The organism is Stenotrophomonas sp. STK17_22, from assembly GCF_051983905.1.
GTDB lineage: Bacteria > Pseudomonadota > Gammaproteobacteria > Xanthomonadales > Xanthomonadaceae > Stenotrophomonas > Stenotrophomonas maltophilia_A.
This window is the reverse complement of the sequence record NZ_CP197010.1, coordinates 1345226-1575120: the sequence shown is the minus strand read 5'-3', so window position 1 is coordinate 1575120 and position 229895 is coordinate 1345226. Positions and strand designations below refer to the sequence as shown.

Below are 229895 nucleotides of genomic sequence, written 5' to 3'. Positions count from 1 at the left end.
CTTGAAGACGCGGCCGGACATGTCGAAACGCGACTTGTGGCACGGGCAGAAGTAACCGCCCTTCCACTGCGGATCGTAGGGCTCGGGCCGGATCTCGGCGACCATTTCCGGCGAGCAGCCCAGGTGCGTGCACAGCCCGACCAGCACGGAGATCTCCGGCTTGATCGAGCGCAGCTCGGGGTTCTGCTTCAGCACGTACTCCGGCTGCTGGTCCTTCTCGCCGGACTCGGGGTCCTTGAGACGGCCGTCCAGCCCGTGCAGCGCATCGAGGATCGCCTTGGACCGTTTGACGATCCAGATCGGCTGGCCACGCCATTCCACGATCAGGCGTTGGCCTTCCTGCAGGGCGCTGATGTCGGCCACCACCGGTGCGCCGGCAAGCTTGGCGCGGGCACTGGGATTCCAGGATTTGATGAAAGGAACTGCGGTGAATCCGACGCCGACGGCGCCCACCACGGCTGTGGTGGCAGAAAGAAAACGCCGACGTCCGGTGTTGACTGGATCGTGTACCCCATCGTTGGCCATCCGGCACTCCGATATTGATTAGGTAGCTTTAAGGCTGCCAGCGGATCCGGTGGGGGCCAGAGCCGCATTGAATCACGGTCGAGTGTAGCTGAACCGTCGCGCGCCACACAACGCATTGCAACAATATTGATTGCGGGGTTGCCGGCCAGCGGCCGGTCGGTACCGGCCATTGCCCAGCGGTTGCCGGCCAGCGGCCGACACTACTGGTGCGTCAATGCGGTGCGGTAACGCTCCGCCAGCTGCCCGACCCGGCGCACGTAGTACTGCGTCTCGCTGTAGGGCGGCACGCCGCCGTGGCGATCGACCGCACCTTCGCCGGCGTTGTAGCCCGCCGCCGCCAGGGTCAGGTCGCCATTGAAGCGTTTCAGCAGCCATGCAAGATACTGCACGCCGCCACGGATATTCTGCCCGGCGTCGTAGGAGTCACTGACCCCGAAGCGGGCAGCGGTTGGCGGCATCAGCTGCATCAGGCCCTGCGCACCCGCGCGGCTGAGCGCGGTTGGGTTGTAGGCCGACTCGGCATGGATGATCGCGCGCACCACGGCCTCTTCCACGCCGAACTCGCGCGCGGCCGAGCTGATCTCGCCCTGGAAAGCCGTGGTGTTCAGGCGCACCGTGCCGAAGTCCACGCGCGGATTGACGCCGCAGGCGTAGCAACGCTCCATGAAACTGTAGCGGATGGTCCGTACCGGACCGAGGTTGGCCACCTGGGTCGGGCGCGCACTGGTGTAGTGGCGCACGCCGTCCTTCATGAAGGAATAGACCTGACCGCTGACCATGCGACCGGCGCGCGACGCGACCGGCTGCGCGGGTACGGATGCGGGTACGGACGCGGGCGCGAGCGTTGCCGGCGCTGCGGCACCGGCGGCAACGGCCCCCGGATTGCGTTCGATGCTGGCCACCGTGGTCGGCGCCGGCCTGGGCGCGGCCACTACCGGGCGCGGCGCCGGACGGGTGTCACGGCTGTAGCTGATGGTGCTGCAGCGCGCACCGGCCACCCGCTTGCTCACATAACTGGTGACGCCGTCAGGGCCCTGGCACTTGTACAGGGTTCCGGCGCTGGCCGGCGCAGCGGCCAGCGCAGCGATGATGATCGCCGTTGTCCCCAGTATCCCCTTCATGGCGGCGAGTGTCCCAGCTTCGCCGGAACTTGCCAAGCGATGCGGCTCAGGCTGTGACCGGCGGCACAGCCAGCAGCTGGCCCAACCCTGCCAGGCGTTGGGCCAGTTCGTCACGCAGGCCGGGCGGCGTGGTCCACAGCGCCACCGGCAGCCGGTCCAGGCTCAGGATCTGCGCCAGCATCATGCCGCGGCTTTCGGCCCCCATCCGCAGCAGGCAATGGTCCGCGCCATCGGTTTCCAGCACGCCGCACCAGGGCGGGATGCGTCCTTCCAGCTCCGCGTAGCTGCCGGCCAGGCGGAGGATCGCCTGCAGCGCGAACGGGGCCTGGCTGACCGCCTGCCGCACCATCACGTCCGGTGGCGCCGGGGTGCGCCGGTGCATGCCCGGCTCGGCACATTCCCGCACCGTTCCCATCCGGTCCACGCGAAGGGTACGCCAGTCCTGGCGGCCCAGATCCCAGGCCAGCAGGTACCAGCGCCGGCCGTAGTTGACCAGGTGCTGGGCCTCGACCTCGCGCTGGGTGACCGCATCCTGCGCGCTGCGGTACTCGAAAGCCAAGCGCGAAGCCTGCCGGCAATGCTGGGCCAGCCGTCCGAGCAGGCGCGCATCGGTGGCCGGCAGCTCGGACAGGGTGGCGGTAGCGGCGTGCACCTCGCCGGCCTGCTGGCGGCGACGGGTCGGCACCAGCGGGTCGAGCTTGGACAGCAGGCCCCGCGCCGTGTCGTCGATGCCGGCGACGGTCGCCGAGGCGGCGCGCAGGGCGATGGCCAGGGTGGTCGCCTCCTCCTCGTCAAGCAGCATCGGCAGCACCGGTGCGCCGGCGCCGAGCTGGTAGCCACCGCCGACCCCGGCCGAGGCCTGCACGGGGTAACCCAGCTCACGCAGCCGCTCGATGTCACGGCGGATGCTGCGCCGGTCCACGCCCATGCGCTCGGCCAACTCGGCCCCGGACCACTGGCGACGGGCCTGCAGCAGGGCGATCAGGCGCAACAGTCGATGGGCGGTATGGCGCATGAAGGATCGAGGACAGAAGTCGTCCGCAATAGTGCCCCAGGATGAGCTCCAGTTCACCACCCACCGCAAGGAGCAATGCCATGACATCCCGCCAGATCACCCTGTACCACGCCGCCCGTTCACGCTCGAGCGGCGCCGTGGCCCTGCTCGAAGCGCTGGGTGCCGACTACCGCATGCAGGTGCTGGACCTGAAGGCCGGCGCCAACCTGGCCCCGGCCTACCTGGCCATCAACCCGATGGGCAAGGTGCCGGCCATCGTCCACAACGGCGCGCTGGTGACCGAGCAGGTAGCCATTTATCTGTACCTGGCCGACCTGTATCCGGAAGCTGGGCTGGCCCCGCCGATCGGCGACGCCCTGCGCGGCCCCTACCTGCGCTGGATGGCCTTCTACGGCGCCTGTTTCGAGCCGGCGATGATCGACAAGGCGATGCATCGCGAGCCGCCGCCGCGCCTGATGTCGCCCTACAACGACGCGGAGACGGTGCTGCAGGTGATCGAAGCCCAGCTGGCACAGGGGCCGTACCTGCTCGGCGAGACGATGAGCGCCGCCGACGTGCTGTGGGGCAATGCGCTGGCCTGGACCACCGCCTTCGGCCTGGTGCAGCCGGCGCCGGCCACGGCTGACTACATCGCGCGAATGAGTGCGATGACCGCCTTTGACCGTTCGCGGCAGATCGATGCGGAGCTGGCAGCGGCCTGAGGCGTGCCGACGGGCGCGGCCGGGCGCTACCGGGGGGGCGGACCCGGAATTCCAGTAGATCCACGCCATGCGTGGGTGACCCGCCCGCCGTGCCTGCGCGACGGAAAGCAGCCAGGCATGGCCTGGCTCTACTGGGCCGGCGCGCGCGCTGGGATGCGGGTAGAATTGCCCGCTTTCCCGCCACCCGAATGGATTAAGCGCCATGACCGGGACGCCAGACGTCTTTCCGCCCGCCACGCCGGGCGGTACCCCGCTCGTTGCCCTGCCCGCCGGTCCGCGCAAGCCCGACCAGGTGAAAGGCAAGCTGTACATCAAGACCCACGGTTGCCAGATGAACGAGTACGACTCGGCCAAGATGGCCGACGTGCTTGCCGCCAGCGATGGGCTGGAACTGACCGACAGCCCGGACGACGCCGACGTCATCCTGGTCAATACCTGCTCCATCCGCGAGAAGGCGCAGGAGAAGGTGTTCAGCCAGCTGGGCGTGTGGAAGGGCCTGAAGAACAAGGGCCGCGAGGTCATCATCGGCGTCGGCGGCTGCGTCGCTTCGCAGGAAGGCGAGGCAATCATCAAGCGCGCGCCGTTCGTCGACCTGGTGTTCGGCCCGCAGACCCTGCACCGCCTGCCGGAACTGATCCGTGCACGGCGCGAGCAGAAGCGCCCGCAGGTGGACATCAGCTTCCCCGAGATCGAGAAGTTCGACCGCCTGCCGGAACCGCGCGCCGAAGGCGCTTCGGCCTTCGTCTCGATCATGGAAGGCTGTTCCAAGTACTGCTCGTTCTGCGTGGTGCCCTACACCCGCGGTACCGAAGTCAGCCGCCCGTTCGAGGACGTGGTGGTGGAGGTGGCGCAGCTGGCTGCACAGGGCGTGCGTGAGATCAACCTGCTCGGCCAGAACGTCAACGCCTATCGTGGCCCGTATGGCGACGGCGAGTTCGCCGACCTCGGCCTGCTGATCCGCACCATCGCCGAGATCGACGGCGTCGGCCGCATCCGCTTCACCACCTCGCACCCGCTGGAGTTCAGCGATTCGCTGATCGATGCGTTCCGCGACGTCCCGCAGCTGGCCAACTTCCTGCACCTGCCGGTGCAGGCCGGCAGCGACCGCGTGCTGTCGGCGATGAAGCGTGGCTACACCGCACTGGAGTTCAAGTCGAAGATCCGCAAGCTGCGCGCGGTGCGCCCGGACATCTCGATCAGCTCGGACTTCATCGTTGGCTTCCCCGGCGAGACCGATGCCGATTTCGAGAAGACCATGAAGCTGATCGAGGACATCGGCTTCGACCACAGCTTCTCCTTCATCTATTCGCGTCGCCCGGGTACGCCGGCTGCGGACCTGGAGGACACGATCAGCGATGCCGAGAAGCACGCGCGCCTGTCGCGCCTGCAGGAGCGCATCAATGCACACGCCGCCGGCATCTCCGAGAAGATGGTCGGTACCGTGCAGACGGTGCTGGTGGAAGGTCCTTCGCGGAAGAACCCGAACGAACTGACCGGCAAGACCGAAAACATGCGTTCGGTGAACTTCCCGGCGCCGGCACGATTGATCGGCCAGTTCGTGGACGTAGTGATCACCGAAGCGCTGACCAATTCGCTGCGCGCGCGGGTGGTGGCGGAATAAGGTTAGGGTGTGCCGACCAACGGTCGGCACCCACCGGAGTTGATGCCGGCCAGCGGCCGGCACTACCGGATGGCATGCCTCAATCCAATCGCTTGCGGAAACGCAGGATCGCCAGGGTCATCATCACCACGATGAAGGCCAGCAGCGCCAGTGCATCGTGCCACAGCTCCCACAGCGAGGCGCCGCGCAGCATGATGCCGCGCACCAGGCGCAGGAAGTGGGTCAGCGGCAGCACTTCGGCCAGCCACTGCACCGGCCGTGGCATGCCGGCGAACGGGAACATGAAGCCCGACAACAGGATCGACGGCAGGAACAGGAACAACGTCATCTGCATCGCCTGGAACTGCGAGCGCGCGCGCGTTGAGATCAGCAGGCCCAGCGCCAGGTTGGCCAGCACCAGCAGCACCGCGGCCAGATAGATGTCCAGCAGGCTGCCGCGGATCGGCACCTGGAACAGCCAGGTGCCCAGCACCAATACCAGCGTGGTCTGCAGCAGACCGATGGCCGCATAGGGCAGCACCTTGCCGACCATCAGTTCGCTGCGCGACACCGGTGTGGCGATCAGCAGTTCCATGTTGCCGCGCTCGCGTTCGCGCACCACCGCTACGGCCGTGAACATCACCAGGGTCATGGTCAGGATCACCCCGATCAGCCCCGGCACGATGTTCACCGCCGAACGCCGCTGCGGGTTGTAGAAACTGGTCACGCTGATCGGACCACCGGCGATGCTGCCTTCGCGCAGCGGCCGCGTGTTGCTGGTCGGGCGCGTATCCAGCGGCACCTGTGCCAGCTGGATCGCTGCGCTCTGTACCACGGTGTCGCTGCCGTCGACCAGCACCTGTACCGCCTCGCGTCCATCGAAGCGACGACGCTCGAAGTCGGCCGGCACCACGATGCCGACACTGATTTCGCCACGGCGCAGCGCCTGCATCAGTTGATCGGGCGTGTACGCCTCGCTGCGCGGCGTGATCACGCCGGTGGCGACCATGTCCTGCACCAGCGCGCGCGAAGCGGCGCTGTTGGCCTGGTCGGCGACACCGGCGTTGAGATGGCGCAGGTTGAGATTGATCGCATAGCCGAACAGCAGCAGCTGCATCACCGGAATGCCGACGATCATCGCCAGCGTGATGCGGTCGCGGCGTAGCTGCCGCAGCTCCTTGAGCATGATCGCCCACAGGCGGCGCAGGTTCATGCCGCCGGCTCCCGGCCACGGCCGCGGGTGGCCGCCACGAACACGTCTTCCAGGTTCGGTGCCACCGCCTCGATGCGGGCCTGCGGATCGGCGCTGGCCAGCGCGCGCCGCAATGCGGCGGCGTCCGCGACATCCTCGCTGCACAATACCCGCAGCTGGGTGCCGATCTGCGCCACGCTCAGCACGCCGGGCAGCTCAGACAGTGCGCGGCTGGCCTGGCGCGGCTGCGTCGAGGTGACCTGCAGCGTGCGGCCGTCCAGCCGTGCACACAGTTCGGCCGGCGTGCCGTCGGCCACCAGTGCGCCACGATCAAGGATTGCCAGCCGGTGGCAGCGCTCGGCCTCGTCCATGTAGTGGGTCGACACCAGCACCGTGGTGCCGGCATCAGCCAGCTCGAACAGGGCTTCCCAGAAATCGCGGCGCGATTCGGGATCGACCGCACTGGTCGGCTCGTCCAGGAACAGCAGTTCGGGCGAATGCACCACGGCACCGGCCAGGGCCAGGCGCTGCTTCTGGCCACCACTGAGCGTGCCAGCCAGTTGTGGCTGGCGGTCCTGCAGCCGGTATTGCTGCAGCAGTTCGTCGACCCGCTGCCGGGCCTGTGCGCGCGGCAGGTCCTGGATGGCGGCGAGGAACTCCAGGTTCTCGCGCACCGACAGATCTTCGTACAACGAGAAGCGCTGGGTCATGTAGCCGATGCGTCGGCGCAGCGCTTCGGCCTGCTCGGGAACCGCCAACCCCAGCACCTCGATCTGCCCTGCGCTGGGTTCCAGCAGGCCGCACAGCATGCGGATGGTGGTCGACTTGCCAGACCCGTTCGGGCCCAGAAAACCGTATACCTGTCCGCGCGGTACGGTCAGGTCGACGTTGTCCACGGCCAGCAGCTCGCCGAAGCGGCGGGTCAGGCCCTGCGCATGCACCGCGATGTCCGCACCGGTGTTCAGAAGCGCACCTGTACCGGAAGACCCGCTGGCAGTTTCTGCATGTCGCTGTTCCCGTCCACTTCAATCTCAGCGAGGTAGCTCAGCCGTTCGACGTCATCGCCGGTCAGTGCGTAGTACGGCGTGAACGATGGTTCGCTACGGATCGCACGTACATGCCCCTTCAGCACGGTGTTGCCGCCTTCCAGCTGTATCTGCGCGGCCTGCCCGACCTTGACCTGCAGACGCAGCGGTTGCGGCAGGTAGACGCGCGCATAGGGGCGCTCGCCGACCAGCATCACTGCCAGCGGCGCACCGATCGGTGCCTGGTCCCCCTGCCGGTAGGGCAATGCATCGACTACCCCGTCGCGCGGTGCACGCAACTGCAGCTTCTGCAGGTTCACGCTCTGTACCACCTGCTGTGCCCGTGCGGCATCGGCGGCCGCCTGGCCCTGGGCGATATCCTGCACACGGCTGCCGTGCACCTGCTCCAGCCAGGCCTGCTCGGCAGCACGCACGCTGGCTTCGGCATTGCCGGCGGCGGCGCGTGCTCGATCCAGTTCAGCGGCGGCAATCAAGTGCTGCTGTGCCAACGGCTGGACCCGTCGGTAATAGGCACTTGCTTCGGCAGCCTGTGCGCGCAACGCGGCCAGTTGTGCCTGGGCCTGAGCGATCTGCTCCTGGCGTGGGCCGATCTGCAGTTCTTCCAGCTGCGCCTGCGCACGCGCCGTATCAGCCTGCGCTGCGGCGAACTGCGCGTCTCCCCGCGCCGGGTCCAGCTGCATCAGCACGGTCCCGGCCTTGACCTGCTGGCCCTCGCGCACCTCCACCGTGGCGATCACTTCGGCCGCCGGTGCCGGCACCGTGATCCGGTCCCACTCCAGCGTGCCCAGCGCAGTCGGCGTTGACTGCCCACACCCCACCAGCAGGCCGATGCCCGCCAGTCCGATTCCACGCATCCCGTTGCCGATGCCCATGCCATCCCCTCCTGCGACGGCGACACGGTGCCATGTGCCCCGTGCACCCTCAATGATTCCAATCAGCCCTGACGGTTTTTTCACCACGCGTGGGCAAGCCTTTTGCTGCAAGGCTCCGCACCACCTATCCACAGGTTGATTCGGCATCATTCCACAACCGTTGTGGAAATCCGGCACGACCTCGCGCTGTTGCTCGCCGGGCAACGAAACCTGCACTGCCATCACGATGAATGCCCCCCGCGCAGGCCACCCGTGGCAGTGCTGCCGTAGCGACCGGCGACCATGACGCTTTTTTCACCAGGACCTCATGGGCCTTGTGGCACAAGCAGTGCGAAGGTCTATCCACAGGTTTCCGCGTGCCCCGTCCACACCGGGTGTGGAAAACGCTGTATCGACCGTCTGCTGGCCGTGTGCCCCGCACGCGCGCTACCCTTGTCCTCCCTGAATACACTGCGGTGGAAGGCGTCCGCCCCACCCCAAGCAATGAAAAGCATCGATCATCGAGACTTCACCCTGTCGCCGGAAGACAACGAGCGACTGGCCAACCTGTGCGGCCCCTTCGACGGGCACCTGCGCCAGATCGAGCTGAAGCTCGGCGTGGAGATCGCAAATCGTGGCTTCGTGTTCCGCATCAGCGGCCCCAACGAAGCCATCGTCGAGGCGCAGAAGCTGGTTGAAGCGCTGTACGCCGAAGCCGGCGAAACGACCTTCGACAACCACGCCATCCACCTGCGCCTGGCGCAGGCCAATGTCGAGCAGATCGCCGAGCGCTCCTACGAAGCGCAGGAGGTTGCGATCAAGGTCAAGCGCGGCACGGTGCGCGGCCGCGGCGCCAACCAGGGCCGTTACCTGCACCAGATCGCCACCCACGACATCAACTTCGGCATCGGCCCGGCCGGTACCGGCAAGACTTTCCTGGCCGTGGCCAGCGCGGTCGAAGCACTGAATGAATCGCGGGTGCAGCGCCTGATCCTGGTGCGCCCGGCGGTGGAGGCCGGCGAGAAACTGGGCTTCCTGCCCGGCGACCTGAGCCAGAAGGTCGATCCCTACCTGCGACCGCTGTACGACGCCCTGTACGAGATGATGGGCGTGGAAAAGGTGGTCAAGCTGCTGGAGAAGAACGTCATCGAGATCGCGCCGCTGGCCTACATGCGCGGCCGCACGCTCAACGATGCGTTCGTGATCCTGGACGAAGCACAGAACACCACCATCGAGCAGATGAAGATGTTCCTGACCCGCCTGGGCTACGGTTCCACTGCGGTGGTCACCGGTGACCTGACCCAGACCGACCTGCCCAAGCACGTGAAGTCCGGCCTGCGCGACGCCATCGACGTGCTGCGTGAGGTCGAGGGCGTCAGCTTCACCTTCTTCGAATCCCGTGACGTGGTCCGCCACCCGCTGGTCGCGCGCATCGTGAGCGCGTACGACCGCCGCGACCTGCATCAGATCCAACCTGGAGCAACTCCATGACCCGTGGTCCCGTGCGATTGGACGTCGCCGTCAGCTATGCCCTGCCGCGCGCCGGCCTGCCGGCGGCAGTGAGCTTCCGCAAGTGGGTGGCCGCCGCGTTGAAGGGCCGCATCCGCGAGGCCGATCTGGCCATCCGCGTGGTCGATGCCAAGGAAGGACAGTCGCTGAACCGCCATTACCGCGGCAAGGACTACGCCACCAACGTGCTCAGCTTCCCGGCCGAAGTGCCCGAAGGCCTGCCCAAGGGCGTCAAATTCCCGCTGCTGGGTGACCTGGTGATCTGTGCTCCGGTCGTGGCACGGGAGGCCGACGAACAGAGCAAGGCGCTCAATGCCCATTACGCGCATCTGACCGTGCACGGCGTGCTGCACCTGCTCGGCTGGGACCACGAGGACGACAAGGAAGCCGAGGCGATGGAGCAGCTGGAGCGGGAAATCCTGGCCGAGCTGGGCATCGACGATCCATACGCGGGCGAGCGCTGAGCGGGCCACCGCCCGTCGCCAGGAACACGAGAGGAACAAGGATGACCTCGGGAAACAGCTCAATGATGTTTGTGATCGGCGCCACCTTGTTCGCCATGCTGCTGGTGCTGGGCGCGTATGCCGTGCGCCGCATCAGCGCCCACGAACCCAGCGGCAGGCACTGGCTGCCGCGCAGCCTGGCCCTGCTCTCGCCCGTGTGCCTGCTGGCCGGGCTGGCGATCGGCATGATCGGCCCGCACCTCAGCGGACGGTTGGAACCGGCCCATCTCCCCGGTCTGCTTGAAACGTCGATGGTGCTGACGCTGGTGGGTGCACTGACCCTTCCGCTCCTGTGGCGGATGATCGTGCACCGCCGCCTGGGCCGCCCCGTGAACTCACTCCCGTTCTTCCACGCCAGCCGTACCTCGCTGCTGGTGCTGTTCGTGCTGGCTGTGATCTACATGAAAGTGGCCAGGACCGCGGCAGCGGAACTGATGCCCTGGCTGACCAGCCCGGGCCTGTGGCCGGCGGTGGCGCGCATCGCGGGGCAATCGATGCAGGTCGCCATGCTTGCGGTCGTGCTGACCCTCTCACTGATGGTCGTGCGGCGGGCGATGACCGGTTTCCTGCGCCTTCTCACCGGGCTGTTCCGGCGCTCGCCGGGGCTATGATGGCGGCCCTTCGCCTGCGGAAACCGACCGTGTCACTGCGCTGCTGCCTGCCCCTGCTCTGTGCCCTCGCCGCTCCCGCCGCCTTCGCCACCAGCCTGGACCTGCCGGCCCTGATCGAATGCCGCCAGGGCGTGGCCGAGCAGGCCGCGCTGGCGCCGCTGCTGGCCGATCCGCTGAAGGCCGTGGCCCAGGGCCTGCAGCCGCTGCCGCAGGGCAACCAGTTCATGAGCGAGTTCCGGCTGGCCGGCCCGATCACCGTCTTCGGCCAACAGACCGAGCGGGTGGCGGTGGCCGGCGCCAGCATCATGGCGGTGCTCGACCAGGCCGACCCACGCCCGCTGGCCAAACGGCTGGGATTGGAGACCGGCTACGACCAAGACGGCAAGTTCATGGCCGGTCGCGAACTGGTCAGCCGCGACGTGACCGACCCGAAGACCGGCGAGGCCCAGATCGAGTCGATCATCCTCAGCGTCTCCACCGTGGCCTCCCACCCCGGCAAGACCCTGGCCGGCTGCACCTACAGCCTGGACCTGCCCGAGGAGGAGCCGGCCCCGGCCGCCCCAACCCCGGCCACCGGCAGTCACTGACAGGCCGTCACATCCTGCTAGACTTGGGTCAACGCCCGGCCTGCCGGGTGCCTTTTTTCCAGAGATGTCAGAAGACGACAGTAGTAGCTCCCCTGCGGAGCACAGTGAAAAGAAGCGCGGCTGGCTTGAACGCCTGACCTCCGCCTTCTCCGGCGAACCCCATACCCGCGACGAGCTGGTCGCTGTCCTGCACACTGCGCAGGAAGAGGGTCTGATCGCCGCCGATACCCTGAAGATGATGGAAGGCGCCATTTCGGTGGCCGAGCTGACCGTGGGCGACGTGATGATTTCGCGCTCGCAGATGGTCTCGCTGCCGGTTGAAGCGCCCTTCCTGGAACTGATGAAGCAGGTGGTCGAATCCGGCCATTCGCGCTTCCCGGTACACGGCGAGAACAAGGACGACATCCTTGGCATCCTGTTGGCAAAGGACCTGCTGCGCGGCGTGGTTGCCGACAACGGCCCGGCCAACGTGCGCGAGCTGCTGCGCCCGGCGGTGCTGATCCCGGAAGCGAAGAAGCTCAACGTGCTGCTGAAGGAATTCCGCCTGTCGCGCAACCACATGGCCATCGTGGTCGACGAGTACGGCGGTGTCGCCGGCCTGGTCACCATCGAGGACGTGCTGGAACAGATCGTCGGCGAGATCGACGATGAGCATGACGAGGCTGAAGATCCCTCGGCGCAGATCGCCATCCAGTCCGACGGCCAGTACGTGGTCGACGCGCTGACCCCGATCGGCGACTTCAACGAGCGCTTCGGCGCGACGTTCTCCGACGAGGACTACGACACCATCGGCGGCCTGGTCACCGAGGCCGTGGGCCATCTGCCGGAAGTCGGTGACGAGCTGGCGCTGGATCGCTTCATGTTCCGCGTGGCCCGCGCCGATGCGCGCCGGGTACAGGCCTTCCACGTGACCGTGCTGCCGCCGGACGCGCAGGACGACGCTTGAAGCGCCGCGGCCTGATCCTCATGGTGTGGCTGGCACTGTGCGTGCTGGCCATGGCCCTGCCGCTGGCCGCCTTCGCGCAGCCGGTGGCAGCCACACCTGCCGTACCCGCGACCAACGCTGAAGCCCCTGCCCCGCGCATCGGCGTGGTGACCATGCAGCCGGGCACCGTGTTCTTCGAACGCTTCGGCCACGACGCCATCGTCGTGGTCGATCCGGTCAGCGGCGAGGCAACCTCGTACAACTTCGGCTACTTCGATCCGTCCGAGGACGATTTCATCAGCCGCTTCGCACGCGGCGACATGATGTATTACCTGGTGGCGCTGCCGCTGCAGCAGGACCTGTCCTACTACGACGAGACCGGCCGTGGCGCCAGCGTGCAGTGGCTGGACCTGCGCCCGGACCAGGCGCGTGCGCTGGCCGCCGACCTGGCCGAGCGGGCCAAGCCGGAAAACGCGCGCTACCACTACGATTACTACACCGCCAATTGCGCCACGATGGTGCGCGACACGGTGGACAAGGCATTGGGTGGCGGCCTGCAGTCGCAGCTGTCGGGGCGCTCGCGCGGCAACACCTACCGCAGTGAATCGGTCCGCCTGGCGTCGCCGGCACCGTGGATGTGGCTGGGCTTCGATGTCGGCCTTGGGCCATTTGCCGACCAGCCGCTGTCGCGCTGGCAGGAAGCCTTCGTGCCGATGCGCCTGGCCGATGCGCTGCGCCAGGCACGCAACAGCGATGGCCGTCCGCTGGTGCAGTCCGAACAGGAACTGCTGCCGCATCGTATCGATCCGGAGCCGAAGGAATTCGCGCGCCGCTGGTGGCCGTGGCTGCTGCTCGGGCTGATCGTGGCCGGCGGCGTGCTGGCGCTGCGCAACCGCCCGCGCCTGCTGGCCGGGCTGGCCCTGCCGTTCTGGCTGCTGTGCGCCCTGTTTGGTGGCGTGCTGGTGTTCCTGTGGGGCTTCAGCATCCACTACGCCGCGTGGGCCAATCGCAACCTGCTGTTGCTTTCGCCGCTGGCCGTGCTGCTGTTGCCGGGTGCAATCGCCCTGCTGCGTCGTCGCGTGCCGGGCCGCATGTTCAGGATCGTGCTGTGGCTGCTGGCGGTACAGGCGGTGGCCGCGCTGGTACTGCACTGGCTGAGCCTGCAGGCACAGTACAACGTGCAGTGGATCGTGCTGCTGCTGCCCGTCCACGTCGCGCTGGCATGGGTGCTGGGGCGTACTCCTCACTTGTCCAAAACACAGCCCTGACGCACGATGGCGGGCATGTCATTGCCCGCCTCTGCTGCCGCGCCCGCCTCGGCCAACCCCGCCTGCGTCATCAACTGCGTCCACTACGATGACGAGGGCAAACGCCACGACATCACCCTGGACGCCATCAGCGATGTCATTGCCAGTGGCAACGGCTTCGTCTGGGTCGGCCTGTACGACCCCAATGATGATGTGCTGTTGAAACTGCAGGAAGAGTTCTGCCTGCACGACCTGGCCATCGAGGATGCGCGCAACGCGCACCAGCGGCCCAAGGTCGAGACCTACGGCAATTCCATGTTCGTGGTGGTGACCACCGCGCAGATGGTCGACGAGCGCATCCAGTACGGCGAAACCCATGCCTTCCTCGGCCCGCGCTTCCTGGTGACGGTACGCCATGGCGCTTCGCTGTCCTATGCCCCGGTGCGTGCGCGGGTGGAACGCGAGCCGCAGCTGCTGAAGATGGGCCCGTCGTACTGCCTGTACGCGGTGACCGACTTCGTGGTCGACAACTACCTGCCCATCGTGCACCGCTTCCGCGACACCCTGGAGCTGCTGGAGAAGGACATCTTCGCCGACACCTACAAGCGCAGCACGGTGGTGCGGCTGTACGAGCTCAAGCGCGAGCTGAACAAGATGCGGATGGCGGTGGCGCCGCTGCAGGATGTGCTGGCGCAGCTGCGCCGCTACCAGGGCGAGCTGATCCCCGACGAAGTGAAGCTGTACATCCGCGACGTGCACGACCACGCGGTACGCATCAGCGATGTGATCGACACGCTGCGCGAGATGCTGGGCACCGCACTGAGCGTGAACCTGTCGCTGGTGACGCTGGCGCAGGGCGAGACGGTCAAGCGGCTGGGTGCATGGGCCGCGCTGCTGGCGGCGCCGACACTGATCACCAGCTGGTACGGCATGAACTTCAGCCACATGCCTGAGCTGAGCGAGCCGTGGTCGTACCCGCTGATGATCGTGGGCGTGGGCGGTGTGTGCGTGGGGCTATACCGGTTGTTCAAGCGCGCGAAGTGGTTGTAGGGCGTATCGACCAACGGTCGATACCCACCAAACCGGTAGGCCACGACCGTGGGTCGTGGCGCATGGCCCGCTTCTGGTAGTGCCGGCCGCTGGCCGGCAACCAGGCAATGCCGGCCAGCGGCCGGCACTACCGTTCGGCATCAAGCCACGTAGACGGTCTTGATGTTCATGAACTCATGGATGCCGTGGTCGGCCAGCTCCCGGCCGAAACCGGACTGTTTGCTGCCGCCGAACGGAAGCCGCGCGTCGCTCTTGACGATGGCGTTGACGAACGCGGCACCGCACTCCATGCGCTGGGCGAAACGTTCGCCGCGCACTGGATCGCGCGTCCACACGCTGCCGCCCAGGCCGAAGCGGGTGTCGTTGGCCACGCGCAGTGCCTCGGCCTCGTCAGCGACACGGATCACCGCAGCCACCGGCCCGAACAGCTCCTCGTCGTAGGCCGGCATGCCCGGGCCGACCTGATCGAGCACGGTGGCCGGATAGCCGGCATGCGTACCCGCAATCGGCTCACCACCCAGCAGTACCCGCGCGCCCTTGGCCACGCTGCCCTGCACCTGTTTGTGCAGCTCATCGCGCAGGTCCGCACGCGCCATCGGCGCCAGCGTGGTGCCACGTTCATTGGGATCGCCGTACTGACGCTCACCCGCGGCTTCAACGAAGCGCCGGGTGAACTCATCGGCCACCGTCTCGACCACGATGAAGCGCTTGGCCGCGATGCAGGTCTGCCCGCTGTTGTCGAAGCGCGACTTCACCGCCGCCGCCACGGTCTTGTCGAGGTCGGCATCGTCGAGCACCACGAAGGCATCGCTGCCGCCCAGCTCCATCACCGATTTCTTCAGCTGGCCGCCGGCATTGGAAGCGATCGAGCGCCCTGCCCGCTCGCTGCCGGTCAGTGTCACCGCCTTCACCCGTGTGTCGCGCAGCACCTCGGCGGCCTGCTCGTTGTCGATGTGCAACACGTCGAACACGCCGTCGGGCAGGCCGCCGTCACGGCATACCGCCAGGATCAGGTCGGCGCACTGCGGCACGTTGCTGGCGTGTTTGAGCAGGGCCACGTTGCCTGCCATGAACGCCGGGGCGAGGAAACGGAACACCTGCCAGATCGGGAAATTCCACGGCATCACCGCGAACACGCAGCCGATCGGCTCGTAGCGCACATAGCTGCGCTGGGCTTCGGTGTCGATCAGCTGCGGCTTGAGATAATCAGCTGCGTGGTCGGCGTAGAACTCGCAGGCCGCCGCGCACTTGTCGACCTCGGCCAGCGCTTCGGCCTTGAGCTTGCCCATCTCATGGGTCATCGCCTGCTGCAGATCGTCACGGCGCGCACGCAGTTGGCCAGCGATCTGCTTGAGGATCGCCCCCCGCTCCTGCAACGAGTGATCAGCCCAGCCGGGGAATGCATCGGCGGCGGCCTGCAGGCGCTGCTCGACGTCGGCAGCACCCATCAGTTCATGGCGGTAGGTCACCTGGCCGGTGGCCGGATCGACAATCTCGACGGTCATGGGGGATCTCCATCTGGAAGATCCCCATTGTGCGCGGTTGCCCGTGAGCCGGATGTTGCCGGATCAGCCGGCAGACCGCCGGCTCAGCCGTTGTCCTGCCGTGCCAGCTGCAGGTCGCGCTGGCGCCGTTTCTCGGCGCGGGCATTGATGTACCAGCCGATCACCGCGGCGATCGACACCGCCGACACCAGCAGCGTGGCCAATGCGTTGATCTTCGGGCTGATGCCCATGCGCACCGAGGCGAACACCTTCATCGGCAGCGTAGTCGAGCCCGGCGTGGCCACGAAGCTGGCCACCACCACGTCATCCAGCGACAGGGTGAACGCCAGCAGCCAGCCCGCCACCAGCGCCGGCGCGATGATCGGCAGGGTGATGCGGCCGAACACGGTCAGCCGGCTGGCGCCCAGGTCCATCGCCGCTTCTTCCAGCGACAGGTCCATTTCCTGCAACCGCGAGGACACCACCACGGTGACGAAGCACAGGGTGAAGGTGACGTGCGCGATCCAGATGGTGGTCAGGCCGCGCGCCGGGAAGCCGGGAATCGCGCCCATCGAGGCCAGCAGCGCCATCAGCGAGAAGCCCAGGATCACATCCGGCATCACCAGCGGCGCGGTGACCAGCGCGCCGAACAGCGGCTTGCCGCGGAAGCGCTTGAAGCGGGTCATCACCATCGCCGCCAGCGTGCCCAGCACGGTGGCGGTACAGGCGGTCCAGAACGCCACCACCAGGCTGGTCCACATCGCATCCATCAGCGCGCGGTCGGCGAACAGGTCGCTGTAAGCACGGGTGGAGAACCCGGCCCAGACCATCGCCAGCCGCGAGCTGTTGAACGAATAGAACATCAACAGCAGGATCGGCAGGTACAGGAAGGCGAAGCCGAGCAGCAGCACGCCCAGCCCCAGGCCCTTGGCGGAACGCGGGCTCATGCCTGCTTCCCTTCCAGCAGGCGCTGCTGGGAACGGTTGAACAGCAGGATCGGCACCAGCAGCAGCAGGATCATCGCCACCGCCATCGCCGAGGCGCCCGGCCAGTTGCGGTTGTTGAAGAACTCGTTCCACAGCTGGCGGCCGACCATCAGCGTCTCCGAGCCACCCAGCATTTCCGGGATCACGAATTCACCCACCGCCGGGATCATCACCAGCATGCAGCCGGCGATGATGCCCGCCTTCGACAGCGGCAGGGTGATGCGCAGGAACGCCTGCCACGGCTTGGCACCGAGGTCGTAGGCCGCTTCCAGCAGGCGGTGGTCATGCTTGACCAGGTTGGCGTACAGCGGCAGCACCATGAACGGCAGGTAGCAGTAGACGATGCCGATATAGGCGGCAGTCGGGGTGTCGATCAGCTGCAGTTTCGGCAGCCCCATCGACGTCATCAGCGTCTGCAGGCCGGTGAACTGCAGGAACTGGTCGAGCAGGCCGTTGCGGTCCAGGATCGCCTTCCACGCATACACGCGGATCAGGAACGAGGTCCATGACGGCAGCACCACCAGCATCATCGCCACGTTGCGTGCGGCCGGCGACAGGCGCGCGATGGCATAGGCCATCGGATAGCCGATCAGCAGGGTGAGGAAGGTGGAGATCGCCGCGATCTTGATCGAGCTGAGGAACGCCTGCGCATAGATCGAATCACGGAACAGCGCGAGGTAGTTCTCCAGGTTCAGCTTCAGCGAGAAGCCGCCGTCCGCGTACTGCAGCAGCCAAGTATACGGCGGCGAGCCGACCCGGCTGAGCGAGAAGCTGATCATCAGCACGATCAGGAACGGCACTGCGAAGAACAGCAGCAGCCACAGGTACGGAATGCCGATCACCGTGGCACGCAGCCCCGGCAGCCAGCGCTTCAGGCCGCTGACGCTCATGAGGTCAGCACCACGCCGTCGTTGTCGCGCCAGTGCACCCACACACTGTCGCCCCAGGTCAGGCCGTCACTGGCCCAGCGCTGCGAGTTGGCGAAGTTGGCCAGTACCTTGGCACCGCTGGGCAGGCGCACGTGGTACACCGAGTGGCTGCCGAAGTAGGCAATGTCCTCGATCACGCCCTGCGCCTTGTTGGTGTGCCCTTCCGGCTCGTCCTTGCCGATCATCACCTTCTCCGGGCGCAGCGCGAACGCAACCGGCTGCCCTTCATAGCCGGTGATGCCATGGGCGATGTAGATCGGCGCCGGGAACAGCGGCGAGCGCACGGTCACGTACTCGGGAAGGTCCTCGTCGATCACCCCGTCGAACAGGTTGACCGAACCGATGAACTCGGCGACGAAGCGGTTGGCCGGCTGCTCGTAGACCTCGTCCGGCTTGCCGACCTGCTGGATCCAGCCGGCATCCATCACCGCGATGCGGGTGGCCATGGTCATCGCTTCTTCCTGATCGTGGGTGACCATCACGCAGGTCACACCCGACGATTCGATGATGCTGACCAGTTCCAGCTGCATCTGCGAGCGCAGTTTCTTGTCCAGCGCGCCCATCGGCTCGTCCAGCAACAGCAGCTTCGGCCCTTTGGCCAGCGACCGCGCCAGCGCCACGCGCTGCTGCTGGCCGCCGGACAGCTGATGCGGCTTGCGCTTGCCCAGGTGCCCCATCTGCACCAGGTCCAGCATCTCGCCAACGCGCTTGCTGATCGCGTCCTTTGCCATCCCGTCCTGCTTGAGGCCGAAGGCGATGTTCTGCTCGACCGTCATGTGCGGGAACAGGGCGTAGGACTGGAACATCATATTGACCGGCCGCTGATACGGCGGCAGCGCGTCCAGGCGCTGGCCGTCGAGGGTGATGCTGCCCTTGGTGGGCGTCTCGAAGCCACCCAGACAGCGCAGCAGGGTCGATTTGCCACTGCCCGAGCCACCGAGCAGGGCAAAGATTTCGCCCTTGCGCACGTCCAGATTGACGTCGTCAACGGCGACGAAACCGTCGAATTCCTTGCGCAGGTCACGAATGGAGAGATAGCCGGGCGCACCGGTCGTGTCGACGACGGTGGCTACCGGCTGGGCTTCAACGGGCATGGGGGCTCCGGGAGCGGGCGGTGGACAGCGGCCGCCATTCTAACGGCCGGGGGGCCCAGGGGATATGACGGCGGCAGGCGGAAGCGGCCGCTGGCCGGCTCCGGGGGCCCTGGGAGTGTCGGTTTTCCCCCGCCATGGTGGCCTGCCCGCGCAAAGGCCCGGGCTCCCCTGGACGACCCTGCGGCCGTCCCGGCCAGACACCACAGGCGACGCCTCGATCTGCAACGTTTTTCAGAACCGGATCTGTTGAAGGCCCGGGGCATTCCCCGCGCAATGGCCCGGATCAAGCCCCTGCATGGACCCATCCTGGTGACTTCCCCGGACAGCCCCTCCCCTTTCCCGCCCCGCCTGCCGGGCTCCCTGCCTGCAACGCTGCCGCTGGTCATCATCGGCGCCGGCCAGGCCGGGCTGTCCCTCAGCGCGCTCCTGCAGGAAGCCGGCGTCGAGCATCGCGTGCTGGAGGCCGAAACCGTGGGCGCCAGCTGGCAGCGGCGCTGGGATTCGTTCCAGACCAACACCGCCAACGCGACGATGGCCCTGCACGGCCATGCCTATGCAGGTGACGACCCGGAAGGTTTCATGGGGGCCCCGGAGGTGATCCGGCGGCTGCGCGACTATGCCGACGAACGTTCGTTGCCGATCAGCGAAGGTTGTGCGGTTCAGCGGGTCACGCCCGAATTGGGCGGCTATGCCATCGAAACCAGCCACGGATTGATCCGGGCTGGGGCGGTTGTGGTCGCCACCGGCGAGTACCGCCGCGCGCGGATGCCCCGGGTCCCGTTCGCGCCCGCGCGGGGTCTGACGGTGCTGCACTCCGGCGACTACCGCAACCCCCGCCAGCTGCCCGACGGCGGCGTGCTGGTCATCGGTGGCGGCCAGTCCGGCGCGCAGATCGCCCAGGACCTGCGCGACAGCGGTCGCAGCGTGCACTGGTCACTGGCCCAGCGGCATTCGCATACCCGCCGGCTGCGCGGCAAGGACTCGATGACCTGGTGGGACATGGCCGGGCGTATCCACCAGCATGTGAGTGAAGCGGCCGCCGTCCTGGCCGGAGAACCGGATGCGCTGCGCAAGGCCCGTACCGCCGAATTCCCGCTGATTTCCGGCAAGGGGCGTGCCGGCCTGGGCAGCTCGATCAGCCTGCTGGCGATGCACCGCGCGGGCATCAGGCTGCTGGGCCGGTTGCAGGGCTTCGATGGAAATGTCGCCCGCTTCGCCGATGTACGCCCGCAGCTGCGCACCGCGATCGAAGCGACACGGACCGAATATGCCTATCTCGATTCGCTGGCCAGCGCGTACTACGCCACGCGGCCCGAACCGCGCACCGACGATGCCCGCTACATTCCCGAAGAGGTCTATCTGCACTGGGAGCCGGACGCCGCCCCGCGTGAACTGGATCTGCAGGCCGCAGGCATCCGCTCGGTGGTGCTGGCCACCGGCTTCGTCGCCGAATGGCCCTGGCTCGACGTTCAGGGCGTGCTGGACGCACATGGCTACCCCCTCGGCGAGTTCGGTGTTTCTCCGCGGCCGGGGCTGTTCTTCATCGGCATGCACAACCTGCAGCGGATGAGTTCGTCGTTCCTGTGCAACGGCGGTCGCGATGCACGTGACCTGTTGCCGGCGATCCTGCGGCACCTTGACCAGGGCGGCGGTACCGCGCCCGGCCAAGGATGAAGCAATCCGCCGGGCATGGCCCGGCGGCGCCAGACCGGCTTAACGGCCGGTCTTCACCTCGGTCCACAGCCGGGTGTAGAGCTTGTCGGTCTCCGGCGTGTTGATCGAGTACGTGAACATCTTCTCGGCCACGTCGGCCGGCGGGTAGATGGTCGGGTCGGTACGGATCGCCTCATCCACCAGCGGGGTCGCGGTCGGCACCGGGTTGGCGTAGTGGATGAAGTTGGTGTTGGCCGCGGCAACCTTCGGCTGCAGCAGGTAGTTGATGAACGCGTACGCGGCCTCCGGATGCTTGGCGTCCTTCGGGATCGCCAGCATGTCGAACCACTGCGGGGCGCCTTCCTTCGGGATCGAATAGGCCACGTGCACGCCATTGCTGGCTTCCTCGGCGCGGTCGCGGGCCTGGATGATGTCACCCGACCAGCCCACCACCAGGCAGGTGCCGCCATTGGCCAGCGAACCCACGTACTGCGAGGAGTGGAAATTCTGCACGTACGGTCGGATCGACTTCAGCAGGTCGGCCGCCTTCTGCAGCTCGGCCGGGTCACCGCTGTGCGGGTCCAGGCCCAGGTAATGCAGCGCGATCGGGATCATGTCCGCCGGCGTGTCCAGGATGGTCACGCCGCAGTCCTTCATCTTGCTGATGTTCTCCGGCTTGAACACCAGGTCCCAGCTGTTGGCGATGTCGGTGCTGCCACCGAAGCGCTGCTTCAGCATCTCCACGTTGTAGCCGATGCCGGTGGTGCCGATCATGTACGGCACGCCGTACTGGTTGCCCGGGTCCTGGGTGGCGATGCGCTTCATCACCGCCGGATCGAGATTGGCCAGGTTCGGGATCTTGCTCTTGTCCAGCGGCAGGAACACACCGGCCTGGATCTGGCGACCGAAGAAGTTCAGGGTCGGCACCACCACGTCGTAGCCGCTGTTGCCGGCCAGCAGCTTGGTCTCGACCATCTCATCGCTGTCGAACACATCGTAGGTCACCTTGATGCCGCTCTCCTTCTCGAAGGTCGGGATGGTGTCCTCGGCGATGTAATCGCTGTAGTTGTAGACGTTCAGGACCTGGCTGTCCTGCGCGCCGCCATTGCCACCGCCACAGGCGGCGAGCATGGCGGAGGCCAGGCCGAGCGTGAGGATACGCAGCTTCATCGGGTGCTCCAGAATGCGGGAAGGGGGGCCGGCGGGGCCGGCGACGGGTGCCAGCCTACCCCCCGGCGGCGGATTTTTCTATTCCGGATGCTCAGACGTTCAGCAGCAGGAACTCGCGCTCCCACGAGCTGATGACACGGAAAAAGGTCTCGTATTCCTTGCGCTTCACCGAGATGTAGGCGCGGCAGAAGCGCTCGCCCAGCAGGGCCTGCAGGTCGCTGCACTGCTCCAGCCCATCCAGCGCTTCGCCCAGCGAGCGCGGCAGGTTGTAGCCCAGTTCCTTGGCGCTGCCGGTCACCGGCGCATCCGGTGCCAACCGCTCGCGGATGCCCAGCAGGCCGCAGGCCAGGGTCGCCGCCATCGCCAGGTAGGGGTTGGCGTCGGAACCGGCGAAGCGGCTCTCCACGCGCATGTTCTCCGGCGTGTCCAGCGGCACGCGCAGGCCACAGGTGCGGTTGTCGAAGCCCCAGTGCACGTTGCTCGGCGAGACTTCGCCGAACACCAGCCGGCGGTAGGAATTCACGTTCGGCGCGAAGAACGCCATCGCCTGCGGCGCGTACTTCTGCAGGCCGCCCAGGTAGTGGCCGAACACCGGGCTGAACTCGCCTTCGGCATCGGTATCGCCAGCGAACACATTGCTGCCGTCGCTCACCCGCACCAGGCTCTGGTGGATGTGCATGGCACTGCCCGGCTCGTTCTCCATCGGCTTGGCCAGGAAGGTGGCATACACGCCGTGGCGCATCGCCGCCTCGCGCATGGTGCGCTTGAACAGGAACACCTGGTCGGCCAGGTCCATCGCATCGGCATGGGTGAAGTTGACCTCCAGCTGCGCGGCGCCGGATTCGTGGATCAGCGTGTCCACGTCCAGCTTCATCGCATCGGCGTAGTCGTACATCAGGTCGAGGATCGGGTCGAATTCGTTGACCGCATCGATCGAGTACGACTGCCGCGCGGTTTCCGGACGCCCGGAGCGGCCGGCCGGTGGCAGCAGCGGGAAGTCCGGGTCGGTGTTCTTCTGCACCAGGAAGAACTCAAGCTCCGGCGCCACCACCGGGCGCAGGCCCAGCTCGGCGTAGGCCGCCAGCACGCGGCGCAGTACGTTGCGTGGCGCCAGCTCGTGCGGCTCACCGTTCTTGGTGTAACAGTCGTGGATGATCTGCGCGGTGGCGTCGGCCGCCCACGGCACCATGCGCACCGTGTCCGGATCGGGACGCAGCATCATGTCCGAGTCCGACGGCGAGGTCAGCTCGTAGTAGTCATCAGGGAACTCGCCGGTGACGGTGGTGGCGAAAATGCCTTCGGGCAGCCGCGTACCGTAATCATGCGAGAACTTGTCGGCGGGAATGATCTTGCCGCGCGCGTTGCCGGTGATGTCCGGGACCAGGCATTCGACCTCGGTGATGCGCCGCTCCTTCAGCCAGCGCAGCAGGCTGCTTTCCTGCGGTGCGGGGGGCGTAGCCGTCTTGCGCGGGCGCGTTCGGGAACTCATCGGGAATCCAGTCGGTTCTGTTGGTGCTGCCGGCAAGCTTGGCCGAACGCACGGAAAATAGCGTGATAGAACGGCGAGTCCATGACACGCCACTCCGGGTGCCACTGTACGCCGAGCACGAAATCATGGTGCAGGCTGCGTGCCGCCTCGACCAGGCCATCATCGGCCACGGCTTCGACCTGCAGCCCCTGCGCCAGACGAGCGATACCCTGCCCGTGTACCGAATTGACCTGCGTCCGGCCACTGCCGCTCCACCGCGCCAGCCAGCCATCCGCCGCCAGGGCGACCGCATGGGCCGGCCCGTACTGCACATCAACCGGCGCCTTCGGGTCTTCGCGATGGTCGGCCAGACCAGGCACCGCGTGCACCTGCGGATGCAACGTGCCACCCAGCGCAACGTTCAGCTCCTGCAGGCCGCGGCAGATCGCCAGCACCGGCAGGTCCAACGCCAGCGCCTCGCGCAGCAGCGCGAACGCATTGGCATCACGGGCCGGGTCATGCGGATTGCCCGGCCAGCTGCGGCCGCCCTCGTAGTGCTGCGGTTCGATGTTGCTGACCGCGCCGGTCAACAGCAGGCCATCGAGCCCCTGCAGCCAGTCACCAGCCGGCAGCGGCGGCTGCAGGCTCGGCAGTACCACCGGGGTCACTTCGGCAGCCTCGGCCAGCGCGCGCACGTACTTCTCGCCGGCCACCGCGAAGCGGTGATGGCCGAGCACGGTGCTGTCGGTGGGCAGGCCCACCCAGGGCAGGCGGCGCATGGGAAAACTCCTTGGCGTGCCGACACGTTACCCGTCGCCCGGCGAACGCGGCAAGTCGTCGCCGTCACACCATGGCCGTCACGCATCGGCGAAACTAAGGGCGTGAACGCTGATCGCCCTCCCCCGCTCCGCCCGTCCGTACTGCGCCCGCAAGGCCTGCGATGAGCGCCGCCTTCCCGCCCAGCTGGTACGCCGCCAGCCTGCCCGAGCCGCCCGCACTTCCCTCGCTGCAGGGGAATGTGCAGGCCGATGTCGCAGTGCTTGGCGCGGGCTACACCGGCCTGACCGCAGCACTGGAACTGGCTACGCGTGGCCAGCGCGTGGTGGTGCTGGACGCGCAGCGGATCGGCTGGGGCGCGTCCGGCCGCAATGGAGGACAGGCGCTGGTCGGCTACGGCTGCGAGGTGGACGAGCTGGAACGGCAGCTCGGACGCGATGATGCGCGCCACCTGTTCGACTGGTCGCGTGACGCGGTGCAGGCGATGCGCACCCGCATCGATCGTCACGGCATCGACTGCCATTGGGTGCAAGGCCATGCCAGCGTCGCCATCCGCGAACGGCATGAGCGTGAACTTCTGGCCAACTGCGAGCACCTGCAGCGCCACTACGACTACCCGATGCAATGGTGGGACCGTGATGCCCTGCGCGCGCAGCTGGGCAGCCCGCGCTACCGCGCCGCGATGTTCGACCCGCTCAGCGCGCACCTGCAACCGCTGGCGTATGCACGTGGGTTGGCCGATGCGGCGCGCGCCGCCGGCGTGGTGATCCACGAGAACTCCGCGGTGACCCGCGTGCAGCGCGGACCGCAGCCTGCCCTGCATACCGCTCAGGGCAGCGTGCGCGCTGCGCATCTGGTGGTGGCCGGCAACGCCTGGCTGCAGGGCCTGCTGCCCGAGCTGGAACGGCGGATCATGCCGGTGGGCACCTATATCGGCGCCAGCCAGCCACTGGGTGCTGAACGCGCCCGGGCGCTGATCGGCAACAACATGGCCGTGGCCGACACCGCATGGGCTCTGGACTACTTCCGCCTCAGCCACGACCACCGGCTGCTGTTCGGCGGCCGCGCCAGCTACTCGGCCCTGCCCCCACCCGGCCTTCGCGGGGTGATGCAGCGGCGCATGCACCAGGTGTTCCCACAGCTGACCGACGTGGCACTGGACCAGGTCTGGGGTGGTTATGTGGACATCACCCGCAACCGCGCCCCGCATTGGGGCCGGCTGGACGGCAACCTGTACTTCGCGCAGGGCTTCTCCGGCCATGGGGTGGCCGCCGCCGGGCTGGCCGGCGAGGTGATCGCCGCCACCATTGCCGGCCAGAGCGAGCGTCTGGACGTGTTCCAGCGCCTGCGGCATGCGCCCTTCCCCGGTGGCCGGCTGCTGCGCACGCCGCTGCTGGTGGCGGCGATGTCGTGGTACAAGCTGCGGGATGCGTTGTGGTGAGTTGATCAGGGATCCCCCTGAATCAGCTGCCTCGAAAACTGTGAAAACCGTCGCCACGGCAATTCATGTGATGATTTTCTCACTTGCCCGGCGCTGCGCTGCAGTGATTGCATAATCGAACGCGTGTCGATACCGTCGGTAAGAACCGGGTCCCGCGGCGAATGGATGCTGACAGGGAACGTACTGTGAAGGGGTAGTGCGATTGAATTGGTGGAATGAAGGCCTGCAGCTGAAGTTGCGCATCCATCCGGCAGGACTTGCCTTGGCTGTGCTGTATGCCATTGCCTGTTGGGCCACCCGCCAGCTGTCCCTTGATCAGTTCTATCTGCCCGCTGGTGTACGCGTGGCCGCGGTACTGCTCTGCCCTCCTCGGCTTTGGCCCTATCTCCTGCTGGGCGAGTACGCCTATTTCGCACAGATGCGAGTGCCGATGATCGATCGGTACGGGCTGACATGGGTCATTCTCGGCTCGGTGTTCCAGATGCCGGTTGTAATGACGATCGTCTATCTCCATCGCAATGTAATCTCGGCAGTAAAGAACGCTTGGCTCATCTCGATTGCTGCCTTCGCTGCAGTTTCCGTCACACTGATCAACCTGCTTCTGGCGAACTTCCTCTGGCCAACACCTCCCGCTTTTCCGCTGTTGACCGGAATCGTCCGCCTGGTAGTAGGTGACTTCATCGGAATACTCACGTTTGCGCCGCTTGTGCTGCTGTGGTCGCGAGGCAAGGCTGAAGTGCAGGTCCGGAAACGGGATATCGCACAGATGGCAGGAGCGCTTGCGCTTATGGTCGTGTTCGGCCTTTGGGCTGCGGACGTACCTGCCGATGCTGTGACGACAAAAGTATCCCTGCAACTCCTCATGGCGCTTCCCGCCGTTCTTCTCACATGCGTATATGGGTGGCGGGGCGCCGCCATCGGCGTGCCCACCCTGAACATGATTATCGGTCTGACAACACCTTCGTCTCACCCTGAGTCATTCGATCCTGCATCGTTCGCGACCCAGCAGATCATGGCCGTCACGGGCGCAGCACTGCTCATACTGGGCTCCCGGATCACTCACTACTATCACCGTTATCGACTGCGGGAGGTCGGCGAGAAAAATGCCATCAGACTTGCTCGGAGCTCCCATGTCGCCAGTGAGCTGGATCTTCGCGAACGCGCGTTGCATCTGCGGAAGCTTGGGGATGGCATTGATCATGCGCTTGACGAGGTGATCAACTGGCTTACTGCACAAGGCCATCATGCGATTGCGGAGAGCCTTGTACATGTGGCGTCGATTCATTCGCGCCAGTTCCGCGAGCAGACAAGCATGATTTATCCGACCGCCCTGGAGCAGCTCGGCCTTTATGTTGCCCTCCGAGCAGGTGGCGTTCGCGAAGCATGGGAAAGAACGGCTCGCGTCGCCAATCCGTCGTTGCTTGGCGACCCCTGTCAACTCAGTGTCGGACTGCAGCTTGCTGCCTACCGCACTGTGATAGATGCGGTGTCACTGCTGATCCAGGGTGAAACGGGACAGATCTACGTGCGGGCGCGTTGCGGACGGACGGGTTCGCATCGTGGAATCCTGATAGCGGTATCACTACTGGATCAACATCAACGCCTTTCGGACACAACCGCCGCCGCCGCGATGGAACGACTGGCCGGCAGGACGCTTGCCTACGGCGGCACACTGAAATGCAACCGAAATCGCATCGTGCTGGCAATGAAGGAAACGGGTACAGCCGCTCCTCTGGATGCTTTTTCATCAGATGCCCGGAACAGCCTTTCGGGACTCGAAGCGGGTCCCTCACGCGCTCAGGCTTGAATGACAAGGTCTACTGACTTCTGTTTCGATAGCAGGCATTTGCCCCCGCCTTGAGCGTGGTCGCGGAAACGTGCAAGCGGTTTTGATCGCTCGCACGCCTCAAGCCCTCCGGTCCGGGCGCTACGGTGTTTCGACAGACCAGATGTCGCCATCCGCGGTGGCATACCGCACCAGTACCACGTCCTGCGCACGATACACCTCGGAACGCTTTGCAGTGGATGGGACAGTGAGTCGCTGACCGGGAAGCGAAACAAGTGCTGCGGACTTGCCGGCAGGCAATGCAAAGTACGCACCAGCGGCATTGCCGATGATCAGCTTTACCTGCCCGGTCAGATCGTTGACCTGCAGGTAGACCATGCCATCGCGTTGGAAGGCATACACCTGCCAAGCCGGATCGGCGCTGATGTCTGCGGCGGCAGGGTTGGTCTCACCAAGGCCTGCCTTCGAAACTGCGGCACTTGCCAAGGGACTGCCGTGGTAGTCACCGCCCCCTCTATCACTCGCGAATACCGGAGCTGCGGCGAACAATGTTGCCCCGGCTACAACACCAACAAATATGGATCGCACAATGACCTCCTGGTCGGGATAAGAGCAAACAACCTCAAAACGATAGTAGCGCCTTCCCGCCACAACAAAGTGATTGACGGATAATCCGGACGATTTAGTTCCATTCGTGCCCCCCCTTGCACACCATGCCCGCACCACGTCATCTGCAGAAGAAGGAGGGTGCTGATTGCGCCTGCGACGATCTAGTGGATAGTGTCCAGTAGCGGGCCAGCGGTAGCTGAGCGGGAGCAAAGGAGGCTTGTTTTTGGACCGATTCAAGAAAGCAATTGAACTGAGCTTCCGGATCCGTCCGGTCGGTCTTGTGCTGGCCGCCGCCTATGCGGCCAGCTGCCTCATATCGCGTCAGTTCTCGCTCGATCAGTTCTTCCTGCCCGCAGGCATCCGGGCAGCAGCACTGCTGATCGTCCCGCCCCGCTTGTGGCCCTACCTGTTGCTGGGCGAATACATCTACTTCGCGACGCTGCGCATCCCCATGATTGATGCCTACGGCTTGGCGTGGGTCATCCTGGCGTCAACACTGTTGATGCCGATGGCGATGCTGGTGGTCCACCTTCACCTCAGGAGAATACCGTCCGAGGCCGCCACCGGTCTCTGGCTGCTGTCGTTGTCGATCTGCACGGCACTGTTCGTCCCGGGTCTCAACCTGGGCATTTCATATGTCCTCTGGTCGAACCCTCCGCCGAGCAACCTGCTGGACGCGGTCGACCGAACGCTCTTTGGTCACTTCGCGGCCATCATTACCCTGCTCCCGCTGGCCTTCCTTTGGGCGCAGCGGCACGCGGATCCCAGGTGGAGCACCCGCTTTGTTGCGCCTACAGCTGCGGCGATCCTGGCGATGCTGATACTGGGGTTGGGCATGCAGCTGACAGACAGTAGCGCACATACCACCCGCACACACCTTGTCCTGCTGGCGGCTCTACCTGCCATCGCCCTGACCTTCATGCATGGCTGGCGCGGCGCTGCCATCGCGATTCCGCTGTTGAATCTCCCACTTCACGGCGCTACGCCCAGTACCGGCCTGCCCTCCTCTTTCGACCTCGGTACGTTCGCCACCCAACAGAACATGGCGGTGATGAGTGTCGCGCTGCTTGCGCTCGGTTCCAGCATCAGCTATCACCATCAGCGCGCCCGATCCCGCGGTCTGGCCGAGGAAACGACGCTGCGCCTGGCACGCAGTTCTCACCAGACCAGCGAACGTGAGCTGCGTGAACGGGCCGCCCATTTGAAGCGTCTGGGCGACGGCATGGACAGCTCGCTCGTTGAAATGGTCAGCTGGCTGAAGGCTCAGGGCCATCATGCAGTGGCGAACAGCCTGCAACACGCTTCATCCGTGCACTCACGGCTGTTCCGTGAACAGGCCAGCCTGGTCTATCCCACCGGACTGGAGCAGGTGGGGCTGTACATCGCCCTGCAAGCCGGTGGTGCATGCGAAATCTGGAACAACACGCACCGCGTCATTCCGCCCAGGCTGGCGGGCAACCCCTGCCTGCTGACCGTGGATCTGCAACTGGCCATCTACCGCTCCCTGATCGAGGCGGTGTCGCTGCTGCTGGAGCTGGAGTCCGGGCAGGTCTGCGTGCGCGCCCGAAGTGGCCGCGCGGGCGGACGTCGCGGCATCGTTGCCGTAGTGAGCCTGCTCGACCGTGACTGCACGCTGTCGACACGCACCACACAACAGGCCATCGAGCGCCTTGCCGGTCGAATGCTTGCCTACGGCGGTACGGTTCACTGCCGGGGCAATCGGCTGCGACTGGTCCTCCATGAATCGATCACCCACGCGGCGACAGCGGCGGCCTGACACGGAATCTGGCTCGGCGCGCAACGTTCGCCGCTAAAGTTACGCCCGAAACCGCCGCTATCCGTGCCGAGCCCTCCTTCGTGAGCCACCGCATCATGCCCGTCCTGCCGCAGGCCGCCGTCGATGGCGACCTGGCCGATCCGCTGCCACAGCGGATCCTGCTGGTCGAAAATTCCCGTGCCTTTACCGGCATGCTGCGCGAAGCCATCGAGCAGCGCCTGGAACTGCCGGTGGTGATCGCCTCCACCCTGGCCGAGGCCGATCGCCTGCTGAGCGAGGGTGGCGGCTGGTTCCTGGTGCTGACCGGGTTGGTGCTGGCCGACGGCGACCGCGATGCGGTGGTCGAGTTCTTCCTCAAGCGCGACCTGCCGACCGTGGTGGTCAGCGGCGTGTACGACGAGGACCTGCGCAAGCGCGTGCTGCAGCAGCAGATCATCGACTACGTACTGAAGAATACCCCCGGCAGCATCGACTACCTGGTGTGGCTGGTGCAGCGGCTGGAACGCAACCGCCGCATCGCGGCGCTGGTGGTGGACGATTCCCCGTCCGCGCGCGGCTATGCCGCCGCCCTGCTGCGCATGTATGGCCATGAGGTGCACGAAGCGGCCGATGGCAACGAGGGCCTGGCCGCGATCGAGGCGCATCCGGCGATCCGCCTGGCGGTGGTCGACCAGGAAATGCCCGGCATGCAGGGCGTGGAATTCACCCGCCGCCTGCGCACCCTGCGCTCACGCGACAAGGTGGCGGTGATCGGCATCTCCGGCAACACCGACGCCTCGCTGATCCCGCGCTTCCTGAAGAACGGTGCCAATGACTTCCTGCGCAAGCCATTCTCGCGTGAGGAATTCTTCTGCCGGGTCTCGCAGAACGTGGACCAGCTGGAACTGATCGGCACCCTGCAGGACCTGGCCACCCGCGACTTCCTCACCGGCCTGCCCAACCGCCGCTGCTTCCTGGAACAGAGCCAGCGCCAGTTGCCGCAGCTGCAGCTGCATGGCCAGTGCGTGGCGGTGGCGATGATCGACATCGATCACTTCAAGCACATCAACGACACTCACGGCCACGAGGCCGGCGATGATGCGCTGCGCGCGGTGGCCGGTGCGGTAGCCGCGCATGCACGCAGCCAGGACCTGATCGCACGCTTCGGTGGCGAGGAGTTCTGCCTGCTGGTGCCGGACATGGAACAGGACGAAGCACTGCAGTACTTCGAGGAGCTGCGCCAGCGCATCGCCGCACTGGAAGTGGACATTGGCACCGCGACGCTTCGCATGACGGTCAGCATTGGCCTGTGCTGCCTGCGCCCGCAGCGTGATGCGCTGCACCGGCTGATCTCCGAGGCCGACCGCCAGCTGTATCTGGCCAAGGCCGGTGGCCGCAACCGGGTCAGCTGCACCACGGTGGCCAGCCCGCTGCGCCCGCGCGAGCCGGCCCTGCCCTGACCGGCCCGCTTTGATCCAGATCAACGCCGCACCCGCGCGGCGGCTCTACAGTCGGCCCCGACATACGCATGAAGGGGAGCCGGGGATGGCACTACTGGTCTGGCAGGACGATCTGAACATCGGCATCGATGTGATCGACCAACAACACCGCCGCATCATCGAAATGCTCAACCACCTGCACGTGGCCCAGGCCAGCATGCAGCGTGCGGCGGTGGGTGAAGTGATCGACGAGGTGGTGGACTACACCATGTCGCACTTCGCGTTCGAAGAAGAGTTGATGGAAGAAGCGGGCTACCCGTTCTGTGCCGCGCACAAGCGCGTGCATGAGGTCTTCATCAAGCGGGTATCGGAATACCGCATGCGCTTCCAGGCCGGCGAGGACATCAGCGACGAACTGCGCACCATGCTCTCACGCTGGCTGTTCAATCACATACGCGGTGATGACCAGGCCTATGCCGAACAGGTCAAGGCGCACCTGAACCAGTTCGCCCGCGAGCACCAAGGGGGCGGTTGGCTGGGGCGTACGCTCAAGCGCTTCTTTGGTTGAGCCTCAGGGCGCGCCGGTGCAGTGCCACCAGCGCGCACAGGGTCGCCACCGCAGTCAGGCACAGGTAGTAGCCCACCGCGACCAGGCCGAAGCGTTCAGCCAGCCAGGTGGCCAGGTACGGCGCCGGTGCCGCGCCAAGGATGCCGGCCAGGTTGAATGACAGCGACGCGCCGGTATAGCGCACCTCCACCGGGTAGATCTCGGCCAGGAAGGTGCCGCAGGGGCCGTAGGTCAGGCCCATCAGGAACAGGCCCAGGCACAGGAAGCCAGTGACCAGCCCCGGGCTGTGCGGCTGGAACAGCGGCGCGAACAGCACACCGAAACCGACGATCAGTACGCTGGCGACGATCATCGTGCGTCGCGTGCCCCAACGGTCGCCATAGCGCGCCGACAGCGGGATACCCAGCGCGAAGAACAGCATGCCGGCCATCTGCATCAGCAGGAACTGCTCGCGGCTGTAGCCCAGCACCGCGGTGCCATGGCCGAGACTGAACACCGTCATCAGGTAGAACAGCACAAAGGTGGCGAACGCGCCCAGGGTACCCAGCAGCATCGGTACCGGATGGTCACGCAGCACCGTCCACATCGGCAGCCGCACCGGCGCCTTGCGCTCCAGCGCCTTCTTGAAATCGGGCGTCTCGTGGATGTTCAGGCGCACCCACAGGCCGAGGCCGACCAGCAGTGCGCTGGCCACAAACGGGATACGCCAGCCCCACTGCAGGAAGTCGTCCTGGCTCAGGCAGCGGCCGAGCACCAGGAAAATGCCGGCCGACAGCAGGAAGCCGAGCGGCGCACCCAGCTGCGGGAACATGCCGTACCAGGCGCGCTTGCCCGGCGGTGCGTTCTCGGTGGCCAGCAGCACTGCCCCACCCCACTCGCCGCCCAACCCCAGGCCCTGGCCGAAGCGGCAGAGCGCCAACAGCGCGGGGGCCCACAGGCCAATCTGCGCGTGGGTCGGCAGCAAACCGATCAGCACCGTGGACAGGCCCATGGTCAGCAGCGCGGCCACCAGCGTGGCCTTGCGGCCGATACGGTCACCGAAGTGGCCGAACACTGCCGAGCCCACCGGACGCGCGATGAACGCGACCGCGAACGTTGCCAGTGACTGCAGCAGCGCCGCCTGTTCGCTGCTGTCCGGGAAGAACAGGTGCGGGAACACCAGCACCGCGGCCGTGGCGTAGATGTAGAAATCGAAGAACTCGATGGTGGTGCCGATCAGGCTGGCCAGCAGGACTCGACTGGGGGAATTCACGGACGGCGCGGCAGCGGTGATCGTCGACATCGGCAACACGGGTAACGGCGGATCGCCCGATTCTGCCACGGGCCGGTGGCCGCACGGGGCGATGGTTTCAGCCGACACCGATGCCAACGGAATTTTTCGGGCCACCCGCTAGGCTGCGCCACCGGTCCCTGCATGGATGCTTTGCCGATGACTGCAGTCGCGCTGTCGTGGTCCGATTCGCCGAAGCTGCCGCGCATGGCGGCATGGCTGGTGGTGCTGCTGGTGCATGGGTTGATGGCAGTGTGGCTGCTGGGCAGTGGCAGGATCATGCTGCGCAGTAACGACGACGCAAGGATCTCGCTGCGCTGGCTGCCGCAGGAACCGCCGACGCTGGCGCCTCAACAGCCTACCCTGCGCTCCGCACAGGTGACGCGTCCGGCCGCTTCGGCGATGCCACGTCCTGCCCCGGCTGCCCAGACAGATTCCACCCTACCAGCCGCAGAGGAAACGGCCGTTGCGGCGCCGCTGATCCTGGGCCTCCCGGCGGGCAGCATCGACGGTGGCGACGGCATCAGCGCTGCGGGTGTCGCTCCGCGCCTTATTGGTCGCCGCGAGATACACCCGGCATTCGCGCCGCGCCGCAATTACTTCCGGATCCGCCGGCAGATGACGCCGGAGCAGATCGTGCATGGCGTAGCGCAACTGCTGGGTTTGTGGCCACCGGGATACATCGTCGACCCGTGTGAGCTGGGCCGGCAGGACATGGATTACTTCCAGAATGCCGTCGAAGAAGCCGACCGGGATCTGCTGCGTGCAGCGGTGCTGCAGGTGAGTACCCGCTGCCGGTAGCTCGACAGCTGTCTGCCTTCTGTAGAGTCGAGCCATGCTCGGCTGGGTGCTGGAGCGTGCGGACCAACGGTCCGCAGCTACCGGGCAGGGGGAGCAGCCGAGCATGGCTCGGCTCTACCGAAGAACGAAAAACAGTCGAGCATGGCTCGACTCTACAAAGAGCGAACAGTGGTCAAGCAGCCGCGTCGTTACAACTGGATCCAGGTGGCCTTGATTTCGCTGTACTTGTCGAAGGCGTGCAGCGATTTGTCCCGGCCGTTGCCGGACTGCTTGTAACCACCAAACGGTGCGGTCATGTCACCGCCATCCCAGCCGTTCACCCAGACGCTGCCGGCGCGCAGCTGGCGCGCAACCCGATGCGCGCGGCCCAGATCGCGTGTCCAGAGACCGGCGGCCAGTCCGTAGCGGCTGTCGTTGGCCACGCGCACGGCTTCGGCCTCGTCGTCGAAACCGAGCACCGCCAGCACCGGCCCGAACACTTCCTCGCGTGCCAAGGCCTGCTCCGGGCGCACCTGGTCGAACACCGTGGGCTGCACATAGCTGCCACCCGCCTCCACCTCGGCACGATGCCCGCCCAGCAGCAGGCGGGCACCTTCAGCTTCGGCGCGTGCGATGTCGTCCATCACCTTGTCCAGATGCGCGGCGTCCACCAGCGCGCCCATCGGCGCGTCGGCGTCCAGCGGATGCTGCGGCTGCATGTGCTGGCCATAAGCAACTACCTGGTGCACGAAATCCTCACGGATCGAGCGCTGCACCAGCAAGCGCGACCCGGCGGTACAGACTTCGCCCTGGTTGAAGAAGATGCCCTGCGCCACGGCCTTGGCCGCCGCGTCCAGATCGGGAGCGTCGGCGAACACCACGTGCGGGCTCTTGCCGCCGCATTCCAGCCAGACCCGCTTGAGGTTGGATCGCCCGGAATACTCCAGCAACTTCGCGCCGGTGGCAGTGGAACCGGTGAACGCCAACACATCCACATCCATGTGCAGGGCCAGCGGTTCGCCGACGCGCGCGCCATGGCCCGGCAGCACGTTCAGCACGCCCTCCGGCAGGCCCGCCTCGGCGGCCAGCGCCGCCAGCCGCAGCGCACTCAGCGGCGACCGCTCCGAAGGCTTGAGCACCACCGAATTGCCCATCGCCAGCGCCGGCGCGATCTTCCAGCAGGCCATCAGCAACGGGAAATTCCACGGCACGATGGCCGCCACCACGCCTGCGGCCTCGCGGGTGACCAGTCCGAGTTCGTGCGGGCCAGTCGGCGCGATCTCGCCATACAGTTTGTCCACCGCTTCGGCGGTCCAGCTCAGGCAGCGCACCACACCGGGCAGGTCGATACGGCGCGCGTCACGCACCGGCTTGCCCATGTCCAGGGTTTCCAGCAGCGCCAGCTCATCGGCGTGCTTCTCCACCAGCGCGGCCAGCGCCAGCAACACGCGCTTGCGATGCGCCGGGCTCGCCTGCGACCAGTGGCCCGCCTCGAAGCTGCGCCGCGCGGCCAGTACCGCGCGTTCGACATCCTGCGCGTCGCAGTCGGCAACCGCGCCCAGCACGCGACCATCGATCGGGCTGATGCAGTCGAAGCGGGCGCCGCTGGCGGCATCGACATAACGGCCATCGATGAAGGCCTGGCCCGGCATCGAGAGCTGAAGGGACAGCGCCTGCCAGTGGCTGCGGTCGGGGAAATCGGCCATGGGAAGCTCCAGCGGTCAACGAGCTTTGGTTATACCGGGACCGCCGCGACTCCACCGTGACGCGGCTGCGCTACATTCGTCGCATCGGACCCGATGGAGCTGGCATGAAGCGTCCCGAAAGCGAGCTGCACGACCTGGCCACCCAGCGCCCCGAGTCACTGGACGCGTACTGGATGCCGTTCACCGCCAACCGCCAGTACAAGGCCGCGCCGCGCATGCTGGTACGCGCCGAAGGCATGCACTACGAGGACGTCGACGGCCGCCAGATCCTCGACGGCACCGCCGGCCTGTGGTGCTGCAACGCCGGCCACGCCCGCCCGCGCATCGTCGAGGCCATCGTCGAGCAGGCACGCACGCTCGACTATTCGCCGGCCTTCCAGATGGGCTCGCCGCCGGCCTTCGCACTGGCGCAGCGGCTGGCCGCACTGGCGCCTGCCCCGCTCAACCATGTGTTCTTCACCAGCTCCGGCTCCGAGGCGGTGGATACCGCGATGAAGATCGCGCTGGCCTATCACCGCCAGCGTGGCGAGGGCCAGCGCACCCGCTTCATCAGCCGCGAGAAGGCTTACCACGGGGTCGGTTTCGGCGGCATGGCGCTGGGTGGGCTGCCCAACAACCGCAGGGCGTTCGGCCTGCAGCTGGGCGGCGTGGACTACCTGCGGCATACCCTGGACCTGCCGCGCAATGCGTTCAGCAAGGGCCTGCCACGCCAGGGCGCCGAGCTGGCCGACGACCTGGAACGGCTGATCGCCCTGCACGACGCCTCGACCATCGCGGCAGTGTTCGTCGAGCCCATTGCCGGTTCGGCCGGGGTGATCCTGCCCGCGCCGGGCTATCTGCAGCGCCTGCGCGAGCTGTGCGACCACCACGGCATCCTGCTGGTGTTCGACGAGGTCATCACCGGTTTCGGCCGGGTCGGCATGCCCTTCGCCGCGCAGCGCTTCGGGGTCACCCCGGACCTGCTGACCTTCGCCAAGGCGGTCAGCAACGGCGCGGTACCGCTGGGTGGCGTGCTGGCCAGCGACGCCGTGCATGCAACCCTGATGCAGGCACCGCCGCAGGCCATCGAGCTGTTCCATGGCTATACCCATTCCGGCCATCCGCTGGCCTGCGCCGCAGCGCTGGCCACGCTGGAGGTCTATGCCGAGGAGCGCCTGTTCGAGCGTGCCATCGAGCTGGGCGAATACTGGCAGGAACGGCTGCATGCGCTGCAGGGCCTGCCCAACGTGATCGACATCCGCAACTTCGGGCTGGTCGGCGCGGTCGAGCTGGCGCCGCGCCGCGATGCCCCCGGCAGCCGTGGCTACGAGGTGTTCCGGCGCTGCTTCCAGGACGGCCGGCTGCTGGTGCGCTGTACCGGCGACATCATCGCGCTGTCGCCGCCGCTGATCGTGGACAAGGCGCAGATCGACCAGATCACCAGCATCCTGGGCGAGATGATCCGGGCCACCGCCTGAGCCCGGGCCGGCGGTGGCGAGCGGGTACAATGCGCGGTTCCGCTCCTGCTCGCTGCCGTGCCCATGGATATCGTCGTCAAAGAAGAACTCAAGGCCTACATCGACCCGCTGACCGCGGACGAACATGACGCGCTGGAGCGCAGCATCCTGGCCGAAGGCTGCCGCGATGCGCTGGTGCTGTGGGGTGATGTGCTGGTCGATGGCCACAACCGTTTCGGCATCTGCCAGAAGCATGGCCTGCCCTTCAATACCGTGCAGAACACCCGCTTCCAGAGCATGGAAGACGTGCACCTGTGGATGATCGAGCAGCACCTGGGCCGCCGCAGCGTGTCCGACTTCCAGCGCGGCGTGCTGGCGCTGCGCAAGCGCGACATCCTGGCCGCCCGCAAGCAGATCGAGCAGGCGCAGCTGCAACGCGAGAGCGACGGCACCGCCGAAGCCATCGAGGACGCGGGTGAGGACAGCCCGCCGTGGGAACCGGCACCGAAGATCAGCCGCGCCGAGCTGGCCCGCGAGGCCAAGCTGAGCACCAGCCAGGTCGGCATGATCGAACGCATCCACGCCCAGGCCGCGGCCGAGGTGGTGGAAGCGGTGAAGGCCGGCGTGATCTCGATCAGCGCTGCTGCTGCCGTGGCCGACCTGCCGGAAGACGAGCAGCGCGCCGCTGCCGCCGGTGGCAAGGATGAGCTGAAGCAGGCCGCCAAGCGCGTGCGCGAGTCCAAGCGCAAGCCGCGCGCACCGAAGCCGGAAGCAGCCGAGATGGACTTCGAGGAAGCGGACGAAGAGCAGATCGCCAGCCGCGACGCCGAGGTGCTGTCGGCACTGGAGCAGCTGGGCGAGGATGCCCCGGCGTTGCGCCGCCGCGTGGTCGCGCTGACCCGCGAGAACGACACCCTGCGCGCGCAGCTGGCGGCGTTGCGCAAGCAGCTCGAAGCGCTCTGAACCAACGGGTAGTGCCGGCCGCGGGCCGGCAACCCCATGGACGTTCCGGGTGCGTTGCGGATGCCGGCCAGCGGCCGGCACTACCAGATGCTCATGCCGTGCCGGTTAGACTTCCGGCATGACGTCAGCCAACGATCCGCGCCGCGCACAGCTGCGGCGCCTGAAAGCCCTCGCGCTGGGACTGCTGCTGTTGATGCTGGCCGGTTTCGCGGTCAGCCACTGGCAGGGCGAGCGCGGCATCTGGGCCTGGGTCTCGGCCTTCTGCGAAGCAGCGGCCGTAGGCGCACTGGCCGACTGGTTCGCGGTCGTCGCGCTGTTCCGGCGGCCGATGGGCCTGCCGATCCCGCATACGGCAATCATCCCACGCAGCAAGGAACGCATCGGCGACAGCCTGGCCCTGTTCGTGCGCGACCAGTTCCTTGAACCACAGGTCCTCTTGGCAAAGCTGCAGGTATTCGACCCGGCCAGCCGTCTCGGCAGTTGGCTGGCCGACCCTGCACGTTCGCGGATGCTGGCCGACATGGCCCGCGGCTGGGCCCTGCAGGCACTGGACTTCTTCGACGAAACCGCGGTGCGTCGGCAGCTGCACGCCTTCGTGGTGCAGCAGCTGCGGCAGTGGAATGCCGCCGCCACCGCCGGTGAGCTGCTGGCCCTGCTGACCGCCGATGGGCGCCACCAGCGCGTGCTGGACGAGGGCCTGCAGCGCTTGGGGCGCTGGCTGGAGCAGCCGGAAGTGAAGGAGCGCGCCTCGCAGCTGATCGTGCGTTACATCCAGCGCGAGTGGCCGACGCTGTCGAGCACGGTGAACTGGGTCAAGCCGATCGACGAGATCGGCGACAGCCTGGCCGAGCGACTGGCGCGGGCGGTGCTGGAAGAACTGCAGCAGGTGCTGGCCGAGCCGCAGCATCCGCTGCGCCAGGACTACGAGAGCTGGCTGCAGAACTACGTGCAGCGCCTGCGCGAGGACCCGGCCCTGGCCGAGCGCATCGAACAGCTCAAACAGGAAATGATCGACCACCCTGCCCTGCAGGAGTACGTGCAGGGGCTGTGGGCGCGCATCCATGCCAGCCTGCGTGCCGACCTGCAGCGTGAGGATTCGGCGCTGGTCGGCCACCTGCAGCGCAGCCTCGCGTCACTGGGCAGCAGCCTGCAGGCCGACCCGGCCCTGCGCGACGCGCTGAACCAGCATCTTCTGGAGGGCGCCCAGCGCCTCACCGGCCGCCTGCGCGAAGGCGTGACCACGCATATCGCGCAGACCGTGAAGAGCTGGGACGAACGGCATCTGGTCGAACAGCTGGAACTGAGCGTGGGCCGCGACCTGCAGTTCATCCGCTTCAACGGCACCCTGGTGGGCGGCCTGATCGGCCTGCTGCTGCACGCCGCGACGGTGGTGTTCAGGTTCTAGGACCCCATCCGGCAGTCGATCCACGCCCTGCGTGGAGACGGAATTCGTCACGCTTGATTAACGAAATGCGAATGCCTATCATTTGCCGATCGGTTGTACGCTTAGCCAAGCGGGGCACGGAAGCACGCACCCACCCGCCCCTTCGCCCGTGTACATCCCCCGACTACCGGGTCGCCCGCACTACACGGGTGGCACACCGTCGATGGGACTCGCTGGGCGACGTGCGCGGAGCGCACGGCTGCTGCGTCTGCGCATTCCATCGCCTGTTTCGTCCTGCATGGAATCGCGCCGATGGCAATGCCGCTGAACCACCCTCGTCCCACTCTGCTGGCCCTGGCCGTGACCGCACTGATGATCGCCCCGCTGGCCCACGCCGACGGCACTGCCGATCCTTCCGCGCGCACGCTGGATACGGTCCAGGTCACCGCTGACGGCGATATCGTCGACAGCTATACGGTCAAGCGTGCCAGCACGGCCACCAAGCTCGGCCTGTCGCTGCGCCAGACACCGCAGTCGATGACCGTGGTCACCCGCCAGCGCCTGGATGACATGGGCTTGTTCTCGCTGTCCGATGTGATGGGCCAGGTCACCGGCGTGGCGGTATCGGTTACCGACAGCGAGCGCATCAACTACGTCTCGCGCGGCTACAACATCACCAATTTCCAGGTCGATGGGATGCTCAACACCTTCGGTGGGTACATCAAGACCAACACCGACAGCGTGATCTATGACCGCATCGAAGTGGTGCGCGGCGCAACCGGCCTGACCACCGGTGCCGGCGATCCCTCGGGCACCATCAACTTCGTGCGCAAGCGTCCTACCGACAGCTTCCAGATGAGCGCCAACCTGACCCTCGGGCGTTGGGGCAACCAGCGCCTGGAGGCCGACCTCGGTGGCCCGGTTGCGCTCGACGGCCGCATCCGCGCGCGCGTGGTGGCGGCCAAACAACAGAGTGACTCGTTCCGCGATGTCTACAAACTGGACAAGGACGTGTTCTACGGCATCGTCCAGGCCGACATCACCGACACGACCCTGCTCGAGGCCGGCTACGAATACCAGTCGCCGCGCACCACGGGCGTGACCTGGGGCGTGGTGCCGTACTGGGGGTCCGATGGCCAGCCCGCCAACCTGCCGCGCTCGACCAACCTGTCCGCCCGCTGGAGCAGTTGGCCGATCATCGAAAAGAGCGCATTCGCACGCCTTGAGCAGCAGTTGGGCAACGGCTGGACCGCCAAGGCCGCCTATACCCGCTCCAAGCGCGAAACCGACGGTGCGGTGTGGTACGGGGCCTCCGGCTACCCGAATGCCGATGGCAGCGGCATCAGCGCCTTCGTCGGCAGCTTCGGCGAGAACGGCGATATGCAGGTGTTCGACTTCAACGTTGGCGGTCCGTTCCGGCTGTTCGGCCGGGAACACGAGCTGGTGCTCGGTTTCGGCCAATCGGTGCGCAAGGGTGAAGTGCCTGCCACCGACACTGCTGCCTACCCGGACAGCTACACCCGTGTACCGGATTGGCATCGCTGGAACGGCGACGTCGCGCCGCTGCAGGTCACCCGCCTGGGCTATCTGGCTTCTGAAGACGAACTGCGCCAGCGCGCGGCCTATCTGGCGACGCGCCTGCAGCTGGCCGATCCGTTGACCGCGGTGCTCGGCGCGCGCTACGGCAGCTGGGAAACGCGCACCTGGAACTACACCCACGACGCCGCCGGTCGCCTGACCGATACGCGTCGTGGCGGCTACAAGCCGGACGACTCGCTCACTCCGTATGCCGGCTTCATCTACGACTTCAACCGCTACTTCAGCGGCTACGTCAGCTACACCGATATCTTCCAGCCGCAGAACTACCGTGACCGGGATAACAACTACCTCGAACCGGTGGTCGGTGACATGTGGGAGGCCGGCGTCAAGGCCGAGTTCTTCGACGGTCTGCTGAATGCTTCCGCGGCCGTGTTCAAGGGCCAGAAGGACAACGTTGCCGAGCTCGATGACTCGGTGCCGGAAAACTCGCTGCCGGGTGGGGTCAGTGCCTACCGCTCCACCGGCAAGGGCAACAAGGTCAAGGGCTGGGAGATCGAAGCACAAGGCAGCCTTGGTGAGAACTGGAACCTGGCGGCCGGCTTCACCCACACCGTCAGCCGCAATGCGCAGGGCGTGCGCCAGAACACCGTCGTCCCGGTCGATCTGTTCCGCCTCAACGCCAGCTGGCGACCGGGCGGTGCTGAAGGCCGCTTCTGGCTGGGTGGTGGCGCCACCTGGCAGAGCGGAATCTGGAGCCTGAGCAACAAGCCGCGTGCGGATTTCCTGACCAGCGGCAAGCGCGACCGCGTGGCAATCGAACAGGGCGACATCTACCTGCTCAACCTGTCGGCGGGCTATCGCTTCAACGAGAACTTCACCGCGCAGGTAAACGTGAACAACCTGCTGGACAAGAAGTATTACAACCGCGTCGGTTTCTATGACGGCGTGTTCTGGGGCGAACCGCGCAATGTGACGATGACACTGCGCTGGAAGCTCTGACCCTCGATGGATGGCACCGGTTCTGCGACCGGTGCCCGGCCACGGATGGCCAACCCCGGCGCGCTGCGGTGCGCCGGTTCCTTTTCACTGAAACCTGCAGGAACGCCGTGGACCGCTCGCCCGCAACCGCCAGCCCCCGCACCTTCTTCTCCAACCCGCGCTGGGGCGTGCTGTCACGCTCGCTGGCGGCGATCTTCGGCGGCTACGCGCTGGCTTCTGTGACCAGCGTGTTCTGCGCGGTGGCGCTGCCCGGCGCACGTGGCCAGACCGTGCTGACCGGCATGCTGCTGGCCATTCTGGTGGCCGCCTGCGCGGCGCTGTGGGCGTTCGCCACCCGCAGTGCGCTGCGTGCGTGGGTCGGCATCCTCGCCCCCACCCTGCTGATGGCAGTCATCGCGCGCATGCTGGGGGCCTGGGCATGAAGAACGGATTCCGCCAGTCGATGGCCTGGCTGCACACCTGGACCGGCCTGCTGGTCGGCTGGCTGCTGTTGCTGATTTTCATGGCCGGCACGGCCAGCTACTACCGCGAGGAAATCAGCCGCTGGATGCGCCCGGAACTGCCCTCCAGCAACGTCAGCATCGATGTGGCCGCGCAGCGTGCCGTGGACTATCTGCAGGCCAACGCCGCGCAGGCCGAGAACTGGTTCGTCACCCTGCCACAACCGCGCAACCCGGCCATGCAGATGTTCTGGCGGCTGCCGCCGGAGCTGGCCGATCCCAGCCGTGGCCGTCGAGGGGGCTTTGGCGACGCAACACTGGACCCGAACACCGGACAGGCGCTGAAAGCGCGCGAGACCCGCGGCGGTGATTTCTTCTACCGCCTGCATTTCGACCTGCACTACATCCCGGTGCTGTGGGCGCGCTATCTGGTCGGCTTCTGTGCGATGTTCATGCTGGTGGCAATCATCACCGGCGTCATCACCCACAAGAAAATCTTCAAGGACTTCTTCACCTTCCGCAAGGACAAGGGCCTGCGTTCCTGGCTCGATTTCCACAACGTCAGCGCGGTGATGGCCCTGCCCTACCACGCGATGATCACCTACACCGGCATCGTCACCCTGATGATCATGTACCTGCCGTGGGGCGTGAAGGTGGCCTACCCGCAGGACGAGGATGCCTTCTACAGCGAGGCCTTCGGTGGCATGCCGGAGGTGACTGCACCTGCCGAAGGCCGCGCCACGCCGCTGCCGATCGCGCAGCTGCTGGACAGCGCGCGAGCGCATTGGCACGGCGTGGAAGTGGCCGGCTTCACCGTGTCCAACCCGGGCGCGGCCAATGCAGTGATCGACATCCGCCAGCGTGACGGCAAGCGCCTGTCCACCGACACCCCGGCCGTGCGCTACGACATGGTCAACGGCACGCTGCTGGAAGAAACACCGCCTTCCGGTGGCGCCACCGCCACCCGCGGCGTGCTGTACGGCCTGCACCTGGCGCGCTTCGCCGACTGGGGCCTGCGCGCACTGTTCTTCCTGTCCGGCCTGGTCGGCTGCCTGATGGTGGCCAGCGGCGTGGTGCTGTGGGCGGTGAAGGAACGGCCCAAGCACGCCAAGAGTGGCCGCACAGGCTTCGGCCTGCGCCTGGTCGATGCGTTGAACATCGGTACCGTGGCCGGCCTGCCGATCGCCTTTGCAGCGTACTTCTGGGGCAACCGCCTGCTGCCGCTGGACATCGCCGAACGCTCCAGCGCCGAGGCCAACGTGTTCTTCTACGCCTGGGGTGCGGCACTGCTGGCCGCCTTCATCTGGCCGAAGCGGATGATGTGGGCCTGGCAGCTGTACCTGGGCGCAGCCGCGTTCGCGCTGGTGCCGGTGGTCAATGCGCTGACCACGCATGCGCACCTGGGCAACACCCTGCGCAACGGGGACTGGGTGCTGGCTGGCTTTGATCTGTCGATGATCGCGTTCGGCGCGATGCTGGCGCTGTGCGGCTGGCGCATGCAGCGCTGGACACCACCGCTGAGCGCGGCCGAGAAGAAGAAGCGTGCAGCGGCGGCGGCGGCGCCCAAGGCCCCGGTGGACGCTGCAGAAACCGCCGAAGCGGAGGCCAGCGCATGATGCTGCTGGCATTGACCCTGTCGTTCTCTGCGTTCACCGCGCTGTCGCTGGCGATGGAGAAGCACCAGCACGACCTGCACGGCAAGGCTGCAGCCACCCCGGCACGGCGCACGCAGTGGCGGGTGCTGGGTTGGGTGCTGCTGACGGTAGCGTTCGCATTGTGCGTGGTCGACCACGGCTGGGCGATGGGCCCGGTGCTGTGGCTGGGCGTGATGACCGTGGGCGGCGTGGTGCTGTCGTTCGGGTTGTACCCGTACCGGCCGAAATGGATCGCGCCGCTGGCGATCGCGCTGCCCGTGGCCGGGCTGCTGGTGGCGTTGCTGTAACCGCCATCCACGCATGGCGTGGATCTACTGAACAGCCATCCACGCATGGCGTGGATGTACCGGCCAGATATGGGGAGTGCCGGCCGCTGGCCGGCATCCCATGAACCCTCTGCGGATCTGACAACGTTGCCGGCCAGCGGCCGGCACTACCGGAATTACCCCAACCGCTTCAGTTCCCACGCGCGGTGGATGCGCGCGTTGCGCTCGAAATCCGGGCCGATGGTGCGCGCGGTGATTTCGCGGCACTGGGCGAATTCGGCGATGGCGTTCTCTTCCAGTTTGAAGCGGCGGAAGTTGTTGGAGAAGTACAGCACGCCACCCGGCGCCAGCCGCGCCACCGCCGCGCGCAGCAGCTTCAACTGCTCGCGCTGCACGTCGAAGTCATCGGCGCGTGCGGAGTTGGAGAAGGTCGGCGGATCGCAGAAAATCACGTCGTACTGGCCACGGTCGCCTTCCAGCCAGGCCATCGCATCGGCCTGCACCAGGAGGTGCTGGTTGCCGCCCTGCCCGTTCAGCGCCAGGTTGTCGTAGCACCACTGCAGGTAGGTCGCCGACAGGTCGACGCTGGTGGTGCTGGCGGCACCGGCAACAGCCGCCTGCACACTGGCCACGCCGGTGTAGCAGAACAGGTTGAGGAAGCGCTTGCCACGCACCTGCTCGGCCATCATCCGGCGCAGCGGGCGGTGGTCGAGGAACAGGCCGGTGTCCAGGTAGTCGAACAGATTCACCTGCAGCAGCGCGTTGTTCTCGCGCACCACGATGAATTCGTCACGCTGCTCGAAGCGGCCGTACTTGCTGCCGCCCTTGCCGCGCTCGCGCGACTTCATCGACACCTGTTCCGGCGGCACGCCGAATACTTCGCGCGCGGCCGCCAGCAGCTCGTTGCGGCGGCGGCGCACGTCGTTCTCCGGAATCGCCGCCGGTGCGGCGTATTCCTGCACATGCAGGAAGGTGCGGCGCTTGCCACCGTCTTCCTCGTAGACATCGATGGCCGCCGCGTACTCCGGCAGATCGGCATCGTAGGCGCGAAAGCAGGTGATGTCCTCGCGGGCACGCCAGCTCTTGAACTTCTTCAGGTTCTTGCGCAGGCGGTTGGCCACCATCTGCGCACCTTCGCTGAGTTCGCGCGGCTGCGCCGGGTCACGGCCCGGCACGGCGATCGGGTCGCAGACGATCAGCGCGCATTCCAGCGCACCGTTGAACATCTGGTACTTCTTGCCCGCACGCAGGCCGGTGGCAAAGGCCAGTTCGTCGTTGCCGCACAGCAGGCTGGCGCGCCACTGCGGCACCGCTTTCTGTAGGGCATTGCCGAGTGCGCGGTACAGCGCCGGGTCGGCGGCCAGGCGTTCGTCATACGGCGGGTTGCAGACCACCGCACCGATCTCCTGCTCCGGTGCGGCCAGGTCGGCGACGTCGGCGCGGGTGAAGCGGATCGCGTGGGCGACACCGGCCACCTCGGCATTCTCGCGTGCCGCCTGGATCGCGGTCGGGTCGATGTCGCTGCCGTGGATGACCGGCTTCAGCGCGGCCAGGCCAGCCGCTTCGCGGTCACGCGCCTCGCTCTGGATGTTCTTCCAGGCGGCCTTGTCGAAGCCCAGCCAGCGGCTCGGCGGCAGGCTGCCGTGGCGCATCAGGCCGGGCGCGACGTCGGCAGCCATCAGCGCGCCTTCGATCAGCAGCGTGCCGCTGCCGCACATCGGGTCCAGCAGGCCGCCACCGGCGGCGTGCAGCCGCGGCCACTGCGCGCGCAGCAGCAGCGCGGCGGCCAGATTTTCCTTCAGCGGTGCCTCGTGAGCGGCGCCGCGCCAGCCACGGCGATGCAACGGGCCGCCGCCGAGGTCGATCGACAGCGAGGCACGGCCTTTGCGCAGTGACAGGTTGACGCGCACATCCGGCAGGTCGGTGTTGACCGACGGGCGCTCCAGGCCTTCATCACGCATGCGGTCGACGATGGCGTCCTTGATCCGCTGCGCGGCAAAGCGGGCATGGGTGATCTTGTCGCCCGACACGTGCGCGTCCACCGCCAGGGTCATCTCCGGCTTGATGTGCTCGTGCCAAGGCAGCGCACGCACGCCGTCATACAGGGCCTGCTCGTCCGGGCACTCGAACTCGTCGATCGGCCACAGCACGCGGCTGGCCAGGCGCGACCACATCACGATCCGCAGCGCCTGCTCCAGTTCGCCCTCGGCGTTGACGCCGGCAATGGTGGCAGTGGCCTTGCCAAGGCCCAGGGCCGACAGTTCATCGGCAAGCAGGTATTCCAGGCCCTTGGCGCAGGAGACGAAGAATTTCACAGGATCGGTTCGCAGGTGGTCGGGCGCGGCACAGGGGCCGGGCCAGTCGGAAAGGAGGGCCGTAGGCACGGCCGGCAGGCCCGCGCCGGGGGCGGCGGGGTTGCCATTGTAGTCAATGCGGGCGGGCGCGCCGTGCGCCCGGGCTTCACAGTTGCCGCAGCAGGCGCTCGAAGGCCTGCGCGGAGGCCTCCACGTGGTGCTCCAGGCGGTGGCCATCGTCGACCAGCAGCAGCTGCGCCGAGCGCGCCTGGGCCCAGGCGATCACTCCGGCGGCCGGGACCACGTCGTCATGCCAGGCCTGGACCACGGTGGTCGGCACGGCGGCGGCGTCCAGCGCCGGCATCGGGCCCATGGTGGTCGGCGGCACCATCAGGAACAGGCCGGCCACCGGCACCTGCAGCGAGGCGATGGCAGAGATGTAGGCACCCAGGCTGGAGCCGGCCAGCACCACCGGGCCCTGCTGGGCAGCGATGGCGGTGCGTTCGACCAGGCGGCGCAGGCGGGTCGGCACATCGCCCACCCGGCTGACCTCGCTCATCGCGTCCAGGTCGGTGTAGTCCGGGCGCTCATGGGTCCAGCCCAGTCGCTGCGCCACGTCGGCCAGCGCGGTGACCTTGGTCGCTTCCGGGCCACTCTCGAAACCGTGGGACAGGATGCAGTGGCCGCGGCTCATGCGCGCGCTCCATGGGAGCGGGCCGATGAGGAAAGGGAAGGCAGGTTCATGCCGCAATGCTAGCATCGCCGGATGCCCAACCCGCTCCTGCCCGGCCTGCAGCTGCAGCCGCTGCCCTACCAAGACCGTCTGCCACTGCGCGACCCGGCCACGCTGGAGATGGTGGTGATCCACTGCACCGAGCTGCCCGATCTGGCGATGGCCCGTGAGTACGGCGAGCGCGTGCTGTATGACAGCGGCGCCGGCAACAGCGGCCACTTCTACATCGACCGCGATGGCAGCGTGGTGCAGTACGTGGCGCCGGAACGCGTGGCCCACCACGTACGCGGCATGAACGCACACACGCTGGGCATCGAGCTGGTCAACACCGGCCGCTACCCGCACTGGTTCGACAGCCGCCAGCAGGCGATGGACGAGCCGTACACCGAGGCACAGCTGCAGGCGCTGGAGCAGCTGTTGCTGGCGCTGGTAGCGCGCTACCCGTCGCTGCGGCGGATTGCCGGGCACGACCAGCTGGATCTGGAGCAGGTGCCGGCCAGCGATGACCCGGCGCTGATGGTGGCACGCAAGCGTGATCCGGGGCCGTTGTTCCCGTGGGCGCGGATCCTGGCGAAGGTGCCGTTGCAGCCGGTTGGGTAAGCGGCAGGGCTGCGCCCTGCACCCGCAGAAGCAACATCAACGTCAAGAGCTGGCATTCCGCAGGATGGCGGGGTGGGTCCGGTTGCGAGGGACGCCGTAAACCCGTCCATGGGGGCTTGGCCGCGGCATCCATGCCGCGGACACCCTCGCAACCGGACCCACCCCGCCTTCGACAGATCTCTGCTGCTGTTGGTGGGTGTCGACCTTGGTCGACACGGGGTCGGATCCCGTTGCTACGCAACGGGCTCTGACCCCGATTTACGCTCGATGGGGTCAGAGCCGTTTTCCGTTGGAAAACGGCTCTGACCCCGCGTTGCTCAGGCGCCGGTGGCGACCGGGCGGCTGCTGTCGCTGACCCAGCCGCTCCAGGAATCGGCGTAGATGCGTGCGCCGGACAGACCGGCCGCTTCCATCGCCAGCAACAGGTGGCAGGCGGTCACGCCGGAGCCGCACATCAGCACCACCTGCTGCGGATCACGGTTGCCGATCACGCCCTGCAGTTCGACGCGCAGTTCCTGTGCATCACGCAGGCGGCCGTCGGCGACGTTCAACGCAAACGGACGGTTGACCGCGCCCGGCACGTGGCCGGCGACCGGGTCCAGCGGCTCCACTTCGCCGCGGAAGCGCTCGCCTGCGCGTGCGTCGACCAACCAGCCCGGCGCGTGCTTCAGGCGTGCGCTGATTTCCTCGGCATTGGCGATCTGGGTGGTGTCGAAACGGCCCGGGTAAACCGGCAGCGCGATCACCTCATCCTGCCCCGTCGCCAAGGGATGCCCTGCGCCCTGCCATGCGGCGATGCCACCATCAAGCACGGCCACCTTGCTGTGCCCGATCAGGCGCAGCAGCCACCACAGGCGCGAGGCGGCCATGCTGCCATCGCTGCCGTCGTAGACCACCACCTGGGTGTCGGGACCGATGCCCCACTGGCCCAGTTTCGCGGCGAAGGCATCGCTGTCCGGCAGCGGGTGACGGCCGTGGCCGCTGCGGGTCAGATCCGACAGGTCCCGATTGAGGTCGGCATACACCGCGCCCGGAACATGCCCCGCCAGATACTGGCCGTTACCCGCCTGCGGATCGGCCAGCGAGGAACGTGCATCGACCACGCGTACGGCGGTACTGGCAGTAGCACGTGCGTCGACCACGCGAACGCCCTCGCCCAATGCAGCGGCCAGGGTGGCGACATCGACCAGGGTGGTCCACGGCGGATCGATCGGCTTCATTGCACTTGCTCCAGGCGGCGACGCAGGTTGTAGAGGATGGCGGCGGTGGCGCCCCAGATGCGCTGGCCGGGCCAGCCATATTCGAGGACGTGGCGGACGCGGCCGCGATGATTGATTTCGACCTGGTGCAGGTTGTCGGCTGCCATCAGGTAATCGAGCGGCACTTCAAACACTTCGGCCACTTCACTGGGCTGTGGCACCGGCACGAAATCCGGATCGACCACGGCCACCACCGGCGTGACCCGGTAGCCGGTGATCGTCACGAAGGGATCGAGATAGCCCAGCGCCTGCACTTGGCCGGGCGCCAATGCGATTTCCTCCTGGCTCTCGCGCAGTGCAGCGGCCAACGCATCGCGGTCATCGGGTTCGGTGCGGCCACCGGGGAAACCGACCTGGCCACCATGGGTACGCAGGGTTTCGGTGCGACGGGTGAGAATGACCTGTGCGCCGTTGGCGCGCGGCACGATGCCGGCCAGTACGGCGGCTTCCACCGGGGGCCCGGGCGGCAGCAGATCGATCAGTTCACTGCGGTTCCAGCCGTCGCCGGCCGGCGGCTCGGCCAGTGGATGCAGCGCGCGCATCAGGCGCTCGTGATCAGCCAGCGAGCCGCGCAGTGATTGCTGCAGCTGTTCACGCAGAGGTTGCACGCGATGCAGGATGCGGCTGCGTTCCTCGTTGCTCATCGACGACCACCGCGCGATCTCATCGATATGCCGCCCGCAGCCGGTGCATTGCCGGTGCGGATCCAGCGTGCACACTCCGATGCAGGGACTTGCGACAACACGTGCCGTTTTTTCCATTGTTTGCACCCGGCAACAGTAGCGCGATCGGGCTGAATTTGCGCGGGGTCAATATGCAGTGCACGGCAGCGTCGCGCTCCGCGCAAACAAAAACGCGCCGGTGGGATCACCGGCGCGTTTCGTTTACCGCTTCGATTTACTTGACGCTGACCAGCTTGATCTCGAACTGCACAGCCACGTTCGGCGGGAACGGGGTGCGCGGGTCGGCACCGTAGGCCTGGTCCGGCGGCAGGGTGACTTCCCACTTCGAGCCAGCCGGCATCTGCAGCAGGGTCTCGCGCATGGCCTTCATTTCGACTTCGCTGACCTTGATCGACGGAATCTGCTGGGCCGGGCGGGCTTCGGTCGGGCGCTGGCCGTACGGGAACGGACCGGCCACTTCCAGCTGCACGGTGCTGGCCTGGGTCGGCTTGGCGCCCTTGCCGGCTTCGATCACGCGGTACTGGACGCCGCTCGGCAGGGACTGCACGCCGGCCTTGGCCTTGTTCGCCGCGATGAACTGATCGCTCTTGGTCTTGTTTTCGGCAGCAGCCTTTTCGTACTCGGCCTTGGCAGCCTGGGCACGGCCCTGCTCGCGCTTCTGGAACGCTTCAACGGCCGGCTTCAGCTGGTCGGCGGTAATCGCCGGCTGCTTCTTGGCGTAGGCGTCCTGCAGACCCTTCACCACCGAGTTGATGTCCAGCTGCTCACCACGACCGGTCAGCTCCGCCAGGTTGTTGCCGTAGTCGTAACCGAAGTAGTAGCTCAGCTTGCCCTTTTCGGACGAGACGTCCTGGGCGAAGGCATTGCCCGTCAGGGCCAGGGCCGCGACGGCGACCGCGATAGAACGCAACTTCATCAAACAGTTCTCCAGGGGTGGTAACTCAGGGACGTTCTGCGCCGCCCTGAGGCGACGGGTTAGGATAACGGGCACAACGTGTAACCGCTACTCACGATGCAGGCTAAGACCCGTCTGCGTTGGCGGAGTTCAATCTCACTTTTTTTTAACGTTTCAGGAGTTTCCCCGTGGCCGATGCCCTGATCGCTGTCGCCGACGACGGCGCCATCCGCACCGTGACCGTCCAGCGCCCGGACAAGCTCAACGCCTTGAATGCCGCGACCCTGCAGGCGCTGACCGAGGCGTTCAGCGCCGCCGCAGCCGACCCGGACGTGCGCGTGGTGGTGCTGACCGGTGCCGGTCCGAAGGCTTTCGTGGCCGGGGCCGACATCGCCGAGATGAACACACTCAGTGCGGTTCAGGGACGTGATTTCTCCCTGCTCGGCCAGGCCCTGATGCGCCAGATCGAGCGTATGCCCAAGCCGGTGATCGCACGCGTGAACGGCTTCGCCCTGGGCGGCGGGCTGGAGCTGGCCATGGCCTGCCACCTGCGCATCGCTGCCGATACGGCCAAGGTCGGGCAGCCGGAGATCAATCTCGGCCTGATTCCCGGCTTCGGCGGCAGTCAACGCCTGCTGCGCCTGTGCGGCCGCGCCGCCACCCTGGAGCTGTGCCTGCTGGGTGCACCGATCAACGCCGCGCGTGCACTGGAACTGGGCATCGTCAACGAGGTGGTGCCCGCCGATGCGCTGGACAACCGTGTACAGGACATCGCGCGCCAGCTGGCACGCTCGGCCCCGCTGGCCCTGCGTGGCCTGCTCGACGCGGTACACGTGGGTGGCGAATGCAGCCTGGAGGCTGGGCTGGAGTACGAAAGCGCGCAGTTCGGCCTGCTGTTCGCCACCGAAGACATGCGCGAAGGCACCAGCGCCTTCCTGCAGCGCCGCCCGCCGGCCTTCCAGAACCGCTGACGCCATGGCATCCCGACCCAACCCCGCGCAGCTGTTCGCCCGGGTCCAGGCAGACGATCTCGATGGCGCCCTGCAGGCCGGTCTCATGGACTACGTCGCCCGTGCCGGCGACGAACAGCTGCTGCCCGGCCACCCGGACCTTCCGCAACGCCTGTGCCAGGCCCAACAGCAGCTGCACGCGGCCTGGGCCGCACGCGAACGCCATCGTGCCCGCGCCGTGCGCCTGGCGCGCCGCGAGGCCGAACGCGATGCGCGACGCACGCCAGCCCCGGCGCCGGACGTGAAGCCCGCCCTGCCCCCGGCCGCCGCCGCGATTCTCGCCCGGGCCAAGGCCCGCGCCACCGGCAAGGAGCAGTAATGGCCGCTGCGAAGAAGACCCCGCGCGCGCCGGCGCGACGCGGTGGCAGCATGCCGCGCGCCGATGTGGTGGAGATGTTCACCCGCCTGCGCGAACTCAATCCGCACCCGAAGACCGAACTGGAGTACAGCTCACCGTTCGAACTGCTGGTGGCGGTCGCGCTGTCGGCGCAGGCCACCGACGTGGGCGTCAACAAGGCCACGCGCCGCCTGTTCCCGGTGGCCAATACCCCGGCAAAGATCCTCGCGCTTGGCGAGGACGGGCTGAAGCAGTACATCGCCACCATCGGTCTGTTCAACGCCAAGGCGAAGAACGTGATCGCCACCTGCGCGATCCTGCTGGAGAAGCACGGCGGTGAAGTGCCGCGCGATCGCGATGAACTGGAAGCGCTGCCGGGCGTGGGCCGCAAGACCGCCAACGTGGTGCTTAACACTGCGTTCGGTGAGCCGGTGATGGCGGTGGACACGCATATCTTCCGCGTCTCCAACCGTACCGGCCTGGCCCCGGGCAAGAACGTGCGCGAAGTGGAAGACAAACTGGTGAAGGTGATTCCGGCCGAGTTCCTGCTCGACGCGCATCACTGGCTGATCCTGCACGGACGTTATGTGTGCAAGGCGCGCAAGCCGGATTGCCCGGGCTGCGTGATCGCCGACCTGTGCCGGTTCAAGGAAAAGACCACGGCCGAGGCGTGAACGCGTTCGTGGTGTGACAAAACAAGGACGGCGGGCACAGGGCCCGCCGTCTTTGCTTGTAGACAAGAGTGCTTCAGGACATCAGAACGACAGGTCGCCCCAGACGCCGAACTCCTTGGTCTTGTCGTTCTTCTTGTCGCTGGCGTTGGCCAGGTGCGTGTACTTGTACACGGTCGACAGCTTGAGGTTCTTCATGACCGGGAACTCGACGCCGACGTTCCAGTACTTGTCGCTCAGGGTCGGGTCCAGCGTCTTGCTGACGTCGGTGTCATCGTAACGACCGAACACGTTGATGCCGCCGTCGGTGACGCGCACGCTGCCCCACACCGACCAGCCGCTGGTCTTGTCGGTGGCAACGGTCATCACGTTGTTGAGGTTCTTGGCCTGGAAGTACTCGCCACCGACGCGGAAGTCGCTGCTGGCGTAGGCCACCATCGCGTTGGCGCGGGTGTAGGTGTTCTCGGCGCTCTGGATGTCGGTTTCCTTGCCCAGCTTGCCACTGTAGCCACCGACGGCAACCACGAAGTTCTCGTTCGGGGTATAGGCCGCGCGGCCTTCCACGTCCATGCCCTTGCTGCGGGTCGGGTTCTTGTAACCGGCGCCGGACACGACCGAGACCGCGTAGTTGAAGTTGTTGCCCAGGTTGCCGAAGCCATGCAGACCCCAGTCGGACGAGTTGCCGTACTTCAGGCGATCGGTCAGGGTGTTCTCGACATAACGCATGCCGTAGAACTTCTCGACATACGGAATCCACGGCATGTCGGCGGCACCGACGCGCAGGTTGAAGGCCGGGTCGAAGCTGCCCTGCACGTAGGCCTTCTTGACGAACAGTTCGGTGTTGCCGATGGCCGAGCTGTACTGGAAGTCGGTGGTCAGGTTGGCCGACCAGATGTCGTTGAACTTGTGGTCGACGGTCAGGTAGAAGCGCTTGACGTCCAGACCGGTGCCGCTGGCGGCGGTGTCCTTGCCGTTGCTGGTCTTGTCGATGTTGGTCAGGTCGAAGAACATGCGACCGCCGATCTTGTTGTCATTGACCAGCTTGGCCAGCTTGTCGACGCTGGTCTGGGTCTTCTGTGCACCTTCCAGGGCCTGGGCCTGGGTGATGTTCACTTCGGACTGCGCATCGGACTGTGCCTGCAGCGCCTGCGAATCGTTCTGCAACTGCTGGACCTGGGCCTGCAGGGCAGCGATCTGCGCCTGCAGCTGCTGCAGCTGTGCCTGGGATACGCCCGTGCTGGCGGGAGCTGCGAAGGCGTCGGCGGAAACCAGACCGAGGCTTGCAACGACCGCGGCGGCGAGCAAATGGGAACGCATTTTGGATTTCTCCAGAGGGTTGGAATGGCTTGGGCAGAACGCCACGCCGGCAGGCCGGTCAAGCGTTTTGCGAACATTCCGTTAAAACCATGACAGCCGAATGACAACCTGAGCACCAACCACAGATTTCTTCGTGCGGTCATGCGTACGACTCATTTGCCGCCACATGCTTGTCGATCCCTTGCGGCATATGGCGTCACGTATCAGCGTCCCGGCCCAGGCCGACCGCCGCGCAGCGCTCAACTGCATTGATGGTTTCGTGTGGATGACGCGGCATCACTGCGGAATGCCAGGCCGGGATGGCATTGACGACCACACCGGGCAGTCCATCAGCGACATATAGAACGTGATCGCAACCGGGCCACGTCCGTCTCCGGCGCATGGTCATCACGTTGCCCGCAGCACTCAGAACCTTCACGCCCCTGGCTGTGCGGACGCCGGGCAGCGCTGTAACGGTTGCGTCATACAACGGTCCCTGCGCTGTCATCGAACCGTTATGGAATGTGCGCCGGGCGGGTAACCCCGCATCCCAATCAACCCAGGAGCCACCCCGTGATCCACGCCTTCAAGTCGCGCGTTGCCGTTGCCGTCTTCGCAGCGTCGTCCGTGTTCGCCGCCAACGCCGCTGAAATCACCGGCGCGGGCGCCTCGTTCATCTACCCGGTGATGTCGAAGTGGTCGGCCGACTACAACGCTGCCACCAGCAACAAGGTCAACTACCAGTCGATCGGTTCCGGCGGTGGTATCGCCCAGATCAAGGCCAAGACCGTTGATTTCGGCTCCTCCGATGCTCCGCTGAAGCCGGAAGAACTGGCCGCTGCGGGCCTGGCGCAGTTCCCGTCGGTGATCGGCGGCGTGGTGCCGGTGGTGAACGTGGCCGGCATCGCCCCGGGCGCGCTGAAGCTGGACGGCACCGTGCTGGCCAACATCTTCCTGGGCAAGATCAAGACCTGGAACGACCCGGCCATCGCCGCGCTGAACCCGGGCGTGACCCTGCCGAGCGCCAAGATCACCGTCGTGCACCGCTCGGATGGCTCGGGCACCACCTTCAACTTCGTCAACTACCTGTCCAAGGTCAGCCCGGAGTGGAAGAGCTCGGTCGGTGAAGGCACCTCGGTCCAGTGGCCGGCCGGCATCGGCGGCAAGGGCAACGAAGGCGTTGCCGCTTACGTGAAGCAGATCAAGGGCGGCATCGGCTACGTCGAACTGTCCTATGCGCTGCAGAACAAGCTGTCGTACACCGCGATGAAGAATGCCGCCGGCCGCTTCGTGCAGCCGAGCGACGCGTCGTTCGCCGCCGCTGCTGCCAGCGCCGACTGGGCCAGCGCCAAGGACTTCTACCTGGTGATGACCAACGCCCCGGGCGCCGAGTCCTGGCCGATCACCGCCACCAACTTCATCCTGGTGCACAAGAAGCCGAAGAACGCTGCCAACGGCAAGGCCACCCAGGAGTTCTTCCGCTGGGTCTACAAGAGCGGCGATGCCCAGGCCCGCCAGCTGGACTACGTGCCGCTGCCGGACAGCCTGGTCCGCCAGATCGAGACCTACTGGACGCAGAACCTGAAGTAAGCAAGCGCGTTCCCCCGCAGGAACGGGATCGGCGGGTCCTCTCTCCCCCGCCGATCCCACCCCGGGCGCGAGATCCTCGAGATCTCGCGCCTTTCTCGTTTGCGGCGCACGGGCGTGTAGAGTCGAGCTTGCTCGACTGCTCGCGGCGGGCATCAGTCGAGCAAGCTCGACTCTACGAAGGGCCAAAGGCAGTCGAGCAAGCTCGACGCTGCACGGCCAACCGGCCGTCATATCGGTGCGCAGATCCGGGGCCTCCGGGGCTCTGCGGGATGGGGGCCAACCCCGTGAAACCCTTGTCAGAACGTGATCCAGGACACCTCTGTCATGGTCGTAATACGGCTGTAACAAAAACATCATTTCATAGCCGCATCCGCCGACGCCGTCGGCTCTTCCCCGCTATGGAGTGACCATGAAACTGCACTCGGCCGGCCTTGCCGCCCTTTCCCTGGCCATCGCCCTGGGCCTGTCGGCCTGCGGTGGCGACAAGCAGGCCGCGCAGCAGCCGGCTGCCGACGGTGCCGCCGCCCCGGCCGCTGCCGGTGCCAAGGTGACCGCCGAAGTGTCCGGCGCGGGCGCGTCCTTCATCTTCCCGCTGGTCTCCAAGTGGTCGGCTGACTACAACGCCAGCACCGGCGCCAAGATCAACTACCAGTCGATCGGCTCCGGTGGCGGTATCGCCCAGATCAAGGCCGGCACCGTCGACTTCGGCTCCTCCGACAAGCCGCTGAGCAGCGAAGAGCTGGCCCAGGCCGGCCTGGCCCAGTTCCCGTCCGCCATCGGCGGCGTGGTGCCGGTGGTCAACATCGAAGGCCTGGAAACCGGCAAGCTGCGCCTGAGCGGCGCCCTGCTGGCCGACATCTTCCTGGGCAAGGTCAAGACCTGGAACGACCCGGCCATCGTCGCCGCCAACCCGGGCGTGAAGCTGCCGGACGGCAAGATCACCCTGGTCCACCGTTCGGACGGTTCGGGCACCACCTTCAACTTCTCCAACTACCTGTCCAAGGTCAGCCCGGAGTGGAAGAGCAAGGTCGGCGAAGGCACCTCGGTGCAGTGGCCGGACGGCGTCGGTGGCAAGGGCAATGAAGGCGTCGCTTCCTACGTGAAGCAGATCAAGGGCTCGATCGGCTACGTCGAACTGGCTTACGCGCTGCAGAACGGCATGCCGTACACCGCCATGCAGAACGCGGCCGGGAACTGGGTCGAGCCGAGCGCGGAAACCTTCGCCGCCGCGGCCGCCAGCGCCGACTGGGCCAGCGCCAAGGACTTCAACCTGGTCATCACCAACGCTCCGGGCGAGCAGGCGTGGCCGATCACCGCCACCAACTTCATGCTGATGCAGAAGCAGCCGAAGGATGCCAAGCGCAACCAGGACACCCTGGCCTTCTTCAAGTGGGCCTTCGAAAACGGCCAGGCCCAGGCCAACGAGCTGCACTACGTGCCGCTGCCGGCCGAACTGGTCAAGCAGATCGAGGCCTACTGGGCGACCGACCTGAAGTGATGGACACGACGGTGCCCGCCCCGCGCGGGCACCGCCTCTTCCACGCCGTGCCGCCCCGCCCCTTCCTGGCCCTGCCGTCCCCATGAATGCCATCGCCCAGCCTGTAGCCGCCCCGTCCACGCGTGATGCGCGTGATGCCCGCAACGACAAACTGTTCCGATGGGTGCTGGTCGGCACCGTCATCTTCGTCCTGATCGCCCTGGCCTGCGCCGCGCTGTCGATGCTGTGGGGCGGCCGCCATGCCCTGCAGATGCAGGGCCTGAGCTTCTTCTTCTCCGCCGACTGGAATCCGGTCGAAAACAAGTTCGGTGCGCTCGCCCCGATCTACGGCACCCTGGTCACCGCCGTCATCGCGATGGTCATCGCCGTGCCGGTCAGCTTCGGTATCGCCTTCTTCCTCACCGAAGTCGCGCCGCGCTGGCTGCGTGGCCCGGTCGGTACCGCCATCGAACTGCTGGCCGGCATTCCCTCGATCATCTACGGCATGTGGGGCCTGTTCGTGCTGGTGCCGGTGATGACCGAGTACGTCACCCCGTTCCTCAACGAGACCCTGGGCGAATGGCCGATCATCGGCCCGATGTTCCAGGGCCCGCCGCTGGGCATCGGCATGCTCACCGCCGGTTTCGTGCTGGCCATCATGGTCATTCCATTCATCTCCTCGGTGATGCGCGAAGTGTTCCTGACCGTACCCACCCGCCTGAAGGAGTCGGCGTACGCGCTGGGCTCCACCAAGTGGGAAGTGAGCTGGGACATCGTGCTGCCCTACACCCGCTCGGCGGTGATCGGTGGCATCTTCCTCGGCCTCGGCCGCGCCTTGGGCGAGACGATGGCGGTGGCCTTCGTGATCGGCAACAGCGTGCGCCTGTCGCCGTCGCTGCTGGAACCGGGCACCACCATCGCCGCGCTGATCGCCAACGATTTCGGCGAAGCCACTGAAACCTACCGCTCGGCCCTGCTGCTGCTCGGCTTCGTCCTCTTCATCGTCACCTTCGTGGTGCTGGCCATCGCCCGCCTGATGCTGATGCGCCTGTCCCGCAAGGAGGGCAACTGATGTCCACCACCGCTGATTCGCTGTACCTGCGCCGTCGCATCGGCAATGTCGTTGCGATCACCGCCTCCTGCGCCACCGCCCTGTTCGGCCTGTTCTTCCTGGGCTGGATCCTGTTCACCCTGGCCTCCAAGGGCCTGGCCGGCATCAACTGGGATCTGTTCACCAAGATGACGCCGCCGCCGATGCAGGAAGGCGGTCTCGCCAACGCCTTCTTCGGCAGTGCGGTGATGTGTGCGCTGGCGATCGGCATCGGCACCCCGCTGGGCGTGCTGGCCGGCACCTGGCTGGCCGAGTACGGCAACGCCCGCAAGGCCGGCACCGTGGTCCGCTTCGTCAACGACATCCTGCTGTCGGCCCCATCCATCGTGCTTGGCCTGTTCGTCTACACGCTGTACGTGATGCAGACCGGCGGCAACTTCTCGGCGTTCGCCGGTGCACTGTCGCTGGCCTTCATCGTGCTGCCGGTGGTGGTGCGCACCACCGACGAGATGCTGCGCCTGGTGCCCTCGCAGATGCGTGAGGCAGCCCTGTCGCTGGGTATCCCGCAGTGGAAGGTGATCGTGCAGGTGCTGTACCGCAGTGCCTCGGCCGGCATCATCACCGGCATCCTGCTGGCGCTGGCCCGCATCTCCGGCGAGACCGCGCCGCTGCTGTTCACTGCCTTCGGCAACCAGTACTGGAACAACAACATCTTCCAGCCGATGGCCTCGGTGCCGGTGGTGATGAACCAGTTCGCCGGCAGTCCGTATGAATCCTGGCAGGTGCTGGCCTGGGCCGGTGCCCTGGTGCTGACTGTCTTCGTGTTGCTGGTCAGCCTTGCCGCCCGCGGCATCCTGCTGCGCAACCGTATCTCCCATGACTGACCTTTCCGTGGATAACGCCATGAACGACCTTTCCAACGCCGTGCCGATGCAGCGCATCGCCGTGCCGTCCTCGCACGAGAGCCTGCACACGCCGTCGCCGGTGAAGCTGGCTGCGCGTGGACTGGACTTCTACTACGACAAGTTCCATGCCCTGAAGGGCATCAACCTGGAGATCCCGGAAAAGCGCGTGACCGCGCTGATCGGTCCCTCCGGCTGCGGCAAGTCGACCCTGCTGCGCATCTTCAACCGCATCTACGCGCTGTACCCGAAGCTGGAGGCGCGTGGTGAAGTGCTGCTGGACGGCGAGAACATCCTGTCGCCGAAGTACCCGATGAACCGCCTGCGCAGCAAGGTCGGCATGGTGTTCCAGAAGCCGGTGCCGTTCCCGATGACCATCTTCGAGAACGTGGCCTACGGCATCCGCCACCACGAGAAGCTGAGCAAGGCCGACATGGCCGACCGCGTCGAGCAGGCGCTGCGCCAGGGCGCACTGTGGGACGAAGTGAAGGACAAGCTGGGGCAGAGCGCACTGGGCCTGTCCGGTGGCCAGCAGCAGCGCCTGTGCATCGCCCGTGCCGTGGCCCTGCGCCCGTCGGTGCTGCTGCTGGACGAGCCGACCTCGGCGCTGGATCCGATCTCGACCAGCCGCATCGAGCAGCTGGTGGAAGAGCTCAAGCACGAGTACACCATCGTCATCGTCACCCACAACATGCAGCAGGCCGCGCGCGTGTCCGACTACACCGCCTTCATGTACCTGGGCGACCTGATCGAGCACGACCGCACCGAAGTGATCTTCTCGCAGCCGTCGCAGCGGCAGACCGAGGATTACATCACCGGTCGCTTCGGCTGAAACGTCAGTCGACAGACAGACAATGTCAGTCGAGCATGGCTCGACTCTACAAATCACGCCAGCCAGGCATGGCCTGGCTCTACCCGGATTGCAGACCATGAATCTTCCCAACGACCACATCGTCAAGAGCTACGACGAAGAACAGCAGCGGCTGGTGGCCGAAATCGTGCGCATGGGCGAGATGGCCGTCGCTCAGCTCGAAGCGGCGATGGACGTGATCGAGAAGCGCGACGAGAACGCCGCCCATCGCATCATCGCCAACGACGAAGCGATCGATGCGCTGGAGCAGCAGATCAGCCATGACGTGATGCGCCTGGCGCTGCGTGGGCCGATGGCGCGCGACCTGCGCGAGATCCTGGCCGGCCTGCGCATCCCGGCCGACATCGAGCGCATCGGCGACTATGCGGCCAACGTTGCCAAGCGTTCGATCGCGCTGGGCAAAGTGCCGCCGCTGCCACAGATCCAGGGCCTGCGGGCGCTGGGTCGCCTGGCCGCGCAGCAGGTGCGCCGCGCCATTGCCGCCTACCGCGACAACGATGCCGACGCTGCGCTGGCGCTGCGCGAGGACGACGCCCGCCTGGACGCGCAGTACACCGCGCTGTTCCGCGAGCTGCTGACCTACATGATGGAAGACCCGCGCAACATCACCCCGTGCACCCATCTGTTGTTCATGGCCAAGAACCTGGAGCGCGTGGGCGACCACGCCACCAACATCGCCGAGAACGTGTGGTTCCTGGTGCACGGTGAGCAGCCGCTGCCGCCGCGTGAAAAGCGCGACGAGACCTCCAGCACCGGCCAGCCCTGACGCTGCACTGCAACACCGGAGTCGACTCCACGGTGGCCGCTGTCCTGGTGACAGCGGCCCTTTTGTTTTTGGGCGTTCCGGCCACCGGTCTCCCCCTCTGTAACAAATCTCACGAAAATTTGAGTTCTTGGCGAGGATTCGTTGAGTAGGATCGCTGCACCATCGATTCACCCCGGGCACCTGCCCTCCACCTAGGAGTAAGACCGATGAGCAGTTCCAACAAGACCCTGTCCCTGCTGACCGCTACGGCCCTGGCCGCCGGCCTGGGCATGACCGCCAGTGCCTCGGCCCTGAGCATGAGCGACCTGGCCCAGGGCTACCTGGTGGCTGGCCAGGCGGCAAAGGCTGCCGATACCAAGCACGCCGAAGGCAAGTGCGGCGCCGACGGCAAGACCGCTGAAGGCAAGTGCGGCGGTGACAAGGGCAAGGCTGCCGAAGGCAAGTGTGGCGAAGGCAAGTGCGGTGCCGACAAGGGCAAGGCTGCTGGTGCAGCCGCTGCCAAGACAGGCGACAAGAAGTCGGCTGAAGGCAAGTGCGGCGAAGGCAAGTGCGGTGGCAAGCACTGACGTCCGCGCCAGCCTCGTCCACCCGCGGTCGCCGCTTCGTGCGGCGGCCGCCGGGTTGGGCCTGCGCCGGGCGCTGCTACAGGACCTGCGTGACGCCCCGGCAGGCGACTTCGATTTCCTCGAATGCGCGCCGGAGAACTGGATCCATGTGGGTGGTCCCGCCGGGGATGCACTGGCCGAACTGGCGCAGCGCCATCCGTTGAGCTGCCACGGCCTGTCGTTGTCGCTGGGCGGCAGCGCGCCGCTGGATACGCAGCTGCTGGAACAGGTCGGCCAGTTCCTGGAAAAGTACCGCGTGCCGCTGTACAGCGAGCACCTGAGCTACTGCAGCGATGACGGTCACCTGTACGACCTGCTGCCGATTCCGTTCACCGACGAAGCCGTGCGCCACACTGCGGCACGCATCGCTCACGTGCAGGATCTGCTGGGCCGCCGCATTGCAGTGGAGAACGTGTCCTATTACCTGGCACCGGAACCGGCGATGGACGAACTGGCCTTCACCAATGCGGTGCTTGCCGAAGCCGACTGCGATCTGCTGCTGGACGTCAACAACGTCTACGTCAACGCCTGCAACCACGGCTACGATGCCGACACCTTCATCGCCGGGCTGCCCGCAGAGCGCGTCGTCTGCCTGCACGTGGCCGGGCACCTGGACGAGGCGCCGGACCTGAAGATCGATACCCATGGCAGCGCGGTGATCGACCCGGTCTGGGAGCTGCTGGCGCGTACCTACGCGCGCATCGGCCCACGCCCCACCCTGCTCGAGCGCGATTTCAACTTCCCCCCATACGCCGAGCTGCAGGGCGAACTGCAGACCATCCGCCGCCTGCAGGCGACGCACGGGGGGACCGCACATGACTGACGCTCGCGGCACCCTGCGCGCGCAGCAGCATGCGTTCACTGCCCATCTGCGCGATCCGCAGGGCGTGCCACCGCCGGCTGGGTTGGAGGCACGCCGGGTCACGGTGTACCAACGGCTGCTGTTCAACAATCTGCTCGGCCTGTTGAGCAACGGCTTCCCGGTCTGCGTGCGCCTGCTCGGCGAGCCCGCCTGGAGCGACCTGGTGCGCCACTACTTCGCCACCCATCGCTGCCAGACACCGCTGTTCACCGAACTGGCCGCCGAATTCGTGCAGTGGCTGCGGGCACAGCCGCAGCTGCCGCACCCGGCGTTGGCCGAACTCGCTCATTACGAGTGGGTGGAGACCGCGCTGTACCAGTTGCAGGCCGAGCCGCTGCCGGCACCCGGCGACATCGATCCGCTGCAGGTACCGCTGCAGCGCTCACCCCTGGCGTGGCCGCTGCTGTACCAGTGGCCGGTGCATCGACTCGGTGCCGAGGATGCGCCAATTCAGCCGCCGGCGGAACCGACCGGCCTGCTGGTCCGCCGCGAGGCCGATGGCGAAGTGCGCTTCGCCGTGCTCAGCCCGCTGGCGGTATACCTGCTGTCCAGCGTCGGCGAACGACCCGGCCTCGATGGACATGCCTATCTGCGGCAATTGGCCGCTGCGAACGGCCTGGCTGAGGAGGCGCTGGCCGGGCCCGGTGCCGCGCTGCTGCAGCAGTTCCTGCAGGCCGGCGTGATCGGCCCGCTCACAGTCCCTGGCTGACGCCCTTTCCCCCACGGAGAACCACCGATGAACCTTCCGACCCTGGCCGCCACGCGTGGCCAGCTGGACCGTCTCGCCCCCTGGTTGGCCCCGCTCGGCCTGCGCCTGCTGCTGGCCTGGGAATACTTCGAATCCGGCCGCGAAAAGCTGCACGGCCAGAACTGGTTCGCCGACCTGCAGGACGCTTTCCCGTTCCCGTTCGACCAGCTGCCGGCCGCGCTGAACTGGCAGCTTGCGACCTGGTTCGAACTGCTCGGCGCGGCCTGCCTGTTGTTCGGTTTCGGCACCCGTTTCGCCGCCGCCAGCCTGCTGGTGCTGACCGTAGTGGCTACCTATGCGGTGCATTGGCCGATGGAGTGGAACTCGCTGGCCGACCTGGCCATGGGCTACGCGATCACTGACCAGGGCTTCGGCAACTTCAAGCTGCCAGTACTGTTCATGGCGATGCTGCTGCCGCTGATCTTCACCGGCGCCGGCAGGCTGAGCGTGGATGCGTGGTTGGCGCGGTGGTCTCCCTCGGCCACGCCTGCACGGCCAGCAGTCCGGTAATCGCCAAACCTGGTCGGCGCACCGTGTGCCAACCAAGGTTGGCACCTACCGGAATCCTGAGCGCGCGGTGTCCCGGTAGGTGTCGACCTTGGTCGACACACGCCCGCGCAGGGAACGCATGCACCGAAGGCTGGCCGGGCGCTCAGGGTCGCTCTGCTAGAATTCACGCATGACTGACCCCACCCCCGCACCTGCCGCCGCTCCCGATTCCGCAGTCCCCCAGGCGCAGCGCGCGATGTCACAACGCTTCCGCGGCTTCCTGCCGGTGGTGGTGGACGTGGAAACCGGCGGCTTCGACAGCCAGCGCAACGCACTGCTGGAAATCGCCGCCGTGCCGATCGAGATGGACGAGAACGGCCTGCTCTACCCCGGCCAGACCGCCAGCGCCCACGTGGTGCCGGCCGAGGGCCTGGAGATCGACCCGAAATCACTGGAAGTGACCGGCATCATCCTCGACCATCCGTTCCGGCTGGCCAAGGAAGAGAAGGCCGCGCTGGACCACATCTTCACCCCGGTGCGTGCGGCGATGAAGAAATACGGCTGCCAGCGCGCGATCCTGGTCGGCCACAACGCCCATTTCGACTTGGGCTTCGTCAACGCAGCGGTGGCGCGGACCGGCCACAAGCGCAACCCGTTCCATCCGTTCAGCGTGTTCGACACGGTCACCCTGGCCGGCATCGCCTACGGACAGACCGTGCTGGCGCGTGCGGCCACCGCCGCCGGGCTGGGCTGGGATGCCAACGAGGCACACAGCGCGGTGTACGACACCGAGCAGACCGCGCGGTTGTTCTGCACCATCGCCAACGCCTGGCCGCGGTAAGCCAGCCAACGGCGCAACCGCATCCACGCAGTGCGGACCAACGGTCCGCACCCACCACTCACCGGACGGTAGATCCACGCCATGCGTGGATGCGATCAACCAATACTCGTTCGGTCGCGGCCGTCGCTCTTGGCGCGGTACAACGCGCGGTCTGCGCGCTGGTACAGCAGTGCCGGGGTGCGGTCGTCGGCATCCAGCTCCACCAGCCCTGCGCTGAAGGTCACGCGCAGGCCGTCCACGCCGGCCCAGTCGGGGTGGTCATGGAACAGGCCGCGCAGGCGCGCGCACAGCTGTGCGGCTTCCTCCAGGCGGGTGTCGTTGAGCAGCAGCGCAAACTCTTCGCCACCGGTCCGCGCCGGCAGGTCCGAATCGCGGCTGGCGGCGGCGATCAACCGCGCCACCTGCACCAGCACCGCATCACCGATGCTGTGGCTGTGGCGGTCGTTGACGTCCTTGAAGTGGTCGATATCCAGCACCACCAGGCACAGCGGATGACCGCTGCGCTGCGAACGCGCGAAGTCACGCGCCAGCGTTTCATCGAAGGCACGGCGGTTGGCCAGGCCAGTCAGTGCATCCTCGCGGGCCTGCCGTTCGAATGCCTCGGCCTGGCGTGCGAGGCGCTCGGCCAGTTCGGTCTTTTCCTGGTTCAGCGCCTGCAGGTGCACGGTCTTGGCCTGCAGGTCGAAGGTCGCCTCGTCCACGCGCCGTGCCAGGCGCAGGTTGCTGGCCTTCAGCTGCTGCAGCAGCAGCCGGTACAGCGCCACCAGCCCGGCCAGCAGCAACAGGCCACCCAGCAACTGCACGCTGCGTCGCTGCCACCAGAACGGCTCCACGGTGAAGCTCCATACCGCTTCCTGCTGGCCCCAGCTGCCACTCGGATGGGCAGCGGCCACGTGCAGGGTGTAGTCGCCCGGCGGCAGGCCGACGAACTCCACGCTGCGCTGCGGGCCGCGTTCGACCCACCCCGTATCCAGGCCGTCCAACCGCGTGCGGTAGCGGATCCGGTCAGACATCAGGTAGCTCAGGCCGACATAACTCACCGCCAAGCGCCGGCCGCCGGGAATGTAGTTGCGGTCCGGGCCTTCCCAATGCACCGGGGCGCCATCCACCTGCACGCTTTCAATCGCTGCCGGCGGTGAAAGACGCTCGCGGAAACGCTGCAGGCGTTGCGGATCGACGGTGCTCAGGCCTCCGGCGGTGACCACCCAGAACGTGCCGTCCTGGCGCAGGATCGCCGATGGCCCGGAGCTGCCGTTGGCCTGCGCATTGGCCATGCCGTCAATCTCGTTGTAGCGCTCCACCACCACCCGGGGTGCGCGGCCATCGGCCACGGCGTTGAGGGTGCCCATGTCGGTGCGCAGCACGCCGCGGTTGCTGCTGATCCACACGTTGCCAAGGCGATCCGGCACCAGTTGGAACACCGCATCCACCGGCATGCCCTGCTCCAGCCCCACCCGTGCAAGCGTGCCGTTGCGCCAGCGGTACAGGCCGCGATCGCTGCTGATCCACATCGCGTCACCCAGCTGATGGAAGCCGAACACGCTGCGGCCACCGCCCATCGGCGCGAGGTCGATCGACTGCACGTGGTCGCCGCGCAGTACGCGGATGCCCTCGATGGTGCCGATCCACAGGTTGCCCTGGTGATCGTGCTCAAGCGCGGTGATCAGGCCGCTGGGCATGCCCGCAACGCTTGATACCTGCACGCGGTCGCCGTCGATGCGGACCACGCCCTTCTGGGTGCCGGCCCAGACCACGCCCTGCGGGTCCACGCTGATCGCGCGGATGTTGCCGCCCGGCATGCCATCGGCGGCGGCATAGTTGTGCCGCAGCCGGCCATCGGGGCCAAGACGGTAGACGCCATCACCGAACGTTCCGACCCACAGGTCACCGTCCGGACCCTGCGCCAGGCTGAGCACCGAAGGTGCCTTGCCGCCGCGGTTGTGCAGCGGCATCGCGCGGAAGCGGCCATCAGCAGTCTGCAGGTCGAGGCCGCTGGCACTGCCGACCCACAGCTGGCGATCGCGGTCCTCGAACACGGTGCGCACATAGTCGCCACTGAGGCCATCGCGCTCGGTGTAGCTGCTGAACAGTGTTTCGCGCAGGCGGTACAGGCCACCGTTGGCACCCACCCAGATGCTGCCCTCGGCATCCTCGCGCAGGCTGACCACGCGCCCACCCGGCAGGTTCAGGCCCGCCGGCAGGCGCTCCAGGCCATGCGCTGAGATCCGCAGCAGGCCCTGGTTCTCGGTGCCCAGCCACAGGTCACCATGGCGATCCTGCAGCATCGAGGTCAGGTGCAGCTGCCCCGGCAGGCGGTGCATCAGCACCAGCTGATCATCCTCCACCCGGTACAGGCGCTCGCCGGCGACGATCCACAGCGCGCCATCCGGAGCGCGGTACGGCCACGACAGGCCACTGCCGGCGCCCAGCCCCCAAGTCGCTGGCGCGCGCTTGAGCACGCCATCGTTGTCGCGCAGCACCAGTCCATCCAACGTGCCGGCCCAGACCCGGTCCTGCGCATCGACCACCAGCTTGGTGAAGCTCATCGCCATCGGCAGGTCGGCGGCCGGAGCGTGGTAGACGATGCCGGTGTCCGGCGTCAGATAGCCGATGCCCTTGCCTTCATACAGCAGCCACAGGCGGCCCTGGCTGTCCATCTGCATGGACTGGATCAGGACCTGCGGGGTATCGGCCTGGTGCTCCCATACACGCCACTGGCCATCGTTGCCGCGATGGCTGACATTGCCCCGCGAATCACTGATCCACAGCCCACCCTGGCGGTCGACGAACAGCGCGCCGATGCCGTTGTCGCGCAGGCCCGGGCGGGTACTGCGGTCGAACACGGTGAAATCCAGCCCGTTGTAACGCACCAGGCCTTCCCAGGTGGCGAACCAGAGGTGGCCTTCGGGGGTCTGCGCGATGTCGCGCAGCGAGTTGTGCGGCAGGCCGTTGCGCGACGTCCATACATCAATGGCGTAGTCGCGCAGTGGCGGAGCCCCCTCCTGCGCTGCCACCGGCAGTGCAAGGGCCAGCAGCAGCCACAGCAGGCCCTGTCGCAGCCATCGACCGATATCTGATCCGCAGCGCTCCACCCAGCGCCCGATGTCCCCCTGTCCGGCCATCAGTGCAGCGGCGGCGGCCAGGCAGGGCTGCCGGGCCTGGCAGCATGCGGGAACTGCCGGGCAGCGCGGGACGGCATGCCGGCGGGGACGGGCTGGCTCATCGGGGGGGAACTGGGAAGATGCGCAGATGATAGGCCAAACCCGGCCCACGGCGTCACCATCGCCAGCCGCGAACGCTCAGCCCGCGCGGCCCGGCGGCGTCACCTGTGCACTGGCCGGCCACTGCACTACCGCCTCCAGCCCGCCTTCGACGCGGTTGCGCAGCCACAGCCGCGCCCCGTCTTTCTCAGCCAGGGCGCGGGCGATGGTCAGGCCCAGACCGGCGCCGCCGGTTTCGCGCGAACGCGAGGTTTCCACCCGCACGAACGGGTCGAACACGGCTTCCAGCTGATCCTCGGCCAGGCCCGGGCCGTCATCGGCCACCACCACGGTGATCGCGCCACCACTACGCTCGACCCGTACCCGCACCCGGTAGGCATACATCACCGCGTTGTCCACCAGGTTGGAAAACAGGCGATGCATGGCCAGCGGACGCAACATCAACACCGCTCCGCTGCCACCTTCAAAGACGACATCCCCGCCGCCCTCGGCCGTGTCTTCAACGATGCTCTCCAGCAGCGAATCCAGGTCCAGTGCGGCGCGCTGCTCGGCGCTCTCCGCGCTGCGCGCCAGCTCCAGGCCTTCGCGCACCAACGCCTGCATCGCGGCCAGATCGCCGATCAGGCGCTCGCGCAGCACCTCGTCGCTGACATTCTCCAGGCGCAGGCGCAGCCGGGTCAGCGGGGTCTGCAGGTCATGGGTGATCGCCGCCAGCATCTGCGTGCGCTCGGCCAGGTGCCGCTGCAGGCGATGCTGCATGGCGTTGAAGGCTTCGGCGGCGCGCTGCACTTCGCGCGGGCCGCGCAGCGGCAGTGGATCGCGCTGCAGGTCGTCGCCCAGGTCTTCGGCGGCTGCGGCCAGTTCCTGCAGCGGCGCGCTGGCCATGCGCGCGACGATATAGGCCAGCACCGCGATCGCCAGCACCAGCAGGGTCAGGAACCACGGGTCCACGGCGAGGATGCCGTTGTGTGCCACCGCCGGCGAATCCAGCGCCAGCTTCAGCAGCGTGCCGTCGTTGAGGGTCACGTCGACCGCACGGCACTTGGGCGGGATGAACGCCGGATCACGTTCGCGCGGATGCTTGCGATGCCCCGGTGGCGGCGGGGGCAGCAGGTCCTGCAGCTTGGGAATGCAGGAGCGGAACGAAGCGAAGTGCACATGCGCGCGTGCGACCGGGCCGGGCCGGTCATCGAGTACTTCCATCAACGCGGTATCGGCCCGCCCCAGGCGTGCGCCGGGTTGCAGCGCACGTACGCTCGGCCCACCGATTTCGAGCAGGCGCTCGCGCAGTTCGGGGTTGCCGTCGAGCAGGTTGACGTAGCCCTGGAGGCGGTCGGCGATGCGGTTCAGGTTCTGCCGCTCGAACTCCTGCTGGCGTTTGGAGGTAGCCAGCATGGTCGCGCCGATCGCGGCCACGCTCATGCCCAGCAGCAGGATCACGAACAACCGCCCGACCATCGAGGACAGGAAATGGCGCAGGCGCTTCATCGCGGCTTATTCCAGGTTCACCGAGGAGGCCAGTACATAGCCTTCGTTGCGAACGGTCTTGATCAGTCCGTCAGGGCCACCGTCGTCGCCCAGCTTGTTGCGCAGCCGGCTGACCTGCAGATCGATGGCGCGGTCCTGTGCCTCGTAGTTGCGGCCGCTGCTGAGCGCGACCAGCTGCTCGCGCGACAGCACCTTGTTGGCGTGGGCGATGAACACCCGCAGCAGGCGGAACTCGGCGCCGGACAGCACCACCACGCGATCGTCCGGGTCCACCAGGTGGCGATGCTCCAGATCGAACACCCAGCGCGAGAAGCGCGCACGGCGCACCGCCAGCGGCTCCAGGTTCGCCGGCAGCGCCTCGGTCCGGCGCAGCACGTTGCGGATGCGTGCCAGCAGCTCGCGCGGTTCGAACGGCTTGGCCAGGTAGTCGTCCGCGCCCATTTCCAGGCCCAGCACGCGGTCGATCGGCTCGGCACGCGCGGTCAGCATGATCACCGGCGTGTTCGAACGCGCGCGCAGATCGCGGCACAGGGTCAGGCCATCCTCGCGCGGCAGGTTGAGGTCGAGCACGATCAGGTCCACGTGTTCGCGGTCCAGCAGCTGGCGCATGGCGGTGCCGTCTGCGGCCGTGCTCACCTGGTAGCCGGCCCGGCCGAGCTGTTCGGCCAGCAGGGTGCGGATGTCGTTGTCGTCGTCGACGATCAGCAGTCGATGCATCGTGTTTTCAGTCTCCATGTCGCGATCATCCCGTGTCGGCAGCTGAACCGCATCCGGGGCAATGCGTACCAGTGTATCCAGCCATGGGCGGGATACCTGTGGTTACGCGTATTCACCGACAGTGTTACATAGAGACATACCCCGAGGATTGAGCCGCCCATCGCCCGGTCTTCACAATGCCCACCAACGCCGCCACCGCGGCCCCGAGAGTGAAGCCACGACGTGACGTTCCGCCTGCTGCCCGCGACCCGCCGGGGTCGCCTGATACTGATCGCCCTGCTCGCCCTTGCCGTTGCCGCAGCCGCCTGGTGGCTGCTGCGCAAGCCCGCCGCCCCGGCGGTGGCGACCACGCCCGTCAGCCGTGGTGACATCGAGCAGACGGTGGACGCCACCGGCGTGATCGACGCCTACAAGCTGGTCAGCGTCGGTGCCCAGGCCTCGGGCCAGATCAAATCGCTGAAGGTGCAGCTGGGCGACACCGTGAAGGAAGGCGACCTGATCGCCGAGATCGACGCCACCACCCAGCAGAACCAGGTGCTCAATGCGCAGGCCTCGCTGGACCAGGTCACCGCCCAGCGCGCCGTGCAGCAGGCCACCCTGCGCCAGGCCGAACTGGAATTCGCGCGCCAGCAGCAGATGCTGGCCGCCGAGGCCACCTCGCGCCAGGAATACGATGCCGCCGAGGCGCAGCTGAAGACCGCCCGCGCCCAGCTGCAGTCCTACGAGGCGCAGATCAAGGGCCGCGAAACCGAGCTGGGCACCGCCCGCGCCAACCTGGCCTACACCCGCATTACCGCGCCGATGGACGGCACCGTGGTGGCGGTGGTGGCCGAGGAAGGTCGCACCGTGAACGCCAACCAGACCGCACCGACCATCGTCATGCTGGCACGGCTGGACGTGGTCACGGTCAATGCCGAGATCTCCGAGGCCGACGTGGTCAAGATCAAGGCCGGCATGCCGGTGTACTTCACCACGCTGGGCGATCCGGACCGCAAGTACCACGCCACGCTGCGCCAGATCAATCCGGCGCCGGCCTCGATCGCCAACGAGAGTTCGTCCAGTTCCAGCAGTTCGTCCAGTTCCAGTTCCAGCAGCGCGGTCTACTACAACGCGTTGTTCGACGTGGAGAATCCGGATGGCACCCTGCGCATCGACATGACCGCGCAGGTGTCGGTACTGCTGAAGCAGGCCAAGGGCGTGCTGATGGTGCCGGCGGTGGCACTGGGGCCGAAGCGCCGTGGCGACGAGCGCATGGTGCGGGTGCTGGACGACAAGGGCCAGCCGCAGCCGCGCAAGGTTACCGTGGGCATCAACAACGGCGCCTCGGCCGAGATCCTGTCGGGACTGAAGGAAGGCGAGCGCGTGGTGGTCGGCGAAGCCGGTGCGGCCGGTGCCAGCGCCGGCGGCGGCAACCGCGGCGGCATGCAGATGCGGGTCGGCGGCCCGGGCATGGGGCGCCGATGAGCACGACGGCGCCGCTGCTGCGCCTGCGTGACCTGCGACGCGAATTCCCGGCCGGCGACGATGTGATCGCCGTGCTGCGTGACGTCAACCTCGACATCCACGCCGGTGAGATGGTGGCCATCGTCGGCCAGTCCGGCTCAGGCAAGTCGACGCTGATGAACATCCTCGGCTGCCTCGATCGTCCCACCCGTGGCAGCTACCAGGTGGCCGGCCGCGAAACCGGGAAGATGGAGCCGGACGAGCTGGCCGAACTGCGCCGCGAGCATTTCGGCTTCATCTTCCAGCGCTACCACCTGTTGGGCGACCTCGATGCGCGCGGCAACGTGGAAGTGCCGGCGGTGTACGCCGGCAGCCCCGGCCCGGTGCGCAACGCGCGTGCCGAGCAGCTGCTGCAGCGGCTGGGCCTGAGCGACCGCATGCACCACAAGCCGGGCCAGCTGTCCGGCGGCCAGCAGCAGCGCGTGTCGATCGCCCGTGCCCTGATGAACGGCGGCGAGGTGATCCTGGCCGACGAACCGACCGGCGCGCTCGACACGAAATCCGGTGAGGAAGTGATGGCGATCCTCGGCGAGCTGCACGCCGAAGGCCACACCATCATCATCGTCACCCACGACATGAGCGTGGCCGAACACGCGCAGCGGATCATCGAGATCCGCGACGGCGAGATCATCGCCGACCGCGCCAACCCGAATGCACCGACCTACCGCGCGCAGCGCGAGGCCAGCACCGGCGTCGCCCGTGGCGACAGCTGGCGGGCCGCGCGCGACCGCTTCACCGAAGCATTCCGCATGGCGTTGCTGGCGATGAATGCACATCGGCTGCGCACCTTCCTGACCATGCTCGGCATCATCATCGGCATCGCCTCGGTGGTCTCGGTGGTGGCGCTGGGCAATGGCTCGCAGCAGCAGATCCTGCAGAACATCAGCGCGCTCGGCACCAACACCATCGATGTCTACCCCGGCCGTGGTTTCGGCGACATGCGCTCGGCCCGCGTGCAGACGCTCAAAGCCAGTGATGCCGATGCGCTGGCCCGGCAGAGCTACGTCGACAGCTCCACGCCCAGCGTGTCGACCTCGGTCACCGCGCGTTACCGCAACCAGTCCTCCACCGCCCAGGTCAGCGGCGTCGGCGAGCAGTTCTTCCGGGTCAAGGGCGTGACCCTGCTCAGCGGCAGCTTCTTCGATGCCGATGCGGTGAAGAGCCTCGGCCAGGTGGCGGTGATCGACGAGAACACCCAGACCCAGTTCTTCCCCGATGTCGATCCGATCGGCCAGGTGATCCTGCTCGGCAACGTGCCGGCACGCGTGGTCGGCGTGGCCAAGCGCCAGAGCTTCGGCTTCGGTGGCAGCACCAGCCTGAGCGTGTGGCTGCCGTACACCACGGTGATGTCGCGCATGCTCGGCCAGAGCCACGTGTCCAGCATCACCGTGCGCGTGGACGACGCCACGCCGATGGATGCCGCACAGGAAGCGATCACCCGCCTGTTGACGATGCGCCATGGCACCGAGGACTTCTTCCTCAGCAACAGCGCCGAGATCCGCCAGACCATCGAGCAGACCACGCGCACGATGACCCTGCTGATCGGTGCCATCGCCGCCATCGCGCTGCTGGTCGGCGGCATCGGCGTGATGAACATCATGCTGGTGTCGGTGACCGAGCGTACCCGCGAGATCGGCGTGCGCATGGCCGTCGGTGCACGGCAGAGTGATATCCGCCAGCAGTTCCTGATCGAAGCAGTGCTGGTGTGCCTGCTCGGCGGCGTGCTCGGCATCGGCCTGGCCCTGCTGCTGGGCTCGATGATCGGCCGCTTCGCCAGCGACTTCCAGGTGCTGTTCTCCACCGCCTCGATCGTCGCCGCCTTCGCCTGCTCGACCCTGATCGGCGTTGCGTTCGGCTTCCTGCCCGCGCGTAACGCCGCGCAGCTCGACCCGGTGGAGGCCCTGGCCCGCGAATGAAGATGATGACCCGACTGCCCTTCCCTGCCCCCTCGCGCCTGTTGCTGGCGGGCGCTGTACTGCTCGCCCTGTCCGGCTGCGCATCGATGGGCCGCTATCCGGTGCAGGCCCCCGACGTGGCGGCGACCTACGGTCGTGGCGACGCCGCCCTCAATGCGCCCGCCGACGATCCGCGCAGCAGCCTGGATACTCCGGGCCGCGACATCCGCCAGGACACCTGGTGGACCGGTTTCGGCGATGAACGTCTCGACCGTCTGGTGGCGCAGGCGCTGGCCGCCAACAGCGATCTTGCCGCCGCTGGCCTGGCCGTGCAGCGTTCGCGCCTGCAGGCCGGCCTGGCCAGCAACGCGTTGTGGCCGCAGCCTTCGTCTTCAGGTGTGAGTGGTAGCGCCAGCCGCGCCACCGACCAGGCCGACGACTGGCGCCGCAGCTATTCCACCGGCGTCTCGCTGGGCTGGGAAGTGGACCTGTGGGGCCGCCTGCGCACCCAGCGCGACATCGCCCGCTGGGAAGCCGAGGCCAGCGAGGAAGACCGGCAGAACACCGCGCTGCTGGTGATCAGCGACACCATCAACCAATACTGGAACCTGGCCTATCTCAACCAATCCATCGCCACCGGCCAGGCCAACCTGGAGCGGCTGGAACGTACCCGCGAACTGGTCCAGGCCCGCTTCGACGCCGGTGCGGTATCGCGCCTGGAAGTACGCCAGGCACTGCAGAACCTGCAGTCACAGCGTTCCTCGCAGAGTGCGCTGGAACAGCAGCGGGTGGAGGCGCGCAATGCACTGACCGTGCTGCTGGACGGCACGCCCTGGCCGCAGCAGGACGAACCGCAGGACCTGCTCGGCGCACGCAGCCCCAGCATCGCGGAGGGCCTGCCGACCGACCTGCTCGGTCGCCGTCCCGACCTGCGCGCGGCCGAACTGCGCCTGCGCAACAGCCTGAAGACCATCAAGGTGACCGCTACCCAGTACTACCCGGCGCTGAGCCTGACCGGCAGCCTCGGTTCCAGCGCGACCTCGCTGGGCGATGTGCTGCGCAACCCGGTCGCCACGCTGGGCGCCGGCCTGTCGCTTCCGTTCCTCAACCTGCAGCGCGCGCAGCTGGATACCGATATCGCCGGCACCGCCTACCAGATCGCCGCGACCAATTTCCGCAAGACGCTGTATACCGCGCTCTCGGAAGTGGACAACGCGCTGTCGGCACGCGAGCAGCTGGCGCGCCAGGTGGCGGCCTCGCAGGCTTCGTACGACGAAGCGGTGGAAGTGGAACGGGCGCAGGAAGTGCGCTACCGCGTGGGTGCCACCGACCTGCGCACCTGGCTGGAAGCGCAGCAGACCCGGCGCGATGCCGAGCTGTCGCTGGCGCGCGTGCGCCAGGGCCAGCTGAACAACGACGTCACCTTGTTCAAGGCACTGGGCGGCAGCGCGGGGTGAGGCGGCAAGAGCGCCAACCAAGGTTGGCGACTACCTGGTGGGTGTCGACCTTGGTCGACACAGCCGCTGCTGCCGATCAACCGCGCTGGCGCACGGCCTCGAACAGGCTGACACCGGCCGCGACGGAGACGTTCAGGCTCTCGATCTCGCCCGGCATCGGGATCTTGACCAGGCCATCGCAGTTCTCGCGGGTCAGGCGGCGCAGGCCATCGGCTTCACCGCCCAGCACCAGCGCGATGTTGCCCTTCAGGTCCAGCTGGTACAGCGAGGCGGTGGCTTCGCCGGCCAGGCCGTAGATCCACACGCCCTGCTTCTGCAGGTCCTTCAGGCAGCGCGACAGGTTGGTCACCGCCACCACCGGGATCAGATCGGCGGCACCGGCCGAGGTCTTGCGCACGGTGGCATTGACCGTGGCCGACTTGTCCTTGGGGATGATCACGGCAGTGGCGCCGGCGGCAGCGGCCGAGCGCAGGCAGGCGCCCAGGTTGTGCGGGTCCTGCACCTCGTCCAGCACCAGCAGCAGGGCCTTGCCCTCGGCTGCAGTGACCAGGCCTTCCAGCTCGTTCTCGCTGTAGGTCCGGGCCGCGGCATAGCGTGCGGCCACGCCCTGGTGGCGTACTGAACCGCCCACGCCGTCCAGCGCCTGGCTGTTGACCTTGCGCACGTCGATGCCCTTGCGGCGGGCGTTTTCCTCGATCTCGGTCAGGCGCGGGTTCTTCGCACCGGCCTCGACCAGCACTTCGCGGACGTTCTCGGCGTCGTTCTCGATGGAGGAGGCGACGGCGTTGACGCCGACAATCCACTGGCTGTTCTTGCTCATGCGGGCGGGGACCGGAAAGGGGGTGGCTATGGTAGAGCATCGGCGGGCCGGGCGCTGCGGCCGGCGCTCTGTAGCGCCGAGCCCATGCTCGGCGGGCGGCGGCCGATGAAGCCTGGACCCTGAGCAGCCGAGCGTGGGCTCGGCGCTACAGGCGGGTCATCGGCTGCGCGGCGGCCAGTGCGGGGTGTCGTGGTCCGGATGCTGGTGGGACACGATGGTGGCCAGGAAATCCAGCGCCGCGATGTCTTCCTCGGTGCGCCGCGCCGGCAGGCTGGCCAGGCTGTCGACGAAGGGCAGCTTGCGTTCGACTCCGTACTGGATGGTCGGTGGCAGGCGTTCGGGTTGGTCAAAGGCACCAGCGGCCACGGCCACGCCGTCGGGGGCTTCATAGGTCAACGGGGTACCGCAGTCGGCGCAGAAGCCACGCCGCACCACGTTGGACGACTGGAAATAGCGCGGCTGGCCGCGGGTCCAGCTGAACTGCACGCCGCGCACCGACACCAGCGGCGCATAGTAGGCACCGAAGGCCTTCTGGCACATCCGGCAATGGCAGATCGAGCTGTCGGTCAGCTCGCCTCGCGCCTGGAAGCGAATCGCGCCGCACTGGCAGCCGCCGCTGTATTCGGGTTGGCCCTGCATGCGATGTCTCCTGGTGGTGCCGGCCGCTGGCCGGCAACCCGTCGGTGCCGAGGGTGCCATGGATGCCGGCCAGCGGCCGGCACTACCACGGTCATCAATATTTCTCTTTCTTCCGCTTGGCCGGCTTGCCACGCTCGGGCAGCGGCGGCAGGCCATCGCCCTCGTCTTCGCCCTTGTGCTCGACCAAGCGGAAGTCGATCTTGCGCTCTTCCATGCTGGCCTTCAGCACCAGGATGCGCACGCGGTCGCCCAGCCGGTAGCTGCTGCCACGGCGTTCGCCGGTCAGCGTCTTGCGGGTGGCGTCGAACTTGTAATAGTCCTGCGGCAGCTGGGTCACATGCACCAGGCCCTGCACCTTGGACTCGTCCAGTTCCACGAACAGGCCGAAACTGGTCACGCCGCTGATCACGCCGTCGAACTGGCCGCCCACGTGCTTTTCCATCCACGCCGCGCGGTAACGCTCGTCGACTTCGCGCTCGGCCTCGTCGGCACGACGCTCACGCTCGGAACACTGCAGCGCCAGGGCTGCCATTTCGCGTGCGTTGTAGGTGAACTTATCCAGCGGCTTGCCGGACAACGCATGCTTGATCGCACGGTGTACCAGCAGGTCGGGGTAACGGCGGATCGGCGAGGTGAAATGCGCGTACGCGTCCAGCGCCAGGCCGAAGTGGCCGTGATTTTCCGGGCTATAGATCGCCAGGCTCTGGCTGCGCAGCAGCACCGATTCCAGCAGCGTGGCATCGGGGCGGTCGCGGATCTTCTTCAGCAGCTTGGTGTAGTCACCCGGGCGCACCTTCGACCACGGCGGCAGGCTCAGCTTGAACTCCTTGAGGAATTCCAGCAGGTCGGCGTACTTGGTTTCCGGCGGCTTCTCGTGGATGCGGTACGGCGCCGGCACATGGCGCGACAGCAGGTACCTGGCCGCCTCGACGTTGGCCGCGATCATGCACTCCTCGATCAGCTTGTGCGCGTCGTTGCGCACCAGCATGCCGGCCTGGGTCACTTCACCGCGGTTGTCCAGCACGAAGCGCACTTCACTGCTTTCGAACTCGATGGCACCGCGCTTGGCACGTGCCTTGGACAGCACCTTGTACAGCTGGTGCAGGCGCTGCACCTGCGGCAGCAGGTCGCCCATCCAGGCCTTGGTATCGGCATCGTCCTCGCCCACCGCCTTCCACACCTGGGTGTAGGTCAGGCGCGCATGCGAGTTCATCACCGCCTCGTAGAAGCGCGAATGCGTGACCAGGCCATCGCGGTCGATCTGCATGTCGCAGACAAAGCACATGCGGTCGACCTTCGGCATCAGCGAGCAGATGCCGTTGGACAGCGTCTCCGGCAGCATCGGCACCACGAAGCCCGGGAAGTACACCGAGGTGGCGCGCTTCTGCGCCTCCTCATCCAGCGGCGCGCCGGGGCGCACGTAGTTCGAGACATCGGCGATCGCCACCACCAGGCGGAAACCCTCGGCATTCGGCTCGCAGTACACCGCGTCGTCGAAGTCCTTGGCATCCTCGCCGTCGATGGTGACCAGCGGCGTGCTGCGCAGGTCGACGCGGTCGCCGATCATTGCGGGCTCGACCACCAGCGGCACCGAGGCCGCTTCGTCCAGCACCTCCTGCGGGAACTCGAACGGCAGCTCGTGGCCGTGGATGGCGGTCTCCACCACCAGCGACGCGGTCAGCTTGTCGCCGAGCACGGCGATGATGCGGCCGATCGGCGGACGGCGGCTGTCCGGCGCCTGGGTCAGTTCGCAGACCACCAGCTGGCCGTCGCGTGCACCACCGGTCTGGTCCGGCGGCACCTGCACGTTGCGCTGCACGCGCTTGTCGTCGGGCACCACATAGTTGATGCCCATTTCGATGCTGAAGCGGCCGATCAGGCGGGTCATGCCGCGTTCGAGCACGCGGGCGATGCTGCCTTCGCGACGGCCACGGTGATCGATGCCGGTCACGCGGGCCAACACCTTGTCGCCGTGCATCACCTTGCGCATCTCATACGGCGGCAGGAACAGGTCGTCGCCGCCTTCGACCGGGCGCAGGAAGCCGAACCCTTCCGGGTTGGCGATCACCACGCCGGTGACCAGGTTCAGTGTCTGGATCGGAGCGAAACCGCCCCGGCGGTTCTGCACCAGCTGGCCATCACGGACCATGGCGCCGAGCCGGCGCGACAGCGCCTCGGCCCGGTCCGGCGCGGTCAGGCCCAGGCGCGCGCCCAGTTCTTCGGCGGTCTGCGGCCCTTCGCAGCGCTCCAGCAGGGCCAGGATGGCCTCGCGGCTGGCGATGGGCTGTTCGTATTTCTCGGCTTCGCGGGCGGCATAGGGATCGTCGATCACCTTGCCGGTCGGCGGCAGCTTGCGGCCCGGTGCCGGGCCCGGGGCGTCGGTGCTACGGGCCTTGCGGCCTCGCGGCGGTGCACCGCCGTCATTCAATTCGGGGAACCAGCCCGGCAACGGCTTGCCCGGCTTGGGAGTGCGGGCTGCGCCCGTCTTGGCGCCCTTCTTCGGGGCCTGGCTGCGGGACGTGCTCCCGCCCTTGCTTGGTTTTTTGGTAGTCATCGCCCTACATGGTAGCCGCTGACGGCGTGCAGAACGGGTCAGCGGCCACCTTGAAGGCCTTGCATGAAAAATATTCAGGAAGTCGTTGACAGCCTGCGGATTCATCTTCACAATTGCGCCTCTGGAACGCCCAGGTGGCGGAATTGGTAGACGCACTAGTTTCAGGTACTAGCGGGTAAAACCGTGGAGGTTCGAGTCCTCTCCTGGGCACCAACGAAAAAACTCCTCGCTTCGGCGGGGATTTTTTTTGCCTGCGATCCGGCGCTGGGGTCGGATTCCTTTCCACAGGAAAGGGCTCTGACCTCAACGCGAGCCCCATCGGTTCAGAGCCCGTTTCGCAGGCGAAACATGATCCGACCCCGGATCTACGAAAGGTGTTGACACCCCCGTCACAGCACCCCATAATCTCGCTCCTCGACGCCCAGGTGGCGGAATTGGTAGACGCACTAGTTTCAGGTACTAGCGGGTAAAACCGTGGAGGTTCGAGTCCTCTCCTGGGCACCACGTCGAGAATGAGAAAAACCCGCGAAAGCGGGTTTTTTCATGCCCGGAATGCGGCATCAGAACAACGGCCGCAGCACCAGCTCCAGGCCGAGCAGCAGCAGGAATCCCAGGAAGCAGGCGCGGAACACGCGCGCACTGATCCGCTGCCGGATCACCTGGCCCAGCCACATGCCCAGCAGCGCCGGCACCACCGCCAACGCACTCAGCCCCAGCTGCTGGATGCCGAACGCACCGTGCAGCACCAGGCCGGTGGTCAACGAAATCGTCGACACGGTGAACGCCAGCCCCAGCGCCTGCACCAGCTCCTCGCGCTGCAATCCCAGCGACTGCAGGTACGGCACCGCCGGCATCACGAACACGCCGGTGGCGCCGGTCACCACACCCGACAACGCCCCCACCATCGGCCCCAGCCATCGCTCGCGCCGCTGCGGCACGCGGAACACCGGCGCAAGCAGGGCATAGGCCGCATAAACCACCAGCGCAACGCCCAGCGCAACACGTGACCAGGTGCGATCGACCCGCACCAGCAGCGCTGCCGAACCCAGCGTCACCACCACCACGGCCAGCATCATCGGCCACAGGCGCCGCACGATGTGGCCCAGTGAGGGGCCGGACAACAGCTGCCACGCATTGGTGACGAAGGTGGGGATGAACAGCATCGATGCCGCCGCCACCGGCGACAGCGCGCCACCGAGCAGACCCATCGCCACTGTCGGCAACCCCATGCCGGTCACGCCCTTGACCACACCGGCCAGCACGAACACCACCACCAGCAGCACGTAGAAGTACATCGATTCATTCATGCCTTCATTGGATCGGCCGGCCGCTCGGCGCACAATGCGGTCTTCCCGGCCTCGCCTTCGGCTGATCCGAAGGCGCAGGCGTTGCGATGAGGGCATCACATGCGGATGGATATCGCCGACCTGCGCCTGTTCCTGGCCATTGCCGAGGCGGGCAGCATCACGGCCGGTGCCGCGCAGGCAAACCTGGCACTGGGCTCAGCCAGTGAGCGCCTGCGCACGATCGAAGCCGATGCCGGTACCCCGCTGTTGAACCGGCACCCACGCGGCGTCAGCCTGACCGAAGCCGGTGCCGCGCTCGCCCACCATGCACGCTTGATCCTGCAGCAGCAGGCACAGCTGCGCGGTGAACTGCAGGCGTTCGCGCACGGTGCGCGCGGCACCCTGCATCTGTATGCCAACACCGCAGCGCTGACCAACTACCTGCCCTCTCGGCTGGCACCGTGGCTGGCCGAACGCCCGCGCCTGCACGTGGAACTGCTGGAGCGCACCAGCCCTGAAGTCGTGCGTGCGATCAGTGCTGGCCAGGCCGAGGCCGGCATCATCAGCGATGCGGTCGACGCTGCCGGCCTGCAGCAGCATGTGGTCGCCGAAGATCCACTGGTGATGCTGCTGCCCGCAGACCACCGATTCGCATCGCAGCGCAGCGTGACCTTCACCGATGTTGCCGGCGAGACCTTCGTCGCACTGGCCGATGGCAATGCACTGCAGACCTACATCGAGGACCAGGCGCGCGACATCGGGCGCCGCCTGGACGTACGCATCCGCATGAAGACCTTCGAAGGCGTATGCATCATGGTCGGCCACGGCATTGGTGTCGGCATCGTGCCGCGGACCATCGCCCGCCAGCATCGGCGCAGCACGCATACCGTCGCCGTACCGCTCGCCGATGCATGGGCACAGCGCCGCCTGTGCGCCTGTTTTGCCGAGTGGGCGCAGTTGTCATCGGCAATGCGCAGCCTGCTGCTTCACCTGGGCGTGCAGCCGCAGAAAAAGGTGTGAAATGTTGTTGACACATCCTCTGCCGTACCGCACAATTCATCTCCTGAGTCGCCCAGGTGGCGGAATTGGTAGACGCACTAGTTTCAGGTACTAGCGGGTAAAACCGTGGAGGTTCGAGTCCTCTCCTGGGCACCATGACTCAAGATGATCAAACCCGCGAAAGCGGGTTTTTTCGTTTCCGGGGTTTGGCGAGCCTGGCATCGCATCTACCGCTGGAACTGTCGTATCTAGCACCACCCGGCAGTCGCCTGCTGCTGCATACCGCCTCCCGGCGCGTCGTTACCAGACCTTGAACGGCCTCCTTTTGGGGCGCATTTCACTTTAGCCGTTCAATTCGTACTTTTCCTAGTCGAGATTTACCCGATTCCTTTTCGGTGGAAGGCAGATTTACAGAAGCCGGTTGCAGGTGTATCGCCACGACCTGACCAGCGCCCTCCCCATTCCCCAAAGGACGCACCCATGCAGCGCAGCATCATCTGCCCTCACTGCCATACCGGCTCGAACCACGGCGTACGCGTATGCGTGGGATGCCAGGCCGAGGTCCACTACGGCGCATCGAAGGAGGCCGTAATGCTGGTCTTTGTTGCCGCCATCATCTGCGGCGCACTGGTCGGCAGCCGATTGCAGGCCACTGCTGGCTGGCTCACATGCGGCGCCGTACTTGTGGCGGGAATGTGGGCCATCACCCGATTGTTCTGCGATCGGGTGGTGTTCAAGCGCGTCTATCGCACGCGCTGAACCTGCGCCGCGGCACGATCCCAACGGCAGGGCCCGTGCGACCCGCGGTGCACAAACAAAAACCCCGCCTTGCGGCGGGGTCAAAATACAGCACGTGTTTCCAGGGAGTTTCAGTGTCCGCCACCGGCGGCTGCACCCGCACCCGCGCCGAACGGCGGCTTGGCCAGCCACAGGAACGCGATGATCGCCAGGAAGATCCAGCCCAGCAGGAAGAAGATGTCGTTGAAGCCCATCTGCGATGCCTGGTGGTTGATCATGTTGTTCAGTACCGCTGCGCCGTGCTGCAGGTCGCCCTGCCCCATCGCCGTGACCTGGTCCTGCATGCCCGGCTGATAGGCCGAGATATGCTCGGTCAGGTCGGCATGGTGCACCTGGGTGCGCCGCGCCCACAGCCACGTCGTCAGCGACGCCGCGAAACTGCCGCCCAGCGTTCGCAGGAACGTGGCCAGGCCGGAGCCCGCCGCGATCTCGCGTCCATCCAGGTCCGACAGCAGGATCTGCAGCACCGGCATGAAGAACAGCGCGACGCCGATGCCCATGATCAGCTGCACACCCGCCACATGGTTGTAGTCCACCTGCAGGTTGAAGTTCGAACGCAGGAAGCTGGTCATCGACAACACAATGAACGCGACCGTGGCCAGCATGCGCATGTCGAAGCGCGAGGCATACTTGCCCACGAACGGGGTCATGATCACCGGCAGGATGCCGATCGGCGCTGTCGCCAGGCCCGCCCAGATCGCGGTGTAGCCCATGTCACGCTGCAACCACTGTGGAATCAGCAACGCCACGCTGAAGAACGCCGCGTAGGCCACCACCATCGCCAGCGTACCGGCGCGGAAGTTGCGATGCCGGAACAGCTTCAGGTCGACGATCGGATCCTTGTCGGTCAGTTCCCAGATCAGGAACACCGTCAGCGTGACCACGGCCACGCACGCCAGCACCACGATCTTCATGGACGAGAACCAGTCCTCGTCGTTGCCCAGGTCGAGCACCAGCTGCAGCGCACCGACACCGATCACCAGGGTGACCAGGCCGACGTAGTCCATCTTCGGCTTCTCGATGTGCTCCGGGCGCCCCTTCAGCTGGTTGCCCACAACGAGCGCAGCGAAGATGCCCAGCGGCACATTGATCAGGAAGATCCATTCCCAGCTGTAGTTGTCGGTGATCCAGCCACCGAGAATGGGGCCGCAGATCGGCGCCACCACCGTGATCATCGCCAGCAGCGCCAGTGCCTGCCCGCGTTTCTCCCGTGGATAGATCGAGACCAGCAGCGACTGCGTGATCGGGTACATCGGGCCGGCCACGAAACCCTGCAGCGCACGCGACAGCACCAGCATGCCCATGCTCTGCGCCAGGCCGCACAGCAGCGAGGTGATGACGAAGGCCAGCGTGGCCCAGACGAACAGCTTGCGTTCGCCGAAGCGGCGGCTGAGCCAGCCGGTCAGCGGCAGCGCGATGGCTGTGCTGACCGCGAACGAGGTGATGACCCAGGTCGCCTGCTGCGAACTGGCGCCGAGGTTACCGGCGATGGTCGGCAGCGAGACGTTGGCGATGGTGGTGTCGAGCACCTGCATGAACGACGCCATCGCCAGGCCGACGGTGCACAGGGCGACGCTGGGCGGCAGGAACCCGGAGGCCGCACCCGGCGCCGCCGGGGCACCCGGAGCACCGGGCGCGGCTGGAGCTTGTGCGGACATGGCGACCTCAGCCCACCTTCGCCTGCTGCGGCAGGTTGCCCTGGATGATCGTGTGGATCACCTCGTCGGCATCATGCAGCTGCTTGGCATACACGTCGGTGTCGAACACCGTGCCCTTGGCCGGGGTGCTCGGCAGCACTTCGCCCTTCTGGTCGCGCAGGCTCACTTCGGCCTTCATCGACAGGCCGATGCGCAGCGGGTGTTCGGCCAGCTGCTTGGCATCGATGGCGATGCGTACCGGCACGCGCTGAACGATCTTGATCCAGTTGCCGCTGGCATTCTGCGCCGGCAGCAGCGAGAACGCCGAGCCGGTGCCCAGGCCCAGGCTCTGGACGCGGCCCTTGTACTTCACGTCACCGGCGTACAGGTCCGACTTCAGCTCCACTTCCTGGCCCAGGCGCATGTGGCGCAGCTGGGTTTCCTTGAAGTTGGCCTCGACCCACATCTGCTCGGTCGGCACCACCGCCATCAGGGCATTGCCCGGCTGCACGCGCTGGCCAACCTGCACCGAACGACGGGCGACGTAGCCGGTGACCGGCGCGACGATTCCGGCGCGGGCGTTGTTGAGGAAGGCCTGGCGCAGCTGCGCGGCGGCGGCCTGCACATCCGGCTGGGTGGCGATCACGGTATCGTCGACCAGCGCGCGGTTGCGCTCGACGGTCTCGCGCGAACCGGCCACGGCCGCTTCGGCAGCGGCCAGCTCATCGCGGGCATGGGCCAGTTCTTCGTTGGAAATGGCGCCGGTGGCGGCCAGGTCCTTGCGGCGGGCGAAGTCTTCGCGCACGCGCTTCAGGGTCACCTGGCGGGCGTTCAAGTCCGCCTGGGCGCCTTCCACGCTGCGGTACAGACCGCGGGTCTGGCGCACCGTCTTGGCCAGGTTGGCTTCGGCCTGCTGCAGTGCCACCGCAGTGTCGGACGGGTCCAGCTGCACCAGCAGCTGGCCGCGCTCCACGCGCATGCCGTCATCGGCGTTGATGGCGACCACGGTACCGGCCACCAGCGGGGTGATCTGCACCTGGTTGCCCTGCACGTAGGCATCATCGGTCTCTTCGAACCAACGGCCGAACATGAAGTACCACAGCGCCAGTGCGGCAAGCAGCAGCACGACGATCACGAACAGGCCGCGCAGCAGGTTGCCGCGGCGGTTGGGGGCGGCCGGGGCCGCAGTGTCTTGGGTCTGGCTCATGGCGGAAGTCTTCAGGAATGCGAGGAATCGGAATGGGAGGCGATCGGTGCGCGGTCGGCGTCAGAGGGCTGGAAACCACCGCCCAGCGCCTTGCTCAAGCGCACCGAGGTCTGCACCTGCTGCGACTGCAGGCCGGCCAGCTGCTGCTGCGACTGCAGCAGGGTGGACTGCGCGGTCAGCACGTCCAGGTAGCTGCCGATGCCGGCGCGGTAGCGCTGCTGGGCCAGGTCGAAGGCCGAACGTGCGGTATCCACCGCCTGCTGCTGCGAATGCGCCTGCTGTGCCAGCGAACGCACCGCGTTGACCTGGTCGGCCACGTCGCGCAGTGCATCGAGCACGGTCTGGTTGTAGTTGGCCACCGCCAGGTCGTACTGCGCATCGGTGTTGGCCAGGTTGGCGCGCAGCTTGCCGCCTTCGAAGATCGGCAGGCTCAGCGCCGGTCCGATGTAGGCGAAGGTCGAACTGCTTTTCAGCAGATCACCCACGTTCGGTGCGACGACGCCAGCCAGTGCGGTCAGGTTGAAGCTCGGGTAGAACTTGGTCCTGGCGACCTTGATCTGCTTGTCGGCCGCTTCCACGCGCCAGCGCGCGGCAACGATGTCCGGGCGACGACCCAACAGTTCGCTGGGCAGCACGCCCGGCAGCTGCAGCGCCATCGGATTCAACGCCTGCGGGCGCTGGATCGACAGGCCACGGTCCGGACCCTTGCCGACCAGCGCGGCCAGCGCGGTGCGGGCCGCATCGATGCGCTGCTGCGCGGCCTGCACCTGCTGCTGCGCGGCGGGCACGCGGGCCTCGGCCTGGCGCACCTGCAGATCACTGTCGATGCCGGCGCTGCGGCGTTGGCGGGTCAGTTCCAGCGACTTCTGCGAGCGGCCCAGCTCTTCTTCGGCCACGTCATTGAGCTGCCATGCATACGCCAGGTCGGCATAGGCCTGGGTGATGCCGGTGGACAGGTTCAGGCGTGCAGCCTGGGCTTCGACAGTGGCGGCATGGGCGCCGTCCACGGCCGCTTCCCAGGCAGCGCGCTTGCCGCCCCACAGGTCCACGCCATAGCTGAAATCCAACGCGACCTGGCTGCTGCCAGCGTAATGGCCTCCCATCTCGCTGCCGGCCATCGACTCGGGCAGGCGCAGACCGGTATAGCCACCGGACACCGACAGGCTCGGCAGGCGATCGGCACGCGCGGTACCGACCTGCGACTGCGCCTGGCGCAGGCGCGCATCGGCAGCGTCCAGGCTCGGGTGGCCAGCCAGGCCCTCGGCGACCAGCGCGTCCAGCTGCGCATCGCCCAGCGCCTTCCACCAGTCCTGCGCCGGGAAGCCGGTGGCGCTCAGGTCGGTGTCGGCCAGGGTGCGTTCGCTGTGCAGGCTGTCCACGTCGAGCACGTGGCCCTGCGGGTTGAGGCCACGACTGCTGGCGCAGGCGGCCAGGGCCAGGGCCAGCGCTGATACCAGCAGCGCGCGCCCGGACCGGCGGAGAGTGGATTGCGGGATCGGGTTCATGGGGTCGTCAGGGAATCGCGGATTCGGGTGAGGAGGGACAGCAGCTGCGTGCGCTCGTCAGCGGAAAGATCACGCAGGGCGTAATCCATCACCGCGTCGCCACGCAGCTTCAGCCGCGCCCACAGTGCGCGGCCTTCATCGGTCAGCACGATCTGCAGCGCACGCCGGTCCTGGGCATGCGGTTCGCGGCGGACGCAGCCCAGCGACTCCAGCTTGTCCAGCAGGCGGGTCACTGCACTGGGCACCTGGTCGATGGCCTGGGCCAGCTCGTTGGCCGTGCACGGAGCCATGTTGGAAAGCACCTTCAACCCGATGTAATGGGTGAAGCCGATACCCAGGTCTTCTTCAGCCATGGACGCGTCGAGTTGACGGACCAGGCCATCGCGCACCTGGCGCAGCAGCAGGCCGAAGCTGGGGGGAGTGGTTGCAGGACAGATCATGGGGGAGCATTCTCTTCCAAAAAAAATATTTCTCAATGGAAATATTCGATCTGGCATCGAATGCTGTGTTGCAGCAGCGGGCTGGATCAACGAAGGCGCCTACCTTAATGATCTGGTCAGGTGGCCCGGTAGTACAATTAAGCCAATGGATGACACATTTCAGCCAGCGGATATGATGAACAAGGCAGAAATCCCCCCTCCCAAGCGATTGCTGCGCGACGACGCCCTGGATTGGTTCGAGCGCAATGACGGGCCACCGGTTGTCGCCTTCCGCTTCGACAGCCCCTTGGGCCTGGTCCGTGAAGTGGACTGGCACCACCATCAGCGCGCGCAGCTGATCTGCGTCGAACGCGGCCTGTTGACCACCCGCACCTCGCACGGAACGTGGTCACTGGCGCCGGGCTCGGCCGGCTGGATGCCGCCGCTGGAGCCGCATACGGTCACCCTCGACGGCCCGCTGCGTGGCTGGGGCATGGCGCTGGCCGCACCGGCCTGCGCCACCCTGCCCGCCGATCCCTGCGTACTGGGCCTGTCCAAGCTGGCGCAGGCGCTGGCCGACCGCATCTGCGAATGGCCGCTGGGCTACGACACCACGCCCGAGCGCCAGCACATCATCGAGGTGCTGCTGGACGAGATCCGTACCGCGCCGCGCCAGCGCATGCACCTGCCGATGCCGCATGACCGGCGCCTGCTGAAGATCGCCTCGCAGCTGCTGGCCGACCCGTCCGACGAGCGCAGCCTGGCCGAATGGGCGCACTGGGCCGGGCTGTCGCCGCGCAGCCTGACCCGCCACTTCCGCGACGAGACCACGCTCAGCTTCGCGCAGTGGCGGCAGCAGGCCCGGCTGTCCGAAGCCCTGCGCCAGCTGACCGACGGCCGCAGCGTGGCCGATATCGCCCACGCGCTGGGCTTCAGCAGCGCCAGCGCCTTCGTCACCGTGTTCCGCCGCCACTTCGGGCTGCCACCGGGGCGCTACCTGGCACGGGCCGGACACGGCCTGGAAACCGGGCTGGACCCTGCGCGCGGCTTGGCATCCCCCGCCGCATCCGGATAATCACAGGATTGCGAGCGGCGACCGCCGTCGCCGCCTCCCGACAACAGGTAACAACGCCGCATGACCGAACTTGCCCGCCCCGTGTTCCACGGATTCGAACAACTGCCGCTGCGCGAGTACGCCGAACGCGCCTACCTCGACTACTCGATGTACGTGGTCCTGGACCGCGCCCTGCCGTTCATCGGCGACGGCCTGAAGCCGGTGCAGCGCCGCATCATCTATTCGATGAGCGAGCTGGGCCTGAATGCCGCGTCCAAGCCGAAGAAGTCCGCGCGTACCGTCGGTGACGTCATCGGTAAGTACCACCCGCATGGCGACAGCGCGTGCTACGAGGCGCTTGTGCTGATGGCACAGCCGTTCTCGTACCGCTACCCGCTGATCGAGGGCCAGGGCAACTTCGGCTCCAGCGATGACCCGAAGTCGTTCGCGGCGATGCGTTACACCGAATCCAAGCTGACCCCGATCGCCGAAGTACTGCTGGGCGAACTGGGCCAGGGCACCACCGACTGGGCACCGAACTTCGACGGCACCCTGCAGGAACCGACCTGGATGCCAGCGCGGCTGCCGCACCTGCTGCTGAACGGCACCACCGGCATCGCCGTGGGCATGGCCACCGACGTGCCGCCGCACAATCTCAACGAGATCGTCAGCGCACTGCTGCACCTTCTGGACAACCCCGATGCGACCGTGCGCGACCTGTGCGAGCACGTGCAGGGCCCGGACTACCCGTCCAGCGCCGAGATCATCACCGCCGCCAACGATCTGCGGAACATCTACGAGACCGGCAACGGCAGCGTGCGTGCGCGTGCGACCTTCAACAAGGAAGCCAACAACATCGTGGTGACGGCGCTGCCGTTCCAGGTGTCGCCGTCGAAGGTGATCGAGCAGATCGCCGCGCAGATGCGCGCCAAGAAGCTGCCGTGGCTGGAAGACATCCGCGACGAATCCGACCACGCCAACCCGGTGCGCGTGGTGCTGGTGCCACGTTCCAACCGCGTCGACGCCGACCAGCTGATGGGCCACCTGTTCGCGACAACGGACCTGGAGCGCAGCTACCGCGTCAACCTCAACGTGATCGGGCTGGACGGCCGTCCGCAGGTGAAGAACCTGAAGATGCTGCTCAGCGAATGGCTGACCTTCCGCAGCAACACCGTCACCCGCCGCCTGCAGCACCGCCTGCAGAAGGTCGAGCGCCGCCTGCACCTGCTGGAAGGCCTGCTGGTCGCCTTCCTCAACCTGGACGAGGTGATCCACATCATCCGTACCGAGGACGAACCGAAGGCGGCGCTGATCGCGCGCTTCGGCCTGTCCGAGGAACAGGCCGAGTACATCCTGGAAACCAAGCTGAAGCAGCTGGCCCGCCTGGAAGAGATGAAGATCCGCGGCGAGCAGGACGAGCTGGCCAAGGAACGCGAGAAGATCCTCGGCATCCTCGACAGCAAGGCCAAGCTGAAGAAGCTGATCCGCGACGAACTGACCGCCGATGCCAAGAAATTCGGCGACGCGCGCCGTTCGCCGCTGGTGCAGCGCCAGGCCGCCCAAGCCATCGACGAGACCGAACTGGTGCCGAGCGAGCCGATGACCGTCGTGCTGTCGGAGAAGGGCTGGATCCGTGCCGCCAAGGGCCACGACGTCGATGCGTCCGCCCTGTCCTATCGCGATGGTGACGCCCTGCAGGGCGCGGTGCGTGCGCGCAGCACCCAGCAGGTCGCGTTCCTCGACAGCGAAGGTCGCGCCTACTCGACGCCGGTGCACACCCTGCCCTCCGCGCGTGGCAACGGTGAGCCGCTGACCGGCCGCTTCTCGCCGGCAGCGGGCACCAGCTTCGTGACCCTGGCCAGCGCCGAGCCGGATGCCCGCTTCGTGCTGGCCTCCAGCCATGGCTACGGCTTCGTCACCCGCTTCGAGAACCTGATCGGTCGCAACAAGGCCGGCAAGGCGATGCTGAACCTGTCGTCCGGCTCGTCGGTGCTCACCCCGTCGATGGTCGCCAACGTGGCCACCGACCGCATCGTGGCGGTGACCAGTTCCGGCAACCTGCTGGCAATCGCCGCCAACGACCTGCCGGAACTGGACAAGGGCAAGGGCAACAAGATCATCGAGATCCCGAAGGCCAAGCTCGCCACTGAACGCGTGGTCGCCATCGTGGCGATCAGCCCGGGGCAGACCCTGCAGGTGCGCAGCGGTCAGCGCACGATGGGGCTGAAGTTCAACGAGCTCGACGCCTACCTCGGCGCCCGCGCCACCCGCGGCCACCTGCTGCCGCGCGGCTGGCAGAAGGTGGAAGGGTTGTCGGTGGAATAAGGGCTTGGGCCCTGCTCCTGGTGGGTGTCAACCTTGGTTGACACGCCTTGCCGGAGACCAGACACGAAAAAGCCGGGGCATTCCCCGGCTTTTTCGTTGTCGGCGGGCGGGCGGTGGAGCGGCTGGCTGGCGAAAGCTGGCTGGCGATGCTCCGGTGCTGGCGGGCGACAGAACGCTGTGCTTCTTCTGGTAGAGCCGACCGCTGGTCGGCTGCTTTTTGCCTCTGGTAGAGCCGACTGTTAGTCGGCTGCCGTTTGGAGAGCGGCCGACTAACAGTCGGCCCTACTGGATCGCGGTGCCGGCTCAGTGCGCCGGGGCGCCGTTGCCGTCGATCTTGCTCAGCTGGTACAGCTCCAGGCCGATGCGCTTGATCAGGCCCAGCTGCTGCTCCAGCCACCAGGCGTGGTCTTCCTCGGTGTCCTTCAGCTGCGCCAGCAGCATGTCGCGGCTCACGTAGTCACCCTTCTCTTCGCACAGCTTCATACCGGCGGCGAGATTGTTCCGAACCGCGTATTCAGTGTCGAGATCCTTCTGCAGCATTTCTTCCACGGTCTTGCCCGGCTCGGTGGCATGCGGGCGCATGTCCGGGTCGCCGCCGAGGAACAGGATCCGGCGCAGCAGCGCGTCGGCGTGCTGGGTTTCCTCTTCCATCTCGTGGTTCAGGCGTTCGTACAGCGCGAACAGGCCCTGGTCCTCATAGCGGCGGGAATGGATGAAGTACTGGTCGCGGGCAGCGAGTTCGCCGCGCAGCAGTTCCTTCAGGCAGGCGATGACGTCCGGGTTGCCTTTCATGGGGGGGCTCCTGTGAATCGATGCGGCATAGGGTGCCGCATTTCAAAATACGGTGATCTAATCGGAATCAGTCGCAGTTGCGCCTGCGGCTACAATCAGCCCACAAGTTCGGAAAGGACGTGCGATGCGACGTACATGGCGTTGGGTGCTGGGTGTGTTGGTCGCCATCGTGCTGGTCACCGCACTGGCCCTGTGGCTCCTGCTGCGCGGCAGCCTGGCCGACCTGGACGGCGAGCATGCGCTGCCGGGCCTGGCCAAGCCGGTCACCATCGAGCGCGATGCGCTGGGCGTGGTCACCATCACTGCCGGCAGCCAAGCCGACGCGATGCGCGCACTCGGCCATGTGCATGCGCAGGAACGCTATTTCGAGATGGACCTGATGCGCCGCAGTGCCGCCGGCGAGCTGTCGGCATTGTTCGGGCCGAAGGCCGTTGAAGCTGACAAGCGCATGCGCGTGCACCGCCTGCGCGCCCGCACCGAGGCGCATCTGGATACCGCGCTGGGCGACAACGGCGCGGTCGTGCGCGCCTATGTAGATGGCGTCAACGAAGGCCTTACCGATCTCTCCGTGCGGCCATGGGCCTACCTGCTGCTGCGGCAGTCACCGCAACCGTGGCAGCCCAGCGACAGCGTGCTGGCCGGGCTGGCCATGTACGCCGACCTGCAGGACCCGAACAACCAGACCGAGCTTGCCCTCAGCCGCATCCGTGCGGTGGTGCCGCCGGCGCTGTACGCGCTGATTGCCCACGACGGCACCGAATGGGATGCACCGCTGTTTGGCGAAGCCACCGGCAATGCGATTCTGCCCGATGCCAGCCAGCTCGATCTGCGCACATTGAAGGGAAAGCCGGGCACCGAGCAGGAGGAGGCGGACGTCATCGGCAGCAACAACTTCGCGGTGGCCGGCGCACTCACCGCCGACGGCCGCGCGATCGTCGCCGACGACATGCACCTGGGCCTGCGCGCGCCTGGCCTGTGGTTCCGGGTGCGCCTGCGTTACCCCGACCCGCAGGCTGCCGGCGGCCAGGTCGACGTCACTGGCTTCTCGCTCCCTGGCCTGCCGGCGGTGATCGTCGGCAGCAACGGGCACGTGGCCTGGGGCTTCACCAACAGTTACATCGACACGGCGGACTACCGCACGGAACCGGCCAACGCCACGGTGACCGTGCACGAAGAACGCATTGCGGTGGCCGGCCAGGCCGACGTGCTGTTCCCGGTACGCGAAACCGCCTGGGGGCCGATCCTGCATACCCATGCCGATGGCAGTGGCGATGCCCTGCGCTGGGTCGCACACCTGCCCGGCGCGGTGCGCCTGGACTTCGCTGACCTGGCCCGTGCCGGTGACCTGGACGGTGCACTGCACTTCGCCGACCGCGCCGGCATTCCCGCGCAGAACCTGGTGGTCGGCGACCGCAGCGGCCGCATCGCCTGGCGGCTGATCGGCGCCCGCCCTGACCGCGGCCCCGGCTGTGCGCCGGCCGGCTTCACTGCCGCCAGTAACCAGGACTGCGCACCGTGGCCGATCCGCAGCGATGCCTCGCCGACATTGATCGATCCCCCCAACCATCGCCTGTGGACCGCCAACGGTCGCGTCCTCGACGGCGAGGCGCTGGCCAGCGTCGGCAACGGTGGCTATGACCTCGGCGCGCGTGCGCAGCAGATCCGCGACCTGCTCGCCATCCAGGACCGCTTCGACGAACACGACCTGCTGGCGATCCAGCTCGATGATCGCGCCGTGTTCCTGCAGCGCTGGTGGGCGTTGCTGCATGACGTCATCGAACGCAGTGACGATCCTGCGCTGAAGCGGTTGAAGTCCGTCAGCCATCAATGGGGCGGCCGGGCCTCGGCCAGCTCGGTCAGCTACCGGGTGGTGCGCGCGTTCCGCACGCAGGTGATGGATACCCTGTCCGAAGCACTGCTGGCACCGGCCAACGCGCAGCTGGGCGATGACTATCTGGACCCGCGCCTGGCACAACTGGAAGGTGTGGCCTGGCCGATGCTGCAGCAGCGCCCCGCCAACCTGCTGCCACCGGCCTACGACAGCTGGGACGCGCTGCTGCTTGATGCAGCTCGCCGCACCGAGAGCGAGCTGGCCAAGCAGGGCCCACTGGCCCAGCGCACCTGGGGAGAGCGCAACACCGCGGCGCTCTGCCACCCTATCGCGCGTGCATTGCCGGACATCGCCAAGCGCTGGCTGTGCATGCCCGCCGATCCCCTGCCCGGTGACCGTGACATGCCGCGTGTGCAGACGCCGAACTTCGGCGCCTCCGAACGCATGGTGGTCTCGCCCGGCCACGAGGCCGACGGCATCGTGCACATGCCCGGCGGCCAGAGCGGCCATCCGCTGTCGCCGTACTGGGGCGCCGGCCACGAAGACTGGGTGCATGGGCGGCCGACACCGTTCCTGCCCGGCAAGGCGCAGCACACGATGACGCTGGTACCGGCGCGGTAGCGGTCGTGCGGGCCGCTGGCCGGCATCCATGCAGGTGTGTCCAGCATCATGAGGATGCCGGCCAGCGGCCGGCACGACCGTCCAGCGCTCAGCCCCGGCGCCGCTCGATCAGGTTCAGTAGCGGCCCGGTCATCGCCGTGGTCACCAACGCCATGATCACCAGCACCGCGAACAGCCGATCGCCGAGCAGGCCCAGCTCGTAGCCCAGGTTGAGCACGATCAGCTCCATCAGACCACGGGTGTTCATCAGCGCCCCCAACCGCCACGCTTCGCGCGTGGGCATGCCCGCACTGCGCGCGGCACTGAAGGTGCCCAGCAGCTTGCCGGCCGTGGCCACCGCGATCACCACCACGCACAACACGATATCGCTGGCCTGCAGCGCATCGGCGCGCATGCGCAGGCCGGTCATGGCGAAGAACAGTGGCAGCAGCAGGGTCACCGCGAACGGTTCGACGCGGGCCATCAACAGGTCGCGCAGCTGCGCGTTGGACGATACCGCGACGCCTGCAGCGAATGCACCGAACAACGCGTGGATGCCCAGCATCTCGGTGACCAGCGCACTCGCCAGTGACAGCAGCAGGATACCCAGCAACCAACGTCCCTCACGGCCCGGCGCGATCTGCTGGCGGGCAAACCACGGCTTCACCAGCCCCAGCATCAGCGCCACGAACACGACCACGCACAGCAGGTTGAGGCTGGCCGGCAACCAGCCGCTGGCCTGGGCGGCGGCGACGATCAAGGCCAGCAGGCACCAGGCGGTGGCATCGCCCAATGCCGCGCAGGCGATCGCGGTCTGGCCCAATGGCGTCTGTGTGACCCCTCGATCGGCAAGGATGCGCAGCAACACGGGGAACGCGGTGATGCTCATGGAGATGCCGACGAACAATGCGAATGCAGTAAAGCCCACACCCTGCGGACCGTGCTGCGGATACAGCCAGATCGCCAGCGCCACGCCAAGCACGAACGGCACCGCGATGCCGGCATGGCTGACCGTGAAGGCGAAGCGCCGGCGGCCACGCAGCGCCGCCAGGTCCAGCTCGGCACCGGCTACCAGCAGGAACATCAGCACGCCCAGCTGGCTGAGCATGCCCAGCGGACCCAGCGAGCTGGCCGGGAACAACGCACCATGCAGCTGCGGCAGCAGGCTGCCGAGCACCAGCGGCCCCATCATCAGGCCAGCGGCCATCTCGCCGATCACCGCCGGTTGTCCAAAGCGCTTGAGCAGCGCACCCGCGCCCTTGGCCACCAGCAGCAGCACCAGCAGCTGCAGCAGGAACAAGCCCAGCGGTGAGGCAAGGTGCTGCGCCCAGCTGCCTTCGGCGGCGGTGGCGCGGGCAACCGCCTCGGGCGCCGCCGGCCCGGCATACCGCGCCAGCAGTACGCCAGCCAGCAACGGCACGCCGGCCCAGGCCAGATAACGCCATCCCCATTTCGTGGGCGGCACGTCGCCACCTGCCTGTACGTCCATGAACATTCCCCAATGCGCAGGGGGCGATCATACAAAAAGGGGACGGAGGGGATTAAGTCGTTAGTGGCACAAACGACTTAATCCCCTCCGTCCCCTTTTTGGCGCTTAGGCCAGTGCCTGTTCGTGCACGCCGGCGATCGCGCGGCCCGACGGATCTGCCGCCGCGGCGAAGCTGGCGTCCCAGGCAATGGCGGCCGGCGACGAACAAGCGATCGACTTGCCGCCCGGCACGGTCTCGGCCGCCGCACGGCTGGGGAAGAACTGCTCGAACAGGTGGCGGTAGTAGTACGCCTCCTTGGTCTGTGGCGGGTTGTGCGGGAAGCGCTTGTCAGCCGCCGCCAGTACGCGGTCGCTCACCTGGGCTTCGGCGTGCGCCTTCAGCCCGTCGATCCAGCCGTAGCCGACGCCATCGCTGAACTGTTCCTTCTGCCGCCACAGGATGCTGTCCGGCAGGTAGCCGTCGAACGCCTCGCGCAGCACCGCCTTCTCGATGCGGCGGCCACCAAAGCCGGCACCGACCATCTTGTGTGCGGCATCGAAGCGCATCGCCACATCGAGGAACTCACGGTCGAGGAACGGCACGCGCGGCTCCACGCCCCAGGCCATCATCGACTTGTTGGCGCGCAGGCAATCGTAGTTGTGCAGGGCGTCGAGCTTGCGCACCAGCTCATCGTGGAATTCACGCGCATCCGGTGCCTTGTGGAAGTACAGGTAGCCACCGAAGATCTCGTCGCTGCCCTCGCCGGAGAGCACCATTTTCACGCCCATCGCCTTGATCCGCCGTGCCAGCAGGAACATCGGCGTCGAGGCGCGGATGGTGGTGACGTCGTAGGTTTCGATGTGGCGGATCACTTCCGGCAGCGCGTCGAGGCCTTCCTCGAAGGTGTATTCGAAGCCGTGATGCACGGTGCCAAGAGCCTCGGCAGCGATCGCCGCAGCAGCAAGATCCGGCGAACCCTTCAAGCCGATCGCGAACGAATGCAGGCGCGGCCACCAGGCTTCGGTCTGCCCGCCATCCTCGATGCGCCGACGCGCATAGCGTGCGGCAACGGCCGCCACCAGCGACGAATCCAGGCCACCGGACAGCAGCACGCCATACGGCACGTCACTCATCAGCTGTCGCTCCACCGCGTGCTCGAAGGCCTGGCGCAGTTCGGCCAGGTCGGCCTGGCGGCCCTGCACGTCGGCGTAGTCGCGCCACGGCTGCTGGTAATAGCGCACCAGCTCACCGCTGGCACTGTCGAAGTAGTGACCCGGCGGGAACTGTGCGACGTCGGCACAGGTGTCGACCAGCGCCTTCATTTCCGAGGCCACGCGTAGGCGCCCCTGGGCATCGTGGCCCCAGTACAGCGGCACCACGCCCACCGGGTCACGCGCCACCAGCACGCGCCCGCTGTCGCGGTCCCACAGCGCGAAGGCGAAGATGCCGTTGAGCTGTTCCAGCCACTGCGCCGGCGAACTGCCCTGGCGATACAGCGCGTTGATCACCTCGCAGTCCGAGCCGGTCTGGAAGTCGTAGGCGGTGGTCAGCGCCGCCTTCAAAGCCTGGTGGTTGTAGATCTCGCCGTTCACCGCCAGCGCCAGCTGGCCATCGGCCGACAGCAGCGGCTGCGAACCACCGGCCGGGTCGACGATGGCCAGCCGCTCATGGACCAGCAGCGCACCTTCGTCGAGGTACACGCCGCTCCAGTCGGGGCCACGGTGGCGCTGGCGCTGCGACAGTTCCAGCGCATGGCGGCGCAGGGCGGGAAGATCGTCACCGGCCTGCAGACCGAAGATTCCGAAGATCGAACACATGGGAGAGCTCCTGTTGGGGGATTTCACGGGTGGGAGGGTGTTCGACCGGCCATCCAGGCCCGGGTGGGGCTGCGCCCGGGCACAAAAAAACCCGCATCGGCTGATGCGGGTTTTCTGGTGTCCGGGCGTGTGTTGCTGTCTATCTACCCAGGGCGCAGTCCCGCATCGGCCGCGCACGATTATTCGCGCGCAGATTATTGCGGTTGTTGTTATTGACGGCGGTGGCCAGGCGGATCGACATGGCATCGACCCTACCCCGGTTTCCGGCACGGCGCAACCGTTGCGTTGGCAACCACTCCCCGGCGCGCATAATGGCCCGCCGTGAAACGTGTAATGGAAATGCAACACCGCACTGGACGCAACGCGGCGCTGGCCGCCCTGCTCTGCCTGGGCCTGGCCGCCTGCCAGACCCTGCCTCCGCCCTCCACGCTGCCGCTGGCGCAGCAGCAGGCACTGGAGCAACGCGGCACCGACGGCAGCTTCGACGGAGCCTGGGACACTGCGCAGACCTTCGAACGTTTCAACGATCCGCGCGCCGTCGCCTACTACGAGCGTGCTGCCGCGATCACGCCCTGGACCTTCCACAACACCAAAGCGGAAGAAGCACTGGGCCGGATCTGGATCTCCGGCAGGCTGCAGCATGCCGACAGCCCCCACATCAACCCTGCACCTGTCCTGCGCGCGTCCTGGCGACGTGGCGAACGCGCGTATCTGGCGGCTGCCAACCACGGCAATCCCTATGCGTTCTACGGGCTCGCCAAGGCCTACCGCCAGCGAGGCGACGCGCAGCAGGCGCTGCGCTGGGACCTGCGCGGAATGATCTACGAGCGCTACCCGAGTTCGTCGTCGCGACTGCCGGATGCGGTGGCCGCACAGGGTGACACCGTGCATCCGCTGGTGGCGCAGATCCAGCGTCGTGCCGAGCACGGCGACGCCGAAGCGCAGGTCGACCTGGGCGCGCTGCTGGAGAAAGGCATGGGACTGCCGCGCGATCCGGCGCGTGCGCTGCAGCTGTACCAGCGCGCCGGTGAGAAGGGCAATGTGTTCGGCCAGTACTTCGCCGGTCTGCTGCTGGGCCGCAGTGCGCCGGGTGTGGAGAAAGACACCGACGCGGCGGCGCGCTGGTTCGCCAGGGCCGAGGCGCAACACTTCTACATGGCCGCGCCGAGTTACTGGAAGAAAGCGGTCGAGCCGCCGTTCTTCATTTTTTCAGAATAGAGAAGCGGCCCCGGCGGGAGGCGTGCCGACCAACGGTCGGCACCCACCCTCGAGGAATTCATTCCGTCATGGGGTTCCCACCAGCAGCCGTTCCACCAGCCGCTGGTAGAGCCCCGGCAATGCCTCCAGATCGTCCACGCGCACGTTCTCGTCCACCTGGTGGATGCTGGCGTTGACCGGCCCCACTTCGATGCACTGCGCGCCCAATGGCGCGATGAAGCGGGCATCGGACGTGCCGCCACCGGTGCTTTCCTCCGGTGCACGGCCGATGTGCTCGGCCAGCACCGCACGCGCGGTGGCGCGCAGCGTGCCTTCCGGGGTGTAGAACGGCTCGCCGCTGCGATGCCACTTCAGCGTGTACTGCAGGCCATGGCGGTCCAGCAATGCGGTGATCTCCGCTTCCAGCTTCGGTGCATCCCAGTGCGGGTTGTAGCGGATGTTGAAATCCACCTCCAGCTCGCCAGGAATCACGTTGTTGGCACCGGTGCCGGCATGGATGTTGGAGATCTGCAGGCTGGTCGGCGGGAAACTCTCGTAGCCGTCGTCCCAGCGCCGTGCACTCAGCTCGGCCAGGGCCGACGCCGCCTGGTGGATCGGGTTGCGTGCCTTCTCCGGATACGCCACATGGCCCTGCACGCCCTGCACGCGCAGCCTGGCCGACAGGCTGCCACGACGACCCACGCGCAGCAGGTCACCCAGGATCACGGTCGACGACGGTTCACCGGTAATGCACCAGTCGATGCGTTGGCCGCGCTCGGCGAACAGCCGTGCAACGTGACGCACACCATCGATGGCATCGCCTTCCTCGTCGCTGGTCAGCAGTACCGCCAGCGTGCCAGGGTGATCGGGATGTGCGGCGACGAACTGCTCGGCGGCGACCACGAACGCCGCCACGCTGCCCTTCATGTCGGCGGCGCCACGGCCGTACAGCACGCCGTCACGGATCTGCGGCGTGAACGGGTCGCTGGCCCAGGCCTCGCGCGGGCCCGTCGGTACCACGTCGGTATGGCCCAGCAGCACCAGCACCGGTGCGCCCTGGCCATGGGTCGCCCACAGGTTGTCGACCTCGCCCAGGCGCAGGTGATCGCACTGGAACCCGGCCTGCTTCAGGCGTGCCGCCAGCAGTGTCTGGCAGCCAGCATCATCCGGCGTCACCGAAGGCCGTGCGATCAGTTCGCAGGTCAGGTCGAGGACCGCACTCATGCGTCACCCACGCCGAAGCGGGCCTTGAAACCGTTGTCGCTGAAGCCCTGGCTGACCGTGCCATCGGCCGTGACCACCAGCGGACGCTTGATCAGCTGCGGGTATTCACGCAGCAGCAGCTTCCATTCGGCCTCGGAGTCGGCGGCCTTGCGGTTGTCCGGCAACTGCCGCCAGGTGGTGGACGACTTGTTCACCATCGCGGCCAGGCCCCCCAGGTGCCCAGCCCACGCCAGCAGTGTTTCCGGGCTCGGCTTGTTCTCGCGGTAATCGACGAAGGTGTAAGGCACGCCGAAGCGGTCCAGCCACTTGGTCGCCTTCTTGCAGGTATCGCAGTTCTTCAAACCGTAGACAGTGGTGCTCATGGCCATCTGTGATGCTGGAAAACAGAGGGCCAGAATCTCACAACAGGCGCTCGGACACGACCCGGAACGGCACGTTTGGCAGCCGGAAGGCCAGCCCCTCGTGCAGCGCCACGCCCATTGCCTGCAGACGCGGGCACTGCGGTTCGCCCTCCAGCTGCAGCGGTTGCAACTGTGCGATGTCCACCGGCAGCGCGATGCGGGTGCTGGCCCAGCGGCCGTCGCAGGTACGGGCGATGGCCTCGTCCTGGCAGGTGAGGAAACGCAGCAGGGCCTGATGGTTGCCGAAGGCCGCCGCCCACCCGGCATCGTCCCAGCCCGCGGCGGCCTGCCACTGCAGGTGCAACGCCGGGGCACTGCCCTGCCCGCCTTCTATCAGGGTGTGCCCATCGCCATCGGTGCGCACCACATGCTCGAAGCGTATGGACAGATGCGGTTGCATGGCATCGCTGAAAACGCGCGCGCCAGCGACGAAGGCCAGCTGGTCCATCACGTTGCGATCGAACAGCACCACCGGCGTCCCGTCCGGATCGTCGTCACGACGCAGGTACCAGCGCCAGTTGCTCTGCCGTGGCGACGGCATCAGGGAACGCAGCGGCCCAGCCAGCGCGGGCCCGAAGTGGCCGTGACGGTAGCTGAGGATGGTGTAAGGCGTGCGTCCGGCATGGACCACGTAGTGATGGCCCGGCGGTGGCATTGGTGCGTGACGCACGTCGACCCACCAGCTCACGTAGACCACATCGCGCACGTCACTGACCAGCGCCGGCATCGGCCAGCGCCGCGACAGTGCACGGCGCAGCCGGTTCCAGCGCGGGGCGTGCAGCAGGCGCGGCAGCATCCGCCCGACCAGGGTGTCGGACGGATGCCGGTAGATCGCGGACTGCGCCAGATCCTCCGGCGCAGTCACCTTCAGTCGGCCAGGCCGCGCAGCAGGTCGTTGACGCTGGTCTTGCTGCGGGTCTTGGCATCAACCTGCTTGACGATCACCGCGCAGTACAGCGAATGGGTACCGTCCTTGCTCGGCAGCGAGCCGGACACCACCACGCTGTACGGCGGGATGTAACCGTAGGTGATTTCGCCGGTGGCACGGTTGTAGATGCGGGTGCTCTGGCTGAGGAACACGCCCATGCCGATCACGCTGTGGTGGCCGACCACCACGCCTTCCACCACTTCCGAACGCGCACCGATGAAGCAGTGGTCCTCGATGATGGTCGGGCTGGCCTGCAGCGGCTCCAGCACGCCGCCGATGCCGGCGCCGCCGGACAGGTGGCAGTGCTGGCCGATCTGCGCGCAGGAACCGACGGTGGCCCAGGTGTCGACCATGGTGCCTTCGCCGACGTAGGCGCCGATGTTGGTGAAGCTCGGCATCAGCACCACGTCCTTGCCGAAGTAGGTGCCGCGGCGGGCGATCGCGCCCGGCACCACGCGCACGCCACCACGGCGGAACTTCGCCTCGTCATAGCCGGCGAAGCGCGATTCGACCTTGTCCCAGAACGGCGCCGGACGGGCGTCGACCACGGCCATGTCATTGACACGGAAGTACAACAGCACGGCCTTCTTCAGCCACTCGTTGACCTTCCAGCCACCCTGGCCGTCCGGCTCGGCAACACGGAACTCACCGCTCTCCAGGCCGTCAATCACGCGGTTGACCAGCGGCTTGGTCGAGCCTTCCAGCTCGTGCAGGGTCAAGGTAGCGCGGCGCTCGAAGGCACTCTCGATGCCGAACTTCAGCTCTTCCACGCCCGGGGCCGACGGCTTGCGCAGCGACTTGCGGGCGATGGTTTCGGCGCGAACCGCTTCGGCACTCTTGGCCGGCGCCGGCTTCTTCACAGCACGCTTCACCGCAGCCGCTTTCTTCGCCGGGGCCTTCACCACAGCGGCCTTCTTCGGCGCTGGGGTCTTCTTCGCGGCCGGTGCGGCAGCAGCAGGTTTCCGGGCCGCTGCGCTCTTGGGGGTCGCGGCGGTCTTCTTGGCGGGCTTGGTGGCCATCAGGCGGGGTCTCCGGCGTTTCGATCAGGGTCCAGGCAGGCCAGCATCGCGTCATGCAGCTGCTGCCGGGCAGGTTCAGTCAGGGGGAGATCGTGTTCGTCACTGATCACGAAGGTGTCTTCGGCGCGTTCGCCGAACGTGGCAATGCGCGCATCATGCACGCGCAGGCCCTGATTGCGCAGCACGAACGCCACATCGGCCAGCAGGCCGGGGCGGTCGGGGGCGACCAGGGCGAAACGGGTTGCGCCCGGCTCATCGCGGAATTCGATGCGCGGGGCGAAGCGGAAGTGCCGCAGCTGCCGTGGCACCACCCGGCGTGACGGCCGCAGGCGCGACAGGTCACCGCCGAGTGCCTCGCGCAGCGCCGCTTCCAGGTTGGCACTGCTGCCATCGGCGAAGGTATCGGCCGGGTTCACTTCGAAGGTATCGAAGATGGTATCGGCCGGACCGTCCAGCACGCGTGCGCGGTGGATGCCGTAGCCCTTGCGGTCCAGCGTCATCACGATCGCGGCGAACAGGCCGTCGCGGTCCGGCGAATGCACGAAGACTTCCAGCGCGGGATCGTCGACACTGATCCGGCGTACCTTCACCAGCGCCTGGCCCTGCTTCACCGGCACCAGCGCGGCAGCCTGCCAGGCCAGCTGCTCCGGGCGCAGGCGGATGAAGCCTTCGTCGGGCATCACCGCGAACTGGCGATCGATGGTGGCATCGTCGTAACCCCGCTCGCGCACCAGCGCGCGTACGCTGTCACGCGCTTCGGCCACGCGCTCGGCCGCCGGCACCGGGTGTTCCAGCCCCTCGCGCAGCGCGCGCCGGGTGGCGAAGTACAGGTCGGCCAGCAGGCGGTCCTTCCATGCATTCCACAGCTTGGGGCTGGTGCCGGCGATGTCGGCGCAGGTCAGCAGGTACAGGTAGTCCAGGCGGTCGCGGCTGCCGACCAGGGTGGCAAAGCGATGGATCACCTCCGGGTCGGCGATGTCCTGCTTCTGCGCGGTCACCGACATGCGCAGGTGCTGTTCGACCAGCCACGCCACCAGCTCGGTATCGGTGCCACTGAGCGCATGCGCCTGGCAGAACGCGCGCGCGTCCACCGCGCCCAGCTCCGAATGGTCGCCGCCACGGCCCTTGGCGATGTCATGGAACAGGCCGGCCAGCAGCAGCAGCTCCGGCTTGCGCAGGCGCGGCCACACTTCGTGCGCGATCGAGAAGCGCTCGTCGGCACGACTGCTGGCGAACAGGCCGATGTTGCGCAGGACCATCAGCGTGTGCTGGTCGACGGTGTAGACATGGAACAGGTCGAACTGCATGCGCCCGCTGACCTGGGCGAAGGCGGGAATCCACTGGCCAAGCACGCCCAGCCGCGCCATGCGCGAGAGCGTATCGACCGGGCGCTGGCCGCGCAGCAGCGCCAGGAACTGCTCGCGTGCATCGGCATCAGCCTGGTCGTAGGCCGGCAGCAGCGGCAGCGCTTCGGCCAGCGCACGCGCGGTCAGCGAATGCAGGCCGCGCACCTGCGGATTGTTGGCCCAGCTGGCGAACAGCGCGAACACCTGGCCGATGTCGCCGCGCGGCCAGTCGGCTTCGTTGGCCGCCAGGTAACCACGGCGCAGGGAAAAACCCACGGTCAGCGGCTCCGGCTGCGCCTCGCCATCGAACTGTTCCTCGAAGCGCTGCAGCAGGCGGTCGCTGATCCGGCGCACGACCAGCGCGGCGCGGTAGAAGCCCTGCATCATCTTCTCGACACCGAGGTTCTCGGCATCGTCTTCAAAGCCCAGGCGTGCCGCCAAGGTCTTCTGGTAATCAAAACGCAGGCGCTCTTCCGGGCGACGCGCGACCAGATGCAGGCCAAAGCGCAGCCGCGCCAGCACCGCACGTTCGCGCTTCAGTGCTGCCGCTTCGTCTGCGCCCAGATGGCCGAGCCCGACCAGCGCCTCCAGGTCACGCACGCCGAACGCACGCAGTGCCATCCAGCCAAGCGTGTTGAGATCGCGCAGCCCACCGGGGCCATCCTTCAGATCCGGCTCCAGGTTGTCGGCGGTGTCGCCGAAGCGCTGGTGTCGGTTGCGCAGCTCTTCCAGCTTGGCCAGGAAGAAGGTGCGCGCCGGCCACAGTTCACGATCGTCGACGGCCTCGCGCAGCGCGCGGCGCGCCACATCATCGGCCAGGATCGGGCGCGCCTCGATCAGCGCGGTCAGCACGGTCTGGTCCGCTGCCGCCTCGCGGCACTGCGATGCAGAACGCACCGCATGGCTGACGGCCAATCCGCAGTCCCACAGCAGCGCGAACAGGCGTGCCAGCGCCGCCTCTTGGGCCAGCTGTGCCGGCGGATCGCCGAACACCAGCAGGTCGATGTCCGAACGCGGAAACAGTTCACCGCGGCCATAGCCGCCGACCGCGAACAGCGACAGCCCGCTGTCGGCCGGCAGGCAGCGCTGCCAGGCCAGGCGGATCAGATGGTCGGCAGCGCGCGCGCGCAGTGCCAGCAGGCGCTCGATGTTGTCGCCCTGGTCGAAGCGGCGGTACAGGCGCGCGTCGGCCTGCTGCAGCGCCCGGCGCGCGGCAGCAGCCCAGTCCAGGTCGTTGAGCGACGCGGCCGGCGTGTCCAGCAGCGAACTCGCCGGCAGCATCGTCAGGAGACCTGCGACTCGCCCGGCGACAGGGTCAGCACGTCCACGCCGGTCTCGGTGACCGCGATCATGTGCTCCCACTGTGCCGACAGCTTGCGGTCCTTGGTCACCACGGTCCAGCCATCCGGCAGCACCTTGTTGTAGCGGGTGCCCTCGTTGATCATCGGCTCGATGGTGAAGGTCATGCCAGGCTGCAGCACCAGGCCCTGGCCCGGGCGGCCGTAATGCACCACCTGCGGCTCATCGTGGTAGACCTTGCCGATGCCGTGGCCGCAGTACTCGCGCACCACGCTGAAACGCTCGCCTTCGGCATAGCTCTGGATGGCATGGCCGATGTCGCCCAGGGTCGCGCCCGGACGCACCGCGCGGATGCCGCGCCACATGGCTTCGTAGGTGGTTTCCACCAGGCGGCGGGCCATCACCGACGGGGTGCCGACGAAGTACATGCGGCTGGTGTCGCCGTGCCAGCCATCCTTGATGACGGTGACGTCGATGTTGATGATGTCGCCATCCTTGAGCACCTTCCCTTCGCTGGGGATGCCATGGCAGATGACGTTGTTGACCGAGGTGCACACGGTCTTCGGGAAGCCGCGGTAGCCGACGTTGGCCGGAACGGCGCCCTGCACGTTCACGATGTGGTCGTGGCAGATGCGGTCCAGTTCCTCGGTGGTGACACCGGGCTTGACGTGGGGGGTGACGATGTCGAGCACTTCGCTGGCCATGCGGCCGGCGATTCGCATCATCTCGATTTCCTGCGGGGTTTTCAGATTCACGCTCATGGCCCCCATTATCGCCGATCCGGCCACAATCTGAACGAACGCCACCCAACTGGCGATCCGGGCCATGCACGGTTCCGGCAAGGAAAGTGAAAGCGTGATCGCCGCCCCCCTTTCGTCTCCCTGTTTATCACGGAATACAGACACTTACGCCTCCTAAGCTGGGGTCACCGTCGCCGAAGCGGTGCCGAACGTGCCGCCTTCGCCTTGTTCAACGGACCTTCGGGTCAGGGAGGTTGTCCATGCGATCCGCGCTTCGTTCCCCGCTTGCCTGGGCCCTGGCCGGGGTGCTGCTGTCCGGCCCGGCCCTGGCCGCAGACACCACCACCTTCAATGTCACCCTGGTGGTGACCAAGGCCTGCACGATCACGGCTGCTGCCGCCACCAACGTTGACTTCGGCACGGCGGCCTCGACCACCGCGACCCCCACCCTGGGTCAGGGCACGGTGACCGCCCAGTGCTCGGCACTGACCCCGTACACGATTTCACTGAATGCGGGTGCCAATGCCAGCACCGCGAATGACGTCACCACTCGCCGGATGAAGAACACCAACGCCGCGGTGACCGCCAACAACTACGTCGGCTACCAGCTCTACCAGGACGCCGCGCACACCCTGGTCTGGGGTGCCACCTCCGGCACCAACACCCAGGCTGGCATCGGCACCGGCCTGGCCGTGCCCTACATCGTCTACGGCCAGATCCTGAACCTGAGCACCAACAACCCGGCGACCGGCAACTACCTGGATACGGTTACCGCCACGATCACCTATTGATGGAGCACGCCCGCATGGCCGGACCCCGCCCGTGGCGCGCCACCGGCGTGGCGCTGCTCGTCCTGAGCCTGGTATTCGCCGCCCCGGTCGAAGCCACCAGCCTGCAGGTCGCCCCGACCAGCCTGCAGCTGGAAGCGCGCCAGCGTGCCGGCGAGCTTTGGCTGACCAACAGTGGCACCTCGCCGGTGAAGCTGCAGGTTCGGGTGTTCCGCTGGGTGCAGCAGGACGGCCAGGAGCAACTGTTGCCCACCGATGAACTGGTGGTCACCCCGCCGATGCAGGAACTGGCTGCCGGGCAGCAGCAGCTGGTCCGGGTGATGCGTCCGGACAGGACGCCACCGCCGGCACAGCAGTACTACAGGCTGATTGTCGACGAGGTGCCCGACCTGGCCACCCGCGCCGACGGCATGCAGTTCGTGCTGCGCTATTCGATACCGGTGTTCGTGCAGCCCGCCGCCGGCAAGCTTGCGCCGCAGCTGCAGGCCCGCCTGGTGCAGTTGCCCGATGGCCGCAACGGCGTCGAGGTGGCCAACGCAGGCAACAGCTATGCGCAGATCGCCGATCTTGCGCTGGGCAGCCCCACGCGCCCACGCATCGTGCATCCCGGACTGCTGGGTTACGTGCTGCCCGGGCAGGTGATGCGCTGGCCGATCGAGCGCACGGCGATCGACCGCGACAACGACCAGATCACGGCCAAGCTCAATGGCGAGTCGGAACAGACGCCGCTGTCGCCCCCATCGGCTCGCTGAGGCGTTGATGGGCGCGCTGCTTGCTGCCCTGGCTCCTGCGGCGACCCAAGCCGCCGATGTGTCCGGTGCAGCGGCTACCGCCACCGCCGATGTATCAGGCATCTCCGCCGATGCGATGCTGCCACCGCCCACACCGTTGACCGCCAACCAGACGCTGTACCTGGACGTTTCGCTCAACAGCACCCCACGCGGACTGCTGCCTTTCATCGAGAACCGTGGCCGCCTGCAGGCCAGCCCCGACGTACTGCGCCAGCTCGGCTTCAACGCCCACGGCGATGCACCGGTGTACCTGGACCAGATCAGCGGCGCGGTGGTGCGCTATGACGCACGCCTGCAGACCCTGGCGCTGGACGTGCCACTGGACCAGCTGACCCTGCCAACCACCGTGCTCAGCCGCCCGCAGACACGCGCGCCCGCAGGCAGTGCCTCACCCGGACTGCTGCTCAACTACGACGTGTATGGCAGCCGGGTGGATACGCTGAGCAACCTCAGCCTGAGCTCCGAACTGCGCCTGTTCGGCGTCGGCAACGGCACCTTCGAAAACACCGCGGTCAGCAGGCGCTACCAGCAGCCTGGCGACCGTCGCTGGCGTGGTGAGAGCGTGCGCCTGGATACGCGCTGGAGCCTGGATTTCCCCGACCAGGCGATGACGCTGGAGGTCGGCGATTTCTACAGCGGCTTCGTCGACTGGACCCGTCCGGTGCGCCTGGGTGGCCTGCAGATCGGTCGCAACTACGGCCTGCAGCCCTATCGCGTGCTGACCCCCACGCCCAGTTTCCTCGGCCAGGCGGTGGTGCCGTCCACGGTCGAGCTGTACGTCGATGGCCTGCGCCAGTACAGCGGCCAGGTCCCGGTCGGCCCGTTCCAGCTGGCCGCACAGCCGGGGATAAGCGGCACCGGCAGCGCACAGGTGGTGGTCACCGACGCATTCGGCCGCATGCAGACACTGGATTTCAGTTTCTATGGCACCCAGCAACTGCTGGCCAAGGGCCTGTCGGACTGGTCCGCCGGCATCGGCCACCTGCGTGAGGACTTCGGCCAGCGCTCCTTCGCCTACGACGACCGCACCGTGGCCAGTGCCAGCTGGCGCGGTGGCATCAGTGACACGTTCACCGGCGAGGCTCATGCCGAAGGCGGTGGTGGCCTGGCCCAGGCCGGCATCGGCGGCTGGTGGCTGCTGGGTGGCGCGGGCGTGTTCAACGCCGCATATGCGCACAGTGACTATCACGGCCTGCAGGGCGGGCAATGGGCACTGGGCTACAGTTGGAACAACCGCCGACTCAACGTCAATCTGCGCACCGTGCGCAGCCATGGTGATTACCGCGACCTGGGCGCACTGCAGGGCAACCTGCCACCCAGCATCAGCGAACAGGCCACGGTCGGCGCGGATCTGCTGCGGCTGGGCACGCTCAGCGCCAGCTACCTGCGCCTGCGCTACCCCGATGGCGAAGACAACCGCTACGCCAGCCTGTTCTGGTCGCGCACCTGGAGCCAGCGCTGGTCAGCCTACCTCTCGGTGAACCAGAACCTGGACCAGAGTGATGACCGCAGCATCTATCTGTCGGTGACGGCCAGCCTGGGCAACAACCGCCAGGCCAGCCTGTCCAGCCAGCGCAATGGCGACAGCCAGACGTGGGTGGCCGACGTCACCCAGCCGGTGCCCGGCGATGGCAGTGCAGGCGGCATCGGTTGGCGCGCGCAGGTGCGCCACGGCGAGGACGGCAGTGGCGGCCTGGCCGAAGTCGGCATCCTCAATGACGTCGGCCGCTACTCCTTCGGCGCCTCTCGCCAGGGCGGGCTCAACTATGCCTACGGCAGCGCCAGTGGCAGCCTGGTCTGGATGGGCGGGCACGCGTTCGCCACCCGCGAGGTCTCCGATGCATTCGCGGTGATCAGCACCAATGGTGTCGGTGGCGTGCCGGTGCGGCTGGAGAACCGTCTGATCGGCGTCACCGATGATCGTGGCCTGTTGCTGATCAGCCCGCTGCTGTCCTAGCAGCGCAACCGGGTCTCGATCGACACCCTGGACCTGCCCGAGGACATGCGTGCCGACCGCATCGAGGACTGGGTGACGCCGCGCCAGCGCGCTGGGACCCACGTGACATTCCAGTTGCGCTCGCGGCCCTCTCTGAGCCTGACGCTTCAGAGCATGGACGGGCAGCCGCTGGAAGTGGGCAGCGAAGTGCAGTTGCCCGGCGGACGCCAGGCCACGGTGGGCTATGACGGCCTGCTGTATCTGGAAGACGTCGCTGCCGGCAGCGTGCTGTACATCACCACCAGCCGCGGCCAGTGCCGGGTGAAGGTACCCGAGCAGCCCAAGGTAGTGGCGTCCGGCGCCCGGCCGAAGCCGGCACCGCTGCCGTGCATCCCGGAGGTGGCGCCATGAGAGTGCTGCTGCTCGGCATGCTGCTGTTCGCCGGCCTGCTCGCGGCACTACCGGCCCAGGCGACAGCGGTCTGCACGGCAACCGCGAACCCGACCCTGCCGTTCGGCAACATCAACAGCAACGCTCCCGGCCCTACGGCGGCGACGCTGAACATCACGGTGACCTGCACCACCGCCGCACTGAGCCTGCTGGCCACCACCGGCGTCCGCGTCTGCGTGGGTGTCGGCGCAGGCAGTGGCGGCGGCAGCAGCTCCACCTTCCGCACGATGTCCACTTCCAGCAGCGACACCATGAATTTCCAGCTCTACAACAACGCCAGCTACGGCCAGGTCACCGGCCTGGTGCCACGCGGCACGCCGCCGGCGCAGGAACTGACCATGAGCTACAACGTGCCGCTGCTGACCGGCGGCAGCGGTGCGCAGTCCGTGCAGCTGTTCGCGCAGATCCCCGCCAACCAGATCCTCGCTTCGGGTGCTTACAGCAGCACCTTCAGTGGCGCCAACGTGGTGCTCACCTGGGCCTGGAATGAAGTCCTGCTCGGCAACGCCACCGTGCCGGCCGCCTGCAACGGCGGCGCAACCGGCACCAACAGCGCCAGTGCGGCCTTCAGCTTCACTGCCACTGCCAACGTGCTGCCGCAATGCGGCAGCTACGTCACCACCAACATGGACTTCGGCAACGTCACCGGCAGCATTCCCGCCAACATCGACCGGACCGCCACGCTCACGCTGACCTGCCTGAAGAACACCGCCTACCAGATCAGCCTCAACAACGGCCAGAACAACCCCGCCGCCTCCACCACCCGGCGCATGGCCACCACCATTGGCAGCGGCACCTACTACCTACCCTATGAGCTGTACCGCGACGCCGCGCGCAGCCTGCGCTGGGGCAATACCCTCAACGTCGATACCGTTGGCGGCACCGGAAGTGGCAGCGCGCAGCAGCTGACCATCCATGGCCGGGTGCCGCCGGTCACCGGCCAGCCCCCGGCCGGTACCTACAACGATCTGGTGCAGGTGACGATCACTTACTGACCTGTGTGCCGACCAACGGTCGGCACCCACCGGGGTGGGCTTGGAACGGTCGGCATCCACCGGGATGGATTGGAATGGTCGGCATCCACCGGGATGGGTTCCGGTAGATCCACGCCGTGCGTGGATGCGCGCATCCCTCCTGCGCCAGGACCAGTCGACTGGCAGTCGAGCCTACAGATTCGGCCGATCCGGCCGATACCGCGCAACGGGTCCTACAGTACGGTGGATGGCAGGTGGTTCGCGCACTTCTAATCGGGGCGATGCTGGTCGCCAGTATGCCCGCGTGGGCCGATCCCGGCAGCACCTCCCTGCAGATCCGGCTGACTGTGGTCGAGGGCTGCAGCAGTGATGCCGGCAACACCCGATGCGCGGCACCGCACCGGCGCAGCGACGCGCCCGAGCTTCCGCAACAGATCCGCGACCTCGCGCCGCCGGCCGACAGCGACGACGCGGCGCCTGCCGTGACCCTCATCTACTGATGCGCATCCTGCTGAGCCTGCTGGCACTGCTGCTGGCACTGCCCGCTGCGGCGCTGGACCTGGTGCCCACCACCCTGCAGCTGCCCGCCGAAGGGGGGCACGGCGAGCTGTGGCTGTACAACCCCGGGCCCGGCCGCTGGCAGGGCGAGGTTCGGATCCTGGCCTGGGAACAGCAGGTCGATGCGGAAAAGCTGCGGCCCAGCGACCAGATCCTGGCCAGCCCCGCCCGGCTCGACCTCCCGCCCGGCACCCGTCAACGCATCTGGCTGCTGCCTCGGGAGACGTCGCCCGTTGCCGTCGAGCAGGCCTACCGGGTGATCCTGAGCCCCAGCGGACCGGACCTGCCACGCTACTCGCTCCCCTTGTTCCGGGGGCATGCGGCGCCCCTGGCGCGGCCGGACCTGCATGCCGGGATAGAGCCCGGAACGTCGCAGCCCCTTCTGCGACTGCATAACGCAGGCACGGTACACGCCCGCCTGCACGATCTTGCGTTCGTCGCCGGCGATGGACGCCGCACCCTGCTGCTGCCGGGACTGGCCGGCTACCTGCTGGCGGGCCGGGAACGCCGCTGGGCCCTCTCCGTCCATGCCGACGGCTATGCCGGTGGCCATTTCCAGGCCCGGCTGCAGGACGGCCGCGTGGTCGATCTCACCGCGCCGGACCCGGCAATTGCAGCGAGCGCTCCCAGCGGGCTATAATCGACCGGATTCCTGCCGCCTGCGTGCGCGGGAGACCGTCCACACCGGACGTCACCGGTGAATCCACACCTGCTGCCCCCATCCGTGCCGGGGTGCTCCGTCAAGGAGTTCGGCCACGGAGGCAACAGGGAAGCCCAACCCCCGGAACCATCCGCGCTTCCACGCGTCCCGCATACCTATCCCGCGGGCGGAAACGCCGGTTCCATATCAGGAGTATTGCAATGCCCCAGGTCACCATGCGTCAGATGCTGGAAGCCGGCGTCCACTTCGGCCACCAGACCCGCTACTGGAACCCGAAGATGGCTCCGTACATCTTCGGCGCCCGCGGCAAGATCCACATCATCAACCTGGAAAAGACCGTCCCGCTGTTCAACGATGCGATGAACTTCATCTCGTCGGTTGCCCAGAAGCGCGGCACCGTCCTGTTCCTGGGCACCAAGCGCAGCGCCCGCGAAACCATCAAGGAAGAAGCCGAGCGTTGCGGCATGCCGTTCATGAACCAGCGTTGGCTGGGCGGCACCCTGACCAACTTCCGTACCGTCAAGCAGTCGGTTGCCCGCCTGAAGGAACTGGAAGCCGGTGAAACCGACGGCACCTTCGAGAAGCTGGTCAAGCACGAAGTGCTGGGCCTGCGTCGCGAGCGCGACAAGCTGGAAGCCTCGCTGGGCGGCATCAAGGACATGAACCGTCTGCCGGACGCCATCTTCGTGATCGACATCGGCCACGAAGACATCGCGATCAAGGAAGCCAAGAAGCTGGGCATCCCGGTCATCGCCGTGGTCGACACCAACTACAACCCGGAACTGGTGGACTACGCCATCCCGGGCAACGACGACGCCATCCGCGCTGTGCAGCTGTACGCCCGCGCCGCTGCCGACGCCGTGCTGGAAGGCAAGGCTGCTGCTCCGCACGCTGCTTCGGTGCGTGAGGAAGAGTTCGCCGAAGCCGCTGCTGAAGGCGAAGAGAAGCCGGCCCGCCGCGCTCCGGCCAAGAAGGCTGCCAAGAAGGGCGACGACGCCCAGGCCTGATCCAGGCCCCGGGGTGGACGCCCGGCGTCCACCCTCCCTGCGCGCAGCCTTTGGCGCGTGACAGGACCGTGTCACACGGGCCGGCCACCATGCCGGCCCAACCCCTTTCTTTCGTGAGGTAATCCCGTGGAAATCACTGCTTCCCTGGTCAAGGAACTGCGCGAGCGCACCGGCGCCGGCATGATGGAATGCAAGAAGGCTCTCACCGAAGCCAACGGCGACATCAACGCTGCTGCTGAAGCCATGCGCAAGTCCGGCGCTGCCAAGGCCGACAAGAAGGCTGACCGCGTGGCCGCCGAAGGCCGTCTGGGCCTGGCCCAGGATGGCGGCAAGGCCGTGCTGGTCGAAGTCAACTCGGAAACCGACTTCGTCGCCAACGATGACAACTTCAAGTCCTTCGTCAATGCCGTCGCCGCTGCCGCCCTGGCATCGGGCGCCAACGACGTCGAAGCCGTGAAGGCTGCCAAGCTGGCCGATGGCCGCACCGTTGAAGAAGCCCGCGCCACCGCCGTGCAGACCCTGGGTGAAAACATCCAGATCCGTCGCATGGTGAAGGTTGATGGCAACAACACCATCGGCGCCTACGTCCACACCAACGGCAAGGTTGGCGTGCTGGTCGACCTGGTCGGCGGCGACGTCGAGCTGGCCCGTGGCCTGGCCATGCACGTGGCAGCCCTGAAGCCGCCGCACAACAAGGCTGCGGACGTCCCGGCCGAGTTCGTCGAGAAGGAAAAGGAAATCGAGCTGGCCAAGATGTCCGAAAAGGACAAGGCCAAGCCGGCCGAGATCCTGGAAAAGATCATCAGCGGCAAGATCAACAAGATCGTCAGCGACGTGACCCTGTACGGCCAGACCTACGTGCTGGGCGACACCACCGTCGAGCAGGTGGTCAAGGCCGCTGGCGCCGACGTGGCTGGCTTCAAGCTGCTGATCGTCGGCGAAGGCATCGAGAAGGTGGTGGAAGACTACGCCGCTGAAGTTGCCAAGGCGATGCAGGTCTGATTCCAGCCTTCCGACTGTGAAGCGACCAGAAGGAGCCGCGGGAAACCGCGGCTCTTTTTTTTATGCCGGCGGGCCTATGGGTGCCCTTCACCTGTGGGTGGCCGAATCTGTGGGTGCACACCGTTGGTGCGCACACCGGCACCTTTGCGTTGCGCGCGAATCAAGCCGATACTCGGCGCAGGGAATCCACAGTCACATAGCAGGAACGAAAATCGCGGACTGTGATGCATTCCTAGGTATTCTTGTCCCAATGGAATTGAACGACCCGACATGCCTCCCGAGCTGACAGCTGCCCTGGCGCTCTGCCGCAACCTGCCCTCGCCACCCGGTATTGCCCTGCGCATCATCGAGCTGGCCCAGGACCCGGAAGCGGACATCGCCACCGCCGCCGACATCATCGCCATCGACATGGCGCTGAGCGCTCGCATGCTGCGCATCGCCAATTCGCCGCTGTACGCCAGCCGCCGCCGCATCGAGAACCTCGGCCAGGCGCTGACCATGCTCGGCCTGAATGCCACGATCAGCCTCGCCCTCGGCTTCACCGTCACCCAGGGCCTGACCGGTGGCGGCGGTGCCGACCACGACCTGCGCCAGCGCGCGTGGAAGCGCAGCATTCTCAGCGCCCTGGCCGCCAGCCAGCTGGGCCAGGCGCGCGGCCTGCGCCGGCTGGAGGAACTGATGCTGGCCGGGCTGCTGCAGGACCTGGGCGTGCTGTGCCTGGCCCAGGCCGAATCGGAGCGCTACCTGCCACTGCTGCGCGAAGCCCGTGACAATACCGATCTGGTCGCACGCGAGCGCGAGGAACTGGGCTGCAGCCACGCCGATGTCGGCGCCTGGGTGGCCGAACAGTGGGGCCTGCCGCGCTACCTGGTGGAAAGCATCAGCCACAGCGAGGACGACGACGCTGCCGATTCGCCGTTCCAGGCGTGCGTGCAGCTGTCCGGCGCTGTCGCCGACATCTGGCTGGACGAAGACGCCGATGCCGCCCGCGAACGCGCTCTGCACCAGGTGCATGACCGGCTGGAGCTCGACAGCGCCCGTTTCGATCAGGTGCTGACCCGCATCAGCGATGCCCTTCCGGATATCGCCAGCCTGTTCGAGGCCGGCCTGAACTCGCCCTCGCGGGTCAGGGAGCTGATCGACCACGCGCAGGAGCTGGCCACCCTGCGCAACCTGCGCGAGCTGCAGGATGCCGATCAGGCACGCCGCCGCGCCGACGAATTCGAGGCGCGGGCCAAGCGCCTGGCCGACCAGGCCCACCGCGACGCCCTGACCGGCGTGCTCAACCGCCGCCAGCTGGAGGCGGTGCTGGAACAGGAGTTCCTGCGCGCCGGGCGTCAGGGCTGGCCGCTGTCGGTGGCCTTCATCGACCTGGACGACTTCAAGAAAATCAATGATGCCCACGGCCACCTGACCGGCGACGAGGTGCTGCGCGCCTTTGCCGGCAAGCTGCAGGGCCAGCTGCGCAACAGCGACACCGTGGCCCGCTTCGGTGGCGAGGAATTCGTCGCGCTGCTGCCCAACACCAGTGAATCGGTGGCGCTGGACGTGATCCGGCGTGTGCTGGCCAACATCGTCGCCACGCCGATGGCCGAGCTGGAGGGAGGCCCGCTGTTCGTCACCTTCTCCGCCGGCGTGGCCACCCAGGGCGGCTACGAACGCTTTGCCGACGTGCAGGACCTGCTGCGCGCAGCCGACGATGTGCTGTACCGCTCGAAGAACCTGGGCCGCAACCGGGTGATCGCCCGCTCCCCCGGCGCCCTCGGCCACGACGAGCTTTCAGCCACCGCCGGCGCCGAGCTGGGCTGAACGGGACGCCCCGCGTGAGCGGGGCGGACGGCAGGATTTCGCGCCGCAGTGCACAAAACACTTTGGCCCAACGCCGCATGCGCGTAGAATCGCCCGCGATTTCCACGCACCCGAGGTCCCTATGTCCAAGCTCGCCTATCGTCGCATCCTTCTGAAACTGTCCGGGGAGGCGCTGATGGGAGATGAGGACTACGGCATCGACCCGAAGATCATCAATCGCCTGGCCCGTGAGGTCATCGAAGCCCAGCAGGCCGGTGCCGAAGTGGCGCTGGTGATCGGCGGCGGCAACATCTTCCGCGGCGCCGGCCTGGCCGCTGGCGGCATGGACCGGGTCACCGGCGACCAGATGGGCATGCTGGCCACGGTCATCAACGCCCTGGCCATGCAGGACGCCCTGGAAAAGCTGGGCGCCAAGGCCCGCGTGATGAGCGCGATCAAGATCAACGACGTGTGCGAGGACTACATCCGCCGCCGCGCCATCCGCCACCTGGAAAAGGGCCGCCTGGTGATTTTCGCCGCCGGCGTCGGCAGCCCGTTCTTCACCACCGACTCCGGCGCCGCGCTGCGTGCGATCGAGATCGGTGCCGACCTGCTGCTGAAGGCCACCAAGGTCGATGGCGTGTACGACAAGGACCCGAACAAGTACAGCGACGCGGTCCGCTTCGACAGCCTGAGCTACGACGAAGTGATCCGCCGCGGCCTGGAAGTGATGGATACCGCCGCCTTCGCGCTGGCCCGCGACAGCGACCTGCCGATGCGCGTGTTCGACATGGGCCAGCCCGGTGAGCTGCTGAAGATCCTCAACGGCGAGAACATCGGCACCCTGGTCCAGGGCCGCGATCCGGCCTGAGCCTGAGCGCCAGGCGAGCTGCGGGCCGATTCAGGCCCGGCAGCGTCCCGTATTCGCCTATAATCGCCCGATTCCAGTTACACCCAGGACCGGGCGATGCTCAACGACATCAAGAACAACGCGCAGACGCGCATGGCCAAGAGCATCGACGCTCTGAAGCACACCCTCACCTCGATCCGCACCGGCCGCGCCACCCCGGCCCTGCTGGACCGCGTCACGGTCAGCGCCTATGGCAACGCCAGCACCCCGCTGAACCAGGTCGCATCGATCTCCAACGCCGACGCCCACTCGCTGCTGGTCACGCCGTTCGACAAGAGCATGATCAAGGAGATCGAAAAGGGTCTCTACAACGCCGAGTTCACCCCGAACACCCTGGGCACCGCGATCCGCATCAACATGCCGCCGCCGACCGAAGAGCGCCGCAAGGAGCTGGCCAAGCAGGTGCAGAAGGAAGGCGAAGGCGCCAAGATCGCGATCCGCAACATCCGTCAGGACGCGAACAAGGAAATCGCCAAGCTGGTCAAGGACAAGGCGATCAGCGAAGACGAGAAGAAGCGCGGTGAGGACGACATCCAGAAGTTGACCGACACCAACATCAAGGACGTCGACAAGGTCGTTGCCGACAAGGAAAAAGAACTGCTGTCGGTCTGAAGTCGATGCCTTCAGTCCCGCCTCCGTTGCCGGCCGCCCTGCCCCGCCACATTGCCATCATCATGGATGGCAATGGACGCTGGGCACAGCAGCGCCGTCGTCCGCGTGTGATCGGCCACCGGGCCGGCGCGCGTGCGGTCAACCGCACCATCGAGCGCTGCCTTGAGCTGGGCATTCCGGCGCTGACCCTGTTCGCGTTTTCCAGCGAGAACTGGGGCCGGCCGCAGGAAGAAGTCGATGCGTTGATGAAGCTGTTCCTCGGCGCGCTCGACCGCGAAGTGGACGAGCTGCATCGGCGTGGCGTGCGCGTGCGCTTCATCGGCGAGCGCGAACGCTTCGGTGCCGGGCTGGTCAGCCGCATGCAGCTGGCCGAGCAGCGCACCGCAGACAACACCACCCTGACCCTGTCGATCGCCGCCAGCTACGGTGGCCGCCAGGACATCGCCCGTGCCGCGCGCGCGCTGGCCACTGAAGTCGCCGCCGGCCGCCTGCTGCCCGAACAGATCGACGAATCGCTGCTGGGCAGCCAGGTCGCCCTGGCCGACCTAGCGCCACCGGACCTGTTCATCCGCACCGGTGGCGACACCCGCATCAGCAACTTCCTGCTGTGGCAGCTGGCGTACACCGAGCTGTGGTTCACCGAGGCGCTGTGGCCAGACTTCGATCCCGCCCTGCTGCAGCAGGCGCTGGACGCCTACGGCAGCCGTGAGCGTCGTTTCGGCCTGACCAGCGCCCAGATCGCCGCACTGGCCACCGAGACTTCCAGCCCATGACCAAGACCCGAGTCCTTGCCGCGCTGATCATGGCGCCGGTCGCCATTGCCGCGATCCTGCTGCTGCCGACCCAATGGCTGGCAGCGGCGGCCGCTGCGGTGCTGCTGATCGGCCTGTGGGAGTGGCTGAAGCTGGCCGGCATCGAAGACACCCTGGCGCGCACCGTGCTGCTGGTACTGAACCTGCTGCTGATGGTGCTGCTGGTGTGGGCCGATGGCAGCACGCTGGTGCTGTTCCAGATCACCACATTGGCCGGTGTTGCCTGGTGGCTGGCGGCGCTGGTCTGGCTGCGCTTCTTCAATTTCGGCGCGCAACCCTCGGCACCCTCGCGCATCGTGAAGATGCTGGCCGGTACGCTGGCCATCGTTCCGGCCTGGGCCGCGCTGGTGCTGATCCATGCGGGCGGCGATCCGCCGGGCAAGCAGGGTCACCTGTGGCTGCTGGCTGCGCTGGCACTGGTCTGGGCGGCCGATTCGGGCGCCTATTTCGCCGGCCGTCACTTCGGCAAGCACAAGCTGGCCCCGCGCATCAGCCCCAACAAGACCTGGGAAGGCCTGTTCGGCGGCCTGCTGGCCGGTGTCGCCGTGGCCGTCGGCCTGGGCTGGCTGGCCGGCATCGATACCGCACACCTGCCGGGCCTGCTGATCACTTCGGTGGTGGCCGTATTCGCCTCGGTGCTGGGTGATCTGTTCGAAAGCCTGATCAAGCGCCACGCGGGCGCCAAGGACTCGGGCCACCTGATTCCGGGCCATGGTGGCGTACTCGACCGTGTCGACGGCGTCCTGGCTGCAGTGCCGGTGTTCGCACTCGGCAAGGAAATCTTCGGGTTCTGACCATGAATGCTGTCGCAGACCTGCGCCGGGTCGCCGTATTCGGCGCCACCGGCTCGATCGGTGCCTCCACGCTGGACGTGATCGCCCGCCACCCGCAGCGCTACCAGGCCACCGTGCTGGCCGCCGGTCGTCAGGTGCAGGCGTTGCTGGCACTGTGCCGCCAGCACCGGCCCGCGCACGCGGTGATCGCCGACGAATCGCTGTTCGCTGAGCTGCGCGATGGCCTGCGCGATGCCGGACTGGCCACCGAGGCGCATGCCGGCCATGCCGCGCTGGACCAGCTGGCCGCCAGCGATGCCTGCGACACCGTGGTCGCCGCCATCGTCGGTGCGGCCGGGCTGTCTTCCACCCTGGCCGCCGCCGCCGCGGGCAAGCGCATCCTGCTGGCCAACAAGGAATCGCTGGTGCTGGCCGGTGAGCTGCTGACCCGCACCGCAGAACGCGCCGGCGCCGAGATCATCCCGATCGACAGCGAACACAGCGCGATCTTCCAGTGCCTGCGCTCGCGCGATGCCAGCGTGGATGGCGCCGGCGTGCGCCGCATCCTGCTGACCGCCTCCGGCGGCCCGTTCCGTGGCCGCAGCCGCGCCGAGCTGGCCCAGGTCACCCCGGCCCAGGCCGTTGCCCACCCGAAGTGGTCGATGGGGCCGAAGATCTCGGTCGATTCGGCGACGTTGATGAACAAGGGCCTGGAAGTGATCGAGGCCCACCACCTGTTCGGCATCCCCGGTGAGCGCATCGAAGTGCTGGTGCACCCGCAGAGCCTGGTCCACTCGCTGGTCGAGTTCGTGGACGGCTCAACCCTGGCGCAGATGGGCCTGCCGGACATGCGCACCACACTGGCCGTTGGCCTGGGCTGGCCACAACGCATCGAATCGGGCGTATCCGGGCTGGATCTGCTGGCCCAGGGCCGGCTCGATTTCGAGGCCCCGGACACCGACGCCTTCCCCTGCCTGGCCCTGGCCTGGCAGGCGATGCGGGCCGGCGGCACCGCCCCGGCGGTGCTGAACGCTGCCAATGAAGAGGCGGTTTCAGCGTTTCTTCAGGGCCGGATCGGTTTCCTGACCATCCCGGAGCTGGTTGCTAACGCTCTTTCAACACTGCCGACCCTGCCAGCCGATACACTGGAGGTCCTGTTGTCCGCCGACCAGCGGGCACGCCAGCTGACCCTGAACGCCATCGACGCCGCCTGAACGACCGCCTCGCCCAGCATGACGACGCCGCCCCTGCCCGCCACTGTGAGCCTGCATGACTGACTTCATCGGATCGGTCTGGTGGATGATTGTCAGCCTCGGGCTGCTGGTCACGTTCCACGAGTTCGGGCATTACTGGGTCGGGCGCCTGTGCGGGGTCAAGATCCTGCGCTTCTCGGTCGGCTTCGGCCGGCCGCTGTGGTCGCGCCGGGACAGGAACGGCACCGAGTTCGCCATCGCCGCCATCCCGCTGGGCGGTTATGTGAAGTTCCTGGACGAGCGCGAGGTCGAAGTGCACCCGCACGAGCGCGGCCAGGCCTTCAACCACAAGACCGTCTGGCAGCGCATCGCCATCGTCGCCGCCGGACCGATCGCCAACCTGCTGCTGTGCATCCTGCTGCTGTGGGCGATGTTCGTGATCGGCAAGCAGGATTATTCGCCGACCATCGGCCGTGTCAGCGGCATCGCCGCCAGCGCCGGCCTGACCAGCGGCGACCGCGTGCTGCGCGTGGACGAGCGCCCGGTGGTCACCCTCGGCGAGGCCAGCATGGCGCTGACCGCCGCCGCGATGGACCGCCGCGACGTGAAGCTGGAAGTGCTGGACCCGACCGACCAGGTGCGCGTGCGCAGCCTGCCGCTGTCGCAGCTGCCCCCCGGCTTCGATGAACGGCGCGTGCCGATCCTGGCTGGCCTGTACTGGCAGTCGTGGCTGCAACCGGCGCTGGTCGAGTCACTCACCGCGGACTCCGTGGTGGCCGGGCAGCTGCAGCCGGGCGATCTGATCGTAGCGATCGACGGCCAGCGCATCGACGGCGCCGACCAGGTCATCGGCGAGATCCAGACGCTGGGCCGCGCCGGCGGCCCGGGCATGATCGAGGTCCTGCGGGGCGGCGAGCGCCTGGCGCTGGAAGTCACCCCGCGCCAGGGCAAGGATTCAAAGGGCGAGCCGATCTGGCAGATCGGCGTGCAGTTCCCGACCTCGTTCAGCCCTCCCTACGACACCCTGCTGCGCTATGGCCCGCTCGACGCGGTCACCGTAGCCGTGCGCGAAACCGGCCGCCTGGCGGCCGATTCGCTGGGAATGATGGGCCGCATTGTCACCGGCAAAGCCTCGCTGCAGAACGTTTCCGGGCCCGTCACCATCGCCCGGGTAGCCAACATCTCGGCCAAACGCGGCCTGGACTGGTTCCTGCAGTTCCTTGCCCTGCTGTCACTCAGCCTGTGCATCATCAACCTGTTGCCGATCCCGATCTTGGACGGCGGCCACCTGCTGTATTACCTTATCGAGTTGGTCAAGGGCAGCCCGCTGAGCGAGCGTGCCATCGCCGCCGGCCAGTACATCGGCCTGGCGTTGCTGGCCGGGCTGATGGGGTTGGCGTTCTACAACGACATCCTCGGCCTGGTCCCGCGATGAACTTTTCCACGTTGTTGCCGTCTACAGCGTCGGCATCCCGCACCAATGAAATCGACCTTCCTACCGGACGTGACATGACGCGACTCCCCAATCGCCGCCTGCTGGCCCTCGCCCTCGCCGCCGTCACCGGCGCTCCCGCCCTGGCCCAGGCAGCCGAGCCCTTCACTGTCAGCGACATCCGCGTGGATGGCCTGCAGCGCATCAGCTCGGGCACGGTATTCACCTACCTGCCGGTGGAGCGTGGCGAGACGGTCACCGACAACAAGGTCGGCGAGACCATCCGCGCCCTGTACAAGACCGGCTTCTTCGAAGACGTGCAGCTGGACCGCCAGGGCAGCATCCTGGTGGTGACCGTCAAGGAACGCCCGGCGATCAACAAGCTGACCGTGACCGGCAACAAGGACATCAAGTCCGAGCAGCTGCTCAAGGGCCTGTCCGACATCGGCCTGACCGAGGGCGGCACCTTCGATCGCCTGAGCCTGGACCGCGTGACCCAGGAACTGCGCCGCCAGTACAACGACCGCGGCAAGTACAACGTCGAGATCACCCCGACGGTGAGCCCGCTGGACCGCAACCGCGTGGACATCGCGATCGCCATCAAGGAAGGCAAGGCGGCCAAGATCCGTCACGTCAACCTGGTCGGCACCGAGAAGTTCGAGAGCAAGGACATCCTGGAGACCTGGGAGTCCAAGGAGCACAACTGGGCATCGTGGTACCGCCGTGACGACCAGTACTCCAAGGAAAAGCTGTCCGGCGACCTGGAAAAGCTCAATTCCTGGTACCTCGACCGCGGCTATGTCGACTTCAGCATTGATTCGACCCAGGTGTCGATCAGCCCCGACAAGCGCGACATGTTCCTCACCGCCGGCGTGACCGAAGGTGCGCAGTACAAGATCTCCGAGATCAAGGTCAGCGGCGACACGATCCTTCCGCAGGAGGACGTCGAGCGCATGGTGATCCAGAAGTCCGGCGACACGTTCTCGCGTGCGCTGCTGGAATTCAGCTCGGACACCATCACCAACTCGCTGTCCAACATCGGCTACGCGTTCGCCAAGGTGAACCCGATCCCGACCACCAACCGCCCCGAGCAGACCGTGGCGATCAACATGCAGGTCGTGCCCGGCCCGCGCGTGTCGGTGCGTCGCATCCTGTTCCGTGGCAACACGCGTACGTCCGACGAAGTGATGCGTCGCGAAATGCGCCAGTTCGAGAACAGCTGGTACTCGCAGGCCGCGATCGACCGCTCCAAGATCCGCCTGCAGCGCCTGGGCTACTTCGAGTCGGTGGACGTTGAAACCCCGGCCGTGAGCGGCAGCAACGACCAGGTCGACGTCGTCTACAACGTCAAGGAAACCACGTCCGGCAGCTTCGTGTTCGGCCTGGGCTACTCGCAGTCCTACGGCATGACCACCTCGGTGCAGCTGTCGCAGAACAACTTCCTCGGCGGCGGCAACCGCGTGTCGGTCGAAGCCTCGCGCAGCAGCTACCTGCAGCGCTACGGCTTCAGCTACACCAACCCGTACTTCACCGATGACGGCGTGTCGCTGGGCTACAACCTGTCCTGGCGCGAACTGGACTACTCCGACTTCAACACCGCGCAGTACAACAGCACCAATGGTTCGGCGCAGGTGGTGTTCGGCGTGCCGATCACCGAGACCGATACCGTCTCGCTGATGTTCGGCATCGACAGCAACCAGATCACCACCTACCAGGGTTCGACCCCGCAGTCGATCATCGACTACATCAACGCCGTCGGTAGGCGCACGTTCCATGCCTGGCGCACCGAGCTGGGCTGGGCGCGTGACTCGCGCAACGACTACTTCATGCCGACCCGCGGTACCTACCAGCGCATCGGCCTGGAAACCACGCTGCCGGGTTCGACCATCGAGTACTACAAGCTGAACTACCAGATCAGCAAGTACTGGCCGATCATGCCGTCGCTGGTGATCAACACCCGTGCCGAAGTGGGCTACGGCGATGCCTATGGCAACGACTACACCCGCACGCTGACCAACCCGGACGGCACCACCCGTACGGTGACCGCCAGCGGCCTGCCGTTCTTCGAGAACTTCTACGCCGGCGGTACCAACTCGGTGCGCGGCTTCGAAGACAACACCCTCGGCCCGCGCGAAGTCACCAACGGTTACCCGGAAGGCCAGCCGCTGGGTGGTTCGCTGAAGACCGTCGGTTCGGTCGAAGCCTACTTCCCGCGCCTGTTCGACAGCCCGTCGGCACGCGTGTCCGCCTTCGTCGACTTCGGTAACGTCTACAACGGCACCAAGAACTTCAAGGCCAACGAACTGCGCGTGTCCACCGGTGTGGCCCTGCTGTGGCGCGCCCCGGTCGGCCCGATCTCGATCAGCTACGCCTTCCCGCTGAAGAAGGAAGACGATGACAAGATCGAACGTCTGCAATTCACGTTCGGTGGCCAGTTCTGAGGAACGTCGTTCCTCAGAACTGATCCACCTCCGGTGAATTGCCCGCGCATTTCACCTATCCCCCGCGCCGCTGGCGCGCCCCCCTTAACAGAAGGGGGGCTCTCCACCAGACGGGATGCGAAGCGCCGGGCTCTGCCCGGCGTTTTCGTTTTTCAGATGACACTCCACGGCACGGGCTTTTGGCCGCGCTCGCGGGAAATTGTCCAGAGGCGGCGGGTGGCCCTGGACAGGACCGTTGGCGCCATGGATGGCGCCATCGAGCACCATGGAGGGGCTTTTGCGTGTCCTGGCCAGGGCCACCCGCCGCCTCCCGCCCGTACCAGGCAGGCGCCAAGCCCTGCCCCCGCATGACCGCAATGCCGTCACACGTTAAACTCCCGCCGTGAATACTCCCACCTACACCGCCCAGCAACTCGCCGAGCAGTTCGGCCTGCAGGTCCACGGCGACCCCGCCACCGCCATCCATGGCGTGGCCACCCTCGCCCATGCCGGTCCTGGCCAGCTGACCTTCCTCGCCAACCCGCGCTACCGCGCCCAACTGGCCGACAGCCAGGCCTCGCTGGTAGTCCTGCGTGCCGACGACGCCGAGGCCGCCCCCGGCGCCGCGCTCGTGGCCAACGACCCGTACACCACCTTCGCCAAGATCGCCGCGCTGTTCGACATCGCGCCGACGCGCCCGCCGGGCATCCACCCCAGCGCCGTCATCGATCCCAGCGCGCAGGTCGCCGCCAGCGCGCATATCGGCCCGTTCGTCTCCGTCGGCGCACGCAGCGTGGTCGGCGAAAACTGCATCATCGGCACTGGCAGCGTGATCGGCGAAGACTGCAGCCTGGACAACGGCTGCGAACTGATCGCGCGGGTCACCCTGGTCACCCGGGTCAAGCTCGGCAAGCGGGTTCGTGTGCATCCCGGTGCCGTGCTCGGCGCCGATGGCTTCGGCCTGGCCATGGACGCCGGCAAGTGGATCAAGGTGCCGCAGCTCGGCGGTGTGCGCATCGGCGATGACTGCGAGATCGGCGCCAACACCTGCGTCGACCGTGGTGCGCTGGAAGACACCGTGCTGGACGAAGACGTGCGCCTGGACAACCTGGTGCAGATCGCGCACAACGTGCAGATCGGTGCGCACTCGGCCATCGCCGGCTGCACCGGCATCGCCGGCAGCGCCAAGATCGGCCGCTACTGCCTGCTCGGCGGCCACGTTGGCGTGGTCGGCCACCTCGAGATCTGCGACAAGGTCGTGATCACCGGCAAGTCGGTGGTTCGCAATTCCATCCATGAGCCGGGCGAGTACTCGTCCGGCACCCCGTTGACCGACAACCGCACGTGGCGCAAGAACGCCGCGCGCTTCAAGCAGCTGGACGCATTGGCTCGCCGCGTCCTGGCTGCTGGCAAGGAGAAAGAATGAACGACACGCTGCAGCTTCCGATCGACGTCTGCCAGATCCAGGAACTGCTCCCGCACCGCTACCCGTTCCTGCTGGTGGACCGGGTGCTTGAGCTCGACATCGACGCCAAGCGCATCCTTGCGCAGAAGAACGTCAGCATCAACGAGCCGTTCTTCCAGGGCCACTTCCCGGGCCGCCCGATCATGCCCGGCGTGCTGATCATCGAAGCGCTGGCGCAGGCCGGTGGCGTGATGACCCAGCTGACGCTCGGCCGCGATGCGCAGTCCAAGCTGTTCTACATGGTCAAGGTGGAAAATGCCCGCTTCAACAAGCAGGTCGTTCCCGGCGACGTGCTGATGCTGGATGTGCAGATGAAGCGCCTGATCCGCAACATGGGCTGGTACTACGGCGAAGCCAAGGTCAACGGTGAAGTCGTTGCCTCGGCCGAAGTCATGTGCGCCGGCGCCAAGGGCTGATCCACTGGAGGCAGGAATGACTGACAACGCACCGCGGATCCACCCGACCGCCGTCATCGACCCGGCCGCGCGCCTGGCCGATGACGTCCAGGTGGGCGCGTTCACCCTGATCGGGGCCGATGTGGAAATCGGTGCCGGCACGGTGATCGGCCCCCACTGCAGCATCCACGGCCCGACGAAGATCGGCCGCGACAACCGCTTCATCGGCCACGCAGCCGTCGGTGGCGAACCGCAGGACAAGAAGTATGCAGGGGAGCGCACCGAGCTGGTGATCGGCGACCGCAATGTGTTCCGCGAGTTCGTCACGCTGAACCGTGGCACCGGCGGCGGCGGCGGCATCACCACCATCGGCGACGACAACTGGATGCTGGCCTACACGCACGTGGCGCATGACTGCCATGTCGGCAACTTCTGCGTGTTCTCCAACAACACCACCCTGGCCGGCCACGTGACCGTGGGTGACTACGTGATCATCAGCGGCTTCGCCGGGGCCCACCAGTTCTGCCGGATCGGCGCGCATGCCTTCCTCGGCATGGGCGCCCTGACCAATGGCGATGTTCCGCCGTTCACCATGGTCGGCACCGATTCGTTGGGCCGCCCGCGCGGCATCAACAGCGAAGGCCTGAAACGCCGCGGCTTCGACACCGAGCGCATTTCCGCCATCAAGCGTGCCTACCGCACGCTGTACGTGGCGGGCCTGCCACTGGCCGAAGCCAAGGTGCAGCTGACCGAACAGGCACGCGACAGCGATGACGTGAAGGCCATGCTGGACTTCATCGAGCACGCCGAGAGGCCCTTGCTGCGATGAGCAGCACGACCGGCCAGGCGCCGGCCGGCGCCGCCGTGATTCCGCTGGCCTCGATGGCCGGCAGCGTCCCCGCGCAGCGGGTGCTCAGCGAGCGCCCATTGCGGATCGCACTGGTGGCCGGTGAGGCCTCCGGTGATCTGCTGGGTGCGGGCCTGGTGCGCGAGCTGAAGGCACGCTTTCCGAATGCCGAATTCGCCGGCATCGGTGGCGATGCCATGCGCAGCGCCGGCTGCCTGACCTGGCACGATGCCAGCGAGCTGGCGGTGATGGGCCTGACCGAAGTACTGCGCCACCTGCCACGCCTGCTCAAGCTGCGTTCCGCGTTCCGCCAGCGTGCGCTGGAATGGCAACCGGACGTGTTCATCGGCATCGACGCGCCCGACTTCAACCTGGGCATCGAACGCTGGCTGAAGCAGCGCGGCGTGCGCACCGTGCATTACGTGAGCCCCTCGGTCTGGGCCTGGCGCGAGAAGCGCGCCGAGAAGATCGGCAGCAGCGCTGACCTGGTGCTGTGCCTGTTCCCGATGGAACCCCCGATCTATGCCAAGCACGGCATCGACGCACGCTTCGTTGGCCATCCGATGGCCGATGACATCCCCCTGCAGGGCAACCGCGAGGAAGCGCGCGCCGCGCTTGGCCTGCCGACGTCGGCCAAGGTGCTGGCAGTGTTGCCAGGCAGCCGCCTGGGCGAAATCTCGCGCCTCGGTGAACCCTTCTTCGAAGCCGCCTGGCAGGTCTCCGAGCGCATCCCCGGCCTGCACGTGGTGGTGCCTGCCGCCAACCCCGCATGCAAGCGGCTGATCGAAGAGCAGCTGTCGCGCTCGGCGCTGCCGGTCGCATACTCGCATGTGCTCGACGGCCAGGCGCGCAACGCCATGATCGCGGCTGACGTGGTGGTGCTGGCGTCCGGTACCGCGACCCTGGAGGCGATGCTGGTGAAGCGGCCGATGGTGGTCGGCTACCGTGTCAACGAGCTGACCTACCGTCTGGTCAAGGCATTCGGCCTGATCAAGGTCGACCGCTTCGCCCTGCCCAACATCCTGGCCGGCCAGGACCTGGCACCGGAGCTGATGCAGCATGACTGCACGCCGGACAAGCTGGCTGCGGCCATCCAGCAATGGTTCGACCACCCGCAGCGGGTGACCGACCTGCAGGACACCTATGCCCGCCTGCATGAGCGCCTGCGCCGCAATGCGTCGGCACGTGCCGCCGACGCCGTCGGCGAACTGCTGATGCGCGACCAGGCCCAGGCATGAGCCGCCGCCACGCCGCAGCGGCCAGCCTGACCCTGTTCGATGGCGCGGCGGTGGTCGAGCCGGAGCGCCTGGTCGCCGGCGTCGACGAAGCCGGTCGTGGCCCGCTGGCCGGGCCGGTCGCGGTGGCGGCCGTGGTGTTCGACCCGGCACGGCCGCGCATCAACGGCCTGGACGATTCCAAGCAGCTGACCGCGGCGCGCCGCGAGCAGCTGCATGACCGCATCATCGAGCGCGCCCTGGCCTGGCATGTGGTGCTGGTGGACGTGGACACCATCGACCGTCTGAACATCTACCAGGCCACCCTGCAGGGCATGCGCGACGTGGTCGCAGCGGTCGCCCACGTGGCCGGCTTCGCGCGCATCGATGGCAACGTGGTGCCCAAGGGTCTGGTACTGCCGGCGCAGGCGCTGGTCGGCGGCGATGGCATCGACCGCGCGATCATGGCCGCCTCGATCCTGGCCAAGGTCTCGCGCGACCGCTACATGCAGGAGGTGCATGCCCGCCATCCGCAGTACGGCTTCGAGCAGCACAAGGGCTACGGCACCCCGGCCCACCTGGCCGCCCTGCGCGAGCACGGCCCCTGCGTGGAGCACCGGCGCAGCTTCGCCCCGGTGCGCGAGTGCCTGGAAACGGCGCCAGCCCCCGCGATCACAGCCATCGCTTGAACAACGGCTGCCGGGTATCGTCCGGCGCTTTCACGGCAATGTGAACGCCTCCGCTGGCGCCGGGCCATGCCCGGCGACATTCGCGCAATCGGCGCACCGTCAAGTCCTTGTCGCTTCCCCCTGCCCTCGCTACCCTGACCGGGCACTCCAGCGCATCCCGACCCCGGCGACGATCTTCCGTCAGCACCCGGGGCCCGCGCGCTCCAACCTGGTCCGGCATGTCCAACTCCCGCTTCGTACATCTCCACGTCCACACCGAGTTCTCGCTGGCGGACTCGACCATCCGCGTGCCGGCCAAGCCCGACCAGGCGGACCCGAAGAAGGCCAAGCAGGCCAACCTGCTGTCGCGCTCGGTCGAGCTCGGCCTGCCCGCGCTGGCGGTGACCGACCTCAACAACCTGTTCGCCCTGGTCAAGTTCTACAAGGCCGCCGAAGGCGTGGGCATCAAGCCGATCGCGGGCGCCGACGTACTGATCGCCGAGGAAGGCCAGGACCCGTGGCGGATGACCCTGCTGTGCCGCGATCGCGAAGGCTACCTGAGCCTGTCGCGGCTGCTGACCCGCGCCTGGATGGAAGGTCATCGTCCGGAAGGCGGCGTGGCCGTGCACCCGGACTGGTTGAAGGCCGGCAATGCCAACCTGTTCGCGCTGGCCGGCCGGCAGAGCCTGGCCGGGCGCCTGGCGTTGGACGGCAAGCATGAACTGGCCGAGCAGCAGCTGGCCGACTGGCAGCGCGTGTTCGGCGATGGCCTGCACCTGGAGCTGACCCGCACCGGCCGCGAGGGCGAGGAAACCTTCAACCAGTTCGCGCTGATGGCGGCCGGCCAGCGTGGCCTGCCGGTGGTGGCCAGCAACGACGTACGCTTCCTGTCGCCGACGGATTTCAGCGCGCACGAAGCGCGCGTGTGCATTTCCACCGGCCGCGTGCTGGACGACCCCAAGCGCCCGCGCGAATACAGCGACCAGCAGTACCTGAAGTCGGCCGAGGAGATGTGCGCGCTGTTCGCCGACATCCCCGATGCGATCGACAACACGCTGGCGCTGGCCGAGCGCTGCAACATCGAGATGCGGCTGGGCACCTACTTCCTGCCCAACTACCCGGTGCCGGACGACGAGACCCTGGACACCTGGATCCAGAAGATGTCGCGCGATGGCCTGGAAGAGCGCCTGGAGAAGAATCCACTGGCGCCGGGCAAGACCCGCGAAGAGTATTTCGAGCGCCTGGAGTTCGAGCTCAACACCATCATCAAGATGGGCTTCCCGGGCTACTTCCTGATCGTGGCCGACTTCATCCAGTGGGGCAAGAACCAGGGCATTCCGATCGGCCCCGGCCGCGGTTCGGGTGCCGGTTCGCTGGTGGCCTGGGCGCTGAAGATCACCGATCTGGACCCGCTGCCGTACAACCTGCTGTTCGAGCGCTTCCTCAATCCGGAACGCGTGTCGATGCCCGACTTCGACATCGACTTCTGCATGGACCGCCGCGACGAGGTGATCGACTACGTCGCGCGCAAGTACGGGCGCGAGCGCGTCAGCCAGATCATCACCTACGGCACCATGGCCGCCAAGGCGGTGGTGCGCGACTCCGGCCGCGTGCTCGGTTTCCCGTACGGCCTGGTCGACGGTGTCTCCAAGCTGATCCCGAACATCCTCGGCATCCACCTGAAGGATGCGCTGGGCAAGGGCAAGGAAGGTCCCAGCTCGGAAATGGCCTCGGCCGAACTGATCCAGCGCTACGAGACCGAGGACGATGTCCGCGACCTGATCGACCTGGCGCTGCAGCTGGAAGACCTGACCCGCAACGCCGGCAAGCACGCCGGTGGCGTGGTGATCGGGCCGGAGCCGCTTAGCGAGTTCTGCCCGCTGTACGCCGAACACGACGAGAACGGACTCGGCAAGAACCCGGTCACCCAGTTCGACAAGAACGACGTGGAAGAAGTGGGCTTGGTGAAGTTCGACTTCCTCGGCCTGCGCACGCTGACCATCATCGACTGGGCGGTGAAGGCGATCAACAAGCGCCATGAGCGCGCCGGCATTCCGCCGGTGGACATCGCCGCGATCCCGCTGGACGACACGCCCACCTACAAGGACATCTTCGCCAACGGCAATACCGGCGCGGTGTTCCAGTTCGAATCCTCGGGCATGCGCCGCCTGCTGAAGGACGCGCGCCCCGACCGTTTCGAAGACCTGATCGCGCTGGTGTCGCTGTACCGCCCCGGCCCGATGGACCTGATTCCTTCGTTCAACGCGCGTAAGCACGGCCAGGAAGAAATCATCTATCCCGATCCGCGCACCGAAGCGATCCTGAAGGACACCTACGGCATCATGGTGTACCAGGAGCAGGTGATGCAGATGGCGCAGATCGTCGGCGGCTACTCGCTGGGCGGCGCCGACCTGCTGCGCCGCGCGATGGGCAAGAAGGTGCCGGCCGAAATGGCCAAGCACCGCGAGATCTTCCGCGAAGGTGCGGCCAAGGACGGTGTGGACGAAGCCAAGGCCGACGCGATCTTCGACCTGATGGAGAAGTTCGCCGGTTACGGCTTCAACAAGTCGCACGCCGCTGCCTATGCACTGGTCAGCTACCAGACCGCGTGGCTGAAGCGCCACTACCCGGCCGAGTTCATGGCGGCCACGCTGTCCTCGGACCTGGACAACACCGAGAAGGTGGTCGGCTTCCTGGACGAAGTGCGCAACCTCGGCCTGACCGTGCTGCCGCCGAAGGTGAACCACTCCGCCTTCATGTTCGAAGCCGTCACCCCGGACACCATCCAGTACGGTCTGGGCGCGATCAAGGGCGTCGGCCAGGGTGCCTGCGAAGCGGTGGTGGACGAGCGCCTGAAGGGTGGCGACTACAAGGACCTGCTCGACTTCTGCACCCGCGTCGGATCGGCCAAGCTCAACCGGCGCACGCTGGAAGCGATGATCAACTGCGGCGCACTGGATGAGCTCGGGCATAACCGCGCCTCGCTGATGCTGCAGCTGCCGGAAGTGATCAAGGCCACCGACCAGATGGCGCGCGAACGTGCGTCCGGGCAGAACTCGCTGTTCGGCGGCCCCGACCCGAGCGCGACCACGATCCAGCTGGATCTGCCTGAAGCCGAGGAATGGCCGCTGCTGCAGCGCCTGAACGGCGAGCGCGACACGCTGGGCTTCTACCTCAGCGGCCACCCGTTCGATCCCTGGCGCGACGATGTGCGCGACCTGGTCGGCAACGACCTGGGCTCGGTGGAGAAGATCTGGAGCGCCAACAGTGGCGGCGGCGGCGGCGAGAAGCGCTGGCGCCCGGAAGTACAGACCGTGCTGGCCGGCCAGGTGGTCGGCGTGCGCCGCAAGGGCGAGAGCCAGATCTTCATCCAGCTCGAGGATGGCCGCGGCCGCGTCGAGTGCAGCGCATTCTCCGACGCGATGGCCGAGTTCGGCCACCTGATGACCAAGGACCGCATCCTGGTGGTCAAAGGTGGCCTGCGCGAGGACGAGTTCAACGGCGGCTTCGCGCTGCGCATCCGCCAGTGCTGGGACTTCGACGAAGTCTGCGCCAACTACGCCACCCGGCTCTCGCTGCGCCTGGACCTGCGCCAGCAGCGCCCGGTCTGGGAGCGCATCGACGCCCTGCTCGACCGCCATCGCCCCGGCCGCACGCCGCTGCGCCTGGACCTGCTGCTGAAGGGGCCGCACGGCGGCGTCGCCGGCATGCTCGATGTGTCCGGGCAGAGCGCGGTACGCATCGATTCCAAGCTGATGGAGGCGCTGCGCGCCGACCCGGCCGTGCGCACCCTGAAGGTGCGCTACAGCCCGCCGTGGGCCAGCTGAAGCTGGCTCCCTGGTTTTGCTGAACCCCCTGCTTTCCCGTTCCATGTATCAAGGACGATTGCCGATGAAGACCCTGCTGTTCCCGTTCGCCGCCGCGCTGGCCCTGGCCGCCTGTTCGCCCTCGAAGGTCGAGTTCCAGATCGACAACCCGACCGACACGCCGCTGGCACTGAGCATCGATGGCAAGGACCTGCCGGTGGCCGCACAGGGCTCGCGCCCGATTTCGCTGGCCGTCGGCGAACATCGCCTGCACACCGAAAAGCTCGGCGACGTGCGCTTCATCGTCTACGTCGACGGTCGTGGTGGCCTGATCAACCCGACCCTGAGCGAGTACGTGATCGCCCGCGAGATCTACGTCACCGACGAGAGCAAGGTGAAGAACTTCGGCACCGGCAAGGCCGGCATCGAGCTGGGCGGCGTCGACTTCGAAGGCCCGTTCGAGAAGCGCCACGACCTGTTCATCGACAAGACCTGGACCTACGGCGTGCGCGAACCGTTCCCCAAGGAAAAGGTGGTCGCCCACGTCGATTCCAGCGGCGGCCAGATCGTGGCCAAGGTGTTCACCGCGCCGGACTTCATCGCTTACGTGGAAGAAGGCATGGGCGAGCCCGGTGCGTTCAAGCGCGAGCAGCCGGCCGGCTACGTGGCCCCGGCGTTCAGCCTGGAACCGGCCCCGGCCAGCCTGCCGGCGCTGGTGCCGGCCTTCGAGGCGCATGCCGCGCCGCTGCGTGAGGTCTATGCGCGCTGGCTGAAGGCCACCGCCGCCGATGAACAGAAGGCCCTGCGCAAGCAGGACTTCGCCGCGCAGATGGCCTTCACCTCGGCCACCGCCACCCTGGGCAGCGGGCTGGGCCGGGAGGCCAACGAGGCCTACAACGACTTCGTTTCCCAGCGCAGCCAGCTGATGGGCCGCAGCGCCCTGGTGGTGCCCTGAGCTGACTGGCGCCCCCTGCCCGGCTGCGCTACCGTCGCCTTCCAGACGAAGGCGTACGGGTGGTTTGCACGCATTCGGCTAGAATTCCCCTCTTCTTTACACGACGGCTTCCGATGAATCCGAACTACCTCGACTTCGAGCAACCCATCGCCGACCTGGAAGCCAAGATCCAGGAACTGCGCAACGCCAGTGCCGGGCCGGCGGTCAATGTCGAGGCGGAAGTGCACGCGCTGCAGGACAAGCTGCGCATGCGCACCGCGCAGATCTTCCGCAACCTGACCTCGTGGCAGGTGCTGCAGCTGGCCCGTCATCCGTCGCGCCCGTACACCGCAGACTACCTCCGCGTCATGTTCGATGAGTTCCAGGAGCTGGCCGGCGACCGTGCCTTCGCCGACGACAAGGCGATCATGGGCGGCCTGGCACGCATCAACGGCCGTGCAGTGATGGTGATCGGCCACCAGAAGGGCCGTGACACCAAGGAAAAGATCAAGCGCAACTTCGGCATGCCCAAGCCGGAGGGCTACCGCAAGGCCCTGCGCCTGATGAAGATGGCCGAGCGCTTCGGCCTGCCGGTGCTGACCCTGATCGACACCGCCGGCGCCTGGCCGGGCATCGATGCCGAATCGCGTGGCCAGTCCGAAGCGATCGCACGCAACCTGATCGAGATGGCCGAACTGAAGGTGCCGATCATCTGCACCGTGATCGGTGAAGGTGGCTCCGGCGGCGCGCTGGCGCTGGGCGTGGGCGACCGCACCGTGATGCTGGAGTACTCGGTGTACTCGACCATCACCCCGGAAGGCTGCGCCTCGATCCTGTGGAAGGACGCCGGCAAGGCCAAGGATGCCGCGGAGCAGCTGGGCCTGACCGCCCCGCGCCTGAAGAGCCTGGGCCTGGTCGACAAGGTCGTGCGCGAGCCGACCGGTGGCGCCCACCGCAACCCGACGCAGATGGCCAAGCGCCTGAAGGCGGTGCTGCTGAACGAACTGGACGCGCTGGACAAGCTGTCCACCGAGCAGCTGCTGGAACAGCGCTACGCCCGCCTGCGCAGCTACGGCACGTACGAAGCGGCCTGATTCATCGGCTTGTTACTTTCTTGCTCGTGCAAGAAAGTAACCAAAGAACACGCCGCCGAACGCGAGCCGGTGCCGTGCACCGGTTCCCTGCGCTTCTCGGTGAATCAGGGGACGGCGCGCAGAAGTCAGCCGACTAGCAGTCGGCACTACAGGACATCAGCGCCTCTTCGCCCCTGTTTCACCTGCGATGCTCGGCTCGCTCATGGCGGACCTGAACATCAAAAGCCACAGCTGCACCCAGTAGATCCACGCCACGCGTGGATGCCTCTGCTTTGGCGAAGAATCACGCGAACCCGTAGAGCCAAGCATGGCTCTACGGATAGCGGGATCTCAGAACGGCTTGGCCAGCACCAGCCACACGATCGGGATGAAGGCCAGCAGCGGGATCTCGTTGATCCAGCGCAGCGCGCGCGACGACGGCAGCGCCCTGCCCTTGGCCACGCCCTTGAGCAGGCGGCCAATCCAGATGAAATACGCCAGCAGCAGCACCACCAGCCCCAGCTTGGCATGCAGCCAACCGGCGCCGCCCGAGGCAACCATCGTCGGGAAATCCGGAATGACCTTGTAGCCCAGCCACAGCACCAGGCCCAGCAGGAACGCCAACCCGAACATCGAGTGGCCGAAGCGGTACAGGCGCAGGCCCATCAGCTGCAGGCGCTCGGTCACCGCCGGCTGGCCAGCGGTCTCGGCCAGGTTCACCAGGATGCGCGGCAGATAGAACACCGTCGCCATCCACGCCACCACGAACACGATGTGGAAGGTCTTGACCCAGTAATAGCTCTGCATGCGCTCGCTCCGGCGGCTGGCGTAGGTTGGCGGCCATTCTCGCATGCCGTGGCCGGGCCACCCCACGCGCCAGCGCCGCGACACATCGACGCATGGCACGCCGCAACGCCGTACGATAAGCGCCGTTTTCCCCGATCGCGCACCGCCCCATGGACAAGACCTACGACGCCGCCTACTTCCAACGCTGGTACCGCCGCGCCGACATCGGCGGCAGCGCCCGCCTGGCACGCAAGGTGGCATTGGCTGTGGCCAGCGCCGAGTACTACCTGGAGCGACCGATCCGCAGCGTGCTGGATATCGGCTGCGGCGAAGGCGCCTGGCGCGCGCCGCTGCTGAAGCTGCGTCCGAAGGTCGAATACCTCGGCTTCGACAGCAGCGAGTACGCTGTGCGCCGCTACGGCCGCACCCGCAACCTGCACCTGGCCCGCTTCGGTGATTTCGCCTGGCTGCGGCCCTGCGCCCCGGTCGACCTGCTGATCTGCTCGGACGTGATGCACTACGTGCCCGACCGTGAGCTGCGTGCCGGACTGGCCGGCGTGGCGGAGCTGACCGGCGGCGTGGCCTTCCTGGAGACCTTCGCCGCCGAGGACGCGTTCGAGGGCGACCACGAGGGCTTCCAGGCCCGCCCGGCACGCTGGTACCGGCGGACGCTGGCCCGGCACGGTCTGCAGCCGGTAGGGTCGCATTGCTGGCTCGGCCCCGCCCTGGCAGGCGATGCGGCCGCGCTGGAACGGATGTGAATCCGGATTCATTATTTTCAGCCAACTTAACCTGCGGGACACCCGGATGGGATATGCTGCGCGGCAACATATGACCATACATATTCGGTCGTCATGCTCTATCAACTGCACGAACTGACCCGCAACCTGCTCGCCCCCTGGGTGCACCAGGCCCAGGCCAACGCCAGGTTCTTCGCCAACCAGGGCCACTGGTGGTCGCAGATGCCCGGTGCTGATCGCCTGGCGGCGGTCAATGAACTCTTCCATCGCATCGGCAAGGATTACGAGAAGCCCGAGTGGGGCATCAACGAAATCGACGTCGATGGCGAGCGCGTGCCGATCGTCGTGCACGAGGAAGTGAGCAAGCCGTTCTGCAAGCTGCTGCGCTTCAAGCGCCACAGCAATGAGGCCGACCAGCTGCACACGATGCTCAATCAGCCGTTCGTGCTGGTGGTGGCGCCGCTGTCCGGCCACCATGCCACGCTGCTGCGCGATACCGTGCGCACGCTGCTGCGCGACCACCGCGTGTACGTCACCGACTGGATGGACGCGCGCATGGTGCCGTCCAGCGAAGGCGAGTTCGGCCTGGATGACTACATCGCCTACATCCAGGAATTCATCCGCCACCTCGGCGTGGAGCGCCTGCACGTGGTGAGTGTGTGCCAGCCGACCGTACCGGTGCTGGCCGCGGTTTCGCTGATGGCCAGCCGTGGCGAGCCGACGCCGCGCACGCTGGTGATGATGGGTGGCCCGATCGATGCACGCTGCAGCCCGACCGCAGTGAACAACCTGGCCACGCAGAACCCGCTGTCGTGGTTCGAGAACAACGTCATCCACACCGTGCCAGCCAGCTATCCCGGCGCCGGCCGTCGCGTGTACCCGGGCTTCCTGCAGCACGCCGGTTTCCTGTCGATGAACCCGAGCCGCCACTTCAGCTCGCACTGGGACTTCTACACCGACCTGGTCAAGGGCGACCTGGAAGACGCCGACGCGCACCGTCGTTTCTACGACGAGTACAACGCCGTGCTGGACATGCCGGCCAAGTACTACCTGGATACCATTTCCGTGGTGTTCCAGGACTTCCTGCTGCCGCGTGGCGAGTGGGTGGTCAACGGTGAGAAGGTCGATCCGTCGGCGATCCGCGACACCGCGCTGCTGAGCATCGAGGGTGAGCTGGACGACATCGCCGGCCTCGGCCAGACCGAAGCCGCGCAGGCGCTGTGCACCGGCATCGACGCTGGCCGCCGTGAGCATTTCATCGTCGAAGGTGCCGGCCACTACGGCATCTTCAGCGGCCGTCGCTGGCGCGAAGTGGTGTACCCGAAGGTGCGCGATTTCTTCGCCGCGCATGCCGAAGCACCGGCGGCGAAGGTCACGAAGAAGAAGAGTAACGTCACCCCGTTGCGGCGAAAGGCGGGGTAACTCGCCCAGGGTGGGTGCCGACCTTGGTCGGTATGCCCTGGTAGATGCCAACCTTGGTTGGCGCTCTACCCTGAATCCCGGTATCTGAAGGATTGTGCCAACCAAGGTCGGCACCTACCAAAGCGAATTCCGCCAAGCGCCCCTGCACTGATGGATCGTGCCAACCAAGGTTGGCACCTACCAGAGCGAAGCCTACCGAAGCGTGGATTCCCGCTTACAGCCGCACGAGCAGGTTCTTGGCGATCAGCCCGTGCAGTTTGCCGATGCCGCGTGCCAGATGCATCGTCAGCAGCAGCAGCAACGCGCCCACGGCGGCAACCACGATCGCCACCAGCGGCGAGGCCGCCATCGGCAGCACGTTCACGCCGTCGACGTACACGCCCGGAATGTCACCACTGAAGATCGCTGCGACCGGCGCCCAGATCAGGCTCAGCGACAGCGACAGCAACGTCACCGCGATGGTGAAGTAGATGACGCCCAACGGCAGCATCAGCACGAAATACAGCAGGGTCAGCCAGGTGCGGCCATCGGTGAACATGTCGCCGATGCGCTGCAGCCACGTGCGGCTGCGGTCGGTGTAGGGCGGGCGGCGCGGCATGCGCTCGCCCAGCAGCGCTTCCACCAGCCGCCCTTCCAGCAGCGCCAGCCCGCGCACCGAGCCGAAGAACAGCACGGTCAGCGGAATGCCGATGATCAGGATCAACAGGCCCAGCGACAAAGACAGGCCGGTCACCACCCAGGTGAAGAAGAAGATGCCGGTGGCCAGCGACAGCAGCATGTAGAACAGCGCACCGTAGGTGTGCGGGTCGGTCACCACGCCAAAGAAGCGCGCCAGCAGGGAGCGCTGCACCGGCGCCGGCGGCGGCGCGGCAGGCTCAACGCCACTCGCTTGCGCGGCCGCACGCAGCATCGGCGCGGTATCCGCACGCGGTGAGCGCAACGCACGGTTCACCGTCACTTCGGTCTCGCGGTAGATTTCGGCTACCTCGTCCGGCGCACCGTAGCTGCCGGCAACGTCGGCGATCACCTCGGCCTCGCTGCGGCCGGGCTGCGCCGCCAGCTCCGAGCGCAGGTATTCCTCGGCGTCGTACAGCGCGTCCTGCACCATCGCCGGGTCGGCGCCTTCCAATGCCGCGCGCAGCTGCGCCAGGTACTGCGGGATGGTCGTGGGCAGGGCTCGGCCTGCCAGGCTCGGGTCGTTCATTGCGGTACCCCCTCCAACACGGAATCGACGGAATCGCGTGTGGCCTGCCAGGCTTGGCGCCATTGCGCCAGCACCTCGCGGCCACGTTCATTGATGCGGTAGTAGCGCCGCGGCGGCCCGCTGCTGGACGGCTCCACATGGCTTTCAAGCAGGCCGGCGCCCTCCAGATTGCGCAGCACCGGGTACAGCGCGCTCTGCTTGCCGCTCAGCACGCCCTCGCCCACCCGCTCCAGCTCCTTGGCGATCAGGTAGCCGTACAGCGGCTCCCCAGCCCGGGCCAGCACCGCCAGCAGGGCCAGCGACACCGTTCCAGCGCTGAGTTCCTTCTGGAACTTCTTCAGCTGGACATCGTCCTCGGACATGACCGGCCCTCCACTACGTTGAAGTCCACAGTAGTGCGAAGTTCGGTATAGCGAGTGTGTCGTTAGTCACTCTGCCGGTTGGCGTGGCCGGGCCGCTCACGCAGAATCGAAGCCTCGTTCATGTTCCGGGGTTCCCATGCCGCACCGCCGTCGCCTTGCCCTGACCGCCATCGCCCTGTCCTGCCTGCTGCCCGCCATGGCCAGTTCGGCCACGCCCTACCGCAGCCCGCAGCAGATCCTCGACGCCTCGGCGGCCAGCGACTGGCGCACCCCGGATCCGGCCAACCTGCTGTACATGGACCTGCCGGCTGGGCGGGTGATCATCGAGCTGGCGCCGCAGTTCGCCCCGCGCCATGTCGCCAACATCCAGACCTTCGCCCACGAGCACTTCTGGGACGGCACCAGCATCTACCGCTCGCAGGACAATTTCGTGGTGCAGTTCGGCGATGCCGACGCCGATGACGCGGCCAAGGCCAGGCCGTTCGGCAGTGCGGCGCGCAAGCTGCCGGCCGAGTTCGAACGCGCCAGCGCCGGCCTGAAGGTCAGCGTGCTGCCGGATCGCGATGGCTGGGCCGCGCAGACCGGTTTCGTCGACGGCCTCCCGATCGGCCAGGACCCGCAGGCCGGCAAGGCCTGGCTGGCGCACTGCTACGGCATGCTCGGCGCCGGCCGCAGCAATGAAGAAGACAGCAGCATCGGCGCCGAACTGTACGTGGTGACCGGCCAGTCGCCGCGCCAGCTGGACCGCAACATCACCCTCGTCGGCCGCGTGCTGAAGGGCATGGAGCTGCTCAGCGCGATCCCGCGCGGCCCGGCGCCGATGGGTTTCTATGCCGACCCGAAGCTGCGCACGCCGATCGTGTCTATCCGCCGTGCCAGCGATGTGCCGGTGGCCGAGCGCACGTCGATCCAGGTGCTGCGTACCGACTCGAAGACGTTTGCCGATACTGTCGAAGCGCGTCGCAATCGCGTGGATGATTTCTACAAGCGCCCGGCGGGGCATATCGATCTTTGCAATGTTCCGGTGCCGGTGAAGTAACGCCGTCGCGGGTTCTGCGCGTGGCGCGTGCTGAAGGTGCTTCATCGTTCATGGGCGTCACTTTTCTTTTCGCGCGAAAAGAAAAGTAACCAAAAGAAACACGCCGCCAGGTCGCGAGCCGCCGTGCTTCGCACGCCGGTCCCCTGCGCTTCTCGGTGAATCAGGGGACGGCGCGAGGAAGTCAGCCGACTAGCAGTCGGCTCTACAGGACATCGCCGCCTCTTCGCCCCTGATTCCCCTGCGATGCTCGGCTCGCTCAAGGCGGACTGGAAGGTCAAGATCAACGGCAAAGGCATCCACGCATGGCGTGGATCTACTGGGTGCAGCTGTGGCCTTTGATCTGGGTCCGCCTTGAGCGAGCCGAGCACCGCAGGTCCGGCGAGGGCGAAGAGGCGCGGGTGTCTGAGCGCAGCGAGTTCCCGCGCCGTCCCTCGACGGGCCGAGGAGCGCAGGGTACCGGTGCGCAGCACCGGCTCGCGACCTGGCGGCGCGTTTCTTTTGGTTACTTTTCTTTGCGTACAAAGAAAAGTAACGCCCATGAACAATGAAGCACCTTCAGCACGCGCCACGCGCAAAACGCCAACGCATCAGCCCTTCTGACTCACCGCCACGCTACCCAGAATCAACGCACCCGCAATCAGCATCTGCAGCGTCACCGGCTCACCCAGGAACAACCACGCGAACGCAGCGCCGAACAGCGGAATCAGATAGGTCACGGTCGACGCACGCGACGGGCCGATACGGCCGATCAAACGATAGAACATCAGGAACGCCAGCCCGGTGCAGGCCACGCCAAGCGCGATCGCTGCGCCCCAGGCCTTGGCCGGAATCGCCGCCTGCGGCCAATGGTTGACCGCCATCGGCAGCATCCACAGCGAGGCACACGACAGCGTTGCCGCCGCCGCGGCCGCCGACGGCAGGCCGGTCATGTGCCGCTTCACCAGGTTCACGCCCAGGCCGTACAGCAACGAAGCCGCCGCACCGGCCAGCACCGCGGTGCCGATGCTCAGGCCGGAGACCTTGGCCGTGGCCAGCACCACCACGCCGGCGAAGCCGACCAGCAGCGCCCCGGCACGACGCATGCCGATCTTCTCGCCGAAGAACAGGAACGCGATCAGCGCGGCGAACAGCACCGTCATCGCATTGCAGATCGCACCGATCGCGGCCGGCGCCTGCTCGGCGGCATAGGCGAACAGCACGAACGGCAGCGCCGAGTTGATCAGGCCGATCGGTGCCAGCCACAGCCAGCGCCGCGGCGGGAACTGCGCGCGGGCGCGCCACAGGAACGGCAGCAGCACCAGCGCGCCCAGCACCAGCCGCACCTCGACCAGCGCGAACGGGCCGAACGACGGCACCGCCACCCGCATGAACAGGAACGAGCAGCCCCAGATGGCGCCCAGCAGGGTCAATTCCAGCGGCGTGCGCCAGTCGCGCTCGGCCGCCTGTGGGACCGCATTCATGCCCTGCCTCCGTCCATCGTCTGTTCCTCGCCAAGGCAGACAGGATCGGGCGCAGACGCCCGCCGCACAAGCGCGTAGTATCGCTGCCAGCCACAAATATGGTTTGAGGCTGGACATGCAGCTACGCCCTTCCCTGCTCCCCGCACTGGCCGTGTTCGCGGTTGCAGCGCGCCACCAGAACTTCGCCCAGGCCGCCCAGGAGCTGCACCTGACCGCCAGCGCGGTCAGCCACCATGTGCGCCGGCTGGAGGAGGTGCTGGAAACCCGGCTGTTCCTGCGCCACGCCCGCGGCGTGCGCCTGACTGCCGAGGGCCGGCAGCTGGCCGACGCCGCCAGCGCCGCCTTCTCCGATGTCGCGGCCGTCGCCCATCACCTGCAGCCGGATGCCGACAGCGTGCCGCTGCGGATCACCACGCTGCGCTCGCTGTCCTACTGCTGGCTGTTGCCACGGCTGCCACGCTTCACCCAGGCCCATCCGCACATCCGCATCGAACTGCACACGGGCAGCGGTCTGGACCGCTACGACGACAACGGTCCGGAGGTCGGCATCCGCTATGGCCTGGGCCAGTGGCCAGGCCTGCGTGCACAGCACCTGATGGATGACTACCTGTTCCCGGTGGCCTCGCCGGCGCTGGCCGGGGTCGAAACGCTGGTCGATCCGGCGCGCATCGCCGACCTGCCGCTGCTGACCGATCTGTCGCCGCAGGGCTGGCGCGACTGGTTCCGCCACGCGGGTGTGCGTCCACTGTCGCCGCTGCCGCCGATGCATACCTTTGCCGACAGCACCGATGCGATGCGTGCCGCGGTGTACGGCATGGGCACGGTGCTGGCACGCACCCACATCGCGCAGCCCTACCTGCAGCGCTACGAGGTGGTACGCCTGCCCGGCCCGGCGCTGAAAGCGCGCTATGCGTATCACGTGGTGCATGCCGAAGGGCAACCGCCGAGCTACGCCGCGCGCCTGTTCATCGACTGGTTGCTGGAGCAGGCGCAGGACGAACGCACGCCGATTCCCGCATTGCCGGACAGCCTGCTCGGGCGCCCGGCCACGCACGGCTGACTGCGCCCTCACCCGTTCTTTGCTTCACGCTGGCTAGGCTGCTCGCGAACCCACAACGTACCTATGCCATGGCCATGCTGCGACTGCGCATCACCGGAACCGAAGACGACGCCCGTGCCATCAGCGACCTGCTGCTCGGCCTGGACGGCATCGAACATGTCGAGGAAACCGACGACCTGATGCCGCACATGGACGACGACGATTCCAGTTCGGCCGGGCTGTCCGATGACATCGGCCCGGGCATCCACGAACTGGAAGTGGAAGTCGGCAATGAAAGCACCGCGCAGAAGGTGCGCGATGCCGTGCAGGAACTGGCACTGGAGCTGGACGTGTTCGTCGAGTACGAGACCGACGAGGGCTGATGCCGGCGGGTTGCCGGCATCAACCTTCACCTCAGAGGCTGGGCGGCAGCCTGCGGCGGCGGCGACGCCACCACGCCCGCACACCCCAGGCCGCGATCAACGCCAGCACCGCTACCGGCAACAACGCGGCGGCAGCGCGGATCAGGAACGCCACGCTGGTGCTGAGGATGCTGCCCGATTCACTCAGCGCTTCGCCGATCTCGCTGCGGCTGCGCTGGCCCGAGGTGGTATCGAAGTGCATCGTGACCAGCTGGGTATCGATGCGGCGGCGTTGCTGCGCCGAATCCTTGTTGGCCTGTTCGACGCCCGCTTCGATCTCCGACAGGCGCGTGGTGATCGCCATCAGGTCCTCGATCTTCAGGTCCTTGCGATCCTGGTAGGACAGCAGCCGCGCGTGTTCCTTCTCCAACCGCGCCTTGGTCAGTGCGGTGTCGGCGACCTGCTGCGCGAGATCTTCGGCGCGCGTGTTACGCGACTGCAGCGTGCCCCCCTCACCGGCCATCGCGATCAGTGGCTCGGTGCCCTTCGGCGCGATGCGTACCTTGACCTCACCGCTGGGTTGCTCGCCACTGCGTTGATCGACCTGCAGCACCGCGCAGTCACCGAACTTCGCGCTCTGGCAGGCCTGCGCCACCTGCTGGATGCGCACAGCGATCTGCGCCGCTTCCAGCTGGATCTGCACGTCATGCTCGTAGGCCAGGAACGCACCTTCCGGCGAAGCGACAGCAGCATCGGCAGCGGCCGCACCCGCCTCCTGCGCCCTCTCGCCGTTCTTGGCACAGGCCGCCAGCGCCAGCAGCAGCACCGGCATTGCCACCACACGCGTCCACGCGCGCAGCGGCGTCACAGTGCCGCTCCGTCGTAGGACATCACCGCCAGCGTGGCCAGGTCCACCTGCGGTACGCAGCGCACGTTCACCGCCACCATCGGCGTACCGGTGCGCGGGTCCACCGCTTCGCTGTAGGGGGCAACGCCGCACTCGCGGCAGTGGTGATGATCGATGTGGGCTTTGTTGAAGTGGTAGGTGGCCACGTCCGCGGGATTGGTGCTCAGCTGGAACGCCTCGCGCGGGGCAAACCACAGCAGGCTGCCGCGGCGACGGCACATCGAGCAGTTGCAGTCGATGACGTCGCTGATCGGCGCCTCGGCCTGTACGGTGAATGCGATCCTGCCGCAATGGCAGCTTCCCTGGTATTCCATGTCCTGCGCTCCGCTGGAGGGTCCTTGTCAGTGCCCATGGTAATCCTATGGCACGGGGACAAAGCAGCCCCGGAGGCCTATGCTCGGGAATTGACCCCAGTACAGGAACGCCGATGCGCCCGCATCTTCTTGCCTTCGCCCTGGTCGCCGCCCTGGCCGGTTGCCAGCCGGCCGACGCCCCGACCAACGGTTCCACCCCGGCCGCCAACCAGCAGGCCGGTGACGCGGCTGTTGATGCCGCCTTCGCCGACCTGTCCAAGCGCGCCCTGGACACCTGGATGCAGCTCTCGCCGGTCAGCGCCACCCAGATCGGTGACCACCGCTACGACAGCGAGATCGACGACCTGAGCGCCGCCGGCCAGCAGAAGACCCTGGCCGCCTACAAGGCGCTGCTGGGCGAGCTGGACAAGATCGAGGTGGCCAAGCTGGGCCGCGAGAACCAGGTGGACGCGGCGATCCTGCGCAACCAGCTGCAGTCGGAAATCTGGAACGCCGAAGTGCTGCAGTCCGGCAAGTGGGACCCGCAGCTGTACAACGGCATCGCCGGCAGCGCGATTTACGGCCTGATGGCGCGCGAGTTCGCGCCGCTGCCGGAGCGCCTGAAGTCGGCCACCGCGCGTATGGAAAAGCTGCCGGCGATCTTCGCCCAGGCGCGCGAGAACCTGGATCCGGCCCGCGTGCCGAAGATCCACGCCGAGACGGTGGCCAAGCAGAACAAGGGCATCCTCAGCATCGTCGATACCTTCATCACCCCGCACATCGGCGAACTGCCGCAGGCCGACCAGCAGCGCCTGCAGGCCGCCATCGATGGCCTGAAGAAGGCCGTGGACGAACAGCAGACCTGGCTGGACAAGACCCTGGTGCCGAACGCCAAGGGCGACTTCCGCATCGGTGCGGAAAAGTACGACCAGAAGCTGAAATTCGCGCTGAACTCGTCGCTGTCGCGCCAGGAGATCGGTGAGCGAGCACGCGCCGAACTCAAGCGCGTGCGCGAAGACATGTACGGCATCGCGCAGACCGTGCTGAAGGACAAGCCGGGCGCACCGGAGATGCCGGCACAGCCGACCGACGAGCAGCAGCAGAAGGCGATCGAGGCCGCGCTGGAGCTGGCCTACGCCGACAAGCCGGCACGCGACAAGGTCGTCGACGATGCCAAGGCCGCACTGGAGCAGTCCACCGCATTCGTGCGCGAGCACGACCTGATGACCCTGCCCGACGCGCCGGTGGACATCATCCTGATGCCGGAATTCCAGCGTGGAGTGGCCGTGGCCTACTGCGATTCGCCGGGCCCGCTGGACAAGAACCTGAAGACCTTCTACGCCGTGTCGCCGATTCCGGACGACTGGAACGACAAGCAGGTCGACTCGTTCCTGCGTGAGTACAACTCGCGCATGATCCACCTGCTGAGCATCCACGAAGGCACCCCGGGCCACTACCTGGAAGGCTGGCATTCGGCCAAGTTCCCCTCCACCCTGCGTGCGGTGCTGCGTTCGGGCCTGTTCGCCGAAGGCTGGGCGGTCTACACCGAGCGCATGATGCAGGAGCAGGGTTACCTCAACAACGACCCGCTGTTCCACCTGGTGCAGCTGAAGTTCTACCTGCGCACGATCTCCAACGCGATCCTCGACCAGGGCGTGCACGTGGACAACTGGGATCGCGAAAAGGCGATGCACCTGATGACCCACGATGCCTTCCAGCAGGAAAGCGAAGCCTCGGGCAAGTGGGTGCGCGCGCAGCTGACCTCGGCACAGCTGCCGACCTACTTCGTCGGTGCGCAGGAACACTTCGACACCCGCAAGGCGATGCAGGACAAGCTGGGCGACAAGTTCAACCTCAAGGCCTATCACGACCAGATGCTGTCCTACGGCGCGCCGCCGGTGCGTTTCGCACGCCAGCTGATGCTGGACCAGCCGATCGAGTGATCGCGCAGATGTGAGTTGGAAACGGAACGGCCCGGGGAAACCCGGGCCGTTTTCTGTTCGGCGTCCCGGGATGGACCCATCCACGCATGGCGTGGATCTACTACCCGCCTGCCAGTAGATCCACGCCATGCGTGGATGGCATTCAATTCACCGCGCGATGCAGCACGCGCTCGAACTGCACGTCACTGCATCCATTCTGCCCACACCCGGGAAGCGCGAGCTCCACCCGACCGGGTGGCTGTACATCGCTCAACGGCAGCGCATCTCGCAGTTGCGCGGTGGTCGGGTAGACGTAGGCCAGGCGGAAACGCACTTCGCCGGCCCCACGATCACGCCAGCGTTCAAACTGCAGCAGGCCGCCGATCGGTGTCTTCTCATACTGGCCCGGCAACGTGTAGTCCGTGATTCCCAGCGCCGCCAGTACGGAACCGATGTTGGAATCGTGGCCGACCAGCAGGCTCACCTTCGGTGACGCCGGATCTTCGAACAGCCCGTTTATTCTTGCCAAAAGCGGCGCGGCCACGTCCCGCGCCACCTCGGGTGTTCCGAACAGGATGTCCTGGTAGCGGTTGCGGATCTGCGCCAGCGCCTGCCATTGCGCCTCGGTGGTCAACCGGCCCCAGCCTTCGCGGGGGATGCCACTGCCCTGGTAGTGCTCCATCAACAAGGCATCGACCAGCCCGCTGGCCAGCGCCAGTGATCCGGACGCGCGAGGCTCCTTGCCCGGTTCCGTACTGAAGGTGGTATCGGCCAGCGCCAGATGGCAGTCGCTGTGCCCCTTGCATGCCGCCGACTGCGGATAGCGGGTGATCTCTTCCACCACGGACAGAGCCGGTGCCAGGTCCACTGCGGCCAGCGCTCGCTGCATTGACTCCAGCGCGCGCGTGCGGAATGCCGCGTCGTCGCGGCGGATCACCGGATCGAACAACGGATCCATCGAGCCCAGCGGCATGCGCTGTTCGACCGAAACATGGCAGCCCGGGAAAGCACCGGCAACGAAGAACTGCGCGGTGGCCTGGGTGCGCTGCAGGCTGTTGGCGTACGCATGGAAGTCATCCTCCTGCGGGCAACCCGACACCGGCAACAGCTGCGCCTGGCGCAGCCACTGGGCGATGTAGCGGCCCATGTAGACCTCCAGCACGCCTCCCTTGGTGGTCAGCTCGCCCGGTGCCACCTCCCAGCGCGGCCAGACCTCGGGCGTCGCATTGGCGAGCGCGCCGGAGGCCACCACCGGCGCGCGCAGGTTGTGACGGCTGAGCAGGACGACCTGCTTGAGCTGGTCGCCGTCCATGGGTGCCGGCGCAGCCGTGGCAACCGTGGCAACCAGGCTGAGTGCCAGCAACAGGGAGCGCAGGGGGCGGATCATGCAGGTCTCCGGAAACACGCTGGGGTCAGAGCCCTTTCCTGCAGAAAGGGATCCGACCCCGAAGCGATCATTGATCGGCAGCAACAAATCCACCGGTCTGCCGCGCCCACAACCGTGCGTACAGGCCACCGGCCGCAATCAGCTCGGCATGGGTGCCGGTCTCCACGATGCGTCCCTGGTCCATCACCACCAACCGGTCCATGCGCGCGATGGTCGACAGCCGGTGCGCGATCGCGATCACCGTCTTGCCGCCCATCAGCTCATCCAGGCTGTCCTGGATCGCCGCTTCCACTTCCGAGTCCAGTGCCGAGGTTGCTTCGTCCAGCACCAGGATCGGTGCGTCCTTCAGCAGCACGCGGGCGATGGCGATGCGCTGGCGCTGACCACCGGACAGCTTCACGCCGCGCTCGCCCACGTGCGCGTCGTAGCCACGCCGGCCCTGCCCGTCCACCAGCGTATCGATGAAGGCTGCGGCGCGCGCCTTGGCCACAGCGGCATGCAGCTGCTCGTCAGTGGCATCGGGGCGGCCATACAGCAGGTTGTCGCGGATCGAGCGATGCAGCAGCGAGGTGTCCTGGGTGACCACGCCGATCTGCTGGCGCAGGCTCTCCTGGGTGACATGGGCGATGTCCTGATCGTCGATCAGGATGCGGCCGCTTTCCAGGTCGTAGAGCCGCAGCAGCACGTTGACCAGGGTCGACTTGCCGGCACCGGAAGGACCGACCAGGCCGATCTTCTCGCCCGGCTTCACCACCAGGTCCAGGCCGGCAATCACACCGCCCTTCTTGCCGTAGTGGAAGTGGATGTCCTGGAAGTGCACGCCACCACGGGTCACCTGCAACGGCACCGCATCCTCGCGGTCCTGCACGGTCAGCGGCTGGGCGATGGTGGTGATGCCGTCCTGCACCGTACCGATGTCCTCGAAGATGCCGTTGATGGTCCACATGATCCAGCCGGACATGTTGTGGATGCGGATCACCAGGCCGGTCGCCAGCGTGATCGCGCCAACAGTGATGTGGCCACCGTTCCACAGCCACAGCGCGAGCCCACAGGTACCGGCAATCAGGAAACCGTTGACGATGGCGATGGTCAGGTCCATGCCGGTGGTGATGCGGGTCTGCGCACGGTGCTTGACCGCCAGTTCCTGGATCGACTCGGCCACATAGGCCTGCTCGCGTCCGCCATGGGCGAACAGCTTCAACGTGGGAATGTTGGTGTAGCCATCAACGATGCGGCCCATCGCCTTGGAACGCGCTTCGGAGGCGATCCATGCGCGTTCCTTCGCGCGCGGAACGAAGTAGGCCAGGATCACTGCATAGGCCAGCAGCCACAGGATCAACGGCACCATCAGCCGCCAGTCGGCCTGCGCGAACAGGTACAGCGCGGTGCCGGTGTAGACCACGATGTACCAGAGCGAGTCGACCATCTGCACTGCCGATTCGCGCAGCGAGGTACCGGTCTGCATCACCCGGTTGGCCACGCTGCCGGCGAAGTCGTTCTGGAAGAAGTTCAGGCTCTGCCGCACCACGTAGTTGTGCATCAGCCAGCGCGAGCGGTTGCTCAGGCCAGGCACGATGGCCTGGTTGACCAGCAGGTTGTGCAGGCCGACCAGGATCGGCCGCGCGATGACCGTGATGAACAGCATCCAGCCCAGCTCATTGGCATGGCGCTTGAAGAAATCGCCCCCCGGCTGCTCGGCGACCATGTCGACGATGCGGCCCAGGTAATCGAACATTGCCACTTCCACCAGCGCCAGCAGCAGGCCGGCGATCAGGGTGGCCAGCAGCACCGGCCACACCGGGCGCAGGTAGTGCAGGTAGAACGGCACCACCTTGCGCGGCGGCATGCGCCCGTCCACGGGCGGAAACACCGGGATCAGGGATTCAAACCAACGGAACATCGCATTCCCTCGCCATCAATAGCCGGCGGAGTATCCCACGCCGGGTGTGTACGCCAGCCGATGATCGCCGCGGTTCCGGTAGTGCCGGCCGCTGGCCGGCCCCCTCGCGACGCTTCCGGGGATCATCAGGTTGCCGGCCAGCGGCCGGCACTACCGATGGGATTCGTCAAACGGCAGCGCAGGGCCACGCCCGGCGGCGTCATTTCACCGGGGTGAACAGCAGGTCCTGGAAATCGAAGCTGAAATCGGTCAGGTCGGAGATCGACTGCATGCGCACCTCGCGCACCTTGCCGTCCGGATCCAGGCTGAAGTTCACGAACGCGTCGGCGTTGAGCGAACGGTCGTCCCAGCGCACGATGAAGGTGTCATGCTGCCAATGCTCCAGGCGCCCGCTCAGCTGCGCGGTCTTCATGAAGCGCAGGCGCAGGCCCTTGCCCTCGGCACTGACCTGCATGTCGCCATACCAGCGGTCGCGGAACGTGCCGGTGTAGCCGGCCAGTGCCAGCGATGGCTTGCTGCCCTTGTCGCGCGCGCTCTGGTGCTTGGCCCAGGCCTCGTCGGCCTTGTCCTGGCCCTTGGCCACGGCCTTGGCATAAGCGTCCACCCAGTCGTGCTTCTCGCCCCCCAGGTAAGCATCAAGCACGCTCAGGGTGATCGCGTTGAACGCCGCGCCCACTTCCTGGTTGGTCAGCACCACCACGCCCAGCTTCTCGCCCGGCACCAGGGTCAGCCGCGAAACCATGCCCGGCCAGCCACCGGTGTGCCAGACCAGTTTCTGCCCGCGGTAATCGCTCAGGCTCCAGCCTTCGCCATAGCCGGCAAAGTTGGCCCGCGCCGGCGCCAGCTCCGGCACGCTCGGCGCCGGGATCGACTGCGGGGTGATCATCCGCCACATCTGCTGCTGGCTCTTTTCGCTGAACAGCGCAGTGCCGTCGGCCAGCTTGCCCTCGGCCAGCTGCACCTGCATCCAGCGTGCCATGTCGTGCGCACTGGAATAGATGCCACCGGCGCCGGCATTGTTCGACCAGGTCAACGGCGCGACGGTGCGCAGGTCCTTGAAATCGTACTTGGCGTGGCCGACCGCCGCCTTGTCGCCCGGCTTCAGGTGGTCGGCGTTGTAGCGCGTGCCGGCCATGCCCACCTTGTCGAAGATGCGGGTCTGCAGGAACTGCTGGTAGCTCATGCCGGAGACGTGCTCGATCACCTGCTGGGCGACCGCGTACAGGATGTTGTCGTAGGCGTAGCTCTCGCGGAAGCCGCCTTTCAACGGCACTTTGCCCAGCCGCTGTACCACTTCGGCGTTGCTGTAGGAGGTGGTCGGCCAGAACAGCAGGTCACCGGCGCCCAGGCTCAGGCCGCTGCGATGCGACAGCAGGTCACGAATGGTCATCTGCCCGGTCACGAACGGATCGGACATGCGGAACGACGGCAGGTGGTCGATCACCTTGTCGTCCATCTTCAGCTTGCCGTCCTCGGCCAGCAGGTTCAGCGAGGTGGCGGTGAACGCCTTGGTATTGGAGGCGATCGCGAACAGCGTGTCGGCCTGCACCGGCTCCGGCTTGCCCTGCTCGCGCACGCCCCAGCCGCGCTCCAGCACCACCTGGCCGTCCTTGACCACGGCCACGGCGATGCCCGGCACTTCGAACTGCGCGCGCACGCGCTCGACGGTCGCATCCAGGTCCTGCAGCGGCGGCGGGGTCGCCGCGCTCGCCATGGTCGTGCACGCCAGCAGCACGGCACCTCCGATCCAGGTTTTCATCCAGCACGATCTCCGAACAGGGGTAGCGGCCATGTGCAGGCCGTCACCGGGGTTTCGCGGGATGGTAACGGTCCGCGGCGCACCCTGCCCTGTGCCATAGGAGGGGTGTCATGGGCGAGAACGGCCAACCCAGCAGCGGCTCCACCATCATTCCGTGCCTGCGCTACCGCGACGCGCAGGCCGCCATCGACTGGCTGCAGCGTGCCTTCGGCTTCCATGCCCAGGCCGTCTACGCCGAGGGCGATACGGTCTTCCATGCGCAGCTCACCTTCGGCCACGGCATGATCATGCTCGGTTCGGTCAACAAGGAAAGCGAATGGAACCAGCATGCCGTGATGCCTGACGAGGTCGGCGGACGCCAGACCCAGAGCGCCTGCGTGATCGTCAGCGATGCCGATGCGCACCATGCCCGGGCCAAGGCCGCCGGCGCGCGCATCGTCATCGACATCGCCGACCAGGACTACGGCGGCCGTGGCTACGCCTGCGCCGACCCGGAAGGCTACCTGTGGTGGTTCGGCAGCTACGATCCGTGGCGCGCGGACCACGGCCAATGACCACAGCTGCCGGCCACGCGGCCATCCGCTGCGGCATCGGCGGCTGGGTGTTTCCCGAATGGCGCGGCGGTGTGTTCTATCCAGCAGGCCTGCCGCAGCGCGAGGAACTGGCCCACGCCAGCCGTGCCCTGCGCTGCATCGAGATCAACGGCACGTTCTACCGCACGCCCACTGCGGCCCAGTGCGCGCAATGGGCTGCACAGACACCCGGCGGTTTCCGCTTCTCGATGAAGGCGCCGCGCTACCTGGTGCAGCGCCGCGACCTGTCCAGCACCGTGGAGGCCGCCGCACCGTTCCTCGAGGCGGCGTTGGCGCTCGGTGACCGGCTCGGCCCGTTGCTGTGGCAGTTCGATCCGCGTCATCCGGCTGATGCCGATGCATTGGGCGCGCTGATGGCGCAGCTGCCGCAGCAGCTGCAGGGGGTGCCGCTGCAGCACGCGCTGGAGGTGCGCAACGCCGGGGCGCATGGCCCGGCGCTGGTTGCCGCCGCGCGCCGACACGGCGTGGCGCTGGTGATCGAGGACAGCGACGAGGCGCCCCTGCACGGTGATGTCAGTGCCGGCTTCGTCTACGCGCGGATCAAGCGCAGCCAGGCCCGCTTGAACGAAGGCCTGCCAGCGCCGCTGCAGCAGCGCTGGGCCGAACGTGCCCTGCGCTGGTCACGCGGCGAGCCGGTGGATGACCTGCCCTGCCTGGCCGGGGCGGCCCCGGAAACCCCGCGCGAGGTCTACCTGCTGTGCATCGGCGCAGGCAAGGCACGCAACCCGGCAGCGGCGATGGCCCTACAGCGGCAGGTGGACGCCCCCCGCAATTCCTCACGCGGATAGCGCTGCGGTCATCGCCTTGCCTCACAATAGGCGGATGAGCACACCCGACACCCGCAAAGCGCTGTGGCAGATCCATTTCTGTGTCCTGCTGTGGGGCGTCACCGCCATCCTCGGCAAGCTGATCACCCTGCCCGCGCTGCCGCTGGTGTGGTGGCGCATGCTGCTGGTAACGGCGATGCTGGCCCTGCTGCCGCGGGTCTGGCGCGGACTGCGTACGCTGCCGCTGCGGCTGGTAGCCGGTTATGCCGGCATCGGCGCCCTGGTCGCCCTGCACTGGCTGACGTTCTACGGCGCGGTGAAGCTGGCCAACGCCTCGGTGGCCGCCACCTGCATCGCGCTGGCGCCGGTATTCACCTCGATCATCGAACCGTGGGTAGCCAAGCGACCGTTCCAGCTGCGTGAACTCGCCTTCGGCCTGGCCGTGCTGCCGGGTGTTGCACTGGTGGTCGGTGGCGTGCCCGATGGCATGCGCCTGGGTGTGCTGATCGGCGCGATATCGGCGCTGCTGGTGGCGGTGTTCGGCTCGCTCAACAAGCGCATGGTCAGCCACGCCGATCCGCTTACGGTCACGGCACTGGAGCTGGGCGCCGGCACCCTCACCCTGACCCTGCTGGCACCGCTGATGCCCTACCTGCTGCCAGCACTGGCCAGCCCGCTGTGGGTAGTCCCGAATCTGCACGACGGCATCCTGCTGCTGGTGCTGGCCGGGTTCTGCACGCTGCTGCCGTTCGCCCTGGCCCTGGTCGCGCTGCGCCACCTGAGCGCCTATACGGTGCAGTTGGTGACCAACCTGGAACCGGTCTATGCGGTGGTGCTGGCGGTGGTGCTGCTGCGCGAGCAGCACGAGGTCACGCCGTGGTTCTACCTGGGCGTGGCGATCATTGTCGGCGCGGTGTTCCTGCATCCGCTGCTGAACCGCCGCAAGCCGGTGCAGCACCCGGAAATCCTTGGCACGGCCGAGGCACGCAACATCGCCGATTGAGTGCATCCGCGCATGGCGTGGATCTGCCGGATCCGGATCGATGTCTCAACGCTGCGGCCAATGCCAGGCCGGCGCATCCAGCAGGCCCTGCCCGCTCAGCAGCGTGCGGCCCTGTTCCTTGTGCAGATGCAGCGAGTGGCAGCCCGGCGCCTGCTCCAACGCCGCGATCAGCCGGCTGGCGTGTGACACCACCCACACCTGGCTGCGCGCACTGGCGGCGATGATCAGCCGCGCCAGCGCCGGCAGCAGGTCCGGATGCAGGCTGGTCTCCGGCTCGTTCAGCACCAGCAGCGGCGGTGGCCGCGGCGTGTGCAGTGCCGCGGCCAGCAGCAGGAATCGCAGGGTACCGTCAGACAATTCGGCCATCGACAACGGCCGCAGCAGCCCGGGCTGGTGGAATCGCAGGGCCAGTCGACCGTCCAGCTCTTCGAAGCCGACCGTGGCGCCGGGGAAGGCATCATCGACACTGCGTGCCAACGCAACCGGATCTCCGATCTCGAGAATGGTCACCCAGGCCGCCGCCAGGTCCCGGCCGTCGTGATGCAGCACCGGCGTGCGCGTTGCCATCGCCGGTTGTCGCGCCGGGGCATCGGCGTCGCTGCGGAAATGATCGTAGAAGCGCCAGCGACGGATGTACTCACGCAGGGCGATGGTTTCCGGCATGCGCTGCGGATCGCCGACCTGGGTGAACAGGCTGTCGAACAGTGACAACCGGTCATCCACGAGATCCCAGCCGTGCGCATGGCGTTGCCGCACCATTGCCCCACGGCGATCGACCAGCAGGTTGGCGCTGCGCAGGAACGGCCCGGCCCAGATCGCCTCCGCCTTGATCTGCGGATCCAGCGCAAACGCGGAACGGCTGGGTGGCGGGTAGCCCAGGTCGATGGCATAGCCGAACTCGTCGGTGGTGAATCCCAGCTTCAGCCCCACTGACGCCTGCCGGGGCCCGCCCTGCAGCGGGATCTCGCCGGCCGCGACCCGGCGATCGATGGATTCGGGGCCGGCCCACAGCGCCGAACCAAGTCCCCCTTCGCGGGCCAGCACCGCCGCGACGCCGCCCTGGGCGGTTTCCGCCAGCAGGCGCAGCGCGCGGTACAGGCTGGATTTGCCACTGCCGTTGTCACCGGTGACCACGTTCAACGGCTGCAGCGGCAGTACCAGCCCGTGCAGCGAGCGATAGTGGGCGATGGCCAGGGTCTGCAGCATGGCTGGTGTCCGTGGAAACAGGGACGTCATGCTGGCCGGTTCTGATCGCAGGAGCTGCGACGCGATGTGAATCGGAAACTGCATCCACGCATGGCGTGGATCTACCTGGGGGTGCTTCAGCCCGCCCGTTCCACCCGGTTGCGACCATTGCCCTTGGCCCGGTACAGCGCCTTGTCGGCGCGCGCCAGCATGTCATCCACGCTTTCACCTGGCTGGTGCTGGGCAACACCGATGCTGATCGTGACCGGGAATCCAAGCGGCAGGTCAGCCACGGCCAGGCGCAGGAACTCGCATTGCAGTTCGGCCGTGTGCAGGTCCGTGCCCGGCATTACCGCCACGAACTCCTCGCCGCCGTAGCGCGCAGCCATGCCGCGGCCGGCGAAGTGCGAGCGCAGCAGCACGCCCAGCTCGGCCAGTACCCGGTCGCCGGTGGCGTGGCCCTGGAAGTCATTGATGTGCTTGAAATGATCAATGTCCAGCAGGGCCACGCAGGCTACTCCCGGTTGCCCATCGATCTCCGCAACCGCCTCTTCCAGTGCCGCTGCCATCGCGCGGCGGTTGGGCAGGCCGGTCAGCGCATCGGTGCGGCTCTGTTCGGCCAGGTCGGCATTCTGCGCCAGCAGCACGTCCTGGTACTCCGACAGCAGGCGCTCGTAGTCATCGCGTTCCAGCATGTGCTTCTGGATGTCGAGCGCGAAACGACGCAGCTCCATCACCAGCATCACCTGCCGTGACAGCGCGGCCAGCGCCTCGGCCTTGTCGCTGGGCAGGTGCTGCGGCTGTGCATCGAACACGCACAGCGTACCCAGCGGCAGGCCATCGGAACTGATCAGCGGCGCACCGGCGTAGAAGCGGATGTGCGGGTCGCCGGTCACCACCGGGTTGTCGTGGAAGCGGATGTCCTGCAACGCATCCTCGACCACCATGATTTGGTGCGGCTGCAGGATGGCGTGGCCACACATCGATTCGCTGCGCAGGTTTTCCGCCGCGTCGATGCCCTGGATCGACTTGAACCATTGCCGTTCGACGTCAATCAGGGTCACCGCTGCCATCGAGGTACCGCAGACCGCCTTGGCGATCGCCACCAGGTCGTCGAATGACTTCTCGCGCTGCGAATCAAGGATCCGGTAGCGGTACAGCGCCTGGAGCCGAAGGGCTTCGTTGGCAGGCTTGTCGGGCTTGATCATGCAGCGTCACGTTCCGGCAGGTCACTGCAAAGTCTAGCTGATGCCCGCGCGTAATCCGCACAACGGGGAGTGCCGGCCGCTGGCCGGCATCCCGCACTCATTCGATGCCTGGAGCAGCTGGCCAGCGGCCGGCACTACCGCGCGTTACCAGTCCAGCTGCTTCGGCAGCAGGCCCTGCAGTTCCTGCTCGGTCAGGTTGCGCCACTGGCCCGGCTTCAGCGCGCCGATCTTGATGTTGTCGATGCGCACGCGGCGCAGCTGGGTCACGCGATAGCCGAATTCGGCGGCCATCAGGCGGATCTGCCGGTTCAGGCCCTGCTGCAGGGTGATACGGAAGCCGAACTTGGCGATGCGCGAGGTCTTGCACGGCAGCGTCATCTGGTCGTGGATGCGCACGCCGCGCGCCATGCCGCGCAGGAACTCATCGGTGACCGGCTTGTTCACCGCCACCAGGTATTCCTTCTGGTGGCCATTTTCGGCGCGCAGGATCTGGTTGACGATGTCGCCGTTGCTGGTCATCAGGATCAACCCCTCGGATTCCTTGTCCAGGCGGCCGATCGGGAAGATGCGCTGTTCGTGGCCGACGAAGTCGACGATGTTGCCCTTGACCGAAGTTTCGGTCGTGCAGGTGACGCCTACCGGCTTGTTCAATGCGATGTAGACGTGGCGGCGGGCGCCGGGCTTGCGTGCCACGCGGGCGCGCAGCGGCTGGCCGTCGACCAGCACCTGGTCTTCCTCGCCCACCACCGCGCCGGTACCGGCCGGATGGCCGTTGACGGTAACGCGGCGCGCGGCGATCAGGCGATCGGCCTCGCGGCGGGAGCAGAAGCCGGTGTCGGCGATATGTTTGTTGAGTCGGGTGGTCATCGGCCCATTATCCGGCATCGCCGCCCGCTGCGCTTCATGCCAGGGCGGGCGGATCGAGCTCCTCACCGTCGAAGACCCGGTTGCGGCCCGCCCGCTTTGCCACGTACATGGCATGGTCGGCGCGCCGCAGCAGCCCGGCCAGATCGTCCTCGCCCGGTCGCCACTGCGCCAGGCCGATGCTGGCGGTCACCTCCAGCCCCGGCACCTGCAGGGCCTGGCCAGCCTCGGTGATGCGCTGGCGCAGGCGGTCCAGCCGTGCCGACGCCGCCTCGCGCGGCATGCCGGGCATCAGCAGCAGGAACTCTTCGCCGCCCATCCGCACCACTTCGTCCTGGCTGCGCACCGCCGCGCGCAGGGCACGCGCCACCGCCACCAGCACCTGGTCGCCCACTGCGTGGCCGTGGCGGTCGTTGATGTCCTTGAACAGGTCGATGTCGAGGAAGCCGATCACCAACGGGCCGCGCTCACGGTCCACCCGTTCCAGATGGCGGGCCAGCTGCTGCAGTCCGGCGCGACGGTTGGGAAGCCCGGTCAGGCCATCGGTCTCGGCCAGCTGGCGAAGTTCATCACGCTGCTGGCGCAGCCGGCCCAGCCGCTGGTTCATGGCATAGGCGGCCATCATCAGCAGCCAGGTCACCGACAGCTGCAGTGCTTCCACCCGGTACTCCAGCAGCCACCCCGCACTGCTGGCATCGGCGGCGATCATCACAAGCAGCGGCACCAGCGCCGCCAGGCCCGCCAACGCCCAGCAGTCACCGCGCAACCAGGCACGCATGCCAGCGGCCAGTGACAACAGGCAACCGAGGATGAAGGTCAGCTGCAGGCTCTGCGCGACCAGCGCCAGGGATTCCCAGCGCAGCCACGGCACCAGCACGGCCAGTCCCATCAGGCCCCACAGCACAGCCTGCTGTGCCGGCCGCGAGCGCGGCAGCAAGCGGTCCCCGCCGTTGAGGCGCCACAGAGCGGGCAGTACCAGCGCCTGGGTCGCGGCGGTCAGCGCCAGCAGCCACCATGCGCCGCGCTCGCCCACCGGCAGCCACGGTTCGGGGTAGCCGCTCAAGCCGCCAAGAACCGCCTGCCACACCACCACCACGATCGTCGCGCCGATGTAGACCAGGAAGCTGCGGTCACGGGTGGTCAGGTAGGCCATCAATGCCGACAGCGCCAGCGCGATCGCCACCGCGATGCAGGCCGCGCGCACCAGCAGGCGGGCGGTATCGTTCTGCTGGACCGCACTGGGCGCCCCCAGCCGCAAGGTCGGCACCCAGCGCGCTTTCAGCGGCGCCTGCCACGACACCAGGAACGGCTCATGGCTGCCTGCCGCTGGCACCGCCACCAGGCCGATGCCGGCGCGGAAGCGCGAATCACGGGTGCGCGCATCGTGCATGTTGCCGCAGATCTCGCGGTCACCATGCTGTACGCGGACTTCGCCAGCGAACACGTTGAACACATCCAGCGCCTGGGGTTGCCCCGACCAGCCCCCGGGCGGCGCCGGTACCTCTACCTGCTCGCGCGGCCCGGCCAGCATCGCGGGCGTACAGCCACGATGGGGTGTCGGTTCGTCCGTCGGTGCGCCAACCAGCAGGAAATCCCGGCCCGCCTCGGCCAGGCGCGCGTGCACCAGACCGGGAAGCAACACTCCCATCAGCAGGACGACCAGCAGCGCCCCTGTTTCGTACCGCCACTGCCTGACGCCCACGCCACATCCTGTTCCTGCTTACGTCCGCGCCCACTGCGCGTCGCCCCTGGCGCGCATTATCGCAGCCGGGCACGCCACGCATGTGTAGACCAAAGTCGGCGCCCGCGGTTCAGCCAGCCGCCGGCGGCCCCTTCACCGCGACCAGCCGTACCGGGCGCAGATCGACCAGGGTCAGCCGCTCCAGCGGCTGCGGCCGTTCGATGGCATAGCCCTGCAGCCCTTGTACGCCAAGCCGGGTCAGCGCACCGGCAACCTCGGCGGTCTCCACCCACTCGGCCACTACTTCCATCTGCAGCTCGCGCCCGAGCTCGCTGATCGCACGCACCGTGGCGTGGCTGACCGGGTCGGTGTCCATGTCACGCACGAAGGTGCCGTCGATCTTCAGGATGTCCGCAGGCAGCTGGCGCAGATAGCCGAACGAGGACAGGCCGGAGCCGAAGTCATCCAGTGCCATCCGGCAGCCACGCGCCTTGACCGCATCGATGAAAGCGCGTGCCTGGCTGAGGTTGCTGATCGCCGCGGTCTCGGTGATCTCGAAACACAGTTTCGAGGCCAGCGCGCGGTTGCGCTCGAGCAGGTCGCAGACGAAGGCGAGGAATCCCGGCTCGGCGATCGACTGCGCCGAAACGTTGACGTTGCACAGGCCCAGCTGGCGCACGTGTGCCGGGCAGACCTGCAGGTGGCGGAACAACAGCCCGAGCACGTGCCGGTCCAGCGCCACCGCCATGCCGTATCGCTCCACCGCCGGCATGAACTGACCGGGCAGGTGCAGGCTGCCATCGGTACCGCGCATGCGCACCAGCACTTCGTAGTGCAGGTAGGACGGATCGCCCACGCGGGCGATGCGCTGCGCGTACAGCAGCATGCGATTCTCCGCCATGGCCAGGCTGACACCCTGCAGACGCTCGGCCTCCTGCCGCCGCTCCTCCAGCGCCATGCGGTTCTCGTTGAAGCAGTGCACGCGGTTGCGACCGGCCTGCTTGGCGGCATAGCAGGCGCTGTCGGCAGCGCTCATCAGCCAGTTCACATCGGGGGCGTCGGCACTGACCTCGACCACGCCGATGCTGCAGCTCAACTGCGGGCTGCCCTCGCTGATCGGGAACGTGGCCTGGCCCAGGTTGCGGATCACCCGCTGCAGTACCCGCTTGGCTTCATCCTGGCCGGCGTGGGCGAGAAACACCGCGAACTCATCGGCCCCCAGGCGGCCGACCCAATCGCCATCACGCACCGCCGCCACCAGATAGTCGGCGAAACCGCGCAGCATCTGGTCGCCGGCGGCATGACCGAAGCTGTCGTTGACCAGCTTGAAGTGGTCCAGGTTGATGTAGCACAGCGCATGCGTACCACCGTCGGTCCGGACCTGCAGCAGCGCGCGTTCCAGCAGGCGTTCGATCTCGCGGCGGTTGATCAGGCCGGTCAGCGGATCGTGGCTGGCGTGATGCTCGATCTCGCGCGCCAGTGCATGGTTCTGGCTGACATCCTCGATGATCGCGAACACCGACAATCCACCACCCGAGCTGCGAACCGCGGTACCGCTCCAGCGTCCCCAGACGAGGCTGCCATCGCGCCGGCGGAAACGCAGCTCGCTCGGCCGCAGCTGCCGGTCCCAGTCGATGCGGCCGACACCATCGAGGACCAGTTCCCCCTCCATCAGCAGGTCACCCAGCAGCATCTGCAGCAGCACATCGCGCCGATAGTCGAGGATATCCGCCATCGCCTGGTTGGCCTCGACCACGCGGCCATCGGTGTCGAGCTTCAGCATGCCGACATTGGCCTGGTAGAACGCCGCGCGGAAGCGGCTCTCGTGCTCGGTCAGGTCCTTGCCTACACGACGCGCCAGCGCCACTGCCATCAGGCTGATCACCAGCACCGACAGGCCACCAACCATCAGCGTGGCGATCCGGACCATGGTGGCCATCCTCAGCAGCGCCTGCGAGAACGCCTGGGCCTGCACCTGCAGGCGGCGGTCGAGATCCCGCAGCTGCTGCAGGTAGCGATTGCGGTCGGCCACGGGCAGTTCACCTGCCGCATGCCTCCGTTGCAGCTCGGCGACCAGGGCCTGCACAGCCTCCAGATCACCATCGGTCTGCCGCCACAGTGCAGTGGCTTCGCGGAATGCTCCCAGGTCACGGGCGTAGCGGAACGAGAACACCAGGCGTGGAATATCGGCGCGCGCGTTGCCGCCCTGCAGGAAACCCTGCCGGGCCTTCTCCTCGTCCGGTACCGCCTGTTCCAGCGCCAGCCGGGCCTGCAGATCCCCCAACGGAATCCGCAGGGCCTGGCGCGCGTCATCCAGGTCCTGCGCATCGCCACGCGCCAGGTAGCGGCTCAGCGCAGCGGTCGCATCCTGCTGCCCCCGCGACCAGTAGCCCTGGCCGGCAATCCAGGCCGTCGAGGCCGCCTGCAGTTCCTGGATCAACGCGGACAGCGCGACCAACCCGATCGCCATGCCCGTCAACAACGCAAAGCGCAATCCCAGGCCACGGGTCATCGGCACCCGCCGGCTCTGCTGGTCCGTGCCACTTCTACCCATCCCGGATCCCCCCGAATGTGCTGCGGTGACAACCTCCCTTGGAACCGGCCCAGCCTATGACCGGCAATGTGTTTGCCATGCGAAAAGGGGACGGAGGGGATTAAGTCGTTTTCGGCATAAGCGCACTGCCGGGCATAAACGACTCAATCCCCTCCGTCCCCTTTTCCAGGCCCATAACGGACAACGCCAGCCCGGAGGCTGGCGTTGTTCAGGACCGCAGGTGCGGCTTAGAAGCTGCGCGGGCCGCGCGGCTTGAAGCCGTCACGACGCGGCGGGCGGCTGTCGCGGTCACCGCCGCGGTCGCCACCGTGGCCACCCGGACCGCCCGGGCCACCGCGACGCGGGCCACCCGGGCCGCCCGGACCACGCTTGTCGAAGCGCGGCTTGAACGGACGCGGGGCCGGGTTGGTGTCTTCACCCGGGGCCAGCGCACGCATCTGCAGCTGCTGGCCGGACACCCACACCTTCTGCAGGTGCGACAGCACGTCCGGCGGCATCTGTGCCGGCAGGTCCAGCAGCGAGAAGTCGTCGTGGATGTCGATGCGGCCGATGAAGCGGCTTTCCAGACCGGCTTCGTTGGCAATGGCGCCAACGATGTTGGCCGGCTTCACGCCGTGCTGGTGGCCGACCGAAATGCGGTAGGTCTCCATGCCCTGCTCCGGCGCACCACGCGGCGGAACCTCGCGGCGCGGACGCTGCTCGAAGCCACCTTCGGCGTCGTCGCGGCGCGGGCCACGCTCGAAGCGCGGACCACGCTCGTTGCGGTCGAAGCGATCGCCACGTTCCGGACGGTCACCACGGTCGAAGCGTTCGCGCGGTGCGCGCTCTTCACGCGGGGCACGCACCGGCGGCTGCAGCAGGAACGGGGTGTCACCCTGCAGCATCTTGGCCAGCGCGGCAGCCACTTCGATGGCCGGCACGTTCTGCTCGTTCTCGAAACGCTCCAGCAGCTGGCGGTAGAAGTCCAGGCCACCGGCGCCGAGGGTTTCGCTGATGCGCGAGGTGAACTTGTTGATGCGGGTGTCGTTGACCGCTTCCACACTCGGCAGCTGCATCTCTTCGATCGGCTGGCGGGTGGCGCGCTCGATCTGGCGCAGCATGCCCTTCTCGCGCGGGGTGGCGAACAGGATCGCCTCGCCGCTGCGGCCGGCACGACCGGTACGGCCGATGCGGTGCACGTAGCTTTCGGTGTCGTACGGGATGTCGTAGTTCAGCACGTGGCTGATGCGCTCCACGTCCAGGCCGCGGGCAGCCACGTCGGTGGCGACCAGGATGTCCAGCTTGCCTTCCTTCAGCATGGCGATGGTGCGCTCACGCTGGGCCTGCTGCATGTCACCGTTGATGGCGGCAGCGGCCAGGCCACGGGCCTGCAGCTTGCTGGCCAGTTCTTCGGTGCCGGCCTTGGTGCGCGCGAAGATGATCATCGCGTCGAACGGCTCGACTTCCAGGATGCGGGTCAGCGCGTCCAGCTTGTGCATGCCGCTCACCCACCAGTAACGCTGGCGGATGTTGGCCGAGGTGGTGGTCTTGGCCGCGATGGTCACTTCCACCGGGTCCTGCAGGTAGGTCTGCGCGATGCGGCGGATCTGCGGCGGCATGGTGGCCGAGAACAGGGCCACCTGGCGCTGCTCCGGCAGCTTCTTCAGCACGGCTTCGACGTCGTCGATGAAGCCCATGCGCAGCATTTCATCGGCTTCGTCCAGCACCAGCGTCTTCAGCTCGGACAGGTCCAGAGTGCTGCGGTCCAGGTGGTCGATCACGCGGCCGGGGGTACCGACCACGATGTGCACGCCGCGGCGCAGGGCCGACAGCTGCTGGCCGTACGGCTGGCCGCCGTACACCGGCAGCACGCGGAAGCCCGGGATCTTCGACGAATAGGACTGGAACGCCTCGGCAACCTGGATGGCCAGTTCGCGGGTCGGCGCCAGGATCAGGGCCTGCGGCTTGATCTGCTGCAGATCGATGTTGGACAGAACCGGCAGCGCGAACGCTGCGGTCTTGCCGGTGCCGGTCTGGGCCTGGCCCAGCACGTCGCGGCCTTCCAGCATCGCCGGGATGGTGGCGGCCTGGATCGGCGACGGGGTTTCGTAGCCGATGGCGGTGACCGCCTGCATCACGGGCTCGGACAGGCCGAGCTGCGCGAACTGCAGCGGCGCTTGGGAATCTTGGGACATGGGGAACTCCGAAGACACTGCCGTCTTCCTGGCAGTGCGATAAAAAAGGTGATGGTCCGCGCTTTGGGCGCCCTTCTTATCGCGTGCCCTGGCGCTGCTCGGTTGGAGGAGATTTCACTCGCTCAGAGCGGAATCATACCGCATTGATCCTGAACAAGGCGTACAGCTTGCCGTGCGCGTACCGTCATGCCCCAAGCTGGCGCACAATACGCGCCCTCTTCACCGGCCCGGCCGCTGGCTGCGCCCTTCCCCAGGAACCCCGCTCCATGCAGATTCTCGAATTCGACCTCGACGGTGACTACGTCGAACTCAAGCAGCTGCTCAAGCTGGCCGACCTGGTCACCAGCGGCGGCGAGGCCAAGATGGTCATCGGCGATGGCCAGGTGCGGGTCGACGGCGAAGTCGAACTGCGCAAGGCCTGCAAGATCCGCGCAGGCCAGGTGGTCGAGTTCGCCGACAGCCAGATCCGGGTGCTGGCCGCCGGCTGATCTGAACGGGCTGATCTGAACCGGTTCAGGCCACGCGCTGGGTCAGGTGCGAGGCGATCAGCTGCCTGAACGGTGCCACGCCCTGTGCCAGACGCAGGCCCGCCGCGCGCAGCAGCCGCGCCGGGCGGCGATCGTCGGTATACAGGCTGGCGATGGCATTGGTGGCCTCGTACAGCGGCCGCGACGCCAGCCGGTGACCCCGCTGGTAGCTGGCCAGCATGCCTGCGGCAGCGATGTCGGCACCGCGACGCTGCTGTTCGACGATGCCCTGCGCCAGCCGCTGCGCGCTGGCCAGGCCCAGATTGAAGCCATGTGCGGTGACCGGATGCATGCCCACCGCGGCATCGCCGATCAACGCCGAACGCTCGCCGACAAAACGGTGCGCATAGACGCCGACCAGCGGATACGCCTGCGGCGTGGCCACTGGCTGCATGCGGCCAAGACGGTGTTCGAAGCAGGCACCGATGGCCTCACCGAAGGCCACCTCGTCCATCGCCAGCAGTTCTTCAATCTGCCGCGGTGGCAGCGTGATCACTGCTGATGCCTGGCCCTCGTTGAGTGGCAGCAGCGCCATCGTGCGGCCGTAGCCGAACCATTCCCAGGCAGTGTGGTGATGGTCGCGCTCGACCTGCATGCGGCACACCAGCATCGACTTGCCGAAGTCGCGCATCTGCGCACCGATGCCGAGCATGCGGCGCGTTGCTGAGAAGCGGCTGTCAGCGGCGACCAGCAGGCGCGCATGAAGTTGGCTGCCGTCATCGAGTTTGACCACGTGGCCCTGCGCATCGGCCTGCACGCCCAGCACCTTGCGCCCGTCGAACAGCTCCAGGCCGTCCTGCCCCTGCACGGCATCCCATGCAGCGCGGCGGATCAGATGGTTGGGCACCAGCCAACCCAGCGGCTGACCGTCCACCTGGCTGCTGGCGAAGGTCAGCGCGAACGGCGAGCCGCCGTTCATCACCTTGGCATCGCGCAGTTCAGCGACTTCGGCCTGCGGCAGGCGCTGCCACAGCCCCAGCTGCTCCATGCTCTGCCGCGAGGCATGGGTCAGCGCGATCTCACGGCCATCGAAGGCGGCCTCGGCAAGGGCCTGGCGCGGTTGAACTTCGACCAGCCCGACCTGCAGGCCGCTACCGGCCAGCGCACGCGCGAAACACAGCCCCGCCGGTCCGGCGCCGACCACCACCACGTCCATCCTGCGCATGCGCGCCTCCTGCCGTTGATTCAGTCCGCGCCAGCATAGCGCCGCGCACCTGACCGGCCTTGATCTGGATCAGGCCGGGATCACAACAACGCGAACACCAGCGCCAGGATCGACAGCAGCGACACTGCCCAGACCAGGCTGCGCACGTAGGGCACGCCCGCGGCATACAGCGGCAGGTAGACCACGCGCGCCCAGAAGTAGGCCTGCGCCGCCAGCGCCGTGGTGTCGTTGCCGCGCCCGGCCACGACCACTGCGATGGCGGCGGCAGCGAAGAACGGGAACGTCTCCAGGAAGTTGGCCTGCGCACGCTGCAGGCGCCCGGCCAGCGGGCTGAGTGGCCCGGCTTCGCCATCACGCGCCGAGGCATTCCACTTCATCCCACGCTCGCGGGTGACCACGGTGGAGGTAGCGAAGATGTAGACAAAGCCCAGCAGCACCGACCAGGCCAGCATCGTCAGTTCAGTTGCCATCGATCATCTCCTCAGGGTGCCGACGCACGCAGGCTGTAACCGGCCAGGCGCCACACCTGGTCCTCGTCGAAACGGAACGAGACGAGCTCGCGTACCGGCTGCGCGCTGTTGGCGAAACGGGTCGGGAAGCTGACGTTGATGTACAGCCCCTCCGGCACCGCGGCACCGGCGCTGTACTTGACCCGGGTGATGGTCGGCTGGCCACGCCCGGCCAGCGCGCCCAGGCGCGTGCGCTCGGCAGTCAACTGACTGACGAAGGCGGCCTTCGGTACTGCACGGCGCGCGACGGCCGAAGCGCCATCCCACAACTCGCCTGCGCGGTTGGCATCGACCAGCTGCGCCGCCTTCACTGCGGCCGCGCCCATTTCCGCATCCTGCTTCTGCACCTGCGCCTGCTGCGCGGCAGTCAACGCCGGAGCGCCGGCCGTGGCCGGTTTCGCAGCCGCCGGCGATGCCGGTGCGGGGCGCGCGGGTGCCGGTGCAGGCGTGGCCGGCGCGGGTGCCTGCGCCAATGCGGTCAGGGGCAGCAGGGACAGCAGCAGGAGCACGCGCTTCATGGACACCGCCGGTTCTCGGGAAAGAACCGCAGTCTACGCCAGCGCGGTGAGCTGTTCGTCAGCGTGCGTGGGCGCTGCCTTCCACCGCTGCGGCATCGGCCTGCGCGGCAGGCGTGCCGGTGTCTGCTGGCGCCTGTTCGGCCACCGGCGGCGGCTCCGAAGGCGCAGGCGGCAGCGTTGCCACATCGATCTCCGACAGCGGGCTTTCTTCCGGGCACACCGCATCGGGGAAGCCGAAGCGCTGCTTCAGTGCCTGGCCGCAGCTGTTGATCGATTCCATGTCGGCGCCTTCGTGCTTGCACTGCTGGTCGAAAGCGATCAGGAACGCATCCTTGCGCTGCACGAAGTCATCGCCGCAGGCGCGCATCTGCTTGATCCGTTCCAGATCGTCCTGCACCGCGTTGGTGCCGTCCAGGCCGTACTGGCGCAGTTCGTCCGGCGTCAGCAGGCGCAGGCTGCGGTTGGGCACGGTCATCATCAGGTCGGCCACGCCCACCGCCACGCCGTTGCGCTGCAGGTAGTCCTTCACGTTGTCGTAGACCTCGTGCAGCTCGCGGTTGAGCTCGGCGCGCGAGGTGGCCTTGGAACTGATGCGCATCATGCGGTGGATGCCGACCTTGCCCGACAGCAGCCGGTTGTCACCGGCGGCCAGCACGAACACGCAGGCGCTGTGGCAGATCGAGCCCTCGCGCACCCAGATGGTCCAGCCCGATTCACCGATGCTGTCACCGGCGACGATCGCCGATTCCACCTGGCCGCCGCTGGAGTCCAGATCGAGGATGCGCTTGTGGATCTTCTGTTCATCGGCGACCACGGCAAGTCGCCACATCATTTCGGCGAAGCCCGGATTGATCTTGCCGGCGTAACGCACACGCATCAGGCCACGCTCGACACACGGCGCCAGGGCCTGGGCAATCTGCTCGCGCTGCAGGCCCTCCAGCTCGACGCCATCGCCCGCCTCACCGGCGTACTCGGTACTGCAGCTGACCCAGGCGCGGCCATTCTCCAACTGCGCCTGCGGCCAAGGCCGATCCGCCCGGCTGCGCGGCGGCGCCGGCGGTGGCGGCGCGTCAGCCGCATTGATCGACACCATGTTCTCGCCATCACTGGCCGGCGCACGCGCCGCCTTGTCGGCAGCGGTCACATTGCCCGGATTCTCCAACTGACTGCAGCCCGCCAGGGCCAGGCACAACAGGGGCAACCAGCGGAATTTGGCGGACATCGGGCAACCGGGATTCATGGGAGCAAGAGCCACAGTCTACCCGCCCAGGCCGCGCATTCAGCGCGTGGCACTGAACCCCTTCTGACCCTTGGGAAAAAGCGTGTCGACCAAGGTCGACACCTACCAACAGCAAAAGCGTGCGGACCAACGGTCGGCACCCACCAACTGCAGCGACCAACTGTCAGAGGTGGGGCGGTGTGGGCTGACAGGACCGTTGGCGCCATGGATGGCGCCATCGAGCCCCCATGGACGGGTTTACGGCGTGTCCTGACAGCCCACACCGCCCCGCCATCCCACGGACTGCCAGCTTTTGATTGAGACGTTGACGTTGCGGGTGCAGGGCTGCAAGCCCTGCCAGAACCCCCTCCAACATCCATGTCCGAATCCGGCGAGTATCCCCGCCCGCACACGCCTAGACTGGCGCCATGGACACCGCCCTCGCCCTCGACACCGCCGCCTGCGACCGCGCCCGCCTGGCCCGCGACGCACGCTTCGACGGCGTGTTCTTCACCGCCGTGCGCAGCACCGGCATCTATTGCCGCCCCGTGTGCCCGGCACCGCCACCGAAGCCGCGCAACATCACTTACTACCCGACCGCGGCCGCGGCTGCGGCAGCCGGTTACCGCCCGTGCCTGCGCTGCCGCCCCGAGCTGGCACCGCAGGCGCAGCAGGCATTGGCCGGGCAGACCGTGCAGCGCGCACTGGCCCTGATCCATGGCGGCTTCCTGCAGGAGCAGCCCGTCGCGGACCTCGCAGTGAAGATCGGCCTCAGCGCGCGCCAGCTGCAGCGCCTGTTCGTTGAACATCTGGGCGCAACGCCAGGGCAGATCCACGCCACCCATCGGCTGCTGCTGGCCAAGCAGCTGCTGACCGAGACCACGCTGCCGGTGACCGACGTCGCACTGGCCGCCGGCTACAACAGCCTGCGTCGTTTCAACACGGCCTTCCTGCAGGGCTGCGGCATGGCGCCGACCGCACTGCGTCGCCAGCACCAGCCGCTGGCCGCCGACGATGGCTGCCTGGTACTGCGTCTGGCATACCGGCCACCGCTGGATTTCCCGCGCATGCTGGCCTTCCTGCGCAAGCGCAGCCTGCCCGGCATCGAGCTGATCGGCGAAGACAGCTACCAGCGCGTGCTCGGCACGCCGGAGCGCCCCACCCTGCTGCGCGTCACCGCCGACCCGAAGCGCCCGGAACTGCGCCTGCAGCTGGGCGCGGTCGATCCGCGCCTGATCCCCGACATCGTTCGCCGCGTGCGTCGCGTGTTCGATCTGGATGCCGACCTGCAGCAGGTCCACGCCGCACTGGATGAGGAACCCTTGCTGGCGCGTGGCATCGCCGAGCGCCCCGGCCTGCGCGTACCCGGCGGCTGGGACGGCTTCGAGGTCGGCGTGCGCGCCGTACTCGGCCAGCAGGTCACAGTTGCCGCAGCCACGACCTTTGCGCGGCGACTGGTCGATGCTTATGGCGCGCACCTGCCGGGCATGCCGTCGGAATTCGATCGCCAGTTCCCCGCCCCCGAGGTGCTGGCTGGGGCGCCGCTGGAATCGATCGGCCTGCCGCGCAGCCGCGCCGCCACCGTACGCGCACTGGCCGCCGCCTGCGCCAGCGGCCAGCTCGACTTCGAGCCCGGTCAGGCATTGGAGGAATTCGTTGCGCGCTGCGTGGCACTGCCCGGCATCGGTCCGTGGACCGCGCAGTACATCGCCTTGCGTGGCCTCGGCCAGCCCGATGCCTTCCCTGCCGGCGACCTGGTGCTGCAGCAGGTCCTCGGCCACGCACAGGGCCAGCGCCTGAGCGAACGCGCGACCGAAGCGCGCTCGCAACCCTGGCGGCCGTGGCGCGCCTATGCCGTGCTGCACCTGTGGCACCTGTCCGGCACTTTCGTTGGAGAACCGACATGACCCTGTTGTTCGATCGTTTCGACAGCCCGATCGGCGTGCTGACCATCGCCGGTGACGAGCGTGGCCTGTCCCATGTGCTGTTCACGAAGAACCGCCACCCGGCGCGCGGGCGCGACGACTGGCACTACGCGCCGGATGCACTGCCCGAAGCGCGCGAACAGCTGCTGCAGTTCCTGCACGGTGAACGCTGCAGCTTCGACCTGGAGCTGGCGCCACGCGGCACGCCGTTCCAGCTGCGGGTGTGGCAAGCGCTGGCGTTGATTCCGTTCGGCGAGACCTGGAGTTACCTGCAGCTGGCCCAGCACCTGGGGCAGCCCAGCGCGACCCGCGCGGTGGGCGCGGCCAATGGCCGCAATCCACTGCCGATCATCCTGCCCTGCCATCGCGTGATCGGCAGCAACGGGGCACTGACCGGCTTCGGCGGTGGCCTGGAAACCAAGGCCGCGCTGCTGCGACTGGAACAACGCCAGGCCCCGCTGTTCGCCTGAGAGGGCTGGCCGGGCTGCGCCCGGCACCCGCAGAGGCTAGAGCAACAGCAACAGCGGGCTTCCTGCGCGGAGGCGGGGTGGGTCCGGTTGCAGGGGACGCTGCAAGTACGTCCCTGTAAGCTCGGTCGCGCCATCCATGGCGCTCACGCCCCTGCAACCGGACCCACCCCGCCTTCGACAGGTTCCTGCGATCTGTCGGGACGGCGCACTACGCGGCTGCTGGTAGGTGTCGACCTTGGTCGACACGGTAGATCCACGCCATGCATGGATGGAAGCATCAGGAACATGTCTGGAGAAAAGCCCCCTTCTTGTTGAAGGGGGCGCGCCGACAGGCGCGGGGATAAGGAAAAATGCGCGGACACGCTGCGCCCTTCGGGGCAGCGTGTCTTGGGCGCGTCATTGCACCGGCTTATCATGGGCGGATGACTTCCGTACGCCTGACCTGCGCGCTGGCGCTGCTGCTGCCATTGGCCGCCTGCACCACCGCGCCCGCCCCTTCCGCCTCCGCTCCCACCGCTGTCGCTGCGGCTGCGCCGCCGAAGCTGCTGCTGATCTCGATCGACGGACTGCGCGCCGATGCGCTGGACCGCGGCCTGACCCCGAACCTGCAGCGCCTGATCGACGGCGGTGTGCGTGCACGCTGGATGACCCCGTCCTATCCGTCGCTGACCTTCCCCAACCACTACACCATCGTCACCGGCCTGCGCCCGGACCACCACGGCATCGTCAACAACAGCATGGACGATGAAGCCCTAGGGCGGTTCGAGCTGAGCAACCGTGAGGCGGTCACCACCAGCGGCTGGTGGGGCGGCGAACCGATCTGGGTCGGCGCCGAGAACGCCGGGGTGCGTTCGGCCACCACCTCGTGGCCGGGCAGTGAATCGGAAATCCGTGGTGTGCGCCCAAGCCAATGGCGCGTGTACGACGGCAAGGAACCACTGGAGCAGCGCGCCGGCATCGTGCTGGACTGGCTTGCACAGACCGATGCCGATGCCCCCCGCCTGACCACGCTGTACATGGAGCACGTGGACAAGGCCGGCCACAACTACGGCCCCGAATCGAAGCAGTACGCCGACGCCATCGTGCGCGCCGACCAGATCGTCGGCCTGGTGCTCGATGGACTGCAGCAGCGCGGCCTGGCCGCGACCACCAACGTGATCGTGGTCTCCGACCATGGCATGGCCAGCGTCCCGGTCGGCCAGGTGATCTCCACCGAATCAATGGTCGACCCGGCCATCGCACGCAATGTCAGCCAGGGCCAGTCGGTGGGCTTCGCGCCGGTGGCCGGTCGTGAGGCGGAGGCCGAACGTGCCCTGCTCGGCCGCCACGCGCACTATGAGTGCTGGAAGAAGGAGAACCTGCCGGCACGCTGGCACTACGGCACCCATCCGCGCATTCCGGCCATCATCTGCAACATGGATGAAGGCTGGGACGCGCTGCACCAGCAGAAGCTCGCCAAGCGCGTCCACCAGGACCGGGGCTCGCACGGTTACGACAATGCCCTGCCGTCGATGCGTGCGGTGTTCGTGGCCAGCGGCCCGTCGTTCCGCCAGGGCCTGGTGATCGACGGCTTCGACAATGTCGACGTCTACCCGCTGCTGGCCCACCTGCTGCAGGTGCCGGCCGCGCCGAACGACGGCAATGCGGAGACGCTGAAGAAGACGCTGCGCTGATCCGTTTGCAGGGCCGAGACCATGCTCGGCTCGCCGGACAGGCATAAAAAAACGCGGCGCCAGGCGCCGCGTTTTCCTTGGACCGGTCGGTCGGCCGGATCAGGCCTTGGCGACGGCCTTCTTCGCCACAGCCTTCTTCGCCGGAGCCTTGGCCACGGTCTTCTTGGCAACCGGGGCGGCGGCGCCTACGGCGACCTTGCTCGCGGTGTGCGAACGGGCGTTGCCGTAGCTGGCGTTGTAGCGCTTGCCCTTGGCGGTCTTGCGGTCACCCTTACCCATGTCTTCAACTCCTCAAGTGTGAAATCTGGTTACCCCGTACTGACACGGGTTCGGCGGGGCCGCCTTGCTGGGCGCCCCCGCGCACGATCGAAAATCCTATCACGGAGCGCCTAGTGCGCGCAGCTGGCGTCGTGCACGTGACCGTGGTTGAGGCGCAGGTTGACCAGATGGGCGACCCCCACCAGCAGGCCGCCGATGGTCATCACCACCGCGTGTGGCACCGCATTGTGATGCAGCGGGTCGTACAGCACGCCGGCCCACAACGCGACCAGGCCGGGAATCAGGAAGCCCAGCGCACGCAGCGCACCGTGCCGGCGGTAGCCCCAGACCAGGCTGAACAATCCGAGCAGGGTGACGAACACCACCAGCGCCTGTTCCACCCCATCGCTCAGCCAGAACGACAGGCCCAGCGACGGCGCCGCGGCCAGCAGCACGGGGATCACCGCGCAGTGCACCGCGCACAGCATCGAACCGGTGGCGCCGAAACGGTCTAGCAGGTGGCGCAGGCGTGAGGACAGGGACATGACTTCCAGCAGGGTCGGCGAATCGTTATGGAATAATATAACATCTGTTCCCGACCCGCACGGTTTCCCTCCCCCTGTCCCGCTGACGGGAAACGTGCGCCCAGCGATTGATACACTGTAACAAAGGACCCGCTCCATGCCCGCCCACACCCCGCGGTTGAAGCCGCATTCCCTCGCTCTGGCCCTCGCCGCCCTGCTGCCTTCGGTTGCCTTTGCCGCCGGCGATGACAGCGCTCATCGTGACCGCCACCTGACTGAACTGTCGTCGGTGCAGGTCACCGCGTCGCCACTGCAGGGCGATGCCGAATCGCTGGCGCGCCCGGTGGAGGTACTGGCCGGCGAACGCCTGGACGAGCAGAAGGCCGGCACCCTCGGCGATACCGTGGCAAAGCTGCCGGGCGTGCAGAGCACGTTCTTCGGCCCTGGCGTCGGCCGCCCGATCATCCGCGGCCAGGAAGGCCCGCGCGTGGCCGTGCTGTCCAACGGCATGGGCAACATGGATGCGTCCACGGTCAGTGCCGACCATGCCACCAGCATCGAGCCGTTCCTGGCCGACCAGATCGAAGTGCTGAAGGGCCCGGCCACGCTGCTGTTCGGCAGTGGCGCCATCGGTGGCGCGGTCAATGTGGTGGATGGCCGCATCGCCCGCGAGCTGCCGGAGCGCCCGCTCAGCGGCCGCGCCGAGCTGCGCGGCAATTCGGTGAACAACGAACGCAGCGGCATGTTCCGCCTCGATGGTGTCAGCGGCAATGTCGTGCTGCACGTGGATGGTCTGGTGCGCAATGGCGACGACTACCGCATTCCCGGCTACGCGGTGATCGACAGTCTTGAAGACCACCATGACCACGATCACGACCATGATCACGATGCAGCCGAGGGCGAGGAACCGCGCCGCGGCCGCCTGGACAACAGTTCGATCCGTACCCGCGCCGGCGGCGTCGGCGCAACGTGGCTGGGCGACGGCGGCTACTTCGGCGTATCCGCCAGCACCTATCGCACCAACTACGGCATTCCCAATGGTGCGCACGTGCATGCCGATGGCAATGATCATGGCCATGACCACGGCCACGACCATGGCGATGAAGAGGAAGGCGGCGACGAGCATGACGTGCGCATCGACATGGTGCAGAACCGCTTCGAGACCAAGGCCGGCATCTACAACCCGGTCTCGTTCCTGAAGAACATCAATGCACGCGTGGCCTACACCGACTACGAACACGTGGAGCTGGAAGCCGGCACGCCGTCCACCCGCTTCACCAACCGTGGCATCGAGGCGCGCCTGGAAGCGGTGCAGCAGCAGATCGGCGGCTGGGACGGCGCCTTCGGCCTGCAGTTCGGCAACAGTGATTTCGGTGCCAAGGGCGAAGAGGCGTTCGTTCCGGATACCGGCACGAAGAACATCGGCCTGTTCGTACTGCAGGAAAAGCAGTTCGGCCCGTTCAAGCTGGAACTGGGCGGCCGCCACGACCAGGTCAAGCTGGACCCGACCGGTGACTATCGCCGCCGCACCTTCGGCGCCACCAACCTGTCTGCGGCCGGCATCTGGAAGCTCAACGATGCCGTTGACCTGCGCATCGGCGTGGACAGCTCCGAGCGTGCACCGACCAACGAAGAGCTGTATGCCGCCGGCGCACACATCGCCACCCGCTCGCTGGAAATCGGCGACGCCAACCTGAAGACCGAGCGCGGCCAGCGCGTGGAACTGGGTATCCACACCCACAGCGAACGCCTGGACTTCTCCGCGTCGATCTACCAGACCAGGTTCAAGGACTTCATCTACCTGGCCGACACCGGCGTTACCGAGGGTCTGCCGGTCCGCGCCTGGACGCAGCAGGATGCGGTGTTCCGCGGTGCCGAAGCCGAAGCGCTGGTGCACCTGTTCGAAGGTGGCGCCGGTGACTGGGATCTGCGCCTGTTCGGCGACTACGTGAAGGCCAAGCTGGATGGCAGCGGCAGCCGCAACCTCGACATCGCCGTGCCGCATGGCGACCACAACCACAACTACTCGGTGGAGCTGGCCAACACCGGCTACCTGCCGCGCATCGCCCCGGCCCGCGTCGGCGCCGACCTGCGCTGGTCGAAGGACGGCTGGCGCGCCTCGGTCGGTGCGGTCCGCTACAGCCGCCAGAAGGATGTCGCCCAGAACGAAGCGCCGAGCGACGGCTACACCCTGGTCGACGCGCATCTGGCCTACCGCTGGGATCGCAACGCGAGCAACAGCTACGAGGTGTTCCTGGATGGCAGCAACCTGACCAACCGCGAAGTGCGTCCGCATACCTCGCTGCTGCGTGATTACTCGCCGCTGCCGGGCCGTGGTGTCGCATTCGGCATCCGCGCGTTCTTCTGATCGCGTAGTGGAGTCGGATCCCATTCCAGAGGAATGGGTTCTGACCCCAGCCTCAGCCCACGCATGGCGTGGATCCAATGCAAGCAGATCCGATGGGGGCCTTCTGGCCCCCATCTCTTTGTGCAGCATCCATCACGCATTCGTCACAAAGATGTGCGTACCACAACAAGCGGACAATCCCGTCACTCAAAGTCTCGCCAATCGGACACTTTTGTCCGAAAATAATTCCATGACTGCCCAACGTGCCGATGCTGCTGCCCGCCGTGCCCTCATCCTCGACGCCGCCGATCATGTGTTCGGCCAACACGGTGTCACCGCCCCGCTGGACCTGGTGGTCGAACGCGCCCAGGTGGGCCGCGCCACCTTGTACCGCAACTTCCCCGACCGCACCGCGCTGATCCAGGCACTGCTGCAACGTACGGTCGACCGTATCCGGCGCCAGGTCGAGCAGCTCGGCGACCGCGACGATGCCCTGTTCGAGGTGTTCGAAGGCATGGCCCAGCGCATCATCGATTCGCCGGCATTGGCCGATTACTGGCGGGCGGTGGATTCGGACGTGCCAGCCATGCGCACCGCGCGCGAGACCGTGCGCGATCTGCTGGAAGCACCGATCGCCCGTGCCAAGGCCGCCGGACTGTGCCGTGCCGACCTGGAGAAGACGGACATTTCACTGATCTCGGGCATGCTGGGCGCAGCCCTGCGCGGCAAGACCCGCGACGAGCGCGCCCACCTGGCCGGGCGTGCCCTGCAGCTGCTGCGCGGGGGTCTCCAGGGAGCAACCAGCGAGGCCCGCTGATGGTCCAGCCGTATCTGAAGCCGGTTCCGGATTGGGAGGAGCACGAGAAGCCGACCATGCCCGGTTCGGCGTCGATGCCCTGGCACCCACCGTATCGACGCGTGGCCTATGCACTGGTGTCGCTGCTGGTGGCGATCACCGGTGGCCTCGGCAATGCGCTGGTCACCGCCAACCTGCCCTTCCTGCAGGGCCAGCTGGCACTCACCCCGACCCAGGGCAGCTGGCTGGTGGCGGCCTATGCAATGGTCAACGTCACGGCCAACCTGCTGGCCTTCAAGTTCCGCCAGCAGTACGGCATCCGCCTGTTCGCCGAGATCGGGCTGGGCCTGTACGCGGCGCTGGCGGTACTGCACCTGTTCGTCGGCAGCTTCGAGACCACGATGCTGACCCGCGCCGCCAGCGGCTTCGCGGGTGCGGCCTGTTCGACACTGGGCACGCTGTACATGCTGCAGGCGCTGCCGCGCCGCTTTACCGGCAATCTGCTGGTGGTCGGCGTCGGCCTTTCGCAGCTGGCGGTGCCGATCGCCTGGATCGTTTCACCAGGCCTGGTCGATACCGGCCAATGGCACCAGCTCTACTCATTCGAAGCCGGGCTGGCACTGTGCGCGTTCGCGGCAGTGGTGGTGCTGAAGCTGCCGCCCGGCATCCAGGTGAAGGCGTTCGAACCGCTGGACTTCCTCACGTTCGCCCTGCTTGCACCGGCCGTCGCACTGCTGGTGATCGTGCTGGCGCAGGGCTACACCCGCTGGTGGCTCAACACGCCATGGCTGGGCTGGGCGCTGGTCGCCTCGATCGTGCTCTCCACCACTGCCTTCATCATCGAACACTACCGGCGCAATCCACTGCTGCAGATCCGCTGGCTGTCGAAGCTGCCGGTGCTGCACTTCATCGTCGGCGCGTTCCTGATCCGCTTCCTGACCACCGAGCAGTCCTATGGCGTGGTCAACCTGATGCGCACGCTGGGCATGGGCCCGGACCAGATGCGCCCGCTGTTCGTAGTGATCCTCGCGGGCGTGGTCACCGGCATCGCGGGTGCCTCGCTGACCTTCGGCCCGAAGCGGCTGATCGCGCAGCTGCTGATGGCGATCCTGCTGCTCGGCGCTGCCGCCTTCTTCGATCAGCACCGCACCAGCATGGATCGACCGCACGATTTCTATGTCAGCCAGTTCCTGGCCTCGGTCGGTGCCGGCATGTTCATGGGCCCGTTGATCATGCTCGGCATTTCCGCGGCGCTGAAGCAGGGTGTGGACCACATGATCACCTTCCTGGTGACGCTGTCGATCACACAGACGCTGGGCGGCCTGGCCGGTTCGGCGGTGCTGGGTACCTTCCAGCTGCACCGCGAGCAGCTGTACTCCAGTGCATTGACCAGCCAGCTCGACCCGGCCGACCCGGTGGTGGCACAACGCCTGCGCCTCCAGCAGCAGCTGTACAGCGCACAGATCACCGACCCGGTGCTGCGCAGCGCGCAGGGCAGCGCGCAGCTGGCGCAGACCACGCGCCGCGAAGCCAACGTGCGTGGCTTCAATGATGTGTTCACGCTGAGCGGTTGGCTGGCGATCGGCTTCCTGGGCTGGTTGCTGCTGCTGTCGCTGCGCACCGCCGTGCTCAAGCAATGGCGCAAGCGCCACCCCACTTCCCCCGCTGCGGCCACGCCGGCCGCGCCCCGCTGAGTCCTCCTCCATGCCTCCCGCCCCGCCCCGCCCCGACGACATCGACGCCGACAACGTCACTCCACCGCCGCCGACCGATGCGGCGCCTGCGCCCACGCCGGCGGCACCGGCTGCCGCGCCGAAGTACCTCAAGCCCAGCGCGCGCAGCGTGGTGGTGATGGTGGTGGTCGCCTTGCTGGGCATTGCGCTGATCCTGCGCGCCTGGCACCTGTGGCCGTTCACCAGCAGCGTGATGGTGACCGACAACGCCTATGTGCGCGGGCAGATCACGGTGATGGCGCCACAGGTGAACGGTTACGTGACCGAAGTGCTGGTGAAGGACTTCCAGCACGTGAGGGAGGGCGAGCCGCTGCTGCGCATCGATGACCGCATCTACACGCAGCGTGTCGCCCAGGCGCAGGCGACGCTGGACAGCGCACGTGCGGCACTGGCCAACTCGGACCAGTCGCAGGCGCAGAACCGTGCGCAAATCGCCTCCGCACACGCCACATTGTCGGCCGGCCAGGCCGAGCTGCAACGCTCGCGCAACGAGCTGAAGCGCTACGAGGAACTGGCCGCGCAGCAACTGGTGTCGGTCAACGACCGCGACAAGTTCCGCACCACCCAGGCCTCGGCACAGGCCAGCGTGCAGCAGTCGCAGGCGCAGATCCGCATCGCCGAGGAAACGCTGGTGTCGACCCAGGTGGCGCGCAAGAGCCTGGAGGCCCAGGTGGAAAGTGCACAGGCACAACTGGAACTGGCGCGCATCGACCTGGCCAACACGGTGATCCACGCACCGCGCGACGGCCAGATCAGCGAAGCCAGCGTGCGCGTGGGCCAGTACGTCGCCGCCGGTTCGCAGCTGCTGTTCTTGGTGCCTGAAACGCTATGGGTGGTGGCCAACTACAAGGAAGGCCAGACCTGGGGCATGGCGATCGGTCAGCCGGCCACGTTCTCGGTGGACGCGTTCCAGGGCCAGGTGCTGCGCGGCCGCGTGCAGGAGATCGCACCCGCCACAGGTTCGGAGTTCAGCGTGCTGCGCCCGGACAACGCCAGCGGCAACTTCACCAAGGTGGTGCAGCGGCTGCCGGTGCGGATATCGATCAATGAAGGCCAGCAGCTGGCCGCGCAGCTGCGGCCCGGCATGTCAGTGATCGTGCGGGTGGATACGCGGTCCAAGCCGATGGACTAGGGTGCAGGCTGCTGACTGCCTTCACCCCATTGATCCGCTACCGTTACGGATCTGGATCAGGATCACTGGAAGACGATGAAATTCACGACACTGGCCAGGCGGGCGGCCAAGGACACGCTGGAAGCGGAAGATCTAATCGCCTTCGTGCAAGAGCACGGCGCCGAAGGTGGCGAGGAAATTGAGCGGCTGCGGATACTGCACGGTTGGCCGGATGATGGCCTGCTGGGCGATGGTAACCGGGTCGTACCGTTCGGCGGCTGGGCCAAGGCCTGCACCGCCTGGGGACGCCAGGGCGTGGAAGGCCTGCGCGATATGCTGTGTGACCCCCAGCTGGCAGTGTTCGCGCTCGGCACACTGGCCGATGTGGGTGGCCCCGCCGCCATTGCCATCCTGCTGGACTTTGCCGAACGCGCTGACTGGTCGCGTGCGGGCACACCGCGTGATCTGCCCTGCCAGGCGCTTTACTGCCTCAATACCGCGCTTTCGGGGAAGACCGGCGTTGAGGTTACACCCGGCATGCAGGCGTCGATGCTGCGTATCGCCAAGCTCATCTGGGACGCCAGGGTGCCCAATGTGCATTTCCTGGCGCAGGCACTGTATTTCGTGCGCCGTGCCGACCCGGTACCAGCGCTCGCCTGGGTCGAGCAGTTGCGGGTGGACGACCCTGTGCTGGTCGACGCACAGCGCAGCGTCCTGAAGCGTCTGAAAGAGCACGCCGCCCGGGACTGAGCGTGCAGCTCAGTCCGGGTACGCGCCGCGACTCAGCCCGCGCAGCGCGCGCAGAGGCCGTGCACTTCCAGGGTCTGCGCCTGCGGCTGGAAGCCCAGCTCCTTGGCGCGCTTCTCCAACTGGGTGACGATCTCGCGGTCTTCCAGCTCCACCGCGCTGTGGCAGCTGTTGCAGATCAGGAACGGCACCGAGTGCGCGGCACTGCTGGGATGGTGGCAGGCCACGAAGGCATTGACCGATTCCAGCTTGTGCACGAAGCCATTGGCCATCAGGAAGTCCAGCGCACGGTAAACGGTGGGCGGGGCATCAGCGCCCACGCCCTTGCCGTTGCGCACCCATTCCAGCAGCTCGTAGGCCTTGACCGGCTTGCCGGCCTCGGCGATCAGCTTCAGCACGTTGGCGCGGATCGGGGTCAGGCGCAGCCCGCGTTCGCGCGAGACACGCTCGACCACCGCCACGAAATCCGACGCGTCGTGGACGTGGTGGTGCGGGGCGGTGCAGGCAGTGGCGGTCTTGGCGGGCATGCGTGTTCTCCGGTTCGGGCCTGGCAAGGATGCCTCAGGCCGTTGCTACCTTGGTGATGGCCACATCAATGCGTTTCAAGGCCTGCTCGCGGCCGGCCAGGTACACGGTATGGGAAATGTCAGGACTGACCTGGGTGCCGGTGATGGCCACGCGCAGCGGCTGGGCGACCTTGCCCATGCCGATTTCCAACGCCGCGGCCGCGTCGTGCAGGGCGACGCCCACCGACTCGGCGGTCCATTCCGGCAGGGCGACCAGCAGCTCGCGGGCCTTGCCCAGCGCCACCTCGGCACCGGCCTTGAAGTGCTTGGCCACCGCCGCTTCGTCGTACTCGGTCAGCGGCTGGTACCAGACCACGGCCTTCTCGGCCATTTCCTTCAGGGTCTGCACGCGTTCACGCAGGGCGATCACCACATCCTCCGGGGCGGGGCCGGCGGCCACGTCCAGGCCCAGCTTCTGCAGCTGGTAGACCAGGTGCGGCACGATCGCGGCCACGTCCTCGGTCTTCAGGAAGTGCTGGTTGACCCAGCCCAGCTTGGCCATGTCCAGACGCGAGGCCTTGGAATTGCAGTCCTTCACGTCGAACAGGTCGATCAGCTCCTGGCGGCTGAACAGCTCCTGGTCACCGTGCGACCAGCCCAGGCGGGCCAGGTAGCTCAGCAGCGCGTCCGGCAGGTAGCCGGCGTCCTTGTACTGCATCACGTCGGCCGCGCCGGTGCGCTTGGACAGCTTGGCGCCCTGCTCGTCGAGGATCATCGGCATGTGGCCGAACTTCGGCACCGGCGCGCCGATGCCTTCGTACAGGTTGATCTGGCGCGGGGTGTTGTTGATGTGGTCATCGCCGCGGATGACCTCGGTGATGCCCATGTCCCAGTCGTCCACCACCACCGCGAAGTTGTAGGTGGGGTAGCCGTCCGGGCGGAAGATGACCATGTCATCCAGCTCGCTGTTGGCGATCTCGATGCGGCCCTTGATCAGGTCGTCGAACACCACCGTGCCTTCCAGCGGGTTCTTGAAGCGGATGACGCGGTTCGGGTCGTCCTTGCGCGGCAGGCCCAGTTCGCGTGCAGCGCCGTTGTAGCGCGGCTTCTCCTGCCTGGCCATGGCGGCCTCGCGCATCGCGTCCAGCTCTTCGCGGGTTTCGTAGGCGTAGTAGGCCTTGCCGTCGGCCACCAGCTGCTCGGCCACTTCCAGGTAACGGGCGACGCGGTCGGTCTGGTAGATCGGGCCTTCGTCATAGTCCAGGCCCAGCCACTCCATCGCCTCCAGGATCGCGTCGATCGCGCCCTGGGTGCTGCGTTCACGGTCGGTGTCCTCGATGCGCAGCACGAACTCGCCGCCACGGTGGCGGGCCTCCAGCCAGCAGTACAGCGCGGTGCGGGCACCGCCGATGTGCAGGTAACCGGTGGGGCTGGGGGCGAAGCGGGTGCGGCAGGTCATGGACGGCTCGAGGAACGGGAATCCCCCGATTTTACCAGCCCACCGCCCCCTACGGAAAAAGGGGACGGAGGGGATTAAGTCGCGATTGCCCAGCCGCTGGGCCTGTAACCGGGAAACGGAGGGGAGAAACGACTTAATCCCCTCCGTCCCCTTTTACGGTTCTACCTTGCGGGGGAAGGACTGCTCGCGCATCGCGGCGTTGTAGGCGAACGAGGCGACGATGGCTGCGGCCTGCTTCAGGTCTTCCGGTTCGGCGTGGTCCCAGGTGTCCAGGTGGCTGTGGTGGACGTTGGTGAAGTAGTCCAGCCGGTCCTGGATGAACTGGAAGCCCGGCAGGCCGATGCGGTCGAAGCTGATGTGGTCGGTGCTGCCGGTGTTGCGGGTGGCCACGGTGGTGGCGCCCACGTCATGGAACGGGGCCAGCCAGGCTTCGAAGATCGGCATCGCCGCCAGGTTTTCCTGTGCATAGATGCCACGGAAGCGGCCCGAGCCGTTGTCCATGTTGAAGTAGACCTGGAACTTGCCGTAGTCGCGGGTCTTCTGCAGCGCGCCGGTCGGCTCGCGCAGCGAGGCCGGCAGCGCCTTCTGCGCCGGGTCGGTGGGTTCCGGGAAACGGCCGAAGTGCTTGGCCACATAGGCCTGCGAGCCGATCAGGCCCTGCTCCTCGCCGCTCCACAGCGCCACCCGGATGGTGCGCTTGGGCTTGGCGCCGGTGGCCTTGAGGATGCGCATCGCTTCCATCATCACCGCCACGCCGGCCGCGTTGTCGGCCGCACCGGTACCGCTGTGCCAGGAATCCAGGTGCGCGCCGATCATCACCACTTCATCGGGCCTGCTGCTGCCACGGATCTCGGCCAGCGTGTTGTAACCCGGCTGGTCGGCCTCGTCGGTGAAGCGCGCAGCCACATCCACGCGCAGGCGCACTGTCTGCTTGGCCTCCAGCGCGCGCACCAGCGGATTGAAGTGCTCGCTGATCATCGCCAGTTCGGGAATGCCCACCGACTCACCGGCCTTGCGCGAGCCGCCGCCGGCAACGCGGATGATGCCGTTGTCCCAGCTGCTGATGCTGATCGAGGCCAGCGCGCCTTCTTCAACGAAGAACGCATTGACCTTGGTCGCCAGCTGCTGGCGTTCCTGGTACTCCTTGACCCGCTTGGCACGCTCGGCGGTGGCGTCCTTGTCCTTGGGCAGGGTGAACTCCTGCAGGCCTTCCAGCGAGGTGGCGTCGTGGCGGTGCGAATCCGCCTCGGTGCCGCGCTTGTATTCGCGCGCCTCGCCGAGCAGCAGGATCTTGCCGCGCAGCTTGCCGCGGTACTTCTCGATGTCTTCGGGCTTCTTGATCTCGACCTGCACCAGTTCGCCTTCAACCGGTCCCTCGGTGCCCGGCGTCCACGCCTTCGGCAGTGCATGCAGCGGCTGTACACGGTCCCCCAGCATCTCCACGCTGGCCGAGGTGAACTCCCAGCCGCGCCCGAAGTCGTCGAAGGCTTCGTCGTGGACGTTGTCCAGCTTCCATTCGTTGAACTTGCCGCGGGTCCAGGCATTGGCGCGGCCCATCGCCGGCGAGTTGGTCAGTCGCGGGCCGATGCGTTCGGTGAGGTAGCTGAAGGTGTCCATCACCTGCGAACGGTGGAAGGCCTCCTGGCGGATGCGGCTGACCATGTCCAGGTCCACCGGCTCGCGCTGCTGCGCGCCTGCATTGCCACCCATCGCCAGCGCTGCGGCCAGCATGCCCCACTTCAACACATCGCACCCCTGCCCTTCGGCTCGATCATCAACCCATCGAGTCTAGCCAGCAGGGGCGCGCCGATACCGTCCCATCGGTCATGGACAGCGACAGTAGATCCAGGCCATGCGTGGATGAACAACCGAATCACCCACTCCATCCCAGCCACAACTGCGCTCGTTCCGGCAGCAGCAGCAACCAGTGCCGCCGGTCGATGCTGCTGCAGCCGTACACCGCCGCATGCGCGGGCCAGTCCTCGGGCAGGCCGCCGATGCCGATCTCGGCCAGCGCCTCCGCCCCGGCCTTCCATGGCCGGTAGCGCGGCACCCGGCCAGCCAGCGCGCCGCGTCCCTGCCGCGCGCCGTGCAGCCAGGCCAGTCCCTGGCCCTGCAATCCCTCGCAGGTCACCGCCGCCAGCTGGAAGCGGACCAGGCCGGGGGCGATCCGTGCCCCCGGCAGGGCCGCCAGCACGCCATGTGCCTGCAGCAGTGCATCCACTTCCAGCAGGGCCGGAATCCCCTGCCGTGCCCGTTGCCGCAACCCCTGGCGCCAGCCCATGGCGTACTCCTTACTTCAGTTCCGCGCCAAGCGCGTACCAGTCCACCCGGCGGGTCACCCACATCGCCAGCGCCAGGATCACGAACAGCAGCAGCGAACCCATCAGCAGTGCGTTGTTCTCCGACACCAGCAGGCCATACAGCGCGCCATACAACACGGTCAGCAGCGCAGCGAAGCCGAGGCCGCGCTTCCAGTGGCCCAGCACGTTGGCCAGGTACACCGCCTGCAGGCCGATACAGGCCACCGCCGAGACCAGATAGGCCTTCCAGAACGCGATGTGCTCGGACAGGCTGATCAGCAGCAGGAAGAAGATCGCCAGCGCCAGGCCCACCATGAGGTACTGCAGCGGATGGATGCGCAGCGACCTGATCAGCTCGAACAGGATGAAGCCGACGAAGGTGAGCAGCACGAACAGCACGCCGTATTTCGAGGCACGGTCGGCCTGGGTGTAGGCATCGACCGGATCAACCAGCGACACCGTCACCGCCTGCGACTCGACCGCACCATCATTGCGCAGCTGTCGCTGTGCATCGGAGGCCAGCGAAGACACCGCCCAGCGCGCATCGAAGCCCTGTGCGTCGACGCGACGTTCGTTGGGCAGGAAGGCGCCGCTGAACGACGGATGCGGCCAGCTCGAACGCAGTGCGATCTTGGTGTCATCGCCCACCGGCACCACCGACAGCATGCGGCTGCCATCCAGGCGCAGCTCGAGTTCGACGGTGCTGGCAGCCAGCGTGCCGCCCTGTTCCGCAGCAAAACCGGCCACCGGCGCATGCAGGCCTCGCCCCACCTCGCTGGCCGCACCAACCCCCGGCAGCAGGCGCAGCTGCTTGCCATCCACGCGCAGGTTCGGCGTACCGACCAGACCACGCACATCGGAAATGCCCACCGCCACATACGGCTGGCCGTAGCTGCGGCCGGCCTTCACCGGATAGTCGTCTGCAGCGAACGTCGCCTTCATCTGGCCGTTCCAGCTGTATACCGGCACCTTGAACAGGCCGACCTCACGCTGGCTCGGCAGCATCTCGCCGCCCACCTCCAGCGACGCTGGCATCTGCAGCCAGTGCCCCTCGGTGACCTGCACCTCGGTCTTCTTGACGCCCAGCGGGTCGACCAGTTCAACCTGCTTGCGTTCCACCCACGGCACCACCCGCACCGGGCCCACCAGCTGCTGTGCACCGGCGCGGCTGTCGGCCACCCGTGAGAAGGCCTCGTCGCGGTACGCGCTACGTTCGTTGATGACCCCGCGGATCATCGTCAGCGGCACCAGCAGCAGCAGGATCAGCCCGCCGACAATGGCGAACCGCAGCAGCATCTTCAGGGATTTCATGGTCCATCCTCGTTGGAGAGGGCTGCAGGATGGACCGCCGCAGTGAGCAGGGTTTGTGGCGAATTTGAAGCGAGTGTGAAGTCAGCGGCGCGGGCGCTGGCCCGGCGCACTCAACGGCAGCCGCAGGCTGGCCACGGTGCCGCCGCCCTCGCGGATATCCACGCTGGCGCGCCCATCATGCAGGCGCGCGACCTCCTGCACGAACGGCAGGCCCAGGCCGGAGCTGCGCCGCCCGCTGCCGGGCCGCGCCAGCGAATAGAAGCGCTCGAACACCCGCTCACGCGCGTAGTCGGGAATGCCGGCGCCACGATCGGCCACCTGCAGGCGCACGCCCTGCCCGTCCACCTCGGCCTGCAGCGCGACCTCCGCGCCGGCTGGCGAGAAGGCAATCGCGTTGTCGATCAGGTTGTGCAGTGCCTGCCGCAGCAGGTAGCCGTCGCCCTGCACCCGCAGGTCGGGCACGTTGCCGATGCGGACCTGCACGCCGGCCGCCTGCGCACGCACCTGCGCGGCGGCCGCTGCATCGGCCAGCAATGCCGGCAGCGCGATCGGATCGCGGGTCTGCAGCCAGCCGTGCTGTTCCACTTCGGCCAGCGCCAGCAGCTTGTCGATGGTCTCGGTCAGCCGCTCCTGCTGGTCGACGATGCTGCGCGCGAAATGCACGCGATCGGCTTCCGGCAGCGGCTCCTGCAGCAGCTCGGCGGCACCGCGGATCGCCGCCAGCGGGCTCTTCATCTCGTGCGTCAGCGACTGCACGTACTGCTCGACGTAGGCCTTGCCCTCCAGCTTGCGGCGCATCGTTTCCAGCGCCTGGCCGAGATCGCCGATCTCGTCGCGACGGCGCCGTGGTGGTGGCACCGGTTCGCCCGCGCTGACCGCGCGTGCATAGCGGCTGAGCTGGCCGAGGCCGGTGGTCAGCCACATCGTCACCAGCACGCCGACCAGCGCCGACAACCCGATCAGCCACGCACCGCGCTCGATGATGGCGCGCTGGCTGGCGGCGATGAACGGATCGATGCTGCGGTTCGGCTGGGCCAGGCTGAGCACGCCGATCAGCGTGCGGCCGTCGGCCGGGTCGTACACCGGCGCTGCCACATGCATCACCGTATCGCCTTCCTCGCCCGGAATCTCGGGGCTGGAACGTGCGCCGTACTCACCGCGCAGGGTGCGGTAGACATCATTCCAGCGCGAGTTGTCGCGGCCGAGATCACGGCCCAGCGAATCGTAGATGACGATGCCCTTGGCGTCGGTGATGGTCACCCGGTAATCCAGCGAGCGCTTGGGGAAACGCCAGACCATCGCCTTCAGGTCGCGCTGCCGCGCCTTGGCCAGGTTGCGGGTGAAGCTGCCGCTGCGGATGGTGCCGTCCTTGACGTCGGCGGCGGCCATCTCGGCCAGCACGTTGGCCGCATCGACCAGGGTCGATTCCATCGCCTGGCGCACACCGGGCTTCACCTCGTTGACGAACACGCGCATCACGAAGAACGCGGCGATGCCGGTGATCAGGAAGAAGCCGAGGAACAGCTTCAGCACCAGGCGCATCGGCTAGACCTCCAGCGCGTAGCCGAGGCCACGGTGGGTACGGATCGGATCGTCGCTGGCACCGGCCGCACGCAGCTTGGCGCGCAGCGTCTTGACGTGGGTATCGACGGTGCGGTCGGCACTGTCGGCACTGCTGTCCCAGCCCCGGTCCATCAGCTGGGCGCGGCTGAGGATGGCGCCGGGACGCTGCAGCAGCGCCTCCAGCAGTGCGTACTCGTAGCGGGTCAGGTCCAGCGCATGGCCGCGGAAGCGGATGCGCCGGCCCTCGCGGTCAATGGCGAACGCGCCATGCTCCTGCCAGCCCGCATCGGCGCTGGGCGCTGCGACGACCGGCGCCGCACGGCGCAGGCGCGCACGCACCCGTGCCACCAGTTCGCGCGGCGAGAACGGCTTGGTCATGTAGTCGTCGGCGCCCAGTTCCAGGCCGAGCACGCGGTCCACTTCGTCGTTGCGCGCGGTCAGGAAGATCACCGGCAGCTGCGCCGCCGGCCCGGCCTGCGCACGCAGCCGCCGGCAGACCTCGAAACCGCCCAGGTCCGGCAGGCCCACGTCCAGCACCACCACGTCGATATCTCCGTCCTGCAGCCGTTGCAGGGCCTCGCCGCCCAGCAGGCAGTGGCTGGCGGCATAGCCCTCGCTGCGCAGCGCATAGAGCACGGTTTCGGCGATGGCGGCTTCGTCCTCGACCAGCAGGACATGGGCAACGGGAGCTGTCATGGCGCGCAGCATAGCCGCTGCGGCCGCCGCCCCGTACACTGCCGCCCATGAACTATCGCCACGCCTTCCATGCCGGCAACCATGCCGATGTGCTCAAGCACATCGTGCAGCTGGCCCTGATCGACAGCTTCAAGCGCAAGGACAGCCCGTTCTTCGTGCTCGACACCCACGGCGGCGCCGGCCGCTACCTGCTGGCCAGCGAAGAGAGCCGCAAGACCCTCGAGGCTGAATCCGGGATCATGCGGCTGATGGCCCAGCCCAAGCTGCCCGAGGTGGTCGAGCGCTATCTGAAGGCGGTGCAGGCCGATAATCCGGTGGGCGCCCTGACCAACTACCCGGGATCGCCGCTGCTGAGCGCGCAGGCGATGCGCGCGCAGGACCGGATGGCGGTCTGTGAGCTGCAGGAAGCCGAAACGGCCACGCTGAAGGCTCTGTTCGCCCATGACAGCCGTGTCGACGTGCGGGCGGGCGATGGCTATGCGCTGCTGCGTTCGCTGCTGCCGCCGAAGTTCAACGGCAGCAAGATCGGCCGTGGCCTGGTCCTGATCGACCCGCCCTACGAGGCCCAGGACGCCGAATACCAGGCCGTTCTGGCCGCCCTGGCCGAAACCCTGGCGCGCTGGCCGCAGGCCACGTGTGCCGTCTGGTTCCCGATCAAGCAGCGCCGCACCATCCTGCACTTCCTGCGCAAGGCCACCGCCCTGCCGGTCAAGTCGGCGATGACGATCGAGTTCCTGGTGCGCCCGGACGACTCGCCGCTGCGCCTCAACGGCAGCGGCATGCTGCTGCTCAACCCGCCCTGGCAGTTCGACCGGGTGGTTGGCCCGGCCCTGCCGGCGCTGCGCCAGCACCTGGGCGAACCCGGGGCCAGCACCCGCCTGGATTGGCTCAAAGCCCCCGAATAACGGCCTTCACGAGGCTGTACCGCCGTGAGCCTTTCGTTCACGGAATGCAGCCCCGGTGATGCCACAATCGATGGACCACCAAGGAATCACCCGGTATGGCCACTCGCAACCGCATGCCGCCCTGGCATGAGATCTTCAAGGCTCCCAGCGGCCACGAGCTGCTGATCCGCCCCATCCGCCCGGAAGATGGCGCGCCGCTGCAAGCGGCGTTCAGCCTGTTCGGGCCGGAAGAAATCCGTGATCGTTTCCTGCAGGCGGTGACCGAGCTGTCGCCGGAAACCACCCAGCGCCTGACCCACCCGAATCCCAAGACCGAGATCACCCTGGTCGCTGCCGAATCCCTGCCCGCTGGCGAAGCGGTGGTCGGCGCGGTCGCCCGGGCCTCGATCATCCCCGGTACCCGTGAAGCCGAGTACGCGATCCTGATCAGCCGCTTCCTGATAGGCCAGGGCCTCGGCCGGCAGCTGATGCGCAAGTTGGTGAAGTGGGGCCGCGGCAAGTACCTGGACCGCCTGTACGGCGACGTTGCCGCCGAGAACGAGCCGATGAAGCAGCTGGCCGCCTCGCTGGGCTTCAAGCCGGTCCCGCACCCGACCGGTGCCGAAGGCCTGGTGCGGATGGTGCTGGAGCTGGACAACTGAAGGATGCGCCGGGCGTGCCCGGCGACGCATGCTTCAACAGTCGAGCAAGCTCGACTCTACGGGATGCGCCGGGCTCTGCCCGGCGACGTCTCCCGGTAGTGCCGGCCGCTGGCCGGCATTCCGCTACCCCAACGGCACATGAGGCTGCCGGCCAACGGCCGGCATGACCCACCGGGCTTCGATCGGGCTTCTGCTAAAATCCGGGGTCCATGTCGCGTACCTCATACCCCGCCCCGCCGCTGCCGCGCGCCGGCCAGCTCCGCGCCTGGTGGCGCGCCCCCGCATCGCCGACCGCCCTGGCCTGGTACCTGGCCCAGGCCGCGCGTGCGCACGACGCCCCGCTGCTGGTGATCGCCCGTGACAACCACGGTGCCAACCAGCTCGAAGCCGACCTGCAGACCCTGCTCGGCGGTGACCCGGCCCTGCCGGTGGTGGCCTTCCCGGACTGGGAAACCCTGCCCTACGACCGCTTCAGCCCGCATCCGGACATCATTTCTCAGCGACTGTCCGCCCTGCACCGCCTGCCCACGCTGAAGCGCGGCCTGGTGATCGTGCCGGTGCAGACCCTGCTGCAGCAGCTGGCCCCGCGCAGCTACGTGATCGGTGGCAGCTTCGACCTGAAGGTCGGCCAGCGCCTGGATCTGGAAGCCGAGAAGCGTCGCCTGGAAAGTGCTGGTTACCGCAACGTCCCGCAGGTGATGGACCCGGGTGACTTCGCTGTGCGCGGCGGCCTGCTCGATGTGTTCCCGATGGGCGCCGACGAGCCGCTGCGGGTGGAGCTGCTGGACGAGGACATCGACTCGATCCGTGCCTTCGACCCGGAAAGCCAGCGCTCGCTGGACAAGGTCGAGGCGGTGCACATGCTGCCGGGCCGCGAAGTACCGATGGACGAAGCCAGCATCGCCCGCGTGCTGGCCACGCTGCGCGAACGCTTCGATGTCGATACCCGGCGCAGCGCGCTGTACCAGGATCTGAAGTCCGGGCTGGCCCCGGCCGGCGTCGAGTACTACCTGCCGCTGTTCTTCGAACGCACCGCGACCCTGTTCGACTACCTGCCCGACGGCAGCCTGCCGGTGGTCTGCGCCGGTGCCGGCGAAGCCGCCGAGGCGTTCTGGGCGCAGACCGGCGAGCGTTACGAGCAGCGCCGCCACGATGTGGAACGGCCGCTGCTGCCGCCGTCGGCGCTGTATCTGTCGCCGGAACTGCTGCGCGAGCGTCTGAACGATGCCCCGCGCATCGAAGTGTGGTCGGCTGACCACGCGCGCATCTCCGATGCCCATGCGTTGGGCGACCAGCCGCTGCCGCCGCTGCCGGTGGCCGCGCGCGAGGCCCCCGCTGGCGACGCGCTGAAATCCTTCCTCGGCCATTATCCGGGCCGGGTGCTGATTGCCGCCGATTCGCCCGGGCGTCGCGAGGCGCTGCTGGAAGTGTTGCAGGCCGCCGAGCTGAAGCCGCCGGTGGTGGCCGACCTGCCCAGCTTCCTCGCCGACGATGCGCGCTTCGCGATCGCGGTGGCACCGCTGGAGGATGGCTTCGCACTGGACGATCCGCGCATCGCGGTGCTGACCGAGCGCCAGCTGTTCCCCGAGCGCGCCGGCAGCACCCGCCGCACGCGCCGTGCCGGCCGCGAGCCGGAAGCGATCATCCGCGACCTCGGCGAACTGACCGAAGGTGCGCCGATCGTGCACGAGGACCATGGCGTCGGCCGCTACCGCGGCCTGATTGCGATGGACGTCGGCGGCATGCCCGGCGAGTTCCTGGAAATCGAATATGCCAAGGGCGACCGCCTGTATGTGCCGGTCGCCCAGCTGCACCTGATCAGCCGCTACTCCGGTGCGTCGGCGGAAACCGCGCCACTGCATTCGCTCGGTGGCGAACAGTGGAGCAAGGCCAAGCGCAAGGCCGCCGAGAAGGTGCGCGACGTCGCCGCCGAGCTGCTGGAGATCCAGGCCCGCCGCCAGGCGCGTGCCGGCCTGGCGCTGCAGGTGGACCGCGCGATGTACGAGCCGTTCGCCGCCGGTTTCCCGTTCGAGGAAACCCCGGACCAGCTGGCCGCGATCGACGCAACCCTGCGCGACCTGGCCAGCAGCCAGCCAATGGACCGCGTGGTCTGCGGCGACGTCGGCTTCGGCAAGACAGAGGTGGCGGTGCGCGCCGCGTTCGCCGCCGCCAGTGCCGGCAAGCAGGTGGCCGTGCTGGTGCCGACCACGCTGCTGGCCGAACAGCATTACCGCAACTTCCGCGATCGCTTCGCCGATTACCCGCTGAAGGTCGAGGTGCTGTCGCGCTTCAAGACCACCAAGGAAATCAAGGCCGAGCTGGAAAAGGTCGCCGCCGGCACCATCGACGTCATCGTCGGTACCCATCGCCTGCTGCAGCCGGACGTGAAGTTCAAGGACCTGGGCATGGTCATCGTCGACGAGGAGCAGCGTTTCGGCGTACGCCAGAAGGAAGCGCTGAAGGCGCTTCGCGCCAACGTGCACCTGCTGACCCTGACCGCCACGCCGATTCCGCGCACGCTCAACATGGCCATGGCCGGCCTGCGCGACCTGTCGATCATCGCAACGCCGCCGCCGAACCGGCTGGCGGTGCAGACCTTCATCACCCAGTGGGACAACGCGCTGCTGCGCGAAGCCTTCCAGCGCGAGCTGGCGCGTGGTGGCCAGCTGTACTTCCTGCACAACGACGTGGAAAGCATCGGCCGCATGCAGCGCGAGCTGTCCGAGCTGGTGCCGGAGGCGCGCATCGGCATCGCCCACGGGCAGATGCCCGAGCGCGAGCTGGAAAAGGTGATGCTGGATTTCCAGAAGCAGCGCTTCAACGTGCTGCTGTCGACCACGATCATCGAGTCGGGCATCGACATCCCCAACGCCAATACCATCATCATCAACCGCGCCGATCGCTTCGGCCTGGCCCAGCTGCACCAGCTTCGTGGCCGCGTCGGTCGTTCGCACCACCGCGCCTACGCCTACCTGGTGGCACCTGATCGTCGTTCGATCACCCCGGATGCGGAAAAGCGCCTGGAAGCGATCGCGTCGATGGACGAGCTCGGTGCCGGCTTCACCCTGGCCACGCACGATCTGGAAATCCGCGGTGCCGGTGAACTGCTGGGCGAGGACCAGAGCGGGCAGATGGCCGAGGTTGGCTTCAGCCTGTACACCGAGCTGCTGGAGCGCGCGGTGCGCAGCATCAAGCAGGGCAAACTGCCCGACCTGGATGCCGGCGAGGAAGTGCGCGGTGCCGAGGTCGAGCTGCATGTGCCGGCGCTGATTCCGGAAGACTACCTGCCGGACGTGCACACCCGCCTGACCCTGTACAAGCGCATTTCCAGCGCGCGCGACAGTGATGCGCTGCGCGAACTGCAGGTGGAGATGATCGACCGCTTCGGCCTGCTGCCGGATGCGGCCAAGCACCTGTTCGCCATCGCCGAGCTGAAGCTGAAGGCCAACACCCTCGGCATCCGCAAGCTGGACCTGGGCGAGAACGGTGGCCGCATCGTGTTCGAGTCCAAGCCGAACATCGACCCGATGGCGGTGATCCAGCTGATCCAGAAACAACCCAATCTCTACGCCATGGAAGGGCCTGACAAGCTGCGCATCAAGCACCCGCTGCCGTTGCCGGAAGACCGCTTCAATGCGGCCCGCGCCCTTCTGACCACCCTCGCCCCGGGTTGATCGCCCCCCCGAACACCCCGCACCGGTCCCCACCCGGTGCGGGCGGATGACCATGTTTCCTGACGCCGTACCCGCCCCCGACCTGCTGCACGCACAGGCCTGCCTGATCGATGCCCTCTCGATGTCGCTGCAGATGCGCGACGCCTACACCCGCCACCACTGCGACCGCGTCGGACTGCTCGCGCAGCGCCTGGCCACGCACTGCGATCTCGATGACGATGCCTGCTCGCAGATCGGCCTGGCCGCGCGCTTCCATGACATCGGCAAGATCGGCATTCCCGACGATGTACTGCTGACACCGCGCCGGCACACCGACGAGGAACGCGCGATCATGCGCGAGCATCCGGTGCGCGGCGAACACATCTTCCTGGCCACCGGCCGCAGCGATGCAGCACCGGTCGCGCGGCTGATCCGCGCCCATCACGAAGCCTTCGATGGCAGCGGCTATCCCGACGGCCTGCGTGGCGAGAGCATTCCGCTGGGCTCACGCATCGTCACCGTTGCGGATGCCTACGATGCCATGACCAGCGTACGCCCCTACCGCGCGGCGATGGAACGCGAGACTGCGTTGCGCATCATCGACGAGCAGTCCGGCGGCCTGATCGATCCCTATGTGCTGCAGCGCTTCCATCGCATGCTGGCGCAGGAACCAGCGCTGGCCTGAGATCCGCCGGGCATGGCCCGGCGCTACCGATCAGACAAACAAAAGGCCCGGCATTCGCCGGGCCTTCTGCATCACGCATCACGGATGATCGATTACCAGATCACCACGCGCTTGTCGTCGGCACGCACCATCGCGTCGCCGGCCTTGCACTGGAACGCAGCGGCATACGACGGCATGTTCGACGGCGCGCCGTTGGCACGGAAGTTGGCCGGGGCATGCGGGTCGGTGTTCAGGCGCACACGCAGCTCACCATCGGTGAAGTTGCGGCGCCACACGGTGGCCCAGTTCATGAAGAAGCGCTGGTCCTGGCTGTGGCCGTCGACTTCCACGTTCGCCTTCGGGTCTTCCTTCAGCGCCATCTGCAGCGCGTCGTAGGCCACGGTCAAGCCGCCCAGGTCGCCGATGTTCTCGCCCAGGGTCAGCTTGCCCTTCACGAACACGCCCGGCACCGATTCATAGCCATCGAACTGCGCGACCAGCTGGTCGGTACGTTCGGTGAAGGCCTTGCGGTCGGCGTCGGTCCACCAGTTGTCGAAGTTGCCGTTGGCAGCGAACTGGCTGCCCGAGTCGTCGTAGCCGTGCATCATCTCGTGGCCGATGACCGCACCGATGCCGCCGTAGTTCAGCGCCGGATCGGCCTTGGCGTCGAAGAACGGCGCCTGCAGGATGGCGGCCGGGAACACGATCTCGTTCTTGGTGGCGTTGTAGTAGGCGTTGACGGTCTGCGGGGTCATGCCCCACTCGGTCTTGTCCACCGGCTTGCCGATCTTGTCCAGCATGTAGCGATAGTTGAACGCGCGCGCAGCCTGCATGTTGCCCAGGTAGCTGTCACCGTTGGTCTGCAGGCCCGTCCACTCACGCCACTTGTCCGGGTAGCCGATCTTCGGGGTGAAGCTGGCCCACTTCTCCAGCGCCTTCTTCCTGGTCTCTTCGCCCATCCACGGCAGCTGCTCCAGGCGCGCCTTCAGCGCCACCGAGAGGTTCTCCACCAGGTGCTGCATGGCCACCTTGGACTCGGCTGGGAACACGGCGTCGACGTACAGCTGGCCCAGGGCTTCACCCATGCCACCGTTGACCGACTCCAGCACGCGCTTCCAGCGCGGCTGCATTTCCTTCTGGCCACGCAGGGTGGTGCCATAGAAATCGAAGTTGGCCTTCTCGAACTGGCTGCTCAGGTACGGCGAGGCGTCGTCGATGGTGTGGAAGCGCAGATAGGCCTGCCAGGTGCTGGCCGGCACATCGGCGAGCATCTTGTCCATTTCACCGAAGAAGCCCGGCTGCGCCAGCGAGAACTTCTGCGCGGCCGGCACCTTCAGGGTGTCGAACAGCGCGGTCCAGCTGAAGTTCGGGGTCAGCTTGTCGGCGTCAGCCGCGCTGAGCGGGTTGTAGCGCTTGGCCGGGTCGCGCATTTCGATGCGCGACATCGAGGCCTTGGCCAGGCGGGTTTCGAAGGCCATCACGGCCTTGGCCTGCTCGGCGGCCTGCGCCGCGTCCGCGCCGGACAGGGTCAGCACCTGTGCGATGTAGGCCACGTAGGCGTCGCGGATCTTGGCCTGCGCGTCATCGAAGTAGTAGCCCTTCTCCGGCAGGCCCAGGCCGCCCTGGCCGACATAGGCGATGACGTTGGCCGAATCCTTGTAGTCGGCATTGGCGAACAGCGAGAACAGCACGCCCTTGCCCTCGGCCTGGCTGTCGCGCAGGTACTGGGTGATGGCGGCGGTGTCGTTCAGCGCGGTGATCTTGTCCAGCTGCGGCTGCAGCGGCGCCAGGCCGGCGGCTTCGATCTTGGCTTCATCGTTGCCGGTCTTCCAGATGTCGCCGATCTTGGCTTCCACCGAGCCGGCCTTGGCCTGGCTGGCCGCGGCCTGCTGCACCAGTGCGTGCTGCACTTCCAGCGAGCGCTCGCGCAGGATCTCGAAGCTGCCCCAGGTGGTCTGGTCGCCCGGCACCGGGTTGGCCTTCAGCCACTTGCTGTTGACGAAGCCGTTGAGGTCGGTACAGGCCGAGATGGACGGATCCAGGTCGGCGCTGTTGAGCGAGATCAGCGGCGTCTTGATCTGCGACAGGTCGAAGGCCGGCTTGGCGTCGGCGCTGGCCGCCGGCGCGGTTTCATTCTTGCCACAGGCCGCCAACGAGGCAGCGATGGCGATGGTCAGGCCCAGCGGGACCAGGTTGCGGACGTTCATGAGGCTCTCCTGCGGGTAATTTCACAGGGTAGCCGGGGAGGCCTGCGGTGGGACCGGCCAAAGGTCACAGGACGCGCTTATGTAGAGTCGAGCCATGCTCGACTGCTCTCCGTTCCGGGTTTATTGTCCTTGCGGCAAGAGGCCAACAGCAGTCGAGCATGGCTCGACTCTACAAAAAGCGAAGGCCGGCTTGCGCCGGCCTTCTGTTTTATTTCGCCTTGCCCTGGTTGGCCACGGCTTCAGCGGCCTTGCGCGCTGCTTCCGGGTCGCCCAGGTAGCGGAACGACTTGACCGTCAGGTCGTCGTTCAGTTCGAACAGCAGCGGGATGCCGGTCGGGATGTTCAGCTCGAGGATTTCCTCGCGCGAGACGTTGTTGAGGTACTTGTACAGCGCGCGCAGCGAATTGCCGTGGGCGGTGACCAGCACGGTCTTGCCGTCCTTCAGCTGCGGCGCGATGGCGTCGTGCCAGTACGGCAGCACGCGGTCCAGCGTGGTGGCCAGCGATTCGGTGCCCGGCAGCGCGTTGCGGTCCAGGCCAGCGTAGCGGCGGTCATGGATCGGGTGGCCCGGATCCTCCAGGTCCATGGCCGGCGGCGGGATATCGTACGAACGACGCCACACCTTGACCTGGTCCTCGCCGTGCTTGGCGGCGGTCTCGGCCTTGTCCAGGCCCTGCAGGCCGCCGTAATGGCGTTCGTTGAGGCGCCAGGACTTGTTCACCGGCAGCCAGTCCTGTTCCAGCTCGGCCAGGGCACCCTGCAGGGTGTGGATGGCGCGCTTGAGCACGGAGGTGTGGGCAACGTCGAACTGCAGGCCTTCCTCGCGCATCAGGCGACCCGCAGCGGCCGCTTCCCGGCGCCCCTGCTCGGTCAGGTCGACATCGACCCAGCCGGTGAAGCGGTTGTCCAGGTTCCACTGGCTCTGGCCATGGCGCAACAGTACGAGTTTACGGGTCACTGCAGGGTCTCCAACGCGAGGAAAGGCAGGCCGCCATTGTAGCCCCGGGCGCCGCTCACCGGGCCGTGGCACCGCGCATGCGATGCTGTGACCAATGAATACGGTGATCGACCCCGGGCGCTGGGAAGGCAGCGTCGCCGCGGCACGCAAGCAGCAGATCCAGCTGGCCGGCCGCGTGGAGCGCCAGGACCGCCTGCCACGCAACGTGCGCTGGCTGGCCGGGCTGGATGTCGGCTTCGAGGACGATGGCGCCATCACCCGCGCCGCGGCGGTACTGCTGGACGCAGAAACGCTGCAGCCCGTGGCACAGGAGATCGCGCGCATCCCCACGGTGATGCCCTATATCCCCGGCCTGCTCAGCTTCCGCGAGCTGCCGGCATTGCTGGCCGCACTCGCGCTGCTGCCACGCACGCCGGACCTGGTGTTCGTCGATGGCCATGGCATCAGCCACCCGCGCCGGCTGGGGGTGGCCGCTCACCTCGGTGTGGTCACCGACCTGCCAAGCATCGGCGTCGCCAAGTCGAAACTGGTGGGCCGGTTCGTCGAACCGGGCGCCGAGGCCGGTGCGCATACGCCGCTGCTGGATGGCGATGAGCAACTGGGCTGGGTGCTGCGCAGCAAGCTGCGCTGCAAACCGCTGTTCGTGGCCGGCGGCCATCGGGTCAGTGCGGATACCGCGCTGGACTGGGTACGGCGCACGCTGCGCGGTTACCGGCTGCCGGAGCCGACGCGGCAGGCGGACCGGCTGGCCTCGCGACGGGACGAATGACCGCACCGGGCATCACCCGGCACGGTCGTCATTCTCGATCAACGATGCACGTGACCGCGATGGCCCTGCGCGTCCTCGCCATGGTCGTGGCCTTCATGTCCCTCGTGCTCGCCGCTCTTCACCGGCGCCGGCTCACCACAGGCTTCGCCGCAGTGGTCCGCTTCGATCTGCAGTGTCACGTGCTCGATGCCGAAGTCATCGTGCAGGCGCCCGCCCAGATCACGACGCAGCGCATCGGCATCGGTGCCGTCGCGCATCACGATGTGCGCGGTCAGCGCCGGGGTGCTGGAGGCCAGCGCCCACACATGCAGGTCATGCACGTCCAGTACCGCAGCGTGGCCGGACAGGCTGTCGCGCACCTTGGCCACGTCCATGCCCTTGGGCACGCCTTCCAGCAGCACGTTGATCGCTTCGCGCATCAGCACATAGGTGCGCGGCAGTACCCACAGGCCGATCAGCACCGCCAGGATCGGGTCGATCGGCTTCCAGCCGGTCCACTTGATCAACAGCGCGCCAGCAATCACGGCCACCGAGCCGAGCATGTCTGCCCACACTTCCAGGTAGGCACCCTTCACGTTGAGGCTCTCGCCGCTGCCGGCCTGCAGCAGGCGCATCGAGATCAGGTTGATGACCAGGCCCGCCGCGGCAATCACCAGCATGCCCGACGAGGCAATCTCCTGCGGCTCGCGGAAACGTCCAATGGCCTCCCACAGGATATAGCCGGCGACCACGAACAGCATCGCGCCATTGATCATCGCGCCCAGCGCTTCCAGGCGTGCATAGCCGTAGGTGCGGCGCGCGTCCGGCGGGCGCCGGCTCAGCCGCACCGCGACCAGCGCGATCATCAGCGCTAAAGCGTCGGTAGCCATGTGCGCCGCGTCGGACAGCAGCGCCAGGCTGTTGGTCCAGAACGCGCCCACCACCTCGACGACGAGGAAGGTGGAGGTCAGGCCGAGCGCCCACCACAAGGGTTTCTCGTGGCGGATCTCGGATGGCAGGTGATCGTGGTCGTGGCCCATGGCAACAGCTCCTTTGCGATGGGAGGCAGGCTACGCCGGAGGGCGTTGGGAAACTATCACGGTGTTTATAACATTGCAGGCCACGCGGTCCCTCACCGGGCATGGCCCGGCGCTACCGGAGCGCGGCCGGCAACGCCAGGCCACGCCTGGCGGACGCAGCGGACCAACGTCCACCTGCGGTCAGAACCCGAAGCGCAGGCTGGCCCAGTACGCGCGGCCCGGCTCGTTGTAGGTCGCCGCGCCGGCATCGCTGCTGTTGGCCTCGCGGAACAGGCGCTTGTCGGCCAGGTTGTTGACGCCGAAACCGAAGCTGACCGTCTCGGTCACCTTGTAGCGCGCGCTCACGCCCCAGATGTTGTACGCACCACGGTCCTGCAGCGCGATCGACGGATCGCAGGTGCCGGTGCAGCGCGGATCATTGTTGATGTTGGTGGTGGCCGGCTTCTGCTTGCCGTAGAAGGTGCCGGTCAGCAGCACCGACAGCTTGTCGGTGGCCTGCCAGTCCAGCATCGTGTTGACGGTGTACTTCGGAATTACCGACAGCGGCTGGCCGGTGCTCTTGTTCTCGTTCTCCACCATGTAGGTGAAGTTGTTGCTCCACTTCAGGCGGTTGCCCTGCTCGCCCAGCAGCGGGACCACCAGGTTGCCTTCCAGACCCTGCACGATCGCCTTGGGTGCGTTCTCCCAGCGGAAGATGCGGCCCTTGGTGTCGGCGGTCAGCCCGATCTGGTTGTACCCGGCCTGGATCTTGTCCTTGTAGTCGTTGTGGAAGTAGGTCAACGACGCTTGCCAGCCGCTCTGCGGTGCCCACTCGATACCCAGTTCCTTGTTCAGGCTGGTTTCCGCCTTCAGGTCCGAGTTGCCGCGCATGTAGCAGCCGGCGCCCAGGCTCGGCAGTGCATTCGGGCAGCCATTGCCCCGGGTGTAATACAGATAGTCCGGATTCGACTGGTACAGGTTCGGCGCCTTGAATGCACGGGCGATACCGCCCTTCACCACCCAGTCGCTGTTGATGCGGAACTGCGCGTTGAGGCTGGGGCTGGTGTTGTTGCCGAACTGGCTGTGGTGGTCGAAGCGCAGGCCCGGGGTGACGATCCAGCGCTCGCCCAGGTAGATGTTGTCTTCCACGAACACGGCGGTGGTCTGCGCGTCGGACTTGCCGCGTGCGCGATCGGCCGACAGCCCCGGGATGCCGCCGCCGCTGCTGCTGGACTGGCTCATCGAGTACGGGTCGGTCAGGCGGCTGTCCAGGTATTCAAAGCCCAGCGTCCAGATGTTCTCGGCACCACCCAGCGTGGTCGGGAAACTGACTTCGCCGTCCAGCTGGTAGTTGCGCAGGCGCGAGGTCGACCAGTCGGTGCCGTTGAAGCTGCCCTCCGGGCCACCGGCCAGGCCTTCGTTGATGCGCGAGTTGTTCACCGCCTCCACTGCAGCCGTTACCCGCGAGGTCACATCACCCCAGCGGCCGCGATGGGTGATCGCGCCGGTGTTGCGGTACATGCGGTTGGTCTCGGCCTGCTGCTCGGCCAACGCCCCCAGATCGATCGGTGTCGAGGTACCGGTGGTGCTGACCGCGCGATCGCCAGCATAGATGTTGCCCTGGCGACTGGTGCCGGCTTCGAATTCGACCACCTGGTTGGCGGTCACGTCCCAGCGCAGCAGCGCGTTGACATCGCGGTTCTTGACGCCCTCGCGACCGGCCGGCGGCACCGCGTTCGGATTCGCCGCGAAGTCACGGTTGAGTTCCAGCGAATCGGCGTCGGTCTTGTTGAGATTGCCGTACAGGCGGAACGACAGGGTGTCGGTCATCGGCCCGCTCAGCTGCAGGCCGACGCGCTCGCTGCCGCCTTCGGCGCTGTGCTCGGGCACCAGGCCATACAGGTCGACCGCGCCGGTCAGGTCGCCGGTCGGGCGCTTGGTGATGATGTTGACCACGCCACCGGAAGCACCCGAGCCATAACGTGCCGCTGCAGGGCCGCGCAGCACCTCGATGCGCTCGATCATTTCCGCCGGCACCCAGTTGGTATCGCCGCGGGTATTGCGCTCACCGCTGCGGCCCATGCGCACCGCATCACGCGCACCGATGCGCTTGCCGTCGACCAGGATCAGGGTGTTTTCCGGGCCCATGCCACGCAGATCGATCTGGCGGTTGTTGCCGTACTGGCCCGAGGCACTGTTGCCGGTCAGGTTGACGCCGGGCATGGTGCGCAGCAGCTCGGCGATGTCGTTGGCCGGCGGGCGCCTGGCGATGTCCTCTGCGGTGATGGTGGAGGTACCCAGGGCCTGGCGCGCGATCTGCGAGGCGGTGACGTGCACCGTGTCGATATCGGTGGCGTCGGTTTCGGCGTGGGCGGTCAGAGCGCTGCCGGCCAGCAGGGCGGCAACGGCAAGCGCCAGCGGGCGCGGCGAAAGGACAACGGCAGGGGACATGATCAGGACCTTCTGGCAGGGCTACGGGGCCTCTGGCAAAGGGCTTGAGGCAACGACGAGGGGGAGGCGGAGCAGTCCTGCAGCAGGCACCTGCAGCCCGTTCCGTGCGCGCATTCTCCCATCAATGCGATTGATTCTCAAATGCGTTCACTCATTGCCGCAGCGGCGCCGATGTGGTTTGCGCACCGTGCAACCCTGCACCGCGCGTAAACTGGCCGGCTAACCCGCCATCAACCGTATGCCGCCGCGGCCGATACCCGTGGTTTGCCGTACGCAGTCAGAGATCGACGTGGAACCACCCCAATTGGACGATGCCAGCCAGCCGCTGGCCGAGGCCTGGCAGCAGTGTCTGCTGCAGGCCGGCCCTGCCGCCACCGCGCTGCTCAAGGCCGCTGCTACCGATGCCCCACCCGCGCTGGCCCAGCGCTTTTACGAAGTACTGCTGCAGGACACCCGTGCGCGCCGTTTCCTGTCCCACGACCAGGTCAAGCAGCGCCTGCAGCCGGCCATGCAGCGCTGGCTGGCGCAGCTGCTGACCACTGATGCCAGCGGCATCGCCAACACCGTGGCCTCGCAGCGGATCATCGGCGACGTGCACGCCCGCGTCGGCATTCCGGTCGACCTGGTTACCCGCGGTGCGCGCGTGCTCAAGCACGAACTGTTCGTGCGCCTGCGCGACGATGCACCGGACAGCGACACCGCATTTGCCGCCATCGACTGCCTCAGCGCGATCATGGACATCGCCATGGAAGGCATGACCCTGGCCTACACCCACGCGCGCGAGCGCTCCACCCGTGCCGACGCCGCCTACCGGCTGTTCTCGCTGGTACAGAACGTCGGTACCGAACGCGAGCGCCAGCGCGCACTGCTGCTGGACTGGGAAAACGCCCTGCTCTACGCGTTGGCCGGCCACGTGCAGGCCAGCGACAACGCCAGCCTGGCCACCTCGGAGTTCGGCCTGTGGTTCACTCACAAGGGCATCCCCAGCTTCGGCGAAAGCAGCGAAACGCAGCAGGTGGGCCAGTTGATGGCCCGCATTGATGGCCACCTGCAGCGCGCGAGCGGCGATGCTCCGGCGCAGCGACTGGCGGTGCTGCCGGCCATCCGCGAGGACCTGGCCGCCATCCGCACCCTGATGACACTGCTGTTCGAGCGCATCGGCGAACTGGATGCCGGCAGCGACGCGCTGACCAACCTGCTCAACCGTCGCTTCCTGCCCACCGTGCTGCGCCGGGAAATCGAGCTGGCCACACGCAACCGCACACCGTTCTCGCTGCTGCTGCTCGACCTGGATCATTTCAAGGCGATCAACGATGGCCACGGCCACGATGCCGGCGACCGCGCGTTGCAGCACGTCGCCGGCCTGCTCGGCCAGCTCACGCGCGGCAGCGACTACCTGTTCCGCTATGGCGGCGAAGAATTCGTGGTGGTACTGGTGGCTGCCAGCGAATCGCAGGCGACCGTGATCGCCGAGAGCCTGCGGCGGCAGATCGCACAGTCGCCGGTGGCACTGGCCAACGGCCAGGTGCTGGCACTGACCGCCAGCATCGGCGTGGCCGGCCACGACGGCCATCCGGACTACGAGCGGCTGATGGCCCGTGCCGACGCGGCAATGTACGAGGCCAAGCGCAGCGGCCGCAACCGCGTGGTGGTGGCCAGTGCGGACCTGCAGGAAGCCCCGGGACGGCGCGCACTGCAGCGATGACGGCAGGACAGGTAGAGTCGACCGCGGGTCGACTATCGCGCGCAGCGCGGGATTTTTCGCACGTTGGGTAAAGAGCAGTCGACTGACAGTCGACTCTACCGACAGCCGGCACTACCGATACGGCCGCCGGCCGCTGCTTTCACCGCCACCACCCGCCACGCTGCCCACCACAGCAGCGCCAGCAACGCGATGCCTGCACCCAGAAGACACACGGCAGGCCAGCCATGGCGCGCCTGCATCCACGGCCCGGCCGCTGCTCCGGCACCACTGCCCACCGCATAGAACAGCATGTACAAAGCCACCAGGCGTCCATGTTGTTCAGCCGGCGCGCGCAGCAGCAATGTCTGGTTTGATACGTGCAGTGCCTGCCCACCCAGGTCGAGCACAATCACGCCCAACAGCAGCAACGACAGCGACTGCGGCAGGCCCAGCAAGGGCCACCACGCAACCAGCATCAACAACAACGCACCGACGCTGACCGGATGCGCGAAACCACGGTCCATCCAGTGCCCTACCCGCGCCGCCAGCAGCGCACCGATCACCCCGGCCAGACCCAGTGCACCGATGGCGGCGGTCGACCAATGCAGCGGTGGCGCCGAGAGCGGCAAGGGTGCCGCCGCCCAGAACACATTGAGGCCGGCAAACAGCAGCAGTGCCAGCGGCCCACGCTCGCGCAGCGTTCGATCGCGGCGCAGCATGCCCAGCATCGAGCCCAGCAGCTCGCGCCAGCGTGGGGGAACCGACGGCACCGGTACTGCGGGCAGGCGCCGCCACAGCAGCGCCGCCACCCCCGCCATCACCATCGCTGACAACAGGTAGACCATCTGCCAGCCAAAGGCCGCCGCCACCGTACCGGACACCACGCGCGCCAGCAGCAGGCCGATGAACACGCCGCCCTGCACCACACCGACCACGCGACCGCGCTGCTCGGGCGGTGCCAGCATGGCGGTATAGGCGATCAGGCCCTGGGTCAGCGCCGTGCCCAGCAAGCCGGCCAGCAGCATGCCCGACAACAGCCAGCCCGCCGTGCGTGACGCTGCCAGCCACAGCAGCGCCAGCACCAATGCGATCAACTGCAGCCGCAGCAGGCGTCGCCGGTCACCACGGTCCGCCAGCGGCAGCAGGCCAAGCAACGCCAGCACGCTACCGGCCTGGGTAGCAGCCAGCACCGCGCCGGCCACGGCCCGGTCCAGCGCAAAGGCGCGTGCAAGCTGATCCAGCAGCGGCTGCGCGTAGTAGACGTTGGCAACGCTGGCACCTGCGGCAACCGCGAGCAGGACCAGCAGTGGGCGGGGAAGCGATGTGGCACTCATGACGTGGTTGCAATTTGAAACTCGATGCAGGCTATCGCCATTGGTTTTAAACTGCAACCACATCCGGAGGCCCCAGCATGCACGCCAACAGTCCCTGCCCCGTCGCCCGCAGCGCCGACCTGCTCGGCGACCGCTGGGCGTTGCTGGTCATCCGTGATGCCTTCGATGGCGTCACCCGCTTCGGTGATTTCCAGCGCAGCCTCGGCGCGGCCCGCAACATCCTCAGCGACCGCCTGCGCCGGCTGGTAGAGGCCGGCGTCCTGCAGCTGCAGCCGGCCTCCGATGGATCGGCCTACCAGGAATACGTGCTCACCCACGCCGGCCGGGAACTGTTCCCGCTGCTGGTCGCGCTGCGCCAGTGGGGTGAACGCCATCGCTTCGAGGCCGGTGAAGCCCATTCACAGCTGATCGAATCGGCGACGCGGCGGCCGCTGCCCTACATGCAGCCGCGCGGGCGCGACGGCCAGCCACTTCAGCCCAGCGCCACCCGCGTGCGCAAGCTCAGGGACGACGGGCGCGACACCTGATCCGCCCATTCGCGCACACCGACGAACATCCGCGCCGGTTAGCATCAGACCTTTCCGCCACTGGATGCCGCCGATGTCGCGCGATCGCCCTTCCCTGCTGACCGCCTTGCTGTTGCCGCTGCTGGCCTGCGCCACAGCAACCACGCAGGCCCGCGAGGTTGCCGCGCCCGCCGACCACGTGCAGGCCGATGGCCCCTATGTGTTCCGCCAGGGCGACCAGCTGCAGGCCAAATGGATCTGCGACGACAAGGTCGAGTCGCACACGCTTGCCACGCAGGCCGCAGGTACCGACATCGCCCCGCGCTGCGGCTACGAGCACACGGTGCACGTGGCTGCCCCGAATGCGCCTTCGGTTTCCGTGCTGCCGGCCGTGCCGCGCATCGTTGCGCTGTCCGACATCCATGGCCAGTACGGGTTGCTGGTGCGCCTGCTGCGCGCCCACCAGGTCATCGATGCCCAGGATCGCTGGGCGCTGGGCAAGGACACGCTGGTCATCGCCGGCGATGTGTTCGACCGCGGCCCGCAGGTGACCGAGGCCTTCTGGCTGCTGTATGGCCTGCAGCAGCAGGCGGCCGCCGCCGGCGGCGCGGTGCACTTCGTGCTCGGCAACCACGAAACCATGGTGCTGTACGACGACCTGCGCTACGTCAACCCGAAGTACCTGCGCAGCGCGCAGCTGCTCGGCCGCAGCTACCCGCAGCTGTACGGTGCCGATTCGGTGATCGGGCAGTGGCTGCGCACCCGCCCGGTGCTGCTGAAGATCGGCGACACCCTGTTCCTGCACGGCGGCATTTCGCCCGAGGCAGTGCAGCTGGCGCTGGACCCGGCGCGCACCAATGCGGCCTACCAGGCGTCGCTGGGGCTGCCCAAGGCCGAAGTAAAGGCCGACCCGGCCACCGCACCGCTGTATGACGGCAAGACCAGCCCGATCTGGTACCGCGGCTACTTCGATGGCCGCCTCGACACCGCGGGGGTGCAGACCGTACTCGACCGCCTGCAGCTCAAACGCATCGTGGTCGGCCACACCTCGATGCCACACGTCAGCAGCTTCCATGGCGACCGCGTGATCGCCATCGACAGCAGCATCAAGAACGGCGAGAACGGCGAACTGCTGTTCATCGAAAATGGCAGGCTCAGCCGTGGCCTGCTGGATGGCTCGCGGGTGCCGTTGGCGCCGGGTGAGCCGGGCCTGCAGGACTGAATGAAGGGACAGCGCGACGGCACCGGGCGGCGGCGGCGCGCTCCACCTTCACCCGGTTTGCGGCTACCCTCGGCAGCCGAGAGAGGCCCACCCCGTCCATCCGGTGGGCCTGACCGTTACAGGAGCCCCCGCGCATGCGCGTTCTGATTGCTGAAGACGACCCGGATATCGCCTCCGGCCTGTGCGCCTCGCTGCGCCGGCAGGGGCACGTGGTTGACCACGTCGACAACGGCGCGCACGCCGACGCGGCACTGGGCTCGACCCAGTACGCATTGCTGGTGCTGGACCTGGGCCTGCCTCAGCTGGATGGCCGCGATGTGCTGCAGCGCCTGCGTCAGCGCGGCGATGGCCTGGCGGTGCTGGTGGTGACCGCCCGCGACGGCCTGGCCGAGCGCGTGCGCGTGCTCGACCTGGGCGCCGATGACTACCTGGTCAAGCCGTTCGCGCTGGACGAGTTCGAAGCGCGCGTGCGTGCGCAGCTGCGGCGGGTCACCAGCAATGGCAACCCGGACCTGCGCATCGGCCGCCTGCGTATCGATCTGGCCGGGCACCGGGTGTGGATCGACGACCAGTCGCTGGAACTGACCGCGCGCGAGTTCGGCCTGCTGTCGGCACTGGCGGTACGCGCCGAGCGCATCGTGTCGCGCGCGCAACTGGTGGAAGCGCTGTGCGACTGGGGCCAGGACCTCACCGATAACGGCCTGGACATCGCCCTGCACCGCCTGCGCCGCAAGCTGCAGCCCGGCGGCATGGGCATCCGCACCGTGCGCGGGCTGGGCTACATGCTGGAAGACGCGCAGGACGACAGCGCCCCGTGATCAGTGGACCACCCAGCCTGCGCCGGCGCCTGCTCGCCTTCCTGGCGTTGCCGATGCTGGGCCTGCTCACCTTCAACACGATCCTGGCCTACTACGTTGCGCTGGACTATTCCAACCGCATCCACGACCGCAACCTGATCGACGACACGCATTCGTTCGCGCAGATGCTGAGCACCATGCCGGTGACCAGCGACCTGTCTCCGCAGGCGCGCTTCCTGATCGAGTACGACCCCGACGGCCATCGCTACTTCAACGTCGACAGCAGCCGCATGGGTACGCTCAGCGGCAATGCAGACTTCAGCCCGTACGCCCCTTCGCAGGACTGCACCGGCGTGCATCCGGCGCTGTACGACGGCAACCTCAATGGCCAGCAGGTGCGCATGGCCACCGTCTGCACGCAGGCGATGAACGATCCGCAGGACCAGCTGGCGGTGACCGTGGCCGAGAGCATGGCTGACCGCCGGCAGCGTGCGCGCGAGATCCTGATGATCATCATCCCGCTGATGACCATGCTGGCGCTGGGTACCGCAGCGCTGGTCTGGTTCGGCGTGACCTATGGCCTGCGTATCCTGACCCCGCTGAGGACCCGCCTGGCCCAGCGCCGCGGCGAACTGGCGCCGATCTCCGATGCCGACGTGCCCGAGGAGATCCAGCCACTGATCAGCACCATCGATGATCTGTTTGCCCGCCAGGCGGAAATGATCACCCTGCAGAACCGTTTCATCGCCGATGCCGCGCACCAGCTGCGTTCGCCGCTGGCGGGCATGGCCCTGCATGTGGACCAGGCACTGGCACATGGCGACCCCGATACAGTGCGCGAGGCGCTGCAGCACATCCGCCGGCTCAACCAACGCACCGCCCGGGTCAGCACCCAGCTGCTGGCACTGAGCCGGGCGCAGACCGTGCCCGATACCGTGGAGGCACTGGACCTGTGCGAGCTGGTACCGCAGTGGGTCGGCATGCGCGTACCGGAGGCGATCCGCGATGGCATCGATCTGGGCTACCGCGGCAGTCCCCATCCGCTGCGTGTACTGGGCAACGGCGCCATGCTGCAGGAAGCGCTGGACAACCTGATCGACAACGCCCTGCGTTATGCCGGCCGCAATGCAACCGTCACGGTGGGCGTGCACGCGCTGGACGACAATGATGTCGAACTGTATGTGGAAGACAACGGCCCTGGTGTGCCCGACGACGTGATGCCACGGCTGGGCGAGCGCTTCTTCCGGGCGCCGGGCACCGCTGCCAGCGGCACCGGCCTCGGCTTGGCCATCGCGCACGAGGCGGTGGAGCACTTCGGCGGCCGCCTGAGCTTCCTGAACCGCCCAGGTGGCGGACTGAAGGTCGCCATCACGCTGCCGCTGCTGAAGGCGCCCTGACCCGGCCCGGGGCGCTGAAAGGCTGGCGAAAATCGCGCTTGCGATCCTGCCATCCCCACTGCCGTCCCGGAGCCGCCAGGTGACCGAATCGCACGACTTCTTCCTCCCCGGTGGCCCACAGGGCGTGCTGCTGGTCCATGGCCTGACCGGCACCCCGGCGGAAATGCGCATGCTGGGCAAAGGGCTGAACAACGCCGGTTTCACCGTGCACGGCGTGCAGCTGCCCGGCCATTGCGGCAGCGTGGATGACCTGCTGGCGACCACCTGGGAACAGTGGTACCAGGGCGTGGAAGATGCGGCGGCAACCCTGCGCGGCAAGGTCGACCAGCTGTTCGTCGGCGGCCTGTCGATGGGCGCGGTGCTGTCGCTGGCACTGGCTGCACGTCGCCCCGAGTGGGTGTCCGGGGTCGGCGTATACGGCGCCACCTTCCGCTATGACGGCTGGAACATCCCCGCCGTGGCCCGCTTCTCGTTCCTGCTGCCGTGGTTCAAGCGCTTCAACATCGGCCGCGACCGCATGTTCATGGAAGAACCGCCGTACGGCCTGCGTGACGAGCGCCTGCGTGCACAGGTCAGTGCCGCCATGCTGTCCGGCGACAGCGCCGCCGCCGGCCTGCCGGGCAACCCCTGGCACGCCCTGGCCGAAATGCGCGCGCTGAGCAACTGGACCCGCCGCCACCTGCACCAGGTCACCGCGCCGTGCCTGGTGATGCACGCCCGCGAGGACGACGTGGCCAGCATGGGCAACGCCGAGCTGGTGATGTCGCGGGTCAGCGGCCCGAAGGAACTGGTGGTGCTGGAAGACAGTTACCACATGATCACCATCGACCGCGAACGCCGCGATGTGATCCGCCGCAGCGCGCGCTTCTTCACCGAAATCGGTGAACGCACGGGCGTGCTCAAGGCGGTGGCCTGACATGGGGGCACTTGCCACGCTGCTGTGGCTGGCCAATGTCGTGCTCGATACCGGTGGCCAGCTCGCCTTCAAGGCCGCCGCCAGCGATCCGCAGGAGGGTGAAGGACTGCAGCGCTGGAAACACATGCTCAGCCGTCCCTGGCTGTGGATCGGCATCGCCTGCTACGTGCTTGAGTTCGTCGCCTGGATCGCGTTCCTGTCGCTGGTGCCGCTGTCCAAGGGCGTGCTGCTGGGCTCGATCAACATCGTCGCGCTGATGATCGCCGGCCGTTTCCTGTTCCGCGAGAAACTCACGCCGCTGCGGGTGACCGGCATGCTGCTGGTCACCGCCGGGGTAGCCGTGGTGGGGGCCGGCTCATGAGGCGCCTGTATGTGATCGGCTTCCCGCTGCTGATGGCGTTCGACACGCTGGCCCAGCTGTGCTTCAAGTACGCCGGTGACGCCGCGTTGCCGGTCGAGGCCAACACCGCCTGGCTGCTGCGCGTGCTGTCGCAGCCGTGGGTTTACGGCGCCATCCTCGGCTACGTGGGTGCATTCTTCACCTGGATGAGCCTGCTGCGCCATGCGCCGATCGGTCCCGCCTTTGCTGCCTCGCACCTGGAAGTGATCAGCGTGCTGCTGCTGTCGGCGTGGCTGTTGAACGAGCCGCTGACCCTGCACCATCTGCTCGGTGCGGTACTGATCGTGGCCGGCATCGTCTGCCTCGGCCGCGCCGAGGCGGACGACCCGCACAGCCCTGCCGAAACCACGACGTGAGCACGCTGCAATGAGCCTGTTCGCGCGCGAACTGCCACCAACCGCCGGCCTGCCGATGCAGGCCAGCGATTTCCTTCCCGGTGGCGGCGACCTGCGTGACATCCTGGCCAGCCAGCTCGGCACACCGCCGCTGCAGCTGACCTGTTCCGGCACGCACGCGCTGCTGATCGCGCTGCGTACGCTGCGCAAGCGTGCGCCAAAGCGCGACACCGTGATCATGCCGGCCTATACCTGCCCGCTGGTGCCGATCGCGGTGCACAGCCTGGGCCTGCGCGTGCAGTTGTGCGATACCCGGCGCGGTCATTTCGACTTCGATCCCGGCCAGCTCAAGCGGCTGGCCGATGCGCGCACGCTGGCGATCCTGCCCACCCACCTGGGCGGGCGCATTGCCGATGTCGAGCTGGCCTGCGAAGTCGCCCGCAACGCCGGCACCTGGGTGATCGAAGATGCCGCGCAGGCACTCGGCGCACGGGTTGGCAACAGCAGTGTCGGCCTGCGCGGCGATATCGGATTCTTCAGCCTGGCTGCCGGCAAGGGCCTGAGCCTGCATGAAGGCGGCCTGCTGGTCAGCCGCGATGACGAACTGCGTGCTGCGCTGGCCGAACATGCCGTCCAGCACGTTCGCTCCAGCCTGCGCTGGGAGCTGCTGCGCAGCGTGCAGTTGCTGGGCCTTGCTACCTTCTATCGCCCTTCGCTGCTGTCACTGGTGTATGGCAATCCACTGCGCAATGCGCTTCAGCGTGGCGATCTGGAAGATGCGGTCGGTGACATTTTCCCGCTGGATATCCCGCAGCACCGGGTCAGCCAGTGGCGGCAGAACATCGGCGCGCATGCCGCGCGGCGCTTGCCGGCATTCCTTCAGGCCGGTCGGCTGCGTGCGTTGCAGCTGCGAGTGCAGCTGGCACAGCTGCCTGCCGTTGAGGTGGTCGATGGGCTGGCCGGTAGCGGTGGCACCTGGCCACTGTTGATGCTGCTGCTGCCCAGCCAACGCGCCCGCGATGCGGTACTGAAGGACTTGTGGCCACGCGGGCTTGGCGCCAGCCGCATGTTCATCCATGCCCTGCCCGGCTATGCCTACCTGCGCGGCATCGTGCCGCAGGACGACATGCCCAACGCACGCGACTTCGCCGCACGCATGCTGACCCTCGGCAACAGCGCCTGGCAGACCCGTGAAGAGACCGCCGAAATACTGCGGGCACTGGCCCGCGCGTGACGCCAGGACGCACGGATGGAGTGCGCCCCACGCATTCATCCATGCACCTTCCTGAACGCTTTCCGCGCCCTGCAATGCAGGCTTTCAACAGGAAAGGAACGAGAAAGGCTGCCTGCCTACATTGAGCCTGGCCCGGCATCGCGCCGGACGTTCCTTTCATCGACGGACCTGCCCATGCACTGGAGCATCCTGTGTGACTTCGACGGCACCATCAGCCTCGAAGATGTCATCGACTCGCTGCTGGAGAAATACGGCCAGCCGGGCTGGCAGGAACTGGAAGACCAGTGGAAAGCGGGAAAGATCGGCTCGCGCGAATGCATGCAGGGCCAGGTCAGGCTGCTGAAACTGGACCCGGCCACGCTCGACGCCCACCTGGACCAGGTGCAGATCGATCCGGGCTTTGCCGCCTTTGTCAGCCGTGCCGAACAGCTGGGCGTGCCGCTGCGCATCGTCAGTGACGGCCTGGACCATGCAATCCACCGCATCCTCGCCAACCACGGCCTGTCGCGACTGCCGGTGGTGGCCAACCACCTGCGCTGGTGCGATGACCACTGGGAACTGGAATCGCCCTACCAGGCCGAAGGCTGCCGCAGCGGCACCTGCAAGTGCACCTGCGCTGCGCAGGCGCGCGCCAACGAAGCACCGCGTGTGCTGATGATCGGCGATGGCAGTTCGGATTTCTGCGTCTCCGAAGATGCCGACTTCGTGTTCGCCAAGCGTCGCCTGATCACCCATTGCACCCATGCCGGCATCGAGCATGCCGCCATCGATACCTTCCACGATGCAATCGCACTGCTGCCGCGCTTGCTCGATGGCAGCCTGCTGCAGCCACGTCGTATCGACGCCAGCCCGCAGCCCGCCGTACTGCCCCTGCTGCTGGCCACCGCCTGAGCACTCCCTTCCAAGCACGCCCCCGCTACCTCTTTCGAACGTCCTTCACGGAACCGAACTGCATGAACATTTTTGACAAGAACGCCGACGCCGCTGCCTCCGACGCGCAGCTGCTGGCCGACGAAGCCCGTTACAGCTCCTTCGGCGATACCGTCCACTACGTCGACCCGCCGAAGATCTTCCAGCGCGGCGAAGGCAGCTACATGTTCGACGGTGCGGGCGTGCCCTACCTCGACCTGCAGATGTGGTACTCGGCCTGCAACTTCGGCTACAGCAACAAGCGCCTGAACGACGCGCTGAAGGATCAGATCGACACCCTGCCGCAGGTCGCCAGCCAGTACCTGCACCCGACCCGCGTGCAGCTGGCCAAGACCATTGCCGTGGACATGCACGAGAAGTTCGGCCTCGACGGCCGCGTGCATTTCAACGTCGGCGGCGCGCAGGCCATTGAAGACTCACTGAAGATCGTGCGCAACGCGCGTGGCGGCAAGAGCCTGATGTTCGCCTTCGAGGGTGGTTACCACGGCCGTACCCTGGGCGCGTCGTCGATCACCTCCAGCTACCGCTACCGCCGCCGCTACGGCCACTTCGGCGAGCGCGCGATGTTCATTCCGTTCCCATACCCCTTCCGTCGCCCGAAGGGCATGACCCCGGAAGAGTATTCCGACCATTGCGTGTGGCAGTTCGAGCGCCTGTTCGAAAGCGAATACAACGGCGTGTGGGATCCCAAGGTCGGCCAGGCGGAGTACGCCGCGTTCTATGTCGAGCCGATCCAGGGCACCGGCGGCTACGTCATCCCGCCGCGCAACTTCTTCACCGGCCTCAAGCGCGTGCTGGACAAGTACGGCATCCTGATGGTCGTCGATGAAATCCAGATGGGCTTCTGGCGCACCGGCAAGCTGTGGGCCATCGAGCACTTCGGCGTGACCCCGGACGTGCTGGTGTTCGGCAAGGCGCTGACCAACGGCCTGAACCCGCTGTCGGGGCTGTGGGCGCGCGAAGAGCTGATCAACCCGACCGTGTTCCCGCCGGGCTCCACCCACTCCACCTTCAACTCCAACCCGCTGGGCACCCGCCTGGGCCTGGAAGTGCTGAAGCTGGGCAAGGAAATGGATTACGAGCGCACCGTGCCGGAAAAGGGCGCGTACTTCCTCGATGGCCTGCGTGGCCTGCAGAAGCGCCACCCGGAAATCGGCGACGTCGACGGCCTGGGCCTGGCCCTGCGCGCGGAAATCTGCCAGACCGACGGCTACACCCCGAACAAGGAACTGCTGGACCGCATGGTCGACATCGGTCTGGCCGGTGACCTGCTGCACGACGGCAAGCGCATGGGCCTCGTGCTCGACGTGGGTGGCTGGTACAAGAACGTGATCACCTTCGCGCCGTCGCTGGACATCAGCTACGCAGAAATCGACCTGGCGATCACCCTGCTCGACCAGGCGCTGACCAAGGCCAAGGGCTGAGGTCGATGCGCTGCCGGTTCCCGTGCCGATGGAAATGACGTCACGCGCATCCAGCACCGCGCTGGAACCGGCCGCGCTGCTGGAGGGCTTCCTGGCCCACCCGCCACTCGGATTCGAGGCAGGCCGCCTTCCCAGCGGCCTGCCGACCTTCCGTGCGCCGCTGGACCTGACCACCACGATGGATGACGACCTGCGCGGCAAGCTGCTTGGCCTGCCACTGTCGCGCCTGTGGCGGCCATGGATCACCTGGAAGACCCGCTTCGTCGGCGCCACCAGCACCGAGTACACCCCGCTGCCCGCGCACGTCGCACCAGAGGCATTGGCCGAGGACGTGACGCGTCACGCGATCGGCGATACGCGCCTTCTGGTGGTCAAGGACCTGGCGATCGATTCGCCGCTGCTGGACGACGCGGCCAACGCACACAGCGGTGCCTTCCTGCAGGCATTGCTGGCACGCGGCTTCGTCGAACTGGAAGGCATGCCGCTGGCCTGGGTGGCGATCGATTTCGATTCGATCGATGGCTATCTCGGCCGCCTGTCGTCTTCGCGCCGCAAGAACATCCGGCGCAAGCTGCGCTCGCGCGACGACCTGCAGATCGACTGCATCGCCACCGGCGATCCGGCCCTGGCCGACCCGCAGCTGCAGGCCGAACTGTATGCCTTGTACCTGGGCGTGTACGCGCAGAGCGCGGTGCATTTCGACCAGCTCGACCTGCCCTACTTCCAGCATCTTCTGGCCGACAGCCAGGGCCAGGGACGGATGTTCCTGTACCGCCACCAGGGCCAGCTGATCGGCTGGAACCTGTGTTACGTGCATGCGGGCAAGCTGGTGGACAAGTACATCGGCCTGGCCTATCCGCAGTCCCGCGAGCACAACCTGTACGCGGTGAGCTGGATGCACAACCTCGAATACGCGCTGCAGCACAGCCTGAGCCACTACGTGGCCGGCTGGACCGATTCGCGGATCAAGGCCGAACTGGGTGCCCGCTTCACCTCCACCCGGCATGCGATCCACGCCCGTTCCCCGCTGCTGCGCGCCGCCCTGCGCAGGCTGGCCCCGTACCTGCAGGGCGAACCTGATGGAGGCGGTTGAACGATGCCGTTGCGTTCCCCGTTGATCCTGGACCTGGACGGTGGCGTGCTGCCGCTGCCAGAGGCGCATACCCTGGCCCTGCCGCAATGGCACGATCCACTGCGCTTCGCCTGCCGCAATGCCACCCTGAACCGTTTCGCCACTGAAGTGCTGGCACCGTTGCCGGCCCCGCTCGGCACGGTCATGCTCGGCAGTGGCGACTTCCATCACCTCAGCCTGCCGCTGCTGCAGCGCATGCGCACGCAGGCGCCGTTCCAGCTGGTGGTGCTGGACAACCATCCGGACAACATGCGCTTCCCGTTCGGCATGCACTGCGGGTCGTGGGTGAACGCCGCCAGCAAGCTGCCGCAGATCTCGCACATCCACGTGCTCGGCATCACCTCCAGCGACATCGGCCTCGGCCATGCGTGGGAGAACCACTGGCGCCCGCTGATCGGCGGTCGCCTGACCTACTGGTGCATGGACGTGGACGTGGGCTGGGGGCATCGCCTCGGCATGGGCCACGCCTTCCGCCGTTTCGAGCATCCCGAAGCGCTGGTGGCCGCGTTCGCTGCCGAGCAGGCCAAGTCGCCGCAGCCGACCTACCTGTCGATCGACAAGGATGTGTTTGCCGAGGACGTGGCCCGCAGCAACTGGGATCAGGGCCGCTTCCAGCTGGAACACGCGCTGGTGGTGATCGAAGCGCTGCGCGCCGGCGGCCTGGTCGGCAGTGACATCACCGGCGAAGTGTCGCTGGCCAACTACCAGAGCCGCTTCAAGCGCTGGCTGTCGTCGCTGGATGGCCAGCCTGACGTCAGCGCCAAGGATCTACCTGTGTGGCAGGCGCGGCACCAGCAGGTGAACCGCGAGCTGCTGGCGGCGATGGCCGCAGTGCCGACGGCCTGCTGACCGCTTCCGTTAGTGCCGGCTGCTGGCCAGCGTGGCTTCGTCGGTAGTGCCGGCCGCTGGCCGGCAATGCCAACCAAGGTTGGCAACTACCAGACCCAGGCAGCGTCGGTCGTGCCGGCCGCTGGTCGGCAACCTCATTGTTCCCGGGCTCACGGGGATGCCGGCCAGCGGCCGGCACTACACTGGACGCCTGCCCCAGGAGCCCTCGCCATGCCCCAGACCGTCATCCCCCAGCTGCGCATGCGCCACGCCGACACCACCCTGCCGTTCTACGTGCAGGGACTGGGCTTCGTGGTTGACTGGGAACACCGCTTCGAACCCGGCTTCCCGCTGTTCGCCCAGCTCACCCGCGACGGCCAGACGATCTTCCTCACCGAACACAGCGGCGACTGCGAGGTCGGCGGCGCGGTGTACTTCATCGTCGAGGACGTCGACGCCCTGCACCGCGCCTTCAGCGCCGCAGGCGTCCCCATCGAACAGCCGCCGCATGACACCGAATGGGGCAGCCGCGAGATGCTGCTGCGTGACCCCGACGGCAACCGCCTGCGCTTCGCCACCGACGCGAGCTGAACCGGGCGGCCTTGAGCCGGATATACGAAACATATACGCTTCGTATACCCCCTCCTTCAGGACCGCCCATGGGCATCGTCAACATCGATGACACCCTGCACGACCGGCTGCGCCGTGCCTGTACCGTCTCCAGCCGCTCGATCAACGCCCAGGCCAACTTCTGGATCCGGGTCGGCATGCTGTGCGAGCTGAACCCCACGCTGAGCTTCCAGGACATCGTCGCCAGCGAGCTGCGCGCGGCCGGTGTGCAGCCGCCGCTGCTGCCGCCGGGCCAGGTCTGAGCCGATGGGCATCATCAAGCGCCCCGACGAGATCGCGCTGATGGCCGAATCCGGCCGCCTGCTGGCGCAGGTGTTCGCCGCGCTCGACCAGCTGCCGTTGCAGGGCCGCAGCACGATGGAGATCAACGATTTCGTCGAACGCATGATCGTTGATGAGCTGCAGGCGAGGCCGGCCAGCAAGGGCCAGTACAGCTTCCCGTACGTGCTCAACACCTCGATCGACAACGTTGTCTGCCACGGCGTACCCAGCACCACCGACGTGCTGCGCAACGGCCAGATCGTCAACCTCGACATCACCCTGGAGAAGAACGGCTACATCGCCGACTCCAGCACCACCTACCGGGTCGGTGAGGTCGACTATGCCGCGCGCAGGCTGGTGCAGACCACCTACCAGGCGATGTGGAAAGGCATTGCCGCCGTGCGTCCTGGTGCGCGGCTGGGCGACATCGGCCACGCCATCGCCCGCCACGCGCGCAGCCACGGCTACAGCGTGGTGAAGGAATACTGCGGCCACGGCATCGGCCAGGAGATGCACGAGGAACCGCAGATCCTGCACTACGGCCATCCCAATACCGGCATGGTGCTGGAAGAAGGCATGGTGTTCACCATCGAAGCGATGCTCAACCAGGGCAAGCCGGCCATCCGCCAGCAGCCGGACGAATGGCCGGTGTACACCCGCGACGGCAAGCTGTCGGCGCAGTTCGAGCATACGGTGGCGGTCACCCGCACCGGCGTGCGGGTACTGACCCTGCGCCCCGGCGAGACGCCTTTATGCGCGGTGGATGCCGCCTAGAGTGGCCGTTGCTGCATCCCGGCACCCTCGTGCACGGCGCGCTTCCGCGCCGTCAGCGGTTCGCGTACCCGCTGTGCCACATAGCCGACGCTGGCTGCGAGAATGAAGGTGTAACCAAGGAGTTCGGTGGTCTCCTCGATGGTGTTCTTGAACACGCGGATGTACTGGTCACCCAGCAGTCCGGTCCACAACGACGTCATGCCGATCAGACGCGAATAGAACAGCAGCAGAACCAGGCCGATCGTCATCACGATACCCGGCCGGGATACGAGAAAACGCACCAGCGCCGGCATGGCCCGGCGCCAGTCGCGGCTGGCCCAGGCCAGTGAACCGATGATCAGCACGGCCACCGGGTACTTCCAGAAGCCGTGTGCGATCAGGTCCAGCGCCTCATCCATTTCACGCAGGAGCATGCAGGCGAACAGCGCGGCCGCCAGAACGGCAAAGGCCCGATCATCGGCACGTCGCAATGCAAGCCGGACGAAGGCAGCCACGCTGGCGACCAGGAAGCCTTCCTGGGTCAGTTCGACCAGCGACCACTCGCCGACTGCATTGCCCAGCCAATGGATGTCGAGCCAGGCCAACGCAGGCGGAAGCGCCATCATCAGGCCGAACAGGAAGGTACGCCCCAGGTGGGACAGGAGCAGCTGTAGATTGTCTTTCATGCAACACCGATGCCGCGCCGTGGCGGTCGTACAACGAGAACACAGGCGACCGGGGGGCTGCCGAACGACGGCATGCGCGGCGGGGTCGCGACCAGGCGCGCATTATCCGCGCTGTATCCGGCCACGTGAACCGTACCGGTGGAACACATACGCAACACCGGCGTACGTCACGCACTCATGGCGATAAAGGACGCAGCAGCAACAACGTCGCCAGGCAGAACATGAAGATCGCCACGCCTGCATCCAGCACACGCCAGGCGCCCGGCCTGCGGAACACCGGCTGCAACAGGCGCGCGCCATAGCCCAGCGTGCAGAACCAGACCACACTGGCAATGCAGGCACCGGCGGCGAAGGCCCAGCGCAGATCGCCCGGGTAGCGCGTGGACAGGCTGCCCAGCAGCACCACGGTATCCAGATAGACGTGCGGGTTGAGCAGGGTGAAGGCCAGGCAGGTCAGCAGTACCTGCCGTCCGCTGCCGCCCTGCGCCTCGGCGGCGGCCAGCGCACTGCCACCGCGCCATGCGCGCAGCCCCGCCTGCAGGCCATACCAGAGCAGGAAACCCGCACCACCGAAGCGCAGCACCTGCAGCAGCAGCGGCCACTGCAGCACCAGCGCGCCCATGCCACCGACGCCGGCCAGGATCAGCACGATGTCCGCGCCGGCACAGGCCAGCACCACCCTGCCCACATGGCGCTGCTGCAGGCCCTGGCGCAGCACGAAGGCGTTCTGCGCACCGATGGCGATGATCAGGCCGGCACCTGCGAACAGGCCGGCGGCGGTAGCGGCGATCCACATCAGGACAGGCCAGGCAGCGAGGGGACGCGCAGGGTGCGGCCGCTGACCCTGTTTAGACAATCTGATTTTTCTTTATCCTGTGCAGGAAAACTGAAGAGGCACCGGCATGGATCTGGTACATCCGCAACTGGCCGCGTTTGCTGCGGTGCTGGAAGAAGGCAGCTTCGAGGCCGCGGCACGCCGCCTGTCGATCAGCCCGTCGGCCCTGTCGCAACGGATCAAGGCGCTGGAGGACAGGCTCGGCCAGGTACTGGTGGTACGTCAGGCACCGTGCCGGCCCACCGCCGCAGGCGAAGCGCTGCTGCGCCGGGTCCGGCCGATGCAGGCGCTGGAGGCCGAAGCATTGGCCGAGCTGCTGCCCGAGCGTGGCAGCGACGCTGCGCGCACGCCGATCCCCCTGGCGGTCAACGACGACTCGCTTGATACCTGGTTCGTACCGGCCATCGCCGACCTGCACCAGCGCCATGGCTACCTGTTCGACCTGCGCATGGATGACCAGGACCATACCCTGCAGCTGCTGCGCGATGGCAGCGTGCTCGGCGCGGTCACCGCCGAAAGCCAGCCGGTGAAAGGCTGCAACGTGCACCCGCTCGGCGCGATGCGCTACCACGCCATCGCCTCGCCCGGCTTCGCCCGCCAGTACTTCAGCGACGGCATGCAGGCTGCGGCACTGGCGCGCGCACCGATGCTGGTGTTCAACCGCAAGGATGAACTGCAGTGGCGCTTCGTGCGGCGGCTGACCCGCGCGCGACTGCAGCCGCCGCTACACTACCTGCCCTCCTCCACCGGTTTCGTCGAAGCCGCCGCGTGCGGACTCGGCTGGGGCATGGCCCCGGAAACCCTGGTCGCGCCCGCCGTGCGCGCCGGCCGCGTGGTGGTACTGGAACCCCGCCGCTGGCTCGACGTGCCGCTGTACTGGCAGCATGCTGCCGTGCGTTCAAGCACGCTGCAGCACATCACCCAGGCGCTGCGCACTGCAGCCAGCGGCACCCTTCGTTGAGGACAATCCAATGACCGCAGACCCGGGCTTCACGCCGCGCGCACTACCGTTTGCGCACTTCTTCACCATTGGGACGGCATGGGCGTGATCGGCCGACGTACAAGGATGCACTGCGCGAAGGCCACGCTGGCGCTGGCGCTGACGACCTGCCTGCCACTGGCTGCGCAGGCGCAGACCCTCACCGATGCACCCGCATTGGACTGGGAGCAGGCACGGCAGCGCCTGGAGCAGGTCTCCGATGCACTGGCCGCCGCCGATGCAGCGGTACGCAACAAGCAGGACCTGCAGGACGCCACCCGCCTGCTGCGCCTGCCGGAGATCACCGGCGAAGTGCGCCGCCTGCAGTTCCAGAAGACCCTCACCCTGCCACTGGGTTCGCTGGCACCGGTGGCCGAGGCCTATGGCATCGACTCGCCGCTGTCGTTCACCGAACGCGACTGGCGTACCCGCCCGGTGGTGACGGCGGTGCTGCCGTTGTACACCGGCGGCGTGATTCCGGCCGCGCAACGTGCCGCCAGCGCTGCCCACGAGCAGGCCAGCGCCGAACGCGAGGCTCAGCGCCAATCGCTGACCGTGCAACTGGCCCAGGCCTATTTCGGCCAGCGCCTGGCCGAGCAGGCAGTGGATGTGCGGCGCGACGTACGCGATGGCCTGAACCGCCACCTGTCCGACGCAGAGAAGCTGGAACGCGAGGGCTTCGCCACCCGCGCCCAGCGCCTGCAGGCCACCGTGGCCCGCGACAAGGCCGAGCGCGAATACCAGAAAACGGTGAACGACCTGGCCACGCTGAAGGCGGCGCTGGCCACGCTGCTGCGCAGTGGTGGCGAGGTACAGCCGGTGTCGCCGTTGTTCGTGCAGCGCGTGCCACTGGAACCGGTGGCCAGCTTCGAGCGTACTGCGCAGGCACGCCAGCCGCAGATCGCACGCCTGCGGGCGATGGTGGCACAGGCCGAACAGGGCGTGCGCGTGCAGCAGGCCAAGCTGAAGCCGCAGATCTTCGCCTTCGGCCAGTACGACTTCCGCCGCCGTGACGAGATGCTGACCGATCCGGACTGGGCATTCGGCATCGGCCTGAAGTACACCTTCCTGTCGCCGAACTCGCGGCCGGCGCAGATCAGCGCCGCGCGTGCGCAGCAGGAACAGGCCGAAGCAGGCCTGCGCGAAGCCGAGAACCAGGTCGCACTGGGCGTGCGCAAGGCCTGGAACGAGCTGGAAACCGCACGCCAGCAGTACGTGCTGCTCGACAGCAGCATCGCCCAGGCACAGGAAAACCTGCGCCTGCAGGAGCTGGCGTTCCGCGAAGGCCAGGCCACCTCGCTGGATGTGATCGACGCGCGGCTCGGCCTCGGCGGCGCCCGCGTCGAGCGCGCACAGGCCGCCTACCAATACGATATTGCGCTGGCACAGTTGCTGGAGGTCAGTGGACAGATGGACCGTTTCGAAGAGTTCCGGCGGCGTGCGGACGAGGTGATCGACCATGAGTGATGTGCTGCACGACGATGCAACGACGCCCCCGGCCAAGCGCCGTCTGGGCCCGATCCTGATAGTGGTGCTGCTGGTCGTGGTGGTGCTCGGCCTGTGGCTGGCCTGGCGCAGCCCGGCCGACCAGATCCAGGGCATGGCCGATGCCGACACCATCAACGTGGCCGCCAAGATCACCGCGCGCGTGGCCGAACTGAAGGTGCGCGAGGGCGACCGCGTGCAGCCCGGGCAGGTGCTGTTCCTGCTCGACAGCCCCGAAGTGGCCGCCAAGGAACAGCAGGCGCACGGCGCATTGGCCGCGGCGCAGGCGGTGGCCGACAAGGCCGACGAAGGTGCGCGCAGCGAAGACATCCGCGCCGCCGAAGCCAACTGGAAGCGGGCTGAAGCCGGTGCGACGCTGGCTGAAGCCACCTACCAGCGCGTGCAGAACCTGTTCAACGAAGGGGTGATGACCCGGCAGAAGCGCGATGAAGCGCATGCCCAGGCCACCAGTTCGCGCGAACTGGCGCGTGCCGCCCGCGCGCAGTACGACATGGCCTTGGCCGGCGCACGCGAGCAGGACAAGCGTGCCGCGCAGGGCCAGGTGCAGCAGGCACAGGGCGCGGTGGCCGAGGTCAACGCAGCGCGCGTCGAAGTGGAAGGGCGCGCGCCGGTGGCGGGCGAGATCAACAAGCGCATGGCCGACCCGGGTGAACTGGTGCCGGCCGGCTACCCGGTGTTCACCCTGGTCGACATCGACCGCATGTGGGTGGCGATGAACCTGCGCGAATCGCAGATGCAGGGCCTGAAGGTCGGCAGCAAGCTGCAGGGCAGCGTGCCGGCGCTTGGCCAGGACGGCGAGTTCGAGGTTTATTTCATCAATCCGGCCGGTGACTATGCGACATGGCGGACCACCCGCCAGTCGTCCGGCTACGACGTCCGCAGCTTCGAGGTGCGGGTGCGCCCGGTACGCCGCATCGAGGGCTTCCGCCCCGGCATGAGCGTGCTGTTCGCATGGCCCCAGCACTGAGCCCCGACAGCAGCAGCTTCGCCGCCAGCTGGCGGCGCGAGCTGCGGTCGCTACGCGGCAACCGCGCCGACCTGCTGCTGGTCACCCTGCTGCCGCTGCTGATGCTGGCCGTGATGGCGTGGATGTTCACGCCCTCGGTGATGCGCGACATCCCGATCGCCGTGGTCGACCTCGACCACAGCAGCGACAGCCGCCTGCTGCTGCGCATGCTCGATGCCAGCCCCGGCGTGCGCATCGCCAGCCAGCCTGCGGACATGCAAGATGCACGTTCGCAGCTGCGTCGGCTGGATGTATTCGCCATCGTACTGGTGCCGCGCGATGTCACCCGGCAGGCGTTGCGTGGACGCCAGGGCACCGTGTTCGCCTATTACAACGCCACCTACATGACCACCGGCCAGTCCGCGGCGCGCGATATCGGCGACGCGGTCTCGGCCTGGAACGCACGCCTGCTGCGCGAGCGCATCGGCCTGCAGGTCGGCCCGGGCAAGCTGCGTGCGGCACCGATCGCGGTGCAGTCGGACATCCTGTACAACCCGGCGCGCAGCTACGAGCTGTTCCTGCTGCCGCTGATCTTCCCGGCGGTGCTGTCGCTGGTGCTGGCGCTTGCGGTGGCCGGCAGTCTCGGCCGCGAGGTCCGCGACGGCACCCTGCCCGCCTGGCTGGGCCGCACGCCGTGGCTGGCGATTGCCGGCAAGGTCGCGCCGTACATCCTGCTGTTCTCGCTGTATGGCGCGCTCGGCATCGGTTACCTGGCCTGGCTGCGCGGCGACGGTGTGGCCGGCAGCGTGCTCCTGCTGCTGCTCGCACAACCTCTGTTCTACCTGGCTACTGCCGCCTACGCGTTGTTCTTCGTCGGCGTCACCCGCGACATGGGTACCGCGCTGTCCGCGGTCGGCCTCAGCATCGGTACTGCACTGGCATTTTCCAGCGCCACCTTCCCGGTGCTGGACGGGCCGTTATTCACCCGCGTCTGGCATCAGCTGCTGCCGCTCAGCGCCTATATCAAGCTGCAGACCCAGCAACAGTTCATCGGTTCGCCGCTGCAGGTTTCGGTATGGCCGCTGGCCACGTTGCTGCTGATGTCAGTGGTGGCCGGCGGCATCGGTGGGCTGCGCCTGATCGCCTTCGCGCGTACGCCCGAAGCCGCGCAACCGGCGGGGGCCGACGCATGAGCGCACTGTGGCGCAGCCTGCGGCAGACCCTGATGGCGGTGCTGTGCGACCGCTATGCGATCGTGGTGATGGTCGGCGCGGTGATCCTGTACTCGTTCTTCTACCCGGCCGCGTACCGTCACCAGGTGGCCGGCAACCTGCCGGTGCTGGTGGTGGATGAAGACCACAGCGCGACCAGCCGCGAGCTGCTGCGCAAGCTCGACGCACTCCGTGTTGCGCGCGTGGTCGGACAACCGGCAGACATCGACAGCGCGCGCCAGCAGCTGGAAGCCGGCCACGCCGAAGGCATCGTGCTGATCCCGGCCAACCTGGAGCGCGACATCCTGCGCGGCCATCCGGCCAAGCTGGTGCTGCTCGGCAACGGCGCCTACCTGGGCCGTGCCAGTTGGGTGCTGGGCAGCGTGGCCGATGCACTGGGCGCGTTCGGACGTGATGCCGTGGTCGGCCAGGCCGCCTTCATGGGCGCACCGCAGGCACCGCCGGTCACGCTGGTGCAGCGCCCGCTGTACAACACCCAGGAAGGCTACGGCAGCGCCATCGTGCCGGGCGTGGCCGAGCTGATCGTGCACCAGACCCTGCTGATGGGCATCGGCGTCCTGCTCGGTGGCCGTCGTCTCGCACTCGGCCGGCGCCTGCGCTTCGACCTGCCGACCCTGGCTGGCATGGCGTTGGGCTTCGGCCTGATCGGCCTGTTCGGCCTGTTCTACTACGCCGGCTTCACCGCCTGGGTGCAGGACTATCCGCGCGGCGGCAACCCATTGGGCCAGCTGCTCGGCGGCACCTTGTTCATCGCCGCCACCGTGGCCTTCGGCCTGTTCGTCGGCAGTTTCTTCCGCACCCGCGAACGCGCCTTCCAGTACATCATCGCCACCTCGATCCCGCTGTTCTTCCTGGCCAACCTGTCGTGGCCGGCGGTGATGACGCCACAACCGCTGGTCTGGCTGGCGCAGCTTCTGCCGACCACCTCGGGCATCAACCTGATGGTGCGCCTGAACCAGATGGACGCCCGCCTGGCCGAAGTCAGCCACGAACTGGTCACCCTCACCGCCCTGCTGCTGCTCTACGGCAGCCTCGCCAGCTGGCGCCTCCTCGCAAAAAAGGGGACGGAGGGGATTAAGTCGTAAACGGCAGATTGGGGGATTGCGACTTAATCCCCTCCGTCCCCTTTTTCCGTAACGACGAACGCCGGCGCGGGGCCGGCGTTCGAGTACTGCGATGTGGAAGGGAAAACAGGGCTGTCTGCGATCGATCAGCGATAGACACGTTCGCAGCGGCGCTCGACCACGCGGTCGCCGTTCTTCTGCTGGCTGTTGCCCTGGATCTGGCGACCGGCCGCACCACCTGCAACGGCACCTGCCACGGTGGCCAGCTTCTTGCCGTTGCCGCCGCCTACCTGGTTGCCGAGCAGGCCACCGATCACGGCGCCGGTAGCGGTACCCGTGATGCGGTTCGGATCGCGCGAGTTGCGCTGCACTTCCACGTTCTTGCAGACCACGCGGCTGCCGTCGTTGAACTTGCGTCCCTCATCGCGCGGGCCATAGGTCTGCGCGCCGGCCACCGACGAAGCCGCCAGCAGGGTGCCCAGCACAAACAATCGGGTCGAGGTCTTCATGGCCATCTCCTGAGTTCCGGTATGGCGCCAGTGTCCTCCCGCGGTTGGCAACCGGAAGTGAAATGCGCGTGTCCGCCACTTCATCGGCCATCGCACGTTCAGGAAGAAAATCCGCGCCCATCGCGACCAGCCGTCGCGATGGGCGCCGTCTCCCTGCCGGCCTTGCCCTCTTCTAGAACTCTTCCCAGCCACCCGCATTGGCGGCCAGCGTCGGCTCGATCCGCGGCGACAGCACCGCGGGCCGGCGCACCGGCGCAACCGATGCCGCCACGGCTGCCAGCGCCGGGCGCACCGCGGCGGCAGCGGTCACCGCCCCCGTGCGGAACACCGAAACCGCCTCGGCCAGCAGGTTGGCCTGCTCCTCCATCGAGCGTGCCGCCGCACTGGCCTCTTCTACAAGCGCCGCATTCTGCTGCGTGGTCTCATCCATCTGCACCACCGCCTGGTTGACCTGTTCGATGCCCGAGCTCTGCTCCTGGGAGGCAGCAGAGATATCGGCCATGATGTCGGTCACGCGCTGCACCGAGGCCACGATCTCGCCCATCGTGGTGCCCGCCTGGCGGACCAGCGCCGAACCGTCGGCGACCTTGCCGACCGAATCCTCGATCAGCCCCTTGATCTCCTTGGCCGCACCCGCCGAGCGCTGCGCCAGCGTACGCACTTCGCTGGCCACCACTGCAAAGCCCCTGCCCTGCTCGCCGGCACGCGCAGCTTCGACCGCCGCGTTCAGCGCGAGGATATTGGTCTGGAAGGCGATGCCATCGATGACGCTGATGATCTCGGCGATCTTCTTCGACGATGCCTCGATGGCCGACATCGTGGTGACCACCTGGCCCACCACTTCACCGCCCTGGGAAGCAACACCATGCGCGCCGATGGCCAATTGGTTGGCCTGCCGTGCATGCTCGGCATTCTGCTTCACGGTGGAGGTCAGTTCCTCCATCGATGCTGCCGTTTCTTCCAGGTTCGCCGCCTGCTGTTCGGTACGCCGCGACAGGTCGGTGTTGCCCGAAGCGATTTCACCTGCGGCCAGATTGATGCTGGAGGCGCTGGACTGGATGCGGCCGACGATCAGCTTGAGCTGGTCGACGGTGGCATTGCAGTCATCACGCATGCGCGCGAACACGCCATGGAAATCCCCCTGCATGCGCACGGTCAGGTCGCCGCGCGAGATGGCCTGCAGCAGGGTCGAGACCTGCACCAGGTTCTCGTCGGTGGTCTGCATCAGGCGGTTGAGCCCGGCCACCATGTCGCGGAAATCATAGGCGAAGCGATCTTCGTCGCCGCGCAGGCTGAAGTCGCCTGCCGCAGCCGCTGTCGCCAACCGGCGGATCTCGCTGTTGATCGCCGACAGGCTGGACTTGGTTTCGTCCATCGCCTGGGTGATCGCCGCCTTCTCGCCCGGCAGCGGGTCCATGTCCACCGACAGATCGCCGCGTGCGTAGTGTTTCATCACCTCGATCAGCCGGTTCTGTACCTGCACGTGCGATCCAACCAGCGCATTGGTCTCATGCACCATGCGCCCGTAGTCACCGGGGAATGCGCTTTCGTCCATGCGGTAGCTGAGGCTGCCGGCATCGTGCTGGCGGGCCAGCTCCCCCTGTGCCGCCATCACCGACTGCAGCTGTGCCTGCATGCGCTGCATCGACTTCAGCAGCTGGGTCACCTCGTCGTTGCCGGTGGCGTCGATGCTGCTGTCCAGGCGGCCACTGGCGATGCCGTCGGCCAGCTTCACCGCTCCTTCCAGCGGGCGGGTCAGGCTGCGGGTGATCGCCCAGGCCGCCAACGTCCCCAGCAACAGGCTCAGTGCCCCGAACGCGATCGACAGCGTGCCGGTCCACGATTCGGTTGCGCGGTACTCTTCGCGGCTGCGTTCGGTCAGTGTTTCCTGGTGGCGCAGCAGGGCCGAAATGGATTCATTCCAGGCCGTTGCCAATCCGTGCTCGGCCAGCAGCTCCTTCGCTGCACCATCGAAATCCCCCGCCTTCATGCGCTCATGCAATTGCTGGGTTGATGCATCGGTGGCCTTGCGGGCCGCCTCGATGCGCGCGACCAGGGTATCGCCGGTAGCGTCACGCGGAATCTTGATGTACTTGGCCCAGATACCGTCATAGGTCCGCGACAACTCCTGGGCACGCTGGTAATCCTTGTCGAACTCGTCACCCCGCTTGATCACCATCAGGCGACGATGCATCAGCACCGCGTTGTTGGTATCAAGCATGTCATTCAACAGGCGCATCTTCACCATGTTGACGTCCACCACTTTCTCGAACTGGGCGGATTTCAGCTGATTCCCATACAGCACCAGGCCGACGATGGCCATGATGAACAGCAGCAGCAGACCGAAGCCGGCGCCAAGCCGGGATCCCACACGGAGATTACGTAAGGCAAGCATCTCAATTCCCTTGATCGTGGCCGTACGTTCGATGGCGGCGCAGCGGAGGGAAACTTTACGGGACTTTATATATGGACCGATCCAAATATATGGAACTGTGCAGGCAGTCAGAAAATGCAGCGGCCAATAATGGCGCCATATCCTTATCGAATAGCGCTGACACGCCAGTGCCCGATGAAAATCACGCAGGATTAACACCATAATAACGCCACCCCCATCCAGGGCGGCCCGGATTATCTGCGCCGGACACAACCGTCGCCCCGGAGGGCTACAGTCTGCAGATGACACGGATCCTGCACATCGAAGGCGCGTCCATCAACGACATCGCCAGCCTCTACGTGGAAATCAATCGTGTATTCATGGCCGACGAAGACTGGCAGCTGGGCGCAAGCCTGGACGCGCTTGATGACCTGCTGCACGGGGGCTACGGCGCGCTCGCCGGTCATGCCACCGCCACGGTGGTGTGGCGCGACATCGCCCACAGCCGCGAGGCACTGGGCCGCGAGACCACGCGCGCCTGGCTGCAGTCGAAACTCGATCAGGGCGGCAGGTTCAACGGTCCGGCCATCCACGCTCAGTTGACGGCACTGTCACTTGGCCAGGGACAGACCTACTTCGAGATCGTCATGGAGATCTTCGGCAGCCATCCGCAGATCACCCTGGTGCCAGGCTGAGCACTCTGCAGCAACCAGCCGCATCAACTCAAAGCTTGGCCAGGGCCTCACCCAGCCGGCGTGGGAACGCCACTTCGCTGGCCAGGTGCCATGCGCGTGCATTGGCGCCCAGCCGGGTCCACTCGGCCTCATCCATCGCCAGCGCACGCTCGACGGCCTGTTCCAGCGCCTTCTCATCCACATGCCAGGTCCTGGACAGATGGCAGGGCGCGCCCTCGTGCGCGGCAACCAGGATGCCGCGGCTGTCGTCGATCATCTGGTTCATCGGCGCGCCATCGCAGGTGATCACCACCGCCCCGCAGCTCATCGCTTCCACCAGGTAATGGCCCCAGCCTTCGGTCTGCGACAGGCACAGGTGGAACGCATGTTCGTTCTGCAGGCGCTGCACCTCCTGGTCGGGCAGCCGCTCGCGGACGATCCGCAGGTTCGCGGCCCCGCCCTCATCTTCGTCCGAAGGGCCGCCGCGCAGGATGGTCAGCAAGGGCCACTCCGGATGGCGCTTCCAGACCTCGACCAGCGTTGCCGTGCCCTTCATGCGGCTGGTACCGGCCGCATGCAGGAAAGTGCGCGGCCTGCGCGGCACCGCCGGGTCGTAGCGGTCACGGCTGCAGAAACCGACTTCCAGCGCGCGCATGCCCAGCGCATTGAAGATGCGCGTAGCGTCTTCGGTCTTGGTCAACAACGCATCGAACCGCGGCAGGATCCGCAGGCTGCGTGCGGACACCCATTCCGGATTCGGAATCAACAGATTGACCTCGGCCAGTCCGAAGCTTGCCGGCCGGACATGCTCCAGCGAGATGTTGATGTCGAACCGGGCCGGCGTGCGCCCCAGGCTCAGCCACGAGGCCAGCAGCCTGCGCAGGCACATCCCGCGGAGCTTCCAGGCCCCCCCATTGCGCACCGCGTCCAGACGGCTGACCGTCACCGTGTGCCCGAGCTGCTGCAACGAGCGCTCGATCACCTGGATGTCATGGGACAGGCCACGCTGGTTGTCGGCGGCCAGCAGGTGGATATGCGCCATCAGGAGGGACTCCCTGGCCGGCGCAGGTCGCGCGCAGGCAAGGCGGTCGCCAGCATGAAGCCCAGCACCAGGTAGAAATAGAACGAATGCGGCATCGCCCGGTAGAACACGTTGTCCGTGAACGCCGACAGCGCATAGACGATGACCACGGCAAGTCCGGCGGTGGCGATCATCGCGGTGATGTCGTCGGCGTGGCCGAGGCGCCGCACGAAATGGATGCCCGGCAGGATGAAGACCAGCAGCATGATCAGCAGCAACGGCACGCCACCGGTCACCGCCGCTTCCAGGTACTCGTTGTGCGGATGGTTGTAGCGGAAGATCGACTCGGACACCTCGCCGCGGGCGATGCCCTCACGTGCATAGGTACCGAACTGGTTCAGGCCCACCCCTGCCACGGGATGCTCGGCGAAGGCGTCGACCGCCACGCCCCACATGGCGATGCGCTCACGGACCGAGCCGACCTCGTTTTCCTGGTTGAAACCGGAGATCTCGCCACTGACCTCACCGAAGCGCTGGATCACCTCATGGTTCAGCACCGAGGTGGCACCGACCACGCCAATGACCAGGGCACCGACGAAGGCCAGTGCCCCCCGCCAGCGCCGGGTGCGCCGGACGTGCACCGCAATCACCATCAGCATGGCGGGAATGAACGCCAGGATCGGCCCGCGGCTCTGCGCCAGGATCGAACCGTAGACGCCAACGGCGATGGCCACGCCGTGCAGCCAGCGTTCGGCCGGATGCACATTGGGCTGGATCAACCGGATGACCGAGAACAACGCCATGCACAGCGTCACCATGGTGAACTCGATCGCCGTCCATTCGCCGCCACTGAAACCGTGCGCGCGTTCAAGGCCCATCACGTGGTGCTGCACGATGCACGACCCGCCGAAGACCAGGGTGGACACGGCGAAGATCTTCCAGATCAGGCGCCAGTCCAGCGCAGTGGCGAACACGGCAGCGGTGCCCAGGTAGAGCAGTGTCTGCGCCGGCAGATCCAGCTCGTTCCAGCGCAGCCCGTGCCAGAGGATGCTGTAGAAGGCATAGGCCAGGCGCAGGAAGCAGACGATCACGACGAACCGGGCGATGCGGTAGCGCAGGCGGACATCGGGCTGGCGGCGGATCAGAACCACGCCGGTGACCAGCAGGGCCAGCAGCAGCACCGCCTTCAGCAAGGTGTAGGGTGCGGAGCCGGCAAGCGGAACGATGGCGACCAGGATGCTCAGCAGGACGGTACGCCAGGTGTAACGAGGTTCGGCGGCCATGCAGGCTGCAGTCATGCTTGTTCTTTCCATCAACGCCCGCCCGGGGGATAAGTCGCCCCGGTTTCCATGGAGGCCGCTTGGCGGAAATCGCCGGGGCTGACACTACCGTGGGCCCCTGGGGAAATCAACCAAAGTGCCGGCGCAGGGGCGCAGGCGTTGGCACACGGACAGCCCCCGGGCCCAGCGCGGGTGCCGCGGATCATCGACCGCCCCAGGTCGCTACACTAATGTCCTCTCCGGCCATGCCTGCGCGTGGCCACGCCCCGACGCCCTGCCAAGACGCGAAACGCCCCAAGTGACTGATACAAAAGACAACACCAGCAACGCCAAGGCGTCCAAGGAACACACCCCGCTGATGAAGCAGTTCTTCGCGGCCAAGTCCGATTACCCGGACCTGCTGCTGTTCTTCCGCATGGGTGACTTCTACGAACTGTTCTATGACGACGCCCGCAAGGCGGCGCGCCTGCTCGACATCACCCTGACCCAGCGCGGCAGCTCCGGCGGCGCACCGATCCCGATGGCCGGCGTGCCGGTACATGCCTATGAAGGCTACCTGGCACGGCTGGTGGCGCTGGGCGAGTCGGTGGCGATCTGCGAGCAGATCGGCGACCCGGCGCTGGCCAAGGGCCTGGTCGAGCGCAAGGTGGTGCGCATCGTCACCCCCGGCACGGTCACCGACGAGGCGCTGCTGGATGAACGCCGCGACACCCTGCTGATGGCCCTGTCGCGCAGCAAGCAGGGCTACGGCCTGGCCTGGGCCGACCTGGCCGGCGGCCGCTTCCTGGTCAACGAGGTGGAAACCGACGACGCGCTGGAAGCCGAACTGGCGCGGCTGGAGCCGGCCGAGCTGCTGGTGCCCGACGAGGAGAACTGGCCGGAGTTCCTGCGCCAGCGCACCGGCGTGCGTCGCCGCGCGCCGTGGCTGTTCGATGCCGACAGCGGCCGCCGCCAGCTGCTGAATTTCTTCAAGCTGCATGACCTGAGCGGCTTCGGCATCGACGACAAGCCGCGCGCGACCGCTGCCGCCGGTGCCCTGCTCGGCTATGTCGAGGAAACCCAGAAGCAGCGCCTGCCGCACCTGACCTCGATCGCGATGGAAACCGCAGGCGAAGCGATCGCGATGAACGCCGCCACCCGCCGCCACCTGGAACTGGATACGCGCGTCGACGGCGATACCCGCAATACCCTGCTGGGCGTGCTCGACAGCACGGTGACGCCGATGGGCGGGCGCCTGCTGCGGCGCTGGCTGCACCGCCCGCTGCGCCTGCGCGAGGTGCTGGTGCAGCGCCACCACGCAGTGGAAACCCTCATCCACCGCGGCAGCGACGCCGATATCCGCGAGCAGTTCCGCCGCCTCGGCGACCTGGAACGCATCCTCACCCGCGTCGCACTGCGTTCGGCGCGTCCGCGCGATTTCTCCACCCTGCGCGATGGCCTGGGCCTGCTGCCGGCGGTGCGCGACGTGCTGGCGCCGCTGGATTCGCCGCGCCTGCAGGCCCTGCATGCCGCGCTGGGCGAACACGATGAGTGCGCGCAGCTGCTGGCCAGCGCCATCGCCGAAATGCCGCCGCTGAAGCTGAGCGACGGCGGCGTGCTCGCCGATGGCTTCGATGAAGAGCTGGACGAGCTGCGCCGCCTGTCCACCCACGCCGACCAGTTCCTGGTCGACCTGGAACAGCGCGAGCGCGAAAGCAGCGGCATTCCCACCCTGAAGGTGGGCTACAACCGCGTGCACGGCTACTACATCGAGATCAGCAAGGGCCAGTCCGACCGCGCGCCGGTGCACTACACCCGCCGCCAGACGCTGACCAATGCCGAGCGCTACATCACCGAAGAACTGAAGGCGTTCGAAGACAAGGTGCTGTCCGCGCGTGACCGCTCGCTGTCGCGCGAGAAGTACCTGTACGAGCAGCTGCTGGACACCCTCGGCGGCCAACTGGAACCGCTGAAGCAATGCGCCGCCGCGCTGAGCGAACTGGACGTACTGGCGGCCTTCGCCGAACGCGCGCAGGCGCTGGACTGGGCGCGCCCGGAGCTGCAGGCCGAGCCGTGCCTGAAGATCGAGCGTGGCCGCCACCCGGTGGTCGAGGCGGTGCGCGAGCAGCCGTTCGAACCCAATGATCTGGATCTGCATCCGGACCGTCGCATGCTGGTCATCACCGGCCCGAACATGGGCGGTAAATCGACCTACATGCGGCAGAACGCGCTGATCGTGCTGCTGGCCCACATCGGCAGCTTCGTGCCGGCCAGCCGTGCGCTGATCGGCCCGATCGACCGCATCTTGACCCGCATCGGCGCCGGCGACGACCTTGCCCGCGGGCAGTCGACCTTCATGGTCGAGATGGCCGAAACCAGCTACATCCTGCATCACGCCACCGCCCATTCGCTGGTGCTGATGGACGAGATCGGCCGTGGCACGTCCACCTACGATGGCCTGGCGCTGGCCGACGCGGTGGCCCGTCACCTAGCCTACCAGAACCGCTGCTACACGCTGTTCGCCACCCACTACTTCGAGCTGACCGCGCTGGCCGACGAGCAGCACGAGGGTGGCCGCAGCGGCATCGCCAACGTGCATCTGGATGCCGTCGAGCACGGCGAAGCGCTGGTGTTCATGCACGCAGTGAAGGACGGCCCCGCCAACCGCAGCTTCGGCCTGCAGGTGGCCGCACTGGCCGGCCTGCCGCGCGCCACCGTGGCGCAGGCGCGTCGTCGCCTGGCCGAGCTGGAGCAACGTGGCGGTGAAAGCCATGCCGCCGAACTGGCGCCGCAGGCGCTGGATGCGCCACAGCAGTTCGGGCTGTTCGCAGCACCGTCGAACAAGGCCCAGGAAGCGCTGGCCGCCATCGACCCGGACGAGCTGACCCCGAAGCAGGCGCTGGAAGCCCTGTACCGGTTGAAGGCGCTGCTGTAACCGCAGCGCACGCCCAAGGCCTCCCCGCCTACCTTGCGGGAGGCCCATCGAAAGGTTCTGCAAATCCGATTCTGAGTTTCAATTGACAGAATCTATCAACCTGAATGGATCATTCGAT

At 67.1% G+C, this 229895-nt stretch carries 198 protein-coding genes, 3 tRNA genes and 1 pseudogene (1 of these 202 cut by a window edge); 121 read left to right on the top strand and 81 right to left on the bottom strand.

The features are described from left to right. The 3 genes from petA to ACSYS9_RS07115 form a co-directional block, all read right to left on the bottom strand. Positions 1–525, bottom strand: partial view of a ubiquinol-cytochrome c reductase iron-sulfur subunit gene (gene petA, locus ACSYS9_RS07125; RefSeq protein ID WP_049423262.1) — the 5' portion only. Its footprint begins 96 nt before the window's first position; the window shows 525 of its 621 coding nt (coding positions 1–525); it begins with the start codon at positions 523–525; its stop codon lies off the left edge, out of view. 200 nt (positions 526–725) lie between these two features. After that, positions 726–1646, bottom strand: coding sequence for a lytic transglycosylase domain-containing protein (locus tag ACSYS9_RS07120; RefSeq protein WP_071228397.1), 921 nt, complete (start codon positions 1644–1646; stop codon positions 726–728). Between the two features lie 46 nt (positions 1647–1692). Beyond that, positions 1693–2661, bottom strand: coding sequence for a helix-turn-helix transcriptional regulator (locus ACSYS9_RS07115; RefSeq protein WP_071228398.1), 969 nt, complete (start codon positions 2659–2661; stop codon positions 1693–1695). A gap of 80 nt (positions 2662–2741) precedes the next feature. Between ACSYS9_RS07115 and ACSYS9_RS07110 the strand changes: the two genes are divergently transcribed. Beyond that, positions 2742–3362 carry a glutathione S-transferase family protein gene (locus ACSYS9_RS07110; protein ID WP_012510589.1) on the top strand — a complete coding sequence of 207 codons (621 nt, stop codon included), beginning with the start codon at positions 2742–2744 and terminating at the stop codon, positions 3360–3362. 202 nt (positions 3363–3564) lie between these two features. Further along, entirely contained in the window at positions 3565–4983 is a 1419-nt protein-coding gene (miaB, locus tag ACSYS9_RS07105; protein WP_049399909.1) for a tRNA (N6-isopentenyl adenosine(37)-C2)-methylthiotransferase MiaB, read from the top strand. A gap of 79 nt (positions 4984–5062) precedes the next feature. Here the strand turns inward: miaB and ACSYS9_RS07100 are convergent, their stop codons facing one another. From ACSYS9_RS07100 to ACSYS9_RS07090, 3 genes are read right to left on the bottom strand one after another with little or no spacing between them, the layout of a single operon-like run. Continuing rightward, positions 5063–6175 carry an ABC transporter permease gene (locus tag ACSYS9_RS07100; RefSeq protein WP_049399908.1) on the bottom strand — a complete coding sequence of 371 codons (1113 nt, stop codon included), beginning with the start codon at positions 6173–6175 and terminating at the stop codon, positions 5063–5065. Beyond that, positions 6172–7095: an ABC transporter ATP-binding protein gene (locus tag ACSYS9_RS07095; protein ID WP_049399907.1), complete on the bottom strand. Its 924-nt coding sequence runs from the start codon at positions 7093–7095 to the stop codon at positions 6172–6174. The genes ACSYS9_RS07100 and ACSYS9_RS07095 overlap by 4 nt, the downstream gene beginning before the upstream one ends. 20 nt (positions 7096–7115) lie before the next feature. After that, on the bottom strand, positions 7116–8072 hold the full coding sequence (locus ACSYS9_RS07090) for an HlyD family secretion protein (RefSeq protein ID WP_071228399.1): 957 nt from the start codon (positions 8070–8072) through the stop codon (positions 7116–7118). A gap of 483 nt (positions 8073–8555) precedes the next feature. Here ACSYS9_RS07090 and ACSYS9_RS07085 point away from each other — a divergent pair, with 483 nt between their 5' ends. From ACSYS9_RS07085 to ACSYS9_RS07055, 7 genes are all read left to right on the top strand, one after another. After that, a complete protein-coding gene (locus tag ACSYS9_RS07085) occupies positions 8556–9542 on the top strand; it encodes a PhoH family protein (protein ID WP_019337148.1) in 987 nt (328 codons plus the stop codon). Further along, complete coding sequence (ybeY, locus tag ACSYS9_RS07080) at positions 9539–10024, top strand: rRNA maturation RNase YbeY (protein WP_049399905.1); 486 nt, start codon at positions 9539–9541, stop codon at positions 10022–10024. The genes ACSYS9_RS07085 and ybeY overlap by 4 nt, the downstream gene beginning before the upstream one ends. Positions 10025–10065: 41 nt before the next feature. After that, complete coding sequence (locus ACSYS9_RS07075; RefSeq protein ID WP_071228400.1) at positions 10066–10674, top strand: hypothetical protein; 609 nt, start codon at positions 10066–10068, stop codon at positions 10672–10674. Next, positions 10674–11261 (top strand): hypothetical protein, encoded by a 588-nt coding sequence (locus tag ACSYS9_RS07070; protein WP_189719771.1) that lies wholly within the window; start codon positions 10674–10676, stop codon positions 11259–11261. Before ACSYS9_RS07075 ends, ACSYS9_RS07070 begins: the two co-directional genes overlap by 1 nt. Before the next feature lie 64 nt (positions 11262–11325). Continuing rightward, positions 11326–12207 (top strand): HlyC/CorC family transporter, encoded by an 882-nt coding sequence (locus tag ACSYS9_RS07065; RefSeq protein ID WP_005408827.1) that lies wholly within the window; start codon positions 11326–11328, stop codon positions 12205–12207. Further along, positions 12204–13454, top strand: a complete 1251-nt coding sequence (locus ACSYS9_RS07060; RefSeq protein WP_049399902.1) for a lipoprotein N-acyltransferase Lnb domain-containing protein — start codon at positions 12204–12206, stop codon at positions 13452–13454. The genes ACSYS9_RS07065 and ACSYS9_RS07060 overlap by 4 nt, the downstream gene beginning before the upstream one ends. A gap of 6 nt (positions 13455–13460) precedes the next feature. After that, positions 13461–14483, top strand: a complete 1023-nt coding sequence (locus tag ACSYS9_RS07055) for a magnesium and cobalt transport protein CorA (protein ID WP_012510579.1) — start codon at positions 13461–13463, stop codon at positions 14481–14483. A 140-nt stretch (positions 14484–14623) separates the two neighbouring features. On the opposite strand, the gene ACSYS9_RS07050 is transcribed toward ACSYS9_RS07055, so the two are convergent. From ACSYS9_RS07050 to ACSYS9_RS07035, 4 genes are all read right to left on the bottom strand, one after another. Further along, complete coding sequence (locus tag ACSYS9_RS07050) at positions 14624–15988, bottom strand: NAD-dependent succinate-semialdehyde dehydrogenase (protein WP_071228402.1); 1365 nt, start codon at positions 15986–15988, stop codon at positions 14624–14626. 83 nt (positions 15989–16071) lie between these two features. After that, the gene (locus tag ACSYS9_RS07045; protein WP_008267688.1) at positions 16072–16914 is read right to left on the bottom strand and encodes an ABC transporter permease subunit; all 843 of its coding nucleotides are present in this window, start codon (positions 16912–16914) and stop codon (positions 16072–16074) included. Further along, positions 16911–17843 carry an ABC transporter permease subunit gene (locus tag ACSYS9_RS07040; protein WP_071228403.1) on the bottom strand — a complete coding sequence of 311 codons (933 nt, stop codon included), beginning with the start codon at positions 17841–17843 and terminating at the stop codon, positions 16911–16913. The genes ACSYS9_RS07045 and ACSYS9_RS07040 overlap by 4 nt, the downstream gene beginning before the upstream one ends. Continuing rightward, the gene (locus tag ACSYS9_RS07035; protein ID WP_071228404.1) at positions 17840–18976 is read right to left on the bottom strand and encodes an ABC transporter ATP-binding protein; all 1137 of its coding nucleotides are present in this window, start codon (positions 18974–18976) and stop codon (positions 17840–17842) included. The genes ACSYS9_RS07040 and ACSYS9_RS07035 overlap by 4 nt, the downstream gene beginning before the upstream one ends. A 273-nt stretch (positions 18977–19249) precedes the next feature. On the opposite strand from ACSYS9_RS07035, the gene ACSYS9_RS07030 reads away from it, so the two are divergent. Continuing rightward, on the top strand, positions 19250–20650 hold the full coding sequence (locus tag ACSYS9_RS07030; RefSeq protein WP_071228405.1) for a flavin-containing monooxygenase: 1401 nt from the start codon (positions 19250–19252) through the stop codon (positions 20648–20650). A 39-nt stretch (positions 20651–20689) separates the two neighbouring features. Here ACSYS9_RS07030 and ACSYS9_RS07025 read toward each other — a convergent pair whose 3' ends face one another. The 3 genes from ACSYS9_RS07025 to ACSYS9_RS07015 form a co-directional block, all read right to left on the bottom strand. Then, positions 20690–21799, bottom strand: a complete 1110-nt coding sequence (locus ACSYS9_RS07025) for a polyamine ABC transporter substrate-binding protein (protein ID WP_071228406.1) — start codon at positions 21797–21799, stop codon at positions 20690–20692. A 91-nt stretch (positions 21800–21890) separates the two neighbouring features. Beyond that, entirely contained in the window at positions 21891–23288 is a 1398-nt protein-coding gene (locus ACSYS9_RS07020) for a glutamine synthetase family protein (RefSeq protein ID WP_071228407.1), read from the bottom strand. Continuing rightward, on the bottom strand, positions 23285–24046 hold the full coding sequence (locus ACSYS9_RS07015; RefSeq protein ID WP_071228408.1) for a gamma-glutamyl-gamma-aminobutyrate hydrolase family protein: 762 nt from the start codon (positions 24044–24046) through the stop codon (positions 23285–23287). The genes ACSYS9_RS07020 and ACSYS9_RS07015 overlap by 4 nt, the downstream gene beginning before the upstream one ends. A gap of 161 nt (positions 24047–24207) precedes the next feature. Here ACSYS9_RS07015 and ACSYS9_RS07010 point away from each other — a divergent pair, with 161 nt between their 5' ends. Both ACSYS9_RS07010 and ACSYS9_RS07005 read left to right on the top strand, forming a co-directional pair. Next, entirely contained in the window at positions 24208–25485 is a 1278-nt protein-coding gene (locus tag ACSYS9_RS07010) for an NAD(P)/FAD-dependent oxidoreductase (RefSeq protein WP_071228409.1), read from the top strand. Positions 25486–25687: 202 nt separating this feature from the next. After that, the gene (locus tag ACSYS9_RS07005) at positions 25688–27292 is read left to right on the top strand and encodes an MASE1 domain-containing protein (RefSeq protein ID WP_049399959.1); all 1605 of its coding nucleotides are present in this window, start codon (positions 25688–25690) and stop codon (positions 27290–27292) included. 120 nt (positions 27293–27412) lie between these two features. Here the strand turns inward: ACSYS9_RS07005 and ACSYS9_RS07000 are convergent, their stop codons facing one another. After that, positions 27413–27757 carry a hypothetical protein gene (locus ACSYS9_RS07000; RefSeq protein ID WP_053092140.1) on the bottom strand — a complete coding sequence of 115 codons (345 nt, stop codon included), beginning with the start codon at positions 27755–27757 and terminating at the stop codon, positions 27413–27415. Positions 27758–28103: 346 nt separating this feature from the next. Here ACSYS9_RS07000 and ACSYS9_RS06995 point away from each other — a divergent pair, with 346 nt between their 5' ends. The 3 genes from ACSYS9_RS06995 to ACSYS9_RS06985 all read left to right on the top strand — a co-directional run bounded on the left by ACSYS9_RS06995 (position 28104) and on the right by ACSYS9_RS06985 (position 31643). Beyond that, entirely contained in the window at positions 28104–29657 is a 1554-nt protein-coding gene (locus ACSYS9_RS06995; RefSeq protein ID WP_071228410.1) for an MASE1 domain-containing protein, read from the top strand. 95 nt (positions 29658–29752) lie between these two features. Then, a complete protein-coding gene (locus ACSYS9_RS06990) occupies positions 29753–31096 on the top strand; it encodes a diguanylate cyclase (protein WP_032127881.1) in 1344 nt (447 codons plus the stop codon). An 85-nt stretch (positions 31097–31181) separates the two neighbouring features. Further along, the gene (locus ACSYS9_RS06985; RefSeq protein WP_004151683.1) at positions 31182–31643 is read left to right on the top strand and encodes a bacteriohemerythrin; all 462 of its coding nucleotides are present in this window, start codon (positions 31182–31184) and stop codon (positions 31641–31643) included. On the opposite strand, the gene ACSYS9_RS06980 is transcribed toward ACSYS9_RS06985, so the two are convergent. Continuing rightward, positions 31624–32925 carry an MFS transporter gene (locus ACSYS9_RS06980; protein ID WP_071228411.1) on the bottom strand — a complete coding sequence of 434 codons (1302 nt, stop codon included), beginning with the start codon at positions 32923–32925 and terminating at the stop codon, positions 31624–31626. The genes ACSYS9_RS06985 and ACSYS9_RS06980 overlap by 20 nt on opposite strands. A gap of 147 nt (positions 32926–33072) precedes the next feature. Here ACSYS9_RS06980 and ACSYS9_RS06975 point away from each other — a divergent pair, with 147 nt between their 5' ends. Then, positions 33073–33714 (top strand): hypothetical protein, encoded by a 642-nt coding sequence (locus tag ACSYS9_RS06975; protein ID WP_071228412.1) that lies wholly within the window; start codon positions 33073–33075, stop codon positions 33712–33714. Positions 33715–33902: 188 nt separating this feature from the next. On the opposite strand, the gene ACSYS9_RS06970 is transcribed toward ACSYS9_RS06975, so the two are convergent. Next, positions 33903–35399 carry an aldehyde dehydrogenase gene (locus ACSYS9_RS06970; RefSeq protein WP_071228413.1) on the bottom strand — a complete coding sequence of 499 codons (1497 nt, stop codon included), beginning with the start codon at positions 35397–35399 and terminating at the stop codon, positions 33903–33905. A gap of 104 nt (positions 35400–35503) precedes the next feature. Between ACSYS9_RS06970 and ACSYS9_RS06965 the strand changes: the two genes are divergently transcribed. The 7 genes from ACSYS9_RS06965 to ACSYS9_RS06935 all read left to right on the top strand — a co-directional run bounded on the left by ACSYS9_RS06965 (position 35504) and on the right by ACSYS9_RS06935 (position 44102). Beyond that, on the top strand, positions 35504–36856 hold the full coding sequence (locus ACSYS9_RS06965; protein WP_071228414.1) for an aspartate aminotransferase family protein: 1353 nt from the start codon (positions 35504–35506) through the stop codon (positions 36854–36856). A 63-nt stretch (positions 36857–36919) separates the two neighbouring features. Further along, the gene (locus ACSYS9_RS06960; RefSeq protein ID WP_032127886.1) at positions 36920–37798 is read left to right on the top strand and encodes a plasmid replication/partition related protein; all 879 of its coding nucleotides are present in this window, start codon (positions 36920–36922) and stop codon (positions 37796–37798) included. 118 nt (positions 37799–37916) lie between these two features. Beyond that, entirely contained in the window at positions 37917–39203 is a 1287-nt protein-coding gene (locus ACSYS9_RS06955; protein WP_071228415.1) for a DUF445 domain-containing protein, read from the top strand. A 291-nt stretch (positions 39204–39494) separates the two neighbouring features. Further along, positions 39495–41720, top strand: a complete 2226-nt coding sequence (locus ACSYS9_RS06950) for a TonB-dependent siderophore receptor (RefSeq protein WP_032969404.1) — start codon at positions 39495–39497, stop codon at positions 41718–41720. Positions 41721–41827: 107 nt separating this feature from the next. Next, positions 41828–42142: a DUF3649 domain-containing protein gene (locus tag ACSYS9_RS06945; protein WP_032127889.1), complete on the top strand. Its 315-nt coding sequence runs from the start codon at positions 41828–41830 to the stop codon at positions 42140–42142. Then, positions 42139–43776 (top strand): PepSY-associated TM helix domain-containing protein, encoded by a 1638-nt coding sequence (locus ACSYS9_RS06940; protein WP_071228416.1) that lies wholly within the window; start codon positions 42139–42141, stop codon positions 43774–43776. Before ACSYS9_RS06945 ends, ACSYS9_RS06940 begins: the two co-directional genes overlap by 4 nt. Next, entirely contained in the window at positions 43773–44102 is a 330-nt protein-coding gene (locus ACSYS9_RS06935; protein WP_049399886.1) for a DUF3325 domain-containing protein, read from the top strand. The genes ACSYS9_RS06940 and ACSYS9_RS06935 overlap by 4 nt, the downstream gene beginning before the upstream one ends. A gap of 155 nt (positions 44103–44257) precedes the next feature. Here ACSYS9_RS06935 and rlmKL read toward each other — a convergent pair whose 3' ends face one another. Both rlmKL and ACSYS9_RS06925 read right to left on the bottom strand, forming a co-directional pair. Beyond that, positions 44258–46396: a bifunctional 23S rRNA (guanine(2069)-N(7))-methyltransferase RlmK/23S rRNA (guanine(2445)-N(2))-methyltransferase RlmL gene (gene rlmKL, locus ACSYS9_RS06930; RefSeq protein ID WP_071228417.1), complete on the bottom strand. Its 2139-nt coding sequence runs from the start codon at positions 46394–46396 to the stop codon at positions 44258–44260. Between the two features lie 145 nt (positions 46397–46541). After that, positions 46542–47069: an alpha/beta hydrolase gene (locus ACSYS9_RS06925; RefSeq protein WP_049399884.1), complete on the bottom strand. Its 528-nt coding sequence runs from the start codon at positions 47067–47069 to the stop codon at positions 46542–46544. Between the two features lie 72 nt (positions 47070–47141). On the opposite strand from ACSYS9_RS06925, the gene ACSYS9_RS06920 reads away from it, so the two are divergent. Beyond that, positions 47142–47708: an N-acetylmuramoyl-L-alanine amidase gene (locus ACSYS9_RS06920; protein ID WP_071228418.1), complete on the top strand. Its 567-nt coding sequence runs from the start codon at positions 47142–47144 to the stop codon at positions 47706–47708. 317 nt (positions 47709–48025) lie between these two features. On the opposite strand, the gene ACSYS9_RS06915 is transcribed toward ACSYS9_RS06920, so the two are convergent. From ACSYS9_RS06915 to ACSYS9_RS06905, 3 genes are all read right to left on the bottom strand, one after another. Further along, entirely contained in the window at positions 48026–48928 is a 903-nt protein-coding gene (locus ACSYS9_RS06915) for a sulfurtransferase (protein WP_071228419.1), read from the bottom strand. Next, on the bottom strand, positions 48925–49728 hold the full coding sequence (locus tag ACSYS9_RS06910) for a CoA pyrophosphatase (RefSeq protein WP_032127895.1): 804 nt from the start codon (positions 49726–49728) through the stop codon (positions 48925–48927). The genes ACSYS9_RS06915 and ACSYS9_RS06910 overlap by 4 nt, the downstream gene beginning before the upstream one ends. A gap of 136 nt (positions 49729–49864) precedes the next feature. Next, entirely contained in the window at positions 49865–50566 is a 702-nt protein-coding gene (locus ACSYS9_RS06905; protein WP_032127896.1) for an FKBP-type peptidyl-prolyl cis-trans isomerase N-terminal domain-containing protein, read from the bottom strand. Between the two features lie 167 nt (positions 50567–50733). Between ACSYS9_RS06905 and ACSYS9_RS06900 the strand changes: the two genes are divergently transcribed. From ACSYS9_RS06900 to nth, 3 genes are read left to right on the top strand one after another with little or no spacing between them, the layout of a single operon-like run. After that, positions 50734–51516, top strand: coding sequence for an enoyl-CoA hydratase/isomerase family protein (locus tag ACSYS9_RS06900; protein ID WP_032127897.1), 783 nt, complete (start codon positions 50734–50736; stop codon positions 51514–51516). Positions 51517–51520: 4 nt separating this feature from the next. After that, positions 51521–51874: a hypothetical protein gene (locus tag ACSYS9_RS06895; protein WP_071228420.1), complete on the top strand. Its 354-nt coding sequence runs from the start codon at positions 51521–51523 to the stop codon at positions 51872–51874. Further along, entirely contained in the window at positions 51874–52566 is a 693-nt protein-coding gene (gene nth / locus ACSYS9_RS06890) for an endonuclease III (protein WP_049463598.1), read from the top strand. The genes ACSYS9_RS06895 and nth overlap by 1 nt, the downstream gene beginning before the upstream one ends. A gap of 81 nt (positions 52567–52647) precedes the next feature. On the opposite strand, the gene ACSYS9_RS06885 is transcribed toward nth, so the two are convergent. Continuing rightward, positions 52648–53880, bottom strand: a complete 1233-nt coding sequence (locus tag ACSYS9_RS06885; protein WP_032127900.1) for a porin — start codon at positions 53878–53880, stop codon at positions 52648–52650. Between the two features lie 552 nt (positions 53881–54432). Between ACSYS9_RS06885 and pstS (ACSYS9_RS06880) the strand changes: the two genes are divergently transcribed. The 11 genes from pstS (ACSYS9_RS06880) to rnt all read left to right on the top strand — a co-directional run bounded on the left by pstS (ACSYS9_RS06880) (position 54433) and on the right by rnt (position 64061). After that, positions 54433–55449 carry a phosphate ABC transporter substrate-binding protein PstS gene (gene pstS, locus ACSYS9_RS06880; RefSeq protein WP_049421598.1) on the top strand — a complete coding sequence of 339 codons (1017 nt, stop codon included), beginning with the start codon at positions 54433–54435 and terminating at the stop codon, positions 55447–55449. A gap of 409 nt (positions 55450–55858) precedes the next feature. Further along, a complete protein-coding gene (gene pstS / locus ACSYS9_RS06875; protein WP_049399479.1) occupies positions 55859–56947 on the top strand; it encodes a phosphate ABC transporter substrate-binding protein PstS in 1089 nt (362 codons plus the stop codon). Between the two features lie 82 nt (positions 56948–57029). Further along, positions 57030–57998, top strand: a complete 969-nt coding sequence (gene pstC / locus ACSYS9_RS06870; RefSeq protein WP_005412771.1) for a phosphate ABC transporter permease subunit PstC — start codon at positions 57030–57032, stop codon at positions 57996–57998. Next, entirely contained in the window at positions 57998–58861 is an 864-nt protein-coding gene (gene pstA / locus ACSYS9_RS06865) for a phosphate ABC transporter permease PstA (protein WP_032127902.1), read from the top strand. The genes pstC and pstA overlap by 1 nt, the downstream gene beginning before the upstream one ends. Before the next feature lie 19 nt (positions 58862–58880). Next, a complete protein-coding gene (gene pstB, locus ACSYS9_RS06860; protein WP_005408788.1) occupies positions 58881–59711 on the top strand; it encodes a phosphate ABC transporter ATP-binding protein PstB in 831 nt (276 codons plus the stop codon). A gap of 97 nt (positions 59712–59808) precedes the next feature. Next, a complete protein-coding gene (gene phoU, locus ACSYS9_RS06855) occupies positions 59809–60516 on the top strand; it encodes a phosphate signaling complex protein PhoU (RefSeq protein WP_008265615.1) in 708 nt (235 codons plus the stop codon). 206 nt (positions 60517–60722) lie between these two features. Next, positions 60723–61082: an HvfA family oxazolone/thioamide-modified RiPP metallophore gene (locus ACSYS9_RS06850; protein WP_049421602.1), complete on the top strand. Its 360-nt coding sequence runs from the start codon at positions 60723–60725 to the stop codon at positions 61080–61082. Beyond that, a complete protein-coding gene (locus tag ACSYS9_RS06845) occupies positions 61069–61944 on the top strand; it encodes an HvfB family MNIO-type RiPP peptide maturase (protein WP_071228421.1) in 876 nt (291 codons plus the stop codon). Before ACSYS9_RS06850 ends, ACSYS9_RS06845 begins: the two co-directional genes overlap by 14 nt. Further along, positions 61937–62692, top strand: a complete 756-nt coding sequence (locus tag ACSYS9_RS06840; protein WP_071228422.1) for an HvfC family RiPP maturation protein — start codon at positions 61937–61939, stop codon at positions 62690–62692. The genes ACSYS9_RS06845 and ACSYS9_RS06840 overlap by 8 nt, the downstream gene beginning before the upstream one ends. Before the next feature lie 27 nt (positions 62693–62719). Further along, the gene (locus tag ACSYS9_RS06835; protein ID WP_071228423.1) at positions 62720–63241 is read left to right on the top strand and encodes an HvfX family Cu-binding RiPP maturation protein; all 522 of its coding nucleotides are present in this window, start codon (positions 62720–62722) and stop codon (positions 63239–63241) included. 169 nt (positions 63242–63410) lie between these two features. Continuing rightward, positions 63411–64061 (top strand): ribonuclease T, encoded by a 651-nt coding sequence (rnt, locus tag ACSYS9_RS06830; protein WP_014036542.1) that lies wholly within the window; start codon positions 63411–63413, stop codon positions 64059–64061. Positions 64062–64156: 95 nt separating this feature from the next. Here rnt and ACSYS9_RS06825 read toward each other — a convergent pair whose 3' ends face one another. The 3 genes from ACSYS9_RS06825 to ACSYS9_RS06815 all read right to left on the bottom strand — a co-directional run bounded on the left by ACSYS9_RS06825 (position 64157) and on the right by ACSYS9_RS06815 (position 69505). Further along, positions 64157–67183 (bottom strand): ligand-binding sensor domain-containing diguanylate cyclase, encoded by a 3027-nt coding sequence (locus ACSYS9_RS06825; protein WP_071228424.1) that lies wholly within the window; start codon positions 67181–67183, stop codon positions 64157–64159. A 177-nt stretch (positions 67184–67360) separates the two neighbouring features. Beyond that, positions 67361–68770, bottom strand: a complete 1410-nt coding sequence (locus ACSYS9_RS06820) for an ATP-binding protein (RefSeq protein ID WP_032127908.1) — start codon at positions 68768–68770, stop codon at positions 67361–67363. Positions 68771–68776: 6 nt separating this feature from the next. Further along, complete coding sequence (locus tag ACSYS9_RS06815; RefSeq protein WP_005408779.1) at positions 68777–69505, bottom strand: response regulator; 729 nt, start codon at positions 69503–69505, stop codon at positions 68777–68779. Positions 69506–69709: 204 nt separating this feature from the next. Here ACSYS9_RS06815 and ACSYS9_RS06810 point away from each other — a divergent pair, with 204 nt between their 5' ends. From ACSYS9_RS06810 to ACSYS9_RS06800, 3 genes are read left to right on the top strand one after another with little or no spacing between them, the layout of a single operon-like run. After that, positions 69710–70951: an efflux RND transporter periplasmic adaptor subunit gene (locus ACSYS9_RS06810; protein ID WP_071228425.1), complete on the top strand. Its 1242-nt coding sequence runs from the start codon at positions 69710–69712 to the stop codon at positions 70949–70951. Next, entirely contained in the window at positions 70948–72906 is a 1959-nt protein-coding gene (locus ACSYS9_RS06805; protein WP_071228426.1) for a MacB family efflux pump subunit, read from the top strand. The genes ACSYS9_RS06810 and ACSYS9_RS06805 overlap by 4 nt, the downstream gene beginning before the upstream one ends. After that, entirely contained in the window at positions 72903–74342 is a 1440-nt protein-coding gene (locus ACSYS9_RS06800) for a TolC family protein (protein WP_071228427.1), read from the top strand. Before ACSYS9_RS06805 ends, ACSYS9_RS06800 begins: the two co-directional genes overlap by 4 nt. Before the next feature lie 76 nt (positions 74343–74418). On the opposite strand, the gene rlmB is transcribed toward ACSYS9_RS06800, so the two are convergent. From rlmB to rnr, 3 genes are all read right to left on the bottom strand, one after another. After that, entirely contained in the window at positions 74419–75162 is a 744-nt protein-coding gene (gene rlmB / locus ACSYS9_RS06795) for a 23S rRNA (guanosine(2251)-2'-O)-methyltransferase RlmB (protein ID WP_005408775.1), read from the bottom strand. 156 nt (positions 75163–75318) lie between these two features. Further along, entirely contained in the window at positions 75319–75801 is a 483-nt protein-coding gene (locus ACSYS9_RS06790) for a GFA family protein (RefSeq protein WP_071228428.1), read from the bottom strand. Between the two features lie 94 nt (positions 75802–75895). Further along, positions 75896–78355: a ribonuclease R gene (rnr, locus tag ACSYS9_RS06785; RefSeq protein ID WP_071228429.1), complete on the bottom strand. Its 2460-nt coding sequence runs from the start codon at positions 78353–78355 to the stop codon at positions 75896–75898. A gap of 128 nt (positions 78356–78483) precedes the next feature. Between rnr and ACSYS9_RS06780 the strand changes: the two genes are divergently transcribed. Both ACSYS9_RS06780 and ACSYS9_RS06775 read left to right on the top strand, forming a co-directional pair. After that, positions 78484–78568, top strand: a tRNA-Leu gene (locus tag ACSYS9_RS06780). 206 nt (positions 78569–78774) lie between these two features. Beyond that, a tRNA-Leu gene (locus tag ACSYS9_RS06775) sits at positions 78775–78859 on the top strand. Positions 78860–78915: 56 nt separating this feature from the next. On the opposite strand, the gene ACSYS9_RS06770 is transcribed toward ACSYS9_RS06775, so the two are convergent. Beyond that, entirely contained in the window at positions 78916–79662 is a 747-nt protein-coding gene (locus ACSYS9_RS06770; protein WP_071228430.1) for a sulfite exporter TauE/SafE family protein, read from the bottom strand. Between the two features lie 99 nt (positions 79663–79761). Between ACSYS9_RS06770 and ACSYS9_RS06765 the strand changes: the two genes are divergently transcribed. From ACSYS9_RS06765 to ACSYS9_RS06755, 3 genes are all read left to right on the top strand, one after another. Beyond that, the gene (locus ACSYS9_RS06765) at positions 79762–80661 is read left to right on the top strand and encodes a LysR family transcriptional regulator (protein WP_071228431.1); all 900 of its coding nucleotides are present in this window, start codon (positions 79762–79764) and stop codon (positions 80659–80661) included. 50 nt (positions 80662–80711) lie between these two features. Beyond that, a tRNA-Leu gene (locus ACSYS9_RS06760) sits at positions 80712–80796 on the top strand. 324 nt (positions 80797–81120) lie between these two features. Beyond that, the gene (locus ACSYS9_RS06755; RefSeq protein WP_049461950.1) at positions 81121–81399 is read left to right on the top strand and encodes a hypothetical protein; all 279 of its coding nucleotides are present in this window, start codon (positions 81121–81123) and stop codon (positions 81397–81399) included. A 110-nt stretch (positions 81400–81509) separates the two neighbouring features. Here the strand turns inward: ACSYS9_RS06755 and emrB are convergent, their stop codons facing one another. Genes emrB through emrR form a run of 4 tightly spaced genes read right to left on the bottom strand, consistent with a single transcriptional unit; the run spans position 81510 to position 86227 of the window. Then, positions 81510–83096 (bottom strand): multidrug efflux MFS transporter permease subunit EmrB, encoded by a 1587-nt coding sequence (gene emrB, locus ACSYS9_RS06750; RefSeq protein ID WP_071228432.1) that lies wholly within the window; start codon positions 83094–83096, stop codon positions 81510–81512. Between the two features lie 7 nt (positions 83097–83103). After that, positions 83104–84282 (bottom strand): multidrug efflux MFS transporter periplasmic adaptor subunit EmrA, encoded by a 1179-nt coding sequence (gene emrA / locus ACSYS9_RS06745; protein ID WP_071228433.1) that lies wholly within the window; start codon positions 84280–84282, stop codon positions 83104–83106. Between the two features lie 11 nt (positions 84283–84293). Further along, positions 84294–85787 carry a multidrug efflux transporter outer membrane subunit EmrC gene (gene emrC / locus ACSYS9_RS06740; protein ID WP_071228434.1) on the bottom strand — a complete coding sequence of 498 codons (1494 nt, stop codon included), beginning with the start codon at positions 85785–85787 and terminating at the stop codon, positions 84294–84296. Further along, positions 85784–86227 (bottom strand): multidrug efflux system transcriptional regulator EmrR, encoded by a 444-nt coding sequence (emrR, locus tag ACSYS9_RS06735; protein WP_032127923.1) that lies wholly within the window; start codon positions 86225–86227, stop codon positions 85784–85786. The genes emrC and emrR overlap by 4 nt, the downstream gene beginning before the upstream one ends. Before the next feature lie 172 nt (positions 86228–86399). Here emrR and ACSYS9_RS06730 point away from each other — a divergent pair, with 172 nt between their 5' ends. Together ACSYS9_RS06730 and parC are read left to right on the top strand one after the other, a co-directional pair. Continuing rightward, positions 86400–87281, top strand: a complete 882-nt coding sequence (locus ACSYS9_RS06730) for a helix-turn-helix domain-containing protein (RefSeq protein ID WP_049399506.1) — start codon at positions 86400–86402, stop codon at positions 87279–87281. Positions 87282–87341: 60 nt separating this feature from the next. Next, the gene (parC, locus tag ACSYS9_RS06725; RefSeq protein WP_005408764.1) at positions 87342–89585 is read left to right on the top strand and encodes a DNA topoisomerase IV subunit A; all 2244 of its coding nucleotides are present in this window, start codon (positions 87342–87344) and stop codon (positions 89583–89585) included. A gap of 303 nt (positions 89586–89888) precedes the next feature. Here the strand turns inward: parC and bfr are convergent, their stop codons facing one another. Then, entirely contained in the window at positions 89889–90377 is a 489-nt protein-coding gene (gene bfr, locus ACSYS9_RS06720) for a bacterioferritin (RefSeq protein WP_004151115.1), read from the bottom strand. Positions 90378–90501: 124 nt separating this feature from the next. Between bfr and ACSYS9_RS06715 the strand changes: the two genes are divergently transcribed. After that, positions 90502–92829 (top strand): penicillin acylase family protein, encoded by a 2328-nt coding sequence (locus tag ACSYS9_RS06715; RefSeq protein WP_071228435.1) that lies wholly within the window; start codon positions 90502–90504, stop codon positions 92827–92829. Between the two features lie 88 nt (positions 92830–92917). Here ACSYS9_RS06715 and ACSYS9_RS06710 read toward each other — a convergent pair whose 3' ends face one another. Next, positions 92918–94303, bottom strand: a complete 1386-nt coding sequence (locus tag ACSYS9_RS06710; RefSeq protein WP_071228436.1) for a cation:proton antiporter domain-containing protein — start codon at positions 94301–94303, stop codon at positions 92918–92920. Between the two features lie 99 nt (positions 94304–94402). Continuing rightward, positions 94403–96094, bottom strand: a complete 1692-nt coding sequence (asnB, locus tag ACSYS9_RS06705; protein WP_049399515.1) for an asparagine synthase B — start codon at positions 96092–96094, stop codon at positions 94403–94405. Between the two features lie 339 nt (positions 96095–96433). Here asnB and ACSYS9_RS06700 point away from each other — a divergent pair, with 339 nt between their 5' ends. Further along, complete coding sequence (locus tag ACSYS9_RS06700) at positions 96434–97312, top strand: tetratricopeptide repeat protein (RefSeq protein WP_049399637.1); 879 nt, start codon at positions 96434–96436, stop codon at positions 97310–97312. Between the two features lie 66 nt (positions 97313–97378). On the opposite strand, the gene dapE is transcribed toward ACSYS9_RS06700, so the two are convergent. The 6 genes from dapE to map (ACSYS9_RS06670) are packed head-to-tail and all read right to left on the bottom strand — an operon-like array spanning position 97379 to position 104335. After that, positions 97379–98515: a succinyl-diaminopimelate desuccinylase gene (gene dapE / locus ACSYS9_RS06695; RefSeq protein ID WP_071228437.1), complete on the bottom strand. Its 1137-nt coding sequence runs from the start codon at positions 98513–98515 to the stop codon at positions 97379–97381. Beyond that, positions 98512–98883, bottom strand: a complete 372-nt coding sequence (locus ACSYS9_RS06690; RefSeq protein ID WP_177179504.1) for an arsenate reductase — start codon at positions 98881–98883, stop codon at positions 98512–98514. The genes dapE and ACSYS9_RS06690 overlap by 4 nt, the downstream gene beginning before the upstream one ends. 31 nt (positions 98884–98914) lie before the next feature. Further along, positions 98915–99781: a hypothetical protein gene (locus ACSYS9_RS06685; RefSeq protein ID WP_071228438.1), complete on the bottom strand. Its 867-nt coding sequence runs from the start codon at positions 99779–99781 to the stop codon at positions 98915–98917. A 2-nt stretch (positions 99782–99783) separates the two neighbouring features. Further along, complete coding sequence (gene dapD / locus ACSYS9_RS06680; protein WP_071228439.1) at positions 99784–100863, bottom strand: 2,3,4,5-tetrahydropyridine-2,6-dicarboxylate N-succinyltransferase; 1080 nt, start codon at positions 100861–100863, stop codon at positions 99784–99786. After that, complete coding sequence (locus ACSYS9_RS06675) at positions 100863–103490, bottom strand: [protein-PII] uridylyltransferase (protein ID WP_071228440.1); 2628 nt, start codon at positions 103488–103490, stop codon at positions 100863–100865. The genes dapD and ACSYS9_RS06675 overlap by 1 nt, the downstream gene beginning before the upstream one ends. Before the next feature lie 2 nt (positions 103491–103492). Beyond that, a complete protein-coding gene (gene map / locus ACSYS9_RS06670) occupies positions 103493–104335 on the bottom strand; it encodes a type I methionyl aminopeptidase (protein ID WP_080355365.1) in 843 nt (280 codons plus the stop codon). A gap of 173 nt (positions 104336–104508) precedes the next feature. Here map (ACSYS9_RS06670) and ACSYS9_RS06665 point away from each other — a divergent pair, with 173 nt between their 5' ends. From ACSYS9_RS06665 to ACSYS9_RS06550, 24 genes and pseudogenes are all read left to right on the top strand, one after another. After that, entirely contained in the window at positions 104509–105039 is a 531-nt protein-coding gene (locus ACSYS9_RS06665) for a Csu type fimbrial protein (RefSeq protein WP_032127934.1), read from the top strand. Continuing rightward, positions 105039–105788, top strand: a complete 750-nt coding sequence (locus ACSYS9_RS06660; RefSeq protein WP_049399527.1) for a fimbrial biogenesis chaperone — start codon at positions 105039–105041, stop codon at positions 105786–105788. The genes ACSYS9_RS06665 and ACSYS9_RS06660 overlap by 1 nt, the downstream gene beginning before the upstream one ends. Positions 105789–105795: 7 nt before the next feature. Further along, positions 105796–108174: pseudogene (locus ACSYS9_RS06655) on the top strand (fimbria/pilus outer membrane usher protein). Further along, the gene (locus tag ACSYS9_RS06650; RefSeq protein ID WP_049463631.1) at positions 108171–109208 is read left to right on the top strand and encodes a Csu type fimbrial protein; all 1038 of its coding nucleotides are present in this window, start codon (positions 108171–108173) and stop codon (positions 109206–109208) included. Before ACSYS9_RS06655 ends, ACSYS9_RS06650 begins: the two are co-directional and overlap by 4 nt. Positions 109209–109468: 260 nt before the next feature. Continuing rightward, the gene (locus ACSYS9_RS06645) at positions 109469–109687 is read left to right on the top strand and encodes a hypothetical protein (RefSeq protein WP_071228441.1); all 219 of its coding nucleotides are present in this window, start codon (positions 109469–109471) and stop codon (positions 109685–109687) included. Beyond that, positions 109687–110385 carry a fimbrial biogenesis chaperone gene (locus ACSYS9_RS06640; protein ID WP_071228442.1) on the top strand — a complete coding sequence of 233 codons (699 nt, stop codon included), beginning with the start codon at positions 109687–109689 and terminating at the stop codon, positions 110383–110385. Before ACSYS9_RS06645 ends, ACSYS9_RS06640 begins: the two co-directional genes overlap by 1 nt. 221 nt (positions 110386–110606) lie before the next feature. Beyond that, positions 110607–111413 carry a 30S ribosomal protein S2 gene (gene rpsB / locus ACSYS9_RS06635; protein WP_005408748.1) on the top strand — a complete coding sequence of 269 codons (807 nt, stop codon included), beginning with the start codon at positions 110607–110609 and terminating at the stop codon, positions 111411–111413. Between the two features lie 126 nt (positions 111414–111539). Next, the gene (tsf, locus tag ACSYS9_RS06630; RefSeq protein ID WP_032127939.1) at positions 111540–112415 is read left to right on the top strand and encodes a translation elongation factor Ts; all 876 of its coding nucleotides are present in this window, start codon (positions 111540–111542) and stop codon (positions 112413–112415) included. Between the two features lie 270 nt (positions 112416–112685). Then, positions 112686–114224: a GGDEF domain-containing protein gene (locus ACSYS9_RS06625; protein WP_049399536.1), complete on the top strand. Its 1539-nt coding sequence runs from the start codon at positions 112686–112688 to the stop codon at positions 114222–114224. 121 nt (positions 114225–114345) lie between these two features. Continuing rightward, entirely contained in the window at positions 114346–115074 is a 729-nt protein-coding gene (gene pyrH, locus ACSYS9_RS06620; protein ID WP_012510513.1) for a UMP kinase, read from the top strand. 96 nt (positions 115075–115170) lie between these two features. Next, the gene (frr, locus tag ACSYS9_RS06615; RefSeq protein WP_032127942.1) at positions 115171–115725 is read left to right on the top strand and encodes a ribosome recycling factor; all 555 of its coding nucleotides are present in this window, start codon (positions 115171–115173) and stop codon (positions 115723–115725) included. 5 nt (positions 115726–115730) lie between these two features. Then, a complete protein-coding gene (uppS, locus tag ACSYS9_RS06610) occupies positions 115731–116498 on the top strand; it encodes a polyprenyl diphosphate synthase (protein ID WP_071228443.1) in 768 nt (255 codons plus the stop codon). Continuing rightward, positions 116495–117331, top strand: a complete 837-nt coding sequence (locus tag ACSYS9_RS06605) for a phosphatidate cytidylyltransferase (protein WP_010486331.1) — start codon at positions 116495–116497, stop codon at positions 117329–117331. Before uppS ends, ACSYS9_RS06605 begins: the two co-directional genes overlap by 4 nt. Before the next feature lie 2 nt (positions 117332–117333). Then, positions 117334–118524, top strand: coding sequence for a 1-deoxy-D-xylulose-5-phosphate reductoisomerase (locus ACSYS9_RS06600; protein ID WP_071228444.1), 1191 nt, complete (start codon positions 117334–117336; stop codon positions 118522–118524). Between the two features lie 55 nt (positions 118525–118579). Further along, positions 118580–119938, top strand: a complete 1359-nt coding sequence (gene rseP / locus ACSYS9_RS06595) for an RIP metalloprotease RseP (protein ID WP_071228445.1) — start codon at positions 118580–118582, stop codon at positions 119936–119938. Positions 119939–120012: 74 nt separating this feature from the next. Then, positions 120013–122376 carry an outer membrane protein assembly factor BamA gene (bamA, locus tag ACSYS9_RS06590; protein WP_049463624.1) on the top strand — a complete coding sequence of 788 codons (2364 nt, stop codon included), beginning with the start codon at positions 120013–120015 and terminating at the stop codon, positions 122374–122376. 382 nt (positions 122377–122758) lie between these two features. Further along, positions 122759–123781, top strand: a complete 1023-nt coding sequence (gene lpxD / locus ACSYS9_RS06585; protein ID WP_071228446.1) for a UDP-3-O-(3-hydroxymyristoyl)glucosamine N-acyltransferase — start codon at positions 122759–122761, stop codon at positions 123779–123781. Further along, positions 123778–124236 (top strand): 3-hydroxyacyl-ACP dehydratase FabZ, encoded by a 459-nt coding sequence (gene fabZ, locus ACSYS9_RS06580; protein WP_005408737.1) that lies wholly within the window; start codon positions 123778–123780, stop codon positions 124234–124236. The genes lpxD and fabZ overlap by 4 nt, the downstream gene beginning before the upstream one ends. Positions 124237–124252: 16 nt before the next feature. After that, on the top strand, positions 124253–125044 hold the full coding sequence (lpxA, locus tag ACSYS9_RS06575; protein ID WP_071228447.1) for an acyl-ACP--UDP-N-acetylglucosamine O-acyltransferase: 792 nt from the start codon (positions 124253–124255) through the stop codon (positions 125042–125044). A 53-nt stretch (positions 125045–125097) separates the two neighbouring features. Further along, positions 125098–126300, top strand: coding sequence for a lipid-A-disaccharide synthase (gene lpxB / locus ACSYS9_RS06570; protein ID WP_100437555.1), 1203 nt, complete (start codon positions 125098–125100; stop codon positions 126298–126300). Next, positions 126297–126965, top strand: a complete 669-nt coding sequence (locus ACSYS9_RS06565; protein WP_049461544.1) for a ribonuclease HII — start codon at positions 126297–126299, stop codon at positions 126963–126965. The genes lpxB and ACSYS9_RS06565 overlap by 4 nt, the downstream gene beginning before the upstream one ends. 218 nt (positions 126966–127183) lie before the next feature. Next, positions 127184–130771 (top strand): DNA polymerase III subunit alpha, encoded by a 3588-nt coding sequence (gene dnaE / locus ACSYS9_RS06560; protein WP_071228448.1) that lies wholly within the window; start codon positions 127184–127186, stop codon positions 130769–130771. 64 nt (positions 130772–130835) lie between these two features. Then, positions 130836–131705 carry a hypothetical protein gene (locus ACSYS9_RS06555; RefSeq protein WP_071228449.1) on the top strand — a complete coding sequence of 290 codons (870 nt, stop codon included), beginning with the start codon at positions 130836–130838 and terminating at the stop codon, positions 131703–131705. 113 nt (positions 131706–131818) lie between these two features. Then, positions 131819–132778, top strand: a complete 960-nt coding sequence (locus tag ACSYS9_RS06550) for an acetyl-CoA carboxylase carboxyltransferase subunit alpha (protein WP_032128332.1) — start codon at positions 131819–131821, stop codon at positions 132776–132778. 330 nt (positions 132779–133108) lie between these two features. Here ACSYS9_RS06550 and ACSYS9_RS06545 read toward each other — a convergent pair whose 3' ends face one another. After that, complete coding sequence (locus ACSYS9_RS06545; RefSeq protein ID WP_049399558.1) at positions 133109–133564, bottom strand: CopD family protein; 456 nt, start codon at positions 133562–133564, stop codon at positions 133109–133111. A 149-nt stretch (positions 133565–133713) separates the two neighbouring features. Between ACSYS9_RS06545 and ACSYS9_RS06540 the strand changes: the two genes are divergently transcribed. Both ACSYS9_RS06540 and ACSYS9_RS06535 read left to right on the top strand, forming a co-directional pair. Beyond that, on the top strand, positions 133714–134304 hold the full coding sequence (locus tag ACSYS9_RS06540) for a class I SAM-dependent DNA methyltransferase (RefSeq protein ID WP_032128334.1): 591 nt from the start codon (positions 133714–133716) through the stop codon (positions 134302–134304). 93 nt (positions 134305–134397) lie between these two features. Next, positions 134398–135705 (top strand): polyhydroxyalkanoate depolymerase, encoded by a 1308-nt coding sequence (locus ACSYS9_RS06535; RefSeq protein ID WP_071228450.1) that lies wholly within the window; start codon positions 134398–134400, stop codon positions 135703–135705. Between the two features lie 214 nt (positions 135706–135919). Here ACSYS9_RS06535 and ACSYS9_RS06530 read toward each other — a convergent pair whose 3' ends face one another. Next, positions 135920–136909, bottom strand: a complete 990-nt coding sequence (locus tag ACSYS9_RS06530) for a sensor domain-containing protein (protein WP_071228451.1) — start codon at positions 136907–136909, stop codon at positions 135920–135922. Then, positions 136906–137271 (bottom strand): PadR family transcriptional regulator, encoded by a 366-nt coding sequence (locus ACSYS9_RS06525; protein WP_032128337.1) that lies wholly within the window; start codon positions 137269–137271, stop codon positions 136906–136908. Before ACSYS9_RS06525 ends, ACSYS9_RS06530 begins: the two co-directional genes overlap by 4 nt. A 136-nt stretch (positions 137272–137407) precedes the next feature. Between ACSYS9_RS06525 and ACSYS9_RS06520 the strand changes: the two genes are divergently transcribed. Beyond that, entirely contained in the window at positions 137408–138310 is a 903-nt protein-coding gene (locus ACSYS9_RS06520; RefSeq protein WP_071228452.1) for a peptidylprolyl isomerase, read from the top strand. A 302-nt stretch (positions 138311–138612) separates the two neighbouring features. Next, complete coding sequence (locus tag ACSYS9_RS06515) at positions 138613–138858, top strand: hypothetical protein (protein WP_143048198.1); 246 nt, start codon at positions 138613–138615, stop codon at positions 138856–138858. A gap of 39 nt (positions 138859–138897) precedes the next feature. Here the strand turns inward: ACSYS9_RS06515 and ACSYS9_RS06510 are convergent, their stop codons facing one another. Beyond that, the gene (locus tag ACSYS9_RS06510) at positions 138898–139770 is read right to left on the bottom strand and encodes a DMT family transporter (RefSeq protein ID WP_071228453.1); all 873 of its coding nucleotides are present in this window, start codon (positions 139768–139770) and stop codon (positions 138898–138900) included. Between the two features lie 115 nt (positions 139771–139885). On the opposite strand from ACSYS9_RS06510, the gene ACSYS9_RS06505 reads away from it, so the two are divergent. Both ACSYS9_RS06505 and ACSYS9_RS06500 read left to right on the top strand, forming a co-directional pair. Further along, positions 139886–140830: a LysR substrate-binding domain-containing protein gene (locus tag ACSYS9_RS06505; RefSeq protein WP_071228454.1), complete on the top strand. Its 945-nt coding sequence runs from the start codon at positions 139886–139888 to the stop codon at positions 140828–140830. Between the two features lie 68 nt (positions 140831–140898). Continuing rightward, complete coding sequence (locus tag ACSYS9_RS06500; RefSeq protein ID WP_005415831.1) at positions 140899–141192, top strand: hypothetical protein; 294 nt, start codon at positions 140899–140901, stop codon at positions 141190–141192. A gap of 31 nt (positions 141193–141223) precedes the next feature. On the opposite strand, the gene ACSYS9_RS06495 is transcribed toward ACSYS9_RS06500, so the two are convergent. Next, positions 141224–142003 carry a DUF4349 domain-containing protein gene (locus tag ACSYS9_RS06495; RefSeq protein ID WP_177179510.1) on the bottom strand — a complete coding sequence of 260 codons (780 nt, stop codon included), beginning with the start codon at positions 142001–142003 and terminating at the stop codon, positions 141224–141226. Between the two features lie 32 nt (positions 142004–142035). Continuing rightward, a complete protein-coding gene (locus tag ACSYS9_RS06490; protein ID WP_046983156.1) occupies positions 142036–142392 on the bottom strand; it encodes a GFA family protein in 357 nt (118 codons plus the stop codon). 113 nt (positions 142393–142505) lie between these two features. On the opposite strand from ACSYS9_RS06490, the gene ACSYS9_RS06485 reads away from it, so the two are divergent. After that, the gene (locus ACSYS9_RS06485) at positions 142506–144314 is read left to right on the top strand and encodes a DUF885 domain-containing protein (protein WP_071228455.1); all 1809 of its coding nucleotides are present in this window, start codon (positions 142506–142508) and stop codon (positions 144312–144314) included. A gap of 142 nt (positions 144315–144456) precedes the next feature. Here ACSYS9_RS06485 and agp read toward each other — a convergent pair whose 3' ends face one another. The 3 genes from agp to ACSYS9_RS06470 form a co-directional block, all read right to left on the bottom strand. Continuing rightward, the gene (agp, locus tag ACSYS9_RS06480; protein ID WP_071228456.1) at positions 144457–145680 is read right to left on the bottom strand and encodes a bifunctional glucose-1-phosphatase/inositol phosphatase; all 1224 of its coding nucleotides are present in this window, start codon (positions 145678–145680) and stop codon (positions 144457–144459) included. 67 nt (positions 145681–145747) lie between these two features. Continuing rightward, positions 145748–147580 (bottom strand): multidrug efflux ABC transporter SmrA, encoded by a 1833-nt coding sequence (gene smrA / locus ACSYS9_RS06475; protein WP_071228457.1) that lies wholly within the window; start codon positions 147578–147580, stop codon positions 145748–145750. 199 nt (positions 147581–147779) lie between these two features. Further along, a complete protein-coding gene (locus ACSYS9_RS06470) occupies positions 147780–149339 on the bottom strand; it encodes a serine hydrolase (protein WP_071228458.1) in 1560 nt (519 codons plus the stop codon). A gap of 110 nt (positions 149340–149449) precedes the next feature. Between ACSYS9_RS06470 and ACSYS9_RS06465 the strand changes: the two genes are divergently transcribed. From ACSYS9_RS06465 to ACSYS9_RS06455, 3 genes are read left to right on the top strand one after another with little or no spacing between them, the layout of a single operon-like run. Further along, positions 149450–149893 (top strand): VOC family protein, encoded by a 444-nt coding sequence (locus tag ACSYS9_RS06465; RefSeq protein WP_071228459.1) that lies wholly within the window; start codon positions 149450–149452, stop codon positions 149891–149893. Continuing rightward, the gene (locus tag ACSYS9_RS06460) at positions 149890–150720 is read left to right on the top strand and encodes a DUF72 domain-containing protein (protein ID WP_071228460.1); all 831 of its coding nucleotides are present in this window, start codon (positions 149890–149892) and stop codon (positions 150718–150720) included. The genes ACSYS9_RS06465 and ACSYS9_RS06460 overlap by 4 nt, the downstream gene beginning before the upstream one ends. Before the next feature lie 34 nt (positions 150721–150754). Then, positions 150755–151702, top strand: a complete 948-nt coding sequence (locus ACSYS9_RS06455; RefSeq protein WP_012479593.1) for a DMT family transporter — start codon at positions 150755–150757, stop codon at positions 151700–151702. A gap of 45 nt (positions 151703–151747) precedes the next feature. On the opposite strand, the gene ACSYS9_RS06450 is transcribed toward ACSYS9_RS06455, so the two are convergent. The 6 genes from ACSYS9_RS06450 to ACSYS9_RS06425 all read right to left on the bottom strand — a co-directional run bounded on the left by ACSYS9_RS06450 (position 151748) and on the right by ACSYS9_RS06425 (position 161368). Next, positions 151748–152908, bottom strand: a complete 1161-nt coding sequence (locus tag ACSYS9_RS06450) for an AAA family ATPase (RefSeq protein ID WP_024956273.1) — start codon at positions 152906–152908, stop codon at positions 151748–151750. A 116-nt stretch (positions 152909–153024) separates the two neighbouring features. Beyond that, positions 153025–154095: a sensor domain-containing diguanylate cyclase gene (locus tag ACSYS9_RS06445; protein ID WP_071228461.1), complete on the bottom strand. Its 1071-nt coding sequence runs from the start codon at positions 154093–154095 to the stop codon at positions 153025–153027. 144 nt (positions 154096–154239) lie between these two features. Further along, on the bottom strand, positions 154240–154962 hold the full coding sequence (locus ACSYS9_RS06440; protein ID WP_005408708.1) for a pseudouridine synthase: 723 nt from the start codon (positions 154960–154962) through the stop codon (positions 154240–154242). 34 nt (positions 154963–154996) lie between these two features. After that, positions 154997–156661 (bottom strand): sensor domain-containing diguanylate cyclase, encoded by a 1665-nt coding sequence (locus ACSYS9_RS06435; protein WP_071228462.1) that lies wholly within the window; start codon positions 156659–156661, stop codon positions 154997–154999. 109 nt (positions 156662–156770) lie between these two features. Continuing rightward, positions 156771–159194, bottom strand: coding sequence for a putative bifunctional diguanylate cyclase/phosphodiesterase (locus tag ACSYS9_RS06430; protein WP_071228463.1), 2424 nt, complete (start codon positions 159192–159194; stop codon positions 156771–156773). A gap of 227 nt (positions 159195–159421) precedes the next feature. Beyond that, a complete protein-coding gene (locus tag ACSYS9_RS06425; protein WP_032128355.1) occupies positions 159422–161368 on the bottom strand; it encodes a DEAD/DEAH box helicase in 1947 nt (648 codons plus the stop codon). Positions 161369–161634: 266 nt separating this feature from the next. Here ACSYS9_RS06425 and ACSYS9_RS06420 point away from each other — a divergent pair, with 266 nt between their 5' ends. Further along, the gene (locus ACSYS9_RS06420) at positions 161635–161856 is read left to right on the top strand and encodes an RNA-binding S4 domain-containing protein (RefSeq protein WP_010486399.1); all 222 of its coding nucleotides are present in this window, start codon (positions 161635–161637) and stop codon (positions 161854–161856) included. Between the two features lie 25 nt (positions 161857–161881). On the opposite strand, the gene ubiM is transcribed toward ACSYS9_RS06420, so the two are convergent. The 4 genes from ubiM to ACSYS9_RS06400 form a co-directional block, all read right to left on the bottom strand. Beyond that, positions 161882–163060, bottom strand: a complete 1179-nt coding sequence (gene ubiM, locus ACSYS9_RS06415; protein ID WP_071228464.1) for a 5-demethoxyubiquinol-8 5-hydroxylase UbiM — start codon at positions 163058–163060, stop codon at positions 161882–161884. 80 nt (positions 163061–163140) lie between these two features. Next, entirely contained in the window at positions 163141–163530 is a 390-nt protein-coding gene (locus ACSYS9_RS06410; protein WP_071228465.1) for an MAPEG family protein, read from the bottom strand. Positions 163531–163541: 11 nt separating this feature from the next. Then, positions 163542–164087, bottom strand: a complete 546-nt coding sequence (locus tag ACSYS9_RS06405; RefSeq protein WP_032128358.1) for a DUF4019 domain-containing protein — start codon at positions 164085–164087, stop codon at positions 163542–163544. 58 nt (positions 164088–164145) lie between these two features. Then, positions 164146–165309, bottom strand: a complete 1164-nt coding sequence (locus ACSYS9_RS06400; RefSeq protein ID WP_071228466.1) for a hypothetical protein — start codon at positions 165307–165309, stop codon at positions 164146–164148. A 425-nt stretch (positions 165310–165734) separates the two neighbouring features. Between ACSYS9_RS06400 and ACSYS9_RS06395 the strand changes: the two genes are divergently transcribed. From ACSYS9_RS06395 to ACSYS9_RS06385, 3 genes are all read left to right on the top strand, one after another. Then, entirely contained in the window at positions 165735–167213 is a 1479-nt protein-coding gene (locus tag ACSYS9_RS06395; protein WP_071228467.1) for a DNA-3-methyladenine glycosylase 2 family protein, read from the top strand. Further along, positions 167210–167701 carry a methylated-DNA--[protein]-cysteine S-methyltransferase gene (locus ACSYS9_RS06390; protein WP_071228468.1) on the top strand — a complete coding sequence of 164 codons (492 nt, stop codon included), beginning with the start codon at positions 167210–167212 and terminating at the stop codon, positions 167699–167701. The genes ACSYS9_RS06395 and ACSYS9_RS06390 overlap by 4 nt, the downstream gene beginning before the upstream one ends. A gap of 422 nt (positions 167702–168123) precedes the next feature. Next, positions 168124–169374: an alkaline phosphatase family protein gene (locus ACSYS9_RS06385; RefSeq protein WP_071228469.1), complete on the top strand. Its 1251-nt coding sequence runs from the start codon at positions 168124–168126 to the stop codon at positions 169372–169374. 99 nt (positions 169375–169473) lie between these two features. Here ACSYS9_RS06385 and ACSYS9_RS06380 read toward each other — a convergent pair whose 3' ends face one another. After that, the gene (locus tag ACSYS9_RS06380; RefSeq protein WP_004150462.1) at positions 169474–169653 is read right to left on the bottom strand and encodes a 30S ribosomal protein THX; all 180 of its coding nucleotides are present in this window, start codon (positions 169651–169653) and stop codon (positions 169474–169476) included. Positions 169654–169763: 110 nt separating this feature from the next. After that, positions 169764–170177, bottom strand: a complete 414-nt coding sequence (locus ACSYS9_RS06375) for a MerC domain-containing protein (protein WP_008264835.1) — start codon at positions 170175–170177, stop codon at positions 169764–169766. 136 nt (positions 170178–170313) lie between these two features. Here ACSYS9_RS06375 and ACSYS9_RS06370 point away from each other — a divergent pair, with 136 nt between their 5' ends. From ACSYS9_RS06370 to ACSYS9_RS06350, 5 genes are all read left to right on the top strand, one after another. Beyond that, the gene (locus tag ACSYS9_RS06370) at positions 170314–172524 is read left to right on the top strand and encodes a TonB-dependent receptor (RefSeq protein WP_071228470.1); all 2211 of its coding nucleotides are present in this window, start codon (positions 170314–170316) and stop codon (positions 172522–172524) included. A gap of 229 nt (positions 172525–172753) precedes the next feature. After that, positions 172754–173320, top strand: coding sequence for a TetR/AcrR family transcriptional regulator (locus ACSYS9_RS06365; protein ID WP_010483118.1), 567 nt, complete (start codon positions 172754–172756; stop codon positions 173318–173320). After that, a complete protein-coding gene (locus tag ACSYS9_RS06360; RefSeq protein WP_071228471.1) occupies positions 173320–174993 on the top strand; it encodes an MFS transporter in 1674 nt (557 codons plus the stop codon). Before ACSYS9_RS06365 ends, ACSYS9_RS06360 begins: the two co-directional genes overlap by 1 nt. Before the next feature lie 10 nt (positions 174994–175003). Further along, positions 175004–176164, top strand: coding sequence for an HlyD family secretion protein (locus ACSYS9_RS06355; protein WP_071228472.1), 1161 nt, complete (start codon positions 175004–175006; stop codon positions 176162–176164). Positions 176165–176239: 75 nt separating this feature from the next. After that, positions 176240–176893, top strand: a complete 654-nt coding sequence (locus tag ACSYS9_RS06350) for a hypothetical protein (RefSeq protein WP_071228473.1) — start codon at positions 176240–176242, stop codon at positions 176891–176893. A gap of 32 nt (positions 176894–176925) precedes the next feature. Here ACSYS9_RS06350 and ACSYS9_RS06345 read toward each other — a convergent pair whose 3' ends face one another. The 7 genes from ACSYS9_RS06345 to creB form a co-directional block, all read right to left on the bottom strand. Beyond that, positions 176926–177417 carry a Fur family transcriptional regulator gene (locus ACSYS9_RS06345; protein WP_004150412.1) on the bottom strand — a complete coding sequence of 164 codons (492 nt, stop codon included), beginning with the start codon at positions 177415–177417 and terminating at the stop codon, positions 176926–176928. Between the two features lie 34 nt (positions 177418–177451). Next, positions 177452–178855 carry a glutamate--tRNA ligase gene (gltX, locus tag ACSYS9_RS06340; protein ID WP_071228474.1) on the bottom strand — a complete coding sequence of 468 codons (1404 nt, stop codon included), beginning with the start codon at positions 178853–178855 and terminating at the stop codon, positions 177452–177454. A gap of 153 nt (positions 178856–179008) precedes the next feature. Next, entirely contained in the window at positions 179009–180586 is a 1578-nt protein-coding gene (locus tag ACSYS9_RS06335) for a M20/M25/M40 family metallo-hydrolase (RefSeq protein WP_071228475.1), read from the bottom strand. A 142-nt stretch (positions 180587–180728) separates the two neighbouring features. Continuing rightward, entirely contained in the window at positions 180729–181139 is a 411-nt protein-coding gene (locus ACSYS9_RS06330) for a hypothetical protein (RefSeq protein WP_071228476.1), read from the bottom strand. A 10-nt stretch (positions 181140–181149) separates the two neighbouring features. Next, complete coding sequence (gene creD, locus ACSYS9_RS06325) at positions 181150–182469, bottom strand: cell envelope integrity protein CreD (RefSeq protein WP_032130265.1); 1320 nt, start codon at positions 182467–182469, stop codon at positions 181150–181152. 81 nt (positions 182470–182550) lie between these two features. Then, on the bottom strand, positions 182551–184011 hold the full coding sequence (gene creC, locus ACSYS9_RS06320; protein WP_071228477.1) for a two-component system sensor histidine kinase CreC: 1461 nt from the start codon (positions 184009–184011) through the stop codon (positions 182551–182553). 3 nt (positions 184012–184014) lie between these two features. Beyond that, positions 184015–184740: a two-component system response regulator CreB gene (gene creB, locus ACSYS9_RS06315; protein ID WP_081352305.1), complete on the bottom strand. Its 726-nt coding sequence runs from the start codon at positions 184738–184740 to the stop codon at positions 184015–184017. A 35-nt stretch (positions 184741–184775) separates the two neighbouring features. Between creB and ACSYS9_RS06310 the strand changes: the two genes are divergently transcribed. From ACSYS9_RS06310 to ACSYS9_RS06295, 4 genes are all read left to right on the top strand, one after another. After that, entirely contained in the window at positions 184776–185633 is an 858-nt protein-coding gene (locus tag ACSYS9_RS06310) for a 23S rRNA (adenine(2030)-N(6))-methyltransferase RlmJ (protein ID WP_024958156.1), read from the top strand. 95 nt (positions 185634–185728) lie between these two features. Then, on the top strand, positions 185729–186274 hold the full coding sequence (locus ACSYS9_RS06305) for a GNAT family N-acetyltransferase (RefSeq protein WP_004150340.1): 546 nt from the start codon (positions 185729–185731) through the stop codon (positions 186272–186274). Between the two features lie 209 nt (positions 186275–186483). Continuing rightward, complete coding sequence (gene mfd / locus ACSYS9_RS06300) at positions 186484–189948, top strand: transcription-repair coupling factor (RefSeq protein WP_071228478.1); 3465 nt, start codon at positions 186484–186486, stop codon at positions 189946–189948. 46 nt (positions 189949–189994) lie between these two features. Beyond that, a complete protein-coding gene (locus ACSYS9_RS06295) occupies positions 189995–190612 on the top strand; it encodes an HD-GYP domain-containing protein (RefSeq protein WP_032127517.1) in 618 nt (205 codons plus the stop codon). 92 nt (positions 190613–190704) lie between these two features. On the opposite strand, the gene ACSYS9_RS06290 is transcribed toward ACSYS9_RS06295, so the two are convergent. Beyond that, positions 190705–192798: a M13 family metallopeptidase gene (locus ACSYS9_RS06290; RefSeq protein WP_049424541.1), complete on the bottom strand. Its 2094-nt coding sequence runs from the start codon at positions 192796–192798 to the stop codon at positions 190705–190707. Positions 192799–193006: 208 nt separating this feature from the next. After that, the gene (gpmA, locus tag ACSYS9_RS06285) at positions 193007–193756 is read right to left on the bottom strand and encodes a 2,3-diphosphoglycerate-dependent phosphoglycerate mutase (RefSeq protein WP_004150217.1); all 750 of its coding nucleotides are present in this window, start codon (positions 193754–193756) and stop codon (positions 193007–193009) included. Between the two features lie 94 nt (positions 193757–193850). Here gpmA and nfi point away from each other — a divergent pair, with 94 nt between their 5' ends. Next, a complete protein-coding gene (gene nfi, locus ACSYS9_RS06280; RefSeq protein ID WP_071228479.1) occupies positions 193851–194525 on the top strand; it encodes a deoxyribonuclease V in 675 nt (224 codons plus the stop codon). Between the two features lie 38 nt (positions 194526–194563). Here nfi and ACSYS9_RS06275 read toward each other — a convergent pair whose 3' ends face one another. Beyond that, positions 194564–195544 (bottom strand): cation diffusion facilitator family transporter, encoded by a 981-nt coding sequence (locus tag ACSYS9_RS06275; RefSeq protein WP_071228480.1) that lies wholly within the window; start codon positions 195542–195544, stop codon positions 194564–194566. 180 nt (positions 195545–195724) lie between these two features. Then, a complete protein-coding gene (locus ACSYS9_RS06270) occupies positions 195725–197974 on the bottom strand; it encodes a TonB-dependent siderophore receptor (RefSeq protein ID WP_032127522.1) in 2250 nt (749 codons plus the stop codon). Between the two features lie 289 nt (positions 197975–198263). Between ACSYS9_RS06270 and ACSYS9_RS06265 the strand changes: the two genes are divergently transcribed. Next, positions 198264–199679: a GGDEF domain-containing protein gene (locus ACSYS9_RS06265; RefSeq protein ID WP_049399641.1), complete on the top strand. Its 1416-nt coding sequence runs from the start codon at positions 198264–198266 to the stop codon at positions 199677–199679. Positions 199680–199774: 95 nt separating this feature from the next. Here the strand turns inward: ACSYS9_RS06265 and ACSYS9_RS06260 are convergent, their stop codons facing one another. Beyond that, a complete protein-coding gene (locus tag ACSYS9_RS06260; RefSeq protein ID WP_071228481.1) occupies positions 199775–200992 on the bottom strand; it encodes an MFS transporter in 1218 nt (405 codons plus the stop codon). A gap of 77 nt (positions 200993–201069) precedes the next feature. Between ACSYS9_RS06260 and ACSYS9_RS06255 the strand changes: the two genes are divergently transcribed. The 15 genes from ACSYS9_RS06255 (at position 201070) to map (ACSYS9_RS06185) (ending at position 213778) form a co-directional block, all read left to right on the top strand. Further along, positions 201070–201519, top strand: a complete 450-nt coding sequence (locus tag ACSYS9_RS06255; RefSeq protein WP_071228482.1) for a winged helix-turn-helix transcriptional regulator — start codon at positions 201070–201072, stop codon at positions 201517–201519. A 73-nt stretch (positions 201520–201592) separates the two neighbouring features. Further along, positions 201593–202720 carry a metallophosphoesterase gene (locus ACSYS9_RS06250; RefSeq protein WP_071228483.1) on the top strand — a complete coding sequence of 376 codons (1128 nt, stop codon included), beginning with the start codon at positions 201593–201595 and terminating at the stop codon, positions 202718–202720. 134 nt (positions 202721–202854) lie between these two features. Continuing rightward, a complete protein-coding gene (locus ACSYS9_RS06245) occupies positions 202855–203538 on the top strand; it encodes a response regulator (protein ID WP_014646433.1) in 684 nt (227 codons plus the stop codon). After that, the gene (locus ACSYS9_RS06240) at positions 203535–204914 is read left to right on the top strand and encodes a sensor histidine kinase (RefSeq protein WP_005412674.1); all 1380 of its coding nucleotides are present in this window, start codon (positions 203535–203537) and stop codon (positions 204912–204914) included. The genes ACSYS9_RS06245 and ACSYS9_RS06240 overlap by 4 nt, the downstream gene beginning before the upstream one ends. A gap of 79 nt (positions 204915–204993) precedes the next feature. After that, positions 204994–205830: an alpha/beta hydrolase gene (locus tag ACSYS9_RS06235; RefSeq protein WP_010483180.1), complete on the top strand. Its 837-nt coding sequence runs from the start codon at positions 204994–204996 to the stop codon at positions 205828–205830. 1 nt (position 205831) lies between these two features. Then, the gene (locus ACSYS9_RS06230; RefSeq protein ID WP_012479558.1) at positions 205832–206191 is read left to right on the top strand and encodes an EamA family transporter; all 360 of its coding nucleotides are present in this window, start codon (positions 205832–205834) and stop codon (positions 206189–206191) included. After that, entirely contained in the window at positions 206188–206586 is a 399-nt protein-coding gene (locus ACSYS9_RS06225) for a DMT family transporter (RefSeq protein WP_049424527.1), read from the top strand. Before ACSYS9_RS06230 ends, ACSYS9_RS06225 begins: the two co-directional genes overlap by 4 nt. Before the next feature lie 10 nt (positions 206587–206596). Then, entirely contained in the window at positions 206597–207799 is a 1203-nt protein-coding gene (locus tag ACSYS9_RS06220; protein WP_071228484.1) for a DegT/DnrJ/EryC1/StrS family aminotransferase, read from the top strand. A 174-nt stretch (positions 207800–207973) separates the two neighbouring features. After that, a complete protein-coding gene (locus tag ACSYS9_RS06215) occupies positions 207974–208690 on the top strand; it encodes an MtnX-like HAD-IB family phosphatase (protein ID WP_032127528.1) in 717 nt (238 codons plus the stop codon). A gap of 62 nt (positions 208691–208752) precedes the next feature. Beyond that, a complete protein-coding gene (locus ACSYS9_RS06210; protein WP_071228485.1) occupies positions 208753–210153 on the top strand; it encodes an aspartate aminotransferase family protein in 1401 nt (466 codons plus the stop codon). A gap of 28 nt (positions 210154–210181) precedes the next feature. Next, positions 210182–211246, top strand: a complete 1065-nt coding sequence (locus ACSYS9_RS06205) for a GNAT family N-acetyltransferase (RefSeq protein WP_032127530.1) — start codon at positions 210182–210184, stop codon at positions 211244–211246. Between the two features lie 3 nt (positions 211247–211249). Next, positions 211250–212134, top strand: coding sequence for an arginase family protein (locus tag ACSYS9_RS06200; RefSeq protein ID WP_071228486.1), 885 nt, complete (start codon positions 211250–211252; stop codon positions 212132–212134). Positions 212135–212344: 210 nt separating this feature from the next. After that, entirely contained in the window at positions 212345–212704 is a 360-nt protein-coding gene (locus ACSYS9_RS06195; protein ID WP_071228487.1) for a bleomycin resistance protein, read from the top strand. Positions 212705–212772: 68 nt separating this feature from the next. Then, positions 212773–212985, top strand: a complete 213-nt coding sequence (locus tag ACSYS9_RS06190) for a ParD-like family protein (protein ID WP_004149882.1) — start codon at positions 212773–212775, stop codon at positions 212983–212985. Positions 212986–212995: 10 nt separating this feature from the next. Continuing rightward, positions 212996–213778: a type I methionyl aminopeptidase gene (map, locus tag ACSYS9_RS06185; protein WP_177179511.1), complete on the top strand. Its 783-nt coding sequence runs from the start codon at positions 212996–212998 to the stop codon at positions 213776–213778. On the opposite strand, the gene ACSYS9_RS06180 is transcribed toward map (ACSYS9_RS06185), so the two are convergent. Both ACSYS9_RS06180 and ACSYS9_RS06175 read right to left on the bottom strand, forming a co-directional pair. Next, positions 213775–214443, bottom strand: a complete 669-nt coding sequence (locus ACSYS9_RS06180) for a hypothetical protein (RefSeq protein WP_071228489.1) — start codon at positions 214441–214443, stop codon at positions 213775–213777. The two genes, map (ACSYS9_RS06185) and ACSYS9_RS06180, sit on opposite strands and share 4 nt — an antisense overlap. Before the next feature lie 175 nt (positions 214444–214618). Continuing rightward, positions 214619–215239 (bottom strand): LysE/ArgO family amino acid transporter, encoded by a 621-nt coding sequence (locus ACSYS9_RS06175; RefSeq protein WP_032127535.1) that lies wholly within the window; start codon positions 215237–215239, stop codon positions 214619–214621. Between the two features lie 106 nt (positions 215240–215345). Here ACSYS9_RS06175 and ACSYS9_RS06170 point away from each other — a divergent pair, with 106 nt between their 5' ends. The 5 genes from ACSYS9_RS06170 to ACSYS9_RS06150 all read left to right on the top strand — a co-directional run bounded on the left by ACSYS9_RS06170 (position 215346) and on the right by ACSYS9_RS06150 (position 221026). Then, the gene (locus tag ACSYS9_RS06170; protein WP_071228490.1) at positions 215346–216239 is read left to right on the top strand and encodes a LysR family transcriptional regulator ArgP; all 894 of its coding nucleotides are present in this window, start codon (positions 215346–215348) and stop codon (positions 216237–216239) included. A 78-nt stretch (positions 216240–216317) separates the two neighbouring features. Further along, complete coding sequence (locus tag ACSYS9_RS06165) at positions 216318–217724, top strand: TolC family protein (protein ID WP_071228491.1); 1407 nt, start codon at positions 216318–216320, stop codon at positions 217722–217724. Continuing rightward, entirely contained in the window at positions 217717–218730 is a 1014-nt protein-coding gene (locus ACSYS9_RS06160; protein ID WP_032127538.1) for an HlyD family secretion protein, read from the top strand. The genes ACSYS9_RS06165 and ACSYS9_RS06160 overlap by 8 nt, the downstream gene beginning before the upstream one ends. Next, positions 218715–219902 (top strand): ABC transporter permease, encoded by a 1188-nt coding sequence (locus ACSYS9_RS06155; RefSeq protein WP_071228492.1) that lies wholly within the window; start codon positions 218715–218717, stop codon positions 219900–219902. The genes ACSYS9_RS06160 and ACSYS9_RS06155 overlap by 16 nt, the downstream gene beginning before the upstream one ends. Then, complete coding sequence (locus ACSYS9_RS06150) at positions 219899–221026, top strand: ABC transporter permease (protein ID WP_071228493.1); 1128 nt, start codon at positions 219899–219901, stop codon at positions 221024–221026. The genes ACSYS9_RS06155 and ACSYS9_RS06150 overlap by 4 nt, the downstream gene beginning before the upstream one ends. A 125-nt stretch (positions 221027–221151) precedes the next feature. Here ACSYS9_RS06150 and ACSYS9_RS06145 read toward each other — a convergent pair whose 3' ends face one another. Together ACSYS9_RS06145 and ACSYS9_RS06140 are read right to left on the bottom strand one after the other, a co-directional pair. Beyond that, positions 221152–221520 (bottom strand): glycine zipper 2TM domain-containing protein, encoded by a 369-nt coding sequence (locus ACSYS9_RS06145; RefSeq protein ID WP_049424497.1) that lies wholly within the window; start codon positions 221518–221520, stop codon positions 221152–221154. A gap of 166 nt (positions 221521–221686) precedes the next feature. Next, complete coding sequence (locus tag ACSYS9_RS06140) at positions 221687–223909, bottom strand: methyl-accepting chemotaxis protein (protein WP_071228494.1); 2223 nt, start codon at positions 223907–223909, stop codon at positions 221687–221689. 281 nt (positions 223910–224190) lie between these two features. Here ACSYS9_RS06140 and ACSYS9_RS06135 point away from each other — a divergent pair, with 281 nt between their 5' ends. Further along, complete coding sequence (locus ACSYS9_RS06135; RefSeq protein WP_049462356.1) at positions 224191–224583, top strand: barstar family protein; 393 nt, start codon at positions 224191–224193, stop codon at positions 224581–224583. A gap of 28 nt (positions 224584–224611) precedes the next feature. On the opposite strand, the gene ACSYS9_RS06130 is transcribed toward ACSYS9_RS06135, so the two are convergent. Then, positions 224612–225604, bottom strand: a complete 993-nt coding sequence (locus ACSYS9_RS06130) for a glycosyltransferase (RefSeq protein ID WP_071228495.1) — start codon at positions 225602–225604, stop codon at positions 224612–224614. After that, on the bottom strand, positions 225604–226881 hold the full coding sequence (locus tag ACSYS9_RS06125; RefSeq protein ID WP_071228496.1) for an O-antigen ligase family protein: 1278 nt from the start codon (positions 226879–226881) through the stop codon (positions 225604–225606). Before ACSYS9_RS06125 ends, ACSYS9_RS06130 begins: the two co-directional genes overlap by 1 nt. A 340-nt stretch (positions 226882–227221) precedes the next feature. On the opposite strand from ACSYS9_RS06125, the gene mutS reads away from it, so the two are divergent. Then, on the top strand, positions 227222–229777 hold the full coding sequence (gene mutS, locus ACSYS9_RS06120) for a DNA mismatch repair protein MutS (protein WP_440569394.1): 2556 nt from the start codon (positions 227222–227224) through the stop codon (positions 229775–229777). Positions 229778–229895: the final 118 nt, after the last annotated feature.

Coding starts and splice junctions, on each gene's coding strand:
- ACSYS9_RS07120 (WP_071228397.1), bottom strand. CDS start 1,646: ATGAAGGGGATACTGGGGACAACGGCGATCATCATCGCTGCGCTGGCC.
- ACSYS9_RS07115 (WP_071228398.1), bottom strand. CDS start 2,661: ATGCGCCATACCGCCCATCGACTGTTGCGCCTGATCGCCCTGCTGCAG.
- ACSYS9_RS07110 (WP_012510589.1), top strand. CDS start 2,742: ATGACATCCCGCCAGATCACCCTGTACCACGCCGCCCGTTCACGCTCG.
- miaB (WP_049399909.1), top strand. CDS start 3,565: ATGACCGGGACGCCAGACGTCTTTCCGCCCGCCACGCCGGGCGGTACC.
- ACSYS9_RS07100 (WP_049399908.1), bottom strand. CDS start 6,175: ATGAACCTGCGCCGCCTGTGGGCGATCATGCTCAAGGAGCTGCGGCAG.
- ACSYS9_RS07090 (WP_071228399.1), bottom strand. CDS start 8,072: ATGGGCATCGGCAACGGGATGCGTGGAATCGGACTGGCGGGCATCGGC.
- ACSYS9_RS07085 (WP_019337148.1), top strand. CDS start 8,556: ATGAAAAGCATCGATCATCGAGACTTCACCCTGTCGCCGGAAGACAAC.
- ybeY (WP_049399905.1), top strand. CDS start 9,539: ATGACCCGTGGTCCCGTGCGATTGGACGTCGCCGTCAGCTATGCCCTG.
- ACSYS9_RS07075 (WP_071228400.1), top strand. CDS start 10,066: ATGACCTCGGGAAACAGCTCAATGATGTTTGTGATCGGCGCCACCTTG.
- ACSYS9_RS07070 (WP_189719771.1), top strand. CDS start 10,674: ATGGCGGCCCTTCGCCTGCGGAAACCGACCGTGTCACTGCGCTGCTGC.
- ACSYS9_RS07065 (WP_005408827.1), top strand. CDS start 11,326: ATGTCAGAAGACGACAGTAGTAGCTCCCCTGCGGAGCACAGTGAAAAG.
- ACSYS9_RS07055 (WP_012510579.1), top strand. CDS start 13,461: ATGGCGGGCATGTCATTGCCCGCCTCTGCTGCCGCGCCCGCCTCGGCC.
- ACSYS9_RS07050 (WP_071228402.1), bottom strand. CDS start 15,988: ATGACCGTCGAGATTGTCGATCCGGCCACCGGCCAGGTGACCTACCGC.
- ACSYS9_RS07045 (WP_008267688.1), bottom strand. CDS start 16,914: ATGAGCCCGCGTTCCGCCAAGGGCCTGGGGCTGGGCGTGCTGCTGCTC.
- ACSYS9_RS07040 (WP_071228403.1), bottom strand. CDS start 17,843: ATGAGCGTCAGCGGCCTGAAGCGCTGGCTGCCGGGGCTGCGTGCCACG.
- ACSYS9_RS07035 (WP_071228404.1), bottom strand. CDS start 18,976: ATGCCCGTTGAAGCCCAGCCGGTAGCCACCGTCGTCGACACGACCGGT.
- ACSYS9_RS07030 (WP_071228405.1), top strand. CDS start 19,250: ATGGCCCGGATCAAGCCCCTGCATGGACCCATCCTGGTGACTTCCCCG.
- ACSYS9_RS07025 (WP_071228406.1), bottom strand. CDS start 21,799: ATGAAGCTGCGTATCCTCACGCTCGGCCTGGCCTCCGCCATGCTCGCC.
- ACSYS9_RS07020 (WP_071228407.1), bottom strand. CDS start 23,288: ATGAGTTCCCGAACGCGCCCGCGCAAGACGGCTACGCCCCCCGCACCG.
- ACSYS9_RS07015 (WP_071228408.1), bottom strand. CDS start 24,046: ATGCGCCGCCTGCCCTGGGTGGGCCTGCCCACCGACAGCACCGTGCTC.
- ACSYS9_RS07010 (WP_071228409.1), top strand. CDS start 24,208: ATGAGCGCCGCCTTCCCGCCCAGCTGGTACGCCGCCAGCCTGCCCGAG.
- ACSYS9_RS06990 (WP_032127881.1), top strand. CDS start 29,753: ATGCCCGTCCTGCCGCAGGCCGCCGTCGATGGCGACCTGGCCGATCCG.
- ACSYS9_RS06985 (WP_004151683.1), top strand. CDS start 31,182: ATGGCACTACTGGTCTGGCAGGACGATCTGAACATCGGCATCGATGTG.
- ACSYS9_RS06980 (WP_071228411.1), bottom strand. CDS start 32,925: ATGTCGACGATCACCGCTGCCGCGCCGTCCGTGAATTCCCCCAGTCGA.
- ACSYS9_RS06975 (WP_071228412.1), top strand. CDS start 33,073: ATGACTGCAGTCGCGCTGTCGTGGTCCGATTCGCCGAAGCTGCCGCGC.
- ACSYS9_RS06970 (WP_071228413.1), bottom strand. CDS start 35,399: ATGGCCGATTTCCCCGACCGCAGCCACTGGCAGGCGCTGTCCCTTCAG.
- ACSYS9_RS06965 (WP_071228414.1), top strand. CDS start 35,504: ATGAAGCGTCCCGAAAGCGAGCTGCACGACCTGGCCACCCAGCGCCCC.
- ACSYS9_RS06960 (WP_032127886.1), top strand. CDS start 36,920: ATGGATATCGTCGTCAAAGAAGAACTCAAGGCCTACATCGACCCGCTG.
- ACSYS9_RS06955 (WP_071228415.1), top strand. CDS start 37,917: ATGACGTCAGCCAACGATCCGCGCCGCGCACAGCTGCGGCGCCTGAAA.
- ACSYS9_RS06950 (WP_032969404.1), top strand. CDS start 39,495: ATGGCAATGCCGCTGAACCACCCTCGTCCCACTCTGCTGGCCCTGGCC.
- ACSYS9_RS06940 (WP_071228416.1), top strand. CDS start 42,139: ATGAAGAACGGATTCCGCCAGTCGATGGCCTGGCTGCACACCTGGACC.
- ACSYS9_RS06935 (WP_049399886.1), top strand. CDS start 43,773: ATGATGCTGCTGGCATTGACCCTGTCGTTCTCTGCGTTCACCGCGCTG.
- ACSYS9_RS06925 (WP_049399884.1), bottom strand. CDS start 47,069: ATGAGCCGCGGCCACTGCATCCTGTCCCACGGTTTCGAGAGTGGCCCG.
- ACSYS9_RS06920 (WP_071228418.1), top strand. CDS start 47,142: ATGCCCAACCCGCTCCTGCCCGGCCTGCAGCTGCAGCCGCTGCCCTAC.
- ACSYS9_RS06915 (WP_071228419.1), bottom strand. CDS start 48,928: ATGAAGCCGATCGATCCGCCGTGGACCACCCTGGTCGATGTCGCCACC.
- ACSYS9_RS06910 (WP_032127895.1), bottom strand. CDS start 49,728: ATGGAAAAAACGGCACGTGTTGTCGCAAGTCCCTGCATCGGAGTGTGC.
- ACSYS9_RS06905 (WP_032127896.1), bottom strand. CDS start 50,566: ATGAAGTTGCGTTCTATCGCGGTCGCCGTCGCGGCCCTGGCCCTGACG.
- ACSYS9_RS06895 (WP_071228420.1), top strand. CDS start 51,521: ATGGCATCCCGACCCAACCCCGCGCAGCTGTTCGCCCGGGTCCAGGCA.
- nth (WP_049463598.1), top strand. CDS start 51,874: ATGGCCGCTGCGAAGAAGACCCCGCGCGCGCCGGCGCGACGCGGTGGC.
- ACSYS9_RS06885 (WP_032127900.1), bottom strand. CDS start 53,880: ATGCGTTCCCATTTGCTCGCCGCCGCGGTCGTTGCAAGCCTCGGTCTG.
- pstS (WP_049399479.1), top strand. CDS start 55,859: ATGAAACTGCACTCGGCCGGCCTTGCCGCCCTTTCCCTGGCCATCGCC.
- pstC (WP_005412771.1), top strand. CDS start 57,030: ATGAATGCCATCGCCCAGCCTGTAGCCGCCCCGTCCACGCGTGATGCG.
- pstA (WP_032127902.1), top strand. CDS start 57,998: ATGTCCACCACCGCTGATTCGCTGTACCTGCGCCGTCGCATCGGCAAT.
- pstB (WP_005408788.1), top strand. CDS start 58,881: ATGAACGACCTTTCCAACGCCGTGCCGATGCAGCGCATCGCCGTGCCG.
- phoU (WP_008265615.1), top strand. CDS start 59,809: ATGAATCTTCCCAACGACCACATCGTCAAGAGCTACGACGAAGAACAG.
- ACSYS9_RS06850 (WP_049421602.1), top strand. CDS start 60,723: ATGAGCAGTTCCAACAAGACCCTGTCCCTGCTGACCGCTACGGCCCTG.
- ACSYS9_RS06840 (WP_071228422.1), top strand. CDS start 61,937: ATGACTGACGCTCGCGGCACCCTGCGCGCGCAGCAGCATGCGTTCACT.
- ACSYS9_RS06835 (WP_071228423.1), top strand. CDS start 62,720: ATGAACCTTCCGACCCTGGCCGCCACGCGTGGCCAGCTGGACCGTCTC.
- rnt (WP_014036542.1), top strand. CDS start 63,411: ATGACTGACCCCACCCCCGCACCTGCCGCCGCTCCCGATTCCGCAGTC.
- ACSYS9_RS06825 (WP_071228424.1), bottom strand. CDS start 67,183: ATGGCCGGACAGGGGGACATCGGGCGCTGGGTGGAGCGCTGCGGATCA.
- ACSYS9_RS06820 (WP_032127908.1), bottom strand. CDS start 68,770: ATGAAGCGCCTGCGCCATTTCCTGTCCTCGATGGTCGGGCGGTTGTTC.
- ACSYS9_RS06815 (WP_005408779.1), bottom strand. CDS start 69,505: ATGGAGACTGAAAACACGATGCATCGACTGCTGATCGTCGACGACGAC.
- ACSYS9_RS06805 (WP_071228426.1), top strand. CDS start 70,948: ATGAGCACGACGGCGCCGCTGCTGCGCCTGCGTGACCTGCGACGCGAA.
- ACSYS9_RS06800 (WP_071228427.1), top strand. CDS start 72,903: ATGAAGATGATGACCCGACTGCCCTTCCCTGCCCCCTCGCGCCTGTTG.
- rlmB (WP_005408775.1), bottom strand. CDS start 75,162: ATGAGCAAGAACAGCCAGTGGATTGTCGGCGTCAACGCCGTCGCCTCC.
- ACSYS9_RS06790 (WP_071228428.1), bottom strand. CDS start 75,801: ATGCAGGGCCAACCCGAATACAGCGGCGGCTGCCAGTGCGGCGCGATT.
- rnr (WP_071228429.1), bottom strand. CDS start 78,355: ATGACTACCAAAAAACCAAGCAAGGGCGGGAGCACGTCCCGCAGCCAG.
- ACSYS9_RS06770 (WP_071228430.1), bottom strand. CDS start 79,662: ATGAATGAATCGATGTACTTCTACGTGCTGCTGGTGGTGGTGTTCGTG.
- ACSYS9_RS06765 (WP_071228431.1), top strand. CDS start 79,762: ATGCGGATGGATATCGCCGACCTGCGCCTGTTCCTGGCCATTGCCGAG.
- ACSYS9_RS06755 (WP_049461950.1), top strand. CDS start 81,121: ATGCAGCGCAGCATCATCTGCCCTCACTGCCATACCGGCTCGAACCAC.
- emrB (WP_071228432.1), bottom strand. CDS start 83,096: ATGTCCGCACAAGCTCCAGCCGCGCCCGGTGCTCCGGGTGCCCCGGCG.
- emrA (WP_071228433.1), bottom strand. CDS start 84,282: ATGAGCCAGACCCAAGACACTGCGGCCCCGGCCGCCCCCAACCGCCGC.
- emrC (WP_071228434.1), bottom strand. CDS start 85,787: ATGAACCCGATCCCGCAATCCACTCTCCGCCGGTCCGGGCGCGCGCTG.
- emrR (WP_032127923.1), bottom strand. CDS start 86,227: ATGATCTGTCCTGCAACCACTCCCCCCAGCTTCGGCCTGCTGCTGCGC.
- ACSYS9_RS06730 (WP_049399506.1), top strand. CDS start 86,400: ATGATGAACAAGGCAGAAATCCCCCCTCCCAAGCGATTGCTGCGCGAC.
- parC (WP_005408764.1), top strand. CDS start 87,342: ATGACCGAACTTGCCCGCCCCGTGTTCCACGGATTCGAACAACTGCCG.
- bfr (WP_004151115.1), bottom strand. CDS start 90,377: ATGAAAGGCAACCCGGACGTCATCGCCTGCCTGAAGGAACTGCTGCGC.
- ACSYS9_RS06715 (WP_071228435.1), top strand. CDS start 90,502: ATGCGACGTACATGGCGTTGGGTGCTGGGTGTGTTGGTCGCCATCGTG.
- ACSYS9_RS06710 (WP_071228436.1), bottom strand. CDS start 94,303: ATGTTCATGGACGTACAGGCAGGTGGCGACGTGCCGCCCACGAAATGG.
- asnB (WP_049399515.1), bottom strand. CDS start 96,094: ATGTGTTCGATCTTCGGAATCTTCGGTCTGCAGGCCGGTGACGATCTT.
- ACSYS9_RS06700 (WP_049399637.1), top strand. CDS start 96,434: ATGCAACACCGCACTGGACGCAACGCGGCGCTGGCCGCCCTGCTCTGC.
- dapE (WP_071228437.1), bottom strand. CDS start 98,515: ATGAGTGCGGTCCTCGACCTGACCTGCGAACTGATCGCACGGCCTTCG.
- ACSYS9_RS06690 (WP_177179504.1), bottom strand. CDS start 98,883: ATGGCCATGAGCACCACTGTCTACGGTTTGAAGAACTGCGATACCTGC.
- dapD (WP_071228439.1), bottom strand. CDS start 100,863: ATGGCCACCAAGCCCGCCAAGAAGACCGCCGCGACCCCCAAGAGCGCA.
- ACSYS9_RS06675 (WP_071228440.1), bottom strand. CDS start 103,490: ATGCTGCCGGCGAGTTCGCTGCTGGACACGCCGGCCGCGTCGCTCAAC.
- map (WP_080355365.1), bottom strand. CDS start 104,335: ATGGCCCGGATCGCCAGTTGGGTGGCGTTCGTTCAGATTGTGGCCGGA.
- ACSYS9_RS06665 (WP_032127934.1), top strand. CDS start 104,509: ATGCGATCCGCGCTTCGTTCCCCGCTTGCCTGGGCCCTGGCCGGGGTG.
- ACSYS9_RS06660 (WP_049399527.1), top strand. CDS start 105,039: ATGGAGCACGCCCGCATGGCCGGACCCCGCCCGTGGCGCGCCACCGGC.
- ACSYS9_RS06650 (WP_049463631.1), top strand. CDS start 108,171: ATGAGAGTGCTGCTGCTCGGCATGCTGCTGTTCGCCGGCCTGCTCGCG.
- ACSYS9_RS06645 (WP_071228441.1), top strand. CDS start 109,469: ATGCTGGTCGCCAGTATGCCCGCGTGGGCCGATCCCGGCAGCACCTCC.
- ACSYS9_RS06640 (WP_071228442.1), top strand. CDS start 109,687: ATGCGCATCCTGCTGAGCCTGCTGGCACTGCTGCTGGCACTGCCCGCT.
- rpsB (WP_005408748.1), top strand. CDS start 110,607: ATGCCCCAGGTCACCATGCGTCAGATGCTGGAAGCCGGCGTCCACTTC.
- ACSYS9_RS06625 (WP_049399536.1), top strand. CDS start 112,686: ATGCCTCCCGAGCTGACAGCTGCCCTGGCGCTCTGCCGCAACCTGCCC.
- pyrH (WP_012510513.1), top strand. CDS start 114,346: ATGTCCAAGCTCGCCTATCGTCGCATCCTTCTGAAACTGTCCGGGGAG.
- frr (WP_032127942.1), top strand. CDS start 115,171: ATGCTCAACGACATCAAGAACAACGCGCAGACGCGCATGGCCAAGAGC.
- uppS (WP_071228443.1), top strand. CDS start 115,731: ATGCCTTCAGTCCCGCCTCCGTTGCCGGCCGCCCTGCCCCGCCACATT.
- ACSYS9_RS06605 (WP_010486331.1), top strand. CDS start 116,495: ATGACCAAGACCCGAGTCCTTGCCGCGCTGATCATGGCGCCGGTCGCC.
- ACSYS9_RS06600 (WP_071228444.1), top strand. CDS start 117,334: ATGAATGCTGTCGCAGACCTGCGCCGGGTCGCCGTATTCGGCGCCACC.
- rseP (WP_071228445.1), top strand. CDS start 118,580: ATGACTGACTTCATCGGATCGGTCTGGTGGATGATTGTCAGCCTCGGG.
- bamA (WP_049463624.1), top strand. CDS start 120,013: ATGACGCGACTCCCCAATCGCCGCCTGCTGGCCCTCGCCCTCGCCGCC.
- fabZ (WP_005408737.1), top strand. CDS start 123,778: ATGAACGACACGCTGCAGCTTCCGATCGACGTCTGCCAGATCCAGGAA.
- lpxA (WP_071228447.1), top strand. CDS start 124,253: ATGACTGACAACGCACCGCGGATCCACCCGACCGCCGTCATCGACCCG.
- lpxB (WP_100437555.1), top strand. CDS start 125,098: ATGGCCGGCAGCGTCCCCGCGCAGCGGGTGCTCAGCGAGCGCCCATTG.
- ACSYS9_RS06565 (WP_049461544.1), top strand. CDS start 126,297: ATGAGCCGCCGCCACGCCGCAGCGGCCAGCCTGACCCTGTTCGATGGC.
- dnaE (WP_071228448.1), top strand. CDS start 127,184: ATGTCCAACTCCCGCTTCGTACATCTCCACGTCCACACCGAGTTCTCG.
- ACSYS9_RS06555 (WP_071228449.1), top strand. CDS start 130,836: ATGAAGACCCTGCTGTTCCCGTTCGCCGCCGCGCTGGCCCTGGCCGCC.
- ACSYS9_RS06550 (WP_032128332.1), top strand. CDS start 131,819: ATGAATCCGAACTACCTCGACTTCGAGCAACCCATCGCCGACCTGGAA.
- ACSYS9_RS06545 (WP_049399558.1), bottom strand. CDS start 133,564: ATGCAGAGCTATTACTGGGTCAAGACCTTCCACATCGTGTTCGTGGTG.
- ACSYS9_RS06540 (WP_032128334.1), top strand. CDS start 133,714: ATGGACAAGACCTACGACGCCGCCTACTTCCAACGCTGGTACCGCCGC.
- ACSYS9_RS06535 (WP_071228450.1), top strand. CDS start 134,398: ATGCTCTATCAACTGCACGAACTGACCCGCAACCTGCTCGCCCCCTGG.
- ACSYS9_RS06530 (WP_071228451.1), bottom strand. CDS start 136,909: ATGAACGACCCGAGCCTGGCAGGCCGAGCCCTGCCCACGACCATCCCG.
- ACSYS9_RS06525 (WP_032128337.1), bottom strand. CDS start 137,271: ATGTCCGAGGACGATGTCCAGCTGAAGAAGTTCCAGAAGGAACTCAGC.
- ACSYS9_RS06520 (WP_071228452.1), top strand. CDS start 137,408: ATGCCGCACCGCCGTCGCCTTGCCCTGACCGCCATCGCCCTGTCCTGC.
- ACSYS9_RS06515 (WP_143048198.1), top strand. CDS start 138,613: ATGGCGTGGATCTACTGGGTGCAGCTGTGGCCTTTGATCTGGGTCCGC.
- ACSYS9_RS06510 (WP_071228453.1), bottom strand. CDS start 139,770: ATGAATGCGGTCCCACAGGCGGCCGAGCGCGACTGGCGCACGCCGCTG.
- ACSYS9_RS06505 (WP_071228454.1), top strand. CDS start 139,886: ATGCAGCTACGCCCTTCCCTGCTCCCCGCACTGGCCGTGTTCGCGGTT.
- ACSYS9_RS06500 (WP_005415831.1), top strand. CDS start 140,899: ATGGCCATGCTGCGACTGCGCATCACCGGAACCGAAGACGACGCCCGT.
- ACSYS9_RS06495 (WP_177179510.1), bottom strand. CDS start 142,003: ATGCCGGTGCTGCTGCTGGCGCTGGCGGCCTGTGCCAAGAACGGCGAG.
- ACSYS9_RS06490 (WP_046983156.1), bottom strand. CDS start 142,392: ATGGAATACCAGGGAAGCTGCCATTGCGGCAGGATCGCATTCACCGTA.
- ACSYS9_RS06485 (WP_071228455.1), top strand. CDS start 142,506: ATGCGCCCGCATCTTCTTGCCTTCGCCCTGGTCGCCGCCCTGGCCGGT.
- agp (WP_071228456.1), bottom strand. CDS start 145,680: ATGATCCGCCCCCTGCGCTCCCTGTTGCTGGCACTCAGCCTGGTTGCC.
- smrA (WP_071228457.1), bottom strand. CDS start 147,580: ATGTTCCGTTGGTTTGAATCCCTGATCCCGGTGTTTCCGCCCGTGGAC.
- ACSYS9_RS06470 (WP_071228458.1), bottom strand. CDS start 149,339: ATGAAAACCTGGATCGGAGGTGCCGTGCTGCTGGCGTGCACGACCATG.
- ACSYS9_RS06465 (WP_071228459.1), top strand. CDS start 149,450: ATGGGCGAGAACGGCCAACCCAGCAGCGGCTCCACCATCATTCCGTGC.
- ACSYS9_RS06460 (WP_071228460.1), top strand. CDS start 149,890: ATGACCACAGCTGCCGGCCACGCGGCCATCCGCTGCGGCATCGGCGGC.
- ACSYS9_RS06455 (WP_012479593.1), top strand. CDS start 150,755: ATGAGCACACCCGACACCCGCAAAGCGCTGTGGCAGATCCATTTCTGT.
- ACSYS9_RS06450 (WP_024956273.1), bottom strand. CDS start 152,908: ATGCTGCAGACCCTGGCCATCGCCCACTATCGCTCGCTGCACGGGCTG.
- ACSYS9_RS06445 (WP_071228461.1), bottom strand. CDS start 154,095: ATGATCAAGCCCGACAAGCCTGCCAACGAAGCCCTTCGGCTCCAGGCG.
- ACSYS9_RS06440 (WP_005408708.1), bottom strand. CDS start 154,962: ATGACCACCCGACTCAACAAACATATCGCCGACACCGGCTTCTGCTCC.
- ACSYS9_RS06430 (WP_071228463.1), bottom strand. CDS start 159,194: ATGGGTAGAAGTGGCACGGACCAGCAGAGCCGGCGGGTGCCGATGACC.
- ACSYS9_RS06425 (WP_032128355.1), bottom strand. CDS start 161,368: ATGTCCCAAGATTCCCAAGCGCCGCTGCAGTTCGCGCAGCTCGGCCTG.
- ACSYS9_RS06420 (WP_010486399.1), top strand. CDS start 161,635: ATGCAGATTCTCGAATTCGACCTCGACGGTGACTACGTCGAACTCAAG.
- ubiM (WP_071228464.1), bottom strand. CDS start 163,060: ATGCGCAGGATGGACGTGGTGGTGGTCGGCGCCGGACCGGCGGGGCTG.
- ACSYS9_RS06410 (WP_071228465.1), bottom strand. CDS start 163,530: ATGGCAACTGAACTGACGATGCTGGCCTGGTCGGTGCTGCTGGGCTTT.
- ACSYS9_RS06405 (WP_032128358.1), bottom strand. CDS start 164,087: ATGAAGCGCGTGCTCCTGCTGCTGTCCCTGCTGCCCCTGACCGCATTG.
- ACSYS9_RS06400 (WP_071228466.1), bottom strand. CDS start 165,309: ATGTCCGCCAAATTCCGCTGGTTGCCCCTGTTGTGCCTGGCCCTGGCG.
- ACSYS9_RS06395 (WP_071228467.1), top strand. CDS start 165,735: ATGGACACCGCCCTCGCCCTCGACACCGCCGCCTGCGACCGCGCCCGC.
- ACSYS9_RS06390 (WP_071228468.1), top strand. CDS start 167,210: ATGACCCTGTTGTTCGATCGTTTCGACAGCCCGATCGGCGTGCTGACC.
- ACSYS9_RS06385 (WP_071228469.1), top strand. CDS start 168,124: ATGACTTCCGTACGCCTGACCTGCGCGCTGGCGCTGCTGCTGCCATTG.
- ACSYS9_RS06380 (WP_004150462.1), bottom strand. CDS start 169,653: ATGGGTAAGGGTGACCGCAAGACCGCCAAGGGCAAGCGCTACAACGCC.
- ACSYS9_RS06375 (WP_008264835.1), bottom strand. CDS start 170,177: ATGTCCCTGTCCTCACGCCTGCGCCACCTGCTAGACCGTTTCGGCGCC.
- ACSYS9_RS06370 (WP_071228470.1), top strand. CDS start 170,314: ATGCCCGCCCACACCCCGCGGTTGAAGCCGCATTCCCTCGCTCTGGCC.
- ACSYS9_RS06365 (WP_010483118.1), top strand. CDS start 172,754: ATGACTGCCCAACGTGCCGATGCTGCTGCCCGCCGTGCCCTCATCCTC.
- ACSYS9_RS06360 (WP_071228471.1), top strand. CDS start 173,320: ATGGTCCAGCCGTATCTGAAGCCGGTTCCGGATTGGGAGGAGCACGAG.
- ACSYS9_RS06355 (WP_071228472.1), top strand. CDS start 175,004: ATGCCTCCCGCCCCGCCCCGCCCCGACGACATCGACGCCGACAACGTC.
- ACSYS9_RS06350 (WP_071228473.1), top strand. CDS start 176,240: ATGAAATTCACGACACTGGCCAGGCGGGCGGCCAAGGACACGCTGGAA.
- ACSYS9_RS06345 (WP_004150412.1), bottom strand. CDS start 177,417: ATGCCCGCCAAGACCGCCACTGCCTGCACCGCCCCGCACCACCACGTC.
- gltX (WP_071228474.1), bottom strand. CDS start 178,855: ATGACCTGCCGCACCCGCTTCGCCCCCAGCCCCACCGGTTACCTGCAC.
- ACSYS9_RS06335 (WP_071228475.1), bottom strand. CDS start 180,586: ATGCTGGCCGCAGCGCTGGCGATGGGTGGCAATGCAGGCGCGCAGCAG.
- ACSYS9_RS06330 (WP_071228476.1), bottom strand. CDS start 181,139: ATGGGCTGGCGCCAGGGGTTGCGGCAACGGGCACGGCAGGGGATTCCG.
- creD (WP_032130265.1), bottom strand. CDS start 182,469: ATGAAATCCCTGAAGATGCTGCTGCGGTTCGCCATTGTCGGCGGGCTG.
- creC (WP_071228477.1), bottom strand. CDS start 184,011: ATGCGCCTGGTGCTGAAGCTGTTCCTCGGCTTCTTCCTGATCACCGGC.
- creB (WP_081352305.1), bottom strand. CDS start 184,740: ATGCTGCGCGCCATGACAGCTCCCGTTGCCCATGTCCTGCTGGTCGAG.
- ACSYS9_RS06310 (WP_024958156.1), top strand. CDS start 184,776: ATGAACTATCGCCACGCCTTCCATGCCGGCAACCATGCCGATGTGCTC.
- ACSYS9_RS06305 (WP_004150340.1), top strand. CDS start 185,729: ATGGCCACTCGCAACCGCATGCCGCCCTGGCATGAGATCTTCAAGGCT.
- mfd (WP_071228478.1), top strand. CDS start 186,484: ATGTCGCGTACCTCATACCCCGCCCCGCCGCTGCCGCGCGCCGGCCAG.
- ACSYS9_RS06295 (WP_032127517.1), top strand. CDS start 189,995: ATGACCATGTTTCCTGACGCCGTACCCGCCCCCGACCTGCTGCACGCA.
- ACSYS9_RS06290 (WP_049424541.1), bottom strand. CDS start 192,798: ATGAACGTCCGCAACCTGGTCCCGCTGGGCCTGACCATCGCCATCGCT.
- nfi (WP_071228479.1), top strand. CDS start 193,851: ATGAATACGGTGATCGACCCCGGGCGCTGGGAAGGCAGCGTCGCCGCG.
- ACSYS9_RS06275 (WP_071228480.1), bottom strand. CDS start 195,544: ATGGGCCACGACCACGATCACCTGCCATCCGAGATCCGCCACGAGAAA.
- ACSYS9_RS06270 (WP_032127522.1), bottom strand. CDS start 197,974: ATGTCCCCTGCCGTTGTCCTTTCGCCGCGCCCGCTGGCGCTTGCCGTT.
- ACSYS9_RS06260 (WP_071228481.1), bottom strand. CDS start 200,992: ATGAGTGCCACATCGCTTCCCCGCCCACTGCTGGTCCTGCTCGCGGTT.
- ACSYS9_RS06255 (WP_071228482.1), top strand. CDS start 201,070: ATGCACGCCAACAGTCCCTGCCCCGTCGCCCGCAGCGCCGACCTGCTC.
- ACSYS9_RS06250 (WP_071228483.1), top strand. CDS start 201,593: ATGTCGCGCGATCGCCCTTCCCTGCTGACCGCCTTGCTGTTGCCGCTG.
- ACSYS9_RS06245 (WP_014646433.1), top strand. CDS start 202,855: ATGCGCGTTCTGATTGCTGAAGACGACCCGGATATCGCCTCCGGCCTG.
- ACSYS9_RS06230 (WP_012479558.1), top strand. CDS start 205,832: ATGGGGGCACTTGCCACGCTGCTGTGGCTGGCCAATGTCGTGCTCGAT.
- ACSYS9_RS06225 (WP_049424527.1), top strand. CDS start 206,188: ATGAGGCGCCTGTATGTGATCGGCTTCCCGCTGCTGATGGCGTTCGAC.
- ACSYS9_RS06220 (WP_071228484.1), top strand. CDS start 206,597: ATGAGCCTGTTCGCGCGCGAACTGCCACCAACCGCCGGCCTGCCGATG.
- ACSYS9_RS06215 (WP_032127528.1), top strand. CDS start 207,974: ATGCACTGGAGCATCCTGTGTGACTTCGACGGCACCATCAGCCTCGAA.
- ACSYS9_RS06210 (WP_071228485.1), top strand. CDS start 208,753: ATGAACATTTTTGACAAGAACGCCGACGCCGCTGCCTCCGACGCGCAG.
- ACSYS9_RS06205 (WP_032127530.1), top strand. CDS start 210,182: ATGGAAATGACGTCACGCGCATCCAGCACCGCGCTGGAACCGGCCGCG.
- ACSYS9_RS06200 (WP_071228486.1), top strand. CDS start 211,250: ATGCCGTTGCGTTCCCCGTTGATCCTGGACCTGGACGGTGGCGTGCTG.
- ACSYS9_RS06195 (WP_071228487.1), top strand. CDS start 212,345: ATGCCCCAGACCGTCATCCCCCAGCTGCGCATGCGCCACGCCGACACC.
- ACSYS9_RS06190 (WP_004149882.1), top strand. CDS start 212,773: ATGGGCATCGTCAACATCGATGACACCCTGCACGACCGGCTGCGCCGT.
- ACSYS9_RS06180 (WP_071228489.1), bottom strand. CDS start 214,443: ATGAAAGACAATCTACAGCTGCTCCTGTCCCACCTGGGGCGTACCTTC.
- ACSYS9_RS06175 (WP_032127535.1), bottom strand. CDS start 215,239: ATGTGGATCGCCGCTACCGCCGCCGGCCTGTTCGCAGGTGCCGGCCTG.
- ACSYS9_RS06170 (WP_071228490.1), top strand. CDS start 215,346: ATGGATCTGGTACATCCGCAACTGGCCGCGTTTGCTGCGGTGCTGGAA.
- ACSYS9_RS06165 (WP_071228491.1), top strand. CDS start 216,318: ATGGGCGTGATCGGCCGACGTACAAGGATGCACTGCGCGAAGGCCACG.
- ACSYS9_RS06160 (WP_032127538.1), top strand. CDS start 217,717: ATGAGTGATGTGCTGCACGACGATGCAACGACGCCCCCGGCCAAGCGC.
- ACSYS9_RS06155 (WP_071228492.1), top strand. CDS start 218,715: ATGGCCCCAGCACTGAGCCCCGACAGCAGCAGCTTCGCCGCCAGCTGG.
- ACSYS9_RS06150 (WP_071228493.1), top strand. CDS start 219,899: ATGAGCGCACTGTGGCGCAGCCTGCGGCAGACCCTGATGGCGGTGCTG.
- ACSYS9_RS06145 (WP_049424497.1), bottom strand. CDS start 221,520: ATGGCCATGAAGACCTCGACCCGATTGTTTGTGCTGGGCACCCTGCTG.
- ACSYS9_RS06140 (WP_071228494.1), bottom strand. CDS start 223,909: ATGCTTGCCTTACGTAATCTCCGTGTGGGATCCCGGCTTGGCGCCGGC.
- ACSYS9_RS06135 (WP_049462356.1), top strand. CDS start 224,191: ATGACACGGATCCTGCACATCGAAGGCGCGTCCATCAACGACATCGCC.
- ACSYS9_RS06130 (WP_071228495.1), bottom strand. CDS start 225,604: ATGGCGCATATCCACCTGCTGGCCGCCGACAACCAGCGTGGCCTGTCC.
- ACSYS9_RS06125 (WP_071228496.1), bottom strand. CDS start 226,881: ATGACTGCAGCCTGCATGGCCGCCGAACCTCGTTACACCTGGCGTACC.
- mutS (WP_440569394.1), top strand. CDS start 227,222: ATGAAGCAGTTCTTCGCGGCCAAGTCCGATTACCCGGACCTGCTGCTG.